Below are 227294 nucleotides of genomic sequence, written 5' to 3' on the forward strand. Positions count from 1 at the left end.
ATCTGCAGCGGCATGCGACCGGTGGAGAGCTGGAACTCGGCCGCCAGCTCGCCGACGCCGTAGAGGCTCGGCCCGTTGGCGGTGCCCTGCAGGTCGAGGCCGTGGCAGGTGGCGCAGTTGGCGGTGAACAGCTTCTCGCCGTCTTCGACCGACAGCGTGGAGGCCGCTGCCGCCTGCGTGTCTGTCGACGCGAATGCCGCCGAGGCGCCGGCGTACACCGCGCCCGTGATCATGAGTCCAGCTCCGATGAGGGCTGCCGCTGCCAGGGGGCTGCGACGGCCGGTGGAACGGCGCTTCTTCTCTCGTGCCATCTCGGGGATCAGCTCCGCTCTTATTTCAGGAAGTAGATAACGACGAACAGCACGATCCAGACGACGTCGACGAAGTGCCAGTAGTAGGAGACGACGATCGAGGAGGTCGCCTCCTTGTGCCGGAAGTTCTTGACGGCGTAGGCGCGGCCGATGACGAGGAGGAATGCGATGAGACCGCCGGTGACGTGCAGGGCGTGGAAGCCGGTCGTCAGGTAGAAGGCCGAGGCGTAGGAGTCGGCGCTGATCGGCATGCCTTCGGCGACGAGCTGCGCGTACTCCCAGACCTGACCGGACACGAAGATCGCGCCCAGTGCGAAGGTGAGGAAGAACCACTCGACCATGCCCCAGCCGAACAGGCGGCGACGGCCTGCGGCGTTCTTCTCGCCCTTGGCGATGCGGTACGGCTGCAGGTCCTCCGCGGCGAACACGCCCATCTGGCACGTGAACGAGGAGAAGACGAGGATCGCCGTGTTGACGAACGCGTACGGAACGTTCAGGAGCTCGGTGCGCGCCGCCCACAGTTCAGGGGAGGTGCTGCGAAGGGTGAAGTAGATCGCGAAGAGTCCCGCGAAGAACATCACCTCACTGCCGAGCCACACAATGGTTCCGACAGCTACCGGGTTGGGCCGCTTGATCGTTCTCGCCGCCGGGGCATACGTCGCTGAGGTCGTCACCGTTCCATTATGGCCGATCCGCGGGAGTGATTCTTGCACCCGAGGCCGTCGTTTTGCCCCTCGCTCACTTAGGAGAGCCTAAGAAGAGTCTGCGAATCCGCGGTGAATACGCGGGAAAACAGCGGATGCGGTCGCCACCGGTCCGATCGACGCGAGTACTGCACGTTTTCTCTGCGCCGATAGGATCGCACACATGGCTGAATCGCTGACCTGGTCCGACGTGCTCACGACTCTCCTGGAGCGGCGCGACCTCAGCGTCTGGGAGTCGACGTGGGCCATGCGCCGGATCATGCAGGGAGAGGTCACCCAGGCTCAGCTGGCGGGCTTCCTGATCGCGCTTCGCGCCAAGGGCGAGACCATCGACGAGATCGTCGGTTTCCGCGACGCCATCCTCGAGGCGGCCGTCCCGCTGCCGGTCTCGCCGGACGTGCTCGACATCGTCGGCACCGGGGGAGACCGAGTGGGGACCGTGAACGTCTCGACGACGGCCGCAGTGATCATCGGCGCCACCGGCATCCCCGTGGTGAAGCACGGCAACAGGGCGGCGAGTTCGGCGTCCGGCTCATCCGACGTCCTCGGTGCCCTCGGCCTCGAGCTCACGCTCGACCCCGCGGCGGTCGCGACGATCCTCGATCGCACCGGAATCACCTTCGCGTGGGCCGGAGCGTTCCATCCGGGGTTCAAGCATGCGGGTCCGGTGCGCGCGGAGCTCGGCGTTCCCACGGTCTTCAACATGCTGGGTCCGCTCTGCAACCCGGCCCGCGCCGAGGCGAACGCCGTCGGGGTCGCGCAGATCGAGCGCGTGCCGCTGATCACAGGAGTGTTCCGCACCCGCGGGGCCACGGCTCTGGTCTTCCGCGGCGACGACGGGCTCGACGAACTCACCACGACCGGGCACAGCCGCATCTGGGAGGTGACCCGCGGCGACATCCACGAGCATGACCTCGACCCTCGAGACCTCGGCATCCCGCTCGCTGAGCTCTCGGATCTCATCGGCGGTTCTCCCGAGCACAATGCGCAGATCCTCCGTCGCACCCTTGAAGGGGAGCAGGGCGCGGTGCGCGACATCGTGCTGCTGAACGCGGCGGCCGGCATCGTCGCCTTCGAGCTCTCGCGCGATGCCGGCCAGGTGCAGCGCCCGATCCTCGACCGGCTGCAGGAGGGGTACGAACGCGCGGCGGCGGCGATCGACGATGGGCGAGCCTCGGCGAAGCTCAGCGAATGGATCGGCGTCAGCCGGGAGCTGGCTTCGGCCTGAGGTCGTCGTGGAACCCGTAGACGCGCTGCTCGAGATCGCCTCGCTTCTGGAGCGCGAGCGGGCGTCGAGATATCGGGCGAAGGCGTTCAGAGTCGCTGCTGCCGCGTTCGCGGACCTGCCGGACGACGTGAAGGACGATGCGACGCGGCTCAGAGCGGTGAAGGGGATCGGCGAGTCCACCTTCGCGGTCATCCGCGAGGCGCAGTCGGGGGTCGTCCCGACCTATCTGGTCGAGCTGCGCGGCGACGTCGAGCCCGAGATCGTCTCGGCTCTGCGCTCGGCCCTGCGTGGCGATCTGCACGCGCACACCGACTGGTCCGACGGGACGACCTCGATCTCCGTGATGGCTGAGGCCGCCCGTGCGCTGGGACACGAGTATCAGGCGGTGACCGATCATTCGCCGCGCCTGCGGGTCGCACGCGGTCTGTCGGCCGAGCGGCTGCGCTCCCAGATTCCGCTGGTCCGGGCGGAGTCACGCGAGGGATTAACGATGCTGGCCGGTATCGAGGTCGACATCCTCGACGACGGCGCGCTCGACCAGGACGATGAGCTTCTTGCGGACCTCGATGTGGTCGTCGCATCCGTCCACTCGCATCTGCGGATGGACTCGCGTGCCATGACGGCGCGCATGATCGCCGCCGTGTCCAACCCGCGCGTCAACGTGCTGGGTCACTGCACCGGGCGGCTCGTCGAAGGGTCGCGCGGCACCAGGCCGCAGTCCGAGTTCGACGCGGCCGCCGTCTTCGCCGCGTGCGCCGAGAACGGCGTCGCGGTCGAGATCAATTCGCGCCCGGAGCGGCAGGACCCGCCCGATGAGCTGATCGCGATCGCTCTCGATGCCGGATGCCTGTTCGCGATCGACTCCGACGCCCACGCGCCAGGCCAGCTCTCGCTGCTGGATCACGGAGCTCAACGGGCCGAGAGGGCCGGGGTGCCGTCCGGGCGCATCATCACGACCTGGGGTCTGGAGCGGCTGCTCGCCTGGACCCGGTGACTCAGTCGCCGATCGTCGCGACCGCGGCGACGGCGCGCGCCATCGACCCGCCGAGGTTCCATTTCTCGGCGAGAGCGGTCGCGACATCCTGCTCCGAGGGGTCGAGAGCGCGGATGCCCTCTAGTGGCGGCTCGATGTCGAGCGACCTTGCCACCTCGACCACGGTCGGCGCGACATCCAGATATGCGGAAGCCGCCAGGATCTTCGCCCGCACGCCGGCGCTCATGCCCTCTCCGGTCTCTGCAGCCGCGCGGATGCCGGAGAGGTCGCCGTGCGTCTGAAGAAGCGTCGCGGCCGTCTTCTCTCCGACTCCCGCGACTCCGGGAAGCCCATCCGATGCGTCGCCGCGCATCGTCGCGAAATCGGCGTACTGCGAGGGGAGCACCCCGTACTTCGAGACGACGACGGCATCCGTCACCACCTCGAGATTGCTCATGCCGCGCGCCGTATAGATGACGCGCACCCCGCGTGCGTCGTCGACGAGCTGGAACAGGTCTCGATCGCCGGTCACGATGTCGACGGGGATGCTCGACTTCGTGGCCAGGGTTCCGATGACGTCATCCGCCTCGTGCGCCATGACACCCACGATCGGGATGCCCAGTGCACCGAGTGCCTCGCGGATCAGAGGAAGCTGAGCCTCGAGCGGATCGGGAACCTCTTCGATGTCAGGTCCCACCTCCACGACCTCGACCACGCGGTGGGTCTTGTAGCTGGGGATCAGGTCGACGCGCCACTGCGGGCGCCAGTCATCGTCCCAGCAGGCAACGATATGGGTCGGCGGGTACAGCGTGATCAGCTTCGCGATGATGTCCAGCAGGCCTCTGGCCGCGTTGATCGGCGACCCGTCGGGGGCCGTGACCTTGTCGGGCACGCCGTAGAACGCGCGGAAGTACAGCGAGGCGGTGTCGAGCAGCATCAGACGTTCGGTCACGGACGACAGTCTGGCACGGCGCGGCGCGAGCGCACGGCATCCGCTCTCCACGCACCGTCGATATCTGATAGCCTGAACTGTCACTCGTGGCAGGCCTATGCATGCCCTCGTGACGAAGCAATCAAAATCCAACTGCTGCGGCGCATGCCGTCGGACGTGCGCGTCCGTTGCCTCGCAGCCCGAGTCTCCATTCAACAAGGACAACCCACTACATGACTACCGCAACGACCGCCCCGGCCACCAAGCAGGTCGCCATCAACGACATCGGATCTGCTGAGGACTTCCTGGCCGCGGTCGAGAAGACCCTGAAGTTCTTCAACGACGGCGACATCATCGAGGGCACGATCGTCAAGATCGACCGCGATGAGGTTCTGCTCGACGTCGGGTACAAGACCGAGGGTGTCATCCCCTCACGCGAGCTCTCCATCAAGCACGACGTCGACCCCAACGAGGTCGTCAAGGTCGGCGACGAGGTCGAGGCCCTGGTTCTCCAGAAGGAGGACAAGGAAGGCCGTCTGATCCTCTCCAAGAAGCGTGCGCAGTACGAGCGCGCCTGGGGAGACGTCGAGAAGATCAAGGAGAACGACGGCGTCGTCACCGGTACCGTCATCGAGGTCGTCAAGGGTGGACTCATCGTCGACATCGGCCTCCGCGGCTTCCTTCCGGCCTCGCTCATCGAGCTGCGCCGCGTCCGCGACCTCACGCCGTACCTCGGCCAGGAGATCGAGGCCAAGATCCTCGAACTCGACAAGAACCGCAACAACGTCGTCCTCAGCCGCCGCGCGCTGCTCGAGCAGACGCAGTCGGAGTCGCGCACCACGTTCCTGAACAACCTGCACAAGGGTCAGGTCCGCAAGGGTGTCGTGTCGTCGATCGTCAACTTCGGTGCGTTCGTCGACCTGGGCGGCGTGGACGGCCTCGTGCACGTCTCCGAGCTGTCCTGGAAGCACATCGAGCACGCCTCCGAGGTCGTCGAGGTCGGCCAGGAGGTCACCGTCGAGATCCTCGAGGTCGACCTCGACCGCGAGCGCGTCTCCCTGTCGCTGAAGGCGACGCAGGAGGACCCGTGGCAGGTGTTCGCCCGTACCCACGCGATCGGTCAGGTCACCCCGGGTAAGGTCACCAAGCTCGTTCCGTTCGGTGCGTTCGTGCGCGTCGCAGACGGCATCGAGGGCCTCGTCCACATCTCCGAGCTCTCCAGCAAGCACGTCGAGCTGGCCGAGCAGGTCGTCTCCGTCGGCGAAGAGGTCTTCGTCAAGGTCATCGACATCGACCTCGAGCGTCGCCGCATCTCGCTCTCGCTCAAGCAGGCCAACGAGTCGGTCGACCCCAACGGCACCGAGTTCGACCCGGCGCTGTACGGCATGCTCGCGGAGTACGACGAGAACGGCGAGTACAAGTACCCGGAGGGCTTCGACGCCGAGACCGGTGCGTGGAAGGAAGGCTTCGACGCTCAGCGCGAGGCTTGGGAGCAGGAGTACGCAGCGGCTCAGGCTCGCTGGGAGGCCCACAAGGCTCAGGTCGCCAAGGCGGCCGAGGCCGAGGCAGAGGCGGGCGCCGACTTCGGCGGCCAGTCCTTCTCCAGCGAGGCGACCGGTGCCGGTACGCTCGCCGACGACGAGGCTCTCGCCGCTCTGCGCGAGAAGCTCTCGGGCGGCAACGCTTAAGCATCTCCGTCAGAACGGGCCGTCATCCTTCGGGATGGCGGCCCGTTCCGCGTCTCCGCGGAGTCCGGGCGCCGGCGCGTGTCAGGATGGGGGCATGCCACTCATCGCTCTCACCGGCGGCATCGCCTCGGGCAAGTCGACCATCGCCCGACGCCTCGCGGAGCGCGGTGCCGTGATCGTCGATGCGGACGCGCTCGTCCGCGAGGTGCAGGCGCCGGGAACCCCCGTACTGCGGAGGATCGAGGAAGAGTTCGGCGCCGATGTGATCGCGGCCGACGGCGCGCTTGATCGGGCCGCGCTGGGACAGAAGGTGTTCGGCGATCCCGAGAGGCTCGCCGTCCTGAACCGCATCGTGCACCCCGCCGTGCGCGCCGAGTCGCAGCGACGGTTCGACGAGGCGCTTCTGGACGATCCCGAGGCAGTGGTGGTCTATGACGTGCCGCTGCTGGTGGAGGCGCGGGTCGACGACCCCTGGGACCTCGTCGTCGTCGCACATGCGCCGGCATCCGTGCGCCTGCGCCGTCTCATCGAGCTGCGCGGCATGGACGAAGCCGCCGCCCAGGCGCGGATCGACGCTCAGGTGCCGGATGACCGTCGCCTCGCGATCGCGGATGCGGTCATCGACACGGGTGGAACGGTGGCGAGCACGCTCGAGCAGGTGGACGCGCTCTGGGAGCGGATCCGCGCACGGTGACGTTCCCGGGACATGCTCCGGGCTCGCGCGAGTATCGCCGCCTGATCCTCGGTCTCTTCTTCGCGGGAGTCGCCACCTTCGCCCAGCTGTACGCGCCGCAGGCTGTGCTGCCGCTCATCACCGCGGATCTCCGCGTCGCACCTGCGACCGCCGCGCTGGCGGTCTCGGCGGCCACGCTCGGCCTGGCGGCCGCGGTCATTCCGTGGTCGGTGGTCGCCGATCGAAGGGGACGAGTTCCGGCCATGGCGGTCGGGATCATCGCCGCGACAGTGCTCGGGCTCGCGGCACCCTTCAGTCGCGAGATCGCAGTCCTCCTCGTGCTGCGCTTCGTCGAGGGCGTGGCACTCGGCGCCGTGCCCGGGGTGGCTCTGGTGTATCTGAACGAAGAGGTGTCGCGTCGGCACGCGGCGGCCGCGGCCGGCAGCTACATCGCTGGCACGACGGTCGGAGGTCTGCTCGGGCGCGTCGTGTCGGGCGTGATCGCCGACGTCTCTGACTGGCGCATCGGCGTCTGGAGCGCGACGGCGCTGTGCGCGGGATCGGCCGCACTGTTCCTATGGCTCGCTCCGAAGGCGCGGGGCTTCGTGCCCAGTCGGCAGCGTACGGCGGAGGAACCCGGCATCCGCTCGCGCCTGCTCGCACCGCTGCGCTCCCCGCGACAGCTCGCGCTCTACGGGCAGGGATTCCTGCTGATGGGCGCCTTCGTCGCGGTCTACAACTACCTGGGCTTCCATCTCTCCGCCTCACCGTTCCTCCTTCCCTCCTGGCTGGTGACTCTGCTCTTCCTCGCCTACCTCGCCGGCACCGTGTCCTCGCCGTGGGCGGGCGGGCTCGCGTCGTCGAGAGGACGGTACCCCGTGCTCCTCGGCTCCATCGCGGTCATGAGCGCCGGTGCCCTGCTGATGCTCGCGCCGCTTGCGGCCGTCGTCCTCGCAGGCCTCCTCCTCTTCACCGCCGGGTTCTTCGGCGCTCATGCCGTGGCGTCCGGCTGGACACCCGCAGCCGCACCGCCGGCCAGTCGATCTCAGGCGTCGTCGCTGTACTACTTCGCCTATTACGCCGGCTCCAGCGTGTTCGGCTGGGCGCTCGGACTCGTGTTCGGGGTCGCCGGCTGGCCGTGGTTCCTCGGAGGGGTCCTGGTCATGTGCGCCGTGGCGGCGATGCTGGCCGTCACAACGCTGCGAGAGGTGCCGAGCGGCCAGGCGTGACCTCGCACCGGGCGCGCTCTGAGAGAGTTGAGCACATGCAGCGATTCCTCGACGCCTACGACTCCCAGCTCCGCAGCGGCCCCGAGACGGCTCATGCGTCGGAGGTGATCAGGCGCGGTCCGCTGCACCTCGCGATCTTCGGCGGGCATCGCGGGTTCATCACCTACGTGGATCTCGGCGGAGCGGATGCGGTCGGCATCGGAGCACTCGTCGACGCCGCGCTCGATCATTTCCGTTCCCGACCCGAGGTGACCTCGGTCGAATGGAAGGCCCGCGGACACGATGTCGCGCCGGGGCTGCACGAGGCGCTGGTCTCGCGCGGTTTCATGCCGGAGGAACCCGAATCGATCATGATCGGCGAGGCGACGCTTCTCGCTCAGACGGTCGATCTGCCAGACGGCGTCGAGATCAGGCTCGCGACGACAGACGAAGAGGTGCTCGCAGCAGGGGAGATGCAGGGCGCGGTGTTCGACGATCCCGACTGGCGCTCGCGCGCCGAGGCCCTCATCGAACGCCTTCGCCGCGACGAGGGAGCCGAGCTGTGGATCGCTGTCGCGGAAGGCGCCGTGATCTGCGCCGGGCGGCTCGAGGCCGTCGCGGGCACGGAGTTCGGGGGTCTATGGGGCGGGGCGACGGAACCATCCTGGCGCGGCCGCGGGATCTACCGCGCGCTGACTGCCGAGCGGGCCCGTTCGGCGATGGCACGCGGCATCCGCTATCTCCAGTCGGATTCGACGGAGTTCTCCCGGCCCATCCTCGAACGGGCAGGGCTGCTCAAGGTCTCGACCACGACGCCCTACGTGTGGAGGCGCGCGTGAGCAGCGGCGCGCCGTCGACGTGAGAGCCTCCGCAGCAGGACGATCACGAGGACGGCGAAGCCGATCAGCAGGAGAACCGCCACGATCGGGATGACGATCGCCGCCGCGGCCAGCAGGAAGGATGCGCCGTCCTCGACGGTGCTGAGAACGGGGGCAGCGAGCCCCGCAGTGGTCGCATTGGCAGCCACGCGGGCGGTCGCCTTCGTGATGTGCACGGCCAGCGCGATCACGATGCCGGTCACGACGGGCACCCAGGCGTTGGTCGAGAAGAACGACGCGGGGTCGTCGACCGCCACGGTCTGCGCACTCGCGCCGGCTCCGAAGGCGATGCCGCCCGACGCGGGGCGCAGGATGCTCTGGATGACGTCGTTCACGGAGTCGAGAGCCGGGATCTTGTCGGCGACGATCTCGAAGAGCAGCAGCACGCCGACGACCCACAGCGCGAGGTCGCTGGACAGCCAGGACCATCCCGCCGGCAGCTGAACCGCAGGGACGAACCGGTCGGCGAGACCGAGCAGGAACAGCGGCATCCAGGCGTTGAGACCTGCGGATGCCGCGAGACTGGTGCCGATGATGAACTCGATCACGCCCCCAGACTAGGCGGCGTCCCGCCTCGACGCATCGCACCGGCCTCGATGCGGTGCACTGAGCGAGCGCAGCCGGCCTCGATGTCTGCGGTCCCGCCTACGCTGGAAGTATGCAACCCACGCGCAGCGTCCGTCCCTTCGAGGTCATCAGCGAGTACGAGCCCGCAGGCGACCAGCCGCAGGCCATCGCCGAGCTCGCGGCGCGCATCAACGCGGGAGAGACCGACATCGTCCTGCTCGGCGCGACCGGCACCGGAAAGTCCGCGACCACGGCGTGGCTGGTCGAGCAGGTGCAGCGTCCGACACTCGTCCTCGCGCACAACAAGACCCTCGCGGCGCAGCTGGCGAATGAGTTCCGAGAGCTCATGCCCAACAACGCCGTCGAGTACTTCGTCTCGTACTACGACTACTACCAGCCGGAAGCGTACGTCCCCCAGACCGACACCTTCATCGAGAAGGACTCCTCGATCAACTCCGAGGTCGAACGGCTTCGGCACTCGACGACCAACTCGCTGCTGAGCCGGCGCGACGTGGTCGTCGTCTCGACGGTGTCGTGCATCTACGGTCTCGGCGCGCCGGAAGAGTACATGCGGGCCATGGTCGCACTGCAGGTCGGCGAGCGCTACGACCGCGATGCGCTGATCCGGCAGTTCATCGCGATGCAGTACAACCGCAACGACGTCGATTTCTCGCGCGGCAACTTCCGGGTGCGCGGCGACACGATCGAGATCATCCCCGTCTACGAGGAGCACGCGATCCGGATCGAGCTGTTCGGCGACGAGATCGAAGCCCTGTACTCGCTGCATCCGCTCACGGGAGAGGTCATCGAGAAGCTCGATTCCGTGCCCATCTTCCCCGCATCGCACTATGTGGCGGGCACCGATGTGATCCAGCGATCGATCGGCACGATCGAGGCGGAGCTCGAAGAGCGCCTCGCCGAGTTCGAGAAGCAGGGGAAGCTTCTCGAGGCACAGCGACTTCGCATGCGCACGACGTTCGACCTCGAGATGCTGCAGCAGCTCGGCTTCTGCTCTGGTATCGAGAACTATTCGAGGCACATGGATGGCCGCGCTCCGGGCGAGCCGCCGCACACCCTGCTCGACTTCTTCCCTGACGACTTCCTGCTCGTGATCGACGAGTCGCACGTGACGGTCCCGCAGATCGGCGCGATGTACGAGGGCGACGCGTCTCGCAAGCGCACTCTGGTCGAGCACGGGTTCCGCCTGCCGAGCGCGATGGACAACCGGCCGCTGCGCTGGGACGAGTTCAAGAACCGCATCGGGCAGACGGTCTATCTGTCGGCGACGCCTGGCAAGTACGAGATGGGGATCGCCGATGGGGTGGTCGAGCAGATCATCCGCCCGACGGGCCTTGTCGACCCGCACATCATCGTGAAGCCCTCGAAGGGACAGATCGACGATCTCCTGGAGGAGATCCGCATCCGGGTCGAGAAGGACGAGCGCATCCTCGTCACCACGCTCACCAAGAAGATGGCCGAGGAGCTCACCGACTTCCTGGGCGAGCACGGCGTGCGCGTGCGATATCTGCACTCCGACGTCGACACGCTGCGCCGCGTCGAGTTGCTCAGCGAGCTGCGTGCGGGCGTCTACGACGTGCTCGTCGGCATCAACCTCCTCCGCGAGGGTCTCGACCTTCCCGAGGTGTCGCTGGTCGCGATCCTCGACGCAGACAAGGAGGGCTTCCTCCGGTCGGGAACGTCGCTGATCCAGACGATCGGCCGTGCGGCGCGAAACGTGTCGGGCGAGGTGCACATGTACGCCGATCGGATCACGGATTCGATGGCCAAGGCGATCGAGGAGACCGATCGCCGCCGCGAGAAGCAGGTGGCATACAACCTCGAGCACGGCATCGATCCCCAGCCGCTGCGCAAGCGCATCGCCGACATCACCGAGGTGCTGGCGCGCGAAGGCGCCGATACCGCAGACATGATGTCGAGCCGCGGGCGGGCGAGCGGCAAAGGCAAGTCGCCCACGCCCAATCTCCGTCGCACCGGGATCGCCGCCGAAGGCGCCCAGCAGCTCGAGGCGACGATCCAGGATCTCTCGGATCAGATGCTCGCCGCGGCGGGTGAGCTGAAGTTCGAGCTCGCGGCCCGCCTGCGTGACGAGGTGCAGGATCTCAAGAAGGAGCTGCGCGCCATGGAGCGCGCAGGTCACGCCTGATGGGAGTCATCGGCTGATGGATGCTGCCGGGGAGGAACTCGCCGACCGAGTCCGCGCGCTTCTCGGAGCGGATCCGGAGATCGAGGAGCGTCGCATGTTCGGCACGCGCGCGTTCCTGCTCGACGGCAGGATCCTCGTCGGGGCGCGCAAAGGCGGCACGCTGCTCGTGCGGGTGTCTGAAGAGCACGGTGCGGCGCTCCTCGTGCGCCCGGGCGTTTCGGTCGCAGTGATGGGAGCGAAGACCATGGGCCCCAGCTGGCTGGACGTCGAGGCCTCGGCCGCCGCCGACGACGCCGACCTGATGTTCTGGCTCGATGCCGCACGCGAGGACGGATCAGCTCCGGCCTGACGCTCGCCCGGGGTCAGGACAGTGCACGAGGGTTCTCGGGCCCGATCGGTCGATCTCGTGCTGCGTCATGGGCGCCCCGCAGAGCGGACACGCGCGCTCGGCGCGTTCCTCACTGCTCGGGGGAGGAGTCTTCTCGTACGGCCCCACCGACGCAGGCCCCGCGAAGCGGATCAGGTTCGTGTTGAACCAGGAGTAGAGGCCACCGGCCGCGCGGATGCGGTCGCGAAGAGGAGGACGATCTGAGTCGGCTGACATGTTAGTTAGTGTACTAATGATTAGTGCCTATGTATACTCGAGCCGTGACGGCATCCGATGACCTCCTCAAGCTCGAGAATCAGCTCTGCTTCGCGGTCGTCACCGCGGCGCGCAACATCGTCTCGATCTACCGCCCCATCCTCGAGCCACTCGGACTCACGCACCCGCAGTATCTTGTGATGCTCGCGCTCTGGGAGCGCGCTCCGCGCACGCTCAACGACCTCGCCGCGGATCTCGCGATGGAACCCGCGACCGCCTCGCCTCTTGTCAAGCGGCTCGAGGCGGACGGGCTCGTCGCCCGGCAACGCAGCGCGGAGGACGAGCGCCGGCTCGACATCACGCTCACAGACGGCGGCGTCCGTCTTCGTGAGCGCGCCGTAGAGGTGCCCCGCCAGGTGATGGAGGCCGTGGGCATGGATATCGAGGAGATCGCTGCGCTGCGTGACGGGTTGTCCACATTCGCGGGTGGCAGGCGCTCTGAGCGGGACCAGACGCCTTAGGGTGAGGGGATGCACCGACGGCCCGATCCCCGAGCGGGTCGTCGCATGGAGCGCGGGTGGCTCGTCATCGTCGTCACCGGGCTCTTCTGCGTCGTGATGATCGCAGCGGCGCTGCAAGGGGCGCCGAACATCCGTCCGATCAGCAGCACGTCGGAACCGCTCCCCGCGGAACCGCTGCCGGAGATCAGCGGCACCCCATCGCCGACGCCCACGCCGCCACCTGAGCCCGGTGTCGTAGCCGGAGTGCTCGGCGCGATCATGCTCGGCATCCTCGTCCTGCTGTGCCTGGTGGGACTGGTGCTCCTGGTCCTGTGGGTCATCAGGATGCTCATTCGTCTCTGGCGCGACCGGCCTTTGCCTCGTCGCGACGGAGGCGCGGTCGGTCTCGCGCCGGGCGATGCGCCGTCCGACGTCGAGCCGCACGTCGTCGAGGCGGCGATCCGTCGCGGCATCGCCGGCGCGCTCGAGGAGATCGAGGGGCATGCCGTTCCTGCGGATGCGATCGTCGCCGCGTGGATCGGGTTGGAGGAGAGCGCGGCCGACGCCGGCATCACGCGTGGTCAGAGCGAGACTCCCGGCGAGTTCACCGTGCGCATCATCTCCCGCAGATCGGGGATCTCCGCCGACGCCCAGACCCTCCTGCGGTTGTACGAGCGCGTGCGATTCGGCACCTACGTCGCCGTCGAAGACGATCGGTCGGCCGCCAGAACGGCTCTGCAGAGCATCGAGGCGGGGTGGCGATGAGCTGGTGGAGGTCTCTGCTCGGAGTGGGCGTCGCTGCGGTGGCAGCGCTGGGCCTCTCTGCTGTCGGCGTCGAGCCGGTCTTCGCGATCGGCTGGGGGCTCGCCGGTGCGGCCGTGGCGATGCTCATGCAGCTGGCGCTCCCCGCGGAGCCCGGGGCCGACGCGCCGCAGGTACCGGCCGATCTCGATCGCCGAGCGACCGAGATCTCACGCATGGCCTGGGCGCTGAATCCCCGCACGGGGCTTGCGGGCGAGCGCATCACACGGCGGGTGCGTGCAGTTCTCCGTCACCGGCTCGAGCGAATCGGTCTCGACCCGGAGCGTCCTGCGGACAGAGGCCGCTGCGATGCGCTGCTCGGCCAGGACCTCTGGGGTCGGCTCACCGGCAGGGCCACCAGCATCGCCGACATCGAGCGGGCCCTCGACGCCATCGACCGGCTCTCGCCCATCAAGGAGAAGAAATGACGAATCCCGCAGCGATCGCCGAGACCGGCGCGCAGATCCTCGCCGCCGTCCGCACGGCGGTGGTAGGCATGGATGATCCGCTCGAGATCGCGCTGGCGACAGTCCTCGCCGGCGGGCACGTGCTGTTCGAGGACGTGCCCGGCCTCGGCAAGACGCTGGCCGCGCGCAGCCTCGCCGCAGCGCTCGGGCTCTCGTTCAGACGTCTGCAGTGCACGCCGGACATGCTCCCCGGTGATGTCACCGGCTCCTACGTCTACTCGCCCGGCAGCGGCGACTTCGTCTTCCGTCCAGGGCCGATCTTCACGGGGCTCCTTCTCGCCGACGAGATCAACCGCACGACGCCGAAGACCCAGTCCGCGATGCTCGAGGCCATGGCCGAACAGCAGGTGACCGTCGAAGGCAACAGCTTCGCCCTGCAGCCGCCGTTCCACATCATCGCGACGTCGAACCCGATCGAGTACGAGGGCACGTACGCGCTTCCGGAGGCGCAGCTGGACCGCTTCATGGTGCGGCTGTCCGTGGGGTATCCGGCTCCGGAGGGCGAGACGCAGATCCTTCTGAACCGGGTCGCCAGGCAGCGGGAGGCGACCGCGGTCGCTCCGGTGCTCGATCCGGCGCGACTTCTCGCTCTCCAACGGGCCGTCGAGGCGATCCACATCGACCCCGACATCGCGCGCTACTGCGTCGAACTCGCCCGGGAGACGCGCATCGCGCCCAACGTCGAGGTGGGCGCGTCGCCGCGCGGCTCGCTGGCGCTCGTGCTGCTCGGGCGCGCGCTGGCGGCCCTCGACGGCCGCGACTTCGTCCGTCCTGACGACATCAAGCGCATCGCCGTCCCCGTCCTCGCCCACCGTCTCACGCTGACCCCGCAGGCCTGGGCGCAGGGCGTCTCGGCCGCGGATGTGGTCGAGGGCGTCGTAGGGCGGACCGCGGTGCCGCCCACGGTGAGGGCATTCGGATGACGACGTCCGCTGCCCGCGGCCGTTGGGGCCCGACACTCGTCGTGGCCATCGGAGCAGCCGTGCTGCTCGCTGCGGCAGGGCTCTTCTTCTCGCGTCCCGACATCGCCGCGGTGGGCCTCCCGCTCGCGATCTGGAGTGCTCTCGTCGCGGGGGGAGACCTGCGCGGGTCGGATGCCGTCGTCAGCCTCTCGGCGCTGCCCGGCGAAGACGGGCAGATCGCCACGGAGATCCGGGCCGAGGGCGAGGCGGACGCGGTGCAACTCGTCGTCCGGTTGTCGCAGCGGCGGAGCAGACGTCTCATCATCCCGGCATCCGGAGAGGCGGTCATCGCTCGCAGCAGAGTGCTGCACTCGGGTCCGGTCAACGCCGTCCAGGCATCCGCGCGCGGGTTCTCAGGCGACGGCGCTGTGCTCTCGGCGGCGTCCGAGCACGTCATCAGCGCGCGCAGCATCGCTCCCTCGCGCCGGCGACTCGATGCCGTGCCGGTGCCGCGACGGCTGACAGGACTGCACGGCGCCCACGAGGGACGGCGCCCAGGGCAGGGCGGGGACTTCCGAGACATCCATCCCTTCGCCCCGGGCGACGAGCTCAGACGCGTGGACTGGCGGGCGACCGCTCGTCTCGCGCGGCGTCCGGGCGAGCTGCTCGTCCGGCGCACGAACACCCTGAGCGAAGCGTCCGTGGTGATCGCCGTGGACACCGCAGAGGACCTCGGAGCGGCGGTGGCGTCGTGGGGGAGCGGGGACTTCGAGCGCAGCGGCGTCACCTCGCTCGACCGCGCGCGGCAGGCCGCCCGATCGATCGCGACGACGGCGATCGGCGTCGGCGACCGCGTCGCGCTGCACGTGCTCGTCTACGGTGGCCGCTCGGTGCGCAGCGGAGGAGGCGCGAGACACCTCGCGCGGCTGGAGACGGCCATCGCCGCGGTCGGCCAGGCAGATGAGGACTCCCGATTTCGTCGGACCCCGCAGGTTCCGCACGGGTCGGTGATCTTCGTCCTCTCCACCTTCTTCGAGGGCGCAGCCGCTGAGACCGCCCTGATGTGGCGGGCGAGCGGGCATCGGGTCGTGGCGGTCGACGTCCTTCCCGATCTGGATCGCTCGAGGCTCACGAAGAGCCAGCTGATCGCACTGCGAGTCGTGCTCGCCGAGCGCGAGAACGTGTTCAGCGATCTGCGCGGTGCCGGAGTCGACGTTCTCGTCTGGTCCGAAGCCGTGGAAGCCGACATGCGCGCGACCTTGAGGACCAGACGATGAGAGCCAACGACTCGGTGAGCACAGGCATCGCGCTGTCCTGGCTGGTGCTGCGGGCGATGCTGCTCGCGGTCGTCGTGATCGGCGCCGCGGTGCTGTCGCCGCTGATCGGCTGGCTCATCGCCGCTGTGGCGCTCGGCGTGATCGGAGCCGCCCTGCCGCAGTCTTTCGCGGCCTGGGGCTCGGTTGCCTGTCTGCTGATCGGAATGATGATCGCCGGGCCCGACCTCGGACGCACCATGCTCGCCGTGTTCGTCGTTCACGCGGTTCACGTCCTGACGACTCTCAACCTCGTCGTCCCCGTCGGCGCGCGCGTCGTCGTCGGAGCTCTGCGTCCGACGCTGATCCGGTTCCTCGTCGTGCAGGCGATCGCCCAGCCGCTCACGCTGCTCGTGATGCTCGGAGCGACGGCCGGAGTCGCCGTGATCCCCTGGGCCGTCGTGGCTGGCGCGGCGGCCCTGCTCGCGCTCGTGTTCCTGTTGATCTCCTCCATGAAGGCCGCCGAGGACTGAGCGGCGGAGCCAGTGTCCGTGGCCCCTCGTAGACTTGATCAGTGCCTATCGTCCCCGTTGCAACCTCAGGAAAACTCAGTGTTCGCGGTGCCCGCGTGCACAATCTCAAGAACGTCGACATCGACATCCCCCGCGACTCTCTCGTCGTGTTCACCGGCCTGTCCGGGTCGGGGAAGTCCAGCCTCGCGTTCGACACGATCTTCGCCGAGGGGCAGCGCCGTTACGTCGAATCGCTGAGCGCGTACGCGCGGCAGTTCCTCGGGCAGGTCGACCGGCCCGACGTCGACTTCATCGAAGGGCTGAGCCCCGCGGTCTCGATCGACCAGAAGTCGACCAACCGGAACCCGCGCTCGACGGTCGGCACGATCACCGAGATCTACGACTACATGCGCCTGCTCTGGGCGCGCATCGGCATCCCGCACTGTCCGCAGTGCGGTGAGAGGATCCAGCGTCAGACCGTGCAGCAGATCGCCGATCAGCTCATGGAGCTTCCCGAGCGCACGCGCTATCAGATCGTCGCCCCCATCGTCTCCCAGAAGAAGGGCGAATTCGTCGATCTCTTCCGCGAACTCGGGGCGAAGGGCTACTCTCGCGCCATCGTCGACGGCGAGCTGATCCAGCTCGCCGAACCGCCCACGCTGAAGAAGAGCTACAAGCACGACATCGCGGTCGTGGTCGACCGTCTCGTGGCCTCCGACGACATCCTCGGCCGCGTGACCGACTCGGTCGAGACCGCTCTCGGCCTCGCCGGGGGCGTCGTGCAGGTCAACTATGTCGATGCGGAGGGGGACGACGCCTGGCAGTCGTTCTCCGAGAAGCTCGCGTGTCCGAACGGCCATGCGCTCACCCTCACCGAGATCGAGCCGCGCACCTTCTCGTTCAACGCGCCGTTCGGCGCGTGCCCGGCCTGCTCGGGTCTCGGCACGCGCATGTCGGTGGATGTCGACCTGATGCTCGGCGACGAGGAGCTCTCGATCCGCGAGGGCGCGATCATCCCGTGGACGACGCAGGGCAAGGGGCTGTTCCAGTACTACGAGCGTCTGCTCGAGGGGCTGGCGGCCGATCTCAACTTCTCGCTCGACACCCCTTGGCAGGATCTGCGGGTCGATGTGCAGGATGCGATCCTCCGCGGCGACAACTACAAGGTGACCGTCAAGTGGAAGAACCGCTACGGCCGTGAGATGCGCTACGCCTCCGGCTTCGAGGGCGTCGTGCCCTACATCGAGCGGCAGTACGCGCAGGCCGAGTCCGACACGCAGCGTGCGCGCTGGGGCGAGTACCTGCGCGAGGTGCCGTGCCCGGTGTGCGACGGCAACCGCCTCAAGCCCGAGGTGCTCGCCGTGCAGGTGCACGGGCACTCGATCGCCGAGGTCTCCCACCTCAGCCTCGCCGACGCCCGCGACTTCATGGAGACGCTCACCCTCACCGACCGCGAGGCGAAGATCGCGGCGCAGGTGCTCCGCGAGATCAGGTTGCGGCTCGACTTCCTGCTGCAGGTCGGGCTGTCGTATCTGAACCTGAGCCGCTCGGCAGGCTCGCTCTCCGGAGGCGAAGCGCAGCGCATCCGTCTCGCCACGCAGATCGGCTCTGGGCTCACCGGCGTGCTCTACGTGCTCGACGAGCCGTCCATCGGCCTTCACCAGCGCGACAACCGACGTCTCATCGACACGCTGCTGAAGCTGCGCGACCTCGGCAACACCCTGATCGTGGTGGAGCACGACGAGGAGACCATCGAGGCGGCAGACTGGGTCGTCGACATCGGCCCCGGCGCCGGCGTCAACGGCGGCGAAGTCGTGTACTCCGGCCCGTATTCGGCGCTCCTGAGTGAATCGCACTCGATGACGGGGGAGTACCTCTCCGGTCGCCGCGAGATCCCGACGCCGAAGAAGCGTCGCAAGATCGACAAGAAGCGGATGCTGAGCGTCGTCGGCGCGCGTGAGAACAACCTCAAGAACGTCAACGCCGATTTCCCGCTCGGCTTGCTGACCGCGGTCACCGGCGTCAGCGGCTCAGGCAAATCGTCGCTCGTCAACGACATCCTGTACCAGGTGCTCGCCTCGCGTCTGAACGGCGCCCGCACCGTTCCGGGCAAGCACACTCGTGTGTCCGGGCTCGACAACCTCGACAAGGTCGTGCACGTCGACCAGGCTCCGATCGGCCGCACCCCGCGGTCGAACCCGGCGACCTACACCGGAGTGTTCGACCGCATTCGCACGCTGTTCAGCGAGACGCCTGAGGCGAAGGTGCGCGGCTACCAGCCCGGACGCTTCAGCTTCAACGTCAAGGGCGGACGCTGCGACGCCTGCTCGGGCGACGGCACGATCAAGATCGAGATGAACTTCCTTCCAGACGTGTACGTCGACTGCGAGGTCTGCCACGGCAAGCGGTACAACCGCGACACCCTGGCCGTGCACTACAAGGGCAAGAACATCGCCGAGGTGCTCGAGATGCCGATCGCCGAGGCTGCGGAGTTCTTCGAGCCGATCCAGGCGATCCACCGGTACATGAAGACGCTGGTCGACGTCGGGCTCGGCTACGTGCGTCTCGGCCAGTCGGCCACGACCCTCTCCGGCGGTGAAGCGCAGCGTGTCAAGCTCGCCACCGAACTCCAGCGGCGCAGCAACGGGCGCAGCATCTACGTGCTGGACGAGCCCACCACGGGCCTGCACTTCGAAGACGTGCGCAAGCTCCTCGAGGTCTTGAACGGCCTGGTCGACAAGGGCAACACCGTGATCGTGATCGAGCACAACCTCGATGTGATCAAGTCGGCCGACTGGGTGATCGATCTCGGTCCCGAGGGCGGCTCCGGCGGCGGCGAGATCCTCGCGACGGGAACCCCCGAGCAGATCGCCCGCGTCGACGAGAGCCACACCGGGCAGTTCCTCGCCGAGATCCTGGGTGAGGGGCGCGCCGCGCGGATGGCCGGCTGATGGCCGACGTGCTGCCCTACAAGCCGCGGGCGGGCGAGATCCCGACTGACCCCGGGGTGTACCGGTTCCGCGATGCGGACGGGCGCGTGCTCTACGTCGGCAAGGCGAAGAACCTGCGCCAGCGCCTGTCGAACTACTTCGCGCCGCTGCGCACGCTGCACGAGCGGACGAGACGCATGGTCACGACCGCGGCCTCCGTCGAGTGGACGGTCGTGTCCACGGACGTCGACTCGCTGCAGCTCGAGTACATGTGGATCAAGGAGTTCGATCCGCCCTTCAACGTGCGCTACAAGGACGACAAGTCCTACCCGTTCATGGCGGTCACACTCGGCGACGAGGCGCCGCGCGTGATCGTCACCCGCAATCGCAGGATTCCCGGCGCGCGCTACTTCGGCCCGTACCCGAAGGTGTGGGCGGTGCACGACACGATCGATCTGATGATCAAGGCGTTCCCGATCCGCACCTGCAGCGACGCCAGTTACAAGCGCGCGATGCAGACCGGCCGCCCCTGCTTCCCCGGTCAGATCGGCAAGTGCGGCGGGCCGTGCTCGATGACGGTGACGATCGAAGAGCACCGTGCCATGGTCGACGATTTCATCGCCTTCATGGCAGGCGGCGACGAGCGCTTCACCCGTGAGCTGACGAAGCGGATGCTGGCGGCATCCGCAGACATGGACTACGAGGCGGCGGCGAAGTACCGCGACAAGCTCTCGGCGATCGAGGCCGTGCTCGGCAAGAGCGCCCTGGTGCTCGCAGCCGATGAGGACGCCGACCTCTTCGGTATCGCCGAGGACGAGCTGTCGGCCGCCGTGCAGCATTTCGTCATCCGCGGAGGACGCGTCCGCGGCGTCAGAGCGCTGACGATCGACAAGGAGATCGACATCACGGGCCCCGAGCTCGTCGACCAGGTGCTGCAGCGGGCCTACGGAGACGCGCAGGACGTTCCCCGCCGCATCCTGGTGCCCGTGCTGCCGGATGATGCTGCCGAGCTCGAGCAGTGGCTGCGCGAGCGCAGGGGCAGGAAGGTCGAGATCGCCGTCGCGCAGCGCGGACAGCGCGCCGATCTCATGCGCACGGCGACGCTGAACGCGCAGCAGGCCCTGATCCGTCACAAGACGCGACGCACCAGCGACTACGTCGCCCGCACCCAGGCGCTCACCGATCTGCAGGATGCGCTGGGAATGACGGATGCTCCGCTGCGCATCGAGTGCTTCGACATCTCGCATCTCGGCGGGACGAACGTCGTCGCCTCGATGGTCGTGTTCGAGGACGGCCTGCCCCGCAAGGATCAGTACCGGTCGTTCAACATCGCCGAGACGACCGACGACACCGACTCGATGTACCAGGTGCTCACCCGGCGGCTCGCATACCTCGATCGCCCGGAGGCCGAGGACCCTTCGACGGGCCCAGGGGTCCAGGAACACGGATCAGAGACCCAGGAAGAAGCCTCGGGGCGGCGCAGGCCGCGCTTCGCCTATCCGCCGCAGCTGCTCCTCGTCGACGGCGGTCAGCCGCAGGTGGCGGCGGCGGCGCGCGCGCTGCGCGACTCCGGGCACACCGAGATCGCCGTGTGCGGCATCGCGAAGCGCCTCGAGGAGATTTGGCTGCCTGACGATGACTTCCCGGTCATCCTGCCTCGTACGAGCGAGGCGCTGTACCTGCTGCAGCGGCTCCGCGACGAGGCGCACCGCTTCGCGATCACGCACCAGCGCAAGCGCCGACGCAATGACATCGCCTCGGTGCTGTCGGAGGTGCCCGGCCTCGGCGCCGCGCGGATCAAGGTGCTTCTCAAGCACTTCGGATCCGTCACCGCCCTGCGCGCGGCGGACCCGGGCGAGATCGAGAAGGTTCAGGGCATCGGCCCCGTGCTCGCGCAGAACATCCACACGCATCTCTCCACTCGATAGGCTGGTCCCTGCGGGGGAGAAGGAGCAACGATGGCAGACGGGGACACGGGCGAGTTCCTCATCGTCACAGGCATGTCGGGTGCCGGGCGCACGACGGTCGCGAACGCGCTGGAGGACCTCGGCTGGTACGTGGTCGACAACCTGCCGCCGCAGATCCTGCGTCCCCTCCTCGATCTCACCGACATGGGCGGAGACGCCCTTCCGAAGATCGCGGCCGTGGTCGACGTGCGCGGCCGCAACCTCTTCGACGACTTCCCCGGTGTCGCGCGCGCGCTGCGCTCCCGCGGCTCGGTCAGGGTCCTTTTCCTCGACGCCTCAGACGACGTGCTGGTTCGTCGCTTCGAAGCGGTCCGCCGGCCCCATCCGCTGCAGGACGACGGCACGCTGCTCGACGGCATCCGCACCGAGCGGGCGAAACTCGCGCCGGTGCGTGAGGCAGCCGACCTCGTGATCGACACGTCGTCCCTCAACATCCATCAGCTGGCGACGCAGGTCTCCGACCTCTTCTCCGAGGAGGGCGCCGCGCGTCACCGCGTGACGCTGTTGAGCTTCGGCTTCAAGTACGGCCTGCCGACGGACGTCGATCTCGTCGCCGACATGCGCTTCCTGCCGAATCCGTTCTGGAACGAGGAGCTGCGCGGCCAGACCGGTCAGGATGAGGCCGTGCGCGAGTACGTGCTCTCCCGCGAGGGGGCGACGGAATTCCTCGACGCGTACGCGGCCGCGCTCACGCCGGTGCTCGAGGGGTACCAGCGCGAGAACAAGAGCCACTCGACCGTGGCCATCGGCTGCACGGGCGGAAAGCACCGCTCCGTGGCGATGAGCGAGGAGCTGGCACGGCGCCTCGCGGCGATCCCCGGAGTCGCCGTGAACGTGCGTCACAGAGACCTGGGCAGGGAATAGCCGGGAAGCAGTTCCGGGTAGGCTGGAGGTTTGCGTCGCGATCCGACGCGTCATCGTGAAGGAGTCCCGTGGCACTAACCACCGACGTCAAGGCTGAGCTCGTCAGCATCCGCAATGCACCCCCCACGGTGCGTGTCTCGGAGGTCACTGCTGTGCTCCGCTTCGCCGGCGGCCTGCACTCGATCGCCGGACGGGTAGCCGTCGAGGCCGAGGTGGATGCCGAGGTGCTCGCTCAGCGGGTCGCCAAGGACCTCGCCGAGATCTACGGCGTACGCCCTGAGATCGCTCAGGTGCAGTCGAGCACCGCGAACGACGGAGCCCGCTGGGCCGTCCGCGTCATCTCGGCCGGTGAGACGCTCGCGCGTCAGACGGGCCTGCTCGATCAGCGCCGTCGGCCCGTGCGCGGACTGCCGAATCGGCTCACCACGGGTTCGCGTGCGGAGATCGCCGGACTCTGGCGCGGCGCCTTCCTCGCCGCGGGAACGCTCAGCGAGCCCGGGCGTTCGGCCATGCTCGAGGTGTCCTGCCCGTCGTCGGAGGCGGCCATGGCGCTCGTCGGCGCCGCCCACCGTCTCGGCGTCGCTGCGAAGGCCCGCGAGGTCCGAGGGATGCCCCGCGTCGTGGTCCGCGAGGGCGAGGCGATCCGCAGCATCCTCAGCGAGATGGGTGCGCATCGCACAGCTGCGGCATGGGAGGAGATGCGTCAGCGCCGTGAGGTGCGCGCCGGGGTCAACCGGCTGGTGAACTTCGACGACGCGAACCTTCGCCGCTCGGCGCAGGCCGCTGTCGCCGCGTGCGCTCGGGTCGAGCGCGCGCTCGAGATCCTCGCCGACGACGTTCCCGATCACCTGCGAGTCGCCGGCGAGCTGCGCCTGGCGCACCGCGATGCCAGCCTGGATGAGCTCGGCCACCACGCCGACCCGCCGATGACGAAAGACGCCGTGGCCGGGCGCATCCGCCGTCTGCTCGCGATGGCGGACAAGCGCGCTCAGCAGGAAGGCATCCCCGGAACCGAGGCCGCTGTGCCTGCGGGTCTCGACGTCTGACGCCGATCAACGTCCGAAGCGAGCCGGTCCCCATGGGGCCGGCTCGCTTCGTCATATGGCGGAAGGAACCCGACCACGCGCGCGTTGTCGTCACTAGGATGAAAAGCGTCTGCTCCGCACCGCATTCGGTGGCGCGGAGGATCGGCAAGCGCCGCGGCGCGGCGCGGATTGGATGAAAGCGAAATGGCTGTATACACGCTCCCCGACCTTCCCTACGACTTCGCGGCGCTCGAACCGCACATCAGCGGCAAGATCATGGAACTCCACCATGACAAGCACCACGCCGCATACGTCGCCGGCGCCAACGCAGCTCTCGATGGCCTCGCAGAGGCTCGTGAGACGGGTAACCTCGCCAACGTCAACAAGCTCGAGAAGGACCTGGCGTTCAACCTCGGCGGCCACGTCAACCACTCGATCTTCTGGACCAACCTCTCCCCGAACGGCGGCGGCGAGCCCGAGGGCGAGCTGCGTGCGGCGATCGACGAGTTCTTCGGCTCGTTCGACAAGTTCCAGGCTCACTTCACGGCCAACGCCATGGGCATCCAGGGCTCCGGCTGGTCGGTGCTCAGCTGGGACTCGATCGGGCAGCGCCTGATCATCCAGCAGCTGTTCGACCAGCAGGGCAACACCGCTCAGGGCACGGTGCCGCTGTTCCAGCTCGACATGTGGGAGCACGCCTTCTACCTCGACTACCTCAACGTCAAGGCGGACTACGTCAAGGCGGCGTGGAACATCGCCAACTGGGAGAACGTCGCTCAGCGCTTCGAAACAGCCCGCGAGAAGACCTCGGGCCTGCTGGTACTGTCGTAAACAAGACGGGCGTCCCGACGGACTCTGCCCGTCGGGACGCCGTTGTCCAGAATCAAGTTGAAACCGCGCTCTCGCGCACAAGAAATCAGGAGACCTTAGTGTCTGTCAAGATCGGTATCAACGGCTTCGGCCGCATCGGACGTAACTTCCTTCGTGCGGCTCTCGCACAGGGCGCGGACCTCGACATCGTCGCAGTCAACGACCTCACTGACAACAAGACCCTCGCGCACCTGCTGAAGTACGACTCGGTCGGCGGTGTCCTCGACGCCGAGATCAGCTACGACGACGAGAGCATCACGGTCAACGGCAAGAAGATCAAGGCGTTCGCCGACCGCGACCCCGCCAACCTCCCGTGGGGCGAGCTGGGCGTCGACATCGTCATCGAGTCGACCGGCTTCTTCACCAAGGCCGAGCTGGCCAAGAAGCACATCGAGGCAGGCGCCAAGAAGGTCCTCATCTCGGCACCGGGCACCGGCGTCGACGGCACGTTCGTCATGGGCGTGAACGAAGACACCTACAACCCCGAGACGCACCACATCATCTCCAACGCGTCGTGCACCACGAACTGCCTCGCGCCGCTCGCCCAGGTCTTCAACGACGCGTTCGGCATCGACCGCGGCTTCATGATGACGGCTCACGCGTACACCGCCGACCAGAACCTGCAGGACGGCCCCCACGGCGACCTGCGTCGCGCACGCGCCGCCGCGATCAACATCACCCCGGCCTCGACCGGTGCGGCCAAGGCCATCGGAGAGGTCCTGCCGGAGCTCAACGGCAAGCTCTCGGGCTCGTCGTACCGCGTGCCGGTCCCCACCGGCTCGATCGTCGACCTCACCCTGATCACCGACCACGAGAACCTCACGGTCGACGAGGTCAACGAGGCGTACAAGAAGGCTGCCGCCGAGGGCCGCCTGGTCGGCTACCTGCAGTACAACGAGGACCCGATCGTCTCCAGCGACATCGTGCACAACCCGCACTCCTCGATCTTCGACTCGACGCTGACCAACGTCAGCGGCAACCTCGTCAAGGTCTCGAGCTGGTACGACAACGAGTGGGGCTACTCCAACCGTCTCGTCGACCTGACCGAGTACGTGGCCGAGCGTCTCTGAAGCTCAGACACATGACTCTGCGCACCCTGGACTCTCTGGGTCCGCTCGAGGGCAAGCGCGTCATCGTCCGTTGTGACCTGAACGTCCCGCTTCGGGATGGGGTCATAACGGACGATGGTCGTGTTCGCGCCTCGCTGCCGACTCTCAACGCACTCATCAACGCCGGAGCTCGCGTCGTCGTGTGCTCGCACCTGGGCCGCCCCGACGGCGCGCCCGACCCGCAGTACAGCCTGGAGCCGGTGGCCCAGCGGCTGTCCGAGCTGCTCGGCGCCCCGGTCGCGTTCGCGCGCGACACGGTCGGCGAGTCGGCGAGGGATGCTGTCGCCGCCCTCGAGGACGGCGGGGTCGTCGTCATCGAGAACCTGCGCTTCAACGCAGGGGAGACCGCGAAGGACGACGCCGAGCGCGCCGCGTTCGCGGCACAGCTCGCAGAGCTCGGTGATGTGCTGGTCTCCGACGGCTTCGGCGTCGTGCACCGCAAGCAGGCGAGCGTCTACGACCTCGCCCAGCTGCTCCCGTCGGCGGCGGGTCTGCTGATCGCCGCCGAGCTCGACGTACTCGACCGCCTCACCGAGAAGCCCGAGCGTCCGTACGCGGTCGTGCTCGGCGGCTCGAAGGTCAGCGACAAGCTCGGCGTGATCTCGCACCTGCTGCCTCGCGTCGACCGGATCCTGGTCGGCGGAGGGATGCTGTTCACCTTCCTCAAGGCGCAGGGCCACGAGGTCGCCTCGAGCCTGCTCGAAGAGGACCAGCTCGACACCGTCCGCGGCTACATCGCCGAGGCGGCGGAGCGCGGCGTGGAGCTCGTGCTCCCGACAGACGTGGTCGTGGCAGAGAAGTTCGCGGCGGATGCGGCGCACGAGGTCGTGGCGGCGGATGCGATCGAGTCGACAGCCTTCGGCAAGGCCGGCATCGGCCTCGACATCGGTCCCGAGACCGCGGCGCGATTCGCCGAGGTCGTCCGCGGCTCGAAGACGGTGTTCTGGAACGGCCCGATGGGCGTGTTCGAGTTCCCTGCGTTCGCAGCCGGAACCAAGGCAGTGGCTCAGGCGCTCACCGAGGTCGACGGACTCAGCGTCGTCGGCGGCGGCGACTCGGCGGCGGCCGTTCGCCAGCTCGGTTTCGCCGACGACCGCTTCGGCCACATCTCAACCGGCGGCGGCGCCAGCCTCGAGTTCCTCGAGGGCAAGAAACTACCCGGCCTGGAGGTGCTCGGATGGGCGTAGCGAATCGGACCCCGCTGATCGCGGGCAACTGGAAGATGAACCTCGACCACCTGCAGGCGGTCGCGTTCGTGCAGAAGCTGCACTGGACTCTGAAGGACGCCAAGCACGAGGACGGCTCGGTCGAGGTCGCGGTGTTCCCGCCCTTCACCGACATCCGCAGCGTGCAGACTCTGATCGACGCCGACAAGATCCCCTTCGCGCTCGGCGCGCAGGACCTGTCGGCGCATGACTCGGGTGCGTACACCGGTGAGGTGTCTGGCGCGTTCCTCGCGAAGCTCGATGCGAAGTACGTCATCATCGGCCACTCGGAGCGTCGTGAGTACCACTCGGAGTCCGATGAGGTCGTCGCGTCCAAGGTGAAGGCGGCGCTCAAGCACGGCCTGGTGCCGGTGATCTGCGTCGGCGAGACACTGGCCCAGCGCGAGGAGTCCGGGCCCACCGCGGTCTCGATCGCTCAGCTCGAGACCGCACTCGGCGCGGTCTCGGCTTCGGACGACATCGTGGTGGCCTACGAGCCGGTCTGGGCGATCGGCACCGGTCAGGTGGCCTCGCCGGAGCAGGCTCAGGAAGTGTGCTCCGCTCTTCGCGCCGTCATCGCAGCGAAGCTCGGCGACGAGGCTGCCGCGCGCACCCGCATCCTCTACGGCGGATCGGTGAAGTCGGCGAACATCGCCAGCTTCATGCGCGAGCCCGACGTCGACGGCGCTCTGGTCGGCGGAGCAAGTCTCGTGGTCGACGAGTTCGCGGCGATCATCCGCTTCGAGAAGCACGTAGGCGTATGAGCGTGTGGCGGGGCTCCGGCCCCGCCACACCGTATACTTGACCGTTACGGGGGCTATCCCGCCCCGGCGAAAGGCTTCTTCCTCGTGGAAATTCTCGAGTTCGTCCTGCAGGTGCTGCTGGGCATCACCAGCGTCCTGCTGACTCTCCTCATCCTGCTCCACAAGGGCCGCGGCGGCGGCCTGTCCGACATGTTCGGCGGTGGCATGTCCACGGCCGTCGGCTCGTCGGGTCTCGCGGAGCGCAACCTCAACCGCTTCACGGTGATCCTCGCCCTGATCTGGTTCGTGTCGATCGTCGCGCTCGGCCTCATCACGAAGTTCGAGGTGATCTGATGGCTACCGGCGGAAACGCGATCAGGGGCACCCGCGTCGGCTCCGGCCCGATGGGGGAGCAGGACCACGGCTACCACGCTGACCGCATCGCGGTCTCCTACTGGGACGGTCTCGGCAACGAGACGGTCCGATACTTCGCTGCGGGCCTGCCCGACGAGGAGATCCCGGAGATCATCGATCACCCGCAGTCTGGCCTGCCGGCCGGTCGCGACAAGGAGAACCCTCCTGCGCTCGCGAAGACCGAGCCGTACAAGACGCACCTCGCCTACGTGAAGGAGCGTCGCACCGACGAGGAAGCCGTTCAGCTTCTCGAAGACGCCCTTACGCAGCTGCGTGAGCGTCGCGGTCAGTAAGACCACGCACAGAAGCCGCCATGACCGTCAGGTCTCGGCGGCTTCTTCGTGTCGTCACCGGCATCCGGCTGCCGCGTCGATGTACGACTGGGGCGGATAGCCGTACGCCCACACCCCGTTCGCATCGTCGGTGTACCCCATGCTGATCGCCCAGGCCGTGGCCCACTTCTCGATGCTGTCCTGGGTGGAGGCGTCGTACATGCCCTGACACTTCACGCTGATCGCATGCCCGACCTCGTGGGCGACCAGCGACTTGCTCGTGATCGAGGGCCATTGCTCGGCGACCGAGTTGGAGAGCTCGATCACGGCGTGCCCGGGTGTCGACCACCACCACGTGGTGAGCCCGCCCATGCTCCCGTTGTCTCCGACGCCGTTGACGATCCGGTTCCAGTCGAACTCGAGGAGGACGCCGGGAGCCAGAGATCTGGCGAACGCCTCGATCGCCAGGCGGTTCTCCAGCAGCGGCCCGGCCTTCTCGGCGAGTTCCACCTGTTCGGAGGAGATGACCTGCGCGGCCGCGTCCTGAAGATCGGCGAACGATGCCACCGCGTCCTGATCGATGGTTGTGACGCCGGCGAGATCGGTCGCCGACTCCCTCAGTGCGATCACGGCATCGTTCTTCGCCGAGATGTGCGCAGCCTCGAAAGACGATGCGGCCGTCGCGGCGGAGGAGAGCAGCGCGAGCCCGGCATCCGACACCGCGGAACCGGCCTTCTCGACCAGAGGAGACGCCTCCTCCAGATCGTCTTCGAGAGCCGCGAGGTCCTCGCGGTCTTCGGAGAGGTGATCGGATGCTGCGAACAGCTCCCAGAACCAGCCGGGCTTCTCTCCCTGCTCAGGAATCTCGGTGTCGACGACATCGGCCGCCTCGGAGAGGACGCTCTGCGCCTCTCCCGTCGCGGTCGTCAGGGCGTCTTCCGTCTCGGCGGGCACGAGATCGCTGGCATCTCCACCGACCAGCTGAGTCGCCGCGTCGTTCAGAGTGCTGAGCTCGGTCGTGGACCCGCGCACCTCGAGGAGCATCGATCTCGTCGAATCGGCCTGCGTCGAGAACTGCTCTGCCGTGTCGTCGTAGCCGAGGTTGCCGGCGAGCTGCAGTCCTGCGAACACGCCGCCGACGATCAGAACGGCGAGGACGGCCGCGACCGGCCACCTGCGACGCCGACGGGCCGTGCGGACGATCTGGGACGCCCCGGAGAAGCGAGAGGGCAGTGTGTGATCGCCATGCGGTGCGCTGTTCGGATCAACCACGCATCCTCCCTAGTGAAAAGGTCCTCGCTGGAAAGCGAGGACCTGATCTGAGTGAGGGGGTGACGGGAATCGAACCCGCGCAATCAGTTTGGAAGACTGAGACTCTACCATTGAGCTACACCCCCGAACCGGCGAACCGGACTCAAACGACTATAGCGGACGAACAAGGGTGCTCATGTCCGTTAGACTCTTCGGGGCTGAATCTGCGTGCGGATTCCCCGGGGCGTAGCTCAGTTTGGTAGAGCGCCCGCTTTGGGAGCGGGAGGTCGCAGGTTCAACTCCTGTCGCCCCGACACGGCTTCACGAGCCTGACAGCTTCACAAGCCTGACAGCCGCGATTCAGCGCGGAAATCACAAGGAGAACACACCAGCATGGCGAACAGCACCGTCGAGAAGCTGACCCCGACCCGGGTCAAGCTCAGCATCACGGTCACCCCCGAAGACCTCAAGCCCAGCATCGCCCACGCCTACGAGCACATCGCTCAGGACGTGCAGATCCCCGGCTTCCGCAAGGGCAAGGTCCCCGCCCCGATCATCGACCAGCGCATCGGACGTGGCGCTGTCATCGAGCACGCCGTCAACGAGGGCCTCGACAAGTTCTTCCGCGAGGCGACCGTCGAGCACAAGGTGCGCGTCGTCGGCCGTCCCTCGGCCGAGATCACCCAGTGGCCGAGCGAGAAGGACTTCTCGGGCGACCTGCTCGTCGATGTCGAGGTCGATGTGCGTCCCGACATCGAGCTGCCCTCCTACGACGGCATCACGGTCACGGTCGACGCCGTCGAGACCGACGACGCGGCGATCGACGAGGAGCTCGAGCGCCTGCGGGCCCGCTTCGGCACGCTCGTGCCCGTCGACCGTCCTGCAGCGAAGGGCGACTTCGTCGAACTCGACCTCGTCGCAACGATCGACGGCGCCGAGATCGACCGCGCCGAGGGCGTCTCCTACGAGGTCGGCTCGGGCGAGCTGCTCGAGGGCATCGACGACGCGATCGAGTCGCTGACTGCCGGTGAGGACACCACGTTCCGCTCGTCGCTCGTGGGCGGCGACCACGCCGGCTCCGAGGCCGAGGTCTCCGTGACGGTCAAGGCGGTCAAGGAGCGCGAGCTTCCCGAGGCTGATGACGACTTCGCGCAGATCGCCAGCGAGTTCGACACGATCGCCGAGCTCCGCGCGAGCCTTGCCGAGCGCGTCGCGCAGCAGAGCGTCTTCACGCAGGGGTCGGCGGCGCGCGACAAGCTCGTCGAGACGCTGCTCGAGCAGATCGACATCCCCGTGCCGCCGCAGCTGATCGAGGACGAGGTGCACAACCACCTCGAGGGCGAAGGCCGTCTCGAGGACGACGCTCACCGCGCGGAGGTCACCGAGGCCAGCGAGAAGCAGTTCCGCACCCAGGTGCTGCTCGACACGATCGCCGAGCAGGCCGACGTGCAGGTCTCGCAGGACGAGCTCTCGCAGTACCTCATCCAGTCGGCGGCGCAGTACGGCATGGCGCCGCAGGAGTTCGTCGAGGCGCTGCAGTCCTCGAACCAGCTGCCCGCGCTTGTCGGCGAGGTCGCCCGCAACAAGGCGCTCGCGATCGCCCTGGGCAAGGTCAAGGTCGTCGACACCAACGGCAAGGCTGTGGACCTGAGCGACTTCATCGTGACCGATGACGAGGCTGAGGCCGAGACCGAGGCCGAGCAGGCCCCGGTCGAGGAGAAGAAGCCCGCCGCGAAGAAGGCTCCGGCCAAGAAGGCCCCGGCGAAGAAGGCTGACGCCGACACCGCCGACGAGCCTGCCGCTGAGAAGAAGCCGGCCGCGAAGAAGCCCGCAGCCAAGAAGGCTCCGGCCAAGAAGGCCGCCGACAAGGCTGAGTGATCGAACACGATCACTGTGGAAGGGGCGGATGCTGCGGCATCCGCCCCTTTCTCGTGAAAGAGGAGGAAGCCATGCCCGAACAGATGAAGAGCTGGGACCAGCGGATCGACGAGGTCTGGGCCGACGCGTCCGGCGAGGAGGTCGGCGCCGAGATCATCGCGCGCATCGACGCACTCGCCGCAGAACGAGGCGCGGACGACGCCCGTGCGGAGTTCGAGCGGGCGGGCGCCCGCGATTCGGCCGGGCGGCCGGAGGAGGCGGTGCCGCTGTACCGCCGGGCGCTGGAACTCGGTCTCGACGAGGAGCACCGGCCGCAGGCGGTCATCCAGCTCGCGAGCTCACTGCGCAACCTCGGTGAGTTCGACGCCGCGCTGGACGTGATCCGCACGGAGGAGAAGCTCTCGGCAGATGGTCCCTATCGTGACGCTGTGGCGGCCGTTCATGCGCTCATCCTCGCGAGTGCAGGGCGCCCTGCGCAGGGGCTCTCCGTCGCGCTTCTCGCACTGGTTCCGCACCTTCCCCGGTACCACCGATCGATGACGGCCTACGCGCACGACATCGCCGATGCCGACGCTTGATATGCCGACGGCGAACACGACCTGAACGCCGCGTTGTCGCCGGTAGATTCGAATCACTGAAACACGGAATCAGGAGCTGACATGGCTGCAGAACCCCTCCTCGCGACGAGCGTCTTCGATCGTCTGCTGAAGGATCGCATCATCTGGCTGGGCTCAGAGGTGCGTGACGAGAACGCCAATGAGATCTGCGCGAAGATCCTTCTTCTCGCCGCAGAAGACTCTGAGAAGGACATCTACCTCTACGTCAACTCGCCGGGTGGCTCGATCACCGCGGGTATGGCGATCTACGACACGATGCAGTTCGTCCCGAACGACATCGTCACGGTCGGCATCGGCATGGCCGCGTCGATGGGCCAGCTGCTGCTGACTGCCGGCACCAAGGGCAAGCGCTACATCACCCCCAACGCCCGGGTGCTGCTGCACCAGCCGCACGGCGGTTTCGGCGGCACCTCGAGCGACATCCAGACTCAGGCGCAGCTCATCACCTCGATGAAGAACCGCCTCGCCGAGATCACCGCGGCGCAGACCGGCAAGACGGTCGAGCAGATCAACGCCGACGGAGACCGCGACCGCTGGTTCACAGCCCAGGAGGCGCTCGAGTACGGCTTCGTCGACCACATCCGCGAATCGGCCTCCGACGTCGTCGGCGGCGGCGGCACCGAGCAGGACTCGAAGTAAGCGGAAAGAGAAGGAATCACATGTACACACCCACCTTCCGCGCGGCCGGCAATCTCCCGTCCAGCCGCTACGTGCTCCCGCAGTTCGAGGAGCGCACCGCTTACGGCTTCAAGCGTCAGGATCCGTACAACAAGCTGTTCGAAGACCGCGTGATCTTCCTCGGCGTGCAGGTCGACGACGCCTCGGCCGATGACGTGATGGCTCAGCTCCTGGTTCTCGAGAGCCAGGACTCCGAGCGCGACATCACGATGTACATCAACTCGCCCGGTGGTTCGTTCACCGCGATGACCGCGATCTACGACACCATGCAGTACGTGGCGCCGCAGATCCAGACGGTCGTGCTCGGGCAGGCCGCCTCCGCGGCATCGGTGCTGCTGGCTGCCGGCGCGCCGGGCAAGCGCCTCGCGCTGCCCAACGCCCGCGTACTGATGCACCAGCCGGCGATGGGCGAGGCCGGTCACGGCCAGGCATCCGACATCGAGATCCAGGCGGCGGAGATCCTCCGCATGCGCACCTGGCTCGAGGAGACGATGGCGAAGCACACGGGCAAGACCGCTGAGCAGGTCAACCGCGACATCGATCGCGACAAGATCCTCTCTGCGCCCGAGGCGCTGGAATACGGCATCGTCGATCAGGTGCTCAGCTCGCGCAAGCGCGTCTGAGCTCTCCATCAAAAGGACGCCGGTCAGCCGACCGGCGTCCTTTTGCGCACCCACCCGCGGGTGGGATGCTCATATGAGCAAGTTGCTGCGCGGACGCGGTAGACGGCCTATCCTTGTCGATGAAGGAGGATGCCGTGGAAGAAGAGCTGGTCATGGTTCGCGTCGCCGAGCTGTACTACGACGAGGACAAGACCCAGGACGAGATCGGCGCCCTCCTCAAGATCTCCCGATGGAAGGTCGGCCGCCTGCTGACGCAGGCCCGCGAGCGCGGCATCGTCCGCATCGAGATCGTCCATCCGCGCGCCCGGCGTCTCGGGCTCGAGCGGCAGCTGGTCGAGCAGCACGGTCTGGCTGCGGCCATCGTCGTTCCGTCGCCGGAGGGCGATGAGGGAACGCTCGAGCGGGTCGCGCAGGCCGCAGCCGACTTCCTGACCGCGATGCGTCCGGTGCCGCGCACGCTCGGCGTGAGCTGGGGTCGTACGCTGCGGGCTGTCGCCGAGGCGCTGCCTGATGGCTGGGCGACCGGCGTCACCGTCGTGCAGCTCAACGGGGGAGTGAGCCTCAACCGCCGCTCCGGAGGTGCAGCAGGACTCGCGGTCACGATCGCCCAAAGGGCTTCGGGCCATGTCTCGCTGCTGCCGAGCCCGGCGATCCTGGAGCGGGTCGAGACCAAGCAGGCCATCGAGGCCGACCGCACCGTCGCGGCGGTCCTCGAAGAGGCGGCCGAGGCGCAGGCGTTCCTTTTCACGGCCGGTCCGTGCGACGCGAGCTCGGCTCACGTCGAGAACGGCTACCTGACAGCATCCGAGGTGGAGGAGCTGGCCCGCCGTGGCGCTGTCGGCGATGTCCTCGGCAGGTACATCGATGCCGACGGCAACATCGTCGACCCGCAGCTCGATGCGCGCACCGTGGGCGTCGACCTGTCGCGGCTGCGTGCAGCAGAGCGCGCGGTCTTCGTCGCCACGGGCGAGGCCAAGCATGACATCGCGCGCACAGTCGTCACGAGCGGCCTGTGCAGCGTCATCGTGACCGATGAGAACACAGCCAGAGCATTGTTGGAGGAACAGTGACGACCAAGGAACTCAGTCGCCGCAGCGCGGTCGACGTACTGGGCGGTGAGCCCGACGATGCGACGCTTCGGCGGTTCCTGCACGGCCTGCCCGGAGTGGATGCGGTGGGGCTCGAGCAGCGTGCTGCAGGCCTCGGCACTCGATCGATCAAGACCACGTCGAAGGCGTGGGCGCTCGACACGATCATCAGGCTCATCGACCTGACGACGCTCGAGGGGGCGGACACGCCGGGTAAGGTGCGTTCCCTGGTCGCCAAGGCGAAGACGCCGGATGCGAGCGACCCGGCGACACCCCGCGTCGCCGCCGTCTGCGTCTATGGCGACATGGTCGGCCATGCCGTCGACGCGCTGGGCTCCGTCCACGGTGACCCGGACGATGGTCTGATCTCCGTCGCGGCCGTCGCCACAGCCTTCCCCAGCGGGCGCTCCTCGCTGGCCATCAAGCTCGCCGACACAGCAGAGGCAGTGGCGGCCGGGGCAGACGAGATCGACATGGTGATCGACCGCGGGGCGTTCCTCTCGGGGCGCTATGGCCTGGTGTTCGATCAGATCGCCGCAGTGAAGGAAGCATGCCGTCGTGAAGATGGCAGCTACGCCTCGCTCAAGGTGATCCTCGAGACCGGGGAGCTCAACACCTACGACAACATCAAGAGGGCCTCGTGGCTCGGCATCCTCGCGGGCGGCGACTTCATCAAGACATCCACGGGCAAGGTGCAGCCGGCAGCGACCCTTCCGACGACGCTGCTCATGCTCGAGACCGTGCGCGACTGGTACCGCGGTACCGGTGAGAAGATCGGCGTGAAGCCGGCAGGCGGCATCCGCTCGTCGAAGGATGCCGTGAAGTATCTCGTCACGGTCGCAGAGACGGTCGGCGAGGAATGGCTGCAGCCGCACCTGTTCCGCTTCGGCGCGTCCAGCCTGCTCAACGACGTGCTGCTGCAGCGTCAGAAGCTCACCACCGGCCACTACTCGGGCCCCGACTACGTCACGATCGACTAGGAACACTCCCCATGTCATTTCTGGAATACGCACCCGCGCCGGAATCGAAGGCGATCCTGAAGCTGCGCGACAGCTACGGCCTGTTCATCAACGGCGAGTTCGTCGACGGCTCAGGCCCCAGCTTCTCGACCATCTCGCCGTCGGACGAGACGCGCATCGCCGAGATCGCCTCGGCATCCGATGAAGACGTCGACCGTGCGGTCGCCGCGGCACGTCGCGCCTACGACAAGACCTGGTCGAAGATGAGTGGCCGCGATCGGGGCAAGTACCTGTTCCGTATCGCTCGTCTCGTGCAGGAGCGTGCTCGCGAGCTCGCGGTCGCTGAGAGCCTCGACAACGGCAAGCCGATCAAGGAGAGCCGCGACGTCGACGTGCCGCTCGTGGCCTCGTGGTTCTTCTACTACGCCGGCTGGGCCGACAAGCTCGACTACGCGGGTCTCGGAGCGAACCCGCGTGCCCTCGGCGTCGCCGGGCAGGTCATCCCGTGGAACTTCCCGCTGCTCATGCTGGCGTGGAAGCTCGCTCCGGCGCTGGCCGCCGGCAACACCGTCGTGCTCAAGCCCGCCGAGACCACGCCGCTGACGGCGCTCATCTTCGCGGAGATCCTGCAGCAGGCCGATCTTCCGCCGGGTGTCGTGAACATCATCACGGGAGCAGGCTCCACGGGCGCGGCGCTCGTGCGCCACCCGGACGTCGACAAGGTCGCGTTCACGGGCTCCACCGGCGTCGGACGTGACATCGCTCGCGCCGTGGCAGGCACCGGCAAGAAGCTCACGCTCGAACTCGGTGGCAAGGCCGCGAACATCGTCTTCGACGATGCGCCGATCGACCAGGCGATCGAAGGCATCGTCAACGGCATCTTCTTCAATCAGGGCCACGTGTGCTGCGCAGGCAGCCGCCTGCTCGTACAGGAGTCGATCCACGACGAGGTCGTCGATCGACTGAAGACCCGCCTGTCGACGCTGCGTCTGGGCGATCCGCTCGACAAGAACACCGACATCGGGGCCATCAACTCCGCAGCTCAGCTGGCCCGCATCCGCGAGCTCAGCGACATCGGCGAGGCGGAGGGCGCCGAGCGGTGGACCGCCGAGTGCGCGATCCCCGAGAAGGGGTTCTGGTTCGCACCGACGATCTTCACGGGCGTCGAGGCATCGCACCGCATCGCGCGCGACGAGGTGTTCGGGCCGGTTCTCTCCGTGCTCACGTTCCGCACGCCCGCAGAGGCGATCGCGAAGGCGAACAACACGCCGTACGGTCTCTCGGCCGGCATCTGGTCCGACAAGGGATCCCGCATCCTTGCGGTCGCCGACCGCCTGCGCGCAGGAGTCATCTGGGCGAACACCTTCAACCGTTTCGACCCGTCGAGCCCGTTCGGCGGGTACAAGGAGTCCGGATTCGGCCGCGAGGGCGGCCGCCAGGGCCTCACCGCCTACCTCCAGGGAGCAGCATCATGAGCAAGCGACTCACCGTGCCGAAGACCTACAAGCTCGCGATCGGCGGGGCGTTCCCTCGCAGCGAGTCCGGCCGCACCTACGAGGTCGTCTCGGCCAAGGGCGGGTTCCTGGCGAACGCGGCCCAGGCGTCGCGCAAGGATGCTCGGGATGCCGTCGTCGCCGCGCGCGCAGCCGTCAAGGGCTGGTCGGGTGCGACCGCGTACAACCGGGGCCAGGTGCTCTACCGCGTCGCCGAGGTGCTCGAGGGACGTCGGGCGCAGTTCATCGACGAGATCGTCGCGCAGGAGGGCGTGTCTGCAGCGGCGGCCGCAGTACAGGTCGACGACGCGATCGACCTCTGGGTCTGGTACGCCGGCTGGTGCGACAAGTACGCGCAGGTCGCAGGCAACGCGAACCCCGTCTCGGGACCGTACTTCAACATCTCCGTGCCGGAGCCGACGGGCGTCGTCGCGGTCGTCGCGCCCCAGGATTCCGCGCTGCTGGGACTCGTGTCCGTGGTCGCGCCAGCGCTCGTCGCGGGCAACACCGTCGTCGTGATCGCCAGTGAGCGGCATCCGCTCTCGGCCATCAGCCTCGCAGAAGTCCTCGCGACCAGCGACGTGCCGGGGGGAGTCGTGAACGTCCTCACGGGGTCGCCCGCAGAGATCGTGCCGTGGCTCGCCTCGCACCAGGACGTCAATGCGCTCGACCTCGCCGGAGCAGGCGACCTCGACTGGGTGGACATGCAGATCGCCGCGGCCGAGACGCTCAAGCGCGTGCTCGCGCCGGGGAAGGTCGTCGCCTCGCCGGAGCGCATCGGCGCCTTCACCGAGATCAAGACCGTCTGGCACACCAAGTCGATGGTCTGACCTGACCGATCCCTCGACGCCCCATGTGGCCGCCCACGCCCCCTTGGGCCGACGGCAACCACGTGGGGCGTCGGCGTTCAGGTGGGGCGTCGGCGTTCAGGCCGCCCTCCGGGCGTTCGCCTGGCGCGGACGCGGGCGAACGTATCCGCGCCAATGCATCCCGGTGTCCGATACAGCGGTTAGGCTCGGATGACGATCTCGGCATCCTGAGGAGGACGCGCATGGCCCGTATCGGTGAAAGCGCCGACCTGTTCAAGTGCTCCTTCTGCGGAAAGAGCCAGAAGCAGGTGCAGCAGCTCATCGCTGGCCCCGGTGTGTACATCTGCGACGAGTGCGTCGAGCTGTGCAACGAGATCATCGAGGAGCGGATGGCGGAGTCCGCCGCGACCGGCACCGCCGACTTCGAACTGCCCAAGCCTCGTGAGATCTTCTCGTTCCTCGAGGAGTACGTGGTCGGGCAGGAGCCGGCGAAGAAGGCTCTTGCCGTCGCGGTCTACAACCACTACAAGCGCATCCGCGCGCATGGCACCCTGCAGCCGGCCGAGCAGAAGGCCGAGAGCGTCGAGATCGCGAAGAGCAACATCCTGCTCATCGGCCCCACGGGCTGCGGCAAGACCTATCTCGCGCAGACTCTGGCCAAGCGCCTGAACGTGCCGTTCGCGGTCGCCGACGCCACGGCTCTCACCGAAGCCGGATACGTCGGCGAAGACGTCGAGAACATCCTCCTCAAGCTCATCCAGGCCGCGGACTACGACGTCAAGCGCGCCGAGCAGGGCATCATCTACATCGACGAGGTCGACAAGATCGCCCGCAAGGCCGAGAACCCGTCGATCACGCGTGACGTCTCCGGCGAGGGTGTGCAGCAGGCGCTGCTCAAGATTATCGAGGGCACGGTCGCCTCGGTGCCGCCGCAGGGCGGCCGAAAGCATCCGCACCAGGAATTCCTGCAGATCGACACCTCGAACGTGCTGTTCATCGTCGCCGGCGCCTTCGCTGGTCTCGAGGACATCGTCTCGGCACGCGTCGGCAAGCACGGCATCGGCTTCGGCGCCCCGCTGCACGACAAGGGCAAGGACCTCGACCTGTTCAGCGAAGTTCTGCCCGAGGATCTGCACAAGTTCGGGCTCATCCCCGAGTTCATCGGCCGTCTGCCCGTCGTGACCTCGGTGTCGCCGCTCGATCAGGATGCCCTGATCGACATCCTCACCGGTCCGCGCAACGCCCTGGTCAAGCAGTATCAGCGCATGTTCGAGCTCGACGGTGTGCAGCTCGAGTTCGAGGAAGACGCGCTGCGGTCGATCGCCGACCTCGCTGTCGAGCGCAAGACCGGTGCCCGTGGACTCCGCGCGATTCTCGAAGACGTGCTGGGCCCGATCATGTTCGAGATCCCCTCGACCGACGACGTCGCGAAGGTGATCATCACGCGCGCCTCCGTCGACGAGGGCGCACCGCCCACGATCGTGATGGAGCGCAAGCGCAAGAGCGCATGACGGCTGCCCCTGTACCCTGGCGGGTCGTGGACAGCGAGCTCGTCGTCGCTGACCGGTGGATCCGACTGCGTGCTGACGACTGCCGAGACGCGGAGAAGAGCACGATTGCGCCGTACTACGTGCTCGAGTACGACGATTGGATCTCGGTACTCGCACTCGATGACGCCGGCAATGCGGTGGTCGTCGAGGAATATCGGCACGGCGCGGGCATCGTCGCGGTGGGCGCGATCGGCGGGGGAGTCGAGCCCGGCGAGGGGCCGGCGGATGCCGCCCTGCGCGAGCTCCGCGAGGAGACCGGGTACGCAGCGGGCGAGCTGATCGAACTCGGAGCGACCTGGGCGAACTTCGGCAGTCACACGAACCGGGTGCATCACTTCCTCGCCCTCGGCTGCCGATCCGCCGGCGAACAGCAACTCGATGACAGCGAGGCGATCACGGTGCATCTGCTCTCGCCCGACGGCCTCGGCGAGCATCTCGAGCAGAGCTATCACCAGCTCACCTGGTACAAGGCGATGGAGTGGCTGGGACGCTGACGAGATCGATGACCTCGGATCCACAGGCGGCGTGCGGTGGAGCGCTGCACCACTCCACCGCTGTGGCTTCAGGCCAGTGGCAGCACGAGGTCGGTGCGCAGCGCCTCTGGTGCCTCGGTCGGATCGGACACGTAGATCTCGATCATGATGCCGCGCGACGAATGACCCTCGGCGAGCGTGCGCTGCAGGAGTCCCTGCCAGGCCGCGCCGAGACCCTCGTACGACCCGAAGACCGAGGTCGCCGTCGCAGGCCCCGCAGGCAGCACCGATGCCGTCACAGGGAGCCCGTTCGATTCGATGGCCTCGGCCGGCGCCGAGGCCACGGGGAATCCGAGCTCGAGATCGAAGGTCCCCATCGGATTGCCGTAGTACACGGCGAGCGCTGGTCCTGCATGGATCAGCCGGCCGTCCGCGAAGAGCTCGCTGATCGCGCGATATCCGCCGTCGAACGCGTCGCGCAGATCTGCGAGCGTGATCTGCTCGTGCCTGATCACGGCGAGCGGCATGGTGTCGATACGGATGTGATCGGTCGGCCCGAACGGGTCCTCTGGGAATGCGCTCATGACGGTCATCCTTCCAGACCCCGCCGCTTCAGCAGAGGACCGATCTCGGCGTCGCGCCCGCGGAAGTCGCGATAGGCCTCGAGAGGATCCATCGAGCCGCCCACACCGAGCAGGCGTGACCGGAACCGGTCGCCGTTCCCGCGCGTGAGGCCGCCGTTCTCGCGGAACCATTCGACGGTGTCGGCATCGAGCACCTCGCTCCAGATGTACGAGTAGTAGCCCGCGCTGTACCCGCCCGAGAAGACGTGGGCGAAGTATGCCGACGAGTAGCGGGTCGGCACGACAGGACCGTCGAGGCCGATGTCGGCGAGGGCCGCCGCTTCGAACACCGCGACGTCGGGGACCTCGGCATCCGTCCCGATGCGATGCCAGGCCTGATCGAGCCACGCCGCAGCCAGATACTCGCTCGTCGCATGCCCCTGATCGAAGGTCTCGGTCGCGCGAAGCCGCTCGACGACCGCCGGATCCAGCGGCTGGCCGGTCTCATGGTGGCGTGCATAGTTGTCGAGGACCTCAGGCCACAGGATCCACATCTCGTTCACCTGACTGGGGAACTCGACGAAGTCGCGGAACACGTTGGTGCCGGCGAAGTGCGGGAACGTCACGATCGCGAATAGGCCGTGCAGGGCGTGGCCGAACTCGTGGAACAGTGTCGTGACCTCGTCGAGCGTCAGCAGCGTCGGCTCGCCCTCGGCAGGTTGCGCCACGTTGAGGTTGTTCACGACGACCGGAGCTGTACCTCTCAACCGCGACTGGCTCACGATCGCATTCATCCACGCCCCGCCGCGCTTGGCGTCTCTCGTGTAGAGATCGAGCACGTATAGGCCCACAGGGCTTCCGTCCTCGTTGAACACCTCGAAGACGCGTGCGCCCGGATGGTACGAGGGGAGATCAGGGCGCTCGGTGAATGTCACGCCGTAGAGGCGGGTCGCCGCGAAGAAGACGCCGTCCTGCAGGACACGCTCGGCTTCGAACCACGGCCGCAGTGCGGCGGTGTCGATGTCGTATCTGGCAGTGCGGACCCTCTCTGTGTAGAACGCCCAGTCGTGAGCCTCCACGGCGAACGCCTCAGGCTCGGTGGCGTCGACGATCTCCTGCAGCGCCTCCCGCTCGGCCCGTGCGTTGCGGGCTGACGGAGCAGCCAACTCTCGCAGCATCCGCTCGACCGCTTCCGGTGTCTTGGCCGTTTCGTCGGCCGTCACATACGCGGCATGAGAGTCGTAGCCGAGGAGGGCTGCCCGCTCGGCCCGCAGCCGCACCATCTCCCTCAGCACGGGACGGTTGTCGTTCCCATTGTCGCGAGAGGCTCGGGAGAGGGATGCCGTCATGATACGGCGCCGGGACTCGCGGTTGCGCAGCTGGGCAAGGTACGGGTGGCCGGTGAACAGCGGCAGGGAGACGAGGTAGCGACCCTCCAGACCGCGGTCGGCGGCTGCACGAGCGGCCGCAGACACCTCGCCGCTGCTCAGGCCGTCGAGCTCGGAAGCTTCGTCGAAGACCACGGCCAGGTCGTTCGTGTCGTTGAGGAGGTTGCGCTCGAATGTCGTGCTGAGCGTCGACAGCTGCTGGTTCAGGTCGGTCAGCCTGGCCTTCGCCTCGTCGTCGAGCGCGGCGCCGGCGTGCGTCATCTCGCGGAAGCGCCGTTCGACCAGGTACCGCTGCTCGGCATCGAGGTCGAGGGCGTCGAGCTGGTCGTGCACTTGAGCGACACGCCAGTACAGGGCGCCGTCGAGCGTGATCGCGTCGTCGTGCGCAGCCATCAGCGGAGCGAGCTCCTCATCGACGGCCTGGATCTCGGGCGTCGCATCCGCGGAGCTCACGGTGTAGAACGCATGGGCGATGCGGTCGAGCATCTCACCTGATCGCTCCAGAGCTTCGATCGTGTTCTCGAACGTCGGCATGGATCTCACCATCGTGATCCGGGAGATCTCCCGCAGCTGCTCGGCGAACGCCGCTCTGAACGCCGGCAGATAGTGTTCGGGCCTGATCAGTCGGTAGTCCGGCAGCCCGTAGGGGAGAGCAGACGGCTGCAGCAGCGGATTCGAAGCGTCGGTCATTCCTCGAGCCTAGCCAGCGCCCTCGAAGCACCGGGCGTGTCGAGTGAAGGGCAGTTGCAAAGAAACCCTTGCAAAAGAACTCTTGCAAAGATATCTTTGCTTGTATGACGAACGAAGAAGGTCGCACCCTCGACTCCGGAGCCTTGAAGGCTCTCGCGCACCCGCTGCGGGTGCGCATCTTCGACCTGCTGAGCGAGCGAGGGCCGCAGACCGCGAGCACGCTGGCCGCTCTCGTCGGCGAGACCTCGGGCTCCATGAGCTATCACCTGCGAGCACTTGCCGCGCATGACCTCATCCAGGAGGTCGAGGGCAGGGGCACTGCCCGCGAGCGCTGGTGGGAGCGCCCGAAGGGCCGCATCGACCTGCCGGGCCCGGACGAGTCGATGACACCGTCGAATCGCGCCGCGGCGCAGATCGTCACCTCGGAATTCTTCCGACTGCGACACGAGACGCTGATGGCGTACCTCAACCGCAACGAATCCGAGATCCCGGAGGAATGGCGCGATGCCGGGATCATCATGACCACCTACCTCGACCTGACCATCGAGCAGATGGCCGAGCTCAAGGCCGAACTGAGCGGGGTCGTCGACCAGATCATCGCGCGGTACAAGGGCCAGACGGGCCCGGGCCGTCGGCGCGTCACCCTTCGCGCCGAGCTCTTCGACCTGTCCGCCTCTCTCACGAACACGGAGGAATCATGACCAGCGCAGCACTTCACCTGACGGCACCGACGCAGACCGAGCGCGGTCTGCTCCGGCTCGCCGAGCGCATCACGGCCTTCGTGGAAGGCCGTGTCGCGGCCCGCGCCGCGCGGCGCGAGATCGCTCTCGACCTGCTCCGCGAGCAGCAGGCCCGCAAACACGACCAGCGCGGGATCGACCACATGCTCGCGCAGGCGGGATTGCCGCGCCGCTGAGCTCTCCGCGACGAAGCGACCCCCTGCAGCAGCTGCAGGGGGTTGCTTCCGCGTCAGGCGGGTCAGTCTTCGAAGGGGCGCGAGACGACTCCGGACGCCGTCTGCAGGACTTCCCAGCCGGCATCGAGCTCCGCGATCGCGCGGCCCTCGAGCCAGGTCAGCGTCCAGTACCCGCTAGTCGGCAAGCTCGAGGACCCAGCGAGATTCGCCTCCGCCTCGGCGATCGCCGGCCGGAGCGCCGCCGGAACCGATGCCGGCGGCTCCGAACCCGCCGCCCAGCGCGTGCCCAGCTGCATCAGGCGCCCTCGACCGGAGCGAGCTCGATCGCCGTGACGGCGAAGGCTTCGGCCTCGGTGAACTCGAGCTCATCGATTCGGCCCACGGCGCGCAGATCGTCGGCCGCAGCGCGCAGGGCGTCGAGCTTGGCGGCAGGCGCCGCGATCGCCGCGCGCGAGACCGGGGTCTTCTGCGAGGCCTTGGCCTCGGTCTTCGCGCGACGGATGCCGATGAGCGCCTCGCTCGCCACGGAGAGCACTGCGGGGTCGCCCTCGATGCCGAGCGGCTCTGGCCAGGACGCCGTGTGCACCGAGCCCTCCTCGAACCACGACCACACCTCTTCGGTCGCGAACGACAGGATCGGCGCGAGCAGGCGGAGCAGCGTCGACAGGGCCAGACGCAGCGCGAGGGCGGCGGATGCCTGCCCCACGTCGTTCTGGTTGTAGGCGCGCTCCTTCACGAGCTCGAGGTAGTCGTCGCAGAACGTCCAGAAGAACGCCTCGGTGACCTCGAGCGCCTTCGCCTGGTCGTAGTTCTCGTACGCCTTCGTGGCCTCGACGATCACGCCGTCGAGAGCCGTGAGCATCGACGCGTCGAGTGCATGCGTGACCTGGGCGCCCTCGGGCACGGGGAACGACAGCACGAACTTCGCGGCGTTCAGGACCTTGATGGCAAGGCGACGCCCGATCTTCACCTGAGTGGGGTTCTGCGGGTCGAAGGCGGCGTCCATGCCCAGACGGCTCGACGCGGACCAGTAGCGCACAGCATCCGATCCGTGCGCATCGAGGATGTCTGCCGGGGTCACCACGTTGCCCTTGGACTTCGACATCTTCTTGCGGTCGGGGTCGACGATGAAGCCGCTGATCGCGGCGTTGCGCCACGGCGAGCGCCCGTCTTCCAGCGTCGAGCGCAGCATGGTCGAGAAGAGCCAGGTGCGGATGATGTCCTGGCCCTGCGGGCGCAGGTCGAACGGGGCGGTGAGCTGCCACAGCTCCTCGTCGCGCTGCCATCCTCCGGCCAGCTGCGGGGTGAGCGAGGACGTCGCCCAGGTGTCGAGGATGTCGGCCTCTGCCTCGAAGCCGCCCGGTACGCCGCGCTGGTCCTCGGTGAAGCCGTCGGGCACGTCGGTCGTCGGATCGATCGGCAGCTGCTCGTGCGAGGGGGTCAGCACGCGGTCGTAGTCGCGCTCGCCGTTCTCGTCGAGTCCGTACCACAGCGGAATCGGCACGCCGAAGAAGCGCTGGCGCGACACCAGCCAGTCGCCGGTGAGGCCGCCGACCCAGTTCTCGTAGCGCACCCGCATGAAGTCGGGATGCCAGGCGAGTTCGCTGCCGTGCGCGATCAGCTGGTCCCGCAGGTCGGCGTCACGGGCGCCGTTGCGGATGTACCACTGGCGGGTCGAGACGATCTCGAGCGGGCGGTCGCCTTTCTCGAAGAACTTCACGGCGTGGTTGAACGGCTTGCCGACGGCCGTCATGTCGCCGGTCTCCTGCAGCTTCTCGACGATCTCCTTGCGGGCGGAGAACACGGTCTTGCCGGCGAGGTGCTCCTCGTACCAGGTGCGGGCCTCGGCGGACCCGACCAGGGCGGGAGCTTCGGGGAGGAAGCGTCCGTCGAGCCCGATCGTCGTCATGTTCGGCAGGTCGCGGCCATCTGCGGTGCGGAGCTCCCGCCACCAGATGATGTCGGTCACGTCGCCGAAGGTGCAGACCATGGCGGCGCCGGTGCCCTTGTCGGCGAGGGCCAGATGGTGCCCGTGGATCTCGATCTCGGCGTCGAAGAACGGCGTCTTCACCTTGGTGCCGATCAGGTGCTTGTGCGGCCCCTCGGGGTGCGTGACGATCGCGATGCACGCGGGCAGCAGCTCGGGCCGGGTGGTCTCGATCGTGATCGCGCCGCTGCCGTCGGCGAACGGGAAATCGATCGTGTGATACGCCGCCTGCTGATCGCGGTCCTCGAGCTCGGCCTGGGCGATCGCCGAGCGGAAGTCGATGTCCCACAGCGTCGGTGCGAGCGCCTGGTAGGCCTCGCCGCGCTCGATGTTGCGCAGGAACGCGAGCTGGCTCTGACGGATGGTGTCGTCGGAGATCGTGCGGTAGGTCTGCGTCCAGTCCACACTCAGACCCAGCTGGCGGAACAGCGCCTCGAACTGCTTCTCGTCTTCGACCGTGAGCTTCTCGCACAGCTCGATGAAGTTGCGGCGGCTGATCGGCTTCTGGTCGGCCGCACGCGAGGACTTGTTGTCGCCGCCCTCGAACGGGGGAGTGAAGTCGGGATCGTAGGGGAGCGAGGGATCACAGCGCACGCCGTAGTAGTTCTGCACGCGGCGCTCGGTGGGCAGGCCGTTGTCATCCCACCCCATCGGGTAGAACACGGTCTTGCCGCGCATGCGCTCGAAGCGCGCCTTGATATCGGTGTGCGTGTACGAGAACACATGGCCGATGTGAAGCGAGCCGGATGCCGTCGGCGGGGGGGTGTCGATCGAGTACACGCCCTCACGACCGGACTGCGCGGCGCGGATGCGGTCGAACAGATACGTGCCCTGCTCGGACCAGCGGTCGTTCCACTTCGCTTCGAGACCTTCGAGTGCGGGCTTGTCGGGAATCACGGACATACGGGAGGTCTCCTCGAGCGATGTATGCGGCACTGTGTGAGCGTGCCTGAGTGTGGATGTGCTCCCAGTGTACCGACCGGGTAACGACCCGGCCGTACATCGACCGGGTCCAAGAATCGGCCGTAGAATCGGAGCATCCCGAATCGAATCTTCTGAGGAATCGTCATGCCTGCACGCCTCACGCGTCGCCTCCTTCCCCTCACCGCGCTCGCCGCGGCATCCGCTCTCGTCCTCAGCGCCTGCGCTCCCAGCGCCGGCGGGGAGAGCGACGGCGCTGAGCTCGTGTGGTCGATCGAGGGAGCCAACCTCTCCGCCGGGCATATGGACCCGCAGGTGAGCCAGCTCGACGTGTCGGGCATGGTGCAGCGCGCGGTGCTCGACTCGCTGGTCTTCCAGGAGGACGACGGCAGCTTCTCGCCGTGGCTGGCCACGAAGTGGGAGGTGTCGCCGGACAGCACGGAGTACACCTTCACCCTGCGTGACGACGTGACGTTCACGGACGGCGAGAAGTTCGACGCGGCGGCCGTGAAGGCGAACTTCGATCGCATCGTCGACCCCGAGACCGAGTCGGCACAGGCGGCGAGCATGCTCGGGGCCGATTTCTACAAGGGCACCGAGGTCGTCGACGACTACACCGTGAAGGTGAGCTTCACGCAGCCCTACGCGCCGTTCCTGCAGGCTGCGAGCACCCCGCAGCTCGGGTTCTACTCGCCGAAGGTGCTTAAGGAGTCGGCCGACAAGCTCAAGGCAGGCGGCCCCGGCATCACGGTCGGCACCGGTCCCTTCGAGCTGACCGAGTACACGCCCGACCAGGAGATCGTCTACACGCGCAACGACGACTACGCGTGGGGCCCGGGCACCGACGGCGCGAAGGCTCCGAAGTTCGAGACGCTGCGCGTGGAGATCCAGCCTGAGGCGTCGGTGCGCACCGGCGTGGTCGAAAGCGGCGAGTCCGATCTCACCAGCAACGTGCCGCCGAACCTCGTGGACGGACTCGACGAGAGCATCACGGTCGACTCGGTCGAGTACCCCGGTCTGCCCTACTCGCTCTACCTGAACGAGAAGTACGGCGTCTTCGCCGATGAGAAGGTCCGTGAGGCGTTCTCGCGCGGAATCGACATCGACGCTGCGGTCGAGGAGATCTACTTCGGTCAGTTCCCGCGGGCGTGGAGTGTCCTCGGTTCGACCACTCCCGGTTACGACGCCTCCCTCGAGGGCAGCTGGCCTTTCGACCAGGATGCGGCGAACAGTCTTCTCGACGAGGCCGGCTGGACCGCGCGCGATGCCGACGGCATCCGCATGAAGGACGGCAAGCGCCTCTCCGTGCGCTGGATCGCGTGGACTCCGATCCCCGACGACCGCAAGGCGCTGGCGAATGCGATCCAGTCGGATCTGAAGAAGATCGGGTTCGAGGTCGTGCGCGAGGAGCTCGAGCCCGGAGCGTACAACGAGCAGTACGGGCCGAAGGCCTTCGACCTCACGGACTGGGGCTTCTCGGGAGTCGACCCCGACTTCCTGCGCAACCACCTGCACACCGACGGCTTCCAGAACGCCTCCCAGGTCTCAGACCCCGCGCTCGACGCACTGCTCGACCAGGCCGTGGGCACGACCGATCAGAGCACGCGCAACCAGCTCTACACCGAGGTGCAGCAGTGGAACGCGCAGCATGTCGCGATCGTGCCGCTCTACAGCCCCTCGGCGATCACGGCGGTGGGCGAGCGCGTCAAGGGACTCGACTACGACCTCTACGGCCGGCCGCTGTTCTACGATGTGAGCGTCGGCTGAACCTCATCCGTCGTTGAGCGAGCAGAGCGAGCGCCGTACTGAGCGAGCGATGCGAGTCGAGGTGGTGAAACGGTGAGGGCGGTACTGCTGAGGATCGCCGGAGCCGCAGCATCCGCCGTCGTCGTCCTCTGGGGAGCCGCCACGCTCGCGTTCCTCGCGTTCCGGGTGATCCCCGGCGACCCCGTGTCTGTGATGCTCGGTCCGCAGGCCCAGGTGAGCGAGACCGTGAAGGACTCGATCCGTTCGGAGCTCGGCCTCGATCGCCCGCCGCTGGAGCAGTACCTCGCGTTCATCGGGCGGCTTGCTCAGGGAGATCTCGGCGAGTCGTACCAGCTGCGGATGCCGGTCGCCGAGGTGATCGGCAGGCAGCTCGGTGCGACACTGCAGCTGTCTGTGCTGGCTCTGCTGATCGCCCTCGTGCTGGCGCTCGCAGTGACGGTGATCGTGCGCGGCAGGATCGGGCGCGCGATCGCCGCAGGAGTCGAGCTGGTCGTGCTGTCGTCACCGGTGTTCTGGATCGGACTCCTGCTTCTCAGCGTGTTCGCGTTCGGACTGGGGTGGTTCCCCGTGTCGGGTGCGCGCAACCCCGCGACGCTCGTGCTCCCCGCCGTCACACTCGCACTGCCGGTGGCGGCGCTGTTGAGCCAGGTGCTCAGAGACGGCCTGGTGCAGGCCGAGCGGATGCCGTTCGCCGAGACGGTGCGCGCGCGGGGTGCCGGACCCTCCTGGTTCACGCTGCGGCACGGGCTGCGGCACGGCGGCGCAGGTGCGATCACGCTCGCGGCCTATCTCACGGGATCCGTGCTCGGCGGAGCCGTGCTCGTCGAGACCGTCTTCGCGCGCCCTGGTCTGGGACGCATCACGCTCTCGGCGATCGGAAACCGCGATCTGCCCGTCATCACCGGGATCATCCTGCTCAGCGCCCTCGTGTTCGTCGGCGTGAACATCGCGGTCGAGCTCCTGCATCCGCTGATCGACCCGCGGCTGCGGTCGCAGAGCGCGGGCGGACGATGAAGCGCGTGCTGTTGTGGGCGGCGGTCGCTGTGCTCGCGGTGATCGCGTTCGCCGCGGTGCTGCCCGACGCGCTGGCCCCGTCGAGTCCTCTGTCCACGGATGTGCGCTCCGCGCTGCTGCCGCCGAGCGCCGAGCATCTCTTCGGCACCGACCAGAGCGGGCGCGACGTGTTCTCCCGAGTGGTCCACGGGGCGGGGCGATCGGTCGGCATCGGGCTTCTCGCCACGAGCATCGCCCTGGTCGGAGGCCTGCTCATCGGTGCGGTGGCGGGCGTCGCACCTCGAGGAGTCGACGCGGCCATGATGCGGGTGAACGATGTGCTGATGGCGTTTCCCGAGTTCCTCGTCGCACTGGTGGTGGTCGCGGTGCTCGGTCCTGGGCCGGTCAACATCGCGATCGCGGTGACCCTGGCCGCGGCTCCCGTGTACATCCGTCTTGCTCGTGTGCAGACCCGCTCCCTGCGGCTGGCCGAGCATGTCGAGGCTGCGCGCATCCTCGGCGTGCCGCCGGTGCAGGCGTTCCTGCGGCACGTGATGCCCGGGGTGCTCGGCACGCTCAGCGTGCTGGCGACGATCGGGATCGGGTCGAGCATCCTCGCAGCGGCGGGCCTGAGCTTTCTCGGGCTCGGGCCGTCCGAGCCGACGCCGGAATGGGGTCTCATGCTCGCGGGCGGTCGCAACGTGCTCGGTCAGGCGTGGTGGGTCTCAGTCTTCCCCGGCATCGCCATCACCGTCACGGTCGTGGCAGCGACGGTCGTCGGTCGCGTTCTTCGCTCTGGGCGGACGTCGTGAACCCGGCGCTCGACGCTCGCGGGCTGCGCATCGCCTTCGCGGGAGTGCCTGTCGTCGACGGGGTGTCGCTCACGGTGTCGCCGGGCGAATGCGTGGCGATCGTGGGCGAGTCCGGGGCAGGCAAGTCGCTCACGGCGCGGGCGCTGCTGGGACTGCTGCCAGGAGAGGCCTCGGTGCGTGCCGAACGTCTCACGGTCGACGGCGTCGACGCAGGCGCCCTGAATGAGCACGGCTGGCGAAGACTTCGCGGCTCGCGCATCGCCCTGGTCTCGCAGGACGCGCTCGTGTCCCTCGATCCGCTGCAGCGCATCGGCCGCGAGGTCGCCGAGGCCCGGCGTCTGCATGGTCTTCCCGCCGAGACCGAGCAGGTGCACGCGCTGCTGCGACGCGTGTGGATGCCCGAGCCCGAGCGCAGAGCGCGTCAGTACTCGCATCAGCTGTCGGGCGGCTTGCGCCAGCGAGCGCTGATCGCCTCAGCGCTGTCTGCGGATCCTGCCGTGCTCGTGGCGGACGAGCCCACCACGGCCCTCGACGCCACGGTGCAGGCTCGCATCCTCTCGCTTCTGCGGGAGATCGCGGATGCCGGCACCGCGGTGCTGTTCATCAGCCACGACTTCGCGGCCGTGCGCCGTCTCGCCGATCGCGTGCTGGTGATGCGCAACGGCGTCGTCGTCGAAGAGGGGCTCGTGAGCGAGGTGCTCGAGAGTCCGCAGCACGAGTACACGCGCCGGCTCATCGACGCCACGCGGCATTCGCCCCGCGGCGTACAGGAGCCGGCCACCGATCAGGTGCTCGTGGCGACCGGCGTGACGAAGAGGTTCGGGGAGACCGAAGCCGTGAGCGAGGCGTCCTTCGTCGTGCCGCAGGGACGCACGCTCGGCATCGTGGGCGAGTCGGGGTCGGGGAAGACCACGCTCGCACGGATCATGGTGGGCGTCGAGAGACCGGATGCCGGTGAGCTGCGCTGGGCGGGCGCGCCCCGGGTGCAGCTCGTGCATCAGAACCCGCTGGGCGCCTTCGACCCGCGCTGGACGATCGACCGGTCGCTTCGCGAGGCGCTCGCCGCGGGCGGGGTGCCTCGGGCGCTCCGTTCGGCGCGGGTCGCCGACCTGATGAGAGAAGTGGATCTCGATCCCGCCCTGGCTGCGCGGCGGCCCATCGCGCTCTCCGGAGGGCAGCGTCAGCGCGCGGCGATCGCCCGTGCTCTTGCCGCCGAGCCCGAGGTGCTCGTGCTCGACGAGCCCGTGTCTGCGCTCGACCCCTCGGTGCGCGAGCGTGTGCTGCAGCTCCTGGTGCGGCTGCAGCGCGAGCGCCGGCTCACGATGGTCTTCGTGTCGCACGACCTCGACGTGGTCGGGGCCGTCGCGGATGAGGTGCTCGTGATGCAGGACGGGCGCATCGTCGAGCAGGGCCCGACCGGTGCCGTGTTCGCGGCGCCCCAGCATCCGTTCACGAAGGAGCTGCTCGCGGCGGGGTCCTGAGACTCAGTCTGCGACCTGGATGCCGATGCCGGCCGCGAGGACGGCAGCGAGCTGCTGAACCTGGAATGACGTCAGCGTCGTGCCGCGCAGGCTGTTCGCGTCGAGGTAGCTCAGTGCGTCGAGTCCTCGGAGGTCGACGTTCGCCGCCCGTAGGCCGCGTGGGTCGACTTCGTCGCTGGACGTCTCCGTGAAGCGCACGCGGGTCAGCTCGGCCTGGGGAAGATCGATCGTGCGGATGCCGCACCCGGTGATCTCGACATCGGTCGCCTTGGCGCCGCCGAGGTTCAGGTAGTCGATGCGCAGGTCGCGCAGCTCGAGTTCGTCGATGCGCGCCTCGCTGAGGTCGAGCGTGCCGATCCGGCCCCCTGAGATGCGGAGGCGGCGGATGCCTGCGCCGCGCATCTTGAGCGAGGCGATGCGAGCTCCTGTCATGGCGACGTCGAGGATCGTGGAGCCTGTGAGGTCGACGGCATCCGCGTCTGCCGCGATCGTGCACTGCTCGAGCGAGGCGTAGGCGAGGTTCGCGGTGCCGCTGAGATCGAGCCGGGCGGCGAGGAGGTCCGCGCCGCGCGTGGCAGTCGCGGGCTCGAGATCTTCGGGCAGGTCGGGAGGGGAGACGCGCGGAGCGGCAGGGGATTCGGGGGAGCGGGCCATGAAGAGAGCGTAGGCGCTGGCTCGGACATGGCTGTGCCCGCAGCGCACGTCCGGCGCCGCGTGCGCTTCGCTCGGAGAAGTGCAGGTGCCTCGGTCGACCTCTCGTGATTCCGCCGAGGGAAGCGCACAAGACCGAGGCAGGCGCGTTGCTTACTCTTTCTGCACCGGGAGGCGGGTCCGAGCGGTTCTCCACGGATGCCGGGGGACGCGTCTGCAGCCCGCTCCTGCGCGAGCACACTGAGGCGATGCAGAAGAAGATCGGGGAACTCGTCGCACTGCTGACCGAGCGCGGAGGAATCGTGCGGACACAGATCCTGACGGCGTGCGGATTCGCCCGGCGCACCATCGATGCCGCAACCGCTGCGGGTCTGCTGATCAGGCCTCGTCGCGGCTGGATCGCGTTGAAGGACGCGGATGCCGCGCTGGTGAGTGCTGCGCGTTTCGGAGTCGTCTTCACATGTCGTACCCAGGCACAGCGTTTGGGCCTCTGGCTGCATGAGGAGCCCGACATACCGCACGTCGCCGTGTCGCCGCATGCAACCGGTGGCCGCCACATCAAGGCGAAGGTCCATTGGGGTGAGCCGATCGTCCCACGCACCCCCGACGCGCTCGTCGACCCGATCGAGAACGTTCTCGCGAACATCGCCGAGTGCGAGCCGTTCGAGCAGGCGCTCGCCACATGGGAATCCGCGCTCAACAAGTCACTGGTGACGCTCGACACGCTGCGCGGCTATTCGTGGAAGCCCGCAGCGCGGCGAGTGCTCGAGCAGGCAATGCCCTTCGCGGATGCTGGCCTGGAGACGTATCTGCGAACTCGGCTCCGCTGGCTGAGGCTGCCTATGCTGACGCAGATCTGGATCGCAGGGCATCGTGTCGACACCCTGATCGGCGATCGTCTGGTCGTCCAGATCGACGGTGCGCATCACGTGGGCGCACAGCGCTCGGAGGACATCCGTCACGACGCCGAGCTGAGGCTGATGGGATACACCGTGATCCGCGTCTCGTACACGCAGATCATGTTCGAATGGCACAGGGTGCAGGACCTGATCATGCGAGCAGTGGCTCAGGGCCTGCATCTGGCGTCCTGAGCAGTGCACTTCCCTCGGAGACGGTCTCTTCCCTCGGAGGAATTCTGGAGATTCCGCCGCGGGAAGCGCACAAGACCGAGGCAAGTGCGCGGGCGGCGCACGGGCGACGCACAGACCCGGGAGGGGCGAGCGGATGCCGGTGCGCACGGCGTACACTGGAGACACGAGCATCGATCCGGCCATCACCGGGGAGCTCTCGGAAGAACGGTCTTCGGACTCAGTAGAACCGAGCGGGGCAGGCCCGTCACAGCCGCAGTGAGAGTGGCCCCGCCGTGAGGCGCGGTAAGCGAGGTGGTACCGCGGTTCGCCTGGTCAGTGATCCAGGCAGATCGTCCTCGCAGCAGCATCCGCCACGACTCCTGCGAGACGACATGACCTACCCCCGCACCTCCGCCTTCGGCCCCGCCGCCGACGCTTCGACCGGCTCAGAGACCCAGGTTGTCGCACCGAGCCCGCGCTTCCCTCAGATCGAGCGCGAGGTGCTCGACTTCTGGGAGACCGATCAGACGTTCCGCGCCTCGATCGAGCAGCGCGAGGGGAACGACGAGTGGGTCTTCTACGACGGCCCTCCGTTCGCCAACGGCCTGCCGCACTACGGCCACCTTCTCACCGGATACGCGAAGGACGTCTTCCCGCGCTTCCAGACCATGCTGGGCAAGAAGGTCGACCGCGTGTTCGGCTGGGATACGCATGGTCTCCCGGCAGAGCTCGAGGCGATGAAGCAACTGGGCATCACGGAGAAGAGCGAGATCGAGGCCATGGGCATCGACGTCTTCAACGCGAAGGCGAAGGACTCGGTGCTCACGTATACCCGCGAGTGGCAGGACTACGTCACCCGCCAGGCCCGCTGGGTCGACTTCGAGCGCGGCTACAAGACGCTCGACCTCGGCTACATGGAGAGCGTGCTCTGGGCGTTCAAGACCCTGTACGACAAGGGCCTCGCCTACGAGGGCTACCGCGTGCTGCCGTACTGCTGGCGAGATGAGACGCCGCTCAGCGCGCACGAGCTGCGCATGGACGACGACGTGTACAAGGACCGCCAGGATCCCTCGGTCACCGTCACGTTCCCGCTCACGGGCGCCAAGGCCGAGTCGCTCGGGCTCACCGGCGTGCGCGCGCTCGCCTGGACGACGACGCCCTGGACCCTCCCGACCAACCTCGCGCTCGCCGTCGGGCCCGACATCGAGTACGTGGTGCTCCCGGCCGGGCCGAACGGCGCTGCGGACGTGCATGCCGCCGCGGGCAGCGAGGACGCCGCGATCGAGGCATCCGCTCACCGCTACCTGCTCGCCCGCGAGCTGCTCGCCGGCTATGCCAAAGACCTGGGCTACGAGAGCGCCGAAGACGCGCTCGCCGCGGTCGACGCCACAGTGCGAGGAGCGGAGCTGCAGGACGTCACCTACGACCGCCTGTTCGACTACTACGCGGATGCCGAGACCTACGGCACCGAGAACGCCTGGCGCATCCTCGTCGACGACTACGTCACGACCAGCGACGGCACCGGCATCGTCCACCAGGCTCCCGCCTACGGTGAGGACGACCAGCGCGTGGCCGGGGCCGCGGGCATCCCGACCATCCTCTCTCTCGACGACGGCGGGAAGTTCCTCCCGAACGTCACCGACGTCGCCGGCCTGCTCTGGATGGATGCCAACACGCCGCTCATCCGCCTTCTGCGCGGCGAGGGCCGGCTGCTGCGCGAGCAGAGCTACGTGCACTCGTACCCGCACTGCTGGCGCTGCCGGAACCCCCTGATCTACAAGGCGGTCTCGAGCTGGTTCATCCGCGTGACCGACATCAAGGACCGGATGCTCGCGAACAACGAGCAGATCACGTGGGTGCCCGAGAACGTCAAGCACGGGCAGTTCGGCAAGTGGCTCGAGGGCGCGCGCGACTGGTCGATCAGCCGCAACCGCTACTGGGGCTCTCCGATCCCGATCTGGAAGAGCGACGACCCCGAGTATCCGCGCGTCGACGCGTACGGTTCGCTGGAAGACCTCGAGCGCGACTTCGGCACGCTGCCGCGCAACCCGGAGGGCGAGATCGACCTGCACCGCCCCTACATCGACGACCTGACGCGTCCGAACCCCGATGACCCCACAGGCAGGTCCACGATGCGCCGCATCGAGGACGTGTTCGACGTGTGGTTCGACTCCGGATCGATGCCCTACGCCCAGGTGCACTATCCGTTCGAGAACCAGGAGTGGTTCGACTCGCACGCCCCCGCCGACTTCATCGTCGAGTACATCGGGCAGACGCGCGGCTGGTTCTACGTCATGCACGTGCTATCCACTGCGCTGTTCGACCGTCCGGCGTTCACCGGCGTCAGCTGCCACGGCATCGTGCTCGGCAGCGACGGCTACAAGATGTCGAAGTCGCTGCGCAACTATCCCGACGTCTCCGAGGTGCTCGATCGCGACGGCTCCGACGCCATGCGCTGGTTCCTGATGTCGAGCTCTGTGCTCCGCGGCGGCAACCTCGCCGTCACGGAGGAGGGCATCCGCGCCGGCGTGCGCGAGTTCCTGCTGCCGCTGTGGAACTCCTGGTACTTCTTCGCCACCTACGCGAACGCGGCCAAGGAGGGCGGCTACGAGGCCTCCTGGCGGACCGATTCCACCGACGTGCTGGACCGGTATATCCTCGCCCGCCTCGGCGATCTCGTGCGCGACGTGAAGAGCGACCTCGAAGGTCTCGACTCGACGACGGCATCCGCTCGTCTTCGCGACTTCGCCGAGGTGCTGACCAACTGGTACATCCGTCGCTCACGCGACCGATTCTGGGAGGGTACGAGCACAGAGGCCTTCGACACGCTCTACACGGTGCTCGAGACCCTCTGCCGCGTCGCGGCTCCCCTCGTGCCGCTCGTGAGCGAGCGCGTCTGGCAGGGCCTCACCGGCGGGCGCAGCGTGCACCTGCAGGACTGGCCGGACGCTGGCGCCTTCCCGGCAGCCGACGAGATCCGTGACGCGATGGATGCCGTCCGCGAGCTCTCGAGCGTCGGCAACGCGCTGCGCAAGAAGGAGAAGCTGCGCGTGCGGCTCCCGCTCGCGCGGTTCACCGTCGTGTCGCCGCACGCTGCGACGCTCGGCCAGTTCGAGGACATCCTCCGCGAGGAGCTCAACGTGAAGTCCGTCGAGCTCGTGGCGCAGAGCGACACCACCGCAGCGGAGTTCGGCATCGACCACCGCCTGAGCGTCAACGCCCGGGCCGCGGGTCCGCGCCTCGGCAAAGAGGTGCAGAAGGTGATCCAGGCCGCGCGCAACGGCTTCTGGACGGAGGAGAACGGCGTCGTGACCGCCGACGGCATCGCGCTGGAGCCCGGGGAGTACGAGCTCGTGCTCGAGACCACCGGTCGCCCGGAGGGCGAGGCTCTCGCGATCGTGCCGAGTGGCGGGTTCGTGCTGCTCGACACCGCCACGACCCCCGAGCTCGAAGCCGAGGGCCTTGCGCGCGATGTGATCCGCGCCGTGCAGGAGACGCGCAAGAACGCGGGCTTCGACGTGAGCGACAGGATCCGCCTCGACCTGCGCTTCGCGAGCGAGGAGGACGCGGATGCCGTCGAGATGGCGTTCGACGCGGCGGATGTCGCGGGGGAGACGCTGGCCCTCGAGCACGGCGTCCACCGCAGCGATGCCGAGCTCCCGATCGCCGAGCACACGGCGGTGATCGCGCAGGGCACCTACGCGAACCGCGACGACTTCACGATCGCTGTCAGCCGGATCGGAGCAGGCGCATGAGCGCGCGCGACAGGGCGGATGCCGTCTACGAGACGCTCCTGAGCCGAGCAGGGGAGCGCTGGGTGCAGCCGCGCAAGGAGCGCGTCGCGCGGATCCTCGCGTTTCTCGATGATCCGCAGAAGACGTACCGGGTCGTGCACATCACGGGAACGAATGGCAAGACGTCGACCGCGCGCATGATCGAGACGCTGCTGCGCGCGCACGACCTGCGCACGGGGCTGTTCACGAGCCCGCATCTCGAGCGCTTCACCGAGCGCATCATGATCGACGGCGAGCCGATCTCGGACGAGGCCGTCGCCGACGCCTGGGACGAGATCGAGCCCTTCGTCGGCATCGTCGACGCCGAGCTGGAGGCCGCGGGCGACGCACCGCTGACGTTCTTCGAGCTGCTCACTGTGCTCGCGTTCGTGGCCGTCGCGGATGCCCCGGTCGACGTGCTCGTGCTCGAGGTCGGCATGGGCGGCGAATGGGACTCCACCAACACCGCCGATGGCGACGTCGCGGTCTTCGCGCCGATCGACATCGACCACGCGGACCGCCTCGGGAGCACGATCGAGGCGATCGCCGAGGTCAAGGCCGGCATCATCAAGGAGGGAGCGGCCGTGGTCTCCGCCGAGCAGCCGTCCGACGCAGCCGAGGTGCTGCGCCGGGTCGCCGCCGAGAGGAACGCCACGATCGCCTTCGAGGGCTCGGACTTCGGCCTCGCGGAGCAGAAGCTCGCGGTCGGCGGTCAGCTGCTGACGATCCGCGGCCTCGCCGGCACCTACGCCGAGGAGTACCTGCCGCTCTACGGCGCTCACCAGGGGCACAACGCCGCTCTCGCCGTGGCTGCGGTCGAATCGCTGATCGGCGGCGGGAACAAGGCGATCGCGCCTGACATCGTCACCGATGGACTGCAGTCGGTGACGTCGCCGGGCCGCCTGCAGCTGCTGGGAATCGCCCCGACCGTGATCGTCGACGCCGCCCACAACCCGCACGGTGCGGCCTCCCTCGTGCAGGCAATGGACGACAGCTTCGACTTCGACGAGTGGGGCGTCGTGCTCGGCGTGCTGGCCGACAAGGACGCCGCGGGCATCGTCGCGCGTCTGGCGCCGGCATCCGCTCATGTGTTCGCGACCGCCCCGGAGAGCGATCGCGCCAGCGATGCCGACACGATCGCAGACCTCGTCGAGGCCGCTGGTCATCGGGCGACCGTGCACCCGACGCTGGCCGATGCCGCCGACGCGGCGCGAGAATGGGCGGCGTCATCGGATCGGCGCGCCGTCATCATCGCGGGATCGGTCGTCCTGGCGGGCGAGGCGATCACCCTCGCCGAGGAAGAGGACTGGAAATCGGGGTGGCGCGCGTGAGTCCGCAGCGCACCCCCGCACGTCAACGAACACTCGTGCAGAAGCTCGCTCCGATCGTGCTGGGCTTCGAGTCGATCGTGGTTTTCCTCGCCGGCCTCACCGTGTTCGGGCTGAAGGCGCTGCCTGCGGGTGTGCCGCCGTGGTGGGGCATCGCAGGCGGTGCGGTGGTCGGCCTCGCCTGCATCGCGGTCGCGGGGATGATCACCAGGCCGTGGGCGATCACTGCGGGCTGGGTGATCCAGGCGATCATCGCCCTCTCCGCGATCCTCGTGCCTGCGATCCTGCTGGTCGTCGTGATTTTCGGCGGCATGTGGGCGTATGCGACGATCATGGGGGCGAAGCTGGACGCACGACGCCCCGCAGCCGAATCCCCGACTCAGACAGAGAGTGAATGACATGGCCACCGAAGAAACCCTCGTCCTCGTCAAGCCCGACGGCGTCGCTCGCGGCCTCACCGGCGCGATCCTCGCCCGCATCGAGGCGAAGGGGTACGCCCTCGTCGACATCCGCCTGGTCGACCCCGACCGCGACCTGCTCGCCGCGCACTACGCCGAGCACGAGGGCAAGCCCTTCTACGAGCCGCTGCTGGAGTTCATGCTCTCCGGCCCGTCGGTCGCCATCCGCCTCGCGGGCAATCGCGTGATCGAGGGCTTCCGCTCTCTCGCCGGCACCACCGACCCGACCACCGCGGCCCCCGGCACGATCCGCGGCGACTTCGGCCGCGACTGGGGACTTAAGGTGCAGCAGAACCTCGTGCACGGCTCCGACAGCCCGGAGTCCGCAGCTCGCGAGCTCGGCATCTGGTTCGGCTGAATCTCGCACAGACGCAAGAACGCCCTCCCGTTTGGGGGGGCGTTCTTCGCGTCTCCGGAGCGGATCAGGGGAACAGGCCGATGACCGAGCCGATGACGTCGACGCCGGCGACCTGAGCGAGCACGATGATGAGCGCGAAGGAGACGATGGATGCGAGCGGAACCCACGCCCCGAGGCGCTGTGCACGCTCCCGCGCGGACTCCGAGACGCGGAAGGTGCCGTTCTGGAAAAGCTGCAGGACCGTGGAGTAGAACGTGGGGATCACCACCACGTAGGTGAGCGCGCACCACGGGCACAGCGTGTGCAGGTCGAAGAAGCTCTGGCCGATCAGCCAGCAGATGAACACGAACGCACAGGCGATGCCGAGCCCGTACAGCGCCCAGAACCACCGGGGGAACCGGGCTCCGGCGAGGATCGCGACGCCCACCACGAGAGGCGCCATCCATCCGGTGAGCCCGATGATCGGGTTGGGGAAGCCGAACACGGACCCCTGCCACGACTGCAGGTTGGTGCCGCACTGCACGAAGACGCTGACGTCGCAGTTCAATGTCGTGTCAGGGTTCTCGAGCAGGGCGAACTTCTCGACGGTGAGCTGGAATGCGGCCCACCAGCCGAAGACGCTCGCGATGATCAGCCAGACGGCATAGACGACGGGGCGGGTGCGCTGCTCGCTCATATGTGGATTATCACAGTGATGGCTATGCGTCGGGCGAAAACGCACCGGCGAAACCCCGGCGAAGAGCGCGGATGCCGCGAACCGCGGCACATGGTGCGATAATGGCCTGTGATGCATCGCTCGGCGCATGCCGCAGCGCGCATCGACGCAGACTTCGGGGCCGGATGCCCCACGTGACCAGAGCCATGAGCCGGTCACACACCGAGTGAGTTCGCGGCACCCGCGGGTGCCGCATGAGATTTCGCGAGGCACGAAGTGTCCCGCGCGAGGAGCAAGCCAGAGATGGCCGATGAGACGAATGACTACGACACCCCTACCCTCGACTTCTCTGCGGATGCCGACGCACCCGCAGAGGTAGCGGTCGACACTCCGGAGGCTGCAGAGAGCTCCGGCACCGCAGGCGTGCCCGAAGCCGCTGAGTCTCCGGACGCGGAGTCGCCGAGCGACGACGGTGCGGCCGGGGAATCGGCGGCCTCCGCTGAGGGCGAGCCTCAGGAGCCGGCTGCGGACGCTGCCGCCGGCGACGCTTCCGAGGAAGCTGCCTCCGAGGACGCCGTTCCGGCTGACCCGGCAGCAGACGCTCCGGCTGACCCGGCAGCAGAGGCTCCGGCCGCGGAAGAGCCCGCTCCCGTCGACGAGCCCGCTCCTGCCGAGAAGCCTGTCACGGCGGTCACTCTCGGCCTGCTGCCCGAGGTGTTCGTCTCTCAGGTGTCCACTCAGCTGCACTTCTACGCGCCCGAGATCGTGCCCCTTCCGGCCCGCACCGGACGCATCTTCGATCGCATCGCCGATCGGGACCAGGACGAGCCCTCGGCATCCGCTCGCGGTCGCCGACGCCGCCGCGGCGGCTCCGACGCCGACGAAGAGCGCTCCGAGCCCCGTCAGCCGCGTCAGCGAGTCGTCGAGTACATCACCGAGCCCAAGGCCATCAAGGGCTCCACGCGCCTCGAGGCCAAGAAGCAGCGCCGTCGCGACGGCCGCGATGCCGGGCGTCGTCGTCCCGTCGTGACCGAGGCCGAGTTCCTCGCGCGCCGCGAGTCGGTCGACCGCAAGATGGTGGTCCGCTCCAAGAACGGCCGCACCCAGATCGGCGTCCTCGAGGACGGCGTGCTCGTCGAGCACTACGTCGCCCGCAACCAGGACGCATCGCTGATCGGCAACGTGTACCTCGGCCGCGTGCAGAACGTGCTGCCCAGCATGGAAGCAGCGTTCGTCGACATCGGCCGCGGCCGCAACGCCGTGCTGTACTCGGGCGAGGTCGACTGGGACGGCGTCGAGACCGGAAACCAGCCGCGCCGCATCGAGCTTGCTCTCAAGCCCGGCGATCGAGTCCTCGTGCAGGTCACCAAAGACCCCGTCGGCCACAAGGGCGCGCGCCTCACCAGCCAGATCTCGCTGCCCGGCCGCTACCTCGTCTACGTGCCCGGCGGCTCGATGAACGGCATCAGCCGCAAACTCCCCGACAACGAGCGCGCGCGCCTCAAGCGCATCCTCAAGGAGGTGCTCCCGGAGTCCTCCGGCGTGATCGTGCGCACGGCGGCAGAGGGCGCCACCGAAGACCAGCTGACCCGCGACGTGCAGCGCCTCACCACGCAGTGGGAGCACATTCAGAAGCAGGTCGAGAGCCAGCAGGCGCCCGCACTCCTGCACGCCGAGCCGGATCTGCTCGTCAAGATCGTCCGCGACGTCTTCAACGAGGACTTCACGAAGATGCTCATCCAGGGACAGGATGCTCAGCAGACGATCCGCGCCTACCTCGAGAGCGTCGCGCCCGATCTGCTCGAGCGGGTCGAGGCCTACGAGGACGAGACCGATCCGTTCGACGCGTTCCGCATCACGGAGCAGATCGAGAAGGCCCTCGACCGCAAGGTGTGGCTGCCTTCTGGCGGTTCGCTCGTGATCGACCGGACAGAGGCCATGACGGTCGTCGACGTCAACACCGGCAAGTTCGTCGGCTCGGGTGGAAACCTCGAGGAGACCGTCACCAAGAACAACCTCGAGGCTGCGGAGGAGATCGTCCGCCAGCTGCGCCTGCGGGACATCGGCGGCATCATCGTCGTCGACTTCATCGACATGGTGCTCGAGTCGAACCGCGACCTCGTGCTGCGCCGTCTGATCGAGTGCCTCAGCCGCGACCGGACCAAGCATCAGGTCGCCGAGGTGACCTCGCTCGGACTCGTGCAGATGACCCGCAAGAAGCTCGGCCTCGGCCTGCTGGAGACCTTCAGCGAGGCGTGCGACGTGTGCGCGGGCCGCGGCGTGGTCGTGCACCACGACCCGGTCGTGAAGCATCGCGCTCCGTCCAACGGCAACGGCAACGGCAACGGTCAGCAGGGACGTCGCCAGCGAGGAGGCGGCTCGCAGGGTCAGGCTCAGAGCGCGCAGCCGGTCCAGGTCGTCACGCACAGCATCCCCGAGGGAGCGAAGTCCGCACTCGCGCAGATCGCGGCGTCCACGAGGGTTCCGCATGCAGACGAGACGACGGATGCTGCAGCACCCGTCGTGGAGGCTGCAGCCGCCGAGCGCCCCAAGAAGCCGCGGAAGAAGCGCGGCGGAGAGCGCAAGGGGCCGAAGTCTCCCGCGGAGGCGCTGCTCGACTCGGTTCTCGACGCGCTGCCGGAGCCCAAGGCTCCCGGTCAGGGGCGGGGCCGTCGTCGTGTCACCACGGCGGCGCTGACCGGCACGCCGGTCGCCGTCAACAATGACTCGTCAGCGCCGGTCTCTGGCGGGGACGCGCAGTCCTGAGGCGATGAGCCGTCGCACCAGCTCCTTGCCGGAGACGTGGTGCGCACCGGCGGCGACGAGCCGGGGGAGCATCTCCTCCGGCACGTCGTAGTGGTCGAGATCGAACGCGCGCGCCGGCACGCTCTGCGAGCGCGCGAAGGCATGGAGCTCGTCGAGGCTGTCGTCGCTGACGAGGTGCGCCCACAGCCGTCCGTGCGCGGGCCAGAGAGGGTCGTCGACGAGAACGGTCATGTCTCCAGCGTAGGTTCAGACACGCCCCTCCGGGCGTTTTGCGACACTGCCCCGCATCCGGTAAAGTAGTCCCTTGGTGCGTAAGCCGCGTCGTTCCTGACGGACGAAGCGGAGAGTCTTGCGTTCGCACCCGTCGCTCTGCGGCGCATGCAAGCAACAGTCTTCCCGTGAGATTCTCGGAGCCGACGTGCTCCCCAACGAAACAGGTATGAAGTGGTTTACGCAGTAGTGCGCGCCGGTGGGCGGCAGGAGAAGGTCGAGGTCGGCACGATCGTTCAGCTCGACCGTGTGCAGGCTGCCCAGGGCGAGAAGATCGAGCTGGCCGCTGTGCTGCTCGTCGACGGCGCCACGGTGACCACCGACGCTGACAAGCTCGCGAAGGTCAAGGTCACGGCTGAGGTTCTCGGCAACCTCCGCGGCCCGAAGATCATCATCCAGAAGTACAAGAACAAGACCGGCTACAAGAAGCGTCAGGGCCACCGCCAGGAGCTCACGCGCGTCAAGATCACCGGCATCAAGTAAGACCGAGGAGACCAGGACATGGCACACAAAAAGGGCGCAAGCTCCACCCGTAACGGTCGTGACTCCAACGCACAGCGCCTTGGCGTCAAGCGCTTCGGCGGCCAGCAGGTCCTCGCAGGCGAGATCATCGTCCGCCAGCGCGGTACGCACTTCCACCCCGGCGTGAACGTCGGACGTGGCGGCGACGACACGCTGTTCGCTCTCGCCGCCGGTGCGGTCGAGTTCGGCGCGAAGGGCGGCCGCAAGGTCGTCAACATCGTCGCAGCAGCTGAGTAATCACACCAGCACAGCAGACATCCGATTCGGGGCGGGCTTCGGCCCGCCCCGAATCTGTTTTTGAGGAGAGAGAGACATGGTCACCTTCGTCGACACCGTGACGCTGCACCTGCGTGCCGGTAAGGGCGGGAACGGCTGTGTCTCCGTGCACCGCGAGAAGTTCAAGCCGCTCGGCGGTCCCGATGGCGGCAACGGCGGAGACGGCGGCGACATCGTGCTCGTCGCCGATCCGCAGACAGGCACGCTGCTCTCGTACCACCACTCGCCGCACCGGTCGTCCGGCAACGGCGGACCTGGGATGGGCGATCACCGCTCCGGATTCCTCGGCGAGACCCTCGAGCTCCCTGTTCCGGTCGGCACGGTGGTGAAGAGCACCGACGGCGAGGTGCTCGTCGACATGATCGTGCCCGGCGAGCGGTTCGTCGTCGCCAAGGGCGGCCAGGGTGGCCTCGGCAACGCGGCGCTCGCGACCCCCAAGCGCAAGGCGCCCGGTTTCGCTCTTCTCGGCACGCCGGGCTACGAGGGCGATGTGGTCCTCGAGCTGAAGACCGTCGCCGACGTGGCGCTGGTCGGCTACCCGTCGGCGGGCAAGTCGAGCCTGATCGGCGCGATCTCCGCCGCACGGCCGAAGATCGCGGACTACCCCTTCACGACTCTGCATCCGAATCTCGGTGTCGTCCAGCAGGGCGACTTCCGCTACACCGTCGCCGATGTCCCCGGGCTCATCGAGGGAGCGAGCGAAGGCCGTGGCCTCGGTCTCGAGTTCCTGCGGCACGTCGAGCGGTGCTCCGCGCTGCTGCACGTGCTCGACTGCGCCACGCTCGAGCCCGGCCGTGACCCGATCTCCGACCTCGATGTGATCCTCGCCGAGCTCGCCGCCTATGAGGTGCCCGAGGGGCAGACGCCTCTCCTGGAGCGCCCTCAGCTCGTCGCCCTGAACAAGATCGACGTGCCAGAGGCCCGCGATCTCGCTGACCTCGTCCGCCCCGACCTCGAGGCACGCGGATTCCGGGTGTTCGAGATCTCCACGGTCTCGCACGAGGGGCTTCGGCCGCTGACCTTCGCTCTCGGCGAGATCGTCGAGAAGCACCGCGCCGAGGCCGCGCTCGAGGTGCCGGCCGAACGCGTCGTGATCCGTCCGAAGGGGTCGAAGAAGGACTTCACGATCCGCGTCGAGGGCGGCACGTACGGCAACATCTACCGGATCCTCGGCGAGAAGCCGGTCCGCTGGGTTCAGCAGACCGACTTCCAGAATGAAGAGGCCGTCGGCTTCCTCGCGGATCGCCTCGAGAAGCTGGGCGTCGAAGACGAGCTCTTCCGCCTCGGCGCCGTCCAGGGATCGACCGTCGTCATCGGCGAGGGCGACAGCATCGTCTTCGACTGGGAGCCGACGATGGCCTCGGCCGCCGAGCTCATGGTCGCCCCCCGTGGCACCGACCCGCGTCTGGCCCCGAACGGCCGCCGCACCACATCCGAGCGCCGCGAGCAGTATTACGAGCGCATGGATGCCAAGGCCGAGGCTCGTGCGGAGGTGGAGGCTCAGCGCCTCGCGGCATACCGCGAGGACGAGAAGTGACGGCCCGCACGCGCGCGGACCTGGCCACAGCCTCCCGCATCGTCGTCAAGGTGGGCTCCTCGTCCATCAGCGGCGACTCGTCCTGGCGCATCCCCATGCTTGTGCACGCTCTCGCGGCCGCACACGCCCGCGGCACCGAGGTCGTGCTGGTGTCGTCGGGGGCCATCGCGACCGGCATCCCGTTCCTGCGCCTCGACGCCCGCCCCACAGACCTGGCCACGCAGCAGGCGGCGGCCGCCGTGGGGCAGAACATCCTGATCTTCCGGTACCAGGAGGCTCTTCGCCCCTTCGACATCGTGGCAGGTCAGGTGCTGCTCACCACGGGCGACCTCGAGCATCCGATGTCGCGCTCCAACGCCCGCCGGGCCATGGAGCGTCTGCTCGGACTGCGGATCCTGCCGATCGTGAACGAGAACGACACGGTCGCCACGCAGGAGATCCGCTTCGGCGACAACGACCGCCTCGGCGCTCTCGTCGCCCAACTCATCCAGGCCGACGCGCTCGTGCTGCTGAGCGACATCGAGTCGCTTTACACCAAACCGCCGACCGACCCCGGCGCCGAGCCGATAGACACGGTCGCGCCTGACGCCGATCTCACCGGCCTCGAGTTCGGGTCCACCGTGGTGAACAGCGTCGGCACGGGCGGCGCGGCCACGAAGGTCTCCGCTGCGCGGCTTGCCGCAGCATCCGGCATCGGCGTTCTCGTCACGAGCGCCGACCTCGTCGAGCGGGCGCTGAAGGGCGATGAAATAGGAACCTGGTTCGAGCCGGCCGTCTCCTAAACTGGCGAGATGACCGACCAGACCCCGCAGGCGCGCCTGGAGCGCGCCAAAGAGGCGTCTCGCGCCACGGCAGCCCTCACCAGCGACGACAAGGCACGTGTGCTCGAGGCCATCGCCGTGGCCCTTGAGCACAACGCCGCGCAGATCATCGAGGCGAACGCCAAGGACATCGTCCGCGGTCGTGAGGGGGGAATCGGCGAATCGCTGATCGACCGCCTGCGCCTCGATGACAAGCGAGTGGCAGCTCTCGCCTCGGCCGTGCGCGATGTGGCTGCTCTGCCGGACCCGGTCGGCCGGGTCGTCGGAGGGCACCGGATGCCGAACGGAGTCGCGCTCGAGCAGGTGCGCGTGCCCTTCGGCGTGGTCGGTGCGATCTACGAGGCGCGCCCGAACGTCACGGTCGACATCGCGGCCCTCGCGCTGCGCTCGGGCAACGCGATCGTGCTCCGCGGTGGCAGCGCCGCCCTGGAGTCGAACACGGTCCTGGTGGCTGTGATGCGCGACGCTGTGGCCGGCGCCGGGCTCACGCCCGAAGCGATCCAGACCGTCGATGACTTCGGTCGCGAGGGCGCCAAGGCGCTCATGCACGGCCGGGGGTTCATCGACGTGCTCGTGCCGCGGGGGAGCGCAGGCCTCATCGAAGCGGTGGTCACGGAATCGACCGTCCCCGTGATCGAGACCGGTGCGGGGAACGTGCACATCCTGCTCGACGAGAGCGCTCCGGACGACTGGGCGCGCGACATCGTCGTGAACGCCAAGGTGCAGCGTCCGAGCGTATGCAACGCGGTGGAGACCGTGCTGGTGCACCGTCAGGCGGCGCCGCGTCTCGTCCCCCTGGTCGCCAGTGCGCTGCAGAGCGAGGGCGTCGCGATCCACGGCGACGACATGGTCGCGGGCCTCGTGTCGAACGTGATCCCCGCCACCGAGGAGGACTGGGCGACGGAGTACCTGAGCCTCGACATCGCGATGAAGGTCGTCGACTCGCTCGACGAGGCACTCGAGCACATCAGGCGCTACAGCACGGGCCACACCGAATCGATCGTGACGACCGACTCCCGCAACGCCGAGCGGTTCCTCGCCGAGGTCGACTCGGCAGTCGTGATGGCGAACGCCTCGACCCGGTTCACCGACGGCGGAGAGTTCGGCTTCGGAGCCGAGGTCGGCATCTCGACGCAGAAGCTGCACGCGCGCGGCCCCATGGGCCTGGCCGAGCTGACCAGCACGAAGTGGTTGGCGCGTGGAGCGGGTCAGACCCGCGGCTGAGGGCTAGACTTAGGGGCGCTGTATCGCCCCCGGGTCACGAATTGGAGCAAGGATGAACCTCGTCGCACAGATCGCGATGGCCGCCGCAGAGACCGAGCATCACGGCAACGTGCCGCTCGAGACGCTGATCTTCGGAGTCATCGCCGCGATCGCGTTCACCGCGCTCGCTCTGGTGACGCTGTCGTACAAGAACGTCGCCAACCGTCACTCGGCCAAGGCCGAGGCATTCGCCGCGAAGCACGGCAAGGACGGCCACGGGGCGGGGCACGGCCACTAAGACCGCATGAGCACAACGACCTCGCGCGCCCCGCGCATCGGCGTGATGGGCGGGACGTTCGATCCGATCCATCACGGACATCTGGTCGCCGCCAGCGAGGTCGCGCACTCCTTCGATCTCGACGAGGTCGTCTTCGTGCCCACCGGGCGCCCGTGGCAGAAGCACGACGTCACGCCCAGCGAGCATCGCTATCTGATGACGGTCATCGCGACCGCATCCAACCCGCAGTTCACGGTCAGCCGGGTCGACATCGACCGCGAGGGGCCCACGTACACGATCGACACACTGCGCGATCTGAAGCGCGATCGACCGGATGCCGAGCTCTTCTTCATCACCGGAGCGGATGCCGTAGCGCAAATTCTCAGTTGGAGAGACCATGATGAGTTGTGGGAGCTGGCCCATTTCGTCGCGGTCTCTCGTCCAGGACATGTCCTGAGCACGGACGGCCTCCCACCCGGCGACGTCAGCCAGCTCGAGGTGCCGGCGCTGTCGATCTCGTCGACGGCATGCCGTGAGCGGGTGCACGACGGAGAGCCGGTGTGGTACCTCGTTCCCGACGGGGTCGTTCAATACATCGCGAAGCATCATCTGTATCGGAGCAAGGCATGAGTACATCGGATCAGCAAGAGCACGGTCCGCTGACGCGCAAGCAGCTGCGAGAGATCCGACTGACGGGTTCGACGCCGGTCATCTCCGCTGAAGACGCGGCGGCTGCAGCGGCAGCGCCCGCGGCACCGCCCGTCCCGCCGCTGCCGCGTCCGGCCGAACCGGTCGAGATCGCTCCCGCGCCGCGCCACGATGTCGACTCCGCAGGAGCCCCGCTGACCCGTCGTCAGATCCGCGAGCAGGAGCGCATCAAGACCGCATCCGTCCCGGTGATCGGCGGGGAGGATGCACCGACCGAGGAGGCTCCTGCCGAGGATGCTCCGGCCGAGGGCGCTCCGGCCGAGGAGACTCCGGCCGGGGAAGCCGCCGATGAGCAGACCCCCGCGGCGCCGCCCGCGCAGGACGAAACCGGCGCCGCTGACGCGGAGGAGATCGTCTCGGCGATCCCCGCGTTCGCGCCGTCGGCCCCTGCCACCTCCGACGACGACGATGACGACATCGACGAGCAGGTCGACGTCGCGCCGGTGAGTGCCGCGTCCGCGGCCGACACTGTCGGCGAGATGCCACTCGCAGACGACGCGACTCCGGTCGAGATCGATCTCGGTCACGTCGACGACGACCCGGTGGTCGCGGTCGCGGCTCTCGGCATCGAGGTGCAGGAGCCTGCCGAAGACGAGCACGACGATGCGGATGACGTGCTCGCCGACGTGAACAGCGCCGACGACGCCGATGTCGCCGAGGGCGAGCGCCCTGTCGTGAGCGAGACGTTCGGACACGGCCTCCTCGCGGATGCCGCGCCGGCGCAGTCGTTCGCTCCGTCGTTCGACGAACTGCTGTCGGCCGACAGCTCTGGCGGCTCGCAGCACACGGCATCCAACGCCCTGATCTTCAACCGTCCTGCCGGCGAGGGCTCCCTCGACGGCCCGGTCGCCTCGACCGGTGAGATCCTCGTGACCGGCTCCTACGAGCTCCCGCAGGGGATCGGCTCGCAGGGTCACGCGCACGGCGTCGCCGACGGCAAGGACGTCGACTCCGTGCTCATCGACGGCGAGCTGCCCCCGGCATCCTCGCCGACTCCGATCGCGGCGAGTGCCGCGGTCAGCACCATCAAGCCCGCCGGTGAGGTCATCCGACCGCCGGCACCCGAAAAGGGCAACAAGCTCATGCTCACCCTCGCGATCGTGGCGGGCGGTCTGGCGCTCGCGCTGGGTGTCGTCCTGATCGTCGCCTTCACAACGAAATTGATCTGATGCAGTCACCTGAAACCGCCGAAGAAATGCTGCAGATCGCAGTCGATGCCGCAGTCAGCAAGGGCGGGGAGGATCTGGTCGCGCTGAACGTGTCGGAGCCGCTGCCGCTCGTCGACATCTTCCTGCTCGTCACCGGAAACAGCGAGCGCAACGTCGCCGCGATCGCCGACGAGATCGAGGACAAGCTCCTCGAGTCGGGCCACAAGCGCGTGCGCCGCGAGGGGCGAGCCGAGGCCCGCTGGGTCCTGCTCGACTTCGGCGACCTGATCGTGCACGTCTTCCACCAGGAGGAGCGGGTCTACTACGGCCTGGAGCGCCTGTGGAAGGACTGCCCGGTCGTGCCGTTCGAGCTCGCGGCCGACCCCGCCTGATGCCTCTGCACCTGATCACAGGCGCCGGCTCCGGAATCGGGGCCGTGCTCGCGCGTCGTCTGATCGAACGCGGTGATCAGGTGGTGATGCTCGTGCGGGATGCCGGACGCGCGCGAGAGCTGTCGGAGCGCTTCCCCGGCGCGACGGCCCTCGTCGGCGACCTGTCGAACCCCGGGCGGCTGTCGTGGGCGCTGTCGAAGCAGGCGCTGCCCGAGCGCATCGACTCGCTGATCCACGTCGCCGGCGTCGTCGATCTCGGCGCGGTCGCGGATCTGCCGCCCTCGCTCTGGGAGCAGCAGCTCGCCGTGAACCTGGTCGGACCGGCCGAGCTGACGAGGCTCCTCCTGCCGGTGCTGCGCGTATCGCGCGGGCGCGTGGTGTTCGTGAACTCGGGCGCAGGGCTCAACGCCCACGCCGGCTGGTCGGCGTACGCGGCCTCGAAGCACGGGCTGAAGGCCCTGGCGGACTCGCTGCGCGCTGAAGAGGCCCCACACGGCGTGCGCGTCACCTCGGTGTACCCTGGGCGCACCGCGACGCCCATGCAGGAGAAGGTCCGTCAGCAGGAGGGGCGCGAGTACGACGCCTCCCGCTACATCGATCCCGAGTCCGTGGCGACGACGATCCTCCTCGCGCTCGATCTTCCGGACGATGCTCATCTCACGGATCTCACTGTCAGACCTTCCGGCTGAACTCCTTCCGGCTTCTCGGCCGCATTGTCAAGGGTCTTCACCTGTGTGAACGCTTCAGGCACTCTCTCTTCTGAGAGAACCTGGAGGGCCGCACGATGGCTTCCGATCCTGATCCGCGGTATGTGCTTCGCAGAATCACGACGTCCGAGTGGGTGATCAACGACCTGAGGTTCGCTCAGGACGATACGAGGCACGTGGTGGCCTGTGTGTACGAACTCGCGCCGACCGAGGTCGACGTGGTGTGGCTGAGAGATCTGCCGTTGCGAGGTACCTACTCGACCGCCTTCGAGGTGCTCGAGGATCTGGAGCGCATGCACGCACCCAGTCGTGCCACGAAGCCGGTCCAGATTCCGCATCTGCCGCCGTTGCTGGCCGACTGACCGGGCTACTCGTCATCCGTCGCGGACGTGCCGAGCCAGCCTCGCCTGCGGAACAGGGCGTAGGCGGCGACGTCGATCACGACGATGGCGATCGACGTGGCGATCCAGCCGTACTCCCATCCGAAGGGCGGGAGGTTCTTGAAGTTCATGCCGTAGATGCCGGCGATCACGGTGGGGATCGCGAGGAGCGCGGCGAACGCCGAGATCGTGCGCATGTCCTTGTTCTGGCGGGTCGCCACGTTGCTCTGATGGCTCGACACCAGCGCGTTCAGAGACTGGTGCTCGGTCGAGGTGAGCTGAGCGACTCCGCGTGCGTCGTTCAGGAGGTGGGTGAAGTACGGTCGCAGGTGCGACTGCCGCTCGGTGAGGCGGGTGATGTGATCGGACGCCGAGCTGAGCGCATCGGCGAGACCGGATGACGCCCTGTCGATCTGGCCGATGCGCTGCCTGAGCCGGTAGATGTGCCGATAGTCCTCCCGCACGCGGCTGTCGAACACATCCGCTTCGAGACGCTCGAGGTCCTTCTCGACCGCGGCCCCGAGCTCGATGAAGTCGCCCACCACGGCATCGAGCACTCGGTGAGCCGCAGCCAGAGGGGAGTCGATCCTCAACGGTCTCGGCTCCTCCAGCAGCGCGTCGAGATCACGGAACTCGTCGGTGTCGCCGCGCTGCACCAGGATCAGCTGCTCATCGGTGACGATCAGGGCGAGGTCGGTGTCGGTCATCGTCGCACCCCGGTCGCTGCGATCGATGTCCCAGATCGACAGATACAGAACACGATCGAACGTCTCGGCCTTCGGCTGCTGGCGTCCGGCGAGCAGATCGTCGATCACGAGCGGATGCAGGCCGAGACGCTTAGCGACGTCGTCGAGCTCTTCGCGGCGAGGATTGGTCAGTCGCGTCCACGGGCGCCGCACCGCGGGTCGATCAGCGTTGGTCGAGATCGGGATCGCCATGCTCCTCGGTCGATTGCGTCGCAGCGATGTCTGCGGCATGACTGTCGACAGCATCCTGATTCGCATCCGGGTCGAGCACCTCGTCGCCGTCGACCTCGCGGGTGGGAACGTCTTCTGTCTCGTCCGGTTCGCCGTCAGGGAACGGGAGCGGGGGGATCGGGTTGGACATGATCTTCCTCCTCGTTGATCGATGCACACGACGCTAGAGCGGAAGGCGGCCTCCGCCGAGAGGGTTGACCCGCGACCTGCCCGGCGCTAGCGGGCCCTCGAGCCGACGCGCCCGGGGGTCGTCCGCCGATTGGTGCTCACGAGGTTTCGTGTTGTATTCTTTTCGAGTTGCCCTGGTCGGTCCGGGGAAGCAGATGGGCCTGTGGCGCAGCTGGTAGCGCACCTGCATGGCATGCAGGGGGTCAGGGGTTCGAGTCCCCTCAGGTCCACCAGAGAGAAAGCCCCCGGCCACGCCGGGGGCTTTCTTCGTCACGGCGAAGACCGCGCGGATGCCGCCCGGCGACGCGCGGCATCCGCACCGGTCTCCCAGTAGGCTGGACGACGCTGCCGTCTTCCGGCGGCATGTCTTTCTTGGATCATCCGTTTCGGGAGCAGTGTGACCGGTACTCGAGCCGAAGCGGCCTATCTCCGCGCTCGCGCCGCGTTCAAGATCCCGACGCTCGACCTGCTTCACGGCCGCTATGCGCCCTTCGTCATCGCGGCGCTGAGCATCATGTTCACGGCGGACCGTCCGACGGTCGCCGTGGCGGACGCGCACGTCGAGGTGGGGGAGATGCTCGCGGAGCTGCGGGCAGCCGGGTACGAGGAGAACGGTCGAGGTCTGCCGTCGACGACCGGCCGCGAGGTCTGCCGATACTGGGTCAAGGTGGGCTGGCTCGGTCAGCAGATCGAGGGCGACGTCGAGGTGTACCGATGCACGGCGCACGCCGTCAGGGCACTCGAGATCGCCGATCTCACCGGCGGCAGCACCCGGGTCTCGCACTCGCGCGTGCGCACACTGCTCGACGCGGTCGAGCGCCTGGCCGGCGATGCGGACGAAGACCCGGCCCGGCGCCTTGCGCGATTGCGGGCCGAGCGGGCTGCTCTCGACGCGCAGATCGCCGCGCTCGAGAACCGCGAGGCCGACCCGATCACCGATGACGAGCTGCTCGAAGAAGCAGAGAACGTGCTGCATCTCGCACGCAGCCTGCCGGCCGACTTCACGCGCGTCGCCGAGTCGATCAAGGCGATGCAGCGCGACGTCATCCGCGATCTCCGCCGTGACGAGCGCCCCACCGGCGAAGTCCTGCGCGAGTACCTGCTCCGCGGGCAGCAGGTCATGCAGTCCACGCGCGAGGGCCAGGCGTTCGCGGGCGCCCTGCGCGTGATCGGCGACCCCGAGCGCATCGATGCGCTGACCGAGCAGCTGCACGAGCTGCTCGGGCGCCCGTTCGCGCGCATGCTCGACGCGGCCCAGCGCAGCGAGCTCGACACGATCGGCCGGCGCATGGAACTCGGGGTGCAGGAGGTCCTCACGGCTCAGCGGCGCGCGTCGCACGTGATCGCCGCCCAGGTGCGCACGCACGATCCGGCCCGTGACCGTCAGGTCGATGAGCTGCTGCGCGATGTCATCTCGGGGCTGCAGGCCTGGACTCAGACGAACACGCCGGAGACCCCTGTCGAGCCGCTGCGTCGTCTCCCGATCGCGAGTATCGGGCACCTCAGGCAGTCGCTGAGCGATGTGCGTCCTCCCGAGCCTCCCGCGCCGCTCGAAGACCGCGCCGGCGACGCGGTCTTCGTCGACGCAGACACGCGCGCGTGGGGCGGTCCTCGATACGCCGAGCTCGAGACCTATGTCGCGGGACTCGGCGAAGACTTCGACCTCGGCGACGCCTTCCTCGGCGCAGACGACGAGACCCGGCGACCCGTCGATCTGCTCGGACTGCTGGAGATCGCGCACCGCAACGGGATGACCGAGGGCGAGGAGGTCTCGGTCGTCGAGGCCGTGCGCCCCGACGGCACCACGCGCCGGTTCGCGTTCGGCTCCGTGACCGCGCGCACGAGGAAGGACGACGCAATGGCCCAGGCCGCGAAGGAGCAGGCGGATGACTGACCACGATCTCGCCTCGGACGGAGGCTTCATCGAGCCCGTCTCGATGGAGGAGGACCTCCCAGAGCTGTTCCCCGGCGACAGGGGAGTCCTCGACCCGGAGGTGCGCCGGACCCTCGCGCTGATCCTGCACCGCCGATTCCTGCTCGCGGAGCGCAACCGGCAGGAGTGGCGCACGCTCCTCGACAATCAGACCGTGATCGAGTCGCGCCTGAACGACCTCTACATCCGGCTGATCGTCGATCATGAGCACGGTCTCGCCTACAAGCAGCAGATCCGCGTCGACGAGCTCGACATCCCGATTCTGCTGCGCGACACGCCCTACACGCGCTCCGAGACGCTCGTGCTCGTGCATCTGCGCACCGTGTACGAACGTGAGAACGTGGCGGGCGAGTCGGCGCCTCGTATCGACATCGAAGACGTCGAGCAGACCGTGCTCAGCTACTTCACGGATGCCGACGGAGACATCTCACGACGGCAGAAGGCCGTGCGCGACGCGATGCGCAAGCTGGCGAACGACGGCATCATCAGCGAGGAGACCACTGGCCGTTACCGCATCGGGCCACTGGTCGAGGTCGTGCTGAGCGCCCAGAAGCTCACCGAGCTGCGGGACTGGCTGCGCGAATCGGCGCTCGGCCGTGAGGCGGATGCCCTCACAGAGCAAGACGCACGGGAAGGCGTTCTGTCATGACGATGATCGAGACGCTGTTCGGGCTCATCCCGCAGGGCTCCCGCGGCCAGCAGTGGGTGGCGGAGGACCTGCAGCTCGTGAACTGGGGAGGCTACGACGGCGGCCCGCACCGAGTGAGGTTCTCGCCCGCCGCGACGCTCCTGTGCGGAGGCTCCGGCTCCGGAAAGTCGACCCTCATGGACGCGTACATCGCGCTCATGATGCCGCACACCACACCATTCAACGGCGCATCCAACGGCGGGGTCACCGGACGCCCGCGCGGCGATGAGCAGCGCAACGTGCTCTCCTACGGACGTGGAAAGCTCGACGAGACGCGCACCGAGGAGGGCACGAAGGTCCAGGTGCTCCGCGGCGACGGCGAGGACACCTGGACCGCGATCTCGATGACCTGGCTCGACCACGACGGTGCGCGGTTCACCGCCGTGCGCGCGTGGTACATCCCCGCGGGCGCACGGATCCTGGAGGACACCGTGCGCGTGCGGGCGACCGTGCACGATGCCTTCGACCTCGCCTCTCTCGAGCGTGCGGCCACTCAGCGCCTCACCGACGCGTCGGTCAGAGCAGCCGGGCTCGATCCGGTCGGCACCGACCGGGAGTTCTCGGCGCGGCTGCACGCGGTGCTCGGCATCGGCGCCGCGGGTGCCGGATCCAACGCGATGAGCCTGCTGGCGCGGATCCAGGCCGGCCAGCAGATCACCACGGTCGACGACCTGTACAAGCGCCTCGTGCTGGAAGAGCCCGAGACCATGCGCACGGCCGACGCCGTGGTCGTGCACTTCGACGAGCTCGAGAGCACCCGCCAGCGCATGCTTGTCGCCCGTCAGCAGGTCGCAGCACTCGAGCCTATTCGCGATCTCCGCGCCAAGATCGCGACCACGGCCGAGCGCATGCGTCTGATCGACGAGATCGGCGTCTTCGCAGATCCCTCCTCGCTGGCGTCGCTGTGGCGAGCCGAACGGCGCATGACGCTGCTGCGCGACGTCGAGGAGGAGCTGCGCGACCGCAAGCTCGCCCTCGACGCGTCGATCCGCGAGAAGCGGGTGCAGGCGGACGCGGCGGATGCCGAACACGACGGCCTCCGTGACCTTCTTCGCGAAAGCGGCGGCGACAGGCTGGAGACAGCCCAGCGCGAGCTCCGAGGCGTCGAGCGTCGTCTCATGGAGGCCGAGGACGCGCGGGCGCGCCTCGATCAGGACCTGCGGATGCTGGGCGCCGAGGTCACCACGAAAGAGCAGTTCGACGCGCTGATCAGCCGCGCGCGTGCCGCGCTCGAGGATTCCGACGCCAAGGGTCGCGCACGCGACGCCTGGGCGCAGGCGCGCAGCGCCAGGGACGCGGCGTCCTCCGACCTCACCCGCCTCGAGCGCGAGCTCGCGGCATCGGCGTCGTTCACGGGCAACATCCCCGCAGACCTGTACGAGTCCCGCGCCCGTCTCGCCGCAGCCGCCGGTCTCGAGCCGCACGAGCTGCCGTTCGTGGGCGAGCTCATCGAGGTGAAGACCGAGTTCGAGCCCTGGCGCGAGGCGTTCAACCTCGCGCTCGGCGGTTTTGCGACGACGCTGCTGCTCGACGTCGCCCACCTCGACAGGTTCCGCGCCGCGATCGACAGCGTCCGCACATCGCGGCGGGTGAACTACCAGGGCGTGCACACCGGGCTTCGTCCAGGAGGCGGGGGAGCGGCCGACACTCTGCCTGGCAGGCTCGACTACAGCAGCACGCCCTTCACCGGCTGGCTGCAGCTGCGGCTCGAGGAGCGATTCGGCTTCGTCTGCGTGAACAGCGCCGCAGAACTCGCCGTGCACGATCAGGCTGTGACGATCACCGGGCAGATCTCCCGCGGCGAGCAGGGCGCGCACGGCGGTCACGGACGGGCGAACGTGCTCGGCTTCTCGAATCAGTCGAGGCTCCGCGAGCTGCGCGCCTCGCTCGACACCGCACGCCGCGAGCTCGATCAGGCTGAGGTGCGCCTCGATGTCGCCGCGGCCGATCTCGACGGAATCGACGCCCATCGCGCCGCGTACGCGAGGACCGTCGACGTCACCTGGGACCGGATCGACGTCGCATCGCTGCACGCGGAACGTGAGCGCTGGCTGTCGGTCGAATCCGATGTGGCGGAGTCGAACCCCGACATCGCCGCTCTGCGCGGGCAGATCGAGAAGGCGAAGAAGACAGTGACCCGCCTGCGCGAGGAGATCGCGGCGGCGACGGTCGAGCGCAACCAGGTCGAGACGACCTGGGGCGACATCATCGACGACGTCGACGCGGGGCAGAAGCTCATGGATGAGGCCGCCGAGGCGGGACGGGTGTTCGACGAGGCGCAGGCCGCCTACCTCGACGACCGGTTCGCCGCGCCGACCGGCAGCTCGGCGTCGGCATCCGCTCTGCTGAGCCGTTTCGACGGTGCGCTGTCCACCGCAGGGCAGCGGCTGGCCGAGGACCACGCGCGTGCCGTCGACGCCCACCGCGAGCAGCGCGAGAGCATGCGGCGGCTCATGCAGACGTTCCTCGAGCGCTGGGACAACCCCAACCTGCTGGCAGACCCCGACCTGTACGTCGACGACTTCGAGAGCATCCTCTCAGCCCTCGAGACGAGCGGCCTCCACGAGCTCGAGGGCGAATGGCGCGACAGCCTGCTGAACCTCTCGGGCAACGACCTCACCAACCTCGACTCGACGCTGGCGAGATCGCTGCGTGAGATCCGCGAGCGCATCGACCCGATCAACCGGATCATGCAGGACCTGCCGTTCTACGACGACGATCACCGGCTGCAGATCACGACGCGCGAGAGCCAATCGGAGGCCCGCAAGCGGTTCCGCCGGGATCTGCGCGAGGTCCGCGGTCTCATCGAGAACGCGTCGACGGATGCCGAGCGCGAGAACGCCTATCGCAGGATGTCGCGCCTGATCGGTCACCTGCGGCGATCCGCCCCGGACTTCAGCGACCTCGTCGACGTGCGCAACCACGTGCGCGTGAGCGCAGAGCGCGTGACGGCTGACACGAAGCAGCACGTGGCGCTCTACGACCACATCGGCGAGAAGTCGGGTGGCGAATCGCAGGAGCTCATCGCGTTCATCGTGGGCGCCGCGCTTCGCTATCAGCTGGGGGATGCCGGCGCAGAGCGTCCTCGCTATGCGCCCGTCTTCATGGACGAGGCCCTGATCAAGGCCGACGCGCACTTCACCAAGCGCGCGATCGGCGCCTGGCGCGGGCTGGGCTTCCAGCTCGTGATCGGCGCTCCCAACGACAAGTACAGTGCGATAGAGCCCCACGTCGACGTGGAGTACGACATCCTCAAGGACACGCAGGGGCGCTCGTGGGCGAAGCTGAAGGTCGGTCTCTGAGCGGTCCTCCCACTCAGAACGGCGTTGTTTGAACGTCGGGTGAACTCTTCCAGAAGACGGGATCCCGGCGCCGCGAGCGGTGCGAGACTCGCACCATGTCCGGCGAGTTCCTCATCCTGATCCTCGTGATCGTCACGGCCATCGGCTTCGACTTCACGAACGGCTTCCACGACACCGGCAACGCGATGGCCACGTCCATCGCCACCGGTGCGCTGAGGCCCAAGGCGGCCGTCACGATCGCGGCGATCCTGAACCTGGTCGGGGCGTTCCTGTCGGTGGAGGTCGCGGCGACCATCACCAAGGACGTGCTGAAGATCCAGACCGAGACCGGCGGTCTCGTCGAGGGACTCAGCGCCCAGACCGCGATGACGATCATCTTCGCGGGCCTCGTCGGCGGCATCCTGTGGAACCTCATCACCTGGCTGCTCGGACTCCCGTCGAGCTCCTCGCACGCGCTGTTCGGCGGCCTGATCGGAGCCGGCCTCGCCGGCGCCGTGACGATCAACTGGGCCGGCATCATCGGCAAGATCATCGTTCCCGCCTTCCTGTCGCCCGTCATCGCCGGGGTGGTCGCCGCGATCGGCACCTTCCTCGTGTACGCGATCACCAAGGGCGTCGCCGAGCGCCGTCGCGAGGCCGGGTTCCGCTGGGGGCAGATCGGCACGGCGTCCCTCGTCTCCCTCGCCCACGGCACCGGCGATGCGCAGAAGACGATGGGCGTCATCGCGCTCGCGCTCATCGCCCATGGATCACTGACCACTCAGGGCATCGAGGACGACGGCCTGCCGGTCTGGATCATCGTCGTCTGCGGACTCGCGATCGCCGTCGGCACCTACCTTGGCGGCTGGCGGATCATCCGCACACTCGGAAAGGGTCTCGTCGAGATCGATTCGCCGCAGGGCATGGCGGCGGAGGCCTCGTCGGCCGCGATCATCCTGACCTCGAGCTCGATGGGCATGGCGCTGTCGACCACCCACGTCGCGACGGGATCGATCCTCGGCTCGGGTGTCGGCAGGCCCGGAGGCGTCGTGCGCTGGGGCGTCGCAGGACGCATGGCTGCGGCCTGGCTCATCACGATGCCTGCGGCGGGCATCGTCGGCGCGCTCTGCTACTTCATCGCGAACGGCATCGGCGGGGTCGCCGGCGCGATCACGGTCTTCGCGCTCCTGATCGTCCTCTCCGCGTACATGTACCTGCGCAGCCGCCGTCAGAAGGTCGATGCCTCGAACGTGAACGCCGAGTGGGACGGCAAGGTCGTCCCTGAGGCCTCAGCCGCCACCGCAGCCTGATCCGCACGCGAGAGAATCGGAGCACTCATGGACATCATCTGGAGCGACATCGCCCTCGCCGCCGGCCGCGTGCTGCTCGTGGGCGCGCTGTTCGGCGCCGGCCTTCCCGCTCTGTTCGCCCTCGGCCTGCGTCTGCACGCGGCGGGATCCGGCGACCTCGACGGCGCCGAGCGACGGTCGGCTCTCACCGTCGTCGCGTACCTGCTCTTCGCGATCGTCGTCGCTGCGGTCGTCACGGGCGTCCTGTGGATCACCCGGTCGAGCCTGCACCACTATCTCGGCATCTCCCTGTTCGGAGCCTGAGGAGCCTGACATGCCCGACTCCGTCGTCTCATCGATCCTGCGCTGGCTGCGCGCCGGCTACCCCGAGGGCGTTCCGCCGAAGGACTACTACCCCCTGCTCGCTCTTCTGCGCGACACCCTGAGCCGCGAGGAGTTCGAGGAGGTCATCACGCGGATCGAGTCGCTGGACGCCGATCCGATCCGTGTTCGGGACATCAGGGCGGCGATCGAGCACGTGACCTCGGAGCGCCCCGGCGACGACGACGTGCGGGCCGTCGCAGCCCGTCTGGCGGCGGTGGGCTGGCCGCTCAGCGGCGGTGCGCGAAAGCGCGCGCAGCAGCACGCTGCGGAGTACCCGGTCGACCCGGCGCCGGTGCACGCCAACCCCGTGCAGCGGGCGCTGGCATGGCTGCGGGCCGGCTACCCCGACGGCATCCCCTCGACAGACTACGTGCCGATCCTCGCGCTGCTGCGTCGCCGTCTGAACGACGACGAGGTGCGCGAGGTCGCCGACGCGCTCATCTCGCACGACATCGAGGAGGACGGTGTCGTCTCGCGCGTCGAGGCGCAGGTGCTGATGACGAAGATCCTCGGCGAGCTGCCCTCCGACGAAGACCTGCACCGCGTCGAAGCCCGCCTCGCCGAGTCGGGCTGGAATCTGGTCTGAGGCGCGGCCCATAGGCTGGCGTCATGACGAGCATCCACGCGATCACCGCCTCGGACCACGACGAGTGGAAGGCGCTGTGGGCAGGATACCTCACCTTCTACGACGCGGAGATCGCCGACGACGTCACGGAGCACACGTTCGGTCGGATCGTCGACGACGCCGAGCTCCACGGCGCGATCGCACGCGACGAGCAGGGCCGTGCGATCGGGATCGTGCACTGGCTGACACATGCGGCCACGTGGAGCACGGGCTCGTACTGCTATCTCGAGGATCTCTTCGTAGCGCCCGATGTGCGCGGCGGCGGCGCGGGACGCGCGCTCATCGCTCACGTGAAGGGCTGGGCCGAGCACCACGGCAGCGCCAAGGTGTACTGGCTCACGCAGGAGGGCAACGACACCGCCCGGCGACTGTACGACAGCATGGCCGTGCACACCGGCTACACGCACTATCAGATCGCGCTCTGATCGCCGGCGGAACAAGGCGCGAGCCGGCGACGTTGACCCCCTCGTGGACATCTTCGACAGCGTCGTGATCGGAGCAGGGCAAGCCGGGCTCTCGACGTCGTACCATCTGAGTCGCCTCGGCATCCGCCACGTCGTGCTCGATGCGGACGACGAACCCGGCGGGGCCTGGCGTCACCGGTGGGACGCGCTGACCATGCGCGACGTGCACGGCGTCGCAGAGCTTCCCGGTGAGGCCGCCCCACCCCGCGACTCCCAGCGCGCGAACATCGCAGTGCCCGCATACTTCGCGGCCTATGAGAAGACGCACCGGCTGCCGATCGTCCGGCCCGTGCGTGCCGATCGCGTGGACGATGACGGCGGCGTGCTCGTCGTGCACGCGGGGGAGCGCGAGTGGCGCACGAAGACCCTGGTGAACGCCACGGGCACCTGGACCCATCCCTTCCTGCCGCACTATCCGGGCATGGAGACGTTCCTGGGCGAACAGCTGCACACGGTCGACTATCCCGGACCCGAGCACTTCATCGGCAAGCGTGTGCTGGTCGTGGGCGGCGGCGCATCGGCCGTGCAGTTCCTCGGCGCTCTCGCGCCCCTCACGCAGGTCTCCTGGGTCACCCGCCGCGAGCCCGTGTGGCGTGACGACGACTTCACCCCCGAAGCGGGAGCCGCAGCCGTCGCGCTCGTCGAGCAGCGGGTGGCGCAGGGCCTGCCGCCGCAAAGCGTCGTGAGCGTGACCGGCCTCATGCTGCGTCCCCAGGAGCGGGAGGCTGAGCGGCTCGGCGTGTACGCGGCCCGTCGGCCGATGTTCGAGCGCATCGAGCCCGACGGCGTGCGCTGGGCCGACGGCTCGTTCGAGCGAGTGGACGCGATCCTCTGGGCGACCGGGTTCCGCCCTGCCGTCGGCCACCTGGCGCCGCTGCATCTGCGTTCGGCCGCAGGAGGCATCCAGCTCGACCGCCACGGGCGCGGCACCACCGCAGTGGCTGATCCGCGGATCCAGCTGGTGGGCTACGGCCCCTCGGCCAGCACGATCGGCGCGAACAGGGCAGGGCGATCAGCGGCGAAGGGCGTGCAGCGGATGCTGGCGGCAGAGCTCTCCGCGACGCACTGAGAGACCGAAGTCGTGATCGGTAGGGTAAGCCGTCGCTCGATAGCCTGAGCACATGCTCCGCATCGTCTTCCTGATCGTCTGGCTGCTGTTGTCGGCATGGCTCCTCGTCTGGACCGGCGAGGGCCTTTTCGGCGTGGACCAGCGCCACTCGATCCTGCCGTTCGCGGGCGAGGACACCCTGGGCGCGCCGATCATGATCGGAGTCGCGTGGGGGCTCATCCTCACCTTCAGCGGCACCATGTCGGGTCTCGGGCGCCGCAAGAAGGTGCGCGGCGAAGCGCACATCGGTGTGGGTCGCATCGTCGAGATCTCGCGCACCGGACTCACCGTGAACGACGTGCCGCAGTACGACATCTTCATCCGGGTGACTCCGCGCGATGGCGATGAGTTCGTCGCCCAGATGCGGACGCTCGTCGACGCGAGCGACTTCGCCGACCTGCAGGTCGGTCAGCCGCTGCCGGTCCGCTACAGTCTCACGGACCAGGACACCATCGAACTCGCCGATGTGACGGATCCGCTCGTGCACGCAGCCCTCCTGCAGTGGCGCATCGATCGCGGACTCATCGACCCTCGGCTGGTCAAGGCGAGGACGACGGGCACGCAGGTGCCGGCATCCGTTCTCGAGATGCGGCCGACCGGACGGCGGCTGGAGGGCCAGAGCGAGCTCGCCCTCAAAGTGCTGATGGCACCGGAGGGAGCTGCGACCTGGGAGGCCGAGACGACCGTGTTCGCGTACCCGCAGGCCCTGTCGCACTTCCAGGTGGGCGCGCCGCTCTGGGCGTTCTACCGTCGGGAGGATCCGCAGACGGTTGCGGTCACGATCGAGAAGGAGGAGGGGCGATGAACATCCTCGACACGCTGATCTGGCTGGTGAACTTCCCCGCCTCCCACGGCTACGCGATGGTGTTCATCGCCGGGTTCTCGATTCTCGGGCTGTTCGCGATGTCGGCGGTCGGGTCCGCGCCAGGCGGCGCGCTGCGGCGCGTCCGCGAACGCGAAGGGCTCCTGCGCGAGACCGCACCGCAGCGCGGGCGGACCGCCGATCGCATCAGGCGCATCGTCTTCCGAGCCCTCGCCTTCGCGATGCTCGCGAATCTCGTGATCGGCCTCCTGAGCCTCACGGGCGTCCCCGTGACCAGGGCCTACATCTTCGAGCACGGCCAGCCGACAGCGGCGACGATCGACGGGGGCTGGGTCACCTTCACCACCGCCACGGGCGTCGAGTACACGCTCGAGAGCAACTTCTTCACGCCGGCCGGCTACCCGGATCGCGACGCCTACATACCGACGGGCGAGCCGATCACCGTACGGTATCTGCGCGGTCACCCGCAGGCGTTCGTGATCGACAGCACGCAGGGCCCGCGCTGACGTCGGGGCGCGAGCGTAGGCTGAGAGCATGTCCCGTGTCATCGTCTTCGGCGGCCACGGCCGCATCGCGCTCCTGCTCGCCCCACTGCTCGTCGAACGCGGGGTCGAGGTGACCTCCGTCATCCGCAATCCCGATCACACGGCCGATGTCGAAGCCGGAGGCGCGAGCGCTCTGGTCGCGGATGTCGAGCGGCTCGACACCGCCGAGCTCGCCGACATCATCCGCGGCCATGACGCCGTGGTGTGGTCGGCCGGCGCCGGCGGCGGCGACCCGCAGCGTACCTACGCGGTGGACCGCGATGCCGCGGTCAGGACCATGGATGCCGCGGCCATCGCGGGCGTGCACCGGTACCTCCTGGTCTCCTGGCTCGGGTCGACCGCCGACCACGGCATCCCCGAAGACGCGGACTTCTTCCCCTACGCCGATGCGAAGTGGGCAGCCGACGAGCATCTGCGCGGCACGGAGCTGGAGGGCACGATCCTCGCGCCGGGCACCCTCACCTTCGACGACCCCAGCGGTCGCATCCGCATCGACCCCGAGGGACGAGGCGAGGTGTCGCGTGCCGACGTCGCGGCGGTCATCGTGGCTGCGCTCGACTCTCCCGCGACCATCGGCCGCACCATCCGGTTCGGCAACGGCACGGCCGAGAACTCGCTCCCCATCGCCGAGGCGCTGTCGAACTGATGTCCGTGCGGCGCGCCGGTGCGGTCGCGCTCGCGATGATCATCGCGAGCGCGGCACTGGGCGCACCCGCTCAGGCTGCGCCGAGTCCGCCTGCCGTCGCGGCGCAGTCGAGCGGGCCGAGTGCACGCGCGGCCGAACTCGTCGCCGGCATGACGACGGCCGAGCAGGCCGCGAGCGTGATCATGGGCCACATCCCGACGACCGACCCCGCGGCTCTGAGCGCGTACATGGCGCAGGGGTTCGGCGGCTTCATCCTGATGGGTGCGAACGTGCCCGCTGAGGCGGCCGACCTCCGGACCGTGACGGCGGCTCTCGCCGTCGACCCGTCGCTGCCTCCGCTCATCGCGATCGACCAGGAGGGCGGCATCGTCTCGCGCCTGAGCGCAGACGCATATCCGGCGTCCACGGTTCTCAAATCGCAACCGGCGAGCGCCACCGCCGCGGCCTTCGCAGCGCGAGCCTCGCTCGTCGCGCAGGCGGGAATCTCGGTGAACTTCGGGACCATCGCCGACGTGCCCGCCGATCCGTCATCGTTCATCTACGGCCGAGCGCTCGGCACGGATCCGCAGTCGTCCGCGGAGCGCGTGGCAGCGGCCACGACGGCGCAGGAGCAGTTCCTGGCCTCCACGCTCAAGCACTTTCCCGGCCATGGCGCAGCACCTGGCGACTCCCACCACGCGATCCCGTCGACGGATGAGTCTCTGGAGCAGTGGCGTGCGACGGACGCCGTGCCGTTCGCGGCGGGGATCGAGGCGGGAGCATCGCTGCTCATGTTCGGCCACCTCGCGTACACGGCGGTCGACGCCGCCCCGGCGTCGCTGTCTGCGCGCTGGCATGAGATCGCCAGAGAGGATCTCGGCTTCGAGGGGGTCATCGTGACCGATGATCTCGGCATGCTGCTCTCGTCGGGGATCCCCGAGTACCAGGACCCGGTCGCCGATGCGGTCGCCGCGCTGGCCGCCGGCAGCGACCTCGTGCTCATGATCGCCGGGTCGACGCCCGACACAGCGGGACAGATGGCGGCAGGCATCGCGGCCGCGGTGGGGAGCGGATCCCTTCCCGCCGACCGCCTGGCCGATGCCGCGACCCGGGTGCTCGCTCTGCGGCTGAGTCTCACGGCGGCGAGCGCCGACTGGGCGCTGTGCCCTACGTGCGAACGGGCGAGCTGAGCCAGGCCTCGATCAGAGCTTCGCGCAGTGCGGCGCCGCGCTCGGCGAAGCCGCGCTGGCGCCGGACGTACTCGGCCTTGCCGTCCGTGGTCTCGATCGGCACCGGGACGACGCCCCAGTCCGAGAGATCGTAGGGCGCGGCCTCCATGTCGAGCCGCCTGATGTCGCGGGCGAGCTCGAACGTGTCGAGCAGCAACTCGCCCGGGACGAGCGGGCCGAGCTTCATGGCCCACTTGTAGAGATCCATGCCCGCGTGCAGACAGCCCGGCTGTTCGAACAGCGGCTGTTCCTCTCGCGTCAGCGCACTGCGGTTGCGAGGGACCGCATCCGGGGTGAAGAAGCGGAAGGCGTCGAAGTGCGTGCACCGCAGCTCGTGGCTCTCGACGACCGCGTCGGTGCCTGCCTGGCCCAATCGCAGCGGGACGGGATGCCGGTGCTCGTCCTGCCGGTAGACCATCGCCCATTCGTGCAGGCCGAAGCAGCCGAACTGCCCGGGTCGCGAGGCGGTGCGCCGCAGCATCCGCTCGATGAGCGCGGCGAGTTCGGGCTTGTCTGCGGCGAACGCGGCCGCGTCGGGAGTGACGTCATCGCCGACGGCGGTGTACCAGCGCCATTCCGCGCGCTCGGGTGCGTCGCTCAGCGTGACGCCCGCACCCGGATGCCAGCGGCGCAGCTGCGCAGGCTTGTAGGCGTAGTAGGTGAACAGGAAGTCCCACACCGGATGCTTCTCCCGCCGGGACGCGCGTTCACGGTGCTCCGCGGTGAGAGCGTCCGCTCGCTCCTGGTGCGCCTGTGCACGAGCGGTCCACTCGGCGCGGGGGAGGGAGGGAGAGGACACCTCTCGAGGATAGACGTCCAGCCCGCATCCGGGCTCGGCGGGTAGAATCGGCCCACCCGACCCCGACGCAGGACTCCTCGATGCCCGCTCACGCCCTTTCCGAACCGACGCCCGTGTTCGTAGACCCTCGAGGCCGACGCCGACGCTGGGCCGTCATCGCCGCATGGATCGGCTCGGCGGTGGCCGCGACCTACCTGGCGCTCGTGGTCAGCGCGCTTCTCGGGGGCCCGACCATCAACGCTCCGTTCTTCCCGACATCCATCGGTGAGAGCGTGGCACTGCCGCGCCCGCTGCCCTCGCCGGTGACGCCGCCGTCCGAGAGCCCCGCGCCGATCGCGACCGAGGAGTCAGACCCGGTCGTGACGACGACGACGGCGACGACCAGCGAGACGGCGGCGGCGCCCCCGGCCGACGTCTCCGAACCCGCCGCGACGGCGCCTGCGTCGGATGCACCGGGCAACAGCGAGTCGGCGCCAGGGCAGACCGTCAGCGCGACCTCGCCGGGAGCCGACAACAGGGCCGCCGTGCCCGATCCGCACAGCACGGGGCGCCCTCAGCCGTGAACGCCGCACGACCCGTGCGTGTCCGGGCGCACTGGGTGTCCCTCGTGGTCGTGCTCCTCGCGGTGGGAGCCGCTCTCGCAGTGCAGGGGTACACCCAGCATCTGTCCACGCTCGGCGACCGCGCACCCGCTGCCGACGCCTCGGCTGATGCCGTACCGGCAGACGCGATCGAGGGCGGGCCGATCGTCGATCCGCGGGCCACGGGCGGCTCCATCGCCCCGCGCGCCGGGACTCTCGCGCTGACCTTCGACGATGGCCCCGATCCCGAGTGGACTCCGAAGATCCTCGACGTCCTGGCGAAGCATCATGTGCACGCGACGTTCTTCGTGGTGGGCACCGCTGCGGCGCAGCACCCCGATCTCGTGCGGCGGATGATCGCCGAGGGGCACGAAGTCGGAGTGCACACGTTCACGCATGCGGATCTGGCCACCGCGCCCGGGTGGCGTCGCGACCTCGAGTTCCACGCGGCGCAGTCGGCACTTGCGGGGGCATCGGGTCTCACCTCCTCGCTGTTCCGGCCGCCGTACAGCTCCTCGCCTGCGGCTCTGACCGACGGCACCTGGTCGGTCGTCGTCGACGCCGCCGACCGCAGCTACGTCTCGGTGCTGTCGACACTCGACAGCAGGGACTGGGAGCGCCCCGGCGTTTCGGCGATCATTCGCAACGCGACGCCCGCGGAAGGCGGGTCCGGCGACGTGCTGCTGATGCACGACGGAGGAGGCGATCGCTCCGAGACCGTCGCGGCCCTCGACGAGCTCCTGAGCGAATATCAGGCCGCAGGCATCGAGGCGACCACGGTGAGCGGCGCGGCCGGTCTCAGCGGGGCGATGACTCCGGCATCCGCTGCTGATCGCGCCACGGGGGTCGCGGTGCTCGCGGCGCTGTCGATCAGCTCGTTCGTCGTGACCGCGATCAGTGTCGCTCTCGTGCTCAGCGGGGCGGTGATGCTGATCAGAGCCGTGCTCGTGATGGCGCTCGCGGTGCGGCACCGCCGCGGCGCGGTGGCCGCTGCCCGGCGGCGCCGCTGGCAGCATCGGGGAGTCGTCTCCGTGATCGTGCCCGCGCACAACGAGGAGGCGGGAATCGAGGCCGCCGTGCGGTCGATCGCGGCCTCGAGTCGCGAGGTCGAGATCATCGTGGTCGACGACGGGTCCACCGACGCCACGGCGGAGATCGTCTCGCGACTCGATCTGCCGCAGGTCACGCTGATCACGAAGCCCAACGGGGGTAAGCCCTCGGCGCTGAACGCCGGCATCGAGGCGGCCTCGGGCGAGCTGATCGTGATGGTCGACGGAGACACCGTGTTCGAGGAGGACACGGTCGAGCGGCTGCTGCAGCCCTTCGCCGATCCCGCTGTCGGCGCCGTGTCCGGCAACACCAAGGTCGCGAACCGCGGTGGCGTGCTGGGCGCGTGGCAGCACATCGAATACGTCGTGGGCTTCAACCTCGATCGACGCCTTTTCGACGTCGCGGAGTGCATGCCCACGGTCCCCGGCGCGATCGGCGGCTTTCGCAGGGAGGCTCTGCAGCGCGTCGGCGGCGTGAGCGACGACACGCTCGCCGAGGACACGGATCTCACGATGGCGCTGTGCCGCGACGGCTGGCGCGTCGTCTACCAGGACGACGCCAGGGCCTGGACCGAGGCGCCCGCGACGATCGGCGCCCTGTGGAAGCAGCGCTACCGGTGGTGCTACGGCACTCTGCAGGCCATGTGGAAGCACCGCGGGGCGCTCGTCGAGCGGGGTGCCGCAGGCAAGCTCGGGCGGCGCGGCCTGGTGTACCTGCTCATCCTGCAGGTCCTGCTGCCCCTGTTCGCCCCCGTGGTCGACGTGTTCGCGGTGTACGGTCTGCTGTTCCTGGACCCGCTGCGGATCGCGGCGCTGTGGCTGGGATTCCTCGCCATCCAGTTCGGAATGGCCGTGTACGCCTTCAAGATCGACGGGGAGCGGCTCGCCCCACTGTGGACGCTGCCTCTTCAGCAGGTCGTCTACCGGCAGCTCATGTATCTCGTCGTGATCCAGTCGGTGTTCACGGCGATCGCCGGCACCAGGCTGCGCTGGCACCGCATGCAGCGCTACGGCTCCTTGAAGGTGCCGCAGAACGCCTCCTGACCTCGGCCGAGCCGTTGAGCCCGTCGAAGGGTCAGTGCAGGATGCCGACCTCGCCGAGCTGATCCCGAAGGCCGGCGCCGTCCTCTGCGCTCACCCACGGAGCCGTGTGCTGCGCATGCTCCTCCTGGTCGGCGCGGCCACCGGCCAGCACCGCCTCCGCAGGGAGCAGCCGGCGGATCGCGACCGCGGCCACGGAACCCGGATGCTCCTGCATGAACTCCGAGTAGATCGCTTCGTCGTGCTGGCCGTCATCGCCGATCAGCAGCCACTGCACGTGCGGGAACTCGGCCGCGAGACGGCGGAGGTTCGTGAGCTTGTGCTCGCGCCCGCTGCGGAACCAGCGATCGTGCGTGGGACCCCAGTCGGTCAGGAGCATCGACCCGGTCGGGAAGAGATGGCGGCCGAGGAAGCGCTTGAGCGTGGGGGCGACGTTCCAGGCGCCGGTGGAGAGATACACCATCGGGGCGCCCGGATGCTGTCGGAGCAGCTGATCGAGGAGCACAGCCATACCCGGCACCGGGAGACGGGCGTGCTCGTCGACGACGAAGGAGTTCCATGCGGCGATGAACGGGCGGGGGAGAGCGGTGACCATGACGGTGTCGTCGACGTCGCAGACGACGCCGAACGTGGTGTCCTCCGCCACGACGAAGGCGGTCGCCTCGACTGCCGCCTGACCCTCCACCGAGACCGTGAACGTCTGCCAGCCCGGTTCGAGATCGGCGTCGATCACGGCGTCGATCACGCCGCCGCGGTCGGCGACCACATGGTGCGTCGTCTCGCCGAACTGCACCGTCACCTTCGCGAAGCTGACGGGGATGCCGACGAAGCTGCGCCAGCCGCGCACGCTCGCCGGCTCGCCCGTCTTCGTGCTGCGCTGCGGGGGCACGATCAGCACGCGTCCGACCACGCGGACCCACCCGGGACCGCCGTAGCCGGGGAACGGCACGATCGTCGCGGTGCGTCCCCGACGGCGCGCTCGTCCTTCGCGCCACACGTGGAGGCGGTGTTCGAGTCGGGCGAACCAGTGGATTCTGGCGGCCGGAGGAGATGAGGCCATTGCCTCAGTCTTTCACGTCGGCGCCGGCTTCTGCGTCGTCGGAGTCGAGGTGGTGCCGCTCCACGCGGGCGATGACCTTCTTGCTGAGCAGGACGAGCAGCAGGAAGACGACGATGATGCCCACGAAGATGTAGCCCGCGAAGTGCACCTGGTCGGCGAGTTCGTCGAAGCTGCCGACAGCGAGGGAGGTGATGCTCACATACGCCGTCGCCCACAGCAGACAGGCGGGAGCCGTCCAGGCGAGGAACCGCCGGTAGGAGTAATGGCTCATGCCGACCGTGAGCGGAACCAGCGAATGCAGCACGGGGAGGAAGCGGGAGAGGAAGATCGCGATGCCGCCTCGGCGGGCGAGGTAGCGCTCTGCCCTCACCCAGTTGTGCTCGCCGACGCGCCGGCCGATCCACGACGCGCGGATGTGCGGCCCGACCCAGCGACCCAGACCGAAGCCGATGCTCTCGCCGATCAGAGCGCCGACCACCACCGCGATCACCATGGCGACACCCTCCAGCGGGCTCGTGATGCCGATCGACGCGACCAGCACCACCGTGTCACCGGGAAAGACGAGACCGATGAGGATGCTGGTCTCCAGCAGCACGGCGAGACCCGCGAGCAGTGTGCGTGCGATCGGGTCGATCGACCGCATGAACTCGATCAGCCACGGCACGAAGTCATTCACGCCACGAGACTACGCCGGGCGGTGCGATCTAGGCTGGAACAGTGCCCGAAGCCCTGTCCGTCCGCGCCGTGACCGCACGCGTCGACCCGGCCGCGCTCTTCCTCGCACTCGAGGCCCACTCGCCGGACGTGTTCTGGCTCGATGCGGGCACGGGAGCCGGAGAGGGGTGGAGCTTCGTCGGCACGGGGGTCGCGGACGCCCTGCCCGCCGATGTGCGCATCGACCGGCAGCAGGTCGGGCGCATTCCGTTCTCCGGCGGCTGGGTGGGATGGTGCGACTACGAGACCGGAGCGCGCCGCGCCGGCGCCCCCGCAGCCGAGTCCGTCGGCAGCGCCTGGCTCCGCGCCACGAGGATCGCCGCGTTCGATCACGCGACCGGGGAGACCTGGCTGCTCGCCGCGGCAGGAGATCTCGACGACTGGGAGAGAGTCCTCCGAGTGCCCAGTGAGCCGGCATCCGCTCCCTCCGCCGTCACAGAGCGCACGGCATCCGCCCGTCATACTCCCGCCCAGTACGCGACCCTCATCGAAGAGTGCCGGGCGCTCATCCGCGCCGGTGTCGCGTATCAGCTCTGCCTCACGACCCGGTTCGCCGTGCCGGGAAGGCACGACGCCGTCGCCGCGTACCTGCGGCTGCGGGAGGCGACCCCCGCGCACCACGGCGGCTTCATCCGCATCGGCGGCCGGGCTCTGCTCAGCGCGAGTCCGGAGCAGTTCCTGCACGTCGAGGCGGGCGTCATCCGCACCAAGCCGATCAAGGGCACACGGCCGCGAGGCGCGGATGCGGAGACGGATGCTGCGCTCGCCGCAGAGCTGCAGGCCGATCCGAAGGAGCGCGCCGAGAACGTGATGATCGTCGATCTCATGCGCAACGACCTGTCACGCGTGTGCGACCCCGGCTCGATCCGCGTCGAGAGTCTGTGGGCGCTCGAGAGCTACCCGGCTGTCCACCAGCTGGTCAGCACGGTCAGCGGCACCGCCTCGGAAGGGACGACCGTGGGGATGCTGCTCGATGCGACGTTCCCCGCCGGCAGCATGACCGGGGCGCCCAAGCTGTCGGCGATGACGCGCCTGCACGAGCTCGAAGGCGGGCAGCGAGGCATCTACGCCGGCTGCTTCGGCTATCTGGGCGACGACGGCGCCGTCGACCTGGCGATGGTGATCCGCAGCATCGTGATCGACGCCGAGCAGGCAGTGGTGGGTGCGGGAGGCGGCATCACGTGGCGGTCGGTCGCGGCGAGCGAGGTCGCCGAGGTGGCGACCAAGGCGCGCGCTCCGCTGGCCGCACTCGGCGCCGGAATGCCTGCGCACTGGGGTTCAGATATCCTGAACTGATCCCGTTTTTCCTTCAGATTGGTTGTGCGTTCGTTGTCTGAGACCTTCTCCACCACTCCCGCCGAAGACGATGCACCCTCGGCGCATGCCATCCAGGCCAAGTGGCAGAAGTACTGGGCGGACAACGAGACCTTCGTGACGGGCGGCGAGGACGACAAGCGCCCGCGTCGTTACGTGCTCGCGATGTTCCCGTACCCCTCCGGTGACCTGCACATGGGGCACGCCGAGAACTACCTCTACTCCGACATCGTGGCGCGCTTCTGGCGTCACCGGGGGCACAACGTCCTGAACCCGATCGGCTGGGACTCCTTCGGCCTGCCCGCCGAGAACGCGGCGATCCGCCGCGGTGCCGACCCCCGCGAGTGGACGTACCAGAACATCGATCAGCAGAAGGCCGGCTTCCGCGCCTATGGGGTCTCGTTCGACTGGACGCGCGTTCTGCACACCTCCGACCCGGAGTACTACCGCTGGAACCAGTGGCTGTTCCTGAAGCTGTACGAGCGAGGCCTGGCCTACCGCAAGAAGAGCCCGGTGAACTGGTGCCCGAACGACCAGACCGTGCTCGCGAACGAGCAGGTCGTCGACGGGCGCTGCGAGCGCTGCGGTGCCGAGGTCGTCAAGAAGAAGCTGACCCAGTGGTACTTCAAGATCACGGACTACGCCGATCGCCTGCTCGACGACCTGAACCAGCTCGAGGGCTTCTGGCCGTCGAAGGTGCTGCAGATGCAGCGCAACTGGATCGGCCGCTCGATCGGCGCCGACGTCGACTTCCGCATCGAGGGGCGCGACGAGCCGGTCACGGTCTTCTCGACCCGCCCCGACACGCTGCACGGCGCGACCTTCTTCGTCGTCGCCCCTGACGGCGAGCTCGCGGCCGAGCTCGCGGCCCAGGCTCCTGACGAGGTGCGCGAGCGCTTCCGGTCGTACCTCGCCGACGTGCAGAAGGCGACGGACATCGACCGTCAGGCCACTGACCGGCCGAAGACCGGCGTGTTCCTCGAGCGCTATGCGATCAACCCGGTCAACGGCGAGAAGCTGCCGATCTGGGCCGCCGACTACGTGCTGGCCGACTACGGCCATGGCGCCGTCATGGCCGTGCCCGCGCACGACCAGCGCGACCTCGATTTCGCACGCGCCTTCGACCTGCCGGTCAAGGTCGTGGTCGACACCACCGCTCCGATCACGGGCGCCATGCCGGTGATCGAGGTCGACGACGAGGGAGTGCCGATCGACACCGGCGCGGCGCTCGACGAGCAGAACCCGGCGACCACGGGCATCGCGCTGACCGGCGAGGGACGGATGATCAACTCCGGTCCGCTGAACGGCCTGTCCAAGCGCAACGCGATCGCCCGCGCGATCGAGCAGCTCGAAGCATCGGGCACCGGCCGCGCGGCGAAGAACTACCGCCTGCGCGACTGGCTGATCTCGCGCCAGCGCTTCTGGGGCACCCCGATCCCGATGCTGCACACCGACGACGGGCGCATCATCCCGGTACCGGAGGATCAGCTGCCGGTGAAGCTGCCGAGCGTCGAGGGCCTCGACCTGTCGCCGAAGGGCGCGTCCCCCCTGGGCGCGGCCGAGGGCTGGGTGCGCACGGTCGACCCCGAGACCGGCGACCCGGTGCTTCGCGACCCCGACACCATGGACACCTTCGTCGACAGCTCCTGGTACTTCCTGCGCTTCCTGTCGCCGAACAGCGAACAGTTCGCGTTCGACCCGAAGGAGGCGTCGCGCTGGGCGCCCGTCGACTCGTACATCGGCGGCGTCGAGCACGCGATCTTGCACCTGCTGTACGCCCGTTTCATCACCAAGGTCCTGTTCGACATGGGGCTGATCGACTTCACCGAGCCGTTCTCCAACCTCATCAACCAGGGCATGGTCATCCTCAACGGCACCAAGATGTCGAAGAGCAAGGGCAATCTGGTGCTGTTCCAGGAGGAGCTCGACGCGCACGGCGCCGACGCGCTGCGTGTGGGACTGGCCTTCGCGGGCCCCGTGGAAGACGACAAGGACTGGGCCGACGTGTCGACCACCGGCGCCCAGAAGTTCCTGGCCCGCGCGATGCGCATCGCCGGCGAGGTGTCGAGCCCGGTCGACGTGGTCTTCGACGGCGGCGACTCGGCTCTGCGCCGCGCTACGCACAAGCTGCTCTCCGAGGCGCCGGCCCTGGTCGAGCAGACCAAGTTCAACGTGCTGGTCGCGCGCCTGATGGAGCTCGTGAACATCACTCGCAAGACGATCGACGGGCCGGCGGGCCCCGCAGACCCCGCCGTGCGCGAGGCTGCGGAGACGATCGCGGTGATGCTCGACCTCATCGCCCCGCACACCGCGGAGGAGATGTGGGAGATGCTCGGTCACGAGCCGTCTGTCGGCCTCGTGACCTGGCGCTCGGCAGATCCGGCGCTTCTCGTGGAGGACAAGATCACGGCCGTCGTGCAGGTGGGCGGCAAGGTCCGCGCGCAGCTCGAGGTGTCGGCGCGCATCGGCGAGGCGGAGCTCGAGGCTCTCGCCCGCGCGGATGAGCGCGTGATCCGGTCGATCGGCGACAAGGAGATCGTCAAGGTCGTCGTGCGCGCTCCGAAGATCGTGAGCTTCGTCGTCAAGGGCTGAGTCGCTCTGCACAGATCGGCGACCTGAGCGGGTTCTCCACCGCGCGCGTTTCTGACCATCCTGGCGGTGTGCCGACGGGCTTAGCGTGGGCGGATGCCCGATTCGTCGCCGCCGCCGCTCACGCCGCCGCGGAAGCTGCGGCTGAGTGTGGGCGCGGCGATCGTGCTCGCACTCGTGGTGCTCTCGGCCGCCGTCGGACTCGGGATCATGCGCGGTCAGGCGGCGCCGAGCGAGCGGGTGCCGGTGTCCGAGTCGACGGCGGCCTCGTCCACAGGCGAGCTGTACGTGCACGTGCTCGGCGCGGTGCACGTACCCGGCCTGTACGTGCTCGATCTCGACGCCCGGCTGGTCGATGCGGTCGCGGCTGCCGGCGGAACGACGGACGACGCCGACCTCGCCGGGATCAATCTGGCTCGTACGCTCACCGACGGCGAGTAGATCATCGTGCCGACGCTCGGTGCCGCGGCATCGGGTGCTCCCGGCGCAGCCCCGACCGACGCCCGCATCGACCTGAACACGGCCGATCAGGCTGCGCTGGAGACTCTGCCCCGCATCGGACCGGCTCTGGCGGAGCGGATCATCGCCTGGCGTGAGGAGAACGGTCGCTTCGCGTCTGTCGACGACCTGCTGGCGGTGCCGGGCATCGGCGAGAAGCTCCTCGAGGGCATCCGCGACGGAGTGCGGGTGTGAGGCGCGATCTGCGGATGCTGCCGCTGGCGGCCGCTGTCTGGGCGGTCGCGCTCCTGTGCGTCTTCGTGCCTGCTGCTGCCCCCTGGACCGCCGGAGCCGGCCTCGTCGGGGCGATCGTGATGCTGGCGCTTCGACGCCGCGGTGTCGCGCTCGTGGGCTTCGTGCTCGCCGTCGCGTCGGCGGTCGCGGTGTCGGTCATCCTGGCACTGCCAGGGCGGGGTGACGCGCAGGCGTGGAGCGGGCGGATCGTCGAGGCGACGGCGGAGATCACCTCGTCCGCGTCGATCGGGCAGGACGGGCGGCTGTGGTTCGAAGCGCAGCTCACCGGCATCGGGCCGCCTGGAGCGATCGCTCCGGTCGCGGCACCCGTGCGGATCGGCGTCGACCCCGGCGAGGGATTCGACATGGGGGCCGGCATCCGGGTGACGGGCCAGGCCGCCGAGACGGATGCGGGGGAGCGATCCGCGATCGTGGTGTTCGCGAGCTCTGCCGAGGTCGAGCACCCGGCATCCGGCGTCTTCGCTCTGGCGGCCGGCCTGAAGCACGACTTCGTGGCACGATCGACCACGCTGCCCGAGCCGGGCGCCGGGCTGCTCCCTGGGCTGGCCGTCGGCGACACCCGAGCCGTGTCGGCGCAGCTGAACGACGACATGCGCGCGAGCGGTCTGAGCCACCTGACGGCCGTCTCCGGACACGGCTCATACATGTGAGAAAAATCGTGAGAACGGAGGCAGCATCGAGCGAACAACCCGATCAGGAGCTAGTTCAGCCCCACCTGATCAAACAGTGGCTACCACCTTCTAAATCTGAGCGCCTCCTGGATCCCAGACGAGCTCCACTCGGTCCCCGTTGAGCGCTCGGGAGCTTCGGTTGGCGCGAACCACTGGATGAATCCGTGGAGTCACCATCTTCTGGACCACGTGTCGTCGCTGCGCGATTGGCATGGCATCCCAAACGAGCGGGGCGACGGGGAAATAATAGTTCAACCGGAAAATCAATGGATCGCGCTTCTCGAGTTCAAGGATCCTTTGATTGGCGGCCTGAATCCGGGGGAGCACGATGGCTTCCTGCTCCAGCAACATGGACTCGTTCCTGCGACGCTTGGACTCCACGCGAACCTCTCCGAGCCACCCCCGGAGAGAATCGATCTCATGGAGGAGCGCCTCGCGCTCCTCACGAGCTGATTCGCCCTTCAGGATGCGCGGCACTTCGAAGTACGGAGTCGCGATCCGTTCCAGTACCGCGTCCGTAACGATGCGATCGAGTCGCTCTTGGTGCATCGAGACGTGGAATCCGGGCTGCCCTGGCCATCCGGCGCACTCGTAGACGCGGTAGCGAGGCGGGGGAGTCGGAACGACGAGCCCGCGTGCTCTCCCGGCATTCTGAGCGCCGACCCTGACCGGCGCGTCGCACACGCCACACACGGCGATCCCGCTTAGGAGATGCCGGGCGGGGCGGCCGCGCTTTCGACTGACGTTCGTATCGTTCCCCGGCCCCATGCGATCCAGTCTCGCGCAGGCGTCAGACAGTCCGGACTCCGAGTCGAGCTGTGCCCGCCGATCTCGTGGATGTCCTGACCTTTGTGTGGGTGGAGCGGCGAACCCCACGCGCGCAACGTCAGGGTGATGCCCGCGTACCGATGGTGCACGTGCGGAGAATCGCCTCAGCCACAGTTCGATAGGTTCGCCGGCTGTCACGTGCTCCGCGCGGTACGGGTGAGCTGCGGAGGCGAAGACGATCGCGTCGCGCACGGCGTCGCCAATAGGAGTGCCATCGGTGGTCAACGCATCGAGCGCGGCCCCAGAGATGTCGTCAAGCGCGACGCTGATCTGCGCGCGCGTAGGTGGCATTCGTGGATCGCAGGTAGACGCGGGCAGCAGGCCGAGCGGCGAAACATCTCAGTCCTGAGCGCGGCACAGCTGAGGATGACCTGCCGCTACTGGAACCTATCAGTTCCAGTTATCGGCGAACGTCATGCAGTGCGTTAGCGACGCCACCAGCTGGGGCGGTCGCGCATTCCCGGGTGCCACGCCCGTGGCTGTGGCGAATGCTGGCCGTGCTGGTCGTGGGAGTCGCGACCGTTGCTGTAGTCCTTGTGGGGCGCTGAAGGGTTCCAACCCTCCATGTACGGTCGCAAGTCCTTGGCCGATGGCTCCGCGTCGAAGACGCTGTCGTCGAGGTGCGCGAGGTTCACGATCGGGTCGAACTCGTCTGCCCGACGTCGCGCCCATTCCAACCACTGCTGCAACCTGGGGTGATCTCCCAGCAGGCCTTTCGCGGTTGCTTCGGCCTCGAGCTGCCTCGCGAATTCCCGGAGCTCTTGCGCTCCTTGCCAGCTCTCGAATGCCTGCGCGAAGATCACCTCTCGCTGGACGAGGAGTGCCTTCTCGCGGGCGCGTTCGCGTATGGCTTCCCATGCTCGTCGCTCGGCAGCCTTCTCGCGCTCATGCTCCTCATGTGCCTCGGCACGTCGTTGCTTCTCGCGGTCGGCTGCATCGACGTCGTCGACCACGCCCTTCTTGATCGCGCGTGCGATCTCGCGGACTCGGGTCTCGAGTGGCTTCGCCTTCTCGTCGGACCAGCTCTCGCTGTTGCGTTCGTATGTGTAGCTTTGGCGGCCGAGGTCGACACGGTGCGAACCATCTCGTTCGATCTTGAGATGCAGCCGGCCGGACGGCACGCTGTCGAACTTCGGGATCTGTTTCCAAGGCGAGCGCCGGAGTTCTCGCTGCTCGGCGTCGGTGAGCACGTGAGGCACCTCGTCCAGCAGCTCGGTGAGCTCCAGGCTTCGGCGGCGGGTGTCGACCTGGATGAAGAGCTTCGGTGTCTTGAGCTTCTGGTTTACCGCGAGCCTCAGCTCGTGCGCGCGGAGCTCCTCGGCAAGACCGAGCACGACTTCGATGGCGCGGGGGCGAAGTGTCTCGCTGATCGAGTTCAGGATCGACGTGTTCTCCAACGCGGTGCGGAGCACGTCGAGATTCGTCGTGACGGTGCGCGCCGTCGTTCGGATGCGGTCCCAGTTCGTGGTGTCCGCCGGAGAGCCGGTGCTGAGCATGACCACGATGTCGCCCGAGCTGCGTCCCGTGAAGCGCAGTTCCTGTCCGTCCGGAACCAGGTGGTGGACCCTGCAGGCGTGCAGCACGCGTCGATAGCGGGCGCGGACCGACTCCGCCGGGTCGGGAACGGTGAGCTGTCCTTGATTCTGGAGCTGCGTGATCAGCGCTCTCGCCTCAGCGAGTGTTGCTGACGCGCCTTCGCCCAGATCGACCTTCGTCGGCTTCTCGCGGCGTGAGCGAACAGCGGGTACGACAGTGGCCGGCGGTTCGTCGCTCGGCGGGTAGCTCCCGTGCTCCAGGTAATGCTTGCCAGCCTCTGTGACCGTCGCGGTCCACGTCCGGCCGTGGCCGGTGACGGTCGCGAGGCCTCGGGACTTGAGCGCAGCGGCACTGATCTTGTGCACGTTGTCGTCCTCGGGCCATTTCCCGGCGGGACAGCCGTCGGCGATCCACTGCAGGACCTCCAACTGTCGGTCATTCACAGGCCGGTTCATACGAGCAACGGTATCGAAAGCCCCCGACGCTGGCCCGCCTGGTGTTTCGCGCTTGAACTTCCCTACTGACCGGAGATTGCCTGAGAGTCGGAGGATCACGACTGGCGGCGCACTAGTCCTGCTCCTGCTCGCCGTCCTCCCGCCGCGCTTCCTCGATCGCTTCGAGCATGCACCGCTTGTGCGCGTCCACAGCAGACCGGTCGACCGGATGGTCGACGACGAACTCGTCCAGACTCATCGCCATCTCATGCTCCCTACCGAACGTCGTCGAACGGATCGACGACGCCCTGCGGCCCGTGCTCCGGGCAGGTGAATGCGATGCGCACGCCGTGCTGCTCTGTGATCATGGGCTCCGGCTCGCAGTCGCCGCCGCAGACCGCGCAGGTGCGGTAGTCGTCGTCGCGTGGGACGCGGATCTCGAGTCCGTCCGGGCCCTCGAAGCGCTCGTAGTCCATGGGTCGAGCCTAGGGGAGAAGCGCCGCGCGCGGGCGGACAACCGGAACTTATAAGTACCTGGAAGCCATGAGTACCCGCCGCGACGCTTGAAAGGTGTCGAAATCCCTCCGATCGGTCCTGGGCGCGCAGCTGCGCGAACTCCGCCGGTCCCGAGGGCTCACGCAGGAAGGCCTAGCGGAGGAACTCGGCGTCACACCCCGCTACCTCGCTGGAATCGAGCGCGGTGAGCGGAATTTGACCTTGGACTCGGTCGACGCGCTGGCTGATCAGCTCGGTGTCGAGCCGCTGTCGCTCTTGAATCCGATGCGGGCATAGCGGGCCCCGAGTCACCCGGTCTCCCTTCTGTCGCCGCGCGGCACTCCGCCTCAGTCCCTGACCTCGTCGACATTCGTTCTCATGTCGGATTCACTCGATAGATTTGAAGTTCCTGGATTGGCCGGCGTTAGGGCTAATCCAACTTGGTGTGCGGCAACCGCAAGCGCCACCATGGCGAGATCGAGGAGCAACAAGTTCAGTGACGATCACTCAGCAAGAGCTCGAGTCCCGGTTGTGGGCCGCCGCCAACGCACTGCGTGGCCCGGTCGATCCGGCCGACTTCAAGACCTACGTCTTCCCGATGCTCTTCTGGAAGTGGATCAGCGATACCTGGGTCTACGAGCGCGAGGAGGCGCTCGACGAGTACGGCGACGAGCTTGACGACGAGATCGAGGCGGACTTCCACCGCTTCGAGCTGCCGCCGGGCACAATGTGGGACGAGGTCACCGCCACCGTCGTCAACCTCGGCGCAACGATCACGAAGACCTTCCAGCGCATCGAGAAGGCGAACCCGAAGTCTCTGGCCGGCGTGTTCGGCGATGCCTCCTGGGGCAACAAGGAGCGCATCCCGGAGTCGGCGCTGCTCGGTCTGATTCAAGCGTTCAACCAGATCCGCCTCGACCCGTCGACGGTCTCACACGATCTGCTCGGTGCCGGCTACGAGTACCTGCTGAAGAACTTCGCCGACGAGTCCGGCAAGAAAGCAGGGGAGTTCTTCACCCCTCGCGAGGTCGTGAACCTTCTCGTCGGGATCCTGCAGCCGGAGCCTGGCGAGTCTGTCTACGACCCGACCTGCGGCTCGGGCGGCATGCTCGTGGCCACGATCAACCAGCTTCGGGAGTCCGGCAAGGATCACCGCACGCTCCGGGTCTACGGACAGGAGATCAACCTGACCACCGCCTCGATCGCTCGGATGAACCTGTTCCTGCACGAGATCGAGGATTTCGAGATCAAGCGTGGCGACACTCTCCGTGCGCCGGCGTTCAAGGATACCCGAGGGGCTGTCCGCACCTTCGACGTCGTCATCGCGAACCCGCCGTTCTCCCTGGCGAACTGGGGAGCTGACCGCTGGGCGGCGGATCCGCGAGCGTTCTGCGGGGTGCCCCCGGCGAAGAACGGTGACTTCGCCTTCGTCCAGCACATGGTCTCGTCGATGAACCCGGGCACCGGTCGCGTGGGCGTCGTCATGCCCCACGGTGTGCTGTTCCGTGGCGGGGCCGAGGCGAAAATCCGGCAGTGCCTCATCAAGGAGGATCGTCTGGAGGCGGTCGTCGGCCTGCCTCCGAACCTGTTCTACTCGACGTCGATCCCGGCCTGCCTGCTGATCTTCCGTGAACGGAAGCCCGCCGAGCGCAAGGGTCACGTCCTGTTCATCGACGGCTCAGCCCGGTTCGACAAGGGCAAGAAGCAGAACGTCATGTCCGGGGACGACGTCAAGGCCCTCATTGACGCGTACCACACAGGCCAGGACCCAGATGGCGAGGACGGCACGGAAGTCCGGCTGGTGCCGCTCGAGGAGATCGAGAGCAACGCCTTCGACCTGAACATGGGGCGGTACATCAAGGTCGCCGCCGAGGAGACCGCCGACCTGGGTGCCGCGCTCGTCGCCTACGCGGATGCGCGCCAGCGCCGCATCGATGCCGAGAGCGCCATGTTCGAGCGCCTCGCTGCAGCGGGTATCGACCTGAGCATTCTCGAGGTGCCCGATGACGAGTGAATGGACACCGACGCGGCTGGGAGAAGTGACACACCAGGTCCAGGACTCCGTCAAGGTCGCGCCGGGTGAGGAGTATCCGCTCCTCGGAGTGAGGTGGTACGCGGAGGGTCCTTTCCTTCGCGAGATCGTGACCGCGGAGACGTCTAAAGCGACACGTTTCAACCGAGTTCAGCCTGGGCAATTCATCTACAATCGCCTTTTTGCCTGGAAGGGGTCATTCGGACTCGTTAATGACAACCTGGCAGGTTGCTATGTCTCCAACGAATTTCCACTGTTCGTCTGCGACCGCTCGCGACTATTGCCGGAATTCTTGAAGGTGCACTTCCAGCAGCGGTCTGTGTGGTCTTTCGTCGAGCGCGCGAGCACTGGCACGACTGCTAGCCGAAACCGGTGGAAAGAGTCACAGTTCAACGACTACGTAGTCGCTCTTCCGTCGGTAGTCGCACAACGTCGTATCGTCGACATTGTTGCCGCGGTGGACGCCCAGATCGAGGCGGTCGCGACCGAGGTGGACAGGCTCGAGCGGACCGCTTCCGTTCTTGGCACCGTGCTACTTACCCCCGAGCCCCATTGGGAACGCACGACCATCGGCGATGTTGCGGTCACGGCGACTGGGAGGGCTTTTCCCGATCGTTTCCAGGGCGAAGCGAGCGGGATGCTACCGTACTTCAAAGTGTCAGACATGAATCTCCGAGGGAACCAGCGGGAGATGCGTGTTGCGCCCAATTGGCTGACCCACGAGACCATCAGTGAAGTCAAGCCTCGCGTTTGCCCCGCTGGAACTGTGCTGTTCCCCATCATTGGTGCTGCTATGCGAACCGAAAAGCGCCGAGTTCTTGTCCAGCCATCGGCGTTCGATCAGAACATCATGGGCCTGATCCCCCGTGAGCGTGTCACAACTGACTTCCTGTTTGCTGTCATGTCGAATCTGCGGCTTGGCGAGCTGTCGCAGAGCGGAGCCGTCCCATCGGTCAATCAGAAGCTCGTCTCAGCGATCCAGTTCGCACTCCCGCCCCTCGAGGAGCAGATAGCGATTAGTGGGCAACTGCGGGCAACGTATGCGCAAGCCGAATCGCTTGCAGATGAGCTCTCTCGTTTGCGTGACTTCCGCTCCGTTCTCGTGAGCGCTCTCCTGACTCAGGAGATCGAAATACCCGACTCCTATGACAGAATTCTTGAGGAGGTGCCGTGACATGGGTTTCACCGAAGCGAGCACAATCCAACGGTCTCTGATCGAGTGGGCAGAAGAGGCCGGCTGGGAGTATCTCCGCGGCGATGAACTGCCCCGTGACGAGCACGACGTGATCGTCGAGGGCTGGGCCCGTGAGGCGCTGCTCGCGCTGAACACGGAACTCGCTGATGATCCCGAGTCTGCAGAGCTTGTGCTTCACGACCTCAACCAGGTGGTTCTGGATGCGCACAACGGGTTGGTCGCGGCCAACGAGCGTCTGACGGTGATGCTGCGGGGGGACCACTCGTTTCCGACCATCGACGGGGAACATGTGCCGCGTCGCCTGATCGATTTCGAGAACCTCGACAACAACCGGTTCACCGTCGCCGACGAGGTCACGATTGCTGGTGCAGGTAGGCCGCGCCGCTTCGACGTCGTCTACTACGTCAATGGCTTCCCACTGGTCGTCGTGGAGACGAAGACGCCTGTGAAGCAACAGGTCTCGTGGGTTAACGCCGCGCGCGACATCTACGGCACCTACGAGGAGGAGTATCCGAACTTCTTCGCGACGAACGTCTTCAACGTCGCGACCGAAGGTCTGGAACTCCGCATGGCTCCGATCCGTGCCGTCCCGGATCCCGCCTCCGAGATCTGGGCACCGTGGGGGTCGACTGAGGACGACCCGAAAGTCATCACGGGTCCTGCCCGCGTCGAGCGCGCGGCACGGCTGCTGCTTCGGCCGGAGACGATCCTGCCGATGCTCAAAGACCTGGCGATGTTCCGCCACGCGCGGGACGCTTCCGAGGTCGACCTCAAGTTCCTGCCCCGGTACCCACAGTTCGAGGCGGCTCTCGGCATCCACCAGAAAGTTCTCGACGGCCGCCCCGGCGGCCTGATCTGGCACCACCAGGGTTCGGGAAAGACTGAGCTGATGGCGTTCGCCGCGGCGCGCCTGCTGCGGGACCCGGCAGTGACCGAGGTCTTCGGCGGCGCGCCGACGGTCATCGTCATCGCCGACCGGAAGGATCTGGTCCGGCAGACGGCAGAGATGTTCGAGACCGCGGGCATGCCTCGCATGAGCGTGCCCAAGAATCGGCGTGAGCTGTTCGCCCTGCTCCGCAGTGGTGAGCCCGGGGTCGTCATCACTACCGTGCACAAGTTCGCCGAGGCCGGGCACCTCAACGACCGATCGAACATCGTCGTCCTCGTCGACGAGGCGCACCGCTCTCAGGAAGGGAAGTTCGGCGAGGCCTGGCGTGCCGCGGTGCCGAACGCCAAGTTCTTCGGCGCGACCGGCACCGCGATTCAGGACAAGGACCGATCCACCTTCAAGCTCTTCGGAGACCCCGACGACCCCGACTTCGTCATGTCTAGGTACACGCCCGAGCAGTCGATCGCCGACGGCTTCACGAAGCCGGTCATCGTCGAGGGCAGGTCCGTCGGCTTCAGTCTGGACAAGGATGCCCTGGACGAGGCCTTCGACGAGCTCGCGAGCGACGAGGCCCTCGATGAGGACGAGAAGGTCTACCTCTCTGGCAAGGCGTCCCACATCGAAACGATCCTGTCGAACCCGGAGCGCGTCGCCGCGGTGTGCGCCGACATCGTCGATCACTTCCTCGCTTACGTCGCACCTCTGGGACAGAAGGCGCAGGTGGTCGCATACAACCAGAGGCTCGTCATCGCGTACGCCCGCGCCATCGAGGACGAACTCGTGCGGCGGGGTGCGATCATGCCGGACGGTCAGCCCCGCGAGGTCGGAGTTGTGATGCACGTCGCCGACAGTAAGGACACTCCGAAGGAGTACCGGCAGTACCTGCTTACGCCCGAGCAGGAGGAAGCACTGAAACGCCGCTTCAAGAAGGTCGACGATCCCATGTCGTTCGTCGTCGTCACCGCGAAGTGGATGACCGGCTTCAACGCGCCGATCGAGGGCGTGCTGTACCTGGACAAGCCAGCGAAGGACGCGAACCTCTTCCAGACGATCACCCGGCCCAACCGACCGTGGAAGAACCCGATCACCGGGCAACGCAAGGACTACGGTCGCGTCGTCGACTACATCGGTTTGGCGAAAGCCATCGGCAACGCCATCGCCGGTCCCGAGGCCAGAGGCGGGGAAGACGACAAAGTGAACGTCACGGACGCCTCCAAGCTGGCCGGGAAGTTCGTCACCGACCTCACACGCCTGTTGCACCTGTTCGTCGGGATCGACACCACTGACTCCTCGTTCGACTCGCTCGCCGAGGCGCACGAGCGGATCCCCGAAGACAGCGCCGGGCGCTCTGAGTTCGTCGAGACGTACGTCGCGCTGCAGACCGTGTGGGAGTTCCTCGACCCGCACCCGATGCTCACACCCTTCAAGCAGCAGTACTACTGGCTCGCAAAGGTGTACGAGTCGATCCGGCCGAAGGACGTCTCAAGAGCTTTCCTCTGGGCGCGCCTCGGTGCCAAGACCACCGAACTTATCCACGGCCACATGAACGAAGTAGTCGTGAAGTCGATGGCGTCCAGAACGGTCACCCTCGACGCCGCCGGGCTGGCACTGGTGAAGCGCATCGCAGAGCAGCTGCGCCTACCCGGCAATCCGCCTGAAGGACCTGAGCATCCCGACGTCTACCAGCAGGTGCTCGACTCGATCGAAGCACGGCTCCACCGGCGTCTGGCCGAGGGCGAAAGCCCGGTGTACAAGTCGCTCGCCGAGCGGATCGAGAAGCTGCGGGCGAAGGCCATCGAGAATGTCGAGGACTCACTTGCGTTCCTCGAAGAGGCGCTGAGGATCGCTCAGGACGTCGTCGCCGCCGATCGAGCAGTAGAAGCGGGCGACGAAGACGCACTCGAGCGACTCGCGGATCCAAAGCGCGGCGTCCTCACACAGATCGTCGAGGAGAACACTCCACCGGGGCTCCATCAGATCGTTCCCGAGATTGTCGATCGCATCGACGCGATCGTCCATGAGGTCGCCTACACCGGCTGGACGTCGAGCGACGCGGGAGACAAGGCCGTTCGAAGAGAACTGCGCGCGGTGCTGAAGAACTACGGCCTGCCAATCAAAGGGGATCTGTTCGACCGGATTTACCAGTACGTGCGAGAGAACTACTGATCTCTGAGCGCGGTGCCTGTTCAATCCCGGCTGAGCTTCCGAAGGGAGCCCGGCACATCTCCAGGTTGGCGCGTCAGACGCGCCCACGGACGGTCGCGAGCTGCGGAGAATCTCGCCGCGACGTCCGATCCCCTCGCTAGAGTCGTCTGAGACTCGAGGGGGATCTGCATGAGCGTTCTATACCGGGCCGTTTGGTCGGACACTTCGACCACCGACCGCGTTCTCGCGGTTGAGCGACTGAAGCGGTGCGTGGCAGCCTGGACTCAGGAGTCGAATGAGCCTGAGGCGCTTTCCGAAGGGCAGAGCGACTTCGACGTCTCCCAGGGAAGGCATCGTGAAGTGGTGCTCCGGTCGCTCGGGGAAGACGGCTTTGAAGTCACCGCAACCGACCAGGTGTTCGGCGACCCGACCGACTGGGTCACCGTCGTTCGCGTTGTGGCGGATGACGATGGCATCCACACGCTCGTCGAGCTCAGCATGTCGTCGGAGGACCTCGCCCGCCGCGTTTCCGTCGGTCGGCCGAAACTGGTACACGATCTACTCGGTGCAGTTGAGAAGCCGCACCTTGGCGGGAGTGGTCTGCTGACGGAGCCCCTCGCCCTGCCGGCCATCGGGGTCGGAGTACTGACCGACATGCTCGCGAATCCGGCGCGAACTCTCCCGATCATCGTCTGCGCGGAGCCGAACGGCAGGCATGATGGCTCCTGGCTGCAGACGGCCTCGACGATCGCCGCGCGCGCTGAGGGAATCGCGGCCGTGGTCACTCTCGACCACGCGGCCGTCGCGGCGTTCAAGGATGAGTTCGGGCAGCTGGCGATCTGGGACGGCGGCATCCGCATCTATGCCCCGGGCGTCGTGACCAAGCACTCCGACGGGTGGCGTCACCGCTACTACGTCCGGTCACGACTCGAGGAATTCCTCTGGAGCACGGTCGACAGGATCGTCTACTCCGTCGCGCAGCTCTCGACGCGGCGTCGCGTACCCGACGCGTTCCGCGTCTTCGGTCAACAGAACGGGCTGCCGGCCGACGCGCTTGACGGCATGGTGCCAGTGAAGGATCTCACGGAAGCCCGTGACCAGTGGGAGTTCGAACTCGAGGTGGCCCGCGACGAGCAGAGCTCGGTCGAGCGCGAGCTCGCTAGTGCGAACGGCCACCTCTCCCGAATAAAGGACGCGCTGCTCGCTCAGGGGCTGTCTGATCTCTTCTGGGGATCCCAGCATGCCGAGGCCGCGTCCATCCCTGATGAGGTGCAGTACACCTCGGAGGCCGCTTTGGCCGCCCAGATCTACCTCTCTGAGTGGCTCTCGGTGCCGAACTCCGCCATCCGGGAGTTGGACGACATCGACACCGCGGCTGAGGCGTACAACTGGGGCAACAAGACTTGGCGTGGCCTTCGCGCTCTCGCGGCATACGCCAAGGACCGAGCCGAGGGATGGGACAAGGGCGGCTTCTGGGAGTGGTGCGCATCTGGTCCCGTGCTCGGGTGGCCGGCCACGCCCAAAAAGCTGGCGATGACCGAAAGCGAAGGCGTGCAGAACGGCGGCAAGTTCAAGGGGACTCGCGACTTCAAGATCGACACCGAAGTCGACCCGACCGGCGTCATCACCATGCTTTCGCACCTCAAGATCTCGGAAGGCGGAGGCAACCTCGCGCCCCGGGTCTACTTCCACGATGACACGAGTGGGCCGACGAAAAAGGTCCACGTTGGATTGATCGGGCCGCATTATCTCGTACCGAACAAGTCGACCAATTGACGCCGCTTGGTCCGACCGAGCAGCCGCCACGAGTCCCTTGATTGGGCTGACGGTATGGACCACCGGATCTGATTCAGGCACCGGAGGAGGGGCACGCGAGGATGACGTTGACGCTTGATCCGATCCTGCGAAGCGCAGGGATCGACCCGTTTGAAGCCCAGGTGATTCGGCACGCCTACGTGAAGGAGCACGAGGACACCGGCCTGCAAGGGATCAACGCCGACTCCACCGACGAGGAGATCCTGGTCTACACGAGCCAGCAGTCCGCGAATCCTCGGATCTTCCCGGTCATGCCGCCGGCGATCTGGGTTGTGTTCGTCCGCGAGGGCGGCGACCGTGCCCGCCTGTGGTCCGTGGTGGAGAACCGCGGCGAGATCGCGAACGACGGCGCGCTCAGGTCATTCGATCTCGTCGTGTCCGACCACATGGCGGACCTCAGGAACCGTCTCGTGATCGGTTGGAGATCGCCTCGCACCTGGCGGCTCAACGGAGCCACCGCCGCCGGATACCCGGTGATGGAGATCGCCGATGCCCAGCCGGTTCCGTTCCCAGGGTTCGATCGGCTCGTCCTGGATCACCAGCAGCTCCAAGCCGTGATGCGCGAGCACCGGTACGCGGCCTGGCGCACTGCACTGGCGTCGGTGGTCGGCGTCTACCTCATCACCGACACACGCGACGGCCGTCACTACATCGGTAAGGCCGACGGAGCCGAGAACATCCGGCAGCGTTGGAACGCCTACGCCACGAACGGGCATGGCGGAAACGTCGAGCTGCGCGGTCTCGACGCGTCGACATTCCGATTCTCGTTGCTGCGGGTGTTCGATCCGGCGACCCCGACGCGCGAAATCGACGCTGCCGAGAGCCATTCAAGCTCGCGCTCGACTCTCGCAGGTACGGGCTGAACCGAAACTGATCCGCGATACTAGAGGAATGTCTCGCAATTCTTCGCCTGCCGCCGTGCAGATCGGCAGCAACATCGCGAACGCGCGGAAGGCGTTGTCGATGACGGTGGACCAGCTCGCCGTCGCGAGTCGGATCGACTCGTCCAACATCCGTTCGTACGAAGCCGGCCGCGCGATGATGAACGTGCGATCTCTCGTGCGAATCGCAGAAGCCCTCAAGGTCGATCCAGGTGTTCTGCTCGATGGCGTGGTCTCGGAGATGTTCGTGACTTCAGACTGAGCAGGCACAGTCTTTTCGACTTCACCCGCTCCAAGTGGCTTGGTGCTCGGAATGAGAGTGAGGTCTACGGTGTCTGTATGGCAGGTATTCCGGTTCTCCTCGAGACGTTCAGTTGGCCGACGCGACGGGCGGCGGAAGCTGCATTCCGCGGAATACTCCGGAGCTCAGGTTACGCGGTCGGCGACGTTGTATCGGATCCCGTTCACCACCGCATGCTGATCGAACTTCTTGAACGTCACCCGGATCACGTCGAGAAGGTGGGCCCAGGGGTCAAGGAGTTCTACATCGGCAGAACACGCGACGCGAACGGCGTGTTCGTCGGTGCGAATGCGATCGGAATATGGATCCGCCGTGTGGATGGCGAGGAAGCGGACTTCAGCTATCTCAGCGCTATACGACAGAATTCGGCGATGTCGGACGCCAAAGAGGCGTTGCGGACTGAGGTGGACGAGCGCCGTCAGGCGTACCGGGAAGCCCGTTTCGCTTCGCGCGACGAAGTGCTGAGCGATCTCTCCGGAGAGCGGATCAGCGACCTTCGAGATGCTCAGGTGGTCTACGTAGCCCCATCTTGGGGTCAGCTCACATCGCGTTTTGCGGAAGGCGAGGGTGGGTGGGCGCACCTCGCAGTAGTCCCTGCATCGAGCGGGACAGCCGCGGTCGGTTCCAAGCTTGCCGACCGGAGCCAGGCGGGCCGTTGGCTGGAGTTCCATGCGCTCCACGCCAACCTCGGCCTCGCGACAGCCTCCGAAGCCTCGCGACGCCGTCAGGTCAGCAACCTCGATTGGCGACCTGAAGACTAGGCGCTGCTGCTCTCCGCGCGGCGCGACGCGATTTCGAGCACGTCAGCGACCTCGCGCTGGAGCAGCACCGGTACACCGAGCCCGTCGAGGTTCTGTGCCGCGAGCCACTCCAGGGCTTCCGCACGTGACCATTCGTCGACGCCGATGAAGCCGGCGAGCGCGACGGTCGCTGTCCGAGAGAGCCCAAGTGACATGAGTACGACCTCACTCGTGCGAGAGACGCCAAGTTCGAGCATCATCGCATAATCGGGGCGGTCCGTGGCTTCCAGCCCGAGCTCAGTTGAGTACACGGCGAGTACGTCGGCATAGCACGCGAGGTATTTGGGTGCGTGGAAGCGTGCGATCGATTCGATGTCTCGCATAACGTCTCGAATCGCGACCGCTGAGGTGAGTGAGGCATTGAACGCGAGCCGTTGATCGATCAGGCGTGCCAGAGGCATGCCCTTCATCCAGTTGACGATGAGGTTGGCAAGTTGCCACTTGCGGCGATCTTCGCCTGACCGTGGTGCGCCGAAGACGCTGGTCATTGTCGCGCCGATGCGTACCAGTGCCTCCTGGAACCGCGCCTTCGAATCTGGTTCTTCGGGGAGAGGGAGTTCGAGATCCGACGGCGGCTTCCCGGAGCGGCGGAAGCTGTCGAGTAGCCGTTCCATCGAGACAGGAGCGATGCCGGTGTGCCGAGTCACGACCTCGACGGGGATCGTTAGATCCAGCGCCGTATTGGTGATGGCTGAGGCGATCTCGCTCCGCTCGGACTCGAGAGGGATGCGTTCGAGTAGCCTCTCGACGGACTCGCCTCCGAGGTGTTTCGAGAACAAGTACGCGAAGAGACTTTCCGCGGTGCTGTCGTCATGTACTTCGTCTGCAGAGCGTACGAACGCGAGGAGGCCCGACGCATCGTCGAGGCCGGTGCTGACCGCTCGACTGATCTGTGATCGCTTTCGCACACGAGGCAGGTTGGGCCAAAGCCCGTCGACATCGGTGTCGATGCACACGACATTGCCTTCGAACTCTTTGCCCCAACGCCCTGCTCGCCCGGCCAGGTTCCAGAAGTCGCCTTCTTTGAGCGGTCGGCCGGTGCCCTTCTGCGGGTTGCGCATGAATATCGTCCGACACGGGAGGTTGACGCCTTCCAGCAGAGTCGAGGTGCACACCAGGTAGTGGATTTTGCCCTCACCGAAGAGTCGCTCAATCTCTGTCCGGATCACGAGTGGCATGTTCCCGTAGTGGAAAGCCACGCGGCGCGCGAGGACATCAGCGAGCAGATACTTGTTGTGGACCGCGGTCTTAATGAGGTCGCGCAGGTTGTCGAGCTCAGTATCGGGTTCCTTCAGTGCGGGGAGCTGCTCGTAGACGGCCTTCGCAACCTTCTCGGCCTCGCCGGGGCCGTTGACGTATATGACGTTTCCGGGGGAGCTTCCCGCCAGCGCATGAGCTACCAACGCGACACGCATCGGCACGCTCGTCGCCCGTTGCGCGAGCACCAGATCGCCGAGTCTGTGACGGTTTCCGTCCGCGACCAGGGACACGGCTCTGCGCTGAGGCTTCCGGTCGATGTGTTCGACCCAGATGAGATTCTGATTGACCGTCACCGTCTCGGACACGAACGAGCTTGAGCGCCGACTCGGGGGCGCGTCCTCCACTAGAAGCTCTGGATTGGAGCTCAGGGGACTGGCGAAGAGCACCTGGGCGTCTGGGCTGCGACGAATCGTGCGCTCGATCGCATGCTGGAGAAGGACACCTCGCGCGTCGCCGGCGAGCGACTGCGCTTCATCGACGAACAGGAGGTCCACCGTCAGAGACTGCAACAGCTCCAACACGAGGTGAAGCCGCTCCTGCGTGACGACCAGGACCGTCCTGGAGGAGTCGGCGAGGTCCGGGTCCCAGGGCATTGTGAAGACACCGACGTCCGGTGGAACTTCCCGTCGTAGGTCACGGGATACCTCTTCGATGAGAGCGCGCGTCGGCACCAGGTACACGAGGGTAAATGATCCGGCCCGGCGAGCGATCTCCAGGAAGTGCTCTCGGATGATGCGTGACTTCCCAGCCGACGTCGGCGCGGAAACGCTCAGCCAGTCGTTCGTCTCGACCGCGTCCCAGAACTTTCCCTGAAACGGGTTGACCGGCAGGACTCGGCCGTCGGAGAGACGGACCGAGTTCTCGATTCGGCTTCGGACGACTTCCAGCCGCAGTGCTCCCGGCAGTTGTTGCCAGGCGTCCGCCGGCAAGCGTTCTCGGGACTCTGCGAGCTCGACAGCCATGTGATTGCCACTGCGTTCGAGCAGTGCTGCGGCAGCCGCATGATGAGCTGCCTCCGCGTCCGAGGACAACATGCACGCCGTGGCGATCCGTAGGACCGCGGATTGAGCACGCTCTGACTGCGCCGAAGTGATCGCGCTGGCGTAGAGCAGAGCGAATCCCCAGTCGATCGGAGGCAGTTCCTCGTACCATTCCACAGTCGGGAACTCCGAACGTACGGTCAGTCTACGGGCGGATTCCAGCACGTCTCTGAACTTGTGAGAGGCGAAGACGATGTCTTCCAGTGCGTTGATGGAGGTCATTTTGCGCCCATCCGCTTCAGAACACGAGCGCGGAGATCAGCGACGTCCGGCATAGGGATGCAGAAGAGATCGATGTTCACGCCGACGATATCGAACTCCTTCAGTCGGCTTCCAACAGTCTTGTGCCATCGGCCCACGGCTTTCGAGACTGCCTGGCGCTGGGCGTCATCGAGAATCGCGATGTTCGGGTAGTTGTCGTGATCGAAACCGACCAGGCACACGCCGTTCCATCGTGCTTTAAGTGACTTCGGATTCGTCTCGTCGAAGTACTCCAGTAGGTGTGCTGCCAGTTCGATCTGGGTGACATTGAGATGATCACGCACCAGCAGGAGGTCCTGCTTGCGCTTGGAGTCACCGCTAGGGCGGAGGTAAGGGGCGATGCTGTCAAAGCACTCTTTGAAAGCGTCGGAGCTTGACTTGTAGAGTTTTGACTCTCCCCAGTACACGTCCAAGGTGCCGTCGTCGGCCAAGCTCGCATGGATGCCATCGGAACCGTGGACATGCATCGCCGTGTTCGTCTTCAGAGCCATCTTGGAGATCAACTGCGGGCGTTGCAGCACCCGCTCCATGAGCAGGAAGAGGAGGAGTTCACCTCCTTCTCCGGAGCTTTCCGACTTCACGAACAAATCGCGGGCCTGCTCCTGCAGGCTCACTATGGCCGCGGTCGAACCTGTCTCCTCCAGCTCTGCTACGGCTCGCTGAATCTTTGACCGAGGGATGCAGAAGTCCAAGGTCGCGGCAGCCATGGCTCCCGCGAGCTTCTCGACCGCAGGCACTCCATTGGCATCGTGAGCGATGAAGTGGGTTCGAACAAGCGTCGAAGTATCGGGCACGGTGACGGCCTCTTCAAAGGCGGGCAAGAAGTCGATCAGAGCGCTCGCTTTGCCGCGGGCCAACGCAACGAACTCCTCGACGATTGTCGCCTCGTCAACCATGTCTTCTCCTGAGGTCCCCCCGATGTCTCAGCGCGATTGCGGAGACTTCACTGCAGAATATCGATGCCCAGCCCAAACTACGGCTTTGCCACTCGACGTATGGGGTTCATAAATGCATGAGCCGGCCATCGGCCGGGAATTCGTGGGATCGAGCGCGATACACCCCACATCTCATGCAGAGGCTCGCGTAAGGCTGGTCACGATGTGGTGTCCCGCTTCGATGGTTACGCTGCCGGAGTAGGCGTGTTCTGTGCTTTGAGTCGGGCGGGCATCCCGGTGGTCGCTTCGAAGTCTTCGGCCGTCCCGCACTTCTTGATCAGATGTTGTACGTAGGCCTTCGTGTAGCGGTACGACTTCGTGGGCTCGTCGTACTCACAGAAGTCCGGATTCGTCCGGTGCGGGTTCGCGTCTCCTGCGGGAGGGCGAACCTTCAGTCGCCGCCAGGCTGCGGCGAAGTGATTGAGGTTGAAGATGAACGGGATGCCCTCCTGAATCATGGTGGACGCTGGCTTGGGCATGACCTTCCCGAGTCCAGACACAGGTTGTTTTCGATCGCGAACGATCACTTGCCCGCGGCGACCCATCTCCTCCACGGCCTCGCGTTCCGCGTCCGTCATATCGGAGTAGTGGGTGAACTGCACGGCAACCGCATCAGGGTCCTTCGGCGCGAGCTCCACGGTCGCGCGAAGCCGGAACTCATAGCGTGAGTCATTGATTACGGTCTCGTCGAGGCCGGACTCGTACTCCGTCAGAAATGCTCGTAGATCTTTCGGCAAGGTCTTGCGGAAGCGGCGGAGCGCCTGCTCGCCCTGTGGGCTGAAAGTGCCTACGAAGATCGGTAGTCGCAGGCGAAGAGCTAGTGACGAGTCATCGCCGAACTGGCTCGTCAGTTCATGTTCGAAGTTCACCAGGAGCGCGTGGGCATGACCCGCGAGATTCAGCATCAGAGCCTCATCGGCATGCGCGTGGCGGTGTTCGAGTCGATTGCGAAGCTTGATGAAGAGGCTGAGGTTTGCGCGGGTCGGATCGGAATCCGAGGGCCAGCGCTCCTTCATCGAGCGCTCTAGTTCCCACCGCTTGGCTTCGCCATCAATCTTCAGTAGGCGGTTTTTCCGTTGAAGATCCCAGTACCGATAATCGACGCCATCGCGCAGGAACTCGGCGTGCAGAAGGTACAGCCATGCGAGATGCATGTGTATGACGAAGCCTTCGAACGACCGTGACTCCGCCGAGTCGTTATACAGTCGAACGGCGAGGCATGCTTCTTCGACGCTTGCGTCGAGTGTCGACTGCCATCGTGGAGGTCGAGCCATATCCTGATAGTAGAGATCCCCGGGTGTCGCGCGGGTATTGCACGATGGCGCTTCGGGTGATTCCTCGCGTCAACGCCCGTCTTACAGGGCGTCAATGCCGTTTCGGGCCCGGATAGGCTCGCGAACGGAGTTGCAAAAAGACTCCTTGAACAGGGGAAAAACTCACAACCCACCTGCCAAGGAACAATTTGCGGGCGCGAACTGCGCGATCGTGGTCGGCGCGGTGTTCTGGCTCGTTGCGCTGTGTGGCGGCGGTCGACGGATGCGGGTGGGGATCGCCATCACGGCTCTGGCCGGCTTCGTCGTGCTCGTGACGCCCGAGCCGAGCGTGATCAGAGCCGCGGTGATGGCCGGTGTCGCGATGCTCTCCGTGCTGCTCGGCCGCCCGAGCGCGGGGGCGGGAATGCTCGCGCTGTGCGCCGCCGGCATCCTGATCGCCGATCCGTGGCTCGCCTCGACGCCGGGGTTCGCGTTGTCGGTCGTGGCGTCGGGGGCACTGATCATGCTCGCCCCGCCGCTCGCGCGCGGGATGAGGAGGTGGATGCCGCGGATCGTCGCCCTCGCGGTCGCGGTGCCGCTCGCGGCGCAGCTGGCGTGCGGTCCGATCATCGCGCTGTTCGCCGAGCAGCAGTCGCTCATCGGCGTCGCGGCCAACATGATCGCCGACCCGGCGGCGCCGATTGCGACCGTGATCGGACTGCTCGCGTGCCTGGCGGCGCCGGTTCCGCCGCTCGCCGATCTGCTCGCGGCGTCGGCATGGCTCCCTGCCGCGTGGATCGCGACGCTCGCGACGGTGAGCGCGGGCATGCCGCTGGCTCAGTTGTCGCTCGTTCCGGGGATCGGCAGCGCCGTGCTGGTCGCGGTGATCAGCGCGGCCATGGCAGTGGTGCTGATCGGTCCCCACAGCGCGGCGGTGCTGATCAGCCCGATGCGCTGGGTACGCCGCGGCTCTGTCGCCGTGATCATCGTCGTCTTCTCTCTGGGCGCGTCGCACCTGCTGCTGGCCGGTCCTCTCGCCACCGCGACCAGTCCGGACGGATGGTCCATCGCCGCGTGCGATGTCGGACAGGGCGATGGCCTGGTGGTGCGGTCGGAGGGAGCGGTCGCGGTGATCGACACAGGTCCGGAGCCTGGCCCGCTCGAGGACTGTCTGAGATCCCTCGGAATCGATCATGTCGACCTGCTGGTTCTCACCCACTTCGACCTCGATCACGTCGGCGGCGTGGACGCCGTGCAGGGGCGAGTCGATCGCGTTCTGCACAGCCCTCCCGGTGAGGCGCAGGACGAGCAGATGCTGGCGCGACTCGTCGACGGGGGAGCGGAGGTGGTTGACGCGACGGCAGGTCTGTCCGGAACGCTGGGGGGTGCGTCATGGAAGGTGCTGTGGCCGCAGCGAGGCTCGTCCGTCTTCCCGCCGGGAAACGACTCGAGCGTCGTGATGCTCTTCGAAGGCGGCGGGGTGCCGAAGTCCCTGTACCTCGGCGATCTGTCGGCCCCGGCGCAGCGGATGCTGCTGCGCACGGCTCACCTCGGCAGCGGTTTCGCGGTCGTGAAGGTCGCGCACCACGGCAGCGCGGATCAGGATGCCGGCCTGTACGAGGCGCTTCACCCCGCGGTCGCGGTGATCAGCGTCGGCGAGGGCAACGACTACGGTCATCCCCGCGCCGAGATCCTCGCGGTCCTCGACGCCATCGGCGCCCACGTGCTCCGCACGGATCAACAGGGCCGGGTGCTCCTCGGCATGGACGAGGGCGAGCTCGAGGTCTGGACGGACCGAGGCGGCTGAGCGGGCTCGATCCGCCGCGTCGGCGGCCCCCGGTAGGCTGAGAACATGGCAGCTTCGCGTACTCCGGCTCGTGGAACGGCGAAGGCGGCCAAGATCCCTCAGGTGTCGTGGCGCGATCCTCGCCCGGCATCCGTGGTTCTGGTCTTCGGTCCCGAAGAGGTGTGCGCAGAGCGTGCGATCGCCGGCGTGCGCGACTATCTGCGCGCTGAAGATCCTGCCCTCGAGGTGAGCGACGTGCGTGCCGACGACTATGCCCCGGGCACCCTGCTCTCGCTGACGTCCCCCTCGCTGTTCGGCGAGCCGCGCCTGGTGCGCGTCTCGGGCGTCGAGAAGTGCTCCGACGCCTTCCTGCAGGAGGCCGTGTCCTATCTCGACCACCCCCAGGAGGGCGCGACGGTGCTGCTGCGGCACACCGGCGCCAGCGTCAGAGGCAAGAAGCTGCTCGATGCGCTGCGGGCCGGCGCGGGCGACGGCATCGAGATTCCCGTGCCGGCGATCAAGCGCGACGGCGACCGCGCAGACTTCGCCGCAGGGGAGTTCAAGGCGGCGAAGAAGCGCATCGCCCCGCAGGCGCTGCGGGCGCTCGTCTCCGCCTTCGCCGACGACCTCACCGAACTCGCCGCCGCCTGCCAGCAGCTCATCGGCGACGTCGAGGGAGACGTCACCGAAGACGTCGTCACCAAGTACTACGGCGGCCGTGTCGAGGTCTCCGCTTTCGTGGTCGCAGACACGGCGATCGCAGGCAGGTACGGCGAAGCGCTCATCGCGCTCCGGCACGCGCTCGCCTCCGGTGCCGACCCGGTTCCCATGGTCGCGGCGTTCGCGATGAAGCTGCGCACGATGGCTCGTGTGGCCGGCAATCGCGAGCCCAGCCGGCAGCTCGCCCAGAGGCTCGGCATGAAGGACTGGCAGGTCGATCGGGCGCGGCGCGATCTCGCGGGCTGGAACGAGCGGTCACTGGGCATGGCGATCCAGGCCACGGCCAGAGCGGATGCCGAGGTCAAAGGCGCCTCGCGCGACCCCATCTTCGCTCTCGAGCGCATGGTCACCGTGATCGCCACCCGGCAGCCGTTCGGAGGAGACGCATGAGGCTTCTGCTCATCCGCCATGGGCAGACGCCCAGCAACGTCGTCGGCGCCCTCGACACCGGCCGACCCGGCCCGGGACTGACCGCGCTCGGTCAGACCCAGGCGGAGGCGATCCCCGGCGCCCTTGCCGAGGAGGCCATCGATGCGATCTACGCCTCCCCGCTGGTGCGCACGCAGCTCACTGCCGCGCCTCTCGCCGCAGCGCGAGGTCTCGATGCCGAGGTCCTCGAAGGCTTCGAGGAGATCGCGGCCGGCCGCTGGGAGATGCGAAACGACATGGAGGCGGTGCGCGCCTACATGGAGACGGCGAGCCGCTGGGCGGTCGGCGACCTCGACGCCACGATCGAGGGCGGAGAATCGGGTCACGAGTTCTTCGCGCGCTACGACAACGCGATCGCGAAGGTCGCCGCAGCGAACCCCGCTGCGACCGCAGTCGTCGTGAGCCACGGCGCGGCCATCCGCGTGTGGGCAGCCGCGCGCATCGCCGGCGTCGACCTGTCGGAGGCCGCGAAGTGGCGCATCTACAACACCGGCATGTGCGCGCTCGACGGCGACCCGCAGAACGGCTGGGAGCTCGTGCGGTGGGTGCGCGAGCCGCTGGGCGGTGTCGAACTCGAGGACGCACGCGCGCTCGACGTCGACCCGCCGATGCTTCGCTCCGGCCGCTGAACTTCAGAACCTGAGGCCCAGGCCGACTCGGTATCCCGACCTACGAAAAAGCCCGCCTCCGAAGAGACGGGCTTTTCACGCGATGGTTGCGGCTCAGAGAGCAGCGACCTGCTTGGCGATGGCCGACTTGCGGTTCGCGGCCTGGTTCTTGTGGACGACGCCCTTGCTGACGGCCTTGTCGAGCTTGACCGAAGCCTTCTTCAGTGCGGACTCGGCCTTGGTCTTGTCGCCGGCGGCGATGGCATCGCGGGTCTGACGAACGAGAGTCTTCAGCTCGCTCTTCACGGCCTTGTTGCGCTCGTGAGCCTTCTCGTTGGTCTTGTTGCGCTTGATCTGCGACTTGATGTTTGCCACGTGTGGACGCTTTCTGTACAGGAGTTGTTTCGGAATGCCGGCTGGAGAAGAGGGCTCCTGCGCGGCGGTCGTGAGGGAAGAACCCACACGCAAGCCAAGAACCAAGCTTACCAGCATCCGCCCCCATCTCCCTAAACGGCCGGAGGATCGCGAAACTCGGTCGCGCCCGACGTGGAACCGGGTGCAGAATCATCCTTGTCCCGACATCGACGTCAAGGAATGTGCATGACACTCGCTCTCCCGCCCGGATTCCGTTTCTCGGCCGCCACCTCCGCATTCCAGATCGAAGGATCCCGAGGCGCCGACGGGGGAGGGCGATCGATATGGGACGACTTCCTGGAGCCGCCCGGAGCGATCATCGACGGATCGACCGCCGATCCCGCGTGCGACAGCTACCGGCATCCCGAATCGGACGTCGCCCTCGCCGCGGGGCTCGGTCTCGACCGCTACCGCTTCTCGATCCCGTGGGCGCGCATCCAGCCCGAGGGCCGGGGGCACGCGAATGTCGCAGCTCTCGACCACTACTCTCGGCTCGTCGATCTGCTCCTCGATGCGGCCGTGACGCCGTTCCCCACGCTCTACCATTGGGAGATGCCGAGCGCCGTCGAGGCAGACGGCGGCTGGCTGAACCGCGACACCGCGGCCCGATTCTCCGAGTACGCGGCTCTCGTCGCCGCACGCCTCGGCGACCGGGTCTCGCACTGGTACACGCTGAACGAACCCGCAATGACGACGCTGCAGGGCTACGCGACCGGCGCACTCGCCCCGGGACGCCAGCTGCTGTTCGGCGCCCTGCCGACCGTGCACCACCAGCTGCTCGCGCACGCCGGGGCAGCGGAGGCGTTGCGGACTGCAGGGGCGGAACAGGTCGGCCTCCTGAACAACCACACCTGGGTGCGGCCCCTGCGCGACACCGACGAGGACCGCACAGCAGCTCACGTGTATGACATGATCCACAACAGGATCTTCAGCGAACCGCTCCTCGACGGCGTCTATCCGGATATCGAGAGCCTCGGCCTTCCCGCGATGCCGGTGCAGGCTGACGACATGGCCCGCATCCGGGGATCTATCGACTTCTACGGCATCAACTTCTACAATCCGACGACGGTCACCGCCGCAGAGGCTGCGGGCCCAATCCCGTTCGACATCGTGCCGACGCCCGGTGCGCCGGTCACCGGGTTCGGGCCCGAGTGGCCGATCGTGCCCGGCGCGCTGCGCGATCTGCTCATCGACCTGAAGCGACGTCATCCCGACCTGCCGCCGGTCATCATCGGAGAGAACGGCGCGTCCTTCCCCGAGCCGGAGCGGTCCGGGCCAGTGGACGACCAGAACCGCATCGACTACCTCGCGGGGCACCTCGCCGCGGTGGCCGACGCGATCGACGCAGGTGTCGCCGTCGAGGAGTACACGGTGTGGTCGCTTCTCGACAACTGGGAGTGGGCCGACGGGTACACGCAGCGATTCGGTCTCGTCCACGTCGACTTCGAGACAGGGGAGCGCACCCCCAAGGCCTCCTACGGCTGGTACCGGAACCTGATCGCGCGCCACCACGGAGAGGACGCCAGATGAACTCGACGACGAAGGCCGGCGGCGCATGGATGACACTGTTCACGCTCGCGTGGCTCGCGATCTGGACCGTGCAGCTCACCCCTGTGCAGCTTCTGCTGCCGCTGCAGCTGGACACCCCCGAGGACGACTGGATCCGCGGCGTCGTGTCATCGGGCCTTGTGCTCGGCATCGGAGGACTCGCGGGCATCATCGCGGGTCCGGTCGCCGGGGCCCTCTCCGACCGTGCACCGGTGGGGCGCCGTCGTCGGCGCCCGTGGGCGCTCGGCGCCGTCTGGCTCACGGCCGCGTGCCTCGCCGTCACGGGCTACGCCTCGGGGCCCTGGGCGGTCGGTGGGGCATGGGTCGGTGTCTCCATCGGCGTCGCGGTGTCGTCGGCGGCCTTCACCGCGATGATCGCCGATCAGCTGCCGCCCACACAGCGCGGCGCCGCATCCGCCGCGGTCGGGTCGAGTCAGGCCGCGGGCATCGTGCTCGGCGTAGGCCTGGTTGTGCTCCTCGGCCTCGACATCGTCACGGGCTACTGGCTTCTCGCCGGCGTCATCGCCGTGGTCGGCACGGTCGCAGCCCTGTTGCTGCCGGACCCGCCCGCGACCCAGAGCATGCGACCGGATCACCGCCGCAGCGTGCTTCTCAGCTCGCTGCGCGACCGTGATTTCGCGTGGATGCTGTCGGGCCGACTGGTGGCGAACATCGGCAACGCGCTCGGCACCGCGTTGTTCCTGTTCTTCCTGCTGCACGGGCTGAACCAGCCGAGCGCCGAGGCGCAGGACAACCTGCTTCTCCTGATCGTCGTCTACACCGTGTTCGTGGTCTTCGCCTCTGTGCTCACCGGCCTCGTCTCCGATCGCACGGGCGATCGCCGAGGGCTGACCGTGATCGCCGCGTTCGTACAGGCCGCATCCGGCGTCGTGATCGCCATCGTGCCGACCTTCGAGGCGACCATGATCGCGGCGGCGCTCATGGGGCTCGGCTACGGCGCCTTCTCGACGGTCGGTCTCGCATTCGCCGCCGATCTGCTGCCCGACGAGCAGGATCACGCGCGCGACCTCGGCATCGTCAATGTGACCGCGGCCCTGGGGCAGCTCATCGGCCCGATGCTCGGGGCGGGGCTCGTCGCGCTGGTCGGCGGGTTCTGGCTCGTGTTCATCGCCGCGGCCGTGCTCTCGGTCGTCGGCGGTGTGCTCACCGCGGTGGCGAAGCCGAAGACGCGCCGGCCTCGATCGTCGCGATCGCGAGCCGAAGCACCGCGTTGAAGACGCGCGGTCGCATGTTCGTGATCAGGTGGGTGGTCCGCGGCACGAGGATGAGCTCGGCCTGCGGAGCGAGTCGCCGGAACAGCGATTCGTTCACGCGCAGCTGATCGAACTGGCCGTTGACGAACCACAGCGGGATCGCGATGCGTGCCAGAGCAGTGGCGATGTCGACGCCGGCGAGACTGCGCAGCGCGCGATCCTGCATGTGCAGCGCGTAGCCGCCCGCGGCGTAGTCGCCGCGGGTGTCGGGCGGGATCGTCGCGGTCAGGATGCGATCGGTGAGCCACATGCCGCGGTCCGGCAGCGAGTTCACCGCTCCGGCGATGGCGCGGTACGCCGCGAGGGCGGCGCCGCGGGGGAGGGCAGTGCAGGATGCTGCGATCAGCCCCGCGACCGGCGGCCGCTGTTCGCCGCCCGTGTACGCGAGCGTCAGCAGCCCGCCCATCGAGTGCCCGACGAGGAGGACGGGGCCGTTCTCAGAGGCCGCCCGCACCGCAACGTCGATCGTGTGCAGAGCCTCATGGAGAGTGAAGTCCTCGTCCATGCGCGCGCCGTGCCCCGGAAGGTCGATCGCGGTCGCCGGGACGTCGATCGATTCCAGATACGCCAGCTGCGAGCGCCACATCGTGGCGGACGTGCGGATGCCGTGCACGAGGACGATCTGAACGGTCACGCACTCAGCCTAGAACGCCGCGCAGACGAAGAGGCGGGGCCGGTGGATGACCCACCGACCCCGCCTCTTTCTACTCGGAAGAGTTACTTCTCCCAGCCGAGGTCCTCGACCGGCGTGACGCCGAAGAGGTCCAGGCCCACGTAGGGCTCCGGCGTGAGGTTGGCGAGACCCTTCTGGGCGACGTAGACCGACGGGCCGTTGTAGAGCGGGATGACGCCCCACGTCTGCTCGATGATCTTCGGCTCGAGCTTCATCGCAGCCTCGGTCCAGCTCTCAGCATCCTTCTGCGACTCGACCTCGTCGGCGATCATCTTGTCGATGTCGGCCGTGCCGGTGCCGGACAGGTTCAGACCGCTGTCGGAGCAGTAGATCTGGCACATCCAGGCCGGTCCGAACGGGTCGGAGTCGGTGAAGCGGAGACCGAAGATGTCCCAGTTCTTCGACGTGAAGTCGTCGGAGAAGTCGGCCGATGCGCGGACCTCGATCTGGAGGTCGATGCCGAGCTCCTTCTCCTGAGCCTGCAGCGACTTCGCGAGAGCCTCCTGGACGGGGCTGTTGCTGAAGATCGGGTAGACGACCGAGAACTTCACGCCGTCCTTCTCGCGGATGCCGTCTTCGCCTTCCTTCCAGCCTGCCTCGTCGAGGAGCTTCTTGGCGGCGTCGACGTCGTTCTTCAGACCGGCCTCGCCGAATGCGTCGATCCAGCCATCCTGGAACGAGTACATGTTCAGCGAGCCGGCGGCCTTCTCCTCGTAGCCGAGGCCCTTCCACGCGATCTGCTTCTGCTGATCGATGTTGATGCCCATGAAGAAGGCCTTGCGGACGTTGACGTCCTCGAACTGCGGCTTGTCGGCGTCGACCATCAGAACCGTCTTGGCGGTCTGCTGGGCGCGACGCACGACGGCGCCGTCGACATCCTCGACCTGCTTCAGGCGCTCTTCGCTGCCGGCCTCGACCTGGTCGATCTCACCGTTCTTGAACGCGTTGATCGCAGCGTCGTCCTCGAGGGCGGTGAAGGTCACCTTGTCGAGCATGGGGGCGTTGCCCCACCACTCGGGGTTCGGCTTGAACGAGACGAAGCCGGCGTTGGCGTCGAACTCGTCGACGGTGTACGGGCCTGCGCCCCACTCCGCGTTGAGGTTGCCGATGTACGCGTTGTTGAACGTCTCGACGTCAGCGTGCTTCGGGTTCAGGACGCCACCCGTGAGGAAGGCCATGGACGGCCAGGCGTAGATTCCGTCGAAGGTGACGACGGCGGTCTTGGCGGTGTCGCCCTGCTCGACGGACTTGATCTGCTTGTAGCCGTCGGTCGCGTTGGGGTTGAAGCCCTCGTCGTACGAGCGGTTCGCCTTCCACGTCGCGTCGATGGCGGTCCAGTCCATGTCGGTGCCGTCGTTGAAGTGCGCCTTGTCGGTGAACGTGAAGGTGACGGTCGTGTTGCCGTCCTTCTCGCCGATCTCGTATGCGTCGAGGTAGGCGTCGTTCTTGTAGACCTCGCCCTCCGGCTTCACCAGGAGGATCTGCGGCATGTAGTAGTACCACAGGCGCGCGGTGTCGGCGCTGGCGTCGCTGTTGAACGCGTTCAGCTGCTCCGGAACCTCGTTGATCTCGAAGTTGACCTCGCCGCCCTCCTTGAGGTTCTCGCGAGGCTGCGGGTTGTAGTCGGCAGCCTTGGTCTCGACGGTCTCGCCGCCACCGTTGCCATTCCCGCCACCGGTGTTTCCGGAACTCGCGCAGCCCGCGAGGGCGAGTGCGAGGACGCCGCTGATCGCGATCGCCCCCAACAGCTTCTTGTGCTTCATGGTGCTCCTTTCGCCTTTCGGCGTTTCATAAAGGGAAGACTAGTTCTCGATGTCGGGGTGCCACAGCGTCGCGCAGTGAATACTGCCTAACTGTTATCGGACGGTGACCAGAGCGTCATCCGCTCGTCATCCGGCTTCCCCGGATACCGCCATGACCGCCCCCAGCGCGGTGCGTGGGGCGGTCATGGCGGACGCCGTCAGGCCGCGGTGACGGGGCGCGTCGTCTGCGTCTCGGGGTCGAACACGACCCGCTCGCGCGATCGCTCGATGTCCGGATCCGGCACCGGGATCGCCGAGAGCAGCGCCTTGGTGTACGGATGCTGCGGATTGTCGAAGACGTCGTCGACATCGCCATGCTCGACGAAGTCGCCGAGGTACATCACGGCCACGCGGTCGGCGATGTGGCGGACGACCGACAGGTCGTGCGCGACGAACAGGTACGACAGTCCCAGCTTCACCTTCAGCTCGTCCAGGAGATTGATGACGCCCGCCTGGATCGACACGTCGAGTGCCGAGACCGGCTCGTCCAGCACGACGATCTTCGGGTTCGTCGACAGCGCGCGGGCGATGCCGATGCGCTGACGCTGTCCACCCGAGAACGCCTGCGGGAAGCGGTCGCTGTGAGCCGGGTTGAGGCCCACGAGGTCCATGAGCTCGTCGACCCTGGCGTGGATCTCGTCCCTCGGCATGCCGATCGCCGACATGGGCTCCGCGATGATGTCGGCGACCGTCATGCGGGGGTCGAGCGCGCCCATCGGGTCCTGGAAGACGATCTGGATGTCGCGGCGCAGCTGACGCTCGATCTTGCGGCTGTGCAGCGCGTTGACGCTGGTGCCCGCGATGACGATGTCACCGTCCTTCTGCTTGACCATGTCCATGATCTGCAGCAGCGTGGTGGTCTTCCCTGATCCGGACTCGCCGACGATCGCCATCGTCTCGCCCTCGCGGACGTCGAAGCTGATGCCCTTGATGGCCTGCACCTCGCCGACCTTGCGCTTGAGGAACGCGCCCTTGAGAAGCGGGAAGGTCTTGGTGAGGTTCTTCACCTCGAGGGTCACCGGGCGCTCTTCACGAGGCGTCCGGGTCAGGGCGCTCTCGGGCACCTCGCGGACGGGGTAGATCGGCAGACCGCCCAGCTGGCCGTCGTCGTCGATCTCCTCGGCGCGGATGCACGCCGCCAGATGAGGCTCGCCGGTGCCGGTCGAGACCGGCAGGAGCTCGGGCTCGTGCGCGCGGCACGCGTCCTTCACGATCGGGCAGCGGTCGGCGAACGGGCACGCGTCGGGCAGGTTGATCAGCAGGGGCGGGTTGCCCTTGATCGGGGTGAGCGGCTCCTTCTCGGCCTTGTCGACCCGGGGGATGGCCCCGAGCAGGCCGATCGAGTACGGCATCCGCGTGCGGTGGAAGAGCTCGCGCGCGGGTGCGTGCTCGACGGGCTTGCCCGCGTACATGACCATGACGTCGTCCGCCGTGCGGGCGACCACGCCCATGTCGTGCGTGATCATGATCACGGCGGCGCCGGTCTCGTCCTGGGCCTTCTCGATCAGGTCGAGGATCTGCGCCTGGATCGTGACGTCGAGGGCGGTCGTCGGCTCGTCGCAGATGATGAGCTTCGGATTGTTCGCCATCGCGATCGCGATCACGACGCGCTGTCGCATGCCACCGGAGAACTCGTGCGGGAACGACTTCATGCGCCGTTCGGGCTCGGTGATGCCGACGAGCTTGAGCAGCTCGACCGAGCGATCCCACGCATCCTTCTTGGAGAGGTTGCGGTGCACCGTGAGCGCTTCGATCAGCTGGTCCCCGATCGTGAAGACCGGGGTGAGCGAGGTCAGCGGATCCTGGAAGACCATCGACATGCCGTTGCCGCGGATCATCGACAGCTGCTTGTCGCTCTTTCCGAGAAGCTCCTGGCCGTCGTAGACGATCGACCCGGTGACCCGGGCGTTCTCGTCGAGCAGGCCCATGATGGCGAGCGAGGTGACGGACTTGCCGGAGCCCGACTCGCCGACGATGCCGAGGGTCTTGCCGGCCTCGAGGTCGAAGGAGACGCCTCGGACGGCGTCGACGCGGCCGGCTTCTGACGCGAAGCTGACCTTGAGATCACGGACGGAGAGTACGGTGCTCATGCGCGGCCTCCCGCTGCGGATGTGGGATCGAGGGCGTCACGCAGGCCGTCGGCGATGAGCGCCATCGACACCGTGAGCATGACGAGGGCGGCTGCCGGGAAGTAGAACAGCCAGGGAGCGGTCACGAGCGAGCCCGAGCCGGACCCGATCAGCGCGCCGAGCGACACGTCGGGGATCTTGACGCCGAACCCGAGGAACGACAGGCCGGTCTCGGTGACGACGGCGTTGACCACGCCGAGCGTGAAGTTGATGACCAGGAGCGAGCCGATGTTCGGCAGCAGGTGCCGCAGCACGATCCGCATTCCGCTGACGCCCATGTAGCGGGCGGCGCTGACGTACTCGCGCTCACGCAGCGAGAGCGCCATGGTCCAGATCACGCGGGCGGGGAAGTACCAGCCGATCACGAAGATCATGATCAGCGAGATGACCCGCCAGTCGCCGCCCGCCTTGTTCGAGATCATCGCGAGGATGAGGAAGCTCGGGATCACCATCATGAAGTGGATGATCAGCAGGGCGATCCGCTCGGTCCATCCGCCGAAGTAGGCGGCAGCCGTGCCGACCAGCGCCGACACGATGGTGGTGCCGACCGACACGGTCACGGCGATCATGAGCGAGCGCTGGAGTCCGACCGCAACCTGGGCGAACAGGTCGTTGCCGGCGCTGTTCGTTCCGAACCAGTGCTCGGCCGAGGGACCGACATTGAGGTTCAGGAAGTCGAGGGCCGTGTGGTCGTAACGGGCGATCAGAGGCCCGATGATCGCGAACAGCACGAGAAGGACGAAGATGCCCATGCCGGCCATCGCGCCCTTGTTCCGGGCGAATCGACGGGAGTACAGGGTCCACTTCGACAGCCGCTTGGTCGCGACCTTGGGCGTGACGGCTGGCGCGTCCGACGGGTGGACAGTGGGGTCGATCATGTCGGTGGTCATGTCAGCTCACTCTCACGCGCGGGTCGAGCACGACGACGGCGATGTCGGCGAGAACCGCACCGATCGCCGTGAGCACGGCGCCGAACGCCGCGATCGCGACCGTGCCGTGGATGTCGTTCTTCGTGATGGTCTCGATGAAGTACTTGCCCATGCCGTTCCAGGCGAAGATCGTCTCGGTGAGGACGGCGCCGGTGAAGACGGCGGGGATCGTGAACGCGACCTGGGTCGCGACGGGGATCAGCGAGGTGCGCAGCGCGTGCTTGCGGATCGCCTCCTGCTTGGTGAGGCCCTTCGCACGAGCGGTGCGGACGTAGTCGGCGCTGATGTTGTCGAGCAGCAGGGACCGCTGCAGGAAGTGGATGCCGGCGTAGCCGATGAGCACGAGGGCGATCGTCGGCAGCGTGAGATGCTGCAACACGTCTATCAGCACAGGGAAGAAGCCCTCGACGTCTCGGCTGGCGTTGCCGGTGACGAAGAAGATGCGCACGCCGGTGGCGTTGTTGAGTCCGATGGCGAGCAGCACGATGCCGAAGGCGGCGACCACGATCGGGATGTTCATGGTGATGATGCTCGTGGCCTGGCCGATGCGGTCGGCGAGCTTGTACTGGCGCGACGCCGTGTACACGCCGAGCGCGATGCCGAGCACGGTCGTGAGGATCGTCGCACCGAGGACGAGCTCGGCGCTGACCCACATGCGGTAGGCGATCTGCTCGTTCACGGAGCCGCCGGTCGGGCTGACGCCCCAGTCCCAGTGCAGCACGATGTTCGTGAGCCAGGTCCACCACCGCTCGATGAGCGGGACCGTGTCGCTGAGGTTGCGCGGCTTGAGGGTGTTGACGATCTGCTCTTCGGTCAGCGGCGGGCGTCGACCCACGTAGTTGCTGCGCGGATCGAGGAAATTCCACGCCAGGAAGTACGTGAGATTCGTCGCGACCACGATCATGAGCAGCCAGCCGAGAGCTCGGCGCGCGAGATACTTGATCAAGGGTGTGATTCTTTCTCTTCTACAGACGCTCGCCAGGATCTGCCGACGCAACGCTGAGCCGGGTAGTCATTCAATCACCAACGGCCGTTCTGCGCGACATGACGCCAACACGCTGTCTGTGACGGAGTCCTATCGCCCGCGGGATTCGGTGTCATGCACTGCACCCGGGCAACTTCGCGAGACTATCACCGGTTTCGGGCGGAGTGAGCATTGCTCTGCCCTCACCGTAGAATCGAGGGGACATGTCACCACGCGCCCTCACACCTCTTCAGCCTGCCGCGACGCCCGCTGAACAGATCCGCAACTTCTGCATCATCGCTCACATCGATCACGGCAAGTCGACCCTCGCCGACCGCATGCTCCAGATCACGGGGGTGGTCGCGGACCGCGACATGCGCGCTCAGTACCTGGATCGCATGGACATCGAGCGGGAGCGCGGCATCACGATCAAGAGCCAGGCGGTGCGGATGCCGTGGGAGATCGACGGCGAGACCTTCGCACTCAACATGATCGACACCCCCGGGCACGTCGACTTCACATATGAGGTCTCGCGGTCCCTCGCCGCGTGCGAGGGCGCCATCCTCCTCGTCGACGCGGCACAGGGGATCGAGGCCCAGACCCTCGCGAACCTCTACCTCGCCCTCGAGAACGATCTGCACATCATCCCCGTGCTGAACAAGATCGATCTGCCGGCCGCAGACCCCGAGAAGTACGCGAAGGAGCTCGCCTCGCTCATCGGCGGCAAGCCCGAGGATGTGCTGCGCGTGTCGGGAAAGACCGGCGTCGGCGTCGAGGCGCTCCTCGACCGCCTGGTGCAGGAGATCCCGGCGCCGAAGGGCGATGTGGATGCTCCGGCGCGCGCCATGATCTTCGACTCGGTCTACGACGCCTACCGCGGCGTCGTCACGTATGTGCGTATGATCGACGGCTCGCTGTCGCCGCGCGAGCGCATCCAGATGATGTCGACGGGTGCGACTCACGAGCTCATCGAGATCGGTGTGTCGAGCCCGGAGCCGATCCCGAGCAAGGGGCTCGGCGTCGGAGAGGTGGGCTACCTCATCACGGGCGTGAAGGACGTGCGCCTGTCGAAGGTGGGCGACACGGTCACCGCCGCCCGCAAGCCCGCATCCGCCGCCCTCCCTGGGTACACCGATCCCAAGCCGATGGTCTTCTCGGGCATCTACCCGATCGACGGCAGCGACTATGCCGAGCTGCGCGAAGCGCTCGACAAGCTCAAGCTCTCGGACGCCTCGCTGCAGTACGAGCCGGAGACCTCGGTGGCGCTGGGCTTCGGCTTCCGCTGCGGGTTCCTGGGGCTGCTGCACCTCGAGATCATCACCGAACGCCTGTCGCGCGAGTTCGGCCTCGACCTCATCACGACCGCCCCGAGCGTGATCTACGAGGTGCTCACGAGCGACACGGGCGAGACCGTCACCGTCACGAACCCGAGCGAGTACCCGGACGGGCGCATCGGCTCGGTCTCGGAGCCCATGGTGAAGACCGCGATCCTGCTGCCGAAGGACTACGTCGGCACCGTGATGGAGCTGTGCCAGTCGCGCCGAGGCACCCTCCTGGGCATGGAGTACTTCTCCGAGGAGCGCGTCGAGCTGCGATACAACATGCCCCTCGGCGAGATCGTGTTCGACTTCTTCGACCAGCTGAAGTCGAAGACGCAGGGCTACGCGTCGCTCGACTACGAGCCCTCAGGTTCGCAGGAGGCCGACCTGGTCAAGGTCGACATCCTGCTGCAGGGCGAGAAGGTCGACGCCTTCAGCTCGATCGTGCACCGTGACAAGGCCTACGCCTACGGCACCATGATGGCCGAGCGGCTGCGAAAGCTCATCCCTCGCCAGCAGTTCGAGGTGCCCATCCAGGCGGCGATCGGCGCGCGCATCATCGCCCGCGAGACGATCCGCGCGATCCGCAAGGACGTGCTCGCGAAGTGCTACGGCGGTGACATCACCCGAAAGCGCAAGCTCCTCGAGAAGCAGAAAGAGGGCAAGAAGCGCATGAAGATGGTCGGCCGCGTCGAGGTGCCCCAGGAGGCGTTCATCGCCGCGCTCTCGGGCGATGTCGAGGGCAAGGACAAGAAGTAGCGATGCCGCGCCCCGCGTACGAACGGGGGATGACACGTCATCCGCTGGACGTCGTGCCCTCGGGGCTGCGCGGATCCGAGCGCTCTGTCGCAGTACCGCCCGCGGCGCGCCCGGCGGTCGCGGCGCTGGTGAGCTCGTGGGAGTTCAAACGGCGCGCCGGCTTCGAGGTTCCGGGCGAGCGCCCTTCGCCCGGCGTGGAGGGCACTCTCGCGAAGCGGCTCCTCGGCATCCGCTTCGCCGAGCCCGTGCGCGTGGTGTGGGCGGAGGCGAGCGGCTTCGGCTATGAGACCCGTCCCGGCCATCCGATCTACGGCGAGGAATCCCTCGTGCTCGGCGACGATGGCGTCTTCACCGCCCGCTCGGTCTCGCGCCCAGCCACCTGGAAGTGGCGTCTCCTGACGCCCGTGCTCCGGATGCTGCAGCATCGGGTGTTCGGTTCGTACATCCGCATCGTCGAGGACGAGATCCGTCGGGCGACGGCCGCGACGGAGGATCGCTGAGCCCGTCGAAGCGTCCGGGTCGACACGGTCGGGCGGGCGCAGGCGCCCAGGGGCCGATGTGTCGTCGCACGGCGCGTAGGGGTGATCACTCAGCTGAGCCGAAGTAGGGTGGAGATCATGCGGCGCGGGACTTTCCGAGACGACACGGTGGACTATGCGGCCGTGGGTGCGACTCATGCCCCTGATCTGATGCAGTATCCGCCGGAGCGCAGCATCCCTGCTGAGCAGTCGTGGCGCATCGGCAGCGGGGCGGAGCGCTTCCAGTCCGCCGGCGAGTCGCTGCTCACCTGGACCGCTCAGCGTGCGGCAGGCCTCAGCATCGAAGATGTGCGGCCGGCATCCGGTCCTGCGTATGCCGGCGTGAGCTTCGACGCGGAGGGCAACCCGATCGCCCCGAGCCGGCGCGACGTCGAGCAGCGCTTCGACGCAGAAGGCACGCCCTTCGTCGGGCCCGGCATGACGCTCAAGCTGCACGGTCATGTCGCCGGCATGCGGGCGGACGCCGAGCTCCGCGTGATCTCGGTCACCGAGGAGAAGCGCCGGATCGGCTTCGTGCTCGGCACGGTCGGCGGGTCGGTCGTCAGCGGCGAGGAGTCGTTCGACATCGACTGGCGCGAGGACAACGACGAGGTGTGGTTCACCGTGCGGGCGTTCGACGCCCCGAACTCCCTGCTGTACCGGCTGCTGCCGACCCTTGTGAAGCGTCGCCGCAAGGAGCTGTTCGCCCGCTATCTGCGCGCGATCTCGCCCCTGTACGCGACCCCCGTGTGATGGCGGGTCCTCTTCCTCTCGGCGACCCCGCCCCTGTCGACGGCAGACTCCCGGCCGACCTCCCGATCGACCCGGCCGTGCCGTTCTCCGCATACCTGCACGTGCCGTTCTGCCGCGTGCGCTGCGGCTATTGCGACTTCAACACGTACACCTCGGGTGAGCTGCGAGGAGCGAAGCAGGAGGACTACGCCACGACGCTGATCTCCGAGATCGCGATCGCCGAGCGGGCGCTCGGTGAGGCGGGCGCGCTTCGCCCGATGGATACCGTCTTCTTCGGCGGCGGGACGCCGACCCTGCTGCCCGCGGGCGACCTGGCCAGGATGCTCGACGCCGCAGCATCCGCCTTCGGTCTCGCCGAGGGCGCCGAGGTGACGGTGGAAGCCAACCCCGACACGGTGACTCCGGGTGTCGTGCGAACGCTGGCGGACGCCGGTGTCACGCGACTCTCGATCGGGATGCAGTCGGCCGTGCCTCACGTGCTCTCCGCGCTCGATCGCACTCATCGCCCCGAGAACGTGCAGACCGCCGTCGCCGCGGCCAAGGACGCCGGTCTCGCGGTGAGCGTCGATCTCATCTACGGCGCTCCGGGGGAGTCGCTCGGGGACTGGGAGCGGTCGCTGGACGCGGCTCTCGAACTCGACTCCGACCACATCTCCGCGTACGCGCTGATCATCGAGGACGGCACGAAGCTCGCGCGGCAGATCCGCCGCGGCGAAGTGCCGACCCCCGACGACGATCTGCAGGCGGACATGTACGAGCTCGCCGATTCGCGTCTCGCCGCGGCCGGGTTCGAATGGTACGAGGTCAGCAACTGGGCGCGCTCATCGGCCGGCTCAGGGAGCCGGCAGGACAATCGCTCGCGGCACAATCTGGCGTACTGGCGCGGCAGCGACTGGTGGGGCTTCGGGCCCGGTGCTCACAGCCACGTCGCGGGTCTGCGCTGGTGGAACGTCAAGCACCCCGCCGCTTACGCGCAGCGCCTCGCCACCTCCGAGTCGCCCGCCGCCGGTACCGAGCGCCCGGGTGAGGAGGCGCGGATGCTGGAGCGCGTGCTCCTGCTGAGCCGACTCGCCGAGGGCATCGCGGTCGAAGACCTGCCCGCGGGCAACCGCTCGCGGGTCGCCGGCCTGATCGCCGATGGCCTGGTCGATCCGGCATCCGCTCTCGGTGGACGAGTGCGCCTGACCCTGCGCGGCCGGCTGCTCGCGGATGCCGTGGTGCGTGCACTGACCGACTGAAGGCGCACCCGGTCGCCGTCGCGGGTCCGCTCATGAGCTGCTTTCCAGACGCACGCGTTAGGATTGGCACTCTAGGTGTCGGAGTGCCAGACGGGAGGATGCGATGGTCACCGAGCGAGGCCTTCAGGTGCTGCGCGCGATCGTGCAGGACTACGTAGAGACGCACGAACCCGTCGGAAGCCGATCGATCGTGGACCGGTACGCGTTCGGAGTGTCGGCCGCCACGATCCGCAACGACATGGCGCAGCTCGAGGACGAGGAGCTCATCACCGCACCGCACACGTCGTCCGGCCGCGTGCCCACAGACAAGGGCTACCGCGTGTTCGTCAACCACCTCGCTCAGCTGCGCCCGCTGACCGTGGCGCAGCGCACGGCCATCGAGTCGTTCCTCACCGACCCGGCCGACCTCGACGACCTGATGGCGCGCACCGTGCGGGTGCTGACGCAGCTCACCGGCCAGGTGGCGCTCGCGCAGTACCCGTCCTTCGCCCGCGCCCACGTGACGCACATCGAACTCGTTCTCCTGGCTCCGAACCGCATGCTGATCGTCCTGGTGACGGATGCTGGTGGCGTGTCGCAGCGGGTGACGGCACTTCCCGAGATGGTCGACGAGACCGATCTCGCCGTGCTGCGGGCTCGGCTGTCGGCGCTCATCACGGGGCAGGCCGTGAGCGAGGCCGCCGAGCGCCTCCAGTCACTCCTCGACGACGGCGGGACGACGGATGCCGTGCTGCGCACGCTGTCGAGCGTCGTGATCGACGAGCTGGGCGAGTTCCGGCAGGAGCGCCTGGTCATGGCGGGTGCGGCGACGCTGGCGCGTCGCGGCCAGGACTTCCGGGGCAGCATCCACCCCCTGCTCGAGGCGATCGAGGAGCAGGTGACGCTGCTGCGGCTGATGAGCGAGATGGAAGCCGACGCGCACGGGCTGTCGGCGAGCATCGGCACCGAGAACGCACCCTTCGGGCTCGGAGAGGCCTCCATCGTCGCGAGCGACTACGCGGCCCCCGGCGGCACCGCGCGGGTCGGCGTGATGGGGCCTACGCGCATGGACTACCCGAGCAATCTCGCGGCGGCGCGGGCTGTGGCCCGCTACCTGTCGCGGATGCTCGACGAAGACGAGGCGAGCCGCTGACGCGGCGCGCACGAAGACACACGCAGAAAGGCGATCGTGGCTGACCACTATGAGGTTCTCGGGGTGTCCCGGGACGCTTCCCTCGACGAGATCAAGAAGGCCTATCGGCGGCTCGCCCGCCAGCTGCACCCGGACGTGAACCCCGGGGACGATGCCGCCGAGCAGTTCAAGCTCGTGACGCACGCCTACGACGTGCTCAGCGACGAGGATTCGCGGCGCCGCTACGACATGGGCGGCGGCGACGGCGCACAGGGCAACTTCGGCGGTTTCGGCGGGTTCGGCGACATCTTCGAGACGTTCTTCGGAGCGTCTCAGGGAGGCCGTGCTCGGCCGAGATCGCGTCGCGAACGCGGCCAGGACGCGCTCGTGCGCGTGACGCTCGAACTCGGCGACGTCGTGTTCGGCGCCCACCGGGACATCGAGGTCGACACCGCCGTGCTGTGCGAGACCTGTCAGGGATCGTGCTGCCAGGAGGGCACCTCGCCCGTCACGTGCGACATCTGCGGAGGCTCCGGTCACGTCCAGCGCCAGGTGCGGAGCCTCCTGGGCAACGTCGTCACCTCCCAGCCCTGCGGCACCTGCGAGGGCTACGGCACCACCATCCCGTACCCGTGCGGAACGTGCGCGGGCCAGGGGCGGGTTCGCTCGCGTCGCACCGTGTCTCTCGACATCCCCGCGGGTGTCGAGACCGGTCTGCGTCTGCAGCTGCCAGGATCCGGCGAGGTCGGCAAGGCGGGCGGCCCCAACGGCGATCTCTACGTCGAGGTCACGGTCGAGCCGCACCCCGCGTTCAGCCGCGACGGCGACGACCTGCTCGCGACCCTCGAGGTGTCGATGACCGACGCGATCCTCGGCACCGAGACCACCATCCAGGGTCTCGACGGCGAGGTCGACCTCGAGATCCGCTCCGGCGTGCAATCGGGAGACGTGCTCACCATCAAGGGCAGGGGGATCACGCCTCTGCGCGGCAGCCAGCGCGGCGATCTGCGCGTCGGCGTGCAGGTCGTCACGCCGACCAGGCTCGATTCGGCGCAGCGCAAGCTCATCGAGGACTTCGCGAAGAAGGCGAAGGCCCCGGCTCCTCAGCTGGCCCAGTTCCAGCAGGGGCTGTTCTCCAAGCTGCGCGACCGCTTCCGCTCGCACTGATCATGGCTCTGCACTTCCTGGTCGAATCCGCGACGGATGCCGTCGAAGGCGGCGTCGTGTCGCTGACAGGCGCCGAGGCCAAGCACGCGGCCGTGGTGCGGCGCCTGCGCGTCGGCGAGGCCGTGACCGTCGGCGACGGTCGCGGAGTGTGGCTCACCGGCGTCGCAGAGGAGGTGACCCCGGCGCGCGTGGACGTGCGCATCCTGGAGCGGGTCGTGCACGAGGCCCCGACGCCGCGGGTCGTGCTCATCCAGGCGCTCGCCAAGGGCGATCGCGATGAGCTCGCCGTGCAGGCGGCGTGCGAACTCGGCGTGGACGAGATCGTGCCGTGGCAGGCGAGCCGCAGCGTGTCGCGCTGGGAGGGCGCCAAGGCGGTCAAGGGTCGTGAGCGCTGGGCGACGATCGTGCGCGAGGCCGCGAAGCAGGCGCACCGGACGTGGGTCCCTGAGGTGGCTCCGCCCGTATCGACCGCGCAGCTGGCCGAGCGCGCAGCGGATCAGCGGATGCTGCTGCTCGACCCCACGGCATCCACCAGGCTGTCCTCCCTGGAGCCGGACGGTCGCGACATCGTCCTGGTGGTGGGCCCTGAGGGCGGGATCTCTCCGGACGAGCTCGAGCGACTCGAGAATGCCGGTGCCGAGCGCATGCTCCTGGGAGACACCGTGCTGCGCACGTCGACCGCGGGTCCCGCGGCGATCGCCGTGCTCTCGGCGGCGCTCGGCCGCTGGTGACGCGCCCTCACTAGACTGAGACGCATGGCCGAGCCTTCGATCTTCACGCGCATCCTCACCGGCGACATCCCGGGAGAGATCCTCCTGGAGACCGAGCGGATCTTCGCGATTCGCGACATCAACCCGCAGGCGCCCCTGCACGTCCTGGTCATCCCTAAGACCGAGCAGTACCGCGACGTGACCGAGCTCGCGGCCGGTGACCCCGGCCTGCTCGCCGAGATCGTCGAGGTCGCCAAGCGGCTCGCAGACGAGCACGCGAACGGCGAGTACCGCCTGATCTTCAACAACGGCGCGAGCGCCGCCCAGTCCGTCTTCCACGTGCACGCCCATGTGCTCGGCAACTTCGAGGAGAACAAGCTCGTTGGCTTCTGACGACACCACCGAACGGATCTACGCCGACGGCGTGGCCATGGTCCAGCTGCTCGGCCCGCAGGACCGGCTGCTGCGGATGCTCGAGAAGGAGCACCCCGATGTGCAGGTCCTCGTGCGGGGCAACGAGATCACGCTGACCGGCGAGGCGGATGCCGTGGCTGCCGCGAAGCGGCTGGTCGACGAGCTTCTCACCATGACGAGGAACGGGCACGATCTGGCGCCGAGCGACGTCTCGAGCTCCGCCCAGATGCTGCGCCGCGACGGCGGCCCCCGCCCGAGCGAGGTGCTCGGCGAGGCGATCCTCTCCACCCGCGGCAAGGTGATCCGGCCCAAGACCCTCGGCCAGAAGGAGTACGTCGACGCGATCGAGGAGAACACGATCGTCTTCGGCATCGGCCCCGCCGGCACCGGCAAGACCTATCTCGCGATGGCGAAGGCCGTACAGGCCCTGCAGCGCAAAGAGGTCACGCGCATCATCCTCACGCGTCCCGCCGTCGAGGCGGGGGAGCGGCTCGGGTTCCTCCCCGGCACGCTGACCGACAAGATCGACCCGTACCTGCGGCCGCTCTACGACGCTCTCAACGAGATGATGGACCCGGAGATCGTGCCCCGTCTGATGGCCACGGGCACGATCGAGGTCGCCCCGCTCGCCTACATGCGCGGCCGCACCCTCAACGATTCGTTCGTGGTGCTCGACGAAGCGCAGAACACCACGCCGGAGCAGATGAAGATGTTCCTCACGCGTCTCGGGTTCGGCACGAAGATGGTCGTCACCGGCGACATCACGCAGGTCGACCTGCCGCAGGGATCGTCGGGCCTGCGCCTGGTGACGCGCGTGCTCAGCGACATCGACGACATCCACTTCTCGCGCCTGACGAGCGAGGACGTCGTGCGGCACTCGCTGGTCGGACGCATCGTCGACGCGTACAGCGAGTACGACGAGAAGCGCACGGCGCAGCGGTTCGAGCGCGAGCAGGCGGCGGAGTTGGCGAACCGCGCCGAGCGGCGGGGCGCACAGCGCCCCGGACCCAGAGACCGGATGCCGAAACGAGGCCTCTCCTGATGAAACGAGCACAGGCATGATCGAGATCAACAACGAGTCGGCGATCGACGTCGACGAGACCGTGCTGCAGCGACTCACCGACTTCAACCTGGCGCAGCTGCATGTCAGCCCGGACGCCGAGGTGGCGATCGTGCTCGTCGACGAGGGCGCGATGGAGGCTCTGCACGTGCAGTGGATGGACGAGCCGGGCCCGACGGACGTGCTCAGCTTCCCGATGGACGAGCTGCGCCCCGGCACCGAGGACCGGCCGACCGCCCCCGGCCTGCTCGGAGACATCGTGCTGTGCCCGCAGGTCGCCGAGACGCAGGCGCAGGCCGCGGGTCACACCCTCATGGACGAGCTGATCCTGCTCACGACCCACGGACTGCTGCATCTGCTCGGCTTCGATCATGCCGAGCCCGACGAGGAGCGTGAGATGTTCGGCCTGCAGAAGGAGCTCATCCAGGGCTTCGCGGCGGCTGAACGCCGACGATGACGGTCGCCTTCCTCCTGGTCGGCGCGGTGCTGCTGGTCGCCTTCGGCGGCCTGATGGCGGCGATCGACGCCGCGTTCGGCGTGAGGTCGCGCACCGACCTCGAGGAGATGGGAACCGAGGGGCGCAACGCGCAGCAGCTCGCTCGTATCGCCGCAGACCCCGACGCGCACGTCAACGCGGTCGCCTTCATCCGCGTGCTGTCCGAGACGACGGCCGCCGTACTGGTCACCGTCGCCTTCTCGAGCCTGTTCGACAACATCTGGTGGGCCATGCTCGCCGCTGCCGTCCTGATGACGGGCATCACCTTCGTGCTGGTCGGGGCGAGTCCGCGCACGTTCGGTCGCCACCACGCCGATCGGATGCTGCGCGCATGCGCGCCCGTCGTGCGCGGGGTGCGGATCATCCTCGGCCCCCTCGCGCAGGGTCTGGTCGTGCTCGGCAACCGGGTGACTCCCGGAGCCGGCCGCAGCACCTTCAGCTCGGAGGAGCAGCTGCTGAGCATGGTCGACGAAGCGGCCTCGAACGACCTCATCGAGGAGGACGACCGCGACCTCATCCACTCGGTGTTCGACTTCACCGACCAGTTCGTGCGCGCCGTGATGGTGCCGCGGACCGAGATGGTCGCCGTCGACGCCACCGCCACGACGAGCGAGGCGATGGCGCTGTTCCTGCACCGCGGCGTCTCGCGGATGCCGGTGGTCGACGATGAGGCCGACGACGTCGTCGGCGTGCTCTATCTGAAGGATCTCGTGCAGTTCGCCTTCCGCGACGAGAGCGCCTGGCGCACCGCGTCGATCCGTCCGATCTCGCGGCCGGCGACGTTCGTGCCCGAGTCGATGCGCGCGGAGACCCTGCTGCAGCAGATGAAGCGCGACGCCGTGCACGTGTGCCTCGTGATCGATGAGCACGGCGGGATCTCGGGCCTCGTCACGCTGGAGGATCTGATCGAGGAGCTCGTCGGGGAGATCTCGGACGAGTACGATCAGGTGTCGGCCGAAGTCGTCGACCTCGGCGAGGGCAGGTATCGCGTCAGCGCGCGCCTCCCGCTCGAAGACGTCGGCGATCTGTTCGGGCTCGAGCTCGAGGACGAGGATGTCGACTCGATCGGAGGCCTGCTGGGCAAAGCGCTCGGGCAGGTCCCGCAGCCGGGAGCCACGACGATCGTCGACGGGCTCCTGCTCACCGGCGGGGCGTCGAGAGGGCGCGGACGCGGAATCGCGACCGTGTTCGTTGAGAGGGCGCCGGGAGTGCCCGATGAAGGAGAAGCAGACGATGACTGAGCAGGCCAGGAGCGGCTTCGTGACCTTCGTCGGACGCCCCAACGTGGGCAAGTCCACCCTGACGAATGCACTGGTCGGCGAGAAGATCGCGATCATCAGCGACAAGCCTCAGACCACGCGGCGTGCGATTCGCGGCATCGTGAATCGGCCGGACGGTCAGCTCGTGATCGTCGACACCCCCGGCATCCACAAGCCCCGCACCCTGCTCGGCGAGCGACTCAACGATCTCGTCGAGCAGGTGCTCGGCGACGTCGATGTGATCGGCTTCTGCGTGCCGGCGACCGAGAAGGTCGGCCCCGGTGATCGGCGGATCGCGGCCTCGCTCGACGGCTACCCGCGCGCGAAGAAGATCGCGATCGTGACGAAGACGGATGCCGCGAGCCGCGACGACATCACCGAACGGCTCATGGAGGTGGACTCGCTGCGCGAGGACTGGGCCGCAGTCATCCCGCTCTCCGCGCTCACCCGCGATCAGCTCGACGTGCTGTCCGACGAGATCCTGCTCCTGATGCCGACCGGCCCCGCCCTGTATCCCGAGGGGATCACGACGGACGAGACCGAGGAGGACCGCATCGCGGAGATCATCCGCGAAGCCGCCCTCGACGGCGTCCGCGACGAGCTTCCGCACTCCATCGCCGTCGTGGTCGACGACATCGCGCCGCGCGAGGGCAGCGACCTCACAGACGTGCACGCCTCGATCGTGGTGGAGCGCGACAGCCAGAAGGCGATCATCATCGGCCGCAAGGGCTCTCGTCTGCGCGACGTCGGGGCCAAGGCGCGAGGCGAGATCGAGGGACTGCTCGGCACCCGCATCTTCCTGGGGCTGCATGTCAAGGTCGCCAAGGAATGGCAGCGCGACCCGAAGCAGCTCGGCCGACTCGGCTTCTGACATGGCCGGTCACGGTTACCAGGCGGCGCGGCCGCCGTTGCCGCCGTCATGAGCGGTCGCAGCGAAGACCCGGACTCGCTGCGCAACGAGGTCTTCTCCCGTGTGTTCGATGAGAACTGGGCTGCGGTCAGGCATCACATCGAGTGCGTCGTCGACGACGATGCAGAGGTGACCGAGCTCGTCTCGGAGGTCTTCCTCGGCGCCTGGGCCCGGCTGAAGCCGACCCGGCCATTCGATCGGGTGCAGCTCCTGAAGTTCGCCGATCGATCTCTGCGACGCAGATGGAATCGTGTGGCGGACCGGCCTGCGGTCACCGACGCGGTGCGGGCCGCAGTGACCGGCGCCGGCGTGGGAGACGAAGACGCAGAAGGCGATGCATCATCGACGCACGCAGAAGTGCTGCGAGCTCTCTCTGGCCTCAGCGCCCGCGAGCGGCGTATCATCATGCTCACGTACTGGGACGGACTCGCGGTGGGGGATATCGCCGGGTCGATGGGTGTTTCCCGTGCCTGTGCGGAACGCATTCATCGTCGCGCGGTCGTGAAGCTGCGCCGGGGGCTGGGCCTGGAGGGGGCAAACTGATGCCGAGGATCACTGATGAGGAGCTCGATCGCCTGCTGATCGAGGCCTCTTCGGCCCGGACGCCGATCGACGCCAAGCCCGATGCCGAGGCGATGGCGATGCTCGAGCGGATCATGGCGACCGATCCCCACCCGCATCGGCGACGCAATCGCATCGTCGGCGCGCTCGCGGGCCTCGCGGCCGCCGTGACCGCCACCGTCATCGGGATCAACGTGATGGTCCCGACGGGTGCGGCTGTGGCCGGCTCTCCTCAGCCGCTCGACTTCACCGGTGCGACCTCTGTCGCCGAGACGATCAGCGATGCGCAGACCGCTCTCGCGGCGGAACCCGGCCCCGCGGAGCCCGCGAGGTTCGTGCGCTCGGCGACGTGGTCCTTCAACATCGACGGTGACGACGCCACCGCCGTGGTCGTCCCGCAGCTGGTCACTCTGCAATGGGAGGCCGATCAGTCGGGGCGTGTCCTCGTCGTCGACGGGACGCCGTACGACCCGGCAGACGCCTCCGCCAACGTGTCGGCGGAGGTCACGAGCAGCGGCCGGGTGTCGATGGACCTGAAGATGTCCGCGGGCGAGTTCGCGACACCCGTGTCCGCCCCGCCGGGTGCGACGAAAGAGGAGATCAGGGGCGCCCTCGTCGCGTTCGGCATGCCTGCGGAGCCCACCGCGTTCGACGTGCTGTTTGCTGCATCATCTCTTCTCGAGCAGTGGACCCTGACGAACGAGCAGGAGTCGCAGATCCTGTCGATCCTCGACGAGACCGATGGGGCGACCGCGCTCGGTTCCTCGGTCGACCGGCTCGGCCGTGACGTCGTCGGCATGCGGGTGGCCTCGGCGGATGGTGCGGCGAGCGACGTCGTGCTGCTCTCGGCGGAGACCGGCCGCATCGTCGGCTTCGAGCGCACGAACGTCGTCGAAGACGACCTGCTGCCCGCCGGGGCGGTCATCGGCTACCGGCTGTTCGACGTCCCTGAAGAGGCCGTGAGATGATCCGACCTCGGTCGCTGATCGCGGTCGTGATCGGGATGCTGCTGGTGATCGGCGCGGCATCGCCGGTCGCCGCGTCTGCAGACGGGCAGGATGATGTGGCGCCGGACATCGTGCGGATGATGACGGAGGTACCTGGCGGTGTGCTGGTCGACGGCAACCACGCCGTGTGGCCGCGACTGGACATGGAGCTCGAGGTGCCCACTGCATCCCAGCGCTCTCTGTCGGCGACGTCGGTGGGCCCGTGCCCGAGCGACCGGATCTGCCTGTTCAGCGGCTACTCTCTCGGCGGCACGATGCTCTCGTTCGGAACCTGCGGCATCCACACCGTGCCCTCGACGTTCAGTGCCCGCTCGCTCGCCCATGCGCGAGCGACCGGGTACACGCAGGCCCGCAACGGGACAACCGTGATCGCAACGGCCTATGCCGGGGGATGGGCCAACATCTACAGCACGGCCACCAACATCCGCTGCGTGTTCTGAACGTCAATCCGCGGCGCGGAGCATCGACGTCACGATGACGACGTCTTCGCCGTACGCGGAGTCCACGGCATCCTGCAGGGTACCGTCGTCCCACGGGACTCCGACCCAAACGTAGCCGCGCTCGGTCCAGATGCTCGTGGCCTCGGCGTGGAGGCGTGATGCCAGCTCGTCCTGGATGCGGGTGAGCTCCGCCTCCGTCGTCGCACCTTCGCGTCCCCCGGTGGGATCCTCAGGGCTGACCGGATCGTACAGTGCCAGCATGATCGGCGGGTCGGTCACCTCGAGCCGCTCGCCGTCGAACAGGCCGTAGACGGCGTATGCGCCCCAGGTCGTGTCGCCGCTCGTCTCGCTGCCGTCGACGCCCTGCCAGGACCAGCCGTCGAGCGGGACGCCCTGGCACTGCGGTGGGTAGGACTCTGCGATCGCGCCGAGGCACAGCTCGGCGCCTTCCGGGCCGTCGATCACGGTCCCGGTGGCGATGACCCGGCCTTCGGGCGCGGGTGCGGTCGTGAGTGCCACGCTGGTCGGCGCCGAAGAGCCCGGCGCGGAGCCGCAGGCCGTGAGCGTGAGAAGGGCGACGGCCGCGACAGCGGTCATGGCGCGCGTGCGATGTGTGCTCATACCTGCGAGTGTCCGGGCCGGCCCGATCGTCTCACGCGTGTCGACCTGCTACCATGGCGGCATGCCTTTCGGCGGTCTGCTTCTTCTTAGCTGCCGCGACGAGTCCTGATAGCTAGGGCCTTCCTCGTCGCGGCGCTTGTGTTGGCCCGTACACATTCCTGACGAAGAGAAGAAGCCCCATCATGAAGAACACTCAGCGCCCCTCGTCGATGCCGATCCACAAGTACCGGCCGTACCACGAGCAGATCGCCGTCGACCTTCCCGACCGCACCTGGCCCGCCGCCCGCATCACGCGGGCGCCTCGCTGGTGCGCGGTCGACCTGCGCGACGGCAACCAGGCCCTCATCGACCCGATGTCCCCCGAGCGCAAGCGCGTGATGTTCGAGCTGCTCGTGGGCATGGGCTACAAGGAGATCGAGGTCGGATTCCCCTCCGCGAGCCAGACGGACTTCGACTTCGTGCGTCAGCTCATCGAAGAGAACCTGATTCCAGACGATGTCACGATCCAGGTGCTGACGCAGGCGCGAGAGCACCTCATCGAGCGCACCTACGAGTCCATCGCGGGCGCCAAGCAGGCGATCGTGCATCTGTACAACTCCACGAGCGTGCTGCAGCGCGAGGTCGTGTTCCGCACCGACAAGCAGGGGATCATCGACATCGCCCTCGAGGGCGCCCGTCTGTGCCGCAAGTTCGAGAAGACCATTCCCGACACGCAGGTGTACTACGAGTACTCGCCCGAGAGCTACACCGGCACAGAGCTCGAGTTCGCCGTCGACGTCTGCAACCAGGTCATCGAGATCTTCGAGCCGACGCCCGACCGCAAGGTCATCATCAACCTGCCGGCGACCGTGGAGATGGCGACGCCCAACGTCTACGCAGACTCGATCGAGTGGATGAGCCGTCATCTGGCGCACCGCGAGAACGTGATCCTGTCGCTGCATCCGCACAACGACCGGGGCACCGCGATCGCAGCGGCCGAGCTCGGCTACATGGCCGGCGCCGACCGCATCGAGGGCTGCCTGTTCGGAAACGGCGAGCGCACCGGCAATGTCGACCTCGTCGCGCTGGGCATCAACCTGTTCACGCAGGGCATCGACCCGCAGATCGACTTCAGCGACATCGACCAGGTCAAGCGCACGGTCGAGTACTGCAACCAGCTGCCGGTTCCCGAGCGCAGCCCGTGGGCGGGCGACCTCGTCTTCACCGCGTTCAGCGGTTCGCACCAGGACGCGATCAAGAAGGGCTTCGAGGCCATGGCCGCGACAGCCGAGGCGAAGGGCGTCACGGTCGACGAGATCGAGTGGGCGGTTCCGTACCTGCCGATCGACCCGAAGGACCTGGGTCGCTCGTACGAGGCCGTCATTCGGGTCAACTCGCAGTCGGGCAAGGGGGGTGTCGCGTACCTGCTGAAGGCGGACCACGCGATCGACCTGCCCCGCAAGCTCCAGATCGAGTTCTCCGGCGTCGTGCAGGCCAAGACGGATGCCGAGGGCGGCGAGGTCACGAGCGAGCAGATCTGGTCGATCTTCTCCGACGAGTACCTGCCTGCGGATGCCGCCGAGCACAAGTGGGGGCGGTTCGAGCTGCTGGCGACGCAGACGCGCAGCGACATGTCGGGAGAGGTCATCCTCGACGTCGTGCTGCGCGATGACGAGCAGCAGCTCACGGTCACGGGCTCGGGCAACGGCCCGGTCGCGGCGTTCGTCGAGGTGCTGCGCGAGCAGGGCTTCGACATCACCGTCTACGACTACGTCGAGCACGCCCTGAGCGCCGGGGGCGACGCGCAGGCCGCGGCCTACGTCGAGCTGCAGGTCGGCGATCAGCGCCTGTGGGGCGTCGGCATCGACGGCGACATCTCGACGGCGTCGCTCAAGGCGATCGTGTCGGGTGTGAACCGCTCGATCCGCACGCGTCAGCAGGACCTGGTGGTCGCCGGGCGTTGAGCTTCTCTCGCTGAAGGACCGGGGTGAGCTGTTCGGTCGTTGAGCGAAGGAGCGCAGCGACTGAGACGAGACGCGTCGGCTGACATGGAAGGTCTGCCGAGGCGTCTCGTCTCGCTGCGCTCGCTCAACGACCGGGGGAGCCTGTCCGGTCGAAACGCTCGATCGACGAGAGGCTCAGTCGGCCGAGGGCTTGATGATCGGGATCATCCCGGTCTCGGCGGCGACGCGGCGGCGGTAGAGTCGGCGCTGCTCGGGCAGCGAGACGTCGAAGCTCACGGCCAGGATGCGGATCACGGCGGTCACGACGATGCCGATGATCGCGGCGACCGTGACAGACATGCCGAAACCCTGTACGGCGATCACGATGAACGCGCACCCCGCGCCCGCGGCGACGGCGTAGAGCGAGCCGACGTGCATGATCGCGGTGGGCAGGCCCATCAGCATGTCGCGCAGCACGCCGCCGCCGACGGCCGCGCATGCGCCGATGAAGACGGCGGGGACGGGCGGGATGCCGAAGGCGATCGCCTTGCTCGTGCCGAAGGCGCCGAACATGCCGATCACGACCGCATCGAGCACCACGATGACCTTGTTGAGGCGGTCGAACAGGCCGGCGAGCAGCATCCCGAACAGCGATGCCCCGGTCGCCGTCACAAGATACCAGTTGTCGTGCAGAGTGGCGGGCGGCTGGCCGAGCAGGATGTCGCGGATGAGTCCGCCGCCCATGCCGATCATGATCCCGATGATCGCCACTCCGAGCCAATCCAGGCGGCGCTGACCCTGGAAGCCTGCGGCGAACATCGCGCCCTGCACGCCTCCGAGCCCGACGCCGAGGAGATCAGCCCAGAGCGGAACGGTGAAGAGCGGTTCGGTCACGCCTCTATTCTCCTGCACGGAGGATAATCGAGGGGTGCCGACGTACCGAGATGAAGCGGTGATCCTGCGCACTCACAAACTCGGTGAGGCGGATCGCATCGTCACCATGCTCTCGCGGCGGCACGGCAAGCTGCGGGCGGTCGCGAAGGGCGTGCGGCGTACCTCGTCGAAGTTCGGATCGCGGCTCGAGCCCTTCATGGTGGCGGACGTGCAGCTGTACCAGGGCCGTTCCCTCGACATCGTGCAGCAGGCGGAGTCGCTGGGCGCCTACGGTGCCGACATCGCCGCCCACTACGATCGGTTCACCGCGGCGAACGCCATGGTCGAGACGGCCGATCGGCTCAGCGATGCCGAGGCGACACCGGAGCAGTACCTGCTGCTGGTCGGCGGGCTCCGCGCGCTCTCGCGCGGCGAGCATGCCGCGCGCAGCATCCTCGATTCCTACCTTCTTCGCGTCATGGCGCTCTCGGGCTGGGCGCCGTCTCTCGGGGACTGCGCCCGATGCGGGGCGCCGGGTCCGCACGCGAACTTCGTCGGACAGCTGGGAGGGATGGTCTGCAGAGCCGACTCTCCCGCGGGCAGCCCGAAGATCGCCGAGCGCACGCTCGCGCTGCTGAGATCGCTCATGGCGGGGGAGTGGGACGTGATCGACGGCGCGTCGCCGGTGGAGACGGCGGCGGCATCCGGTCTGGTCGCCGCCTACGCACAATGGCATCTCGAGCGCGGCATCCGCTCGCTCGCCCACCTGGAAGGAACCCGGTGACCCCGAAGCCGTACACGCACAAGGATGCGATCGCGTACCGTCCGCTGGACTGGACCGGAGTCCAGCCCCCGGCCTTCCCCAAGGTCCCCGAGCACGTCGCGATCGTCATGGACGGCAACGGCCGCTGGGCGAATCGCCGTGGGCTCAACCGCATCGAAGGGCACAAGGCAGGGGAGGAGGTGCTGCTCGACGTCGTGGCGGGCGCCATCCAGGCGGGCGTGAAGCACCTGTCGGTGTACGCATTCTCGACCGAGAACTGGGCGCGCTCGCCTGAAGAGGTGCGGTTCCTGATGGGGTACAACCGCGACGTGCTGCACCGCCGCCGCGATCAGCTCAACGAGTGGGGTGTGCGGGTGCGCTGGGCCGGGCGCAAGCCGCGTCTGTGGGGCAGCGTGATCAAGGAGCTGCAGTACGCCGAGCAGCTGACTCGCGGCAACGACGTGCTCACCCTCACCATGTGCGTCAACTACGGCGGCCGCGTCGAACTCGTCGATGCGATGCGGGCGATCGCCGCAGATGTCGCCGCGGGACGGGTCAAGCCCAACGCGATCACCGAGAAGATGATCCGCCGGAACCTCTACATCCCCGACATGCCCGATGTCGACCTGTTCCTGCGCAGCTCCGGCGAGCAGCGCACCTCGAACTTCCTGCTGTGGGAGTCGGCGTACGCCGAGATGGTCTTCCTGGACACGCTCTGGCCGGACTTCTCGCGCGAAGAGCTGTGGCGTGCCATCGGGGTGTACCTCTCCCGCGACCGCCGGTTCGGCGGAGCGGTGGACTCGCCCGGTCAGGCCTGAGCGCGCAGCCAGCGCTCGGTCTCGCGCGGATGCCCCAGGCGCACGATCGTCAGGTGAGGGAAGCGCGTCTCGACGTCCGGCATCCGCTCCCTCCATTTGCGAAGCGTCCTCGACTGCCAGAGGAGGATGTTCTCCTCGGGGTCGCGGCTGAACATCTTCGCGAGTCCGCGCTCGGTGTTGCCGTTCCAGAGCTCGGTGCGCCGCACATGACGTGACACGGTCCGGCGGACGAGCCGGGTGCGCACCACGCGGTAGGGGTAGTCGATCCACAGCACGAGCTGCGCGCGGGGCGCCAGGATCGCGTCGGTGCCCTTGCTCGTGTACTGCCATTCGGTGACCCAGCGGTCCTCTGTGGCAAACGCACGCACGTCGTCGAGGAACGACGGGCGCGGGGTCCAGTCAGGACCATGGAAGAGACCATCGATCTCGACGTGGCGCAGTCCCCAGACGTCGCCCACGCGGCGAGCGAGGGTCGTCTTGCCGGAGCCGGTGACTCCCGCGATCAGGACGCGATCCGGGCGGCTCGGCAGCGGGTCGTCGGAAGAGAGCATCTGAGCATCGTATTTCAGGCGGAGGAATAGGGCATGCGCGCATGCGGTTGGATGAGAGTGTGACTGAACCCATCTCGATCGACATCTGGTCCGACATCGCCTGCCCGTGGTGCTACATCGGCAAGCGCAATCTCGAGAAGGGCCTGGATGCCGTGGCGGGAGATGACGACGCCCCGCAGGTCAACATCACGTTCCACTCCTTCGAGCTGTCACCCGACACCCCGGTGGACTTCCACGGCGACGAGGTCGACTTCCTCGCCGGGCACAAGGGCATGCCGCGCGCTCAGGTCGAGCAGATGCTCTCGCACGTCACAGGCGTCGCTGCGGAGGCCGGCCTCGAGTACCGGTTCGACCTGCTGCAGCACACGAACACCGTGAAGGCGCACGAGCTGCTGCACCACGCGAAGGCGAACGATCTTCAGCACGAGATGGAGGAGCGCCTCATGTCGGCGTACTTCACCGAGGGCAAGCACGTCGGACGCATCGACGATCTCGTCGACCTCGCGGTCGAGGTCGGATTGGATGCCGATGAGACCCGCCAGGCGCTGGAATCGTCCGTCCACCTGTCCGCCGTTCGCCAGGACCAGGCTCAGGCCCGGGCGTATGGCATCCAGGGTGTGCCGTTCTTCGTGATCGACGGCCAGTACGGCATCTCGGGTGCCCAGCCGCCGGCCGCGTTCGAGAACGTGCTGCGCGACCTGTGGTCGAAGCGCGGCGAGTCGGAGAGGGAGTCGGCGGCGGTCTAACGGCTCAGCGCCGCCTCGATGGCTCCGACGATGGCAGGGTCGTCCGGCGTCTGCTTCGGGCGGAAGCGCTGCACCGACCCGTCGGGCGAGATGAGGAACTTCTCGAAGTTCCACTCCACGCGCCCGGCCTTGCCACCGGCATCCGGCGTCTCCTTGAGCGCCTTGTACAGCTCGGCGGCATTCCTGCCGTTGACCTTCACCTTGTCGTTGATGGGGAAGGTGACGCCGTAGGTGACCGAGCAGAACTCGAGGATGTCCTCGACCGAACCCGGCTCCTGACCGAAGAACTGGTTGCACGGGAAGCCGACCACGCTGAAGCCCCGGTCGCCGAAGCGACGCTGCAGCTCTTCGAGCTGCTCGTACTGCGGCGTGAGGCCGCACTTCGACGCGACGTTGACCACGAGCACCACGTCGGCACCGAGATCATCGAGCGTCTTCTCCGCTCCCTGAGCGTCGACGAAGGGGATGCTGCGCACTGCGGAATCGGTCATATCCACAGCTTAGGTCGATGGGGCGCCACGGGCTCCGCGTCTGGGAGAATGGAAGGGTCATGACTGTCGCCACCGCTCCCGCCCGCCCGCTCCGCATCGGACCCATCGATCTCGACGTCCCCGTCGTGCTCGCGCCGATGGCGGGCATCACCAACACCGCGTTCCGGCGGCTCTGCCGCGAGTACGGCGCGGGTCTGTACGTGAGCGAGATGATCACCTCGCGCGCGCTCGTCGAGCGCAACGAGAGCACCATGCGCCTGATCCGCCACCACGAGTCGGAGACGCCCCGGTCGATCCAGCTGTACGGCGTGGACCCTGCGACGATCGCGGATGCCGTGCGCATCATCGTCGCCGAAGACCATGCAGACCACATCGACCTGAACTTCGGCTGCCCCGTGCCCAAGGTCACCCGTCGAGGCGGGGGTGCGGCGCTGCCGTGGAAGAACCGTCTGTTCGCCGACATCGTCACCCAGGCGGTGAAGGCCGCCGGCGACATCCCCCTCACCGTCAAGATGCGCAAGGGCATCGATCACGACCACCTCACCTTCATCGAGGCAGGGCGCGCCGCGGAAGACGCGGGCGCCGCGGCCGTCGCCCTGCACGCGCGCACCGCCGGGGAGTATTACTCCGGCCACGCCGACTGGAATGCGATCGGCGAGCTCAAGCAGGCGGTCACCAGCATCCCGGTGCTCGGCAACGGCGACATCTGGTCGGCCGACGACGCCGTGCGCATGATGGAGCAGACCGACTGCGACGGCGTCGTCGTCGGACGCGGATGCCTCGGGCGCCCGTGGCTGTTCGGAGACCTCGCCGCGGCCTTCGGTGCGGAGTCGACGCCTGTCGACGCGACGCTCGGCTTCGTGGCGGACGCGTTCCGTCGTCACGCGGAGCTGCTCGTCGAGTTCTTCGACGACGAGGACCACGGATGCCGCGATGTGCGCAAGCACGTGGCCTGGTACTTCAAGGGCTATCCGGTCGGCGGAGACATCCGCACCGGACTCGCGATGGCGTCCAGCCTGCAGCACATCGACGATCTGCTGGGCCAGCTCGATCGCGACGCTCCGTACCCCGGGGCGGACGCAGAGGGCCAGCGCGGCCGCGCCGGCCGCCCGAAGCGCACGGCGCTGCCGGACAAGTGGCTGGAGTCGCGCGAGATCGGCGAGTCGACGTCGGAGATGATGCGCGGAGCGGAGACCGAGAACAGTGGCGGCTGATCCTTCGGCGGCCCCGCGGACCGACGGCTACGACCCGCGCGATGCCGAGCGCTACTTCGACGAGACTCACCGATCCGAGCGCGATGACTTCGCCCGCGACCGCGCGCGCGTGCTGCACTCCGCGGCCCTTCGCCGCCTCGCGGCCAAGACCCAGGTGCTGAGCCCGGCGAGCACCGCCGACTTCGCCCGCAACCGCCTCACGCACTCGCTCGAGGTCGCGCAGGTGGGACGCGAGCTCGCCACGGCGCTGGGGGTCTCGGCGGATGTCGTCGACACCGCGTGCCTCAGCCATGACCTCGGTCACCCGCCGTTCGGCCACAACGGCGAACGGGCGCTCAACGAGTGGGCGGAGGACATCGGCGGCTTCGAGGGCAACGCCCAGTCGCTGCGCATCCTCACCCGCCTCGAGGCGAAGGTGCTCGACGACGATGACCGATCGGTCGGCCTGAATCTCACGCGGGCGAGCCTCGACGCCACCTGCAAGTACCCGTGGACCGTCGACAGCCCGGTCCCCGACCCCGGCGGCCGGCTCAAGTTCGGCGTCTACCCCGACGACGAGCCGGTGTTCCGGTGGATGCGCGAGGGCGCGCCGGGGCGGCTGCGGTGCATCGAAGCCGAGATCATGGATCTCTCCGACGACATCGGCTACTCGGTGCACGACTTCGAGGACGCGATCGTCAACGGCTACGTCGACGTCGCGCAGCTCTCGGACGCGCGCGAGCACGAGGCCCTGATCGATCGCATCCAGCAGTGGGTGGGCTACGACTTCACGCGCGACGAGCTGGCCGATGCGCTCTACCGGCTCGAGGGGCTGCCGATGTGGCTGGGCTCGTTCAACCGCTCGCGGCAGGATCTCGCCCGCCTGAAGAACCTCACCAGCGACTTCATCGGCCGTTTCGCCCGCGCCTCGGTCGCCGCGACCCGTGAGGCCTATGCGGGGCCTGCGCTCGTCCGCTACAACGCCCACGTCATCGTGCCGCGGGTGGTCGAGACCGAGATCGCGGTCCTCAAGGGCATCATGGGGCAGGCGATCGTCACGATCGACGCGCGCAAGGGCGTGTACAAGGAGCAGCGTCGGGTGCTCAAGCGCCTGGCTGATGCCCTGTGGTCCACAGACGCGCTGTGGTCTGCGGGCGCCGACGTGCTCGAGCCGGCATTCGCTGCGGACTTCGTCGCGGCGACGACGGATGCCGAGCGCGCCCGTGTCGTGGTCGACCAGATCGCGAGCCTGACCGATCAGAGTGCGATCGACTGGCACAACCGCCTGGTCGGAGAGATCGACCCCGCCGAGGTCGGCATCTGGACTCCGCGTCACGCGCGCCCCGGCGCCCGCCCGGCCGCTCCCGCCGAGCGCCGGGCCGCTGCCGAGGTGCGCTGATGCCGCGTATCCGCCAGGCCGATGTCGATGAGGTCAAGGCGCGTACGAACATCGCGGACATCGTCGGGGAGCGCGTCGCTCTGAAGTCCGCCGGCGTCGGTTCGCTCAAGGGCCTGTGCCCGTTCCACGACGAGAAGAGCCCCAGCTTCCACGTCCGGCCGCAGGTCGGCTACTACCACTGCTTCGGCTGCGGCGAGTCGGGCGACGTGTACTCGTTCCTGCGCGAGATCGACCACGTCAGCTTCACGGAGGCCGTCGAGAGGCTGGCCGGACGCATCGGCTACACGCTGCACTATGAAGACGGGGGAGCGGCTCCTGAGACCAGTGGGCGAGCGAGGCTCTACGCCGCGAACACGGCGGCAGCGGAGTTCTTCCGGGCTCAGCTGCTCTCGCCCGACGCCGAGGCGGGTCGGCGGTTCCTGGGCGAACGTGGCTTCGACGCGGGGGCAGCGGCTCATTTCGGCGTCGGTTTCGCGCCGCGCGGCTGGGACGGGATGCTGAAGGCGCTCACGGCTCAGGGCTTCACCCGGGAAGAGCTCAGCACGGCAGGTCTCGTCTCCACGGGACAGCGCGGTGTCTACGACCGCTTCCGCGGACGGCTGGTCTGGCCGATCCGCGACGTGTCGGGGCAGACCATCGGGTTCGGCGCACGCCGTCTCTTCGACGACGACAAAGGGCCGAAGTACCTCAACACCCCGGAGACGCCGATCTACAAGAAGGCGCAGGTTCTCTACGGCCTCGACCTCGCCAAGAAGGACATCGCGCGAGGCGATCCCCGTCGTGTCGTCGTCGTCGAGGGCTACACCGATGTGATGGCCTGCCACCTCGCAGGGCTCACGACGGCCATCGCGACCTGTGGCACCGCCTTCGGCACCGACCACATCAAGGTGCTGCGTCGTGTGATGGGCGATGACAACGCCTCCGGCGAAGTCGTCTTCACCTTCGATGGCGACGAGGCGGGGCAGAAGGCTGCGCTGCGCGCATTCACGGAGGACGAGCGCTTCAAGGCCCAGACCTTCGTGGCCGTGGCCCCGGATGGGCTCGACCCCTGCGATCTGCGCCTGCAACGGGGGGATGCCGCGGTGCGCAGCCTGATGGATGCCAAGGTGCCGATGTTCGAGTTCGCGATCGACCGGAGGCTGGCCGGTTTCGATCTCTCGACGGTCGAGGGGCGGGTCGGCGCTCTGCGTGCCGCCGCGCCCATCGTGGCGGAGATCAAGGACCCGCTGCTGCGTCCCGGATACGAGCGGGTGCTCGCGCGGCGATTGGGCATGGACCCGACCGAGGTGCACAACGAGGTACGGCGCTCCGGGCGCAGCGCATCGGCGCCTTCGCCCGGAGCATCACGCCCGGAGCAGGGGAACCACGAGTCGGCATCCACCGGGCCTGCACTCGCCCCCGTGACGCTGGCCAGCCTCCCGAGGACGGCACAGGCCGCGCTCGAGCGCGACGCGCTGATGGGAGCGCTGCAGTACGGTCACCAGATAGACCAGGCGCTGCTCGCGCGGGCTCTGAGCGCCCCGTTCCGCACTCCCGGGCTCGATGCGGTGCGCGAGGCGGTGGCCGCGGCTTCAGACCGAACCAGGGCCGGCTGGGTCACCGACGCCGTCAACTCCGTGCGAGAGCCCTATCGCTCCCTCGGCGGTGAGCTGCTTATGGCTCCGTTCCCCGCCCGCGACGAGGCCGGAGCGGTCGCGTCGGCGACGGATCTGTGCCGGCGGCTGATCATACGAAGCATCGAAGACGAGAAGAACGAGCTGCTCGGGGCTGTGCAGCGGGTGCCGGCGGATTCGGACGGCGGGCGTGCACTGCGCATGCGTCTGCGCGATCTCGACGTCGAGCGTCAGCGCTTCACCGAGTCGTAACGGGTTCGGCTGCCGCGTGCAGGGCAGGATGGAAGCATGTCCCGCCGGCACGACCCCACGCACGCGATCGACTGCTCGGATCTGGTGATCGACCGCGCAGGCCACGGTTCGCCGACCCGGGCGGTCGACGGCGTCACCTTCTCGCTGTCACCCGGAGGCCTGATCTGCGTCGCCGGTCCCACGGGGTCGGGCAAGTCCTCGCTCGTGCTCGCCCTGGCCGGGTCGACCGATCCGTCCGTGCGCATCGTCGGCGGCAGCGCGCACGTGTGCGGCGTGAACGTGCGCCGGCCCGGGCGCAAGCACCGGGTGCTGACGTATCGCACGGGATTCGTCCCGCAGGGGGCCGGCGCGGATCTGCCGCCTCGGCTCACGGTGCAGGAAGTGATCGCTGAGCCGATTCTCGCTCGCGAGCGCCGAGTGAACACCAAGGCACTGTCGATACGCGTCGCGACACTGCTCGACGAGATGCACCTTCCACTGGGCACTGCCGCGAAGTTCCCGTACGAGCTCAGCGCCGGCATGAGACAGCGCGTCGCGATCGCGCGATCCTTCGTCTTGGAGCCGATGGTGCTGATCGCCGACGAGATCCTCGCGAACCTCGATCTCGAGGTTCGCCCGGTGGTATTCGACGCGATCACGCGCCGGCGCAAGGAGCAGGGGATGGGGGCGCTTCTCGTGACGAACGACGCCGACTTCATCCGCGAGCTGAATGCCGAGACTCTGATGCTCAAGGGCGGCCATGTCGTCGCTCGCGGAGTCGGCAAGGACCTGCTCTGGGCGCCGAATGCCGAGGCGGATTCGCAGCCGTGAGCCTGAGCAGACACGACACGCCCGAGGCGAGGCCCATGTCACGAGCACGCGAAAGTCTTTGCTAGGATTGACGAGTTGCCCGCGCAGCGGAGCACATTCCTCGGTAGCTCAATTGGCAGAGCAGCCGGCTGTTAACCGGCAGGTTCTTGGTTCGAGTCCAAGCCGGGGAGCGATGAACCCCCACCAGGCAAATGGTGGGGGTTCTCTGCTTCTCGGAGCAGAATCCATGGCGGCTCAGCCGGTCACGAAGCATCGCCGGGGATTGGTTCCTGTCGCGGTCACGTGCTCGTGGACGACGGAGCCGACCGGCTCATTTCCCATCCGCGGTGACGGGGCTCCGTGTCGCGGCGGCGAGGGCCATGCCGGTGAGCGAGCCGTCCTGCGCCATCAGGTCGGCCGGCGCACCTTGGAACACCAGCCGGCCGCCGTCGGATCCCGCGCCGGGGCCGATGTCTATCACGTGATCGGCGCGCGCCACGACGCGCATGTTGTGCTCTATGACTACGAGCGTCGCCCCTTCGCCGATCAGATCGTCGAACAGCGTGTTGATCGTGTCGACGTCGCTGGGATGCAGTCCCGTCGTCGGCTCGTCGAGCACGATCCGGTCGGCGCTGTCTCGGCGCGGGTCGCTCAGGTGCCGGGCGAGGAGCAGCCGCTGCTTCTCACCGCCCGAGAGGGTGTCCAGCGATCGCCCGACCGCCATGTACCCGAGGCCCGTGCGCTGCACACATGACATCGCCGTCGCGATCGTGGCGTCGTCGGCGAAGAGCTCGGCGACCTGCGCGGGCGGCGCCGCGAGCACATCCGCGATGGACGTGCCGTCGAGCCGTGCGCCGAGCGCGGTGTCGTTGAAGCGCAGGCCCCCGCAGTCGTCGCACGGGGTGGAGACGTCATCGAGGAAAGCGAGCTCGGTGGTGATGTGCCCCTTGCCCTTGCATGTGGGGCAGGCGCCCTTGCCGTTGAAGCTGAACCACGACGGGTCGAGCCCCGACGCCCGGCCGAACGCACTGCGCACGGCATCGGCGACACCGAGCACGGTCAATGACATCGAGCGCACGCCGCCGCGCAGCGGATCCTGACCGACGACGGTGAAGTCCGGATGCTGCTGCGGCAGCTCGACCGTGGCGAACGAGCTCTTGCCCGATCCTGCGACGCCAGTGATCGCTGTCAGCACGCCGAGCGGCACCTCGGCGTCGAATCCGGTGAGGTTGTGGGCGCGAGCATCTGTCACCCGTACGCTGCCGCGCGCGGCGCGAATGCGGCGGCGCACCCGCAGCGGCTCCGCGAGCAGACGACCCGTCGTCGTGTCGCTCTCCCGCAGTTCCTCTGGCGTCCCCTGGAACCGGATGCGGCCTCCGGCGGCGCCCGCACCTGGCCCCAGGTCGACCACGTGATCGGCCGCTGCGATCACCTGCGGGTGGTGCTCGACCACGAGGATCGTGTTGCCCCGGTCGCGCAGCCGCCGGAGCAGCCGCACCAGGCGCTGGATGTCGGCCGGATGCAGGCCGGTGCTCGGCTCGTCGAAGACGTACGTGACGTCGGTCAGGGCGCTGCCCAGGTGCCGCACGATCTTCACCCGCTGCGCCTCGCCGCCCGAGAGCGTCGACGACTCGCGATCCAGCGTCAGGTACCCGAGGCCGACGGACAGCAGGGCGTCGAGCGTGTGCCGGATGCCCCGCAGCGCGGGCTCCACGCGGGGGTCGGCGAAGTCCTCGAGCAGACGCTGCAGATCGGCCACCGGCATCCGCATCCAGTCCACGATGGAACGCCCGTCGATACGGCTCGCCCGTGCCTCCGCGTTGACCCGCGCGCCCTTGCACTCGGGGCAGACGTGCGTCGTGACCAGGTGCTCGAGTTCGGCGCGCACGGATGCCGACATCTTCGAGCGCCCCTGTGTGAAGTACACGTCGCGCATGCGCGTGATCACGCCGTCGAAGCGGGCGGTCTGGGGGAATCGCGGATCGGGGTTCTCGAGCTTCAGCTTGTCGGCGTAGAGGAACTGCTCCCTCTCCTGCGCGGTGTAGTCCTTGAGCGGCTTCGACCGATCGAACAGCCCGGAGTACGCGAAGCGCTTCCAGCGGTACACCCCTGGACGGAAGATGCTGAAGCGAACCGGGCCCTCGTCGATGCTCTTCTCGGGGTCGAGGAGCTTCTCCTCGTCGATGTCGTACACAGTGCCGAGGCCCTCGCACACCGGACACATGCCCGAAGGGTCGTTGAATGAGTAAGCAGGGGAGTAGCCGGCCGACGGTTCGGCGATGCGCGAGAACACGAGTCGCAGCAGCGGTGCGAGGTCGGTCGCCGTGGCGACCGTCGAGCGCGAGTTGCCGGTGAAGCGGCGCTGGTCGATGAGGATCGTGAACGTGAGGCCGTCCATGGCCTGCACCTCGGGCGCAGGCAGCTGTGGCAGGCGCGCCCGGATGAACGTGGAGTACGAGTCGTTCACGAGCCGCTGCGATTCGGCCGCGATCGTGTCGAGAACGAGCGAGGACTTGCCGGATCCCGAGATGCCGGTGAACACCGTGTGCAGCTTCTTCGGGACCTCGAGGGACACGTCGCGGAGATTGTTGGTGCGGGCGCCCGTGATGACGATGGGCGTGGCGGCGGCCGGTTTCGCGGTGTGAAGGTCGGACATGGCGACAGCGTAGCCACGGGCGTGGACATCCAGAGGGGGGGTCCCGTCCGGTCGGCATCCTTGCGAGACTGCGCCGCCCCGGCTGCTACTCACATGCGGCGGATGCTCCACCGTTCACGGACGTCGGGAGGAGACGAAGAAGGCCCCGCCATCGGCGGAGCCTTCTTCGTGCTGTGTGAAAGAACTCGTCAGAGACCGCTGCCCGCGAGGGAACCGGTGGTCTGGCCGGCCGGGTTCGTGACGACGCACTGGATGACGCGGTCGTTCAGCTCGTCCCAGGTGTCCTGGGTCGGGGTGATGGGGTAGACCTCGAGCGACGAGGAGTTGTAGTCGATGCCGATGAAGTTCGTGAAGGCATCGCCGATGCACTCCTGCGAAGCGGCGTCGACGTCGTCGCTGGAGAACTCTCCGTCGTCCATCTTGAGCTCGTAGTAGACCTCTTCGTCGTGCGGCTGCTCGCACGGAACGACATCCGCGTCGGAGAGCAGCCCCTCGGGGCTCTCCATCTTGCAGTCGCCGACCTTCAGCGCGAAGATGTCGATGTTCGAGCTCTCGGTCACCTGCCCGGTGTCCTCGTCGCGGTCGGCGTCTCCCGAGCCGCCGCCGAGAATGCCGTTCAGCGCGCTGCATCCGGTCAGTGCGATCGACAGCGCTGCCGCAGCACCTGCGAGAGCGAGCGCGCGACGCGTGCGCAGTTTCATCATGTGTACCCCTCCAGAGACAAATGGTGCGCGGGCATGGAGACACACCCGCCTGAAACGACGCTATCTCTGAAGAAGTCTGTGACGCAACTCGAAAGACCCTTTGATCAGGCTGGGAGAATCATCCCTCGAGGTCGTCGACGCCCGGCATCCAGCTGGCGCCCGGCCGGCCCCATCCGCGCTTGCGAGCGATCTTCTGCACCGTCTTCCAGTCGCCGTCTGACAGTCGGTCCACATAGATGATGCCGTCGAGGTGATCGAACTCGTGCTGCATGATCCGCGCACGCCAGCCGTCGACGTCGATCTCGACCAGGGCGCCTTCGAGGTCGGTGCCGGTCACCCGCACACGGTCGGATCGGCGCAGCGGGAACCGCTCACCGGGGAACGAGAGGCACCCCTCCGACTCGAGGTCGGGATCAGGGTCGCCCGGCTCGGTGGGCACCATCCACAGCTCGGGATTGATGAGGACCCCGCGCCAGGGCTGGTCGTCGTCGTCCACATAGGAGTACGTGAAGATGCGCAGCGGCACGCCGACCTGCGGAGCCGCGAGCCCGACGCCGGGGGCCGCGTCCATCGTCTCGTACATGTCTGCGATGAGCGTGCGGATCTCGTCGGTGATCTCGTCGACAGCGGATGCGGGGGAGTGCAGGACGGGGTCGCCCATGATGCGAATCGGAAGTACAGCCACGCCATAACCCTACTTGGGCGAGGGTGCCGGGTAGTGTCGAAGGGTGAGCATTTCGGTGTGGCTGAGCAGCGAGGACGTGAGCGAACAGCTCGTCGGCGTCTTCAACAACCCCAAGCTCCTGCTCGGCATCCCGCTCGCTCTCGCGGGAGCCGTGTTCATGTCTCTGGGTGCGCAGTACCAGCACCGCGGCGTGGAGAAGGTCGAGCAGCTCAGTGGCTCGGATGCCGCGACCGGCCTGAGCTTCGACCAGCTCAGGCGGCTTCTCGCCAGGCCCTCCTGGCTCGTCGGCACACTCATGCTCGGTCTGGCGATCGTATGCCAGCTGTCGGCGCTTGCCGTGGCTCCGCTGATCGTGGTGCAGCCGCTCGGGGCGATCGCACTGGTGATCACCACACTGCTGAACGCGCGGGTCTCCGGGCATACGCCCACCAGACAGTCGATCACAGCCATCGTGTGCTGCGTCGGCGGAATCTTCCTGTTCGTCTCCTTCGCCGCGGTCTTCGCGACCGAGAAGGCCATCGGCGACATCGAGCTGTTCACGATCCTCGCGATCCTGCTGGTCGTGATCATCGCCCTGGGCGCCGCCTGGCTCGTGCTGCGTCACCGCATGCGCGCGCTGTTCTACGTGATCGGCGCCGGCATCCTCTACGGCTTCGTCGCCACGCTCGCGAAGGCGACCATCAACCGCATCGAGAACGGCAGCTTCGAGTGGATCACGGTGATCTGCGTGATCGCGCTGGTGGCGGCATCGGCCGTGGGCGCGTACTTCGTGCAGACCGCCTATGGTTCTGGCCCGCCCGACCTCGTGATCGCCGGCCTCACCGTCGTCGACCCGATGGTCGCGGTGCTGATCGGCATGCTGGTGCTGGGGGAGGCGGCGGCCGCGCCCGGCTGGGTTCTCGCGATCTTCGGCGTCGCCGGGGCGATCGCGGTGTTCGGGGTCGTCGGACTCGCCCGCTTCCACCCGCAGGTGCTCAGCGAGAGCCAGGAGCTCGGGATCGAGCGCGGATCAGACCCCGGTCCTTCGACAGGGTCAGGGACCCGGTAAGGCGTCCGCCGCGTCGACAGGCTCGGGATCCCGGGACTGCCCTTCGACAGGCTCGGGGACCCAGGGGGCCGGTTGCGCGGTGGGACCAATGACCGAGCAGGCACCCGGCCCAGCGGTCAGTACGCCGGGTCGATCAGGTCGGGCGAGACCTCTGACGCCGCAGCTTCGTCGACGAAGAACACGGTGCGCTTTCGTCCCTTGGCGCCTGCGGCCGGAACGCTCGTGTAGCTGGCGCCGGCAAGAGCGAGCCCGAGAGCTGAGGCCTTGTCCGCGCCGGTGATGACCAGCCACACCCGCTTCGACGAGTTCAGTACCGGACGGGTGAGAGTGACGCGCTCGGGCGGCGGCTTGGGCGACTCGCGCACGGGCAGCACCGCGGCGTCCGTCACCGTCACCTCAGGCCGGTCGGGGAAGAGCGAGGCGATGTGCCCGTCGGGGCCGACACCCAGGAAGCAGACCGCGAAGGTCGGCCAGGGATTCTCATCGGTCGCGAATCGGGCCAGCTCTGCGGCGTATGCGGCGGCCGACTCGTCGAGGCTGAGTCCGCTGTCTGGTCCCGCGACCTCGTGCACGTTCTCGGCCGGGACGTCGATGTGATCGAGCAGCGCCTCTCGCGACTGGAGAGAGTTGCGATCGGCGTCGCCGCGGGGCACGAAGCGCTCGTCGCCCCACCAGAAATGCACGAGCGACCAGTCGACGTCCGCCGAACGCGGGTTCTCGGCGACGGCACGCAGCACCGCCCCGCCCATGGAACCACCCGTCAGGGCGACGTGGGCGATGCGGCCGCTGCGCGTGCGCGCACGCAGTCGCGTGATGAACCTGTCAGCCACCCGGGCCGCGAGTGCGGCCGGGGTGGGTTCGACGACGACCCGCTTCTCTGCGGACGCTGCCTGCATCGACATCATTCTCCTGTCTCGGGCGGACCCAGCTTCTCCCAGCCCTCGGTGATGACTCGACCGTACAGGACATCCGGGTCGAGGCGCCGCAGCTCCTCCGCGAGGCACTCCCTGAGCGTGCGCCGAGGCAGGTGCAGGTCGTGGTTCGGCTGGTCGGGCTGCGTGAGCACCGCGACGCCCGGCGCAGGACGCTCGAGCAGAATGTCGCCGGCAGCGCGCGTCAGGCGCACGGACTTGATGCCCTCCTGCCAGTGCTCGGGGTCTTCGTAGGACCAGCGCACGGGCACGTCCAGAGCCATCTGCAGCCAGGCGGCGAGCAGCGCGGTCGAGGGCGAAGCCGATGCTCCACGGACCTCGACGTCGGTGACCTCGTCGAACGGGGGCTGATCCAGCACGGCGGCCAGCTGCTCACGCCAGTGGGTGAGTCGCGTCCATGCGAGGTCGGTGTCACCCGGGGCGTGGGTCTCACCCAGCAGATCGAGGCGCTGGCGCACGTCGGGAGCCGTGGCGGCATCCGTGATGCGCCGCTGCGCGATGCGTCCCAGCGGAGACGTCGACGGTGCGGCGGGCGCCTCTTCGGGCCACCACGCGACGACGGGCGCGTCCGGCAGCAGGAGACCGGTGACCAGGCTCTCCTCGTTGCTTGCCGCCTCGCCGTAGGCGCGCAGCACGACGACCTCGCTCGCTCCGGCGTCACCGCCTACGCGGATCTGCGCGTCGAGCCGCGATTCGCCGTCGCCGGTCGTGAGCACGATGACGCGCATCGGGTGCTCGCGGGAGGCATCGTTGGCGGCATCGATCGCGGCCTCTGCGACGCCGTTGCGCGCCGAGATCACGAGGGTGAGCACGCGCCCGAGGGCGACCACGCCGCCCTCCTCGCGGGCCTTGACGAGGTTCTTCGCGACCTGGCTGACGGTCGTGTCGGGAAGGTCGATGATCACGGTCGTCTCCAGACTCGTCCGTCGCGGGCCAGCAGGGCGTCGGCGGATGCCGGACCCCACGAGCCGGATGCGTACTGCTCGACAGGACCGCCCTCTGCGGCCCAGAACTTCTCCACGGGGTCGAGAATCTTCCAGGAGAGCTCGACCTCCTCGTGGCGGGGGAACAGGGGAGGATCGCCCAGCAGAACGTCGAGGATGAGACGCTCGTAGGCTTCGGGGCTCGCCTCGGTGAAGGCGTGCCCATAGCCGAAGTCCATGGTCACGTCGCGCACGTTGGTGCCGTTGCCTGGGACCTTCGAGCCGAAGCGGAGCGTGACGCCCTCGTCCGGCTGCACACGGATCACGAGTGCGTTCTGCCCGAGCTCAGAGGTGTTGTTGCGACCGAACAGGTGCTCGGGCGCGCGCTTGAACACGACGGCGACCTCGGTGACGCGGCGACCCAGGCGCTTGCCCGTACGCAGGTAGAACGGAACGCCCGACCAGCGGCGCGTGTCGATCTCGAGCTTGATGGCCGCATAGGTCTCGGTGGCGGACTGCGGGTCCATGCCCTCCTCGTCGAGGAAGCCGGTGACCTTCTCGCCGCCCTGCCAGCCGCCGGCGTACTGCCCGCGAGCGGTGGCCAGCGCCAGATCGTCCGGCACGTGCACTGCCGCGAGGACCTTCTCCTTCTCGGCACGCAGATGCTCGGCAGAGAGGCTGATCGGCTCCTCCATCGCGGTGAGAGCGAGGAGCTGCAGCAGGTGGTTCTGGATCACGTCGCGCGCTGCGCCGACGCCGTCGTAGTACCCGGCACGTCCGCCCACGCCGATGTCCTCGGCCATCGTGATCTGCACGTGATCGACGTAGTTGCGGTTCCAGATCGGCTCGTACAGCTCGTTCGCGAAGCGCAGCGCCAGGATGTTCTGGACCGTCTCCTTGCCGAGGTAGTGGTCGATGCGGAAGATGGAGTCGGCAGAGAACGCCACCTCGAGGGCCTTGTTCAGCTCGCGAGCCGACTCGAGATCGTGGCCGAACGGCTTCTCGATCACGACACGGCGCCAGCGGTCCTCGCCCTGATCCTCGCCGACGAGGCCCGAGTCCTTGAGCTGCTGTGCGACCACCGCGAACGACTTCGGCGGGATCGACAGGTAGAACGCGTGGTTGCCCATCGTGCCGCGCTCGATGTCGAGCTGGTCGACCGTCTCGCGGAGCTTGATGAAGGACTCGGGATTGTCGAACTCGCCCGAGACGAAGCGGATGCCCTGGAGAAGCTGCTCCCAGGTCTCCTCGCGGAACGGCGTACGGGCGTGCTGCTTGACCGCGTCGTAGACGACCTTCGCGAAGTCCTGATCCTCCCAGTCGCGTCGTGCGAAACCGACGAGGGCGAATCCGGGCGGCAGCAGGCCGCGGTTGGCGAGGTCGTAGACCGCGGGCATGAGCTTCTTGCGCGAGAGATCGCCGGTCACGCCGAAGATCACGAGGGCGCTGGGGCCTGCGATCCGGTTGAGACGGCGATCGTCGGGGTCGCGCAGCGGGTTGTGCCCGCGCGAGATGGGAACAGACATCGGTGGGGGATTCTCCTGGCTGTTACTTCTGGGCTGCTTCGAAAAGGGTGAGGACGTCGGCCGACGAGTCGGTGATCGTCAGAGTGACGACGGGACGGCCGTGCTCGGCGAGAACCGCGGCGTCGCCGGCGGCCTGCGCCTGGATGAGCTGGCCGAACGTGAACGGGCGACCGGGGATCTCGAGATCGACATCGGTGTGCTCGAGGATCTGCACGAACACGCCCTGGGCAGGGCCGCCCTTGTGGTACTGGCCCGTGGAGTGCAGGAAACGAGGACCCCAGCCGAACGTCGCCGGTCGCCCCGCGTCCGCGGCCACGAGCTCGCGCATGCCCTGGAGCTGCGGCACGTCGAGCCGGTTCACGTACGCCTGGATCGACACGTACCCGTCGTCGCCGAGGCGGGCCCAGAGCGCGTCGAGCACGCCTTCGACGGTTCCCGAAGCGGCGAGAGCGGCATCCGAGACGCGCACCTCCACGCCGTTCTCGACGAAGGCGGGTGCCGTGGGTTCAGGGCGAGCATCGAGCAGGCCGCGGGCCGCGACCTTCGCCGACTCGACATCGGGCTGGTCGAACGGATTGATGCCGAGCAGGTGCCCGGCGATCGCGGTCGCGTACTCCCAGACGATGAACTGCGCGCCGAGCGTGCCCGAGACGAGGATCTCGCCCTGGTGGCGCTCGCGCAGGTGGAACTCGTCGGCGTCGTCGACGAGACGGACGATCTGCAGATCGGCGGGCTTCGCGTCGAGCTCAGGCGAGACCGGGAGCAGGACGACCGGAAGGATGCCTGTTCCCTCCTTGCCCGTCGATTCGGCGATCAGCTGCTCGATCCAGTCGGGCAGCCCCTCGATGTGTGTGCCGTCGGTTACGAGTCCGAGCTTGTCGCGACGAGGGCTCGTGGCGGCGATGGCGGCCGCCAGGCGCAGCGCGGGGTTCTCGGCCGAGTCGACCGCGACCTCGAGCAGCGACGCCTCGGCCTCATCGAGCAGCTCGGCGATATCGACGCCTGCGAGTCCCGAGGGCACCAAGCCGAAGGCGGTGAGAGCGGAGTAGCGCCCGCCCACGTTCGGATCGGCGTTGAACACCCGGTAGCCGGCGGCGCGCGCGGATTCGTCGAGCGGAGAGCCCGGGTCGGTGACGACGACGATGCGCTCGACGGGATCGATTCCGAGGTCGCGGAACGCGGCCTCGAAGGTGCGTCGCTGCGAGTCGGTCTCGACCGTGGAGCCCGACTTCGACGAGACGACGAGCACGGTGCTCTCGATGCCGTGGTCGAGCGCGGCGAGCACCTGTCCCGGCGCGGTCGAGTCGAGGATCGTCAGATCGAGACCGGCGGTCTGGGCGATCACCTCGGGTGCGAGGGAGGAGCCGCCCATCCCGGCCAGCACGACGCGCGTGATGCCCTTGGCGGCCAGCTCCTCACGCAGTGCGACGATCTCCGCCACGAGGGGGCGCGAGACCGTGACGGCCTCGACCCACCCGAGCCGGACGGAGGCCTCAGCCTCAGCATCCGCTCCCCACAGCGTGGCGTCGCCGTTCGTGATGCGGGACGCCACGAGGTCGTGCACCAGACCGGGAACGGTCTCGTCGATCGCGGCCTTGGCCGCCCCCGACGCGTGCAGCGCGAAGGTCATCGCTGCGCCTCGAGCCCTTCCTTGACCTGGGTGAGCAGGTCGTGCCACGAGTCGATGAACTTGGCGACGCCTTCGTCCTCGAGCACCTGGGTGACATCGGCGAAGTCGATGCCGAGGTCGGCGAGGCCGGAGAAGACGGCACGAGCCTCTTCGTAGCCGCCCGTGATCGTGTCGCCCGTGACGACACCGTGGTCGAAGGTGGCCTCGAGGGTCTTCTCGGGCATCGTGTTGACGACGCCCTGGGCGACGAGCTCGGTCACGTACAGGGTGTCGGGCAGCGCGGGGTCCTTGACGCCGGTCGACGCCCACAGCGGACGCTGCACGTTCGCGCCGGCCTCGAGCAGAGCCTTGGCGCGGTCGCCCGCGAAGGTCTTCTCGTAGAGCTCGTAGGCGAGACGGGCGTTCGCGAGGCCTGCCTTGCTCTTGAGGGCCTCGGCCTCGGGGGTGCCGATCGCGGACAGGCGCTTGTCGGTCTCGGTGTCGACGCGCGACACGAAGAACGAGGCCACGGACTCGATGGTCGACAGGTCGATACCAGCAGCCTTCGCGGTCTCGAGACCGGTCAGGTAGGCCTCGATGACCTCGGCGTAGCGCTCCAGGCTGAAGATCAGCGTGACGTTGACGCTGATGCCGGCGCCGATCGCCTGCGCGATGGCCGGCAGACCGGCCTTCGTCGCGGGGATCTTGACCAGGAGGTTGGGGCGGTCGACCTTCGCCCAGAGCTCCTTGGCCTGCGCCACGGTGCCCTCGGTGTCGTGTGCGAGGTCGGGGGAGACCTCGATCGAGACGCGACCGTCGACGTGGTTCGACGCCTCCCAGACCGGGCGGAAGATGTCGAGGGCGGCCGCGACGTCCTGCGTCGTGGCGGCGAACACGGCCTCCTCGGCCGTTGCGCCCGATGCTGCGAGCTCGGTGACCTGCGCGTCGTACGACGTGTCATCCGGGTTCGTGATCGCGTTCGCGAAGATGGTCGGGTTGGTCGTGACGCCGACGACGTTGCGGTTCTCGATCAGCTCGGTCAGGTTCCCCGAGTTGATGCGGGCGCGAGAGAGGTCGTCGAGCCAGATGCTGACGCCGGCTGCTGCGAGATCTGCGGTGGGGGTGCTCATTGTCATGACTCCTTGATCAGTTGGCCTGTGCGGCCAGGGTCTCGCGGGCAGCGGCGATGACGGCCTCGGTCGTGATGCCGAACTCGCGGAACAGGGTCTTGTAATCGGCGGAGGCGCCGAAGTGGTCGATTCCGATGGAACGGCCGCGGTCGCCCACGATGCCGCGCCAGCTGAGGACCGAGCCGGCCTCGACGGAGACGCGGGCGGTGACGGATGCCGGCAGCACCGACTCGCGGTAGGCCTCGTCCTGCTCGGCGAACCACTCGAGCGAGGGCGCGGAGACGACGCGGACGTTCACGCCCTCGGCCGCGAGCGCGGAACGGGCGTCGACACCCAGCTGCACCTCGGAGCCGGTCGCGATGATGATGACGTCGGGCGTGCCGTTCGGGGCCTCGGCGAGGACGTAGGCGCCCTTGGCCGTGTTCGACGCGGAGGCGAACACGTCGCCGGATGCGTCGCCCTCGCCGCGCGCGAACACCGGGATGTTCTGACGGGTCAGCGCGAGACCTGCGGGCCCGCCGTTGCGGCGCAGGATCTCGAGCCACGCGGCGGCCGTCTCATTGGCGTCGGCCGGGCGCACCAGAGTGAAGTTCGGGATCGCACGCAGCGTCGCGATCTGCTCGACCGGCTGGTGCGTCGGACCGTCTTCACCGAGGGCGACGGAGTCGTGCGTCCACACGAAGATGCTGGGGATGTCCATCAGCGCGGCCAGACGCACCGGCGGGCGCATGTAGTCGCTGAAGATGAGGAACGTGCCACCGAACGGACGGGTCGGACCGTGCAGCTTGATGCCGTTGACGATCGCGCCCATCGCGTGCTCGCGGATGCCGAAGTGGAGCACACGGCCGTAGGGGCTGCCCGACCACTCGTGCGTCGACCACTCGGCCGGGATGAAGGACTTGGCGTCCTTGATCGTGGTGAGGTTCGACTCGGCGAGGTCGGCCGACCCGCCCCACAGCTCGGGGAGCTCGGCGGCGAGGGCGTTGATGACCTGGCCGGATGCGGCGCGGGTGGAGACCTCCTTGCCCGCCTCGAACACGGGGAGGGCGGAGTCGATGTCGGCCGGGAGCTCGCCCGCCTCGAGGCGGTCGAGCAGAGCCTTGCGCTCGGGGTTCGCGGCGGCCCAGGCGTCGAACGACTCCTGCCATGCCGCGCGCGCCTCGGATGCACGAGCGGCGAGCTCGCGGGTGTGGGTGATGACGTCATCGGCGACGGCGAAGCTCTGCTCCGGGTCGAAGCCCAGGACCTTCTTGGTCGCGGCGAGCTCTTCGGCGCCGAGCGCCGCGCCGTGGATCTTGCCCGAGTTCTGCTTGCCCGGCGACGGCCAGCCGATGATCGTCTTGAGGATGATCAGCGACGGCTTCGAGGTCTCGCCCTGGGCGGCCTCGATCGCGGAGTGCAGCTCGGCGACGTCTTCGACGTACTCGCCGGTCTTCTTCCAGTCGACGACCTGGACCTGCCAGCCGTACGACTCGTAGCGCTTCGCGACGTCCTCCGTGAAGGCGACGTTGGTGTCGTCCTCGATCGAGATCTGGTTCGAGTCGTAGATCGCGATGAGGTTGCCGAGCTGCTGGTGGCCGGCGAGAGAAGACGCTTCGCTCGTCACGCCCTCCTGCAGGTCGCCGTCGCCGGCGATCACGTAGATGAAGTGGTCGAAGGGGCTGGAGCCCGCCTGGGCCTCGGGGTCGAACAGACCGCGCTCGTAGCGGGCGGCGTACGCGAAGCCCACGGCGGACGCGAGACCCTGGCCGAGCGGGCCGGTGGTGATCTCGACGCCCTTGGTGTGGCCGTACTCGGGGTGGCCAGGAGTCAGCGAGCCCCACGTGCGCAGCGCCTTCAGGTCGTCGAGCTCGAGACCGAAGCCGCCCAGGTACAGCTGGACGTACTGGGTGAGGGAGGAGTGGCCCGCAGACAGGATGAACCGGTCGCGGCCGAGCCAGTCGGTGTCGGTCGGGTCATGACGCAGAACCCGCTGGTAGAGGAGGTAGGCCGCCGGCGCCAGGCTCATCGCGGTGCCGGGGTGGCCGTTGCCGACCTTCTCCACGGCATCCGCAGCCAGAATGCGTGCGGTGTCCACCGCGCGCCGATCGATCTCTTCCCACTGCAATTCCGACACGGTGAAGCCCTTCTCCAACAGTTCGAGAGCGCCCGGATTGCACTGTCGCGGTCCGCAACGATACGGAAGGGGATGCTTGAGCGCCGGGCGCGCGAGTGATTTCAGCATAGCGGTGCGTGTCACCTCGTTACAGCGTTTTACAACGCTTCACCCCGCTCAGAATTCCGATGTGAGAACACGTGTGCGCGGCGGGCGGCGGTTGTGGCGTGCCATAGACTGGGAGGGCTGTCTATGCACGCGCGGAGGAGGCGATCGAGATCTCGACGATGTCTGATCAGACCGTTGTGAAGAAGTCCATCGGTCGCACGGTGAAGGCGTACGTCGCCCTCACGAAGCCGCGCGTGCTCGAGCTTCTGCTGGTCTCCACCGTCCCCGTGATGTTCCTCGCCCAGGGCGGGATGCCGGATCTGTGGCTCGTGCTCGCCACGGTGATCGGCGGCTCGATGAGCGCCGGCTCTGCCGCCGCGTTCAACATGTACCTCGACCGCGACATCGACGCGCACATGCACCGCACCGAGAACCGTCCGCTCGTGACGGGCGAGATCACGCCCCGCGGCGCGCTCGTCTTCTCGTGGACCCTCGCGGTCCTGTCGACCGTCTGGCTCTGGTTCACGACGAACTGGCTCGCGGCGGTGCTCTCGGCATCCGCGATCTTCTTCTACGTCGTGATCTACACGATCATCCTCAAGCGCCGCACGGAGCAGAACATCATCTGGGGCGGCATCGCCGGGTGCTTCCCCGTGCTCATCGGCTGGGCGGCCGTCACCGGCTCTCTCGACTGGCCCGCGTTCATCCTGTTCGCCCTCATCTTCCTGTGGACGCCGCCGCACTACTGGCCGCTGTCGATGAAGTACAAGGACGACTACGACGACGTCGACGTGCCGATGCTCGGCGTCACCCGCAACGCATCGCAGGTCGGCCTGCAGGTCATCCTGTATGCGTGGGCGACGGTCGCCTGCTCGCTGCTGCTCGTTCCGATCGCGGGCATGGGCCTCGTCTACACCGTGTCGGCCCTGGTCTTCGGCGGCTGGTTCATCTACGAGTCGCACCGCCTCTACAACCGCGCGGTGCATGGCACCGAGGCGCGGCCGATGCGCGTGTTCCACGCGTCGATCACCTATCTGACGCTCATCTTCGTCGCGGTGGCGATCGATCCGCTGCTGCCTTTCTGACGCGGACGCGAAGAGGCGGGGCGCATCGTGATCGATGCGCCCCGCCTCTTTCGTGTGCGTCGCGTCAGCTGCGAGGCGTGCCGGTGAGCTCCGCGTCGGCGTGGGCTTCGGTGGCCACGTCGCCCGCCTGCGCAGAGGAGCAGGCCGGCGCGCTGTCGTCGGCATCCGTCACGGCGTCCTGCGCGGCGATCTCCGCGTCGACCGTCTGCGCGCTCCAGTCGATCGGCTCGACCGGCGCCGCGGCCGGGGTCGGGATCAGTGAGCGCAGGGCGACCAGGGCGAGCGCGATGAGGATGCCGAGCACTCCGGCGCCGATGAGGACAGAGCCGACCACGGCGAGCGACTGTCCGACGTAGACCTCGACGCCCGTCGCGGTTCCGTCGAGAAGGGTGGCGGTCATGGTGCTGAGCTGCGAGTTCACCAGCCAGCCGCCGACGGCACCGGAGGCGAGAGACAGGACGATGAGCAGCCAGAAGCCGATGCTGCGGGTGAGGGACTTGTTCATGTCCGCCACTCTGACCGGCGAATCGTGGCGTCCCCGATGCGTCGGCTATGCGTCGGCTGAGCGCTGTGCCGGTCGCTTCAGGCTCAGGGCGACCACGGTGTACGTCGCGGCGGAGAGCGAAGCGAGCACCATGTGGATGCCGACGAGCAGCTCGGGCAGCCCCTCACGGGCCTGCCACACGCCGACGCCGACCTGCACGAGGATCGCCACGACCAGCACGAGCAGCCACTTCCGCGGCTGCAGGCGCTGGACCCAGGAGGCGATCGTCAGAGTCAGCACGAGCGCGGCGAGGATGTAGCCGGGCCAGGAGTGCACATGCGCGAGGATGGTGGCGTCGAAGCCATGGCGCTCGATGTTCGCGTCGCCCGAATGCGGTCCGTTCCCGGTGGTGAGGACCCCGAAGAAGATGGTCGCGGCGAGTGCGAGGCCCGTGATGTGCGACAGGATCGAGAACCACGTCGGCACGGCCGGCTCGCGCGGGCCGGGCACCGCGTTCAGGCGTACGAGGAAGGCGGCAGTGACACACACCAGCAGGAGCGATGCGGTGTAGTGGAAGCCGACGATGAAGGGATTCAGATCGCTGATCACGGCGAATCCGCCGACGACGGCCTGCGCCATGATCCCGACCAGCACGACCCACGCGAGCACGGCGAGGTCGCGGCGTCGTGTGGTGCGCCGCAGCGAATCGGCGGCGCCTGCCACGACCGACAGCAGAAGTGCGGTGGACATCAGCGCGGCCCCGAGAACCGGGCCGAGCGTCGTGGTGGCGATGTACACGACGACGGCGAGCACGATGCCTCCGAGCGCGAACCAGAGTGCGCGCACGAGAAGACGGCGGCCGCCGATCGCATGCAGCGTCAGCAGCAGCACCGCGAGCGCCAGCAGGCCCACGACGCCGGTCATGGTGCGGTTGCCGAACTCGATGAGCCCGTGCACGCCCTGGTCGGCGTAGATCGGCACCAGCGACTCGGGCGTGCACAGCGGCCACTCCGAGCATCCGAGACCTGATCCCGTGAGGCGCACGGCGCCGCCGGTGCCGATGATGATGACCTCTGCGAGGAACGACAGCCAGGCGAGGACGCGCAGCGGCGCGCGGACGGCGAGCGGATCCTGATTCTGGACTCGGGTCAGAAATTCGCCGGTGGTCGAGGCGGATTCGGGAGCGGCTGCGTCGGGCATGGGGCCTCCGGAACCCTCTGGATGCAGACACGGCGGCCCGGATGTCAGAGGGAACCTGTAGAATCGGGATGTTGGGATGGCCGCGAGACTGCGGAACTCATCCCTGACAGTTTAGGCGCGACGGAAGCGCCGGTGATGAGGGCCCACCAGCGGCACCCGCTCCCGCAGACTCGACGGGGACAGGTGTGTCGGGGCGGATGACACCGTTGAGGCCCAATGAGGAGAGTGTGTGATGTCGGATGTGCTGATCGACCGCCCGGAGCTCGAAGGGCTGGGGGTGTACGAATTCGGCTGGCACGATGCCGACGCCGCCGGTGCCGTGGCGCAGCGAGGGATCTCCGAAGAGGTCGTCCGCGGGATCTCCGCGCTCAAGGATGAACCCGAATGGATGCTGAAGACCCGTCTCAAGGGATATCAGCTCTTCGGTCGCAAGCCGATGCCGACCTGGGGCGCCGACCTCAGCGAGATCGACTTCGACAACATCAAGTACTTCGTGCGTTCGACGGAGAAGCAGGCGCAGTCCTGGGAAGAGCTCCCGCAGGAGATCCGCGAGACCTACGAGCGCCTCGGCATCCCCGAGGCCGAGCGTCAGCGCCTGGTCGCCGGCGTCGCCGCCCAGTACGAGTCCGAGGTCGTCTACCACCAGATCCGCGAGGATCTGGAGGAGCAGGGCGTCATCTTCATGGACACCGACACCGCATTGCGCGAGCATCCGGAGTTCTTCGAGGAGTACTTCGGCACCGTGATCCCCGCCGGCGACAACAAGTTCGCGGCCCTCAACACGGCCGTGTGGTCGGGCGGCTCGTTCGTGTACGTCCCCAAGGGCGTGCACGTCGAGATCCCGCTGCAGGCGTACTTCCGCATCAACACCGAGAACATGGGTCAGTTCGAGCGGACCCTGATCATCGCGGATGAAGACAGCTATGTGCACTACATCGAGGGCTGCACGGCTCCGATCTACAAGTCCGACTCGCTGCACTCGGCCGTCGTCGAGATCATCGTGAAGAAGAACGCCCGCGTTCGCTACACGACGATCCAGAACTGGTCGAACAACGTGTACAACCTGGTCACCAAGCGCGCCGTGGCGCACGAGGGCGCGACCATGGAGTGGGTCGACGGCAACATCGGCTCCAAGGTGACGATGAAGTACCCGTCGATCTATCTGATGGGCGAGCACGCCAAGGGCGAGACCCTCTCGGTCGCGTTCGCGGGCCCCGGGCAGCACCAGGACGCCGGCGCCAAGATGATCCACATGGCCCCGTACACGCAGTCGTCGATCGTCTCGAAGTCGATCGCCCGCGGCGGCGGTCGCGCGGGCTACCGCGGCGAGGTGCGAGTGGATGCCGCCGCGCACCACTCCGCGAACACCGTGCGCTGCGATGCCCTGCTCGTCGACACGAAGTCGCGCAGCGACACGTATCCCGCCATCGACATCCGCGTCGACGACGTGCAGCTCGGCCACGAGGCCACGGTGTCGAAGGTCAGCGAGGAGCAGCTCTTCTACCTGCAGTCCCGCGGCATGCCGGAGGACGAGGCCATGGCGATGATCGTGCGCGGCTTCATCGAGCCGATCGCACGCGAGCTTCCCATGGAGTACGCGATGGAACTGAACAAGCTCATCGAGATGGGCATGGAAGGATCGGTCGGCTAGTGACGGCCCCTACGACGGCGCCCGCCGAGGCGCAGCGCACGAACGCGCACATCGACCCCGCCGCCCAGGTGGCTGACGCCGGATTCGTCCCGGTGCAGACCCGCTCTGAGCGGCCCCACTCCTTCGAGCCGGCCGACTTCGGCAGCCCCTCGGGGCGCGAGGTCAACTGGAAGCACACGCCGGTGGCGAAGCTCTCCGCGCTGTTCGCGGTCGCAGAGGCGAACGACGGCGTGAGCTACGCGTTCCGCTCCGGCGAGCAGTATGCGGCCCCGGGCCTCGCGGCCTCCGACGCGCCGCGCGGTGAGGTCTTCCTCGCGGAGGACGTCACGGCTGCCGTGGCCTGGCAGGGTGCGAAGGATGCACTGCACATCCGCATCCCGCGCGAGGAGGAGGTCGCCGAGCCGATCCTCCTCGAGATCGCCGGACTCGGCGCCGACCGCCGCGCCGACGCGCACATCGTGATCGAGGCTCTCGAGCACAGCTCGGCCACCGTGGTGCTCAAGCACACGGGAGCCGCGCAGTACGCGCAGAACCTCGAGATCATCGCCCGCGACGGCTCCAGGCTCACGGTCGTGAGCCTTCAGCAGTGGCAGGACGAGGCGATCCACGCGGCCGCGCACCAGGCGCGAGTCGGCGCGGATGCGACTCTCAAGCACTTCGTGATCAGCTTCGGGGGCGGCATCGTCCGGGTCAACCCGAACGTCGAGCTCGCGGGGAACGGCTCGGAGGGCTACCTCTACGGCCTCTCCTACGCGGATGCCGGGCAGCACCTGGAGAGTCAGGTCTACCTGCACCACAAGGGCGCTCACACCAAGGGCGACGTGCTGTACAAGGGCGCGCTCCAGGGCGAAGGCGCGCACAGCGTCTGGATCGGCGACGTGCTGATCGGCAAGGACGCGACGGGGACCGACTCCTACGAGGCGAACCGCAACCTGGTCCTCACCGAGGGTGCGCGCGCCGACTCGATCCCGAACCTCGAGATCGAGACCGGCGACATCCTGGGCGCAGGTCACGCCAGCGCCACGGGACGCTTCGACGATGAGCAGCTGTTCTACCTGCAGGCGCGCGGCATCACCGAGGAGGAGGCCCGTCGCCTCGTCGTGCTCGGCTTCCTCACCGACATCGTGCAGCGCCTGGGCATCCCCGCTCTCGAGACCGAGCTGCTCGACGCGATCGAGGCCGAGCTCGCCGCGGTGAGCGCATGAGCGCGGAACGCGTCTGCGGCGTCGACGAGCTCGAGACCGACACGCCCCTGCGTGTCGAGCCGAGTGGCGTCCCGATCACCGTGATCAAGGACGCCGATGGTGTGATCCACGCCATCGGCGACACCTGCACGCACGGTGACATCTCCCTCTCCGAGGGGTTCGTCGAGGGTGACACGGTCGAGTGCTGGGCCCACGGCTCGGCCTTCTCGCTGCTCACCGGCAAGCCCCAGAATCTCCCTGCTTTCGAGCCCGTCCCGGTCTACGTCGTCGAGATCGACGGCGACGACGTGCTCATCGACCCGACTGTCACGAAGGAAGTCTGAATGTCTGTTCTCGAGATCCGCGACCTGCACGTCACGGTTGAGACCGAGGCGGGGACCACCCCGATCCTCAACGGAATCACCCTCACCATGCGCACGGGCGAGACGCACGCCATCATGGGCCCCAACGGCTCGGGCAAGTCCACCCTGGCCTATACGATCGCCGGTCACCCGAAGTACACCGTGACCTCGGGCTCCATCACCTTCGACGGACAGGACGTCCTCGAGATGACCGTCGACGAACGGGCACGCGCCGGCCTCTTCCTCGCGATGCAGTACCCGGTCGAGATCCCGGGCGTCACCGTGACGAACTTCCTGCGCACCGCGAAGACCGCGCTCGACGGCGAGGCGCCCTCGATCCGCTCCTGGACCAAGGACGTCAAGGCGGCCATGGCGAACCTGCGCATGGACCCGAAGTTCGCGCAGCGCAACGTCAACGAGGGCTTCTCGGGCGGCGAGAAGAAGCGCCACGAGATCCTGCAGCTCGAGGTGCTCAAGCCGAAGTTCGCCGTTCTCGACGAGACCGACTCCGGACTCGACGTCGACGCGCTGAAGATCGTCTCCGAGGGCGTCAACCGCGCCAAGGAGGCCACCGGCCTCGGCGTGCTGCTGATCACGCACTACACGCGCATCCTTCGCTACATCCGCCCCGACTTCGTGCACGTGGTCGTCGCCGGAAAGATCGTGGAAGAGGGCGGCCCCGAGCTCGCCGACCGTCTCGAGGAAGAGGGCTACGACCGCTTCCTCGACCCTTCGGCTCCCATCGAAGCGTAGGCTGATCGCATGACAGCGACGCTCACGGCGGAGAAGTACGACGAGGTCACCGAGGCTCTCAAAGACGTCATGGACCCCGAGCTCGGGATCAACGTCGTCGACCTCGGTCTCATCTACGATCTCGCCTGGGATGACGAGAACGACGCTCTCGTCATCCACATGACGCTGACCAGCGCAGGCTGCCCGCTCACCGACGTGCTCGAGGAGCAGACGGCGCAGGCGCTGGACAACGTGGTCGATCGCTTCCGCATCAACTGGGTGTGGATGCCGCCGTGGGGTCCCGAGCGGATCACCGACGACGGTCGCGACATGATGCGCGCGCTCGGCTTCGCCATCTGACATCCGACACAGCGTCGCCGCCACCGCGGCGGCGCTGTGTCGCGTTTCCGGGAAGAGCACACCAGGAGGAGCGGATGCTCGAGGTCAAGGCCCTGTCGATAGATGAGCTCCGGCAGCGCACCAGCGAGAAATGGCGGGAGTACCCTGCAGACGTCCTGCCGCTGTTCGTCGCAGAGACCGACTTCCCGCTAGCGCCCACGGTGAAAGCCGCTCTGCAGCGTGCCGTCGACACCGGGGACACCGGATATGTCGCCTCCCGCGGCCCGCTCGCCGAGACCTACGCGTCTTTCGCGAAGCGCCGCTTCGACTGGGATGTCGATGCGTCCCGCATCCGGTCGACAGCAGATGTCAGCATGGGCATCGTCGAGATCCTCCGGCGCGTGGTCCAGCCGGGGGAGCGCGTGATCGTGATGCCTCCGGTGTATCCGCCGTTCTACGATCTCATCGCCGAGGCCGGCGCCGAGGTCGAGCGGGTGCCGCTGCGCGACACCGGCATGGCCTGGGAGATCGATCTCGACGGCATCCGCTCCGCCCTCGAAGAGGGGGCTCGGGCGATTCTGCTGTGCAATCCGCACAACCCCACGGGAACCGTGCACGCGGGGGAGTCTCTCGCCGCCCTCGCCGACCTTGCGGACGAGTTCGATGCAGCGGTCGTATCGGATGAGATCCATGCGCCGCTCGCGCAGCCGGGCGCCGGGTTCACCCCGTTCCTGTCGATCGGGTCGGCCGCGCAGAAGGTCGGCTACGCCGTCGTCAGCGCCAGCAAGGCCTTCAACCTCGCCGGCCTGAAATGCGCGCTCATGGTGTCGGCGCACGACGACACCGCCGCCGTTCTGCGGGGTCTGCCCGTCGAAGTGGTCTGGCGCACGGGCCAGCTCGGGCTGCTCGCCGCCGTCGCGGCCTTCGGCGAGGAGAGCGACCCCTGGCTCGACGGACTCCTGCACGCTCTCGACCACAACCGCGTGCTGCTCGAGGATCTGCTCGCGAGGCACCTCCCCGACGCCCGCTATCGGATACCGGCCGCCGGTTATCTCGCCTGGATCGACGTGTCCGATCTCGGGCTCGGGGACAATCCCGCCCGCCGCATCCTGAAGGACGCGAAGGTCGCGCTCAACGACGGCAGCGCCTTCGGCGCCGAAGGCACGGGTTTCGTGCGGCTCAACTTCGGCACGGGGCCTGAGATCATCACAGAGGCCATCGAGCGCATCGCGTCGCTCGTGAGCCGATGAGCGGCGTTCAGACAGCCGCGTCGATCTGGGATCGGGAGCGGATCTGGGTCACTGCCGGCGCTTCTGCGCTGATCTTCTTCGCGGCGATCGAGGCTCTCGCCGTCACCACGGTGATGCCTGTCGTCAGCGATGCGCTCGACGGCGACGCGCTCTACGCCGTCGCCTTCGCAGGGACGCTCGCCACGAGCGTGATCGGCATGGTCGCCGCCGGTGCCTGGTCGGATGCCCGTGGCCCTCGAGGTGCGCTCTACGTCGCCGTCTCGCTCTTCATCGCCGGTCTGCTCATCTCGGGCCTTGCGACGACGATGCATCAGTTCCTGCTCGGGCGTCTCGTGCAGGGGCTCGGAACGGGCGGCCAGACCGTCGCGCTGTATGTGGTCGTCGCACGTCTCTACCCTCCGCAGCTGCACGGGCGGGTGTTCGCGGCGTTTGCCGCCGCCTGGGTCGTGCCCTCTATGATCGGGCCGTTTCTCGCCGGCGCCGTCGCCGAGTATCTCGATTGGCGCTGGGCCTTCCTCGGCGTCGCCGTGCTGACGGGGATCGCGTTCGTGATCATCGTGGTGCGCCTGCGCAACCTCGATCTCGGGCACGGCGCACCTCAGGATCGGCGCGCCCTGAGAACCCGCCTGCTGCTGGCCGTCGTCGTCGCCGCTCTCGCGGTCCTCGTGGGCTTCTCCGCCGACATGCCTCCGCGGGCGGGCTGGCCGCTTGCGCTCGGAGCGTTGGTCGTCATCGGATTCGCGGTCGTGCCCCTTCTGCCGCGGCGCACGCTTCGTGCGGCAAGGGGGCTGCCGAGCGTGGTGCTGACGAGGGGCATCGCGGCCGGGGCGTTCTTCGCTGCGGAGGCGTACGTGCCCTATCTGCTCATGGAGCGGTTCGGGTTCACCGCCACCTGGGCGGGGGTCGGGCTCATGCTCGCCGCATTCGCCTGGGCGGGGGCATCGGATCTGCAGGGACGGTTCGGAGACCGCCTGGGCAACCGCCGCATCGTGCTGATCGGTCTCGGACTCATCCTGCTCGCGCTCGTCTGCGTCTTGATCGCTGCGCTCTTCGGGATCTCGCCCCTGATCGCGATCATCGGCTGGGCATTCGGCGGAGGCGGCATGGGACTGCTCTACCCGCGCCTGACCGTTCTGACTCTCGCGTACTCGGACGACGCGGATCAGGGATTCAACTCATCGGCTCTCTCGATCGCCGAGAACACGGGCTCCGCGCTGGTGATCGCGATCGCGGGACTCGCGGTGGCGAGCTTGGGTGGAGGCACCGGAGCCTTCGGCGCCGTCTACGCCCTCTGCATCGGACTCGCGCTGCTCGCCCTCGTCCCCGGCCTCAGGCTCGGTCACGCGGCTGAGATGCGCTGACTCCGGCGATCGCGGCGACGCCCAGGTCGAACACGGCGTCGAGCCCCGCCGTCGGATCGATCTCGTCGGCGGACGCCGCAGCTCCATGACTCTCGGCGTGCATGCGCAGCTGGGCGAGCGCGGCATGCCCGAGGATGAAGTGCAGCAGCGCCGTCGCGCGTTCAGAGCTCCCCGCGCCGAGTGATGTCTCGAGCGCGATCTGCGCATGCGAGGAGCCGAGCCGCAGAGCGTAGGTGCTGAGAACGAGTTCGGCGCCGTCGCGGTAGGCGAAGAGTGCGTCGCGGATGCTGCGGGCCGTCACGAGCACGTCGGAGGCGCCGGCCGGGATCCGAGCCGTGATGCGATCGGCGAGTTCTGCGAGCAGCTCCTGCTTGTTCGCGAAGTGCCAGTACAGGGCGCTCGGCTGCACGTCGAGACGTGCGGCGATGCGCCGCATCGACAGGTCCGCGAGCCCGACCTCGTCGAGCAGCGCCAGCGCGGCGCGGGCGACGCTGTCGCGATCGTGACGGGCCGGGTTGTGTTCGGGGCTCATGCACTCACTATAGTGAACAGCGTTCAGGTGAACAGTGTTCAGTACGAGCATCCGTCGGCATTCCCAGGAGAATCATGTCCGCCAGCAAGGCCATCGCCCGCATCGCGCTCTTCGCCGCCCTCATCGTGGTGCTCGGAATGGTGACGATCCCGCTCCCCGGCGGCGTCCCGATCACGGCGCAGACCCTGGGCGTGATGCTCGCGGGTACCGTCCTCGGGCCGCGGCGCGGTCCGCTGGCGGTGCTGCTCGTGCTCGTCCTGGCGGCGCTCGGCCTCCCCGTGCTGGCAGGTGGCCGCGGCGGACTCGGCGTGTTCGTGGGCCCGACAGCCGGGTACCTGCTCGGCTGGATCGCCGGAGTGATCGTGATCGGGCTGATCTCCCGTTCCGCGCGCGTCAGCTGGTGGCGCACGGCGGTGGGCGTCGTCGTCGGAGGGATCGTCGTGGTGTATCTCTTCGGCATCCCGGTGCAGGCCCTCGTCCTCGGGATGGACCCGGGCGCGGCCGCTGTGTCGACCCTGGTCTTCCTGCCGGGGGACCTCCTGAAGGCCGTCGCCGCGACCGTCCTCACTCTGGCGCTGAAGCGCGCCTATCCGCCGGCTTTCGACGACTCGCTGCGGCTCGAGCCGGCGACGCACGATGCGCGGTCTGCAGCCTGACACGGCGCAGCGCAGCATCGCGCTCGACGGGGTGACGGTGCTGCGCGGCGGGCGCCGCGTCCTCTCGGAGGTGAGTGCCGGGCTCGACGCCGCGAGCATCGCGGTGATCGGCGCGAACGGCTCGGGCAAGTCGACCTTCGCCCGGCTGCTCGACGGTCTCGTCGACCCGGACTCGGGTACGGTCAGCGTGCACGGGCTCGACGTGCGGCGGAACCGGCGCGAGATCCGCCGACGGGTCGGGTTCGTGTTCACCGATCCCCAGGCGCAGATCCTCATGCCCACGCCGGCGGAGGATCTGGCGTTCTCGCTGCGCGGTCGCCCACGAGACGAAGTCGCCCTGCGTGTGGCCGCGATGCTCGCGGAGCACGGTCTGACCGACAGAGCGGATGCTCCGGCATCCGCTCTGTCGGGTGGCCAGAAGCAGCTCCTCGCCCTCGCCTCGGTGCTGATCACCGGCCCGGCACTCATCGTCGCCGACGAGCCGACCACCCTGCTCGATCTGCGCAACGCCCGGCGGGTCGGCGATCTGCTGCTGTCACAGGCGGCCCAGGTCGTGCTGGTCACGCACGATCTTGAGCTCGCGGCGCGGTGTGAGGCCGCGCTGCTCTTCGATGACGGCGAGATCGCCGCGCTCGGAGAAGCGGATGACGTCGTCGCGCACTATCGGAGGGCGTGCGAGTGATCCAGCTGTATGTCCCGGGGGCGAGCGTCGTCCATCGGCTCGGCGCGGGAGCGAAGCTGCTGGCCCTGGCCGTCGCGGCGCTCGTGCTCTCGCTCGTGTCCCCGGACCCCTGGGGCATCGCGGCAGCGCTGGCGGGCGTGACTGCGCTGTACCTGCTCGCGCGTCTTCCACTGCGCGTGCTGGCCGCGGAGATCTGGCGGTTGCGATGGCTCATGGTCGTGCTGGGCGGAGCGCTGCTCGTCTTCGTCGGGCCGCTCGCGGCCTGGATCAGCACCGGGCGGGTGGTCACCATCGTGCTGCTGGCGAGCCTGCTGACCCTCACCACCCGGATGGGGGATCTGATCGACGTCCTGCGCCGCCTGATCGCGCCCGCCCGGCGATTCGGCGTCGATCCGGAGTCGGTGACGATGACGATCGCGCTGACCATCACCATGATCCCGGTCGTCGCGGGCTTCGCTTCGCAGGTGCGGGAGGCTCAGCGTGCACGCGGAGCGGCGCGCTCAGGGCTCCACGGCGTCGTCCCGCTCATGGTGCGTACGCTGCGCCATGCCGATGACGTGGCCGACGCGCTGGCCGCTCGCGGCGCTGTCTGATCCGGGGAGACCAGGCGCAGGGACACCAGCATCATGGCGACTGCTGCCGTCGCGGTGAGAGGAGTCGCACCCACGACGAGGAGCAGCGCGACGGCCGAGATGCCGACGCCGGCGGCTGCCGTCGAGCGCCGGATTCCCGTCGTGCGGGCGGGCGCGGCCTTCTCCTCGAACCGCGAGAGGGCGATCGCGACGGCGGCCGTCAGTGCGAGCGCGGTCACGAGCCAGAGGGGACGACCGAGCCACCACAGGCCGCTGCCCGGCGTCGGGAGCACGATCGCGTGCGCGAGCGCGAGGATCGAGGATGACCCGGCCATGGCGAGCAGCACGGGCATGTGCCAGAGGTAGATCGTCATGGTCCGCCGGTTCACGAACGCGCTCACGGCGGCGACGCGAGGACGCGTGCTGAACCGGGCGATGCGCTCGCGGAACAGCGACAGGAGGCTCAGATGCACGACCCCGACGAGCAGGAGGGCGCCGGTCGGCGGGTTGATGTTGGCGATGAGGTCGGGGGAGTAGACGCCGGTCGCGAAGGCGACGACGAGGGTCGCTGTGGCGGCGGCTGCCATCGCCGCCCGCGTCTGCCGGGAGAGCGCGTCCACCGCGCCGTCGGCGAAGAAGAATCCGAGCTGCTGCAGCGTGAGCCAGACGAAGGCGAGGTTGACGAAGCCGATGCCGTCGATGCCGGATGCAGCCCGGACGATGTCGACGATCACTGCGGAAGCGGCGAGCAGCGCGAGTGTGCGCCGCGGCGCCCTGTCGTGCAGCGCCGACAAAGCGGGCAGGAGCGCCTGACACAGCAGGAACACACCGAGAAACCACAGCGGCTGCGCGTACCGGAACCCGGCGATCGCCACGAGCTCGCCCGGGAGCCCGACCAGGAGCAGGATCAGCAGACCCGCCCCGGCGATCCCGACGGCGACCACGGCGGGGCGGAGCAGCCGGTGAATCCTCGCAGAGACGAAGCCCGTCGCCGTGCCGCCGCGCTCGCGCTGTCTGCGGTAGGCGACCACGCCGGCGAAGCCGCCGATCACGAAGAAGAGCGGCATGACCTGCAGCAGCCAGCTCACCGGCGCGATCCACCAGGCGCCCTCGCTCGCGTTGGTGAAGACCGGCCCGGCATCGGTGACGGTCACGCCCACCATGATGGCGTGCAGCAGCACGACCCCCGACACGCACGCCGCGCGGACGAGATCGACCCCGGTGTCGCGGGCGGGGGTGGGATGCGCGGCCGGGACTCTGGTCGGCGGTGCCTGCAGGTCGGTCATGGTTCCTCCTCGGAAGCGGTGTCCTCGGAGGTTATGGACGCGGTGCACCGGGGGACATCACCCCGCGGTGCGGTCTCGCCCCCTACCGTGGGGGGAGACCCGGCCGGCGGTGGCCCGTACTCAGGATGACGGCTCGACCAGGCCGGTGTCGTAGGCGAGGATCACGGCATGCACCCGGTCGCGCAGCGCGAGCTTCGAGAGCACCTTGCCCACGTGCGTCTTCACCGTCTGCTCGGCGATGAAGAGGTCCGTCGCGATCTCGGAGTTCGAGCGGCCCCTCCCGATCAGCACGAGCACCTCTCGTTCGCGCTCGGTGAGCTCGTTCAGGGCCGAGCTCGCACGAGGCGTGCGTGGTCTCCGACCGGCGAACTGCTCGATCATGCGGCGCGTCACACTCGGCGCGAGCAGCGCATCGCCGCCCGCGACCACCCGCACCGCGTGCACGAGCTCTTCCGGCAGCGCATCCTTGAGCAGGAAGCCGCTCGCGCCGGCCTCGAGCGCGTCGTAGACGTAGTCGTCGATGTCGAAGGTGGTGAGCATGATGATCCGCGGCACGTGAGCCGCAGGGTAAGACGGCCCGAGGATGCGGCGGGTCGCCTCGATGCCGTCGACTTCCGGCATCCGCACATCCATCAGGATGACGTCGGGATCGAGTCGCGCAGAAAGTGCGACCGCCTCGGCGCCGTCGGCCGCCTCCCCTGCGACGCGAATGCCCTCGTGGGCACCCAGCAGGGCGGCGAATCCGGCTCGCACCATGGCCTGGTCGTCGGCGATGAGGACGCTGATGGTCACGAGGTCTCCTGAGTGGCGGTGGCGGCGGGCTCGGTGAGGGGGAGTGCGGCGGTGACTTCCCAGCCGCCTTCAGAGGTCTCTCCGGCTGTCAGCGTTCCGCCGAGGAGTTCGGCGCGTTCGCGCATGCCGCGAAGGCCGTGGCCGTGCCCGGTCGGGGCGGGCGAGGAAACGGACGGCGCCGCATTCCGGACGCGGATGCCGACGGCGGTCGCGTCGGTCTGGATTCGCACGGTCACGGGTGCTCCGGCCGCATGGCGGACAGCGTTGCTCAGGGCCTCCTGAGTGATGCGGAAGGCGGCGATCTGCACGGTGGCCGGGGCGGCAGCGCTGTCGCCCGTGATCTCGAGCCCCACCGTGACACCCGCGCGCCGTACGGTGTCGACGAGAGCGGGGAGCTCGGCGATGCCCTGCTGCGGAGCGAGCTCGGCGGTCTGATCCTCGGTGCGCAGCACCCCCAGCATCCGTCGCATCTCGGTGAGCGACTCGCGAGCGGTCGCGGCGATGCTGTTGAACTCCGCCGCAGCCTCGGGCCCGATCTCAGTCAGGCGGTAACGGGCGGTGGACGCTTGCACCTGCACCATCGACAGGCTGTGCGCGATGACATCGTGCAGCTCGCGGGCGATGCGGGTGCGCTCTTCGACAAGCGCGCGCCGGGACTCCTCGAGCGCTGCGTGCTCGCGCTCCCTGGTCAGTTCGGCGCCGACGCGCAGTCGCCCGGCGAGCAGCGCCGCGAACAGGAACATGGCGCTCGCGACCGACTCTGTCACGACGAGGTTGGCCGTGGCGCTGGCAGCCGTCGCGGCGGTCGACACGATGTCGGGTCGCAGCACAGGAGCGGTGAGAGAAGCCACGGCCCCGACGCCGAGCGCGAACGCGCCGAGCCGTGCGCCGTGGAGGAGCGTCACTGTGCCGACCAGGAGCACGAAGGCGAGCAGCGCCGGAACAGACCACGGCCAGGGAGCGCCGATCGCGAGCGACTGCGACACGATGAGAGGCAGGATCAGGGCGGCGCCGGCGAATACGGCCAGGGCGCGGCGAGGATGGGACAGCGCCAGCAGGGGCGAGGCGCACAGCGCGGCGCCGAGAATGAAGGAGAGAGGCAGGGGAGTGCCGTAGAGCGATGTCTGAACGGGAACGAGCACCGCGAAGAGCGCGACGACGGCCGCGCACACCGCTGCGAGCGCGGCGGCGCGGCGGCTGATGCGCCTGGTCCGGCGGGTACGCGGAGCGCGCTCCGCACGCCTGCGTCGTCGTGCCATGTCTGTCATCCTGCCATCTGCAACTCGGCGGCGCGTCGGCGCCGGGCAGCCGTGAGCCGATCCACCACGATGCCGAGGACGAGCGCGATGCCGATGCCGATGCCTGCGCTGATCAGCGGCTGATCCTTGATCCACGACCCGGCGAAGAGGCCGATCAGGATGCTCAGCGCGCTCCAGCTGATTCCGGCGAAGACGCTCAGCGGGAGGTATCGGCGCCACGGGAAGCCGAGCGCACCGGCCGACATGTTCACCGCCACCCGCCCCACCGGGATGTAGCGGGCGCCGAGGATGAGCGCGGCGCTGCGCTGATCGAGCGCCTTCTCCGCATGGGCGAACGCGGCCCTGATGCGAGGACGTCGCATCCATGCGAAGCGCGTCGTGCCCACTTTCCGTCCGATGGCGAACGCGATGTTGTCTCCGATCGCGGCGCCGAGAGCCGCGATGAGACCGAGCGGCACGAGCATCCAGAGGTCGCCGGCGGAGACGGCGACCGCTGCGGCCGCGACGAGCACCGTCTCGCTCGGAACCGGCGGGAAGAACCCGTCGATGATCGTGACTGCGAACAGCACGAGGTAGAGCCAGGGAGAGGCGACAGTCTGCAGGATGAGTTCGTTGATGACGTCCACATCTCGACGGTACGAACAGGGCGCCATCCGGGGCATCACCCTGGAGTATCGACCGCATCCCTCCGCAGAGGGACATCTCCCGATCGGGCGTCGGCCCGAGCTTCCGGCGGAACGCACAGCCGTGGCGATCTATACTGGGAGGTCGGCCGCTCGGCCTGTCAACCACCCCTGAACGATCGGACGTCCCGCTGTGCTCGCCGTGCACGAACTCGAGATCCGCGTTGGCGCACGCCTGCTCATGGAGAACGTCTCGTTCCGCGTCTCCGACGGAGACAAGATCGGACTCGTCGGGCGCAATGGCGCCGGCAAGACCACGCTGACGAAGGTGCTCGCCGGAGACCTCCTGCCGTCGGGTGGCAGCGTCACCCGCTCGGGCGAGCTCGGCTATCTCCCGCAGGACCCGCGCTCGGGGGATCCCGAGATGCTTGCGCGCACGCGTATCCTCGATGCCCGGGGCCTCGGCTCGCTGGCACTCGGCATGGCCGAGGCGACGGTGGCGATGGGATCGGATGACCCGGCGGTCGCCGAGAAGGCGATGAAGCGCTACGCGCGCCTCACCGAGCAGTTCGAGGGACAGGGCGGCTACGCCGCCGAGGCGGAGGCCGCGTCCATCGCGAACAACCTCTCGCTGCCCGACCGCATCCTCGACCAGCCGCTGAAGACCCTCTCCGGTGGACAGCGCCGCCGTATCGAGCTGGCACGCATCCTGTTCTCCGATGCCGACACGATGATCCTCGACGAGCCGACCAACCACCTCGACGCGGACAGCGTCGTGTGGCTCCGCGAGTTCCTCAAGAACTACAAGGGCGGGCTGATCGTGATCAGCCACGATGTCGAGCTCGTCGGCGAGACGGTCAACCGCGTCTTCTATCTCGACGCGAACCGTCAGATCATCGACACGTACAACATGAACTGGAAGAACTACCTGCGCCAGCGGGTGGCCGATGAGGAGCGCCGCAAGAAGGAGCGCGCGAACGCCGAGAAGAAGGCCACCACGCTCCAGCAGCAGGCCGCGCGCTTCGGCGCCAAGGCGTCGAAGGCTGCCGCAGCCCACCAGATGATCGCCCGCGCCGAGAAGCTTCTGGCGGGCCTCGATGAGGTGCGGCAGGAAGACCGCGTCGCCAAGCTGCGCTTCCCGAAGCCGGCACCGTGCGGCAAGACGCCGCTCATGGCGTCGGGCCTGTCGAAGTCCTATGGCTCGCTGGAGATCTTCACAGACGTCGACCTCGCGATCGACCGTGGATCGAAGGTCGTGGTGCTCGGCCTCAACGGCGCGGGCAAGACCACCCTGCTGCGCATGCTGGCGGGCGTCGACCAGCCCGACACCGGGCAGCTCGAGCCGGGGCACGGCCTCAAGGTCGGCTACTACGCGCAGGAGCACGAGAACCTCGACGTCAACCGCTCGGTGCTCGAGAACATGGTCTCCGCGGCCCCGCACATCACCGAGACCGAGGCACGCAAGGTCCTGGGCTCGTTCCTGTTCACGGGCGACGACGTGCTCAAGCCCGCCGGCGTGCTCTCCGGCGGCGAGAAGACGCGCCTGTCGCTGGCGACGCTGGTCGTGTCATCCGCCAACCTGCTGCTTCTCGACGAGCCGACCAACAACCTCGACCCCGCCTCGCGCGAGGAGATCCTCGGCGCGCTCGCTCATTACGAAGGCGCGGTCGTGCTCGTCTCGCACGACCCCGGCGCGGTGCAGTCGCTGAACCCGGAGCGCGTGCTCATCCTGCCTGACGGCGTCGAGGACATCTGGAGCCAGGAGTACCAGGACCTGATCGAGCTCGCGTAGCCGAGTTCGCGCCGGGTGGCGTGACCTCCCGGATTCCGCACGACACCGGCCTTCCTGCCCAGGAGGTCGCGCGCGAAAGCGGGTCTCGATCCGCAAGGCGGTTCTCGCGAGCATGGCGGCGGTGAGAGCGGATGCTCTCGGAGCGCTCTAATGTGGAGCACATGCCGGAGGATCGTCGCACGGACGTCGCTGCATGGCTGCGCGCCCAACCAGCGCTCAGCGGCCGATCCCCGTCGCTCGACGTCGACGCCTTGCCAGACGATCCCGTCGTGCTGTTCCTCGACTGGCTGGCGACGGCGATCGACGGGGGCGTGGACGAACCTCATGCCATGACGCTGGCGACCGTCGACGCGGATGGGCTGCCCGATGCGAGAACGCTGATCCTCAAGGACGTCGATGAGCGCGGGTGGGCGTTCGCTTCGCAGCGTTCGTCTCGCAAGGCCCTGCAGCTGGCGGCTCAGCCGATGGCTGCCCTGAACTTCTGGTGGCAGCCGCAGATGCGGGCTGTGCGTGTACGCGGCGCCGTCATGGAGGCGTCCGCGGCCGAGAGCGCAGCCGATCTCGCCGCACGATCCGCTGCATCCCGAGCCGGCATCGCCGATGGCGAGTGGACGCTGTGGCGTGTCGTTCCCCGCCGGGTCGAGTTCTGGCACGGCGCCGTCGATCGCGACCACACCAGAATCGTGTTCGGCGCCGCCGACGGCGGCTGGCAGAGATCGATCGACGGAGGGAAGGGATGACGATGACCGGGTACCAGGTGACGGAGATCGGCGCGCTCGAGCAATGGCGCGGACACTTCGGAGGATTCGATGAGACGCGCTCGCGCGACGGCCGACGGGTGATCGATCACGAGCTGACCATGCAGTACATCGGGATGACGGCGAATGCGCTCGTCCCGGGAGAAGAAGCGGGGTACTGGCATGTGCACCAGCGAGTCGAAGAGGTCTACGTCTTCCTCGGCGGGCGCGGACAGATGGGGCTGGACGACGTCGTCGTCGAGGTCGGGCCGGGCACCGTCGTGCGCGTCGGGCAGGGCGTCGCGCGCACCTGGCGAGCGCGCCCCGACAGCGAGGGCGAGCTGCGCTGGCTCTGCATCCGAGCCGGTGGTGAAGAGCTGCCTCGTCTTCCGGATGACAGCTCTCGGCTTCCGGAGCGACCGATGCCCTGGACGGACTGAGTGAGCAGCGAACCGAACGGCTGCGTGCGCGAAGACGGGACATGTCGGCGGCTCATGAGAGCATGATGCGTGCTCGAGCCACACGATCGTCTGCCTGACCCTCCCCGTACAGACCCCGTCTTCGACGACGACTTCTCCCGGGACGTGGATCCCGCCCGCTGGATCGCGCACTACCTGCCGCACTGGAGCGTGCCGGAGCGCTCCGCCGCGCGGTATTCGACGAGGCCCGAGGGGCTCGAGCTGCGCATCGATGAGGATCAGCTCGACTGGCGCCCCGAAGACGCGCCCCTGCGCGTCTCCAACCTGCAGACCGGCGTCTTCGCCGGACCGCTCGGCTCTGCGCGGGGCACGCACAGGCACCGCCCCGACGGTCTGGTGGTGCGCACGGAGACTCCCACCCGCGTGATGTTCGCGCCGGAGCGAGGTCGGATCGACCTCACGGTGTCCGCCAGCACAGACCGCGCCTGCATGCTCGCCGCGTGGCTGGTGGGCACGGAGCATTCATCTCCTGACGATTCCAGCGAGATCTGCGTCTTCGAGATCGACGCCGATGCGGTAGGGGAATCAAGCAGGGCCCGTTCCGGGATCAAGGCCCATCACGATCGGCGGCTGCGCACGGATATGGCAGAGGTCGTGCTGCCGTTCGACGCGAGCAGGCCGCACACGTGGACGGTCATCTGGGGTGAGGGGAAGACGATCATCGGATGCGAGGGGCGTGTGCTCCGTCGGCTGGCCCAGGCTCCCGACTATCCGATGATCCTGCTGATCGACCTGTTCGAGATCGGACCGGCCGGCGGCACGTATCCGAAGACGGCCACGATCCACCGCGTCCGCGCGTGGGACCACTGAGGACTCCGCACCCGAGAGCGTTCGAGCCCACAAGACGGACTCCTAGTGAGCGTCGAGCAGTTCGTCCTCGACGTCGGCGTCCCTGTCGCGGCTGCGCTTCTTCTTCTCGCGCACCGGCCGATCCTCGAGATCTTCGCGATGCTTCACGATCTCGGTGCGGATGATGTAGCCGATGAAGATGAAGCCCATCACCGCGAACAGGATCCACTGGATCGCGTACGACAGATGCGGCCCGGGGTCGTCGGTGGGCGAGTCGAACGAGCCGAGCGCGGGTGCGGGGGGCGTTTCGCTGACCAGCTGCCCGTAGGCGCCCGTCACGACGTCACCGCCGACCATGTCGGCGATGGTCGGCAGATGAATCGTCGCCACCTGGCCCGGGGGAGCGCCCCGCGCCGGCGCAGCTGCCTCGCCGTCGCGCAGGCGCACGACCACGTCGACCGTGCCGCTCGGGGGCGCGGGTACCGCATCCGGCGCATCGCCGGAGCCGGGCGCCACCCAACCGCGATCGACGATGAGCACGCGGCCGTCATCGGTCTGGAACGGAACCAGCACCTCGAACGCGCTCGTGCCGCCGTGCGGCCTGTTGCGGACCAGGAGCTGCTCTTCAGCGAGATACTCGCCATGCAGCGCCACCGGGTGCCACTCGTCCTGGGGATGGAACACGCCGTCGGAGCCGATCAGGTCGGCGAGCGGCACCGCTTCGGCGTCGTAGTTCGCTTCGACGAGCGCGATCTGCTCGGAGCGCGCGGCGTTACGGTCGAACTGCCAGTGCGAGAGGAACACGCACGCCACCGCGAAACCGATCGCGATCAGCACGTAGACGCTCCAGCGCAGCATCCGGTCTCTCATGCGGGCACACCGTCGCGCAGTGCGGCCGGGAAGTCCCGCGCGGCGAGGTAGTCGTACAGGAACGCGGCGTGCTCGTCACAGGCGAGCCAGATCTTCTCCCGATCTGCCGAATGGATGCGCGGATTGCGCCACACGACGTGCTTCGTCGCCGCGTTCCGGCATCCGGCGCGGGAGCAGACCAGCTCGTTCACTCCTTGTCCTGCCGGCTCTCGTGAATCGTGATGATCGACGGATCGACGGCTTCCGCAGGGGCCTGGACGACGACCGGAGCCTCGATCTGCTGCACCGGCGACTCGGCGGTCGTCTCGGTGCTGTCGCTGCCCGCGTTCGCGAACACGACCGCGATGTACGGCAGCACGGCGGCCGCGATCGCGAACACCCAGGTGTACCAGCCATAGGGCTGCACGAGCACCATGAGACCGAAGCAGAGGATGCGGATCGTCATCGTCAGGGCGTATCGGCGCACACGATGGTCGGCCTCGTCCCGCGGCGACTGCGGCAGGGAGGTGACGGCGGGCACCAGACGCTTCTTCTTCACGATGCATCCAGCCTACGCCGCTGCGCGTGCAGGGGCGTGCCTCGATGCGTCAGCTGTACTCGACCAGGAACGGGATCGTGAAGGCGCCGAAGGCGAGGAAGACCAGGATGCCGATGATGATCTGGGCGACCATGATTCCGACACCGATGTACCCGGTGATCAGGCCGCCGATGGCCATCCCGCGACCACCGAGTGCGGGGTTGTTCTTGGTCTGCTTGAGGGCCATGTGACCCGTGATCACCGCCACGATGGATGCGATCACCGGAAGCCAGAGCCAGAACAGCACGAGCCCGGCGATCCCGCAGATCAGCGACGTGATCGCGAGTCCGCTGTTGGGACGCGGCGGCGCATAGGCGACGGGAGCGTACTGCGGGTACCCGCCATACGGCTGCACGGGAGCCGTGTACGGCTGTACCGGAGCCGCGTACGGCTGCGCCGGAGCCGCGTACGGCTGTACCGGAGCCGCGTACGGCTGCGCGGGGGCCGCGTACGGCTGGACCGCGCCGGACGGGGGAACGACCGCAGCGCCGAACTGCTGGGGAGCGACGCCATAGACCGGTGGCGGCGGCGGCCCCGCTGGCGCCGCGGCTGCAGGAGCGGCTTGCGAGGAGGGTGCCGGCGGTGCCGGGGGTGCGGGAGGCCGCGGCGGCACCACGGCGGAACCCGGGTCGGAGGCGTACGGGGGAATGGTGCTGTCGCTCACGTCGGCGCCTTTCGTCGGGTTCAGGGTTTCAGCAGGCCCTCGTTCTGTCAAACCTCGTCGCCCGACCGCGCGCGGCATCCTCGATAGGATCGATCCGTCCGGCCGTCGGCCGTCGTTCCGTCAGATCAGGAGTGGAAATGAGTTCTCAGCGCGTCGTCCTCGTCACGGGAGGCAACCGAGGCATCGGCTTCTCCATCGCCGAGCGCTTCGTGCGCGACGGCTACAAGGTCGCCGTGACCGCCCGCAGCGGCGAGGGACCCGAAGGCACTCTCACCGTTCGTGCGGACGTGACGGATGCTGCCGCTCTCGACGCCGCATTCACCGAGGTGGAGCAGCAGCTGGGACCGGTGGAGATCGTGGTCGCGAACGCGGGAATCACCAAGGACACCCTGCTCCTGCGCATGAGCGAGGACGACTTCGACAGCGTGGTCGCGACCAACCTGGGCGGCACCTTCCGCGTGGTCAAGCGCGCGTCCAAGGGCATGCTGCGCGCGCGCTTCGGGCGGGTCATCCTGATCTCGAGCGTGGTCGGTCTGTACGGCTCCGCGGGCCAGGTCAACTACTCCGCCTCGAAGAGCGCTCTCGTCGGCTTCGCGCGTTCGCTCACGCGCGAACTCGGCGGTCGCGGCATCACCGCCAACGTCGTCGCCCCAGGATTCATCGAGACCGACATGACTGCCGAGCTGCCCGAAGAGACGCAGAAGCAGTACAAGGCGAACATCCCGGCCGGCCGTTTCGCGACGCCCGACGAGGTGGCGGGCGTCGTCACGTGGCTCGCGGGCGACGACGCCGGCTACATCTCCGGCGCCGTCATCCCTGTCGACGGCGGACTCGGGATGGGGCACTGAGCCCTGCGGCTGGATCAGCGCGAGGCGGCCTCGGAGATGAGCTCGGCGAGGAGTGTGGGCATCGAGAACTGCGGCCAGTGCCCTGAACCGAGACGGATGACCTCTGCCTGCTCTATCGCGCGGAACTCGTCGGCGTAGGCGCCCCACTGCGCGAGGACGGATTCGAGCGATTCCCGATCGAGCCCGCCCATCAGCAGTGTGACCGGGATGCTGTGACGGCGGTCGTCGCCCAGCGCGATGGGGTCGGTCGGCACCCTCGCCGGCACGCTCAGGGCGAGAGCGGCGGTGCGGGCGCGTGTCGCCTCATCGAGGTCGTGGATGTCCTCCTCCGGGAAGAAGTCCCATCCGGGGAAAGGGATCACGCCGTCCGTGACCTCGAACTCGCTGATCCCGCTGCCGGGCGGCGGAGGCACGGTGTCGACGAACACCACACGGGACACACGGTCCGCCCGCGCATCCGCGACGCCCCACGCGACGTTGCCGCCGCCGCTGTGCCCGACGACCACGACCGGGCCGTCCACCGCGTCCACCGCGTCGACCGCGGCGGCGCCCGTCGCCACCCAGTCGGCGATGCCGATCCCGGATGATTCGGATGCCGGGGCGCCGAGTCCCGGCATGGTCAGCGCGTGAACGCGATGGCCCGCGCTCTCGAGGGAGGGGATCACCTCGTTCCAGCTGGATGCGTCGAGCCAGAGTCCGGGGATGAGGATGATGTCCATGCCGGTGAGAGTAGCGCGGACCTCCGACGCTGGCTAGGGCAGCAGCGCGATGACCTCGCTGAGGTCCTGAGGGCCGATGACCAGCGATGCCGCGGCGCGCACGGCGGGCTTGGCGTTGAACGCCAGGCCGAGTCCCGCGACCGCCATCATCTTCAGGTCGTTCGCACCGTCGCCGATCGCGATGGTCGACCGCAGCGGCACGCCGAGTTCCGAGGCCCACGCCTGCAGCGAGGCGGCCTTGGCCTCGGCATCCACGATCTCGCCGTCCACCCGTCCGGCGAGGGCGCCGTCGACCACCTCGAGCCGGTTCGCCCGCCAGCGGTCGACGCCCAGGCCGGGGGCGATGCCGTCAAGGATCTCGTGGAACCCGCCCGACACGACACCGACGACCCCGCCGCGCTCGTGCACGGCGGCGGTGAGCTCGCGCACACCCGGCGTCGGCTCGATGCGTGCGCGCACGCGCTCGAACGCCGACACCGGAACACCCACGAGAGCCGCGACGCGCGAGCGCAGGCTGGCGGCGAAGTCGACGTCGCCACGCATGGCTGCCTCGGTGGCCGCCTGCACCTCGGCGCGCCGGCCGGCCTCGTCGGCGAGAAGCTCGATCACCTCGTTGCGGATGAGCGTGGAATCGGCATCGAGGACGACGAGGAAGCGCGCGGCAGTCACAGGCTCGAGCCTAGCGACCGCCGCGCGCCTCGCGTGACGGATGACGTCAGCGGTCGACGAAGACGCCCTTGCCGACGACGGTGATGCCCGAATCGGTCACCGTGAACCCGCGAGCCAGGTCACGCTCTCGATCGACCCCGACGGTGGCGCCGTCGGCGAGGACGACGTTCTTGTCGAGGATCGCGCGATGAACGCGGGCGCCAGCGCCGACGCGGACGTGGTCGAACAGCACCGAGTCGGTGATGGTGGAGCCGCCTCCGGCGAGAGTCCACGGCCCGACGACGCTGCGTTCCACGTGGGTCCCGGAGAGCACGCAGCCCAGCGAGACGATCGAGTCGATCGCGTTGCCGATGCGCCCGACGGAATCGCGCACGAACTTCGCGGGCGGCGAGTTCACGGCCTGCGAGTGGATCGGCCATTCCATGTTGTACAGGTTGAACACCGGCAGGGTGGAGATCAGATCCATGTGGGCATCGAAGAACGAGTCGATGGTACCCACGTCTCGCCAATAGGAGCGGTCGCGCGGCGAGGAGCCCGGCACCTCGTTCTGCTTCATGTCGTAGTAGCCGGCTTCACTGCGCTCGACGAAATACGGCACGATGTCGCCGCCCATGTCATGCCCGGAGGTGGGCGACTCGCCGTCGGCTTCGACGGCGGCGATCAGCGCGTCGGCGTCGAAGATGTAGTTGCCCATGGATGCCAGCACCTCGTGCGGTGCATCCGGCAGGCCCTCGATCTCCGTCGGCTTCTCGAGGAACTGCTTGATCCGCCCTGTGTCCGTGTCGGCATCGATGACGCCGAACTGCGAGGCGAGAGCGAGAGGCTGACGGATGCCGGCGACCGTCGCCTTCGCGCCCGAGGCGATGTGCGCGTCGAGCATCTGCTGGAAGTCCATGCGATAGACGTGGTCGGCGCCGATCACGACCACGATGTCGGGCTTCTCGTCGTTGATCAGGTTCAGGCTCTGCAGGATCGCGTCGGCCGAGCCGGAGAACCAGCGCTTGCCGAGGCGCTGCTGTGCAGGCACCGAGGCGACGTAGGAGTCCAGAAGCGCGGACATGCGCCAGGTCTGGGAGATGTGACGGTCGAGGCTGTGCGACTTGTACTGCGTGAGGACCACGATCTGTCTCAGACCGGAGTTGATGAGGTTCGAGATCGCGAAATCGATCAATCGATACTGTCCGCCGAACGGCACCGCAGGTTTTGCCCGGTCGGCCGTGAGGGGCATGAGTCGCTTGCCCTCGCCGCCGGCGAGGATGATGCCGAAGATCTTCTTTGGTGCGGACATGGCTCCACCCTAGAGTGCCGATCCCGCCGTGTACTAGCGTTTCGCACATGCGAGTTGAAATGATCACGAAGGAGTACCCGCCGGAGATCTACGGCGGTGCCGGGGTGCACGTCGCGGAGCTGGTCGCAGCCCTTCGACAGCGCATCGACGTGAGTGTCCGGGCCTTCGGCGCGCCCCGCGATGAAGCGGGAACGTACGCGTACCGAGCGCCCTCCGAACTCGCGGGCGCCAATGCTGCGCTGCAGACCCTCGGCACGGATCTCGAGATCGTGTCGGCGATCTCGGATGCCGACCTCGTGCACAGCCACACCTGGTATGCGAACTTCGCGGGGCACATCGCATCCCAGCTGCACGGCATCCCGCACGTGCTCACGGCGCACAGCCTCGAGCCGCTCCGGCCGTGGAAGGCCGAGCAGCTCGGCGGCGGCTACGCGGTCTCCAGTGGCATCGAGAAGCTCGCCTATGAGAACGCCGCGGCCGTCATCGCCGTCAGTGCAGGGATGCGCAACGACATCCTGCGCAGCTACCCGAACGTCGACCCGGCGAAGGTGCGCGTGATCCACAACGGCATCGACGTCGAGCGCTGGCGACCTGTGCGGAACCCGGAGTTCCTGGCCTCCATCGGCATGGATCCGAACCGCCCTTCCGTGGTGTTCGTGGGGCGCATCACCCGGCAGAAGGGGCTGCCGTACCTGCTGCAGGCGGCGAGCCGGCTGCCCGCTGACGTGCAGCTGATCCTGTGCGCCGGCGCGCCGGACACCCCCGAGATCATGGCGGAGGTGCAGGAGGGCGTGCGTCTGCTGCAGCAGACTCGGGACGGAGTGATCTGGATCGAGCGGATGCTGCCACGCGACGAGCTCTCGGCCATCCTCACGGCCGCCACGACGTTCGTCTGCCCGTCGGTCTACGAGCCGCTCGGCATCGTGAACCTCGAGGCCATGGCCTGCGGCGCCGCCGTCGTCGGCACCGCGACCGGCGGCATCCCCGAGGTCGTCGCCGACGGCGTCACGGGTCGTCTGGTGCCGATCGACCAGGTTCAGGACGGAACCGGCACCCCCGTCGATCCGGAGAAGTACGTCGCAGACCTGGCCGCCGTCCTCACTGAAGTCGCTGCGGATCCTGAGAAGGCCAAGGCGTACGGAGAGGCCGGTCGGGAGCGCGCCAAGAGCGAGTTCAGCTGGGGCGCGATCGCCGACACCACGCGTGCGCTCTACGAGGAGTTGACCGACTGAGCCGATAGGCTTGGCAGCATGCCACGCGCTCTGGAATTCACCGACGTCGTCGTGCGCCGCGAAGGGCGCAACATCATCGATCACGTGAGCTGGCAGGTGCAGGACGACCAGCGCTGGGTTGTGCTCGGACCCAACGGCGCCGGTAAGACCACGCTGCTCCAGCTCGCCGACACGCTCATGCATCCGACGTCCGGAACCGTCGAGGTGCTGGGGGAGACGCTCGGCCGGACGGATGTCTTCGACGTTCGTCCGCGCATCGGATTCGCCTCCTCGGCCCTCGCCAAGCGCATTCCCCGGGACGAGACCGTGCTGAACGCGGTGCTCACGGCCGCGTATTCGGTCCTCGGGCGCTGGAACGAGGAGTACGAGGGCATTGACGACCGCCGCGCGCTGCGCGTGCTCGCGGACTGGAAGCTCGAGCATCTGGCAGATCGACTGTTCGGCACGCTCAGCGACGGCGAGCAGAAGCGCGTGCAGATCGCCAGGGCCGTGATGACAGACCCCGAGCTGCTGCTGCTCGATGAGCCGACCGCGTCGCTCGATCTCGGCTCGCGTGAAGAGCTGCTGGGTCTGCTCAGCGGTTTCGCGTCGTCGCCGACGACGCCCGCGATGCTCATGGTCACGCACCACGTCGAGGAGATCCCCGTGGGCTTCACCCACGTGCTGCTGATCCGTGAGGGCCGGGTCGTCGCCGCGGGCCCGATCGCCGACGCCCTCACCGCCGAGGCGCTGACGGAGACGTTCGGCATGCCGATCGTGCTCACCGCCGATGAAGGTCGCTTCGCGGCGCGCGCAGTATCCTGATTCTGCTAGAATCGATCCTTGGTGCTCTCTGCACCGCAGACTTCCCCGACTCTGGCACAATCCAGGGCATAGCTAAGGAATCCCATGAAGACTGACATCCACCCCGACTACCAGGCAGTCGTGTTCCGCGACCTCGGCTCGGGCGAGACCTTCCTCACCCGCTCCACCGTGACCAGCGACAAGACCATCGAGCTGGACGGTGTCGAGTACCCCGTCATCGACGTCGAGATCTCCTCGGCTTCGCACCCGTTCTACACGGGCAAGCAGCGCATCATGGACTCGGCCGGTCGCGTCGAGAAGTTCAACCAGCGCTTCAAGGGCTTCGGCGGCTCCAAGTAAGACCCCCCCGCCTTGAAGGCCCCGTTCTCCTCGGAGAGCGGGGCCTTCGCCGTTCTCAACGCCTTCAGAGATCGAGCGTGATGCGGCCCTGATCGATGGTGTCGGGCGGATCCCCGGGCGACGGGGCGGGTGCCGTGCGCTTGGTCTGACGATCGCGCTCCATTCCCGCCTCGTGCGCCGACGGCATCCAGATCGCGTCGAAGGCGCCGCCGAACCCGCCGCCGGCGTTCTCGTACTTCTTCTCGATCGGGACCTTCGCATAAGCGATCACGACGCCGGCGACGACCGCTGTCGCGATCAGCAGGAGGATCGCGACGGTCACGAGGTATCCCAGCACGTCGCCCACGAGCCCAGGCTAGACGCAATCAGAAGGCTCCGGCATCCCCCGTGCGGTGGATGCTCAGCGCAGGCGACGCCCGTGCGCGAGATCGATCAGTCGCGACAGCACAGGACCGGAGCGCAGCCCGTTGTGCTCGTGTTCGCTTGTGACCCACGTGTGCACGCCGGGCAGGAGTCGCGCGGTCTCCAGCGAGAACTCGAGCGGCACGTAGACATCGTTGACGTAGATCGCAGCCGCGCCAGTGGCGCCGGATGCGGCGATGGCTTCGGCATCGTAGATCGTCGGCCACTCGAACTCGGCGAGCTCGAGTGCCACCTCTCGCCAGGGCTGGAACGCGGGAACGGTCTCCGTCCACTCGCTGCGGATGTGCTCGCCGGTGAACAGCGTGACGTCGTCACGGAAGTCGTCGGGCTCGACCCGTTCGGCCGACCAGCGGGTGGCCTGGCCGCTCGCGTAGCTCGACTCATGGAACGCGAAGTACAGGGGATTGCGGCCGCCGAAGGGCATCGCATGCATGAGGTCGTAGCGGAAGGCGTTCGACGAGGGATCGCGCTCCAGCAACGACCAGACCGTCTGCCAGCCGTCGTCCGTGCCGAGAGCCGACCCGACCGAGCGCAGACGCGATGCCGAGACGACCTCACCGTCGGGAAGCACGATGTCGCCGGCATCCGCATGGTCGACCAGCCGCCGCATGACGTCGCGATGGTCGGGGAAGCGACGATAGTAGTTCTCGGATGCCGAGCGCATCTTGTCGTAGCAGACCGCGTACACCTCGTCCGCCGAGCGGGTGACCGTGCTGAGCCCGCCGGTGATGAAGACCTCGTCCAGCGAAGCGGAATCGGTGGAGAGATACGCGAGCGTCGTGAAGCCTCCGAAGGACTGGCCGAGCACGCTCCATCGGTCGGCTCCGAGGTGCTCGCGCATCGCCTCGCAGTCCCGCACGATCGCGTCGGCACGTAGGTGCGTGAGATGCTCGGCCATCGCGGCAGTGCCGCGGCCGAGGTCGGCATCGCCGACGGGGGAGGAGAGTCCGGTGCCGCGCTGGTCGAGCATGACCACGCGGTAATGGGCCAGGGCTTCGTCGAGCCAGGCCGGTGACGGCGAGGAGTGGAAGGGACGGGGCGCCTCGTGACCGGGACCGCCCTGCAGGAAGACGAGGTAGGGCAGAGCCTCACCGCCTTCGCGGGACACGACGCGGGCGAAGATGTCGATCGTGCGGGTGTCGGAGGGATCCGACCACACCAGAGGGACGGTGAGCGTGTGCTCGTCGATCGTCAGGTCGTTCATGTCACATCACGTTGCCTATGTAGGAGTACTTCACGAACACCTCGGATGCCAGGCCGGACTCCTCGAGAACGCCCTGGACGGCGTTCATCATGTAGTTGGAATCCCAACCCATGTAGAGGAAGTGCGACTCGTCGAGCTCGTCCCACTGCCCCTTCCAGGCCATCTCCCGGTAGATCGGTCCACCGTGCTTGGCGCAGTACGACAGCGCCGCCTCACGAGTGTCGGTCCACGCGCGCCGCATCACCCGGTTGAAGAGGTACTTGACGTTGGGCACCTCCCACCGCTCCCCGCGGTACTCGACGTAGTCGAACTCGCGCTCCCAGCCGGCCGGCCAGCCGCGTCGCCGGACGGCGTCGAGGATCGGCGTCAGTCCGTCGTCGTCGATCTCGGGCAGCGCGGGCCGCGCCCAGATCCGCAGCAGCTCGGCAGTCAGCCGGACGGTGCGCTGTGTGATCGCGGTGGAGCTCCAGACCTCGACCGACTGCAGCTCCCTGGTGGCCGGCACGGAGCTGCGCGCGTAGGCCTCGGCGCGCTTGACCGGGTAGGCGGCGCCGAACACGCGTTCCGCGAGACGCGGCTCGAGCAGGGTGAGGTTGCCGAGGGTCGGGGCCAGGGCCCGCAGGCTGTTCTGCTCGTCGTCGGTGTACTCCGACCAGGATCGGATGCCGTCACCGGACCAGCTGTCGCCGGGAACGGCCGGAACGAGCTTCTCCACGTCGTAGTCCAGAGGCTCGTCGACTCCTTCCAGACGACCGAGCACGTAGGCGGCATGGGGGAGCTCTGAATACTTGAGCACGGCACTGACCCGCTCGTCCGAAGGCGTGATGCGGGCGACCGCGCGGGCGAGCGAGTCACGTCCCTCGGCTCTGGCGCGGCACAGGCGCGCGACCAGGCGCTCGTTGGGCAGGTTCACCAGCGTGCGGCGCAGATAGAGCGCCTGGATCCACTCGAGCGTCTCGATGAGCTCGTCACGAGCGATGACTCCCCGCGCGTGGTCGCTGTACACGCTCATCACCAGCGGATACGCGGCACGGCCGAAGGTGTTCACGAAGCGCAGCTGCTGTGCGATTCCGGCATCCGCCTCCTGGGAAGGATCGAGCAGGATGCCGTAGATCTCCGCGTAGTGGCGCCAGACCTCGGCATCCGCCTGGAGGTGTGCGACGTCGACGCGCGGGAACGACTGGCGGAACGCGCTGTACACGCCGTGCTCGCCGCCTGCCGCGACCTCGCGGCCGGTCGTCATCACGAGGTAGTGCCGCCAGAAGGCGCCGATCGCCTCGCCCGTATGCTGCTCGATGGGAAGCCAGAAGCGCGCCTCGACCTCGAGCTGCTCGGAGTGGGTGAGGCCCATCAGGATGTAGTTGTGGATGAGCTCGTGGTCGCGCAGCGGCTCACCGGTGGAGTTCAGGCTCTCGAAGATCTGCTGAGCGTTCGCGTCAGACCCGAGAGTGATCGAGACGTGCTCCAGCCGCTGCAGGCCGCGCCAGATCCGCGGAACCTCGTCGACCTGGACCTGACTGCGGAAGAACGCGTAGTTGTCGTCGAAGCGGGATTCCCGGTCGGCACCGAGCCTGCGATCCAGCACGACCGACTCGTACAGATCCGCCCATGCGTCGTGCGGGCGGAGCCGGGTGCGTGCAGGGTCGTCGGTGCGCACGAGCACTCGAGCCAGCTCATCGGCGAGGGCAGGATCGCTGTCGCGGACGGCGTGCTGAAGGGCCGCGACGAGAAGCATGAGCGTGGTGATGCGCTGCTGGCCGTCGATCAGGATCAGATCCGCGGCGTCGGACGAATCGTGCGCCGAGAGGATCGAGCCGATGAAGTGGCGATGCCCGCCGTCTTCGTCCGCGACGGCGCGGACGTCGGCGAGCAGCCGCTCGCATCCGCCGATGTCCCACCGGTACTGGCGCTGGTAGACGGGCACCACGATCGTGGTGTTCCCGGCGGAGAGCCACTCGATCGTGTTGACAGCCGTCGCCTCGACATTGGTGGCAGTGCTCATGCGAAAAAGTCTATGCGGATAAACCCGGCGGCCATCCCGGGCGCTCCGAGGTCGCGCTGTTAGGCTTGCCTTATCAGGGCCTGTTAAAACGTGCTGGCCCCCGATGAGAGGATCTGGTTCAGATCATGGGATACATCAAGTCCGCCGCCCTCGAAGAAAAGGGCTTCGTCATCCTCGACAGCTACGACAAGGAGATCGACTCTCGCGAGTGGCTCGACATCGAGTACGTCGACTGGAAGTCCTCGGGCGACACGCGGTTCTCGCCGCTGGCAAGCGCCAAGGGCGAGATCGAGTGCAACGGCTTCTGGAACCACAAGCCGCCGCGCACCGACAAGGACGGCGTCTGGATCGACTCGCAGACGGCCATCGCGCCGACGCTGACCGCCCGCGCCAAGGAGCCGGGCGCGAACGTGGGCCGCTGCCGCGTGATCGAGCTGCAGCCGACGCCCTACGGCGAATGCCTCTACAACCTCCACCAGGACGACAACAACCGTCTGAACCCCGACGGCACCGGCTGGGTCGTCCGCGGCTTCTTCAACCTCACCGACGACAAGGACAGCTACTTCGTCCTGCGTGAGAACCGCACCGACCCGAGCATCGAGTACCGCATCGCCCTTCCCGCCGGCGCGCAGCTGATCGTCGACACGCAGCGTCTCTGGCACGCCACCACGCACAACGGCACCGAGCCGCGCTACTGCCTGATCACCTCGTGGGAGTCGGGCCCCGAGCTCGACGCCTACATCGAGAAGTACCACGGCACCGACCAGCACGAGCAGGTCGAGGTGCCCCAGGAGGTCCTCGAAGCGGGCTACGCCGAGCAGGCGCAGCGCGACGCAGCGCGCGCGGCCTACTACGCGGCCAAGGGTCAGCAGGTCAAGCAGGCCATGAGCGAGGCCTGACCTCCTCAGCTCTGTCCACGAAGGCGGGAATCACATCCTTGTGATTTCCGCCTTCGTGCGTGAGAATAGGCGCATAACCGCATATCGCGCCACGCTTCGTTGGTTTCAGGTCGTTGGGGAAGACGCACCTGATGAAACGGAGAGATCATGGCGACGGCTTACGCACGCGGAGTGGTGTTCATCCACTCCGCGCCACGCGCGCTCTGCCCGCACCTCGAGTGGGCGGTGGGTCGCGCTATCGGGCGTGCGGTGAACTTCGACTGGGCCGACCAGCCGGTGCTCGATGGCGCCCGCCGGGCCGAGTTCTACTGGGACGGGCCCGTGGGCACCGGAGCTGCTCTCGCCACCGCGATCCGGGGCTGGGAGCACCTGCGCTTCGAGGTCACAGAGGATCCGACGCCGCGCAGCGACGGCGGACGCTGGATGCACACACCCGACCTCGGCATCCATTACGCACAGACGGACGCCGCCGGCAACGTCGTGATCGGCGAGGACCGCATCCGCTACGCGATGGAGATCGCGGCGGGAAACGTGGCCGAGCTGCAGCGCGAGCTCGACATCGCGCTCGGCTCGGCCTGGGACGAGGAGCTGGAGCCCTTCCGGCACGCGAGCGACGATGCCCGCGTGGTGTGGCTCCACAAGGTCGGATAGCCGAGTGAGCCGGATAGTCCATGGACCTGGAGTGGGAAGGCGTGAGTACCGGATGCCGGTGAGTAGTCCCGGACGCTGAGAAGACGTATCCCACTCCAACGACGAGAACCCCGCTTCTGCGCACAGGAGGCGGGGTTCCCTCGTGTCCTGCGATCGATCAGATGACCGCCGCGTGCGCCAGGTCTCCGAGCGGTCTGACGTCTCCGGTCTGAACGTTCTGCCAGGCGCGACGGAATCGCGCCATCGCCTCTGCCGTGCGCTCGGGTGTGAGCGTGATGGGGATGCGCACGCGCCGCTCGAGAACCCCGCCGGTCGAGAAGCGCGGCCCCGGCGGCAGGATGAGTCCGTGTTCGCGGGCGGCCAGCGACAGCGGTGTCGAGATCGGCGCGCCCAGATCCACCCAGGTGGATAGGCCCCCCGGGGTCAGCGGCATGACGAGCCCGGTTCCCTCGAGCCCGGATTCCACGGCAGCGCGGCCGTCGCGCAGACGTTCGCGCACGTGCGCCGTGAGGGAACGCATGTCGGCGAGCAGCTCGACGGCGATGCACTGCTCGAGCAGGGCCGTGCCCAGTTCGAACGACGGCCGCACGGCGAGCAGCCGGTCGATGAGAGGCCGCTCCGCCCTGATCCAGCCGATCCTCATGCCGCCCCAGGCGATCTTCGACATCGACCCGACCGTGATCACCCGCGGGTTGTGCGCGGCCATGGGCAGAGGCGACCATCCGCGATCGATGTCGAGCTCGGCCGTGGTCTCATCGACGATCAGCGTCGTTCCGGTGCTGCGCGCGGTGGTCGCGACGCGGGAGCGCTCGGCATCGGGAAGCGTGGCTCCGGTCGGATTGTGGAAGTCGGGGATGAGATAGGCGACGTGCGGCCGGCCGCGCAGCAGAAGGTCGGTGAGATGTCGCTGATCCCAGCCGTGAACATCGACGGGAGTCGGCAGCATCCGATACCCATGGTGTCGCAGCGCCTCGAGCGCGTGCGGGAACGTCGGCTGCTCCACCAGTGCCCGCTGGCCGCGGCGCCCGATCGTCGCGAGCACGAGGTGCACGGCGTTCAGCGCTCCAGAGGTGATCACGATCTCGTCGGGGTCGGTGTCGACGCCGCGCTCGGTGAAGCGGTGCGCCACGGCTTCACGCAGCTCGGGCATGCCGCGCAGCGAGTATCCGCTTGTGCCGCGCAGCGCGGCCAGGCGCGGCAGCGACCGCACTGTGGCGTCGTACAGCCCGGGAGTCGAGTCCATCGAGGCGATCGAGAGGTCGATCGACGACTCGTCCGCATCGGTCGGAGCCGCCGTCGCCGAGTGCGGGAGCACGACGCGGGTGCCGCCGCCGTGCACCCGGTTCACGTAGCCGCCGGATTCGAGGATGTCGTACGCGCGGGTCATCGTGGAGCGGGACCGGCGGAGCTCCAACGCGAGCGATCGTTCGCTGGGCAGGCGCTCGCCCACCGTGAGGCGGCCGTCGAGCACCAGGGCGCGGATGCGTTCGGCGAGCGTCGCGGCGGTCGCGCCGGCAACCGAGTCGACGCCGAGCTGTTCGACGAGACGAGAGGTCATGAATCAATCATGGCCGCAAGTGGTCCGTGATCACCAGACCACTTTTCGATGAGTGGTCCTGAGATGGTCGGTGATCGGGGGATCATGATGGCTTCATGTCCAGGCCCGTTCACCGCAATCGCGTCTTCCGCAACACTCCTCTGTCGAGGGTCTTCCTGCCGATCGCGGCAGCGAGCCGCCGCGATCTCATTGAGCGTCTGGTCCAGCTCGTGGCCGGGCTGTTCCTCTACGGTGTGGCCCTGGGGCTCATGATCCGCGGCGGCATCGGCGTCGCCCCGTGGGACGTGCTGTCCCTGGGGCTCGCCGGCAGCAGCGGACTCGGATACGGGCTCATGACGAATCTCACCGCCGTCGTCGTGCTGCTGCTGTGGATCCCGCTGCGCCAGCGGGTCGGACTCGGCACCGTGGTCAATGCGCTCCTGATCGGACCCAGTGCCGACATCGCCCTCGCCGTCATCCCTCCGATGCCGTCGATCTGGGCCGGCGCGCCGCTCTTCCTCGCGGGTCTCGTGCTCCTCGCGTTCGCGACCGGACTCTACATCGCGGCGGATTTCGGTCCGGGCCCCCGGGACGGCCTGATGACGGGGCTCGTGCGCACGACCGGCTGGCCGGTGTGGCTCGTGCGCACGCTGATCGAGGGCACCGTGCTGGTCATCGGATTCCTGCTCGGCGGCCCGGTCGGCGTCGGCACCGTGATGTTCGCCTTCGGCGTCGGCCCGCTGATCGGCTGGTTCCTGCCGGTCATCTCGAGGATGCGTGAGAAGCGCTCCCGCATGCTCGCGGAAGCCTGACCCTCGCGACGAAAGAAGCGGCCCCCGGATCGGATCCGGGGGCCGCTTCGTGGTTCAGGCGGGCTCAGTCCTCAGCGCTGGCGAACGCGACGACGGCGTTGTGGCCGCCGAAGCCGAAGGAGTTGCTGATGGCGTACAGCGTGCCCTCGCCGAGCGGCTGGGCATCTCCGGAGAGCCTGAACGGCACAGCCGGGTCGGGCTCGGTCATGTTGATCGTCGGCGGTGCCACACGGTCGCGCAGCGCGAGGATCGTGAAGATCGCCTCGAGCGCTCCCGTGCCGCCGAGCAGGTGACCGGTCGACGCCTTGGTCGCAGAGACGGGGATCTCCTTGAGGCGGTCGCCGAAGACGCGCTCCAGGGCGACGTACTCGTTCGGGTCTCCGACCGGGGTCGAGGTCGCGTGAGCGTTGATGTGCGCGATCTGGTCGGGCGTGATGCCCGCTTCCTCGAGGGCCTGCGTGACCGCGCGTGCGGCGCCCGAGCCCTCGGGGTCGTTCCCGGTGATGTGGTAGGCGTCGGCCGTCACGCCGCCGCCGAGGACATAGCCGTAGATCTTCGCGCCACGGGCCTTCGCGTGCTCCTCGGTCTCGAGGATCAGAGCTGCAGCGCCCTCGCCCATGACGAATCCGTCGCGGTCGATCGCGCCAGGGCGAGAGGCGTGAGCAGGGTCGTCGTTGCGGCGCGAGAGCGCCTGGGCCGAGGCGAAGGACGCCATCGTGATCGGGTGGATCGCCGATTCGGTGCCGCCGGCGATCACGACGTCGGCGAGGCCCTCCTGCAGGTGGTGGAAGGCGTGCAGGATCGACTCGGTGCTCGAGGCGCAGGCGCTCACGACGGTCTGGGCGTAGGCGCGAGCGTGGAACTGCAGAGACAGGTTGCCGGCTGCGGCATTCGGCATGAGCATCGGCACAGTCAGCGGCATGACCCGTCGCGGGCCCTTCTCGCGCAGGGTGTCCCATGCGTCGAGGAGCGTCCACAGTCCGCCGATGCCGGTGGCGAAGTCGATTCCGAGGCGCTCGGGGGCGACCTCGGGGGAACCGGCGTCCTCCCACGCCTCGCGAGCCGCGATCAGCGCGAACTGCGATGACGGGTCGAGGCGCTTCGCCTCGTGCCGGGGGAGGACCTCTTCGGGACGCACGATCGCCTCGGCTGCGAAGGTGACCGGCAGCTCGTACTGCTGGACCCAGTCGTGCTCGAGCGTGCGGGTGCCGGACATTCCGGCGAGCAGGTTGCTCCAGTTGTCGGGAGCAGTCCCGCCGATGGCGGACGTGGCGCCGATGCCGGTGACGACGATGCGCTTGGTCATGGTGTGGTTCCTTGTCGTACGGGTTACGTGCGAGATGAGGGCAGAGTGGAGGATGCCACGCCCCGCGGGTGGCGGGGGTGGCATCCCGCCCGGATTACTCCTGGCCTGCGACGATGAAGTCGACGGCGTCGCCGACGGTCTTCAGGTTCTTGACCTCGTCGTCGGGGATGGTGACGCCGAACTTCTCCTCGGCGTTGACGACGATCGTCATCATCGAGATCGAGTCGATGTCGAGGTCGTCGGTGAACGACTTCTCGAGGGCGACCTCGGAGGCGTTGATGCCGGTCTCGTCGGTGATCAGCTCTGCGAGGCCTGCGAGAACCTCATCGTTGGTGAAAGCCATGTGGTCTTCCTCTTTCTTGCGGGTTGTATTCGGAACCGTGGAACAGTCTAGAGAAGGTCGGGCCGTTCTCAGGGGAGGACGACGACCTGGGCGGCGAAGACGAGACCGGCGCCGAAGCCGATCTGCAACGCGAGACCGCCGGAGAGCTCGGGGTGCTCGGCCATCAGCCGGTGGCTCGCGAGCGGGATCGAGGCAGCCGAGGTGTTTCCCGTGGTCTCGATGTCGCGGGCGATCACCGTCGTCTCGGGGAGCTTCAGCTGCTTCGCGAACTCGTCGATGATGCGCATGTTCGCCTGGTGCGGGATGAATGCGGCGATGTCGGCCGGCTCGACGCCGGCCTTGTCGAGTGCCTCGCGGGCCACCTTCGCCATCTCCCACACCGCCCAGCGGAAGACCGTCGGGCCCTCCTGGCGCAGCGTCGGCCACGGCGCCTGGCCGTCGCGGAAGTCGGTCAGCGTGTTGTTCATGCCCACCGCGTCGGCCTTCGAGCCGTCGGACCCCCAGACGGCCGGCGCGATGCCCGGCGTGTCGCTCGGGCCGATGAGCGCGGCGCCCGCGCCGTCGCCCAGAAGGAAGGAGATGCTGCGGTCGGTCGGGTCGACGATGTCGGAGAGCTTCTCGGTTCCGATGACGAGCGCGTACGTGGCGGCGCCGGCGCGGATGAGGGCGTCGGCCTGGGCGACGGCGTACGCGTACCCGGCGCATGCAGCGTTGATGTCGTAGGCGGCCGCGGGATTCGCGCCGACGCGATCGGCCACGATCGCCGAGACCGAGGGCGTCTGCTTCGGGTTGCTGATGGTCGCCACGATCACGAGGTCGACCTGGTCCGCCGGCACACCGGACTTCTCGATGGCCTCCTGGGCCGCTGCCGCAGCGAGATCGATCGCGTCGGTGTCCTTGTCGGCGCGCACGCGGGTGATGATGCCGGTGCGCTGGCGGATCCACTCGTCGCTCGAGTCGATCGGGCCCACGAGGTCGTCGTTCGGTACCGCGTTCTCGCCGCGCGCTGCTCCGTACGAGTAGACCCGCGTGTAGGCGGGACCGGTGAGCTGGTTCAGAGTGGCGCTCATGCGGCGTCTCCGTTCAGCAGCGCGACGGCTGCATCGAGGTCTTCGGGGGTCTTCACAGCCACGGTGGGAACACCGCGCAGCCCGCGCTTGGCGAGACCGACGAGGGCGCCCGCGGGGGTGAGCTCGACGAGTCCTGCGACGCCCTGCTCGGCGAAGGACGCCATGCACAGGTCCCACCGAACCGGGGACGACACCTGATCGACCAGGTAGCTCAGCGCCATCGCGCCGTCCGACACGGTCGAGCCGTCGCGGTTGGTCCAGAGTGTCACCTCGGGATCGGATGCTTCGACTCCCGCCACAGCGTCGCGGAGCGCCGCGACCGCGGAGGCCATGTACGAGGTGTGGAACGCGCCGGCGACCTGCAGCGGAATCACCCGGGTGCCGCGCAGCGGCTCCTCGGCGAGGGCGGCGAGCGCCGGGAGCGCGCCCGCGGCGACGATCTGGCCGCCGCCGTTGTAGTTCGCCGGCGTGAGCTCGAGTTCTTCGAGGCGGGCGAGTACGGCCTCCTCATCCCCGCCGAGCACGGCGCTCATTCCGGTCGGCGTGTGCGCCGCGGCATCCGCCATCGCCCTCCCGCGGATGCCGACCAGGCGCATCGCGTCATCGGCCGAGATCACGCCGGCGCCCGCGAGGGCGGCGAGTTCGCCGACCGAGTGCCCGGCGATGCCGTCGGGGCGTCGGCCGGCGCGTTCGAGCAGCTGACGCTCGGCGACGAGGGACGCTGCGACGATCAGCGGCTGCGCGATGCGCGTGTCGCGGATGGTGTCGGCATCCGATTCGGTGCCGTGCTGGATGAGGTCGACCTGAGCGGCCTCGGAGTATGCGGCGAGCTGCTCAGCCACGCCGTCGAGTTCGAGCCAGGGGGAGAGGAAGCCCGGGGTCTGGGAACCCTGACCGGGGCAGGCGTAGACGATCACCTCACCATCTTGCCAACGTTTCGCGGCAAGCGCTGGATGAACCATCACAAGATTCGTGAGAACGCTTGTGTGTGGCGCACAGGCTCAGCGGGTCGTGCGACGCAGCGGAGGGCGTCGGCGGATCTGATCGGCGGCGCCGATCGAGCCCAGCACGAGCGCTGTCTGCAGGATCAGCGCCTCGCGCGGGCCGGTCGCGTCCCATCCGATGACCTCGCTGACGCGCTTCAGGCGGTAGCGGACGGTGTTGGGATGCACGAACAGCTCGCGAGCTGTGGCCTCGAGCGACCGGCCATTGTCGAGATAGCTCCACAGCGTGGTCACGAGATCGGTGGAGTGCGCCTGCAGCGGCCGATAGATCCGCTCGATCAGCGTCTGCTTGGCGAGCGGGTCGCCGGCGAGGGCGCGCTCTGGGAGCAGGTCGTCTGCCTCGACAGGGCGAGGAGCGTTGCGCCAGGCGCGCGCGACCGCAAATCCCGCGAGCGCGGCTCGGGCGCTCTGACTCGCGTCGACGAGTGCCGCAACGGCGGGGCCGAGCACGACGTACCCCGGACCGAACGACGGCTCGAGCCGCTGCGCGATCTCCTGGAAGCCTAGTTCCTCGTCTTCGCCTTCTTGACCTGCGACCCGGGCACGACCCAGCACGAGGACGAGGCGGGAGCCCTGTACGCCGATGAGCACATCGACGCCGAGCTTCCTCGCCGTCCTGCGGACGAGGTCGACGTCGAACTGCGGGGGAGTCGTGCCGACGAGAACCGCCACCTCGCCGTGCCCGTGCCACCCGAGGGCGGCGATACGGCTCGGCAGCTCCTCGTCGGCTTCGCCGGTGAGGATCGAGTCGACGACCAGGGCCTCCAGGCGCGCGTCCCACAGTCCTCGCGCCTCGGCGGCCCGCGCGTACACGTCGGCCGCGGCGAAGGCCACGTCGCGCGAGTAGAGCAGGATCGCCTCGCGCAGGAGGTCGCCCTTGCCGGCGACGCGTTCCTCGGTGACCTCGACGGTGACGCGGATCAGCTGCAGGGTCTGCTGCAGGCTGACGCTGCGCAGCAGTTCACGCGGTGCCGCGGCGAAGATGTCGGCGGCGATCCACGGTGTCGAGTTCGGATCGTCGTACCACTGGATGAACGAGGTGATGCCGGCCTGCGCCACCAGCCCGACCGCGGAGCGGCGGGCTGGTGGCATGTCGGCGTACCAGGGGAGGGTGTCCTCCAGCCGCTTGATCGTCACCGAGGCGATGTCGCCGGAGATACGGCGCAGCCAGGTGAGAGTCGCGGCTTTGTCCATGCCCGCGGGAGACGAGTCTGTCACCGATTGCTCAGCTTTCGCCGCCCGCGTTTCCGCTGGTGCCGGCGTTCACGTCGTGCAGGCTGTACTTCTGGATCGCCTGCGCCGCGAGCGAGCGGTCGACGGCCCCGTCTTCTGCGAGCGCCTGCAGCGTGCGCACCACCATCGACGGGCCGTCGATCTTGAAGTAGCGGCGAGCGGCGGCGCGGGTGTCCGAGAATCCGAAGTCGTCGGCGCCGAGGGTCGCAAAGCGGTTCGGCACCCACGGACGGATCTGGTCCTGCACGGCGTGCATGAAGTCGCTGACGGCGATCACGGGGCCTTCGGCACCCTGCAGCTTCTGGGTGAGGTATGCCGTGCGCGGCTCCTCTTCCGGGTGCAGGAAGTTGTGCTCGTCGGCGGCGAGGCCGTCGCGGCGCAGCTCGGTCCACGAGGTGACCGACCACACGTCGGCGATCACGCCCCAGTCCTTCTTCAGCAGCTCCTGAGCCTCCAGCGCCCAGGGCAGGCCGACACCCGATGCGAACAGCTGCGCGCGGGGGCCTTCGCCCTCGCCGACGGACACACGGTGGATGCCGCGGACGATGCCGTCCACATCGACGTTCTCCGGCTCGGCCGGCTGCACGTAGGGCTCGTTGTACAGCGTGATGTAGTACATCACGTTCGGGTCGGCGTGGTTGCCGCCGTACATGCGCTCGATTCCGCTGCGCACGATGTGCGCGATCTCGTAGCCGTAGGCGGGGTCGTACGACACGGTCGCCGGGTTCGTCGAGGCCAGCAGGTGCGAGTGTCCGTCGGCGTGCTGCAGGCCCTCGCCGGTCAGCGTCGTGCGGCCCGCCGTCGCGCCCATGATGAATCCGCGCGCCATCTGGTCGCCGGCCGCCCACTGGGCGTCACCCGTGCGCTGGAAGCCGAACATCGAGTAGAAGATGTAGATCGGGATCAGCGGCTCGCCGTGCGTCGCGTAGGAGGTGCCGACACCTGTGAACGCGGCGAGCGCACCGGCCTCGTTGATGCCGACGTGCACGATCTGGCCCTGCGGGCTCTCCTTGTAGGCGAGGAGGAGCTCACGGTCGACCGAGGTGTAGTGCTGGCCGTTCGGGTTGTAGATTTTCGCGGTCGGGAAGTACGCGTCCATGCCGAAGGTGCGCGCCTCGTCGGGGATGATCGGCACGATGCGGTGGCCGAAGTCCTTCGAGCGCAGCAGGTCCTTCAGCAGGCGAACGAACGCCATGGTGGTGGCGATCTCCTGCGTGCCGGAGCCCTTCTTGGGCAGGGCGTAGGCCGAGTCGTCCGGCAGCGACAGGCCGACGTGCGTCGACCGGCGCTCGGGCAGGAATCCGCCGAGGCTGCGGCGGCGCTCGAGCATGTACTGGATGGTCTCGTCCTGGGGTCCCGGGTTGTAGTACGGGGGCAGGTACGGGTTCTCCTCGAGCTGCGCGTCCGTGATCGGGATGTGCATGGTGTCGCGGAACGTCTTGAGGTTGTCCAGCGTCATCTTCTTCATCTGGTGGGTCGCGTTGCGCCCCTCGAAGTGCGGGCCCAGGCCGTAGCCCTTGACCGTCTTCGCGAGGATGACGGTGGGCTGGCCCTTGTGCTCGGCCGCCGCCTTGAACGCCGCGTACACCTTGCGGTAGTCGTGGCCGCCGCGCTTGAGGCGCCAGATCTGGTCGTCGGTGTAGTCCGAAACCAGGGCGGCCGCGCGCTCGTCCTTGCCGAAGAAGTGCTCGCGGATGTACGCGCCCGACTCGGCCTTGTACGTCTGGTAGTCGCCGTCGGGGGTGGCGTTCATGATGTTGAGCAGAGCGCCGTCGGTGTCGCGGGCGAGCAGATCGTCCCACTCACGGCCCCACACGACCTTGATGACGTTCCAGCCTGCACCGCGGAAGTACGACTCCAGCTCCTGGATGATCTTGCCGTTTCCGCGCACGGGGCCGTCGAGGCGCTGCAGGTTGCAGTTGATCACGAAGTTGAGGTTGTCGAGTCCCTCGTTCGCCGCCACCTGCAGCTGACCGCGGCTCTCGATCTCGTCCATCTCGCCGTCGCCGAGGAACGCCCACACCTGCGAGGACGAGGTGTCCTTGATGCCGCGGTTCTCGAGGTAGCGGTTGGCCATGGCCTGGTAGATCGCGTTGATCGGGCCGAGACCCATCGACACGGTCGGGAACTGCCAGTAGTCCTGCATCTGGCGGGGGTGCGGATACGACGGGATCCCGAACGGCGCCTGCGACTGCTCCTGGCGGAAGCCGTCGAGGTGCTGCTCCGTCAGGCGGCCCTCGAGGAACGACCGGGCGTAGATGCCGGGGGAGGCGTGGCCCTGGATGAAGATCTGGTCGGCGCCGCCGGGGTTGTCCGCACCGCGGAAGAAGTGGTTGAAGCCCACCTCGTAGAGCGCGGCCGACGAGGCGTACGTCGAGATGTGGCCGCCCACGCCGATGCCGGGGCGCTGCGCGCGGTGCACGGTGACGGCCGCGTTCCAGCGGATCCAGGCACGGTAGCGTCGCTCGACCTCTTCGTCACCGGGGAACTCCGGCTCGTTCTCCGGCGCGATCGTGTTGATGTAATCGGTGGTCGGGACCATCGGCACACCCAGGTGCAGCTCCTTGGAGCGCTTGAGCAGGCTCAGCATGATCTCGCGGCCACGTCCGTGGCCCTTCGCGTCGACGAGCTCGTCGAGCGACTGCTGCCACTCGCCGGTCTCTTCGGGATCGCTGTCGAGGGGGCCCTGGGAGTACGGATCCTGGTCGTGCACGGTCACGGGGTGGAACCTTTCGTCAAGCTGGCGGGTCACGCCAAGAATCGGAGAGCGACGCGGGCAGCCTTGTCGGGAGTGCACAACGCGCGCCGATGTTTACCCTATCCCCGATCACGCAGGAGCGGATGCCGACGACGGTCACGGAGTCGGATGTCACAACGGGGAGGCGGGCGGTGTCTCCATGTCGAAGGCCCGGTTCACGGGCATCGACACAGGAGGAGCGATGAGCATGAACAGCACCACGACACGCATCCCGGCCGCCGAGGTCACGGGCGTCTACGGCGCCATGGTGAAGGTGTTCGCGAAGAAGATGATGGGGCGGGTGCCCGAATCGGTCGGCATCCTCTGGAACAACCCCGCCGTGATGAAGGACGCCATGGGCATCGGGCGCAAGGCCGAGGGGTGGAAGGCGCTCGATCCGGATCTCGCGTCATATGCGGCGATGGCGGCGGCCGCGACGATCGGCTGCAGCTTCTGCCTCGACTTCAACTACTTCATGGGGCACAATCGCGGGCTCGACGCGGACAAGATCCGTCAGGTTCCCCGGTGGCGGGACGCCACCGGCTTCTCACCGGTCGAGCGGAGGGTGATGGAGTACGCCGAAGCGGCGAGTCAGACGCCGCCTGCGGTCACGGACGAGCTCTCGGACGCGCTGCTCGCCGATCTCGGACCCGCCGCACTCGTCGAACTCGCCGCGAGAGTCGCGTTCATGAACATGAGCGCCCGCATGAACGTGGCGCTCGGCATCCGCTCGGAGGAGTTCGCCGACGCCTGCGGTCTGCCGCCGCTGGCCGAGCGATCGGCCCGTCATGACGCCTCGCCGGCGTCCGCGTAGGCTCGCGGTCATGGAACGCGCCGAGTCCGCCGCAGACGATCCGTTCGTCGTCCATCGAAACCTGCTCTTCACGATCGCGTACGAGATCCTCGGCTCGGCTGCGGACGCCGAGGACGTGCTGCAGGAGTCGTGGCTGCGCTGGGCCCAGGTGGATCGAGAACAGATCGCCGCGCCGAAGCCGTACCTCGTGCAGATCGTCAGCAGACAGGCGCTCAACCACATCCGGTCCGTGTCGCGGCGCCGCGAGGAGTACGTCGGGGAGTGGCTGCCCGAGCCGCTGCTCACGGCGCCCGATGTCGCGGACGACGTCGAGCTCGCCGACAGCGTGTCGATCGCGATGCTCACAGTGCTCGAGACGCTGAGCCCGGCAGAGCGCGCGGTGTTCGTGCTGCGCGAGGTGTTCGACGTTCCGTACGAGGAGATCGCGGATGCCGTCGCCAAGACGCCCGCCGCGGTGCGTCAGATCGCGCATCGCGCGAAAGGCCACGTCGCGGCGCGGCGGCCTCGAGTCACGGTGAAGCGCTCGGAGCACGAGCGCGCCGTGGATCGGCTGGTCGCGGCGCTCAACACCGGCGACATCCAGAGCCTGATGGACGTGCTCGCTCCTGACGCCGTTTCGGTCGCGGACGGCGGCGGCAAGGTCCGCGGCGCCGCCCGCCGCCCGCTCATCGGTGCCGCCACGATCATCCGCTATCTGTCGGGGAGCCTCGCCAAGGTGACGGGAGCCATCCATGCACGCGGCACGACGATCAACGGCCAGCCGGCGATCCGGGTCGATCTGGACGGGCAGCTGGCCGGGATCGTGACCGTGACGGTCGAGGAAGGGCGGATCACGCGTATCTACTCGGTCGCGAACCCCGACAAGCTGGGGCGGGCCGATCGCGAGGTCCGGCTGGCGCGGTGAGCGCGTGCCGCCGCGCACACGCGGTTAGGATGTTCAGGAAGGGCCTTTAGCTCAGCTGGTAGAGCGCCACGTTTACACCGTGGATGTCGTCGGTTCGATCCCGGCAGGGCCCACACTTGTGTCCTGCGCACACCGTGGCGATCTCCGGCGACGCTCTCTACACTCGCCCCATGGGAGTGTTGACCTTCAGCATCAACGTCACGCTGGACGGATGCATCGATCATCAAGAGGGCATCGCCGATGATGAGACGCACGCGTTCTTCACGCGGCTCATGGACGAGGCCGACGCCATGCTGTGGGGGCGCACGACCTACGAGATGATGGAGAGCTACTGGCCCGCGGTCGCCCGCGGCGATGTGGAGGCGCCGCAGGCTCTGCGCGAGTGGGCGATCAAGCTGGATGCGAAGCCGAAGCACGTGGTGTCCTCGACTCGCGACGATTTCCCGTGGACGAACAGCCACCATCTCACCGGGGATCGGCGCACGGCCGTTCAGGAGCTCAAGAACGCGGCGCCCGGCGGCGTCCTGCTCGGCAGCGCGATGCTGGCGGCCGAGCTCGACAGACTGGGTCTGATCGACGAGTACATGTTCCTCGTGCATCCGCGTATCGCCGGGCATGGGCCGACCCTGTACCAGAGCGGTCTCGCGAGCACCCGACGGCTCGAGCTGATCTCCGCCGAGCCCCTTCGGTGCGGCGCTGTCGCGATGCGCTATCGACGAGCATCCTGAGCAGGAGCAATAGGTCCGGCGCCGGCGCTGGCCGTCTTCCGGTTCGCCCTGCGAGACTGGCCGCATGGCAATCATCGAGAACTCGAAGCTCACGGTCGTCGGCGCGGGGAGCGTGGGCTCGAGCGTCGCCTATGCGGCTCTGATCCGCGGGTCTGCGCGCCACGTCGCTCTGTACGACATCGCCACGGAGAAGGTCGAGGCCGAGGTGCTCGACCTCGCACACGGCACGCAGTTCACCGGCTCCAGCGACATCACCGGCGGCAGCGACCTGTCGGTCGTCGAAGGCTCTCACGTGGTCGTCATCACGGCCGGCGCCAAGCAGCGGCCCGGGCAGACGCGCATGGAGCTCGCAGACGTGAATGCGCAGATCATCCGCACCATGATGCCGCAGCTGCTCGACGCAGCGCCGAATGCGGTCTTCGTGATCGTGACGAATCCGTGCGACGTGCTGACAGTGATCGCGCAGCAGGCGACGGGTCTTCCGCCCGAGCGCATCTTCGCCTCGGGGACCGTGCTCGACACATCACGGCTACGCTGGCAGCTCGCGCAGCGTGCCGGCGTGTCGACCAGCAGCGTGCACGCCCACATCGTCGGAGAGCACGGCGACACCGAGTTCCCCCTGTGGTCGAACGCCTCGATCGGCACGGTGCCGATCCTCGACTGGTCATCGCCCCCGCATCCGCCCCTGACTCTCGAGGAGCTCGGCTCGATCGCCGTCGACGTGCGCGACGCCGCATACAAGGTCATCCAGGGCAAGGGCGCCACGAACTACGCGATCGGGCTGTCGAGCGCACGCATCGTGGAGGCGATCCTGCGCGATGAGCACGCCGTCATGCCGGTGAGCACTGTGCTGCGCGACTTCCACGGCATCGACGGCATCGCTCTGTCCGTCCCCTCGATCGTGAGCGCGACCGGTGCCGTCCCCGTGCGCAACACGCCCTTCTCGGAGGACGAGCTCACACTGCTCCGACGCTCGGCGGATGCGCTCGCAGCGGCCGTGGCGGAGTTGCGATGAAGGTCGTCGTCAGCGGCGCCTCCGGGCTGATCGGCACCGCGCTGACCGCATCCCTGCGGGCAGACGGCGTCGACGTGATCACCCTCGTGCGCCGGCCCGCGCGCGACGCGAGCGAACGGCAGTGGATGCCGGGCGAGCAGCCCCTGGACCCCGACGTGCTGGCGGGAGCCGGCGCGGTCGTCGCGCTCGGCGGCGCGAGCGTTGGCCGCCTGCCGTGGACGCGCGGCTACCGTCGAGAACTCGTCCAGTCGCGGCTGCAGACCACGAAGACGCTGGCGGCGGCCGTGCGGGCGCTCGGCGCGGATGCACCGGCGCTGCTCTCGGGATCCGCCGTGGGCATATACGGCTCGGCCCCTGGCATGGTGCTCGATGAGACCTCGGCCGCCGGCAGCACATTCCTTGCCCGCCTCTGCGTGGCTTGGGAGGACGAAGCACGTCGCGCAGGCGACGACGCCAGGGTGGCGCTGCTGCGCACGGCTCCGGTGATCCACCGTCGCGGCGTGTTGAAGCCGCTCATCCAGCTCACGCGATTCGGCGTCTCGGGGCCTCTCGGCCGCGGCACGCAGATCTGGCCGTGGATCTCGCTCGACGATGAGGTGCGGGCGATCCGGCACATCATCGATGAGGGGATCGTGGGGCCGGTGAATCTGACCGGCCCCACCCCGGCCACGGCGAACGACACGGGGCGAGCGTTGGCCGAGCGCATGCGCCGCCCGTTCTGGCTGCCAGCGCCCGCGTGGGCGCTGCGTCTCGCACTCGGCGACGCGGCCGAGTCCCTGCTGCTCACGGATGCCGACGTACGGCCAGCCGTCCTGGCGAGCACGGGCTTCCGCTTCGAGCACGAGACCGTTCAGGATGCGGTCGCGGCCGCGGTGTGACCCTCAGCGCCCGTGCGGGTCGAGCCGGTTCAGCGTCGCGACGACCTGAGCGTAATCGCCCCGGGCCTCGCCGTAGCGGAGGAACTTCACGTTCTCGACCTGGATCTCGTCAGCATCCGGCTGTGTCTCGATCAGCGTCATGACCTCCGCGATGAAGTCGTCCAGGGGCATGGCGAACTCGCTCTCCTCCTGACCGGGCATGAGCGCGGTGCGCACCGACGGCGGCTCGAGCTCGACGACACGCACCGCGGATCCGGAGAGCTGCAGGCGAACGGACTCGCTCAGCATGTGGATCGCCGCCTTCGTGGCGTTGTATGTCGGCGTGACGCGCAGCGGTGCGAACGCGAGCCCGGACGAGACGGTCATGATGGTCGCCTCAGGCACGGATCGCAGATGCTCGATGAAGGCGGCGATCAGCCGGATCGGACCGAGCAGGTTCGTCGTGACCGTGGCCTCCGCCGTCTCGAGGAAGCCTTCGGGCGAGGTCCAGTCTTCGACCCGCATGATGCCGGCCATGGTGATGAGCACGTTCAGGTCGGGGTGCGCGGCCAGGACCGAGGCGGCGGCGGAGCGGATGCTGTCGGCATCCGACGTGTCGATCGCGACGGTGCGCAGCTCCGGCGTCTCCTGGGCGATGCGCTCGAGGAGGTCGGTGCGCCGCCCTCCCACGATGACCGTGTTGCCCCGGGCGCTCAGCGATCGTGCCAGGGCGAGGCCGATTCCGCTGGTCGCGCCGGGGATGAAGATGGTGTTTCCGGTGATGTTCATGCGACCAGCCTGCGAGCGATCGCGATCGCGGGGCAGAGAGCAGGTATCCGGGGAGTGCGGGTCCCTGGATACCTGGCCGCAGCGGGGGGATACTTCGAGGATGGATCGTGACGCGCTCGCCGACTTCCTGCTCCGTCGGCGGCAGGAGCTGAAGCCCTCCGACGTCGGCCTCAGCGAGGGGCCACGCCGTCGTACCGCAGGACTCCGTCGAGAAGAGGTGGCGATGCTCGCGGCCATGTCGACCGACTACTACACGCGTCTCGAGCAGCGTCGCGGACCTCAGCCGAGCGTGCAGATGCTCGCGGCCCTCGCACGGGCCCTGCGGCTCACGCCGGACGAGCGGGACTATCTGCATCGGGTGTGCGGACACAGCGCACCTGACCGGACGATGTTCAGCGACTACCTTCCGCCCGCGCTGCTGCGCGTGCTCGACCGGCTGCACGACACCCCCGCGTTCGTGGTGTCGGCCATCGATGAGGTGCTCGTCCAGAACGACGCCTCACGCGCTCTGATCGGCGACGCCACGGGACGCACCGGGATGGAGCGCAGCGGCATCTACCGCTGGTTCGCGCACCCCGACACCGAGCGCGCGCGCTACCCCGAGCGCGATCACGAACGCCAGGGCCGTACTCTGGCGGCGTCCCTTCGCGCGGCCCTCGGCGCCTGGGGGCCGGCCTCACGGGCCGCCGAGATCGAGAAGGCGCTGCGGGCGCTCAGCCCCGAGTTCGTCGGCTACTGGGAAGACCACGAGGTGCGCAGACGTTTCGAGGACCACAAGGTCCTCGTGCATCCGGAACTCGGAGAGATCGAGGTCGACTGTCAGGCTCTGATAACTCCGGATGAGTCGTGCGCGCTCATCGTGCTCACGGCTGCGCCCGGCAGCGAGGCGGCAGGCAAGCTCGATCTTCTCCGAGTCCTCGGGACGCAGAGCGTCGGCTCGGCCTGAGCTCAGAGCTTCTCGAAGACCAGGGTCGCCTGGATGCGGTCGCCTCCGCCGAAGCCGGTGCTCCCCGACGACGATGTCGTGATCGTGTGCAGGCGATAGCCGAGCGCCGCCTGTGTGTTGATCGCGTGCTCGAGCTCGGTGAGGTTGCCGGATCCTGAGCCGAAGAACTTCTCCTTCAGCACCACCTGGAGCACGACATAGCTCATGCCCTCGGCTGCCGGTCGCGGCTGCGCGCCGGCGACGGCTTCGGCCTGCGCCCTTTCGATGAAGCCGCCGATTCCGGGCTCGGGGGCTGCGGGCGGCTGGACGTTCTCGGTCCAGTTCTGCCCGTCCCACCAGCGCTGCGTGCCGGTGCCGTCGTCGTACCAACCGGCCTGAGGTGTACTCACAGATGTCTCTTCTCGCATGGATTCGCCATGATCCTCGTCGTCATGACTGATCGGATTGTATTGCCTCACGCCTCGCGCGCGAGACGCGGAAGCCAGCAGGCGACCCGACGACGATACTCCTCGAACTCGGCGCCGAAACGCTCCTCGAGATCGGCTTCCTCGAGCGGTCGCACGATCGCGTTCCAGAACAGCGATCCGGCGAGGGCGTACACGACGACCAGCCAGGAGCCCAGCATCATCCCGACGGCGACGCCCTGCGCGATACCGGCAACCGCCATCGGATTGCGGACGAACCGGTACGGGCCCACGATCACCAGGCGCCGTGCCATGTGCGAGGGCAGGGGTGTGTCACCTCCGACGACGAGCATGGACGCGGCGGACCAGATGCCGAGCGCGCCGGAGACGGCGAACAGCACGCCGCCGGTCAGGCGCACGGCGACGGGCACGTCCACCTACAGCCATCCATCGCAGCTCGAGGTTTGCGATGACGAAAGGGAGCAGACCGAGGAACAGCCCCCAGAACAGCAGCATCTGCCTCACGATCCGTGCGGTCAGACGTGAGCGTCCCTCGTCGTCGGCAGTCCGGAAAGCGAAGGGACCGCTGAGGATCCACTCCACGGGTGCTCGTCCGCAGACGATCATCACCCCCGCGGCGAGGGTTCCCATAGCGGCCAGCACCATGAGCAGAGCGCCCCACCCGGCCAAGCCCGTCACCGTCGCGTACAGCGCCATGGCCACCGCCACGAGTGACGTCCACGGTGCGGCAACCCAGACAGCCCAGCGGAAACCGTACGCCGCCAGAGCCGAAGCGAGGACGAACAGGGGGATGTCGGCGAGCGCGACGGGCACAGGGGGAAGCTCTCCCAGCGTCGCGCGGCGCACGGCTTCCCACGTGACGACGCCGATCCACCACAGCCCGCCGGCGACCGCCTGCAGCGCGAAGTAGCTTCGGGCCAGTGCGGGCGTGAGGCGCACGCCCGCGATGGCGGGCGCGGTGATCAGGATTCCTCGTGAGTTGCCGGATCGGCGTCGAACAGTCGTCCGTCCGGGCGGCCGAGAGCCGTGATGGCCTCGACTTCAGCCGGATCGAGCACGACAGACCCTGCGGCGAGGTTCGCGTTCTGATGCTCCATCGACGATGCCTTGGGGATCGCGACCGTCTCACGCGCGACGTGCCAGGCGAGCACCGCCTGCGCCGGCGAGATGCCGTGGGCCGCGGCGACTTCGGCGATCACGGGCTCCTCGAGAAGCGCATCCGCTCTCGCGATCGGGCTCCACGCCTCGGTGATGATGCCGTGCTCGCGGTGATAGGCCAGCTGCTCGCTCTGCGGGAAGTAGGGGTGCACCTCGATCTGGTTCACGACCGGGCGGACGCCCGTCTCCCGCTCGATGCGCTCGAGATGCTCAGGAAGGAAGTTCGAGACGCCGATCTGGCGCACGACGCCGCGCTGCTGCGCCTCAACGAGAGCCGCCCAGGCCTGCACGTACTCGCCCTGAGACGGGTTCGGCCAGTGGATCAGGTGCAGGTCGATCGCGTCGACGCCGAGGCGAGACCTGCTCTCCTCGATGCTCGTGCGCGCCTTCTCCGTGCTGTGGTGGCGCCCGGGGAGCTTGCTCGTCACGATGATCTCACCGCGATCGACTCCGGAGGCGGCGATGCCGCGGCCGACCGACCCTTCGTTCTCATAGTTGAACGCCGTGTCGATCAGGCGGTATCCCGCGCCGATCGCGGCGGTCACGGCATCCGCTCCCGCATCGCCCCACAGCGCGTACGTGCCGAGACCGAGGGCGGGCAGGGAGAAGCCGTTGTGCGCGGTGAACCGGGGAAGTGCAGTCATGCAGCCAGCGTACGCTGGAGCCATGACAGCAGGGGAGAGTGGTGCCATCGGGGATGCCGTGCGGTGCCCCTGCGCCTCGGGAGACGCGTATGGAGGATGCTGTGGTCCGCTGCATCGCGGGGCTCCGGCACCGACCGCCGAACGTCTCATGCGGTCGCGGTACACCGCCTTCGCACTCGAGGATGCCGCCTACCTGCACACGTCGTGGCATCCGTCCACCCGCCCGCGATCGATCGAGTTCGAACCCGGCCTGCGCTGGCGAACCCTTGTGATCGTCGACCGGGTCGCCGGCGGTCCCTTCGACGACGAGGGTGTGGTCGAGTTCGAGGCCTTCTGGCAGCAGGACCGCGCGCGCGGAACGCTGCACGAGCGCAGCCGTTTCGTGCGTGAAGACCGTCGCTGGCTGTACCTGGACGGCGAGGTGCAGTGATGCCCGGCGCTGCGCACCGACTAGATTTGACAGTGTGAACGCCTCTCCGGAACACCAGCGCATCCTGCTCGACGTCGCCGATCTCGATCGGCGCATCCTCCAGGCAGAGCGCGCGCGCACCAAGCCGGTGCAGGGGCCTCGCATCACGGAACTCGTCGCGATCCGCCAGGAGCAGCTGCGCGAGCTGACCGCGCTCACAGGAACCCGCGACGATGCGCGCATCGAGCTCTCGCGCCTGGAGTCGGACGTGAAGCTCGTCGAGCAGCGGCGCACACGAGACGCGGAGCGCCTCGCCGCAGCGACGAATTCGAAGGAGGCGCAAGCGCTCGAGCACGAGCTCGACAGCCTCGCCAAGCGCCAGAGCGATCTCGAAGACGCGGAACTCGACGTGATGGGACGCCTCGAAGAAGCCGAGGCCGCTGTGGCCGCGCAGCAGGCGCTGCTCGATGCCACGACCGCCGAGGGCTCGGCGCTCACGGCCCAGGCGAAGGCCGATGTCGCCGCGGCGACCGATCTGGGCGCGCAGCTCGCCCGCGATCGTGCTGCGGTGACCGAAGGGATCCCTGCGCCCCTGCTTGCCGACTACACTCGCCGCGCGAGCAACAGTGCCGGGGCGGCGCTGCTCACCCGCGGAATGTGCGAAGGCTGCAACATCATGCTGCCCGGCACGGATCTCAACGACATCCGCCGAGCCCCGGACGACGCGGTCGTCTCGTGCCCCGAGTGCGGATGCATCCTGGTGCGCACCGAGGAGTCCGGGCTGTCATGAACCGGCCCCGCTCGCGACAGCGGTGACCGCACCGCAGACCACCGAGCGCCGCATCGTCCTGGTCGCAGTCGGCGCGGCGGGTTATCTCGCTGTCGAGCTTGATGATTCGGGGGAGGAGACCGCGCGGCATCCGCTCGCTGCGAGCGAGCTGGCTCCGTTCGTCTCGGCCCGAGAGCGCGACGCCTCGCCCCGGTGGGTGCTCCGCAGCGCCAGGGACGTCTATCCGGCTCTTCTCGATGAGGGCGTGCTCCTTTCGCGTGCGCACGATCTGCTGCTCTGTCACGCGATCCTCAGGGACACCGACAAGGTCGCGCGACCTCTGGCGCCGTCGCCTCTGTGGGTGCGCCGCGAACCCGCTGAAGACGCCGCGCCGGCGCTCTTCGATGTCGTGGGGGAGCAAGAGCCGGAGGACCCGATCACCGAGGTGCTCGCGCAATACCGCGAACAGCGGCGAGTGATGGCGGACAGCAAGGACGGGCGTCTGACGCTCCTGTGCGCGGCCGAGTCCGCGGGCGGCCTGATCGCGGAGGAGATGCGCGCTGCGGGCCTGCCCTGGAACGAGGCGGTGCACGAGTCGATCCTCACCGAGATCCTCGGCACGCGTCCGGTGGCCGGCGGCATACCGAGCCGGATGGCGTCGCAGGCCGCGCGCGTGCGCGCGATCCTCGGTGATGCGTCGCTCAACCTCGACAGCCAGCCCAAGCTGCTGCGCGCCCTGCACCGCGTCGGCGTGCAGGTCGAGTCCACGAGCAAGTGGCAGCTCTCCGAGCACAGCCATGCGGTCGTCGAGCCACTTCTTGCGTACAAGAAGCTCTCGCGGCTGCTCAGCGCCAACGGCTGGGCGTGGCTGGCGGAGTGGGTGCATGACGGCAGGTTCCGGCCGATCTACATCCCCGGCGGTGTCGTCACGGGGCGCTGGGCCTCTGCCGGCGGGGGTGCGCTGCAGCTTCCGCGGAACCTGCGCGCGGCGGTGCGTGCCGACGACGGCTGGACGCTGGTCGTCGCAGATGTGGCTCAGCTCGAACCCCGTATGCTCGCCGCAATGGCGGGTGACCGCGCGATGGCGCGAGCCGCACAGGGAGCCGACCTCTACGCGGGAGTCGTCGAATCGGGTGCGGTCGCGACGCGCGAGGAGGCGAAGTACGCCGTGCTCGGCGCCATGTACGGCGCCACCACGGGTGACAGCGGACGCCTGGTGCCTCGGCTGCGGAAGGTGTACCCGCGCGCCATGGCACTCGTCGACAAGGCTGCGAGGTTCGGCGAGGACGGGGGAGTCGTCTCCACCTGGCTCGGACGCTCGTCGCCGCGGCCGTCGGAGGACTGGTCGCGCATGCAGGCGCATGCGACGGATGCGGATGCCGATCCGGCCGAGGTGGCGATGGCACGTCGGCGCGCACGCGACTGGGGGCGGTTCACGCGCAACTTCGTCGTGCAGGGGACCGCGGCCGAGTGGTCGCTGATCTGGCTCGCCGAGATCAGGCACCGGCTGAGGCAGTTTCCTGAATCCGAGGTGCCCGCGCCGGCATCCGGTGCGTTCTCCCGGCATCCGCACCTTGCGTTCTTCCTGCATGACGAAGTCATCCTGCATGTGCCGAAGGAGCAGGCGGATGCCGCCGCCGACGCCGTGCGCGAGGCCGCAGAGGTGGCGACCCGCCGCCTGTTCGGCTCTTTCCCGATCGACGTGCCGCTGGACCTTCGAATCGCGGAGTCCGCCGAGAAGTAGCCCCGGTAGACTGGACGGGCGAATGGGTCGACTGGACGGTCGCGTGGCGGGCAACCGCACCGAGGAACGTCCGGGCTCCTCAGGGCAGGACGGTGGGTAACGCCCACCCGGAGCAATCCGCGAGAAAGTGCCACAGAGAGCAGACCGCCCCGCAAGGGGTAAGGGTGAAAGGGTGGTGTAAGAGACCACCGGGGGCCGTGGTGACACGGCCCGCCAGGTAAACCTCGTCCGGAGCAAGGTCAGACAGAGGATGATGACGCGGCTCGCCGAGTCCTCGGGTAGACCGCTGGAGCGCCACGGCAACGTGTCGCCGAGAGAGATGGCCGTCGAAGGGGCGAAGAACCCCGGAACAGAACCCGGCGTACAGGTCGGCCCATTCGCATAAACCGACTTGACCAGGTGTTTCTCTACGACACTCCTTGCAGAGTCCGCCGAGAGTCCGCAGAATTCCCGAGCACGCTATCAACGGCTTCTCGAGTCCGGTCGTCAGAGTCCGCCCACATGTGGCCGTACGTATCCAGCGTCTCGGTCGCCGACTTGTGGCCCAACCGCGCCTGAACCGTCTTCACCGATTCGCCATACCGGATCAGCAGGCTTGCGTAGTAGTGGCGCAGAGCGTGCATCCCCGTGCCAGTCTCAGCGGTGAGGCCGGCTGTCTTCGCGATCGGTCGCCAGATGTGACCGAACCGCTGCCGGGTGAGCGGTTGACCGAGCCACGTGAACAGCAAATCCTGATCCCCGATGTCATATCGCGCCAGATGATCGTTCAGCGCAGTGACGACGACGCGGGGGAGCGGGATCACTCGATTCGATGCCTCTGTCTTTGGCGGCGCGAAGTCCGTCACGCCACCAGGCTTCGTCACGAGCTGTCGATCGACCGTCACAGCGGGATTCTTGCCTAGTAGCCGCAACCGGTCCCGTGTCAGCCCGAGCACTTCACCCTGTCGCATCCCCGTGCCCGCTGAGAGGATCACCAGCGCCCGCAACTCAGCAGGCAGGCTGTCGGCCATGAGATCCACTTGCGCGGTCGTCAGCGGGCGTATGCGCGTCTTCTCGACGGTCGGGAGCTTGATCCTCGTGCACGGGGAGGTGGCGAGCTTACGATCGCTCACAGCCGCGCGGAAGATCGACGCCACAACCGTGTACACGACGCCCACGGTTGCGGGTGCCAGACCTTTTCGCCCGGTACCTGGATCGCCAGTACCCAGCCGCTTCACCCAGCCCTGAACCGTCGTCGTCAGGATGCTGCCAAGCGGGAGATCACCGAGAACCGGGTAGGCGTGGCGCTCGAGGTGGCCACGGTACAGGGTCGCCGTCGCGTCCTTGTGCACCTGGGCGTCTAACCAGGCGTCGGCATACGCGCGGAACGTGACCTTGGCTGAGCGCGGATCGACGTACTGCCCAGTGACAACCGACGCCGTGACCTCATTCAGCCAGGTCTGCGCCAGCTTCTTCTGAGGGAAGTGCTTCGCATGCTCCTTGCCCGCAGCATCGAAGTACCGGGCGCGCCACTGCATCCCAGTGCCGTACCGATTCGAGCGCATGCGCTTGCCGTCGTCATCCCGACGATGCCAGCGATCTTCGATGTACTGCCTCACCATGCGCGGCTACCCTTCTGCGGGATCGTCGTCGTGACCCATATACCCGGTGCGGATCGCGGTCCAAAGCTCATCTTCTGCGGCGTCAAGATCGTTCTCGAGGCCCACGATCGTATTTAGCGACTCAGCGCGAGCCGTCTCCAAACCATCCAGAACGTCCGCCAACTTGGTGCGAGCGCCCCAAGCCGTAATTGGCAGATCCAAGTCCCGGAGTAGTGCCGCTGGACGTTCGTACTCAGATGTCTGCACAGTGAGTTCATCCAGGAGTCTTTCGAGGCTGCGCTTCGGGTCGCGAAGAATCTGCTCAATCCCCTGATCGACACCCTTACGGAGCAGCGCGTCGAGACGTTCGTCCAGTACCCAGGCGACATCTACCGCCTCAGCCAGACGAAGCGGGCGCTCGCCCTTCTCGATACTCCACACGGTCGCCTGGGACCATTTCCACCCGCGATCACGCATCGCGCTCGCAAGATCCTTCTGGCTCATGTCGCCTCGAAGTTGTATGAGGTTTTCGCCTATCCGTTCATCCAGTGCCATGCGTTGATTCTAGTCAACGGCGACGACAATTTCTAGTCCACATGCATTCCTAGTGTTGCGCAACTGGATTTGGAGGTGTACCTTGAATCCTAGTAGGAGACAACAAGATTCGAAGGAGGCGGTATGACCATCACGGCGACCGGGGAGCATGCGCTTCTCACAATCGATGAAGTCGCGACCGAGTTGCGACGCACCCCTGCATCTGTGCGGTGGCTCATCCAAGACGGACAGCTCAAGTCAGGAAAGCTCGGTGGGCGGCGGCTCATTCGTCGCTCCGACCTCAACGCATGGATCGAAGCCGCTTTCGCGGAGGCTGGATGACGTTCAACACGAGTCAGACCGGTGGGAACGCGAATACACGGGTCGATGAACTGCTCCGGTTCGGGATGGAGATGTTCAACCGGGCAGACATGTACGTGTCACCGTCGAAGCTCTCCAAGCTGGTTCGGCCCGTGCTGCGTGACGCGGGATACGAACGGGCGAGGGCTGAGATCGTGGCCTACTTCGATCGATGCGCCGAACGAGAGATCGCATCCTACGAACGCGCGCTGCTCACGTCGAGCATTCACAATATCGCCTATGTGGGCGAAAAGAAGAAAGCTCCCGAAGCCCTGGCCGGCTACGGGAGCGAATGACCCCCCTGAAGGAAGATCATGTTCGAAACAACCGTACCGCAGACCGCAGACACACGCACGCTCGACCACTACGCCGAACTTCTCGGCCTCACCACTGAGCAGGTAGCCCCTGACCCGTGGGCAACCTCAACGTCATTCAGCACCCAAGGCCCGTGCGTCACCCACTCCCACGATCTCGATCCGATAGCCGGGTTCAACGCGTGCATCACCCGGCTCATTATCGACGGCGAAGCGGGTGCTCCCGAGGTTGCCGTCCGCTGGGGCGACGGCGTGGAGGGGGAGGAGTTCTATGTCCCTGCCGACAAGATCCCTCACTTGATCGACGCCCTGAGGATCGCCCACGAGCGAGTGAACACCGCACCGAGAATCTTGCGCCGTCCTGTCACGGTCGGTATCGAACTCCTGGAGCGGGAAAAGTGACTGTTACCGCCGCCGCGCGGCCCGCCCACGGCACAGCGCACAATGCGCTTGAAACGATGCAGGCGATCGAAGATCAGCGTGCAGCCCTCGCAGCACGGCAGCAAGAAATCCTCAAGCTGCTCGTATCCGACCTCGAATGGATGGACGTACCTGTCCACCGACTTCGTGGCCACGGAGTGATGACCATCGTTTCAGACGCCACGCTCGGGGCACGGGTGCACCTGGTCAGGCAATACGAAGAGAACGGCCCGTACAGCAACACGTCGGCCCACCTCATAGGCGATTGCGGTTGGTACTGCGCTGGCCCCGGAAACATCGTCAAAGGTGGCGGGCGTGCGAGATGCCGCTACCTGTGCGAAGGCGAGTTCGAGTACATCGGCTCAGTCGAAGCAGACGGCCACACGGAATATCTGTTCTCCCCGGTCACCCGCTAACACGCAAGCTCAGTGCCCCTGATCCCCACCGGATGAGGGGCACTGCTCATTTAAACGGACACCCCAACGAGAGGGGATGACATGACTAATCCGAAGGAGACAGCCTCTCAGAGACGGATGCGGGAATTCCGCGAGGCACAGGAACAGATAGCGGTTGGTCGCCATCGGGCACGAGGGGGTGACGATGAGCATCGGAGCATTCCGCTGGGCGAAGGAACAGGAAGGCCTCAGGAGTAGCGAGAAGTTCGTATTGGTGATGATCGCGGATCACTACAACGACGAAGTGCATCGGTCCTGGCCCAGCATCGAACGCCTCGCAGACGAAACCGGCCTCAACCGCACGACTGTCATGCGGTGCATCAAGGCGCTCGAGACGGGTGGGTTCCTCAAGGTTGAACCGTGGGCGCGCGCATACGACGGCGGGCGGCTCAACAACCGCTACTGCCTACCCCTGTACGACGTCGAGTCGAAGCGGGCGAAGCGCCTTCCGGTCTTGTCGCACAAGTACTTCAACAACGAGGGAAAGGTGCGATTCGACACCTGGGAGCACACGTACAAGCACGGCGAAGAGATCCCCGCGTACGAATAGTTGTGGATAAATGTGTGCAAAACATGTGGATAACCCGTGGACAAATCAGCATGCGTCATGAACGTATCAAGGGCACAAGTCGCACCACGCCACTAGGGGTAGTCGCACCACGCGACCTAGGGGTAGTGGCACCACGCGACCCTATCTCTTAGTAACCAACTCAAAAGAAGAAACTCACAGCCTCGACTATTCGTCGAGGCCGGCATATTTCAAGGAAGGATCAGCGCATGGCTGACGTCGTTGTACCCAATCAGGTCATCGACCGCCTAGAAGCAACAACGGGCGGTCTGTGCACTGCAAACACTCGCAACGGTTCCCGCTGCCGAAACCCGATCTTCTACAGCCAGCAGTGGTTCTTCGCGGAAACCACCACAGGCGAGCACGTCGCCTTGATGACAGCCGCAGACTTCGAACGCTGGAAAGCCGGATCATGCCCGACCCACTACGCGATGTGGTTGGCGAGGAACACAGAATGACCGCACCCGCACCACTCAACCTCTCAGCAATGTCATCCGCATGGGACAACCCAACCGCATTCGCTCGAGAACTGTCGGTGTATTACACCCAGCTCGAAGCATCCGGGCACCGACCCCACGCACACGACTGGACAGAACGAAAGGAAAACGCATGACCATCAGAACCGCCATTTGTTGTGATCGCTGCGACAACGTATTCACCTCCGACCGTCGAGAAGCACGCGGAGAACTAACCAAACGCTCCCATGAGGCCGGATGGAAATCCATCGGCGTCAATGGCGTCTGGGAAAACATCTGCGACGAACACGACAGCACCGCATGACCGAGCAGGAACGTATCGCAGCCATCCGACGCGGCACACGCAAAACCGAACGACGCGAACGACGATACGTGTCACTGCTACGACGAACCGTCATCATCCTCGACGCGCTCGCAGACGAAATCGAAAAGGAGATTGAGAAATGACCGAAGACGAAGCCAAAGAGATCAGCGCACGCAACGGCCTCACACACGACGGCCCGCCGCGAGCTATCACCCGCACCGACCTCAAGACGATGACCCCCCAGCAGATCATGACCCACCTGAACGCCGGAGATCTCGAAGTCCTACTGGGACGCGCGACCGCCGACACCACCAGCAACGACACGGAGTAACCACATGGACACCAACCTCGCCCTCCTCACCCACGCCGTCCCCGCAGACCGCATCCCCCAGAAGGTCACCGACGCCAACGCGTTCGCCGAGTACGCCGCCAGAATGGCCGCACAGCTCGCAGAACGACCCACCATCGACGTCACCGCCATCACCACCAAAGAAGCCCTAGACGCGGCGCTCAAGGCCGCACAGGCCATCCCTGCACATGACGAACAGGCAACCATCGCACGACGGGTAGCAGCCCGAGCAGAAGCCGCAATCGAACAAGCGTGGGTCGAATCACTCGCCACCGAAGTCGACCCCACATTCGCCGAGATCTTCAACGCCACAGCCGCACGATTCACCGCAGCAGCAGAGGCAGCCGGCGACCTCACAGACCACTACCTCGCAGACAAGTACGACCCCGCAGGCGCACCACTACGACAGGCCATCGACGAACTCGACACACTCCGCGGACACCGAGATCGCATCGCCTCACTCAGCGGTGAAGCACGGACAGACGTCTACAGCACCAAGTACACGCAGCACAGCCGAACCCTCTGGATCAAAGATGCCGAGACGTGGCAGAAGTACATCGGTCGTGTCGCCAATGGCGAACCCGTGTGGATCGCAGCACACCGAGCAGGAGTAGCGATCCGGTGGCAGACGCTCGCCGAACAGCAGGCGCAGCCCATCCCCGCCGCAGTCGCTCGAGCACAGGCCGAGATGACATCAGTACGAGCATCCACAACAGGCTTCGGCAACTGATCAGACAGCACACACGGGACCGGTCGAGTAGGTGTCGACCGGTCCCGCGGCATGTCCGCAGTGCAAAGCCACACCCCCTGCCCCGCCCCCCACCTCGACCACCCCACCGCAGACCGCCTGGGAGGGCTTTTCCCTCTTTGGTAGAGCGGAGCGCGTCAGTTTCAGGGGCTTGAGGCCCGGTGGACAACATGAGAGGAGGTCCGGGAATGGATCTAAGAGAGAGTTTGGGGCCGCGGGGTCAGCGTCTTTGGGACGCGATTCTCGGGGCTGACGATGGACTCGATGGTGACCAGCACGACCAGGAGCTTGTGGCGGAGACGTGCCGCATCCTGGACGTGATTGATGGGTTGTCGGCTGCGGTGGAGCGTGACGGAGTGACTGTCACCGGCTCACGAGGTCAGACGGTGGTGCATCCGGCTGTGGCGGAGTTGCGTCAACAGCAGATCGCGTTTTCCCGGTTGATCGCGCAGCTCAACTTGGATGAGGCCGAGGTGGGCGCGATTCTGTCGGCCCGTGCGGCGTCGGCTAAGAGGGCGGGCCAGAAGCGTTGGCGGGCGTTGAAGGATCAGCAGCGTGGTTCTGCGTAGGAAGCGTGCCCCGTTGCCGGATGGGGTGCCTGCGGAGTTGTTCGATCTGGACAGCCCCGTGTGGGCCTCTGAGAAGCGCTATGAGACATGGTTGACGGTTCACGGGCTTGTTCGCCATGCGAAGCGAACAGCGGGGCCGGTGGACCGCCACCACGACGGTTTGTGTGCTGTCGCGATCCAGGCGGGCAGCCACCGGACCTATGGCGCGAGTTCGTACCCGTGGCCGAATCTCGCGTTTCTTGTGCATCTAGGCGTGCCCGTGCACGCGCGGCGCGGCGAGAGCAGCGCACGTGCTCGGCACGATGGCTTTTTGCGCACGCTCTGACAATCAATTTCAAGCAATCAACGGCTAGATCCCTTTGCGGGATGGGGCCGTTTTTTTATGCCTTCAGGACGGGTGGATATGGATAAGCACGAAGAGGTTTCGGCAATTGCTGATCGGTTGATCGATGCTTTTGTGAATCGAGCGGGTTCAGAAGATGCGCGAAACATTCTCACCGAGTATGCCGACAAAGAGGATGACGGCGATAGGCAAGTGGTCGCACTCGCTCGGTTGGTTATGAAATTGGCCGAACGGGCGGCAGATGCAACCACAGTGTATGACATTTGGTCGCCGGAACGTCCGATCGTGCCGGAGAAGATCAATCGCCTTACTGCGCTTGTTTTCGATGCGGGCATTCGGTGGGGCGAGGAATCGAAGAAACACTAGGGGGTCAATATGGGCGAACGGGTTACCGCGGTAATTCTCGAAGCGGATATCACGAACTACGAGAACGCGATGAATAGGGCGGCGGGTTCGACTAAGAACCTGTCCGCTGAGGGTAAGAAGCTGGCGGAAACGCATCGGGCTATGACCACGATTGGTTCGGGCATGCTTGTCGCTGGTGCGGCGGTCGCTGCGGGTGTCGGCATGGCGATTGCAAAGTTTGCCGAGTTCGATCAGGCGATGTCGTTTGTGGCGGCTACGGGCGATGATGCCCGGTCGAACATGGAAGCGTTGCGGGATGCCGCCTTGGATGCGGGTGCGAAGACCGTGTTTTCTGCCACGGAGTCTGCGAATGCGATCGAGGAACTGGCGAAGGCCGGTCTGTCTGCGAAGGACA

231 protein-coding genes, 5 tRNA genes and 1 other RNA gene (2 of these 237 running past the window's edge) are annotated in these 227294 nt (G+C 67.7%); 162 read left to right on the plus strand and 75 right to left on the minus strand.

The window, feature by feature from the left end:
- Window positions 1-311, minus strand: partial view of a c-type cytochrome gene (locus RS84_RS13070; protein WP_045258269.1) — the beginning only. It extends 493 nt beyond the left edge of the window; the window shows 311 of its 804 coding nt (coding positions 1-311); it begins with the start codon at window positions 309-311; the stop codon falls past the left edge of the window.
- Between the two features lie 20 nt (window positions 312-331).
- Window positions 332-985, minus strand: a complete 654-nt coding sequence (locus RS84_RS13075) for a heme-copper oxidase subunit III (RefSeq protein ID WP_268748617.1) — start codon at window positions 983-985, stop codon at window positions 332-334.
- A 193-nt stretch (window positions 986-1178) separates the two neighbouring features.
- Here RS84_RS13075 and trpD point away from each other — a divergent pair, with 193 nt between their 5' ends.
- Window positions 1179-2243, plus strand: coding sequence for an anthranilate phosphoribosyltransferase (gene trpD, locus RS84_RS13080; protein ID WP_045258270.1), 1065 nt, complete (start codon window positions 1179-1181; stop codon window positions 2241-2243).
- A 7-nt stretch (window positions 2244-2250) separates the two neighbouring features.
- Window positions 2251-3237, plus strand: a complete 987-nt coding sequence (locus RS84_RS13085) for a PHP domain-containing protein (RefSeq protein ID WP_045258271.1) — start codon at window positions 2251-2253, stop codon at window positions 3235-3237.
- 1 nt (window position 3238) lies between these two features.
- Here RS84_RS13085 and RS84_RS13090 read toward each other — a convergent pair whose 3' ends face one another.
- Window positions 3239-4168 carry a 5'-3' exonuclease gene (locus RS84_RS13090; protein WP_045259177.1) on the minus strand — a complete coding sequence of 310 codons (930 nt, stop codon included), beginning with the start codon at window positions 4166-4168 and terminating at the stop codon, window positions 3239-3241.
- 212 nt (window positions 4169-4380) lie between these two features.
- On the opposite strand from RS84_RS13090, the gene rpsA reads away from it, so the two are divergent.
- The 4 genes from rpsA to RS84_RS13110 all read left to right on the plus strand — a co-directional run bounded on the left by rpsA (window position 4381) and on the right by RS84_RS13110 (window position 8555).
- The gene (gene rpsA, locus RS84_RS13095; protein ID WP_045258272.1) at window positions 4381-5835 is read left to right on the plus strand and encodes a 30S ribosomal protein S1; all 1455 of its coding nucleotides are present in this window, start codon (window positions 4381-4383) and stop codon (window positions 5833-5835) included.
- A gap of 94 nt (window positions 5836-5929) precedes the next feature.
- Window positions 5930-6529 carry a dephospho-CoA kinase gene (gene coaE, locus RS84_RS13100; RefSeq protein WP_045258273.1) on the plus strand — a complete coding sequence of 200 codons (600 nt, stop codon included), beginning with the start codon at window positions 5930-5932 and terminating at the stop codon, window positions 6527-6529.
- Complete coding sequence (locus RS84_RS13105; protein ID WP_082062188.1) at window positions 6526-7737, plus strand: MFS transporter; 1212 nt, start codon at window positions 6526-6528, stop codon at window positions 7735-7737. The genes coaE and RS84_RS13105 overlap by 4 nt, the downstream gene beginning before the upstream one ends.
- 35 nt (window positions 7738-7772) lie before the next feature.
- Window positions 7773-8555 carry a GNAT family N-acetyltransferase gene (locus RS84_RS13110; RefSeq protein ID WP_045258275.1) on the plus strand — a complete coding sequence of 261 codons (783 nt, stop codon included), beginning with the start codon at window positions 7773-7775 and terminating at the stop codon, window positions 8553-8555.
- Here the strand turns inward: RS84_RS13110 and RS84_RS13115 are convergent.
- Window positions 8534-9142, minus strand: coding sequence for a DUF4126 domain-containing protein (locus RS84_RS13115; RefSeq protein ID WP_045258276.1), 609 nt, complete (start codon window positions 9140-9142; stop codon window positions 8534-8536). The genes RS84_RS13110 and RS84_RS13115 overlap by 22 nt on opposite strands.
- A 110-nt stretch (window positions 9143-9252) precedes the next feature.
- Here RS84_RS13115 and uvrB point away from each other — a divergent pair, with 110 nt between their 5' ends.
- Window positions 9253-11325, plus strand: coding sequence for an excinuclease ABC subunit UvrB (gene uvrB / locus RS84_RS13120; protein WP_045258277.1), 2073 nt, complete (start codon window positions 9253-9255; stop codon window positions 11323-11325).
- A gap of 16 nt (window positions 11326-11341) precedes the next feature.
- A complete protein-coding gene (locus tag RS84_RS13125; RefSeq protein ID WP_045258278.1) occupies window positions 11342-11674 on the plus strand; it encodes a TfoX/Sxy family protein in 333 nt (110 codons plus the stop codon).
- Here the strand turns inward: RS84_RS13125 and RS84_RS19620 are convergent.
- The gene (locus tag RS84_RS19620) at window positions 11660-11929 is read right to left on the minus strand and encodes a hypothetical protein (protein ID WP_082062189.1); all 270 of its coding nucleotides are present in this window, start codon (window positions 11927-11929) and stop codon (window positions 11660-11662) included. The two genes, RS84_RS13125 and RS84_RS19620, sit on opposite strands and share 15 nt — an antisense overlap.
- Window positions 11930-11973: 44 nt before the next feature.
- Here RS84_RS19620 and RS84_RS13130 point away from each other — a divergent pair, with 44 nt between their 5' ends.
- The 16 genes from RS84_RS13130 to RS84_RS13205 all read left to right on the plus strand — a co-directional run bounded on the left by RS84_RS13130 (window position 11974) and on the right by RS84_RS13205 (window position 27763).
- A complete protein-coding gene (locus RS84_RS13130; protein ID WP_152641827.1) occupies window positions 11974-12429 on the plus strand; it encodes a MarR family winged helix-turn-helix transcriptional regulator in 456 nt (151 codons plus the stop codon).
- Between the two features lie 9 nt (window positions 12430-12438).
- The gene (locus RS84_RS13135) at window positions 12439-13173 is read left to right on the plus strand and encodes a DUF4129 domain-containing protein (protein ID WP_045258280.1); all 735 of its coding nucleotides are present in this window, start codon (window positions 12439-12441) and stop codon (window positions 13171-13173) included.
- Window positions 13170-13637: a hypothetical protein gene (locus tag RS84_RS18725; RefSeq protein WP_152641828.1), complete on the plus strand. Its 468-nt coding sequence runs from the start codon at window positions 13170-13172 to the stop codon at window positions 13635-13637. Before RS84_RS13135 ends, RS84_RS18725 begins: the two co-directional genes overlap by 4 nt.
- Window positions 13634-14599: an AAA family ATPase gene (locus tag RS84_RS13145; protein ID WP_045258281.1), complete on the plus strand. Its 966-nt coding sequence runs from the start codon at window positions 13634-13636 to the stop codon at window positions 14597-14599. Before RS84_RS18725 ends, RS84_RS13145 begins: the two co-directional genes overlap by 4 nt.
- A complete protein-coding gene (locus RS84_RS13150; RefSeq protein ID WP_045258282.1) occupies window positions 14596-15855 on the plus strand; it encodes a DUF58 domain-containing protein in 1260 nt (419 codons plus the stop codon). Before RS84_RS13145 ends, RS84_RS13150 begins: the two co-directional genes overlap by 4 nt.
- Window positions 15852-16364, plus strand: coding sequence for a hypothetical protein (locus tag RS84_RS13155; RefSeq protein WP_045258283.1), 513 nt, complete (start codon window positions 15852-15854; stop codon window positions 16362-16364). Before RS84_RS13150 ends, RS84_RS13155 begins: the two co-directional genes overlap by 4 nt.
- Before the next feature lie 41 nt (window positions 16365-16405).
- Window positions 16406-19294 carry an excinuclease ABC subunit UvrA gene (gene uvrA, locus RS84_RS13160; RefSeq protein ID WP_045258284.1) on the plus strand — a complete coding sequence of 963 codons (2889 nt, stop codon included), beginning with the start codon at window positions 16406-16408 and terminating at the stop codon, window positions 19292-19294.
- Window positions 19294-21201, plus strand: a complete 1908-nt coding sequence (uvrC, locus tag RS84_RS13165; protein ID WP_045258285.1) for an excinuclease ABC subunit UvrC — start codon at window positions 19294-19296, stop codon at window positions 21199-21201. Before uvrA ends, uvrC begins: the two co-directional genes overlap by 1 nt.
- Before the next feature lie 30 nt (window positions 21202-21231).
- Window positions 21232-22104: an RNase adapter RapZ gene (gene rapZ, locus RS84_RS13170; RefSeq protein WP_045258286.1), complete on the plus strand. Its 873-nt coding sequence runs from the start codon at window positions 21232-21234 to the stop codon at window positions 22102-22104.
- 68 nt (window positions 22105-22172) lie between these two features.
- Window positions 22173-23150, plus strand: a complete 978-nt coding sequence (gene whiA / locus RS84_RS13175; protein WP_045258287.1) for a DNA-binding protein WhiA — start codon at window positions 22173-22175, stop codon at window positions 23148-23150.
- A gap of 183 nt (window positions 23151-23333) precedes the next feature.
- The gene (locus RS84_RS13180; RefSeq protein WP_045258288.1) at window positions 23334-23960 is read left to right on the plus strand and encodes a superoxide dismutase; all 627 of its coding nucleotides are present in this window, start codon (window positions 23334-23336) and stop codon (window positions 23958-23960) included.
- A gap of 98 nt (window positions 23961-24058) precedes the next feature.
- Window positions 24059-25069, plus strand: a complete 1011-nt coding sequence (gap, locus tag RS84_RS13185; RefSeq protein WP_045258289.1) for a type I glyceraldehyde-3-phosphate dehydrogenase — start codon at window positions 24059-24061, stop codon at window positions 25067-25069.
- Between the two features lie 11 nt (window positions 25070-25080).
- Window positions 25081-26295 carry a phosphoglycerate kinase gene (locus tag RS84_RS13190; RefSeq protein ID WP_045258290.1) on the plus strand — a complete coding sequence of 405 codons (1215 nt, stop codon included), beginning with the start codon at window positions 25081-25083 and terminating at the stop codon, window positions 26293-26295.
- Window positions 26286-27077 carry a triose-phosphate isomerase gene (tpiA, locus tag RS84_RS13195; RefSeq protein WP_045258291.1) on the plus strand — a complete coding sequence of 264 codons (792 nt, stop codon included), beginning with the start codon at window positions 26286-26288 and terminating at the stop codon, window positions 27075-27077. The genes RS84_RS13190 and tpiA overlap by 10 nt, the downstream gene beginning before the upstream one ends.
- Window positions 27078-27161: 84 nt before the next feature.
- On the plus strand, window positions 27162-27410 hold the full coding sequence (secG, locus tag RS84_RS13200; protein ID WP_045258292.1) for a preprotein translocase subunit SecG: 249 nt from the start codon (window positions 27162-27164) through the stop codon (window positions 27408-27410).
- Window positions 27410-27763 carry an RNA polymerase-binding protein RbpA gene (locus RS84_RS13205; RefSeq protein ID WP_045258293.1) on the plus strand — a complete coding sequence of 118 codons (354 nt, stop codon included), beginning with the start codon at window positions 27410-27412 and terminating at the stop codon, window positions 27761-27763. Before secG ends, RS84_RS13205 begins: the two co-directional genes overlap by 1 nt.
- A 54-nt stretch (window positions 27764-27817) precedes the next feature.
- Here the strand turns inward: RS84_RS13205 and RS84_RS13210 are convergent, their stop codons facing one another.
- Window positions 27818-29014, minus strand: a complete 1197-nt coding sequence (locus tag RS84_RS13210) for a hypothetical protein (RefSeq protein WP_045258294.1) — start codon at window positions 29012-29014, stop codon at window positions 27818-27820.
- A 54-nt stretch (window positions 29015-29068) separates the two neighbouring features.
- Window positions 29069-29139 (minus strand) — tRNA-Gly (locus tag RS84_RS13215).
- Window positions 29140-29233: 94 nt separating this feature from the next.
- On the opposite strand from RS84_RS13215, the gene RS84_RS13220 reads away from it, so the two are divergent.
- The 11 genes from RS84_RS13220 (at window position 29234) to RS84_RS13270 (ending at window position 39182) form a co-directional block, all read left to right on the plus strand.
- Window positions 29234-29307: transfer RNA gene (locus RS84_RS13220), tRNA-Pro, on the plus strand.
- Between the two features lie 79 nt (window positions 29308-29386).
- Window positions 29387-30871 (plus strand): trigger factor, encoded by a 1485-nt coding sequence (tig, locus tag RS84_RS13225; RefSeq protein WP_045258295.1) that lies wholly within the window; start codon window positions 29387-29389, stop codon window positions 30869-30871.
- A 71-nt stretch (window positions 30872-30942) separates the two neighbouring features.
- Window positions 30943-31449, plus strand: coding sequence for a tetratricopeptide repeat protein (locus RS84_RS13230; RefSeq protein WP_235281493.1), 507 nt, complete (start codon window positions 30943-30945; stop codon window positions 31447-31449).
- Between the two features lie 81 nt (window positions 31450-31530).
- Window positions 31531-32127: an ATP-dependent Clp protease proteolytic subunit gene (locus RS84_RS13235; protein ID WP_045258296.1), complete on the plus strand. Its 597-nt coding sequence runs from the start codon at window positions 31531-31533 to the stop codon at window positions 32125-32127.
- A gap of 20 nt (window positions 32128-32147) precedes the next feature.
- A complete protein-coding gene (locus RS84_RS13240) occupies window positions 32148-32789 on the plus strand; it encodes an ATP-dependent Clp protease proteolytic subunit (protein WP_045258297.1) in 642 nt (213 codons plus the stop codon).
- Window positions 32790-32923: 134 nt separating this feature from the next.
- Window positions 32924-33859, plus strand: coding sequence for a sugar-binding transcriptional regulator (locus RS84_RS13245; RefSeq protein WP_052676364.1), 936 nt, complete (start codon window positions 32924-32926; stop codon window positions 33857-33859).
- Window positions 33856-34857 carry a deoxyribose-phosphate aldolase gene (gene deoC, locus RS84_RS13250; protein ID WP_045258299.1) on the plus strand — a complete coding sequence of 334 codons (1002 nt, stop codon included), beginning with the start codon at window positions 33856-33858 and terminating at the stop codon, window positions 34855-34857. Before RS84_RS13245 ends, deoC begins: the two co-directional genes overlap by 4 nt.
- Before the next feature lie 11 nt (window positions 34858-34868).
- Entirely contained in the window at window positions 34869-36311 is a 1443-nt protein-coding gene (locus tag RS84_RS13255; RefSeq protein ID WP_045258300.1) for an aldehyde dehydrogenase family protein, read from the plus strand.
- On the plus strand, window positions 36308-37159 hold the full coding sequence (locus RS84_RS13260) for an aldehyde dehydrogenase family protein (protein WP_045258301.1): 852 nt from the start codon (window positions 36308-36310) through the stop codon (window positions 37157-37159). Before RS84_RS13255 ends, RS84_RS13260 begins: the two co-directional genes overlap by 4 nt.
- Window positions 37160-37380: 221 nt before the next feature.
- Entirely contained in the window at window positions 37381-38649 is a 1269-nt protein-coding gene (gene clpX, locus RS84_RS13265; protein WP_045258302.1) for an ATP-dependent Clp protease ATP-binding subunit ClpX, read from the plus strand.
- Window positions 38650-38675: 26 nt separating this feature from the next.
- Window positions 38676-39182: an NUDIX hydrolase gene (locus RS84_RS13270; RefSeq protein WP_052676365.1), complete on the plus strand. Its 507-nt coding sequence runs from the start codon at window positions 38676-38678 to the stop codon at window positions 39180-39182.
- A gap of 68 nt (window positions 39183-39250) precedes the next feature.
- On the opposite strand, the gene RS84_RS18730 is transcribed toward RS84_RS13270, so the two are convergent.
- Both RS84_RS18730 and RS84_RS13280 read right to left on the minus strand, forming a co-directional pair.
- Complete coding sequence (locus RS84_RS18730; RefSeq protein WP_152641829.1) at window positions 39251-39745, minus strand: GyrI-like domain-containing protein; 495 nt, start codon at window positions 39743-39745, stop codon at window positions 39251-39253.
- A gap of 5 nt (window positions 39746-39750) precedes the next feature.
- Window positions 39751-41802, minus strand: coding sequence for a M3 family metallopeptidase (locus RS84_RS13280; protein ID WP_045258303.1), 2052 nt, complete (start codon window positions 41800-41802; stop codon window positions 39751-39753).
- A 104-nt stretch (window positions 41803-41906) separates the two neighbouring features.
- Here RS84_RS13280 and RS84_RS13285 point away from each other — a divergent pair, with 104 nt between their 5' ends.
- Window positions 41907-42503 carry an ArsR/SmtB family transcription factor gene (locus tag RS84_RS13285; RefSeq protein WP_045258304.1) on the plus strand — a complete coding sequence of 199 codons (597 nt, stop codon included), beginning with the start codon at window positions 41907-41909 and terminating at the stop codon, window positions 42501-42503.
- Window positions 42500-42718 (plus strand): hypothetical protein, encoded by a 219-nt coding sequence (locus tag RS84_RS13290; RefSeq protein WP_045258305.1) that lies wholly within the window; start codon window positions 42500-42502, stop codon window positions 42716-42718. The genes RS84_RS13285 and RS84_RS13290 overlap by 4 nt, the downstream gene beginning before the upstream one ends.
- Window positions 42719-42780: 62 nt before the next feature.
- On the opposite strand, the gene RS84_RS13295 is transcribed toward RS84_RS13290, so the two are convergent.
- Together RS84_RS13295 and valS are read right to left on the minus strand one after the other, a co-directional pair.
- The gene (locus tag RS84_RS13295; protein WP_045258306.1) at window positions 42781-43014 is read right to left on the minus strand and encodes a hypothetical protein; all 234 of its coding nucleotides are present in this window, start codon (window positions 43012-43014) and stop codon (window positions 42781-42783) included.
- Window positions 43014-45608, minus strand: a complete 2595-nt coding sequence (gene valS / locus RS84_RS13300; RefSeq protein WP_045258307.1) for a valine--tRNA ligase — start codon at window positions 45606-45608, stop codon at window positions 43014-43016. Before valS ends, RS84_RS13295 begins: the two co-directional genes overlap by 1 nt.
- A 165-nt stretch (window positions 45609-45773) precedes the next feature.
- Between valS and RS84_RS13305 the strand changes: the two genes are divergently transcribed.
- The 4 genes from RS84_RS13305 (at window position 45774) to RS84_RS13320 (ending at window position 50679) form a co-directional block, all read left to right on the plus strand.
- A complete protein-coding gene (locus tag RS84_RS13305) occupies window positions 45774-47393 on the plus strand; it encodes an ABC transporter substrate-binding protein (RefSeq protein WP_045258308.1) in 1620 nt (539 codons plus the stop codon).
- A gap of 72 nt (window positions 47394-47465) precedes the next feature.
- A complete protein-coding gene (locus RS84_RS13310; protein ID WP_045258309.1) occupies window positions 47466-48407 on the plus strand; it encodes an ABC transporter permease in 942 nt (313 codons plus the stop codon).
- Window positions 48404-49198 (plus strand): ABC transporter permease, encoded by a 795-nt coding sequence (locus RS84_RS13315; RefSeq protein WP_045258310.1) that lies wholly within the window; start codon window positions 48404-48406, stop codon window positions 49196-49198. Before RS84_RS13310 ends, RS84_RS13315 begins: the two co-directional genes overlap by 4 nt.
- Window positions 49195-50679, plus strand: a complete 1485-nt coding sequence (locus tag RS84_RS13320) for an ATP-binding cassette domain-containing protein (protein WP_045258311.1) — start codon at window positions 49195-49197, stop codon at window positions 50677-50679. Before RS84_RS13315 ends, RS84_RS13320 begins: the two co-directional genes overlap by 4 nt.
- 3 nt (window positions 50680-50682) lie before the next feature.
- Here the strand turns inward: RS84_RS13320 and RS84_RS13325 are convergent, their stop codons facing one another.
- Complete coding sequence (locus tag RS84_RS13325; RefSeq protein WP_045258312.1) at window positions 50683-51333, minus strand: pentapeptide repeat-containing protein; 651 nt, start codon at window positions 51331-51333, stop codon at window positions 50683-50685.
- A gap of 245 nt (window positions 51334-51578) precedes the next feature.
- Between RS84_RS13325 and RS84_RS13330 the strand changes: the two genes are divergently transcribed.
- From RS84_RS13330 to ndk, 5 genes are all read left to right on the plus strand, one after another.
- A complete protein-coding gene (locus RS84_RS13330; protein ID WP_045258313.1) occupies window positions 51579-52421 on the plus strand; it encodes a DUF559 domain-containing protein in 843 nt (280 codons plus the stop codon).
- Between the two features lie 371 nt (window positions 52422-52792).
- Window positions 52793-56155, plus strand: coding sequence for an isoleucine--tRNA ligase (gene ileS, locus RS84_RS13335; protein ID WP_045258314.1), 3363 nt, complete (start codon window positions 52793-52795; stop codon window positions 56153-56155).
- Window positions 56152-57504 (plus strand): bifunctional folylpolyglutamate synthase/dihydrofolate synthase, encoded by a 1353-nt coding sequence (locus RS84_RS13340; RefSeq protein ID WP_045258315.1) that lies wholly within the window; start codon window positions 56152-56154, stop codon window positions 57502-57504. The genes ileS and RS84_RS13340 overlap by 4 nt, the downstream gene beginning before the upstream one ends.
- A 35-nt stretch (window positions 57505-57539) precedes the next feature.
- A complete protein-coding gene (locus RS84_RS13345) occupies window positions 57540-57899 on the plus strand; it encodes a DUF4233 domain-containing protein (protein WP_235281494.1) in 360 nt (119 codons plus the stop codon).
- A gap of 1 nt (window position 57900) precedes the next feature.
- Entirely contained in the window at window positions 57901-58317 is a 417-nt protein-coding gene (ndk, locus tag RS84_RS13350; RefSeq protein ID WP_045258317.1) for a nucleoside-diphosphate kinase, read from the plus strand.
- 64 nt (window positions 58318-58381) lie between these two features.
- Here ndk and RS84_RS13355 read toward each other — a convergent pair whose 3' ends face one another.
- Entirely contained in the window at window positions 58382-58993 is a 612-nt protein-coding gene (locus RS84_RS13355) for a vitamin K epoxide reductase family protein (RefSeq protein WP_045258318.1), read from the minus strand.
- 282 nt (window positions 58994-59275) lie between these two features.
- Here RS84_RS13355 and RS84_RS13360 point away from each other — a divergent pair, with 282 nt between their 5' ends.
- Complete coding sequence (locus RS84_RS13360) at window positions 59276-61738, plus strand: Rne/Rng family ribonuclease (RefSeq protein WP_045258319.1); 2463 nt, start codon at window positions 59276-59278, stop codon at window positions 61736-61738.
- Here RS84_RS13360 and RS84_RS13365 read toward each other — a convergent pair.
- Entirely contained in the window at window positions 61703-61969 is a 267-nt protein-coding gene (locus RS84_RS13365; protein WP_045258320.1) for a DUF4031 domain-containing protein, read from the minus strand. The two genes, RS84_RS13360 and RS84_RS13365, sit on opposite strands and share 36 nt — an antisense overlap.
- A gap of 213 nt (window positions 61970-62182) precedes the next feature.
- On the opposite strand from RS84_RS13365, the gene rplU reads away from it, so the two are divergent.
- From rplU to RS84_RS13420, 11 genes are all read left to right on the plus strand, one after another.
- Window positions 62183-62491, plus strand: coding sequence for a 50S ribosomal protein L21 (rplU, locus tag RS84_RS13370; RefSeq protein WP_045258321.1), 309 nt, complete (start codon window positions 62183-62185; stop codon window positions 62489-62491).
- An 18-nt stretch (window positions 62492-62509) separates the two neighbouring features.
- The gene (rpmA, locus tag RS84_RS13375; RefSeq protein WP_017202370.1) at window positions 62510-62767 is read left to right on the plus strand and encodes a 50S ribosomal protein L27; all 258 of its coding nucleotides are present in this window, start codon (window positions 62510-62512) and stop codon (window positions 62765-62767) included.
- A gap of 76 nt (window positions 62768-62843) precedes the next feature.
- Window positions 62844-64343, plus strand: coding sequence for a GTPase ObgE (gene obgE / locus RS84_RS13380; RefSeq protein ID WP_045258322.1), 1500 nt, complete (start codon window positions 62844-62846; stop codon window positions 64341-64343).
- Window positions 64340-65125, plus strand: coding sequence for a glutamate 5-kinase (gene proB, locus RS84_RS13385; protein ID WP_045258323.1), 786 nt, complete (start codon window positions 64340-64342; stop codon window positions 65123-65125). Before obgE ends, proB begins: the two co-directional genes overlap by 4 nt.
- A gap of 9 nt (window positions 65126-65134) precedes the next feature.
- Window positions 65135-66388, plus strand: coding sequence for a glutamate-5-semialdehyde dehydrogenase (locus RS84_RS13390; RefSeq protein ID WP_045258324.1), 1254 nt, complete (start codon window positions 65135-65137; stop codon window positions 66386-66388).
- Between the two features lie 52 nt (window positions 66389-66440).
- The gene (locus RS84_RS13395) at window positions 66441-66665 is read left to right on the plus strand and encodes a hypothetical protein (protein WP_045258325.1); all 225 of its coding nucleotides are present in this window, start codon (window positions 66441-66443) and stop codon (window positions 66663-66665) included.
- A 6-nt stretch (window positions 66666-66671) separates the two neighbouring features.
- Window positions 66672-67274, plus strand: a complete 603-nt coding sequence (gene nadD, locus RS84_RS13400) for a nicotinate-nucleotide adenylyltransferase (RefSeq protein WP_045258326.1) — start codon at window positions 66672-66674, stop codon at window positions 67272-67274.
- On the plus strand, window positions 67271-68521 hold the full coding sequence (locus tag RS84_RS13405; protein ID WP_045258327.1) for a hypothetical protein: 1251 nt from the start codon (window positions 67271-67273) through the stop codon (window positions 68519-68521). The genes nadD and RS84_RS13405 overlap by 4 nt, the downstream gene beginning before the upstream one ends.
- On the plus strand, window positions 68521-68892 hold the full coding sequence (rsfS, locus tag RS84_RS13410; protein ID WP_045258328.1) for a ribosome silencing factor: 372 nt from the start codon (window positions 68521-68523) through the stop codon (window positions 68890-68892). Before RS84_RS13405 ends, rsfS begins: the two co-directional genes overlap by 1 nt.
- On the plus strand, window positions 68892-69581 hold the full coding sequence (locus RS84_RS13415) for an SDR family oxidoreductase (protein WP_045258329.1): 690 nt from the start codon (window positions 68892-68894) through the stop codon (window positions 69579-69581). Before rsfS ends, RS84_RS13415 begins: the two co-directional genes overlap by 1 nt.
- Before the next feature lie 95 nt (window positions 69582-69676).
- On the plus strand, window positions 69677-69961 hold the full coding sequence (locus RS84_RS13420) for a hypothetical protein (RefSeq protein ID WP_045258330.1): 285 nt from the start codon (window positions 69677-69679) through the stop codon (window positions 69959-69961).
- A gap of 5 nt (window positions 69962-69966) precedes the next feature.
- On the opposite strand, the gene RS84_RS13425 is transcribed toward RS84_RS13420, so the two are convergent.
- Both RS84_RS13425 and RS84_RS13430 read right to left on the minus strand, forming a co-directional pair.
- Window positions 69967-70917, minus strand: coding sequence for a CorA family divalent cation transporter (locus RS84_RS13425; protein WP_045258331.1), 951 nt, complete (start codon window positions 70915-70917; stop codon window positions 69967-69969).
- On the minus strand, window positions 70889-71086 hold the full coding sequence (locus tag RS84_RS13430; RefSeq protein ID WP_045258332.1) for a hypothetical protein: 198 nt from the start codon (window positions 71084-71086) through the stop codon (window positions 70889-70891). The genes RS84_RS13425 and RS84_RS13430 overlap by 29 nt, the downstream gene beginning before the upstream one ends.
- 195 nt (window positions 71087-71281) lie before the next feature.
- On the opposite strand from RS84_RS13430, the gene RS84_RS13435 reads away from it, so the two are divergent.
- From RS84_RS13435 to RS84_RS13495, 13 genes are all read left to right on the plus strand, one after another.
- Window positions 71282-71357 (plus strand) — tRNA-Ala (locus RS84_RS13435).
- A 164-nt stretch (window positions 71358-71521) separates the two neighbouring features.
- The gene (locus tag RS84_RS13440) at window positions 71522-73018 is read left to right on the plus strand and encodes a DUF3375 domain-containing protein (RefSeq protein ID WP_045258333.1); all 1497 of its coding nucleotides are present in this window, start codon (window positions 71522-71524) and stop codon (window positions 73016-73018) included.
- On the plus strand, window positions 73011-73706 hold the full coding sequence (locus RS84_RS13445) for a DUF4194 domain-containing protein (RefSeq protein WP_045258334.1): 696 nt from the start codon (window positions 73011-73013) through the stop codon (window positions 73704-73706). The genes RS84_RS13440 and RS84_RS13445 overlap by 8 nt, the downstream gene beginning before the upstream one ends.
- Window positions 73703-77047, plus strand: a complete 3345-nt coding sequence (locus RS84_RS13450; protein WP_045258335.1) for an ATP-binding protein — start codon at window positions 73703-73705, stop codon at window positions 77045-77047. The genes RS84_RS13445 and RS84_RS13450 overlap by 4 nt, the downstream gene beginning before the upstream one ends.
- A gap of 95 nt (window positions 77048-77142) precedes the next feature.
- Entirely contained in the window at window positions 77143-78336 is a 1194-nt protein-coding gene (locus RS84_RS13455) for an inorganic phosphate transporter (RefSeq protein WP_045258336.1), read from the plus strand.
- Window positions 78337-78363: 27 nt separating this feature from the next.
- Window positions 78364-78639: a hypothetical protein gene (locus RS84_RS13460; RefSeq protein WP_045258337.1), complete on the plus strand. Its 276-nt coding sequence runs from the start codon at window positions 78364-78366 to the stop codon at window positions 78637-78639.
- 10 nt (window positions 78640-78649) lie between these two features.
- A complete protein-coding gene (locus RS84_RS19625; protein WP_235281495.1) occupies window positions 78650-79285 on the plus strand; it encodes a DUF3349 domain-containing protein in 636 nt (211 codons plus the stop codon).
- A 23-nt stretch (window positions 79286-79308) separates the two neighbouring features.
- A complete protein-coding gene (locus tag RS84_RS13470; protein WP_045258339.1) occupies window positions 79309-79749 on the plus strand; it encodes a GNAT family N-acetyltransferase in 441 nt (146 codons plus the stop codon).
- 43 nt (window positions 79750-79792) lie between these two features.
- Window positions 79793-80857: an FAD-dependent oxidoreductase gene (locus tag RS84_RS13475; protein WP_045258340.1), complete on the plus strand. Its 1065-nt coding sequence runs from the start codon at window positions 79793-79795 to the stop codon at window positions 80855-80857.
- A 52-nt stretch (window positions 80858-80909) separates the two neighbouring features.
- Window positions 80910-81701 carry a hypothetical protein gene (locus RS84_RS18740; protein ID WP_052676367.1) on the plus strand — a complete coding sequence of 264 codons (792 nt, stop codon included), beginning with the start codon at window positions 80910-80912 and terminating at the stop codon, window positions 81699-81701.
- A complete protein-coding gene (locus RS84_RS13485; RefSeq protein WP_045258341.1) occupies window positions 81698-82225 on the plus strand; it encodes a hypothetical protein in 528 nt (175 codons plus the stop codon). Before RS84_RS18740 ends, RS84_RS13485 begins: the two co-directional genes overlap by 4 nt.
- Before the next feature lie 28 nt (window positions 82226-82253).
- Window positions 82254-82910 carry an SDR family oxidoreductase gene (locus RS84_RS13490; protein WP_045258342.1) on the plus strand — a complete coding sequence of 219 codons (657 nt, stop codon included), beginning with the start codon at window positions 82254-82256 and terminating at the stop codon, window positions 82908-82910.
- On the plus strand, window positions 82910-84079 hold the full coding sequence (locus tag RS84_RS13495; RefSeq protein WP_045258343.1) for a glycoside hydrolase family 3 N-terminal domain-containing protein: 1170 nt from the start codon (window positions 82910-82912) through the stop codon (window positions 84077-84079). The genes RS84_RS13490 and RS84_RS13495 overlap by 1 nt, the downstream gene beginning before the upstream one ends.
- Here the strand turns inward: RS84_RS13495 and RS84_RS13500 are convergent.
- On the minus strand, window positions 84057-84917 hold the full coding sequence (locus RS84_RS13500; protein WP_045258344.1) for a hypothetical protein: 861 nt from the start codon (window positions 84915-84917) through the stop codon (window positions 84057-84059). The two genes, RS84_RS13495 and RS84_RS13500, sit on opposite strands and share 23 nt — an antisense overlap.
- A gap of 80 nt (window positions 84918-84997) precedes the next feature.
- On the opposite strand from RS84_RS13500, the gene RS84_RS13505 reads away from it, so the two are divergent.
- Both RS84_RS13505 and RS84_RS13510 read left to right on the plus strand, forming a co-directional pair.
- Complete coding sequence (locus RS84_RS13505; protein ID WP_152641831.1) at window positions 84998-85480, plus strand: hypothetical protein; 483 nt, start codon at window positions 84998-85000, stop codon at window positions 85478-85480.
- Window positions 85477-87591, plus strand: coding sequence for a bifunctional polysaccharide deacetylase/glycosyltransferase family 2 protein (locus RS84_RS13510; protein WP_045258346.1), 2115 nt, complete (start codon window positions 85477-85479; stop codon window positions 87589-87591). Before RS84_RS13505 ends, RS84_RS13510 begins: the two co-directional genes overlap by 4 nt.
- A gap of 31 nt (window positions 87592-87622) precedes the next feature.
- Here the strand turns inward: RS84_RS13510 and RS84_RS13515 are convergent, their stop codons facing one another.
- Both RS84_RS13515 and RS84_RS13520 read right to left on the minus strand, forming a co-directional pair.
- Window positions 87623-88648 carry an App1 family protein gene (locus tag RS84_RS13515; protein ID WP_045258347.1) on the minus strand — a complete coding sequence of 342 codons (1026 nt, stop codon included), beginning with the start codon at window positions 88646-88648 and terminating at the stop codon, window positions 87623-87625.
- Between the two features lie 4 nt (window positions 88649-88652).
- Window positions 88653-89324 (minus strand): DedA family protein, encoded by a 672-nt coding sequence (locus tag RS84_RS13520; RefSeq protein ID WP_045258348.1) that lies wholly within the window; start codon window positions 89322-89324, stop codon window positions 88653-88655.
- Between the two features lie 41 nt (window positions 89325-89365).
- Here RS84_RS13520 and RS84_RS13525 point away from each other — a divergent pair, with 41 nt between their 5' ends.
- The 6 genes from RS84_RS13525 to RS84_RS19210 all read left to right on the plus strand — a co-directional run bounded on the left by RS84_RS13525 (window position 89366) and on the right by RS84_RS19210 (window position 95142).
- Window positions 89366-90658 carry an anthranilate synthase component I family protein gene (locus RS84_RS13525; protein ID WP_045258349.1) on the plus strand — a complete coding sequence of 431 codons (1293 nt, stop codon included), beginning with the start codon at window positions 89366-89368 and terminating at the stop codon, window positions 90656-90658.
- Between the two features lie 33 nt (window positions 90659-90691).
- Entirely contained in the window at window positions 90692-93268 is a 2577-nt protein-coding gene (gene leuS / locus RS84_RS13530) for a leucine--tRNA ligase (RefSeq protein ID WP_152641832.1), read from the plus strand.
- 93 nt (window positions 93269-93361) lie between these two features.
- Window positions 93362-93706 carry an SLBB domain-containing protein gene (locus RS84_RS19730; RefSeq protein ID WP_321163038.1) on the plus strand — a complete coding sequence of 115 codons (345 nt, stop codon included), beginning with the start codon at window positions 93362-93364 and terminating at the stop codon, window positions 93704-93706.
- A gap of 6 nt (window positions 93707-93712) precedes the next feature.
- Window positions 93713-93958, plus strand: coding sequence for a ComEA family DNA-binding protein (locus RS84_RS19735; protein ID WP_321163039.1), 246 nt, complete (start codon window positions 93713-93715; stop codon window positions 93956-93958).
- Window positions 93955-94668, plus strand: a complete 714-nt coding sequence (locus RS84_RS13540; protein ID WP_045258351.1) for a hypothetical protein — start codon at window positions 93955-93957, stop codon at window positions 94666-94668. The genes RS84_RS19735 and RS84_RS13540 overlap by 4 nt, the downstream gene beginning before the upstream one ends.
- A 210-nt stretch (window positions 94669-94878) precedes the next feature.
- Window positions 94879-95142, plus strand: a complete 264-nt coding sequence (locus tag RS84_RS19210) for a hypothetical protein (protein WP_152641833.1) — start codon at window positions 94879-94881, stop codon at window positions 95140-95142.
- A gap of 800 nt (window positions 95143-95942) precedes the next feature.
- Here RS84_RS19210 and RS84_RS13550 read toward each other — a convergent pair.
- From RS84_RS13550 to RS84_RS13555, 3 genes are read right to left on the minus strand one after another with little or no spacing between them, the layout of a single operon-like run.
- A complete protein-coding gene (locus RS84_RS13550; protein ID WP_152641834.1) occupies window positions 95943-97607 on the minus strand; it encodes a hypothetical protein in 1665 nt (554 codons plus the stop codon).
- Between the two features lie 13 nt (window positions 97608-97620).
- Entirely contained in the window at window positions 97621-97752 is a 132-nt protein-coding gene (locus RS84_RS19705) for a hypothetical protein (RefSeq protein ID WP_268748619.1), read from the minus strand.
- A 10-nt stretch (window positions 97753-97762) separates the two neighbouring features.
- Window positions 97763-97963 (minus strand): hypothetical protein, encoded by a 201-nt coding sequence (locus RS84_RS13555; RefSeq protein ID WP_045258354.1) that lies wholly within the window; start codon window positions 97961-97963, stop codon window positions 97763-97765.
- Between the two features lie 94 nt (window positions 97964-98057).
- On the opposite strand from RS84_RS13555, the gene RS84_RS13560 reads away from it, so the two are divergent.
- The 8 genes from RS84_RS13560 (at window position 98058) to RS84_RS13595 (ending at window position 108001) form a co-directional block, all read left to right on the plus strand.
- Entirely contained in the window at window positions 98058-98279 is a 222-nt protein-coding gene (locus RS84_RS13560) for a helix-turn-helix domain-containing protein (protein WP_045258355.1), read from the plus strand.
- Between the two features lie 199 nt (window positions 98280-98478).
- Window positions 98479-99996 carry a type I restriction-modification system subunit M gene (locus RS84_RS13565; protein ID WP_045258356.1) on the plus strand — a complete coding sequence of 506 codons (1518 nt, stop codon included), beginning with the start codon at window positions 98479-98481 and terminating at the stop codon, window positions 99994-99996.
- Window positions 99986-101188, plus strand: a complete 1203-nt coding sequence (locus tag RS84_RS18745; protein WP_082062193.1) for a restriction endonuclease subunit S — start codon at window positions 99986-99988, stop codon at window positions 101186-101188. The genes RS84_RS13565 and RS84_RS18745 overlap by 11 nt, the downstream gene beginning before the upstream one ends.
- Window position 101189: 1 nt before the next feature.
- Window positions 101190-104264 (plus strand): type I restriction endonuclease subunit R, encoded by a 3075-nt coding sequence (locus tag RS84_RS13575; protein WP_045258357.1) that lies wholly within the window; start codon window positions 101190-101192, stop codon window positions 104262-104264.
- Window positions 104265-104513: 249 nt separating this feature from the next.
- A complete protein-coding gene (locus RS84_RS13580; protein WP_045258358.1) occupies window positions 104514-106019 on the plus strand; it encodes a hypothetical protein in 1506 nt (501 codons plus the stop codon).
- Window positions 106020-106120: 101 nt separating this feature from the next.
- Complete coding sequence (locus tag RS84_RS13585; RefSeq protein ID WP_235281496.1) at window positions 106121-106921, plus strand: GIY-YIG nuclease family protein; 801 nt, start codon at window positions 106121-106123, stop codon at window positions 106919-106921.
- 28 nt (window positions 106922-106949) lie between these two features.
- The gene (locus tag RS84_RS13590; RefSeq protein WP_045258359.1) at window positions 106950-107201 is read left to right on the plus strand and encodes a helix-turn-helix domain-containing protein; all 252 of its coding nucleotides are present in this window, start codon (window positions 106950-106952) and stop codon (window positions 107199-107201) included.
- Between the two features lie 77 nt (window positions 107202-107278).
- Window positions 107279-108001 carry a DCL family protein gene (locus RS84_RS13595; protein ID WP_082062194.1) on the plus strand — a complete coding sequence of 241 codons (723 nt, stop codon included), beginning with the start codon at window positions 107279-107281 and terminating at the stop codon, window positions 107999-108001.
- Here the strand turns inward: RS84_RS13595 and RS84_RS13600 are convergent.
- The 3 genes from RS84_RS13600 to RS84_RS13610 all read right to left on the minus strand — a co-directional run bounded on the left by RS84_RS13600 (window position 107998) and on the right by RS84_RS13610 (window position 112810).
- Window positions 107998-110562, minus strand: coding sequence for a DEAD/DEAH box helicase (locus tag RS84_RS13600; RefSeq protein WP_052676370.1), 2565 nt, complete (start codon window positions 110560-110562; stop codon window positions 107998-108000). The two genes, RS84_RS13595 and RS84_RS13600, sit on opposite strands and share 4 nt — an antisense overlap.
- Window positions 110559-111497 carry a DUF1837 domain-containing protein gene (locus RS84_RS13605; RefSeq protein WP_052676371.1) on the minus strand — a complete coding sequence of 313 codons (939 nt, stop codon included), beginning with the start codon at window positions 111495-111497 and terminating at the stop codon, window positions 110559-110561. The genes RS84_RS13600 and RS84_RS13605 overlap by 4 nt, the downstream gene beginning before the upstream one ends.
- Before the next feature lie 224 nt (window positions 111498-111721).
- On the minus strand, window positions 111722-112810 hold the full coding sequence (locus tag RS84_RS13610) for a DUF3644 domain-containing protein (RefSeq protein ID WP_052676372.1): 1089 nt from the start codon (window positions 112808-112810) through the stop codon (window positions 111722-111724).
- A gap of 94 nt (window positions 112811-112904) precedes the next feature.
- Between RS84_RS13610 and RS84_RS13615 the strand changes: the two genes are divergently transcribed.
- From RS84_RS13615 to RS84_RS13625, 3 genes are read left to right on the plus strand one after another with little or no spacing between them, the layout of a single operon-like run.
- Window positions 112905-114596 (plus strand): ComEC/Rec2 family competence protein, encoded by a 1692-nt coding sequence (locus RS84_RS13615; protein ID WP_082062195.1) that lies wholly within the window; start codon window positions 112905-112907, stop codon window positions 114594-114596.
- A gap of 45 nt (window positions 114597-114641) precedes the next feature.
- Window positions 114642-115685, plus strand: coding sequence for a DNA polymerase III subunit delta (gene holA, locus RS84_RS13620; RefSeq protein WP_045258362.1), 1044 nt, complete (start codon window positions 114642-114644; stop codon window positions 115683-115685).
- Entirely contained in the window at window positions 115682-116353 is a 672-nt protein-coding gene (locus RS84_RS13625; RefSeq protein ID WP_045258363.1) for a histidine phosphatase family protein, read from the plus strand. The genes holA and RS84_RS13625 overlap by 4 nt, the downstream gene beginning before the upstream one ends.
- Before the next feature lie 93 nt (window positions 116354-116446).
- Here the strand turns inward: RS84_RS13625 and rpsT are convergent, their stop codons facing one another.
- On the minus strand, window positions 116447-116707 hold the full coding sequence (rpsT, locus tag RS84_RS13630) for a 30S ribosomal protein S20 (RefSeq protein ID WP_045258364.1): 261 nt from the start codon (window positions 116705-116707) through the stop codon (window positions 116447-116449).
- 225 nt (window positions 116708-116932) lie between these two features.
- Between rpsT and RS84_RS13635 the strand changes: the two genes are divergently transcribed.
- Both RS84_RS13635 and RS84_RS13640 read left to right on the plus strand, forming a co-directional pair.
- Window positions 116933-118276, plus strand: coding sequence for a GH1 family beta-glucosidase (locus RS84_RS13635; RefSeq protein ID WP_045258365.1), 1344 nt, complete (start codon window positions 116933-116935; stop codon window positions 118274-118276).
- Window positions 118273-119529, plus strand: a complete 1257-nt coding sequence (locus RS84_RS13640) for an MFS transporter (RefSeq protein ID WP_045258366.1) — start codon at window positions 118273-118275, stop codon at window positions 119527-119529. Before RS84_RS13635 ends, RS84_RS13640 begins: the two co-directional genes overlap by 4 nt.
- Here the strand turns inward: RS84_RS13640 and RS84_RS13645 are convergent.
- The 5 genes from RS84_RS13645 to RS84_RS13665 form a co-directional block, all read right to left on the minus strand.
- Window positions 119459-120202, minus strand: coding sequence for an alpha/beta fold hydrolase (locus RS84_RS13645; protein ID WP_045258367.1), 744 nt, complete (start codon window positions 120200-120202; stop codon window positions 119459-119461). The two genes, RS84_RS13640 and RS84_RS13645, sit on opposite strands and share 71 nt — an antisense overlap.
- A gap of 83 nt (window positions 120203-120285) precedes the next feature.
- A complete protein-coding gene (locus tag RS84_RS13650; protein WP_045258368.1) occupies window positions 120286-122004 on the minus strand; it encodes an ABC transporter family substrate-binding protein in 1719 nt (572 codons plus the stop codon).
- Between the two features lie 197 nt (window positions 122005-122201).
- The gene (locus RS84_RS13655; protein ID WP_045258369.1) at window positions 122202-124133 is read right to left on the minus strand and encodes an ABC transporter ATP-binding protein; all 1932 of its coding nucleotides are present in this window, start codon (window positions 124131-124133) and stop codon (window positions 122202-122204) included.
- Window positions 124130-125062: an ABC transporter permease gene (locus RS84_RS13660; RefSeq protein ID WP_045258370.1), complete on the minus strand. Its 933-nt coding sequence runs from the start codon at window positions 125060-125062 to the stop codon at window positions 124130-124132. The genes RS84_RS13655 and RS84_RS13660 overlap by 4 nt, the downstream gene beginning before the upstream one ends.
- Window position 125063: 1 nt before the next feature.
- Entirely contained in the window at window positions 125064-126047 is a 984-nt protein-coding gene (locus RS84_RS13665) for an ABC transporter permease (RefSeq protein ID WP_045258371.1), read from the minus strand.
- A gap of 242 nt (window positions 126048-126289) precedes the next feature.
- On the opposite strand from RS84_RS13665, the gene lepA reads away from it, so the two are divergent.
- The 15 genes from lepA (at window position 126290) to RS84_RS13740 (ending at window position 139787) form a co-directional block, all read left to right on the plus strand.
- Complete coding sequence (lepA, locus tag RS84_RS13670; RefSeq protein ID WP_045258372.1) at window positions 126290-128143, plus strand: translation elongation factor 4; 1854 nt, start codon at window positions 126290-126292, stop codon at window positions 128141-128143.
- A 29-nt stretch (window positions 128144-128172) separates the two neighbouring features.
- Window positions 128173-128643: a DUF1990 family protein gene (locus RS84_RS13675; protein WP_045258373.1), complete on the plus strand. Its 471-nt coding sequence runs from the start codon at window positions 128173-128175 to the stop codon at window positions 128641-128643.
- Window positions 128644-128760: 117 nt separating this feature from the next.
- Window positions 128761-129414 carry a DUF1990 family protein gene (locus tag RS84_RS13680; protein WP_045259187.1) on the plus strand — a complete coding sequence of 218 codons (654 nt, stop codon included), beginning with the start codon at window positions 128761-128763 and terminating at the stop codon, window positions 129412-129414.
- Window positions 129414-130652, plus strand: a complete 1239-nt coding sequence (gene hemW, locus RS84_RS13685; protein ID WP_045258374.1) for a radical SAM family heme chaperone HemW — start codon at window positions 129414-129416, stop codon at window positions 130650-130652. The genes RS84_RS13680 and hemW overlap by 1 nt, the downstream gene beginning before the upstream one ends.
- A 103-nt stretch (window positions 130653-130755) precedes the next feature.
- The gene (hrcA, locus tag RS84_RS13690; protein WP_045258375.1) at window positions 130756-131784 is read left to right on the plus strand and encodes a heat-inducible transcriptional repressor HrcA; all 1029 of its coding nucleotides are present in this window, start codon (window positions 130756-130758) and stop codon (window positions 131782-131784) included.
- 36 nt (window positions 131785-131820) lie between these two features.
- Window positions 131821-132930: a molecular chaperone DnaJ gene (gene dnaJ / locus RS84_RS13695; RefSeq protein WP_045258376.1), complete on the plus strand. Its 1110-nt coding sequence runs from the start codon at window positions 131821-131823 to the stop codon at window positions 132928-132930.
- A 2-nt stretch (window positions 132931-132932) separates the two neighbouring features.
- Complete coding sequence (locus RS84_RS13700) at window positions 132933-133661, plus strand: 16S rRNA (uracil(1498)-N(3))-methyltransferase (RefSeq protein ID WP_045258377.1); 729 nt, start codon at window positions 132933-132935, stop codon at window positions 133659-133661.
- A 24-nt stretch (window positions 133662-133685) separates the two neighbouring features.
- Window positions 133686-134033 carry an HIT domain-containing protein gene (locus RS84_RS13705; protein ID WP_045258378.1) on the plus strand — a complete coding sequence of 116 codons (348 nt, stop codon included), beginning with the start codon at window positions 133686-133688 and terminating at the stop codon, window positions 134031-134033.
- Window positions 133990-135096 carry a PhoH family protein gene (locus RS84_RS13710; protein ID WP_045258379.1) on the plus strand — a complete coding sequence of 369 codons (1107 nt, stop codon included), beginning with the start codon at window positions 133990-133992 and terminating at the stop codon, window positions 135094-135096. The genes RS84_RS13705 and RS84_RS13710 overlap by 44 nt, the downstream gene beginning before the upstream one ends.
- A gap of 16 nt (window positions 135097-135112) precedes the next feature.
- Window positions 135113-135571 carry an rRNA maturation RNase YbeY gene (gene ybeY / locus RS84_RS13715; RefSeq protein ID WP_017202321.1) on the plus strand — a complete coding sequence of 153 codons (459 nt, stop codon included), beginning with the start codon at window positions 135113-135115 and terminating at the stop codon, window positions 135569-135571.
- The gene (locus RS84_RS13720; protein WP_045258380.1) at window positions 135568-136851 is read left to right on the plus strand and encodes a hemolysin family protein; all 1284 of its coding nucleotides are present in this window, start codon (window positions 135568-135570) and stop codon (window positions 136849-136851) included. The genes ybeY and RS84_RS13720 overlap by 4 nt, the downstream gene beginning before the upstream one ends.
- Window positions 136844-137740, plus strand: coding sequence for a GTPase Era (era, locus tag RS84_RS13725; RefSeq protein WP_045258381.1), 897 nt, complete (start codon window positions 136844-136846; stop codon window positions 137738-137740). The genes RS84_RS13720 and era overlap by 8 nt, the downstream gene beginning before the upstream one ends.
- Before the next feature lie 48 nt (window positions 137741-137788).
- On the plus strand, window positions 137789-138322 hold the full coding sequence (locus RS84_RS13730) for an RNA polymerase sigma factor (protein ID WP_045258382.1): 534 nt from the start codon (window positions 137789-137791) through the stop codon (window positions 138320-138322).
- Complete coding sequence (locus tag RS84_RS13735) at window positions 138322-139308, plus strand: hypothetical protein (protein WP_235281497.1); 987 nt, start codon at window positions 138322-138324, stop codon at window positions 139306-139308. Before RS84_RS13730 ends, RS84_RS13735 begins: the two co-directional genes overlap by 1 nt.
- Window positions 139305-139787, plus strand: a complete 483-nt coding sequence (locus RS84_RS13740) for a hypothetical protein (RefSeq protein WP_045258383.1) — start codon at window positions 139305-139307, stop codon at window positions 139785-139787. Before RS84_RS13735 ends, RS84_RS13740 begins: the two co-directional genes overlap by 4 nt.
- Before the next feature lie 3 nt (window positions 139788-139790).
- Here the strand turns inward: RS84_RS13740 and RS84_RS13745 are convergent, their stop codons facing one another.
- A complete protein-coding gene (locus RS84_RS13745) occupies window positions 139791-140408 on the minus strand; it encodes a hypothetical protein (protein ID WP_045258384.1) in 618 nt (205 codons plus the stop codon).
- 182 nt (window positions 140409-140590) lie between these two features.
- Between RS84_RS13745 and leuA the strand changes: the two genes are divergently transcribed.
- The gene (leuA, locus tag RS84_RS13750) at window positions 140591-142351 is read left to right on the plus strand and encodes a 2-isopropylmalate synthase (protein WP_045258385.1); all 1761 of its coding nucleotides are present in this window, start codon (window positions 140591-140593) and stop codon (window positions 142349-142351) included.
- Between the two features lie 174 nt (window positions 142352-142525).
- Here leuA and RS84_RS13755 read toward each other — a convergent pair whose 3' ends face one another.
- The gene (locus tag RS84_RS13755) at window positions 142526-143224 is read right to left on the minus strand and encodes a trimeric intracellular cation channel family protein (protein ID WP_045258386.1); all 699 of its coding nucleotides are present in this window, start codon (window positions 143222-143224) and stop codon (window positions 142526-142528) included.
- 34 nt (window positions 143225-143258) lie between these two features.
- Between RS84_RS13755 and recO the strand changes: the two genes are divergently transcribed.
- Together recO and RS84_RS13765 are read left to right on the plus strand one after the other, a co-directional pair.
- Window positions 143259-143987 carry a DNA repair protein RecO gene (gene recO / locus RS84_RS13760; RefSeq protein WP_045258387.1) on the plus strand — a complete coding sequence of 243 codons (729 nt, stop codon included), beginning with the start codon at window positions 143259-143261 and terminating at the stop codon, window positions 143985-143987.
- A complete protein-coding gene (locus RS84_RS13765; protein ID WP_045258388.1) occupies window positions 143984-144784 on the plus strand; it encodes an isoprenyl transferase in 801 nt (266 codons plus the stop codon). Before recO ends, RS84_RS13765 begins: the two co-directional genes overlap by 4 nt.
- Here RS84_RS13765 and RS84_RS13770 read toward each other — a convergent pair.
- A complete protein-coding gene (locus RS84_RS13770; RefSeq protein WP_045258389.1) occupies window positions 144775-145335 on the minus strand; it encodes an ATPase AAA in 561 nt (186 codons plus the stop codon). The genes RS84_RS13765 and RS84_RS13770 overlap by 10 nt on opposite strands.
- Before the next feature lie 59 nt (window positions 145336-145394).
- Here RS84_RS13770 and RS84_RS13775 point away from each other — a divergent pair, with 59 nt between their 5' ends.
- A complete protein-coding gene (locus RS84_RS13775) occupies window positions 145395-146081 on the plus strand; it encodes a DsbA family protein (RefSeq protein WP_045258390.1) in 687 nt (228 codons plus the stop codon).
- Here the strand turns inward: RS84_RS13775 and RS84_RS13780 are convergent.
- The gene (locus tag RS84_RS13780) at window positions 146078-146572 is read right to left on the minus strand and encodes a glutathione peroxidase (RefSeq protein WP_045258391.1); all 495 of its coding nucleotides are present in this window, start codon (window positions 146570-146572) and stop codon (window positions 146078-146080) included. The genes RS84_RS13775 and RS84_RS13780 overlap by 4 nt on opposite strands.
- 59 nt (window positions 146573-146631) lie before the next feature.
- On the opposite strand from RS84_RS13780, the gene dusB reads away from it, so the two are divergent.
- The 5 genes from dusB to RS84_RS13805 all read left to right on the plus strand — a co-directional run bounded on the left by dusB (window position 146632) and on the right by RS84_RS13805 (window position 152009).
- Window positions 146632-147786 (plus strand): tRNA dihydrouridine synthase DusB, encoded by a 1155-nt coding sequence (gene dusB, locus RS84_RS13785; protein WP_045258392.1) that lies wholly within the window; start codon window positions 146632-146634, stop codon window positions 147784-147786.
- Window positions 147776-149164 carry a deoxyguanosinetriphosphate triphosphohydrolase gene (locus tag RS84_RS13790; RefSeq protein WP_045258393.1) on the plus strand — a complete coding sequence of 463 codons (1389 nt, stop codon included), beginning with the start codon at window positions 147776-147778 and terminating at the stop codon, window positions 149162-149164. Before dusB ends, RS84_RS13790 begins: the two co-directional genes overlap by 11 nt.
- Entirely contained in the window at window positions 149164-151029 is a 1866-nt protein-coding gene (gene dnaG / locus RS84_RS13795) for a DNA primase (protein ID WP_045258394.1), read from the plus strand. The genes RS84_RS13790 and dnaG overlap by 1 nt, the downstream gene beginning before the upstream one ends.
- Window positions 151030-151065: 36 nt before the next feature.
- Window positions 151066-151839: an ATP-binding cassette domain-containing protein gene (locus RS84_RS13800; RefSeq protein ID WP_045258395.1), complete on the plus strand. Its 774-nt coding sequence runs from the start codon at window positions 151066-151068 to the stop codon at window positions 151837-151839.
- 97 nt (window positions 151840-151936) lie between these two features.
- Window positions 151937-152009 (plus strand) — tRNA-Asn (locus tag RS84_RS13805).
- 140 nt (window positions 152010-152149) lie between these two features.
- On the opposite strand, the gene RS84_RS13810 is transcribed toward RS84_RS13805, so the two are convergent.
- From RS84_RS13810 to def, 3 genes are all read right to left on the minus strand, one after another.
- Window positions 152150-154474 carry a thiamine ABC transporter permease gene (locus RS84_RS13810; protein ID WP_052676374.1) on the minus strand — a complete coding sequence of 775 codons (2325 nt, stop codon included), beginning with the start codon at window positions 154472-154474 and terminating at the stop codon, window positions 152150-152152.
- 188 nt (window positions 154475-154662) lie between these two features.
- A complete protein-coding gene (locus RS84_RS13815) occupies window positions 154663-155178 on the minus strand; it encodes a septum formation family protein (protein ID WP_045258396.1) in 516 nt (171 codons plus the stop codon).
- Window positions 155179-155296: 118 nt separating this feature from the next.
- A complete protein-coding gene (gene def / locus RS84_RS13820; RefSeq protein ID WP_082062197.1) occupies window positions 155297-155863 on the minus strand; it encodes a peptide deformylase in 567 nt (188 codons plus the stop codon).
- Window positions 155864-155912: 49 nt separating this feature from the next.
- Between def and RS84_RS13825 the strand changes: the two genes are divergently transcribed.
- Window positions 155913-156911 (plus strand): DMT family transporter, encoded by a 999-nt coding sequence (locus RS84_RS13825; protein WP_045259190.1) that lies wholly within the window; start codon window positions 155913-155915, stop codon window positions 156909-156911.
- Between the two features lie 116 nt (window positions 156912-157027).
- Here the strand turns inward: RS84_RS13825 and pgl are convergent, their stop codons facing one another.
- The 6 genes from pgl to tkt are packed head-to-tail and all read right to left on the minus strand — an operon-like array spanning window position 157028 to window position 165147.
- Complete coding sequence (pgl, locus tag RS84_RS13830) at window positions 157028-157816, minus strand: 6-phosphogluconolactonase (protein WP_045258398.1); 789 nt, start codon at window positions 157814-157816, stop codon at window positions 157028-157030.
- Window positions 157813-158748: a glucose-6-phosphate dehydrogenase assembly protein OpcA gene (locus RS84_RS13835; protein ID WP_045258399.1), complete on the minus strand. Its 936-nt coding sequence runs from the start codon at window positions 158746-158748 to the stop codon at window positions 157813-157815. The genes pgl and RS84_RS13835 overlap by 4 nt, the downstream gene beginning before the upstream one ends.
- Window positions 158745-160292 carry a glucose-6-phosphate dehydrogenase gene (zwf, locus tag RS84_RS13840; RefSeq protein WP_045258400.1) on the minus strand — a complete coding sequence of 516 codons (1548 nt, stop codon included), beginning with the start codon at window positions 160290-160292 and terminating at the stop codon, window positions 158745-158747. Before zwf ends, RS84_RS13835 begins: the two co-directional genes overlap by 4 nt.
- Window positions 160293-160314: 22 nt before the next feature.
- Window positions 160315-161922, minus strand: coding sequence for a hypothetical protein (locus RS84_RS13845; protein ID WP_045258401.1), 1608 nt, complete (start codon window positions 161920-161922; stop codon window positions 160315-160317).
- Entirely contained in the window at window positions 161919-163031 is a 1113-nt protein-coding gene (gene tal / locus RS84_RS13850) for a transaldolase (RefSeq protein WP_045258402.1), read from the minus strand. The genes RS84_RS13845 and tal overlap by 4 nt, the downstream gene beginning before the upstream one ends.
- Before the next feature lie 16 nt (window positions 163032-163047).
- On the minus strand, window positions 163048-165147 hold the full coding sequence (gene tkt, locus RS84_RS13855) for a transketolase (RefSeq protein ID WP_045259191.1): 2100 nt from the start codon (window positions 165145-165147) through the stop codon (window positions 163048-163050).
- A 266-nt stretch (window positions 165148-165413) separates the two neighbouring features.
- Here tkt and RS84_RS13860 point away from each other — a divergent pair, with 266 nt between their 5' ends.
- The gene (locus RS84_RS13860) at window positions 165414-166319 is read left to right on the plus strand and encodes a heme o synthase (RefSeq protein WP_045258403.1); all 906 of its coding nucleotides are present in this window, start codon (window positions 165414-165416) and stop codon (window positions 166317-166319) included.
- Window positions 166320-166383: 64 nt separating this feature from the next.
- Here RS84_RS13860 and RS84_RS13865 read toward each other — a convergent pair whose 3' ends face one another.
- Window positions 166384-166824 (minus strand): hypothetical protein, encoded by a 441-nt coding sequence (locus RS84_RS13865; protein ID WP_045259192.1) that lies wholly within the window; start codon window positions 166822-166824, stop codon window positions 166384-166386.
- Between the two features lie 45 nt (window positions 166825-166869).
- Window positions 166870-168003 (minus strand): COX15/CtaA family protein, encoded by a 1134-nt coding sequence (locus tag RS84_RS13870; protein ID WP_052676376.1) that lies wholly within the window; start codon window positions 168001-168003, stop codon window positions 166870-166872.
- A gap of 232 nt (window positions 168004-168235) precedes the next feature.
- Between RS84_RS13870 and sufB the strand changes: the two genes are divergently transcribed.
- From sufB to RS84_RS13905, 7 genes are all read left to right on the plus strand, one after another.
- Entirely contained in the window at window positions 168236-169654 is a 1419-nt protein-coding gene (sufB, locus tag RS84_RS13875; RefSeq protein ID WP_045258404.1) for a Fe-S cluster assembly protein SufB, read from the plus strand.
- Window positions 169654-170859 carry a Fe-S cluster assembly protein SufD gene (gene sufD, locus RS84_RS13880; protein WP_045258405.1) on the plus strand — a complete coding sequence of 402 codons (1206 nt, stop codon included), beginning with the start codon at window positions 169654-169656 and terminating at the stop codon, window positions 170857-170859. Before sufB ends, sufD begins: the two co-directional genes overlap by 1 nt.
- Window positions 170856-171182 (plus strand): non-heme iron oxygenase ferredoxin subunit, encoded by a 327-nt coding sequence (locus tag RS84_RS13885; protein WP_045258406.1) that lies wholly within the window; start codon window positions 170856-170858, stop codon window positions 171180-171182. Before sufD ends, RS84_RS13885 begins: the two co-directional genes overlap by 4 nt.
- Complete coding sequence (gene sufC / locus RS84_RS13890) at window positions 171183-171953, plus strand: Fe-S cluster assembly ATPase SufC (protein ID WP_045258407.1); 771 nt, start codon at window positions 171183-171185, stop codon at window positions 171951-171953. It begins immediately after the preceding gene.
- Window positions 171954-171962: 9 nt separating this feature from the next.
- Window positions 171963-172292 carry a metal-sulfur cluster assembly factor gene (locus RS84_RS13895; RefSeq protein WP_045258408.1) on the plus strand — a complete coding sequence of 110 codons (330 nt, stop codon included), beginning with the start codon at window positions 171963-171965 and terminating at the stop codon, window positions 172290-172292.
- Window positions 172293-172366: 74 nt separating this feature from the next.
- Window positions 172367-173521 carry a MalY/PatB family protein gene (locus RS84_RS13900; RefSeq protein WP_045258409.1) on the plus strand — a complete coding sequence of 385 codons (1155 nt, stop codon included), beginning with the start codon at window positions 172367-172369 and terminating at the stop codon, window positions 173519-173521.
- Window positions 173518-174882 (plus strand): MFS transporter, encoded by a 1365-nt coding sequence (locus RS84_RS13905; protein WP_045258410.1) that lies wholly within the window; start codon window positions 173518-173520, stop codon window positions 174880-174882. Before RS84_RS13900 ends, RS84_RS13905 begins: the two co-directional genes overlap by 4 nt.
- On the opposite strand, the gene RS84_RS13910 is transcribed toward RS84_RS13905, so the two are convergent.
- The gene (locus tag RS84_RS13910) at window positions 174851-175414 is read right to left on the minus strand and encodes a TetR family transcriptional regulator (RefSeq protein ID WP_045258411.1); all 564 of its coding nucleotides are present in this window, start codon (window positions 175412-175414) and stop codon (window positions 174851-174853) included. The genes RS84_RS13905 and RS84_RS13910 overlap by 32 nt on opposite strands.
- 74 nt (window positions 175415-175488) lie before the next feature.
- Here RS84_RS13910 and RS84_RS13915 point away from each other — a divergent pair, with 74 nt between their 5' ends.
- From RS84_RS13915 to RS84_RS18975, 3 genes are read left to right on the plus strand one after another with little or no spacing between them, the layout of a single operon-like run.
- Window positions 175489-176070 carry a biotin transporter BioY gene (locus RS84_RS13915; RefSeq protein ID WP_045258412.1) on the plus strand — a complete coding sequence of 194 codons (582 nt, stop codon included), beginning with the start codon at window positions 175489-175491 and terminating at the stop codon, window positions 176068-176070.
- On the plus strand, window positions 176051-176752 hold the full coding sequence (locus RS84_RS13920) for an energy-coupling factor ABC transporter ATP-binding protein (RefSeq protein ID WP_045258413.1): 702 nt from the start codon (window positions 176051-176053) through the stop codon (window positions 176750-176752). Before RS84_RS13915 ends, RS84_RS13920 begins: the two co-directional genes overlap by 20 nt.
- The gene (locus tag RS84_RS18975) at window positions 176749-177345 is read left to right on the plus strand and encodes a CbiQ family ECF transporter T component (RefSeq protein WP_152641837.1); all 597 of its coding nucleotides are present in this window, start codon (window positions 176749-176751) and stop codon (window positions 177343-177345) included. Before RS84_RS13920 ends, RS84_RS18975 begins: the two co-directional genes overlap by 4 nt.
- Here the strand turns inward: RS84_RS18975 and RS84_RS13925 are convergent.
- The 4 genes from RS84_RS13925 to RS84_RS13940 form a co-directional block, all read right to left on the minus strand.
- Window positions 177228-178610 carry an acyltransferase family protein gene (locus tag RS84_RS13925; RefSeq protein ID WP_045258414.1) on the minus strand — a complete coding sequence of 461 codons (1383 nt, stop codon included), beginning with the start codon at window positions 178608-178610 and terminating at the stop codon, window positions 177228-177230. The genes RS84_RS18975 and RS84_RS13925 overlap by 118 nt on opposite strands.
- A 120-nt stretch (window positions 178611-178730) precedes the next feature.
- The gene (locus tag RS84_RS13930; protein ID WP_045258415.1) at window positions 178731-179402 is read right to left on the minus strand and encodes a response regulator; all 672 of its coding nucleotides are present in this window, start codon (window positions 179400-179402) and stop codon (window positions 178731-178733) included.
- Entirely contained in the window at window positions 179399-180661 is a 1263-nt protein-coding gene (locus tag RS84_RS13935; protein ID WP_052676377.1) for a sensor histidine kinase, read from the minus strand. The genes RS84_RS13930 and RS84_RS13935 overlap by 4 nt, the downstream gene beginning before the upstream one ends.
- A 5-nt stretch (window positions 180662-180666) precedes the next feature.
- Window positions 180667-181287 (minus strand): DedA family protein, encoded by a 621-nt coding sequence (locus RS84_RS13940; protein WP_045258416.1) that lies wholly within the window; start codon window positions 181285-181287, stop codon window positions 180667-180669.
- 190 nt (window positions 181288-181477) lie between these two features.
- On the opposite strand from RS84_RS13940, the gene RS84_RS13945 reads away from it, so the two are divergent.
- The 4 genes from RS84_RS13945 to RS84_RS13960 all read left to right on the plus strand — a co-directional run bounded on the left by RS84_RS13945 (window position 181478) and on the right by RS84_RS13960 (window position 185102).
- Window positions 181478-183076: an ABC-F family ATP-binding cassette domain-containing protein gene (locus RS84_RS13945; protein ID WP_045258417.1), complete on the plus strand. Its 1599-nt coding sequence runs from the start codon at window positions 181478-181480 to the stop codon at window positions 183074-183076.
- Window positions 183077-183237: 161 nt separating this feature from the next.
- Complete coding sequence (locus RS84_RS13950; protein WP_045258418.1) at window positions 183238-183816, plus strand: pyridoxal 5'-phosphate synthase; 579 nt, start codon at window positions 183238-183240, stop codon at window positions 183814-183816.
- Between the two features lie 2 nt (window positions 183817-183818).
- Complete coding sequence (locus tag RS84_RS13955) at window positions 183819-184253, plus strand: cupin domain-containing protein (RefSeq protein ID WP_045259195.1); 435 nt, start codon at window positions 183819-183821, stop codon at window positions 184251-184253.
- A gap of 69 nt (window positions 184254-184322) precedes the next feature.
- The gene (locus RS84_RS13960; protein ID WP_082062199.1) at window positions 184323-185102 is read left to right on the plus strand and encodes a hypothetical protein; all 780 of its coding nucleotides are present in this window, start codon (window positions 184323-184325) and stop codon (window positions 185100-185102) included.
- A gap of 42 nt (window positions 185103-185144) precedes the next feature.
- Here the strand turns inward: RS84_RS13960 and RS84_RS13965 are convergent, their stop codons facing one another.
- From RS84_RS13965 to RS84_RS19215, 4 genes are read right to left on the minus strand one after another with little or no spacing between them, the layout of a single operon-like run.
- Window positions 185145-185951: an SURF1 family protein gene (locus RS84_RS13965; protein ID WP_045258419.1), complete on the minus strand. Its 807-nt coding sequence runs from the start codon at window positions 185949-185951 to the stop codon at window positions 185145-185147.
- The gene (locus RS84_RS13970) at window positions 185948-186142 is read right to left on the minus strand and encodes a hypothetical protein (protein ID WP_045258420.1); all 195 of its coding nucleotides are present in this window, start codon (window positions 186140-186142) and stop codon (window positions 185948-185950) included. Before RS84_RS13970 ends, RS84_RS13965 begins: the two co-directional genes overlap by 4 nt.
- Entirely contained in the window at window positions 186139-186489 is a 351-nt protein-coding gene (locus RS84_RS13975) for a DUF3099 domain-containing protein (protein ID WP_082062200.1), read from the minus strand. Before RS84_RS13975 ends, RS84_RS13970 begins: the two co-directional genes overlap by 4 nt.
- A gap of 49 nt (window positions 186490-186538) precedes the next feature.
- The gene (locus RS84_RS19215) at window positions 186539-187192 is read right to left on the minus strand and encodes a DUF4190 domain-containing protein (protein ID WP_152641838.1); all 654 of its coding nucleotides are present in this window, start codon (window positions 187190-187192) and stop codon (window positions 186539-186541) included.
- A gap of 137 nt (window positions 187193-187329) precedes the next feature.
- Here RS84_RS19215 and fabG point away from each other — a divergent pair, with 137 nt between their 5' ends.
- Complete coding sequence (gene fabG / locus RS84_RS13985; RefSeq protein WP_045258421.1) at window positions 187330-188040, plus strand: 3-oxoacyl-ACP reductase FabG; 711 nt, start codon at window positions 187330-187332, stop codon at window positions 188038-188040.
- Window positions 188041-188054: 14 nt separating this feature from the next.
- Here the strand turns inward: fabG and RS84_RS13990 are convergent, their stop codons facing one another.
- The 3 genes from RS84_RS13990 to glgC are packed head-to-tail and all read right to left on the minus strand — an operon-like array spanning window position 188055 to window position 190716.
- On the minus strand, window positions 188055-188759 hold the full coding sequence (locus RS84_RS13990) for an alpha/beta fold hydrolase (protein WP_045258422.1): 705 nt from the start codon (window positions 188757-188759) through the stop codon (window positions 188055-188057).
- Between the two features lie 33 nt (window positions 188760-188792).
- A complete protein-coding gene (gene serB, locus RS84_RS13995) occupies window positions 188793-189428 on the minus strand; it encodes a phosphoserine phosphatase SerB (RefSeq protein WP_045258423.1) in 636 nt (211 codons plus the stop codon).
- Between the two features lie 46 nt (window positions 189429-189474).
- Complete coding sequence (glgC, locus tag RS84_RS14000) at window positions 189475-190716, minus strand: glucose-1-phosphate adenylyltransferase (RefSeq protein ID WP_045258424.1); 1242 nt, start codon at window positions 190714-190716, stop codon at window positions 189475-189477.
- 47 nt (window positions 190717-190763) lie between these two features.
- Between glgC and glgA the strand changes: the two genes are divergently transcribed.
- The 3 genes from glgA (at window position 190764) to RS84_RS14015 (ending at window position 193091) form a co-directional block, all read left to right on the plus strand.
- Window positions 190764-191948 (plus strand): glycogen synthase, encoded by a 1185-nt coding sequence (gene glgA / locus RS84_RS14005; protein WP_045258425.1) that lies wholly within the window; start codon window positions 190764-190766, stop codon window positions 191946-191948.
- 18 nt (window positions 191949-191966) lie between these two features.
- On the plus strand, window positions 191967-192752 hold the full coding sequence (locus RS84_RS14010) for an ABC transporter ATP-binding protein (protein ID WP_045258426.1): 786 nt from the start codon (window positions 191967-191969) through the stop codon (window positions 192750-192752).
- Between the two features lie 84 nt (window positions 192753-192836).
- Entirely contained in the window at window positions 192837-193091 is a 255-nt protein-coding gene (locus tag RS84_RS14015) for a type B 50S ribosomal protein L31 (RefSeq protein WP_045258427.1), read from the plus strand.
- A gap of 64 nt (window positions 193092-193155) precedes the next feature.
- Here RS84_RS14015 and RS84_RS14020 read toward each other — a convergent pair whose 3' ends face one another.
- From RS84_RS14020 to RS84_RS14030, 3 genes are read right to left on the minus strand one after another with little or no spacing between them, the layout of a single operon-like run.
- Window positions 193156-193437, minus strand: a complete 282-nt coding sequence (locus RS84_RS14020) for a hypothetical protein (protein WP_052676379.1) — start codon at window positions 193435-193437, stop codon at window positions 193156-193158.
- Window positions 193438-193491: 54 nt separating this feature from the next.
- On the minus strand, window positions 193492-194718 hold the full coding sequence (locus tag RS84_RS14025; RefSeq protein ID WP_045258428.1) for an alpha/beta fold hydrolase: 1227 nt from the start codon (window positions 194716-194718) through the stop codon (window positions 193492-193494).
- Window position 194719: 1 nt separating this feature from the next.
- Window positions 194720-196720: a GmrSD restriction endonuclease domain-containing protein gene (locus RS84_RS14030; RefSeq protein WP_045258429.1), complete on the minus strand. Its 2001-nt coding sequence runs from the start codon at window positions 196718-196720 to the stop codon at window positions 194720-194722.
- Window positions 196721-196845: 125 nt separating this feature from the next.
- Here RS84_RS14030 and RS84_RS14035 point away from each other — a divergent pair, with 125 nt between their 5' ends.
- Both RS84_RS14035 and RS84_RS14040 read left to right on the plus strand, forming a co-directional pair.
- Window positions 196846-197619 carry a hypothetical protein gene (locus tag RS84_RS14035; RefSeq protein ID WP_045258430.1) on the plus strand — a complete coding sequence of 258 codons (774 nt, stop codon included), beginning with the start codon at window positions 196846-196848 and terminating at the stop codon, window positions 197617-197619.
- 147 nt (window positions 197620-197766) lie between these two features.
- Complete coding sequence (locus RS84_RS14040) at window positions 197767-198270, plus strand: DUF3145 domain-containing protein (RefSeq protein ID WP_045258431.1); 504 nt, start codon at window positions 197767-197769, stop codon at window positions 198268-198270.
- Window positions 198271-198427: 157 nt separating this feature from the next.
- On the opposite strand, the gene RS84_RS14045 is transcribed toward RS84_RS14040, so the two are convergent.
- Window positions 198428-199828 (minus strand): PLP-dependent aminotransferase family protein, encoded by a 1401-nt coding sequence (locus RS84_RS14045; RefSeq protein WP_045258432.1) that lies wholly within the window; start codon window positions 199826-199828, stop codon window positions 198428-198430.
- A 95-nt stretch (window positions 199829-199923) separates the two neighbouring features.
- On the opposite strand from RS84_RS14045, the gene RS84_RS14050 reads away from it, so the two are divergent.
- Window positions 199924-200619, plus strand: coding sequence for a YczE/YyaS/YitT family protein (locus RS84_RS14050; protein WP_200892023.1), 696 nt, complete (start codon window positions 199924-199926; stop codon window positions 200617-200619).
- A gap of 64 nt (window positions 200620-200683) precedes the next feature.
- Here RS84_RS14050 and RS84_RS14055 read toward each other — a convergent pair whose 3' ends face one another.
- The 6 genes from RS84_RS14055 to aceE all read right to left on the minus strand — a co-directional run bounded on the left by RS84_RS14055 (window position 200684) and on the right by aceE (window position 208294).
- A complete protein-coding gene (locus RS84_RS14055) occupies window positions 200684-201925 on the minus strand; it encodes a beta-ketoacyl-[acyl-carrier-protein] synthase family protein (RefSeq protein ID WP_045258433.1) in 1242 nt (413 codons plus the stop codon).
- A 94-nt stretch (window positions 201926-202019) separates the two neighbouring features.
- Window positions 202020-202268 (minus strand): acyl carrier protein, encoded by a 249-nt coding sequence (locus RS84_RS14060; protein ID WP_045258434.1) that lies wholly within the window; start codon window positions 202266-202268, stop codon window positions 202020-202022.
- A gap of 68 nt (window positions 202269-202336) precedes the next feature.
- On the minus strand, window positions 202337-203338 hold the full coding sequence (locus RS84_RS14065; protein WP_045258435.1) for a beta-ketoacyl-ACP synthase III: 1002 nt from the start codon (window positions 203336-203338) through the stop codon (window positions 202337-202339).
- Window positions 203335-204255, minus strand: coding sequence for an ACP S-malonyltransferase (locus tag RS84_RS14070; protein WP_045258436.1), 921 nt, complete (start codon window positions 204253-204255; stop codon window positions 203335-203337). Before RS84_RS14070 ends, RS84_RS14065 begins: the two co-directional genes overlap by 4 nt.
- An 84-nt stretch (window positions 204256-204339) precedes the next feature.
- Window positions 204340-205536 (minus strand): PucR family transcriptional regulator, encoded by a 1197-nt coding sequence (locus tag RS84_RS14075; RefSeq protein WP_045258437.1) that lies wholly within the window; start codon window positions 205534-205536, stop codon window positions 204340-204342.
- A gap of 31 nt (window positions 205537-205567) precedes the next feature.
- Window positions 205568-208294, minus strand: coding sequence for a pyruvate dehydrogenase (acetyl-transferring), homodimeric type (aceE, locus tag RS84_RS14080; RefSeq protein WP_045258438.1), 2727 nt, complete (start codon window positions 208292-208294; stop codon window positions 205568-205570).
- Window positions 208295-208520: 226 nt separating this feature from the next.
- Here aceE and RS84_RS14085 point away from each other — a divergent pair, with 226 nt between their 5' ends.
- From RS84_RS14085 to RS84_RS14110, 6 genes are all read left to right on the plus strand, one after another.
- Window positions 208521-209126: a carboxymuconolactone decarboxylase family protein gene (locus RS84_RS14085; protein ID WP_045259201.1), complete on the plus strand. Its 606-nt coding sequence runs from the start codon at window positions 208521-208523 to the stop codon at window positions 209124-209126.
- 10 nt (window positions 209127-209136) lie between these two features.
- On the plus strand, window positions 209137-210030 hold the full coding sequence (locus RS84_RS14090; protein ID WP_045258439.1) for an RNA polymerase sigma-70 factor: 894 nt from the start codon (window positions 209137-209139) through the stop codon (window positions 210028-210030).
- A gap of 40 nt (window positions 210031-210070) precedes the next feature.
- Window positions 210071-210143, plus strand: a tRNA-Val gene (locus tag RS84_RS14095).
- Window positions 210144-210200: 57 nt separating this feature from the next.
- On the plus strand, window positions 210201-210758 hold the full coding sequence (locus tag RS84_RS14100) for a dihydrofolate reductase family protein (RefSeq protein WP_045259202.1): 558 nt from the start codon (window positions 210201-210203) through the stop codon (window positions 210756-210758).
- Window positions 210759-210822: 64 nt separating this feature from the next.
- Window positions 210823-211773 carry an L-lactate dehydrogenase gene (locus RS84_RS14105; RefSeq protein WP_045258440.1) on the plus strand — a complete coding sequence of 317 codons (951 nt, stop codon included), beginning with the start codon at window positions 210823-210825 and terminating at the stop codon, window positions 211771-211773.
- A complete protein-coding gene (locus RS84_RS14110; protein ID WP_045258441.1) occupies window positions 211770-212651 on the plus strand; it encodes a TIGR01777 family oxidoreductase in 882 nt (293 codons plus the stop codon). Before RS84_RS14105 ends, RS84_RS14110 begins: the two co-directional genes overlap by 4 nt.
- 3 nt (window positions 212652-212654) lie before the next feature.
- Here the strand turns inward: RS84_RS14110 and RS84_RS14115 are convergent, their stop codons facing one another.
- Window positions 212655-213419, minus strand: coding sequence for an SDR family oxidoreductase (locus RS84_RS14115; RefSeq protein ID WP_045258442.1), 765 nt, complete (start codon window positions 213417-213419; stop codon window positions 212655-212657).
- Window positions 213420-213519: 100 nt separating this feature from the next.
- On the opposite strand from RS84_RS14115, the gene RS84_RS14120 reads away from it, so the two are divergent.
- Window positions 213520-214365: a helix-turn-helix transcriptional regulator gene (locus tag RS84_RS14120; protein ID WP_045258443.1), complete on the plus strand. Its 846-nt coding sequence runs from the start codon at window positions 213520-213522 to the stop codon at window positions 214363-214365.
- Between the two features lie 2 nt (window positions 214366-214367).
- Here RS84_RS14120 and RS84_RS18980 read toward each other — a convergent pair whose 3' ends face one another.
- The 4 genes from RS84_RS18980 to RS84_RS14135 all read right to left on the minus strand — a co-directional run bounded on the left by RS84_RS18980 (window position 214368) and on the right by RS84_RS14135 (window position 216592).
- Window positions 214368-214754, minus strand: coding sequence for a DUF2510 domain-containing protein (locus tag RS84_RS18980; protein ID WP_152641839.1), 387 nt, complete (start codon window positions 214752-214754; stop codon window positions 214368-214370).
- A gap of 65 nt (window positions 214755-214819) precedes the next feature.
- Window positions 214820-215122: an isoprenylcysteine carboxylmethyltransferase family protein gene (locus RS84_RS19740; RefSeq protein ID WP_321163040.1), complete on the minus strand. Its 303-nt coding sequence runs from the start codon at window positions 215120-215122 to the stop codon at window positions 214820-214822.
- Window positions 215103-215729 carry a hypothetical protein gene (locus RS84_RS19745; protein ID WP_321163041.1) on the minus strand — a complete coding sequence of 209 codons (627 nt, stop codon included), beginning with the start codon at window positions 215727-215729 and terminating at the stop codon, window positions 215103-215105. The genes RS84_RS19740 and RS84_RS19745 overlap by 20 nt, the downstream gene beginning before the upstream one ends.
- A 23-nt stretch (window positions 215730-215752) precedes the next feature.
- On the minus strand, window positions 215753-216592 hold the full coding sequence (locus RS84_RS14135; protein ID WP_045258444.1) for an aldo/keto reductase: 840 nt from the start codon (window positions 216590-216592) through the stop codon (window positions 215753-215755).
- 22 nt (window positions 216593-216614) lie between these two features.
- Here RS84_RS14135 and RS84_RS14140 point away from each other — a divergent pair, with 22 nt between their 5' ends.
- From RS84_RS14140 to rnpB, 4 genes are all read left to right on the plus strand, one after another.
- The gene (locus RS84_RS14140) at window positions 216615-217022 is read left to right on the plus strand and encodes a YchJ family protein (RefSeq protein ID WP_045258445.1); all 408 of its coding nucleotides are present in this window, start codon (window positions 216615-216617) and stop codon (window positions 217020-217022) included.
- 34 nt (window positions 217023-217056) lie between these two features.
- Complete coding sequence (locus RS84_RS14145) at window positions 217057-217791, plus strand: zinc ribbon domain-containing protein (protein ID WP_045258446.1); 735 nt, start codon at window positions 217057-217059, stop codon at window positions 217789-217791.
- A gap of 22 nt (window positions 217792-217813) precedes the next feature.
- A complete protein-coding gene (locus tag RS84_RS14150) occupies window positions 217814-219514 on the plus strand; it encodes a bifunctional 3'-5' exonuclease/DNA polymerase (protein ID WP_045258447.1) in 1701 nt (566 codons plus the stop codon).
- A gap of 23 nt (window positions 219515-219537) precedes the next feature.
- Window positions 219538-219894: RNase P RNA component class A (rnpB, locus tag RS84_RS18820), an RNA gene on the plus strand.
- A gap of 27 nt (window positions 219895-219921) precedes the next feature.
- Here the strand turns inward: rnpB and RS84_RS14155 are convergent.
- Together RS84_RS14155 and RS84_RS14160 are read right to left on the minus strand one after the other, a co-directional pair.
- Window positions 219922-221115, minus strand: coding sequence for a tyrosine-type recombinase/integrase (locus RS84_RS14155; RefSeq protein WP_235281499.1), 1194 nt, complete (start codon window positions 221113-221115; stop codon window positions 219922-219924).
- 6 nt (window positions 221116-221121) lie between these two features.
- Window positions 221122-221649: a helix-turn-helix transcriptional regulator gene (locus RS84_RS14160; RefSeq protein ID WP_152641840.1), complete on the minus strand. Its 528-nt coding sequence runs from the start codon at window positions 221647-221649 to the stop codon at window positions 221122-221124.
- A gap of 123 nt (window positions 221650-221772) precedes the next feature.
- Between RS84_RS14160 and RS84_RS14165 the strand changes: the two genes are divergently transcribed.
- From RS84_RS14165 to RS84_RS18760, 12 genes are all read left to right on the plus strand, one after another.
- Complete coding sequence (locus RS84_RS14165; protein WP_045258449.1) at window positions 221773-221970, plus strand: helix-turn-helix domain-containing protein; 198 nt, start codon at window positions 221773-221775, stop codon at window positions 221968-221970.
- Window positions 221967-222284: a hypothetical protein gene (locus tag RS84_RS14170; RefSeq protein ID WP_045258450.1), complete on the plus strand. Its 318-nt coding sequence runs from the start codon at window positions 221967-221969 to the stop codon at window positions 222282-222284. Before RS84_RS14165 ends, RS84_RS14170 begins: the two co-directional genes overlap by 4 nt.
- 18 nt (window positions 222285-222302) lie before the next feature.
- A complete protein-coding gene (locus RS84_RS14175; RefSeq protein ID WP_045258451.1) occupies window positions 222303-222704 on the plus strand; it encodes a hypothetical protein in 402 nt (133 codons plus the stop codon).
- Window positions 222701-223138, plus strand: coding sequence for a hypothetical protein (locus tag RS84_RS14180; protein ID WP_152641841.1), 438 nt, complete (start codon window positions 222701-222703; stop codon window positions 223136-223138). Before RS84_RS14175 ends, RS84_RS14180 begins: the two co-directional genes overlap by 4 nt.
- Window positions 223139-223322: 184 nt before the next feature.
- Window positions 223323-223727, plus strand: coding sequence for a helix-turn-helix domain-containing protein (locus RS84_RS18755; protein ID WP_152641842.1), 405 nt, complete (start codon window positions 223323-223325; stop codon window positions 223725-223727).
- A 227-nt stretch (window positions 223728-223954) separates the two neighbouring features.
- A complete protein-coding gene (locus tag RS84_RS19220) occupies window positions 223955-224203 on the plus strand; it encodes a hypothetical protein (RefSeq protein WP_152641843.1) in 249 nt (82 codons plus the stop codon).
- A gap of 151 nt (window positions 224204-224354) precedes the next feature.
- On the plus strand, window positions 224355-224525 hold the full coding sequence (locus RS84_RS19355) for a hypothetical protein (RefSeq protein ID WP_160298181.1): 171 nt from the start codon (window positions 224355-224357) through the stop codon (window positions 224523-224525).
- Between the two features lie 139 nt (window positions 224526-224664).
- A complete protein-coding gene (locus tag RS84_RS14190) occupies window positions 224665-224856 on the plus strand; it encodes a hypothetical protein (protein ID WP_045258453.1) in 192 nt (63 codons plus the stop codon).
- A 4-nt stretch (window positions 224857-224860) separates the two neighbouring features.
- Complete coding sequence (locus RS84_RS14195; protein ID WP_045258454.1) at window positions 224861-225604, plus strand: hypothetical protein; 744 nt, start codon at window positions 224861-224863, stop codon at window positions 225602-225604.
- 206 nt (window positions 225605-225810) lie between these two features.
- Entirely contained in the window at window positions 225811-226191 is a 381-nt protein-coding gene (locus tag RS84_RS14200) for a P27 family phage terminase small subunit (RefSeq protein WP_052676381.1), read from the plus strand.
- Window positions 226192-226594: 403 nt separating this feature from the next.
- Complete coding sequence (locus tag RS84_RS19225) at window positions 226595-226900, plus strand: hypothetical protein (protein WP_152641845.1); 306 nt, start codon at window positions 226595-226597, stop codon at window positions 226898-226900.
- Between the two features lie 9 nt (window positions 226901-226909).
- Window positions 226910-227294: the 5' end (the start) of a phage tail tape measure protein gene (locus RS84_RS18760; RefSeq protein ID WP_052676382.1), read on the plus strand. Its footprint extends 2429 nt past the window's final position; only the first 385 of its 2814 coding nucleotides appear in the window; its start codon is at window positions 226910-226912; the stop codon falls past the right edge of the window.

Origin of the sequence: Microbacterium hydrocarbonoxydans (assembly GCF_000956475.1) — a bacterium.
Classification (GTDB): Bacteria; Actinomycetota; Actinomycetes; order Actinomycetales; family Microbacteriaceae; genus Microbacterium; species Microbacterium hydrocarbonoxydans_A.

Bases quoted from the DNA above. Each gene is read 5' to 3' on its own strand.
- trpD (WP_045258270.1), top strand. From the start codon at position 1,179: ATGGCTGAATCGCTGACCTGGTCCGACGTGCTCACGACTCTCCTGGAG.
- rpsA (WP_045258272.1), top strand. From the start codon at position 4,381: ATGACTACCGCAACGACCGCCCCGGCCACCAAGCAGGTCGCCATCAAC.
- coaE (WP_045258273.1), top strand. From the start codon at position 5,930: ATGCCACTCATCGCTCTCACCGGCGGCATCGCCTCGGGCAAGTCGACC.
- RS84_RS13110 (WP_045258275.1), top strand. From the start codon at position 7,773: ATGCAGCGATTCCTCGACGCCTACGACTCCCAGCTCCGCAGCGGCCCC.
- uvrB (WP_045258277.1), top strand. From the start codon at position 9,253: ATGCAACCCACGCGCAGCGTCCGTCCCTTCGAGGTCATCAGCGAGTAC.
- RS84_RS13125 (WP_045258278.1), top strand. From the start codon at position 11,342: ATGGATGCTGCCGGGGAGGAACTCGCCGACCGAGTCCGCGCGCTTCTC.
- RS84_RS19620 (WP_082062189.1), bottom strand. From the start codon at position 11,929: ATGTCAGCCGACTCAGATCGTCCTCCTCTTCGCGACCGCATCCGCGCG.
- RS84_RS13135 (WP_045258280.1), top strand. From the start codon at position 12,439: ATGCACCGACGGCCCGATCCCCGAGCGGGTCGTCGCATGGAGCGCGGG.
- RS84_RS18725 (WP_152641828.1), top strand. From the start codon at position 13,170: ATGAGCTGGTGGAGGTCTCTGCTCGGAGTGGGCGTCGCTGCGGTGGCA.
- RS84_RS13145 (WP_045258281.1), top strand. From the start codon at position 13,634: ATGACGAATCCCGCAGCGATCGCCGAGACCGGCGCGCAGATCCTCGCC.
- RS84_RS13150 (WP_045258282.1), top strand. From the start codon at position 14,596: ATGACGACGTCCGCTGCCCGCGGCCGTTGGGGCCCGACACTCGTCGTG.
- RS84_RS13155 (WP_045258283.1), top strand. From the start codon at position 15,852: ATGAGAGCCAACGACTCGGTGAGCACAGGCATCGCGCTGTCCTGGCTG.
- uvrC (WP_045258285.1), top strand. From the start codon at position 19,294: ATGGCCGACGTGCTGCCCTACAAGCCGCGGGCGGGCGAGATCCCGACT.
- rapZ (WP_045258286.1), top strand. From the start codon at position 21,232: ATGGCAGACGGGGACACGGGCGAGTTCCTCATCGTCACAGGCATGTCG.
- RS84_RS13180 (WP_045258288.1), top strand. From the start codon at position 23,334: ATGGCTGTATACACGCTCCCCGACCTTCCCTACGACTTCGCGGCGCTC.
- RS84_RS13190 (WP_045258290.1), top strand. From the start codon at position 25,081: ATGACTCTGCGCACCCTGGACTCTCTGGGTCCGCTCGAGGGCAAGCGC.
- tpiA (WP_045258291.1), top strand. From the start codon at position 26,286: ATGGGCGTAGCGAATCGGACCCCGCTGATCGCGGGCAACTGGAAGATG.
- RS84_RS13205 (WP_045258293.1), top strand. From the start codon at position 27,410: ATGGCTACCGGCGGAAACGCGATCAGGGGCACCCGCGTCGGCTCCGGC.
- tig (WP_045258295.1), top strand. From the start codon at position 29,387: ATGGCGAACAGCACCGTCGAGAAGCTGACCCCGACCCGGGTCAAGCTC.
- RS84_RS13230 (WP_235281493.1), top strand. From the start codon at position 30,943: ATGCCCGAACAGATGAAGAGCTGGGACCAGCGGATCGACGAGGTCTGG.
- RS84_RS13235 (WP_045258296.1), top strand. From the start codon at position 31,531: ATGGCTGCAGAACCCCTCCTCGCGACGAGCGTCTTCGATCGTCTGCTG.
- RS84_RS13240 (WP_045258297.1), top strand. From the start codon at position 32,148: ATGTACACACCCACCTTCCGCGCGGCCGGCAATCTCCCGTCCAGCCGC.
- RS84_RS13255 (WP_045258300.1), top strand. From the start codon at position 34,869: ATGTCATTTCTGGAATACGCACCCGCGCCGGAATCGAAGGCGATCCTG.
- RS84_RS13260 (WP_045258301.1), top strand. From the start codon at position 36,308: ATGAGCAAGCGACTCACCGTGCCGAAGACCTACAAGCTCGCGATCGGC.
- clpX (WP_045258302.1), top strand. From the start codon at position 37,381: ATGGCCCGTATCGGTGAAAGCGCCGACCTGTTCAAGTGCTCCTTCTGC.
- RS84_RS18730 (WP_152641829.1), bottom strand. From the start codon at position 39,745: ATGAGCGCATTCCCAGAGGACCCGTTCGGGCCGACCGATCACATCCGT.
- RS84_RS13280 (WP_045258303.1), bottom strand. From the start codon at position 41,802: ATGACCGACGCTTCGAATCCGCTGCTGCAGCCGTCTGCTCTCCCCTAC.
- RS84_RS13285 (WP_045258304.1), top strand. From the start codon at position 41,907: ATGACGAACGAAGAAGGTCGCACCCTCGACTCCGGAGCCTTGAAGGCT.
- RS84_RS13290 (WP_045258305.1), top strand. From the start codon at position 42,500: ATGACCAGCGCAGCACTTCACCTGACGGCACCGACGCAGACCGAGCGC.
- RS84_RS13295 (WP_045258306.1), bottom strand. From the start codon at position 43,014: ATGCAGCTGGGCACGCGCTGGGCGGCGGGTTCGGAGCCGCCGGCATCG.
- valS (WP_045258307.1), bottom strand. From the start codon at position 45,608: ATGTCCGTGATTCCCGACAAGCCCGCACTCGAAGGTCTCGAAGCGAAG.
- RS84_RS13305 (WP_045258308.1), top strand. From the start codon at position 45,774: ATGCCTGCACGCCTCACGCGTCGCCTCCTTCCCCTCACCGCGCTCGCC.
- RS84_RS13315 (WP_045258310.1), top strand. From the start codon at position 48,404: ATGAAGCGCGTGCTGTTGTGGGCGGCGGTCGCTGTGCTCGCGGTGATC.
- RS84_RS13325 (WP_045258312.1), bottom strand. From the start codon at position 51,333: ATGGCCCGCTCCCCCGAATCCCCTGCCGCTCCGCGCGTCTCCCCTCCC.
- RS84_RS13330 (WP_045258313.1), top strand. From the start codon at position 51,579: ATGCAGAAGAAGATCGGGGAACTCGTCGCACTGCTGACCGAGCGCGGA.
- ileS (WP_045258314.1), top strand. From the start codon at position 52,793: ATGACCTACCCCCGCACCTCCGCCTTCGGCCCCGCCGCCGACGCTTCG.
- RS84_RS13340 (WP_045258315.1), top strand. From the start codon at position 56,152: ATGAGCGCGCGCGACAGGGCGGATGCCGTCTACGAGACGCTCCTGAGC.
- ndk (WP_045258317.1), top strand. From the start codon at position 57,901: ATGGCCACCGAAGAAACCCTCGTCCTCGTCAAGCCCGACGGCGTCGCT.
- RS84_RS13355 (WP_045258318.1), bottom strand. From the start codon at position 58,993: ATGAGCGAGCAGCGCACCCGCCCCGTCGTCTATGCCGTCTGGCTGATC.
- RS84_RS13360 (WP_045258319.1), top strand. From the start codon at position 59,276: ATGGCCGATGAGACGAATGACTACGACACCCCTACCCTCGACTTCTCT.
- RS84_RS13365 (WP_045258320.1), bottom strand. From the start codon at position 61,969: ATGACCGTTCTCGTCGACGACCCTCTCTGGCCCGCGCACGGACGGCTG.
- rpmA (WP_017202370.1), top strand. From the start codon at position 62,510: ATGGCACACAAAAAGGGCGCAAGCTCCACCCGTAACGGTCGTGACTCC.
- obgE (WP_045258322.1), top strand. From the start codon at position 62,844: ATGGTCACCTTCGTCGACACCGTGACGCTGCACCTGCGTGCCGGTAAG.
- RS84_RS13390 (WP_045258324.1), top strand. From the start codon at position 65,135: ATGACCGACCAGACCCCGCAGGCGCGCCTGGAGCGCGCCAAAGAGGCG.
- RS84_RS13395 (WP_045258325.1), top strand. From the start codon at position 66,441: ATGAACCTCGTCGCACAGATCGCGATGGCCGCCGCAGAGACCGAGCAT.
- nadD (WP_045258326.1), top strand. From the start codon at position 66,672: ATGAGCACAACGACCTCGCGCGCCCCGCGCATCGGCGTGATGGGCGGG.
- RS84_RS13405 (WP_045258327.1), top strand. From the start codon at position 67,271: ATGAGTACATCGGATCAGCAAGAGCACGGTCCGCTGACGCGCAAGCAG.
- rsfS (WP_045258328.1), top strand. From the start codon at position 68,521: ATGCAGTCACCTGAAACCGCCGAAGAAATGCTGCAGATCGCAGTCGAT.
- RS84_RS13415 (WP_045258329.1), top strand. From the start codon at position 68,892: ATGCCTCTGCACCTGATCACAGGCGCCGGCTCCGGAATCGGGGCCGTG.
- RS84_RS13420 (WP_045258330.1), top strand. From the start codon at position 69,677: ATGGCTTCCGATCCTGATCCGCGGTATGTGCTTCGCAGAATCACGACG.
- RS84_RS13425 (WP_045258331.1), bottom strand. From the start codon at position 70,917: ATGGCGATCCCGATCTCGACCAACGCTGATCGACCCGCGGTGCGGCGC.
- RS84_RS13430 (WP_045258332.1), bottom strand. From the start codon at position 71,086: ATGTCCAACCCGATCCCCCCGCTCCCGTTCCCTGACGGCGAACCGGAC.
- RS84_RS13445 (WP_045258334.1), top strand. From the start codon at position 73,011: ATGACTGACCACGATCTCGCCTCGGACGGAGGCTTCATCGAGCCCGTC.
- RS84_RS13450 (WP_045258335.1), top strand. From the start codon at position 73,703: ATGACGATGATCGAGACGCTGTTCGGGCTCATCCCGCAGGGCTCCCGC.
- RS84_RS13455 (WP_045258336.1), top strand. From the start codon at position 77,143: ATGTCCGGCGAGTTCCTCATCCTGATCCTCGTGATCGTCACGGCCATC.
- RS84_RS13460 (WP_045258337.1), top strand. From the start codon at position 78,364: ATGGACATCATCTGGAGCGACATCGCCCTCGCCGCCGGCCGCGTGCTG.
- RS84_RS19625 (WP_235281495.1), top strand. From the start codon at position 78,650: ATGCCCGACTCCGTCGTCTCATCGATCCTGCGCTGGCTGCGCGCCGGC.
- RS84_RS13470 (WP_045258339.1), top strand. From the start codon at position 79,309: ATGACGAGCATCCACGCGATCACCGCCTCGGACCACGACGAGTGGAAG.
- RS84_RS18740 (WP_052676367.1), top strand. From the start codon at position 80,910: ATGCTCCGCATCGTCTTCCTGATCGTCTGGCTGCTGTTGTCGGCATGG.
- RS84_RS13485 (WP_045258341.1), top strand. From the start codon at position 81,698: ATGAACATCCTCGACACGCTGATCTGGCTGGTGAACTTCCCCGCCTCC.
- RS84_RS13490 (WP_045258342.1), top strand. From the start codon at position 82,254: ATGTCCCGTGTCATCGTCTTCGGCGGCCACGGCCGCATCGCGCTCCTG.
- RS84_RS13495 (WP_045258343.1), top strand. From the start codon at position 82,910: ATGTCCGTGCGGCGCGCCGGTGCGGTCGCGCTCGCGATGATCATCGCG.
- RS84_RS13505 (WP_152641831.1), top strand. From the start codon at position 84,998: ATGCCCGCTCACGCCCTTTCCGAACCGACGCCCGTGTTCGTAGACCCT.
- RS84_RS13515 (WP_045258347.1), bottom strand. From the start codon at position 88,648: ATGGCCTCATCTCCTCCGGCCGCCAGAATCCACTGGTTCGCCCGACTC.
- RS84_RS19730 (WP_321163038.1), top strand. From the start codon at position 93,362: ATGCCCGATTCGTCGCCGCCGCCGCTCACGCCGCCGCGGAAGCTGCGG.
- RS84_RS19705 (WP_268748619.1), bottom strand. From the start codon at position 97,752: ATGGCGATGAGTCTGGACGAGTTCGTCGTCGACCATCCGGTCGACCGG.
- RS84_RS13555 (WP_045258354.1), bottom strand. From the start codon at position 97,963: ATGGACTACGAGCGCTTCGAGGGCCCGGACGGACTCGAGATCCGCGTC.
- RS84_RS18745 (WP_082062193.1), top strand. From the start codon at position 99,986: ATGACGAGTGAATGGACACCGACGCGGCTGGGAGAAGTGACACACCAG.
- RS84_RS13575 (WP_045258357.1), top strand. From the start codon at position 101,190: ATGGGTTTCACCGAAGCGAGCACAATCCAACGGTCTCTGATCGAGTGG.
- RS84_RS13585 (WP_235281496.1), top strand. From the start codon at position 106,121: ATGACGTTGACGCTTGATCCGATCCTGCGAAGCGCAGGGATCGACCCG.
- RS84_RS13590 (WP_045258359.1), top strand. From the start codon at position 106,950: ATGTCTCGCAATTCTTCGCCTGCCGCCGTGCAGATCGGCAGCAACATC.
- RS84_RS13595 (WP_082062194.1), top strand. From the start codon at position 107,279: ATGGCAGGTATTCCGGTTCTCCTCGAGACGTTCAGTTGGCCGACGCGA.
- RS84_RS13600 (WP_052676370.1), bottom strand. From the start codon at position 110,562: ATGACCTCCATCAACGCACTGGAAGACATCGTCTTCGCCTCTCACAAG.
- RS84_RS13605 (WP_052676371.1), bottom strand. From the start codon at position 111,497: ATGGTTGACGAGGCGACAATCGTCGAGGAGTTCGTTGCGTTGGCCCGC.
- RS84_RS13610 (WP_052676372.1), bottom strand. From the start codon at position 112,810: ATGGCTCGACCTCCACGATGGCAGTCGACACTCGACGCAAGCGTCGAA.
- RS84_RS13615 (WP_082062195.1), top strand. From the start codon at position 112,905: ATGCCGTTTCGGGCCCGGATAGGCTCGCGAACGGAGTTGCAAAAAGAC.
- holA (WP_045258362.1), top strand. From the start codon at position 114,642: ATGGCAGCTTCGCGTACTCCGGCTCGTGGAACGGCGAAGGCGGCCAAG.
- RS84_RS13625 (WP_045258363.1), top strand. From the start codon at position 115,682: ATGAGGCTTCTGCTCATCCGCCATGGGCAGACGCCCAGCAACGTCGTC.
- RS84_RS13635 (WP_045258365.1), top strand. From the start codon at position 116,933: ATGACACTCGCTCTCCCGCCCGGATTCCGTTTCTCGGCCGCCACCTCC.
- RS84_RS13640 (WP_045258366.1), top strand. From the start codon at position 118,273: ATGAACTCGACGACGAAGGCCGGCGGCGCATGGATGACACTGTTCACG.
- RS84_RS13650 (WP_045258368.1), bottom strand. From the start codon at position 122,004: ATGAAGCACAAGAAGCTGTTGGGGGCGATCGCGATCAGCGGCGTCCTC.
- RS84_RS13655 (WP_045258369.1), bottom strand. From the start codon at position 124,133: ATGAGCACCGTACTCTCCGTCCGTGATCTCAAGGTCAGCTTCGCGTCA.
- RS84_RS13660 (WP_045258370.1), bottom strand. From the start codon at position 125,062: ATGACCACCGACATGATCGACCCCACTGTCCACCCGTCGGACGCGCCA.
- lepA (WP_045258372.1), top strand. From the start codon at position 126,290: ATGTCACCACGCGCCCTCACACCTCTTCAGCCTGCCGCGACGCCCGCT.
- RS84_RS13675 (WP_045258373.1), top strand. From the start codon at position 128,173: ATGACACGTCATCCGCTGGACGTCGTGCCCTCGGGGCTGCGCGGATCC.
- RS84_RS13680 (WP_045259187.1), top strand. From the start codon at position 128,761: ATGCGGCGCGGGACTTTCCGAGACGACACGGTGGACTATGCGGCCGTG.
- hemW (WP_045258374.1), top strand. From the start codon at position 129,414: ATGGCGGGTCCTCTTCCTCTCGGCGACCCCGCCCCTGTCGACGGCAGA.
- hrcA (WP_045258375.1), top strand. From the start codon at position 130,756: ATGGTCACCGAGCGAGGCCTTCAGGTGCTGCGCGCGATCGTGCAGGAC.
- RS84_RS13700 (WP_045258377.1), top strand. From the start codon at position 132,933: ATGGCTCTGCACTTCCTGGTCGAATCCGCGACGGATGCCGTCGAAGGC.
- RS84_RS13705 (WP_045258378.1), top strand. From the start codon at position 133,686: ATGGCCGAGCCTTCGATCTTCACGCGCATCCTCACCGGCGACATCCCG.
- RS84_RS13710 (WP_045258379.1), top strand. From the start codon at position 133,990: ATGTGCTCGGCAACTTCGAGGAGAACAAGCTCGTTGGCTTCTGACGAC.
- ybeY (WP_017202321.1), top strand. From the start codon at position 135,113: ATGATCGAGATCAACAACGAGTCGGCGATCGACGTCGACGAGACCGTG.
- RS84_RS13720 (WP_045258380.1), top strand. From the start codon at position 135,568: ATGACGGTCGCCTTCCTCCTGGTCGGCGCGGTGCTGCTGGTCGCCTTC.
- era (WP_045258381.1), top strand. From the start codon at position 136,844: ATGACTGAGCAGGCCAGGAGCGGCTTCGTGACCTTCGTCGGACGCCCC.
- RS84_RS13730 (WP_045258382.1), top strand. From the start codon at position 137,789: ATGAGCGGTCGCAGCGAAGACCCGGACTCGCTGCGCAACGAGGTCTTC.
- RS84_RS13735 (WP_235281497.1), top strand. From the start codon at position 138,322: ATGCCGAGGATCACTGATGAGGAGCTCGATCGCCTGCTGATCGAGGCC.
- RS84_RS13740 (WP_045258383.1), top strand. From the start codon at position 139,305: ATGATCCGACCTCGGTCGCTGATCGCGGTCGTGATCGGGATGCTGCTG.
- RS84_RS13745 (WP_045258384.1), bottom strand. From the start codon at position 140,408: ATGAGCACACATCGCACGCGCGCCATGACCGCTGTCGCGGCCGTCGCC.
- leuA (WP_045258385.1), top strand. From the start codon at position 140,591: ATGAAGAACACTCAGCGCCCCTCGTCGATGCCGATCCACAAGTACCGG.
- RS84_RS13770 (WP_045258389.1), bottom strand. From the start codon at position 145,335: ATGCTCTCTTCCGACGACCCGCTGCCGAGCCGCCCGGATCGCGTCCTG.
- RS84_RS13780 (WP_045258391.1), bottom strand. From the start codon at position 146,572: ATGACCGATTCCGCAGTGCGCAGCATCCCCTTCGTCGACGCTCAGGGA.
- dusB (WP_045258392.1), top strand. From the start codon at position 146,632: ATGACTGTCGCCACCGCTCCCGCCCGCCCGCTCCGCATCGGACCCATC.
- dnaG (WP_045258394.1), top strand. From the start codon at position 149,164: ATGCCGCGTATCCGCCAGGCCGATGTCGATGAGGTCAAGGCGCGTACG.
- RS84_RS13800 (WP_045258395.1), top strand. From the start codon at position 151,066: ATGTCCCGCCGGCACGACCCCACGCACGCGATCGACTGCTCGGATCTG.
- RS84_RS13810 (WP_052676374.1), bottom strand. From the start codon at position 154,474: ATGTCCGACCTTCACACCGCGAAACCGGCCGCCGCCACGCCCATCGTC.
- RS84_RS13815 (WP_045258396.1), bottom strand. From the start codon at position 155,178: ATGATGAAACTGCGCACGCGTCGCGCGCTCGCTCTCGCAGGTGCTGCG.
- pgl (WP_045258398.1), bottom strand. From the start codon at position 157,816: ATGATGTCGATGCAGGCAGCGTCCGCAGAGAAGCGGGTCGTCGTCGAA.
- zwf (WP_045258400.1), bottom strand. From the start codon at position 160,292: ATGTCTGTTCCCATCTCGCGCGGGCACAACCCGCTGCGCGACCCCGAC.
- RS84_RS13845 (WP_045258401.1), bottom strand. From the start codon at position 161,922: ATGACCTTCGCGCTGCACGCGTCGGGGGCGGCCAAGGCCGCGATCGAC.
- tal (WP_045258402.1), bottom strand. From the start codon at position 163,031: ATGAGCACCCCCACCGCAGATCTCGCAGCAGCCGGCGTCAGCATCTGG.
- RS84_RS13860 (WP_045258403.1), top strand. From the start codon at position 165,414: ATGTCTGATCAGACCGTTGTGAAGAAGTCCATCGGTCGCACGGTGAAG.
- RS84_RS13865 (WP_045259192.1), bottom strand. From the start codon at position 166,824: ATGAACAAGTCCCTCACCCGCAGCATCGGCTTCTGGCTGCTCATCGTC.
- RS84_RS13870 (WP_052676376.1), bottom strand. From the start codon at position 168,003: ATGCCCGACGCAGCCGCTCCCGAATCCGCCTCGACCACCGGCGAATTT.
- sufB (WP_045258404.1), top strand. From the start codon at position 168,236: ATGTCGGATGTGCTGATCGACCGCCCGGAGCTCGAAGGGCTGGGGGTG.
- RS84_RS13885 (WP_045258406.1), top strand. From the start codon at position 170,856: ATGAGCGCGGAACGCGTCTGCGGCGTCGACGAGCTCGAGACCGACACG.
- sufC (WP_045258407.1), top strand. From the start codon at position 171,183: ATGTCTGTTCTCGAGATCCGCGACCTGCACGTCACGGTTGAGACCGAG.
- RS84_RS13895 (WP_045258408.1), top strand. From the start codon at position 171,963: ATGACAGCGACGCTCACGGCGGAGAAGTACGACGAGGTCACCGAGGCT.
- RS84_RS13900 (WP_045258409.1), top strand. From the start codon at position 172,367: ATGCTCGAGGTCAAGGCCCTGTCGATAGATGAGCTCCGGCAGCGCACC.
- RS84_RS13905 (WP_045258410.1), top strand. From the start codon at position 173,518: ATGAGCGGCGTTCAGACAGCCGCGTCGATCTGGGATCGGGAGCGGATC.
- RS84_RS13910 (WP_045258411.1), bottom strand. From the start codon at position 175,414: ATGAGCCCCGAACACAACCCGGCCCGTCACGATCGCGACAGCGTCGCC.
- RS84_RS13915 (WP_045258412.1), top strand. From the start codon at position 175,489: ATGTCCGCCAGCAAGGCCATCGCCCGCATCGCGCTCTTCGCCGCCCTC.
- RS84_RS13920 (WP_045258413.1), top strand. From the start codon at position 176,051: ATGCGCGGTCTGCAGCCTGACACGGCGCAGCGCAGCATCGCGCTCGAC.
- RS84_RS13925 (WP_045258414.1), bottom strand. From the start codon at position 178,610: ATGACCGACCTGCAGGCACCGCCGACCAGAGTCCCGGCCGCGCATCCC.
- RS84_RS13935 (WP_052676377.1), bottom strand. From the start codon at position 180,661: ATGGCACGACGACGCAGGCGTGCGGAGCGCGCTCCGCGTACCCGCCGG.
- RS84_RS13950 (WP_045258418.1), top strand. From the start codon at position 183,238: ATGCCGGAGGATCGTCGCACGGACGTCGCTGCATGGCTGCGCGCCCAA.
- RS84_RS13955 (WP_045259195.1), top strand. From the start codon at position 183,819: ATGACCGGGTACCAGGTGACGGAGATCGGCGCGCTCGAGCAATGGCGC.
- RS84_RS13965 (WP_045258419.1), bottom strand. From the start codon at position 185,951: ATGAGAGACCGGATGCTGCGCTGGAGCGTCTACGTGCTGATCGCGATC.
- fabG (WP_045258421.1), top strand. From the start codon at position 187,330: ATGAGTTCTCAGCGCGTCGTCCTCGTCACGGGAGGCAACCGAGGCATC.
- RS84_RS13990 (WP_045258422.1), bottom strand. From the start codon at position 188,759: ATGGACATCATCCTCATCCCCGGACTCTGGCTCGACGCATCCAGCTGG.
- glgC (WP_045258424.1), bottom strand. From the start codon at position 190,716: ATGTCCGCACCAAAGAAGATCTTCGGCATCATCCTCGCCGGCGGCGAG.
- glgA (WP_045258425.1), top strand. From the start codon at position 190,764: ATGCGAGTTGAAATGATCACGAAGGAGTACCCGCCGGAGATCTACGGC.
- RS84_RS14010 (WP_045258426.1), top strand. From the start codon at position 191,967: ATGCCACGCGCTCTGGAATTCACCGACGTCGTCGTGCGCCGCGAAGGG.
- RS84_RS14015 (WP_045258427.1), top strand. From the start codon at position 192,837: ATGAAGACTGACATCCACCCCGACTACCAGGCAGTCGTGTTCCGCGAC.
- RS84_RS14025 (WP_045258428.1), bottom strand. From the start codon at position 194,718: ATGAACGACCTGACGATCGACGAGCACACGCTCACCGTCCCTCTGGTG.
- RS84_RS14030 (WP_045258429.1), bottom strand. From the start codon at position 196,720: ATGAGCACTGCCACCAATGTCGAGGCGACGGCTGTCAACACGATCGAG.
- RS84_RS14035 (WP_045258430.1), top strand. From the start codon at position 196,846: ATGGGATACATCAAGTCCGCCGCCCTCGAAGAAAAGGGCTTCGTCATC.
- RS84_RS14040 (WP_045258431.1), top strand. From the start codon at position 197,767: ATGGCGACGGCTTACGCACGCGGAGTGGTGTTCATCCACTCCGCGCCA.
- RS84_RS14045 (WP_045258432.1), bottom strand. From the start codon at position 199,828: ATGACCTCTCGTCTCGTCGAACAGCTCGGCGTCGACTCGGTTGCCGGC.
- RS84_RS14050 (WP_200892023.1), top strand. From the start codon at position 199,924: ATGTCCAGGCCCGTTCACCGCAATCGCGTCTTCCGCAACACTCCTCTG.
- RS84_RS14055 (WP_045258433.1), bottom strand. From the start codon at position 201,925: ATGACCAAGCGCATCGTCGTCACCGGCATCGGCGCCACGTCCGCCATC.
- RS84_RS14060 (WP_045258434.1), bottom strand. From the start codon at position 202,268: ATGGCTTTCACCAACGATGAGGTTCTCGCAGGCCTCGCAGAGCTGATC.
- RS84_RS14065 (WP_045258435.1), bottom strand. From the start codon at position 203,338: ATGAGCGCCACTCTGAACCAGCTCACCGGTCCCGCCTACACGCGGGTC.
- RS84_RS14075 (WP_045258437.1), bottom strand. From the start codon at position 205,536: ATGGACAAAGCCGCGACTCTCACCTGGCTGCGCCGTATCTCCGGCGAC.
- RS84_RS14085 (WP_045259201.1), top strand. From the start codon at position 208,521: ATGAACAGCACCACGACACGCATCCCGGCCGCCGAGGTCACGGGCGTC.
- RS84_RS14090 (WP_045258439.1), top strand. From the start codon at position 209,137: ATGGAACGCGCCGAGTCCGCCGCAGACGATCCGTTCGTCGTCCATCGA.
- RS84_RS14100 (WP_045259202.1), top strand. From the start codon at position 210,201: ATGGGAGTGTTGACCTTCAGCATCAACGTCACGCTGGACGGATGCATC.
- RS84_RS14105 (WP_045258440.1), top strand. From the start codon at position 210,823: ATGGCAATCATCGAGAACTCGAAGCTCACGGTCGTCGGCGCGGGGAGC.
- RS84_RS14110 (WP_045258441.1), top strand. From the start codon at position 211,770: ATGAAGGTCGTCGTCAGCGGCGCCTCCGGGCTGATCGGCACCGCGCTG.
- RS84_RS14115 (WP_045258442.1), bottom strand. From the start codon at position 213,419: ATGAACATCACCGGAAACACCATCTTCATCCCCGGCGCGACCAGCGGA.
- RS84_RS14120 (WP_045258443.1), top strand. From the start codon at position 213,520: ATGGATCGTGACGCGCTCGCCGACTTCCTGCTCCGTCGGCGGCAGGAG.
- RS84_RS19740 (WP_321163040.1), bottom strand. From the start codon at position 215,122: ATGCTCGTCGTCGGAGGTGACACACCCCTGCCCTCGCACATGGCACGG.
- RS84_RS14135 (WP_045258444.1), bottom strand. From the start codon at position 216,592: ATGACTGCACTTCCCCGGTTCACCGCGCACAACGGCTTCTCCCTGCCC.
- RS84_RS14140 (WP_045258445.1), top strand. From the start codon at position 216,615: ATGACAGCAGGGGAGAGTGGTGCCATCGGGGATGCCGTGCGGTGCCCC.
- RS84_RS14155 (WP_235281499.1), bottom strand. From the start codon at position 221,115: ATGGTGAGGCAGTACATCGAAGATCGCTGGCATCGTCGGGATGACGAC.
- RS84_RS14160 (WP_152641840.1), bottom strand. From the start codon at position 221,649: ATGGCACTGGATGAACGGATAGGCGAAAACCTCATACAACTTCGAGGC.
- RS84_RS14165 (WP_045258449.1), top strand. From the start codon at position 221,773: ATGACCATCACGGCGACCGGGGAGCATGCGCTTCTCACAATCGATGAA.
- RS84_RS14170 (WP_045258450.1), top strand. From the start codon at position 221,967: ATGACGTTCAACACGAGTCAGACCGGTGGGAACGCGAATACACGGGTC.
- RS84_RS14175 (WP_045258451.1), top strand. From the start codon at position 222,303: ATGTTCGAAACAACCGTACCGCAGACCGCAGACACACGCACGCTCGAC.
- RS84_RS18755 (WP_152641842.1), top strand. From the start codon at position 223,323: ATGAGCATCGGAGCATTCCGCTGGGCGAAGGAACAGGAAGGCCTCAGG.
- RS84_RS19220 (WP_152641843.1), top strand. From the start codon at position 223,955: ATGGCTGACGTCGTTGTACCCAATCAGGTCATCGACCGCCTAGAAGCA.
- RS84_RS19355 (WP_160298181.1), top strand. From the start codon at position 224,355: ATGACCATCAGAACCGCCATTTGTTGTGATCGCTGCGACAACGTATTC.
- RS84_RS14190 (WP_045258453.1), top strand. From the start codon at position 224,665: ATGACCGAAGACGAAGCCAAAGAGATCAGCGCACGCAACGGCCTCACA.
- RS84_RS14195 (WP_045258454.1), top strand. From the start codon at position 224,861: ATGGACACCAACCTCGCCCTCCTCACCCACGCCGTCCCCGCAGACCGC.
- RS84_RS14200 (WP_052676381.1), top strand. From the start codon at position 225,811: ATGGATCTAAGAGAGAGTTTGGGGCCGCGGGGTCAGCGTCTTTGGGAC.
- RS84_RS19225 (WP_152641845.1), top strand. From the start codon at position 226,595: ATGGATAAGCACGAAGAGGTTTCGGCAATTGCTGATCGGTTGATCGAT.